General features: G+C 74.8%; 134 protein-coding genes, 1 pseudogene and 1 riboswitch. Of the genes and pseudogenes, 69 read left to right on the top strand and 66 right to left on the bottom strand.

The features are described 5' to 3' along the window. The 9 genes from PUR61_RS38350 to eccD all read right to left on the bottom strand — a co-directional run. The coding region (locus PUR61_RS38350) for an EndoU domain-containing protein (RefSeq protein WP_329884418.1) at positions 1–12,291 on the bottom strand (12,291 nt) is incomplete at its 3' end. 63 nt (positions 12,292–12,354) lie between these two features. Continuing rightward, positions 12,355–12,669: a hypothetical protein gene (locus PUR61_RS38345; RefSeq protein ID WP_329884416.1), complete on the bottom strand. Its 315-nt coding sequence runs from the start codon at positions 12,667–12,669 to the stop codon at positions 12,355–12,357. Next, a complete protein-coding gene (locus PUR61_RS38340) occupies positions 12,662–13,102 on the bottom strand; it encodes a YbaB/EbfC family nucleoid-associated protein (protein ID WP_329884414.1) in 441 nt (146 codons plus the stop codon). Before PUR61_RS38340 ends, PUR61_RS38345 begins: the two co-directional genes overlap by 8 nt. A gap of 86 nt (positions 13,103–13,188) precedes the next feature. After that, positions 13,189–15,378, bottom strand: a complete 2,190-nt coding sequence (locus tag PUR61_RS38335; RefSeq protein ID WP_329884412.1) for a hypothetical protein — start codon at positions 15,376–15,378, stop codon at positions 13,189–13,191. A gap of 112 nt (positions 15,379–15,490) precedes the next feature. Further along, entirely contained in the window at positions 15,491–15,913 is a 423-nt protein-coding gene (locus PUR61_RS38330; RefSeq protein WP_329884410.1) for a hypothetical protein, read from the bottom strand. Positions 15,914–15,939: 26 nt separating this feature from the next. Then, complete coding sequence (locus tag PUR61_RS38325) at positions 15,940–16,221, bottom strand: hypothetical protein (protein ID WP_329884408.1); 282 nt, start codon at positions 16,219–16,221, stop codon at positions 15,940–15,942. A gap of 79 nt (positions 16,222–16,300) precedes the next feature. Continuing rightward, positions 16,301–16,660 (bottom strand): WXG100 family type VII secretion target, encoded by a 360-nt coding sequence (locus tag PUR61_RS38320; RefSeq protein WP_329884406.1) that lies wholly within the window; start codon positions 16,658–16,660, stop codon positions 16,301–16,303. A gap of 121 nt (positions 16,661–16,781) precedes the next feature. Further along, a complete protein-coding gene (gene eccB, locus PUR61_RS38315; RefSeq protein WP_329884404.1) occupies positions 16,782–18,230 on the bottom strand; it encodes a type VII secretion protein EccB in 1,449 nt (482 codons plus the stop codon). Positions 18,231–18,333: 103 nt separating this feature from the next. After that, complete coding sequence (eccD, locus tag PUR61_RS38310; RefSeq protein WP_329884401.1) at positions 18,334–19,707, bottom strand: type VII secretion integral membrane protein EccD; 1,374 nt, start codon at positions 19,705–19,707, stop codon at positions 18,334–18,336. Positions 19,708–20,001: 294 nt separating this feature from the next. Here eccD and eccCa point away from each other — a divergent pair, with 294 nt between their 5' ends. From eccCa to PUR61_RS38295, 3 genes are all read left to right on the top strand, one after another. Then, the gene (gene eccCa, locus PUR61_RS38305) at positions 20,002–23,979 is read left to right on the top strand and encodes a type VII secretion protein EccCa (RefSeq protein WP_329884427.1); all 3,978 of its coding nucleotides are present in this window, start codon (positions 20,002–20,004) and stop codon (positions 23,977–23,979) included. Between the two features lie 79 nt (positions 23,980–24,058). After that, on the top strand, positions 24,059–27,427 hold the full coding sequence (locus PUR61_RS38300) for a hypothetical protein (RefSeq protein ID WP_329884399.1): 3,369 nt from the start codon (positions 24,059–24,061) through the stop codon (positions 27,425–27,427). Positions 27,428–27,568: 141 nt separating this feature from the next. After that, positions 27,569–28,555, top strand: a complete 987-nt coding sequence (locus PUR61_RS38295; RefSeq protein ID WP_329884397.1) for a chitosanase — start codon at positions 27,569–27,571, stop codon at positions 28,553–28,555. A gap of 63 nt (positions 28,556–28,618) precedes the next feature. On the opposite strand, the gene PUR61_RS38290 is transcribed toward PUR61_RS38295, so the two are convergent. After that, positions 28,619–29,566 carry a hypothetical protein gene (locus PUR61_RS38290; RefSeq protein ID WP_329884395.1) on the bottom strand — a complete coding sequence of 316 codons (948 nt, stop codon included), beginning with the start codon at positions 29,564–29,566 and terminating at the stop codon, positions 28,619–28,621. Between the two features lie 859 nt (positions 29,567–30,425). Between PUR61_RS38290 and PUR61_RS38285 the strand changes: the two genes are divergently transcribed. Continuing rightward, entirely contained in the window at positions 30,426–33,446 is a 3,021-nt protein-coding gene (locus PUR61_RS38285; protein WP_329884393.1) for an AfsR/SARP family transcriptional regulator, read from the top strand. Here the strand turns inward: PUR61_RS38285 and PUR61_RS38280 are convergent. Beyond that, positions 33,432–33,965: a hypothetical protein gene (locus PUR61_RS38280; protein ID WP_329884391.1), complete on the bottom strand. Its 534-nt coding sequence runs from the start codon at positions 33,963–33,965 to the stop codon at positions 33,432–33,434. The genes PUR61_RS38285 and PUR61_RS38280 overlap by 15 nt on opposite strands. 85 nt (positions 33,966–34,050) lie before the next feature. Between PUR61_RS38280 and PUR61_RS38275 the strand changes: the two genes are divergently transcribed. After that, a complete protein-coding gene (locus tag PUR61_RS38275) occupies positions 34,051–34,305 on the top strand; it encodes a hypothetical protein (protein WP_329884389.1) in 255 nt (84 codons plus the stop codon). A gap of 23 nt (positions 34,306–34,328) precedes the next feature. Here PUR61_RS38275 and PUR61_RS38270 read toward each other — a convergent pair whose 3' ends face one another. Both PUR61_RS38270 and PUR61_RS38265 read right to left on the bottom strand, forming a co-directional pair. Then, positions 34,329–34,850 carry a DinB family protein gene (locus PUR61_RS38270; RefSeq protein ID WP_329884387.1) on the bottom strand — a complete coding sequence of 174 codons (522 nt, stop codon included), beginning with the start codon at positions 34,848–34,850 and terminating at the stop codon, positions 34,329–34,331. A gap of 112 nt (positions 34,851–34,962) precedes the next feature. Then, positions 34,963–36,966, bottom strand: a complete 2,004-nt coding sequence (locus tag PUR61_RS38265) for a DEDDh family exonuclease (RefSeq protein ID WP_329884385.1) — start codon at positions 36,964–36,966, stop codon at positions 34,963–34,965. Positions 36,967–37,158: 192 nt separating this feature from the next. Between PUR61_RS38265 and PUR61_RS38260 the strand changes: the two genes are divergently transcribed. Beyond that, positions 37,159–37,971, top strand: coding sequence for a class I SAM-dependent methyltransferase (locus tag PUR61_RS38260; protein ID WP_329884383.1), 813 nt, complete (start codon positions 37,159–37,161; stop codon positions 37,969–37,971). 125 nt (positions 37,972–38,096) lie between these two features. Here PUR61_RS38260 and PUR61_RS38255 read toward each other — a convergent pair whose 3' ends face one another. Then, on the bottom strand, positions 38,097–38,534 hold the full coding sequence (locus tag PUR61_RS38255) for a hypothetical protein (RefSeq protein ID WP_329884381.1): 438 nt from the start codon (positions 38,532–38,534) through the stop codon (positions 38,097–38,099). A 384-nt stretch (positions 38,535–38,918) separates the two neighbouring features. Here PUR61_RS38255 and PUR61_RS38250 point away from each other — a divergent pair, with 384 nt between their 5' ends. Continuing rightward, positions 38,919–40,301, top strand: coding sequence for a condensation domain-containing protein (locus tag PUR61_RS38250; protein WP_329884378.1), 1,383 nt, complete (start codon positions 38,919–38,921; stop codon positions 40,299–40,301). Positions 40,302–40,372: 71 nt separating this feature from the next. Here the strand turns inward: PUR61_RS38250 and PUR61_RS38245 are convergent, their stop codons facing one another. From PUR61_RS38245 to PUR61_RS38220, 6 genes are all read right to left on the bottom strand, one after another. Next, positions 40,373–41,935 carry a M1 family metallopeptidase gene (locus PUR61_RS38245; RefSeq protein WP_329884376.1) on the bottom strand — a complete coding sequence of 521 codons (1,563 nt, stop codon included), beginning with the start codon at positions 41,933–41,935 and terminating at the stop codon, positions 40,373–40,375. A 169-nt stretch (positions 41,936–42,104) separates the two neighbouring features. Further along, positions 42,105–42,977 (bottom strand): sulfurtransferase, encoded by an 873-nt coding sequence (locus tag PUR61_RS38240; protein ID WP_329884374.1) that lies wholly within the window; start codon positions 42,975–42,977, stop codon positions 42,105–42,107. A gap of 83 nt (positions 42,978–43,060) precedes the next feature. Continuing rightward, the gene (locus tag PUR61_RS38235) at positions 43,061–44,158 is read right to left on the bottom strand and encodes a class I SAM-dependent methyltransferase (RefSeq protein WP_329884372.1); all 1,098 of its coding nucleotides are present in this window, start codon (positions 44,156–44,158) and stop codon (positions 43,061–43,063) included. Between the two features lie 64 nt (positions 44,159–44,222). Then, entirely contained in the window at positions 44,223–45,902 is a 1,680-nt protein-coding gene (locus PUR61_RS38230) for a beta-N-acetylhexosaminidase (RefSeq protein ID WP_329884370.1), read from the bottom strand. Positions 45,903–46,041: 139 nt separating this feature from the next. Further along, entirely contained in the window at positions 46,042–46,377 is a 336-nt protein-coding gene (locus PUR61_RS38225) for a hypothetical protein (RefSeq protein WP_329884369.1), read from the bottom strand. A gap of 179 nt (positions 46,378–46,556) precedes the next feature. Next, entirely contained in the window at positions 46,557–47,399 is an 843-nt protein-coding gene (locus PUR61_RS38220; protein ID WP_329884368.1) for a polysaccharide deacetylase family protein, read from the bottom strand. Between the two features lie 207 nt (positions 47,400–47,606). Here PUR61_RS38220 and PUR61_RS38215 point away from each other — a divergent pair, with 207 nt between their 5' ends. Beyond that, positions 47,607–48,461 (top strand): SAM-dependent methyltransferase, encoded by an 855-nt coding sequence (locus tag PUR61_RS38215; protein WP_329884366.1) that lies wholly within the window; start codon positions 47,607–47,609, stop codon positions 48,459–48,461. A gap of 137 nt (positions 48,462–48,598) precedes the next feature. On the opposite strand, the gene PUR61_RS38210 is transcribed toward PUR61_RS38215, so the two are convergent. Continuing rightward, positions 48,599–49,468, bottom strand: a complete 870-nt coding sequence (locus PUR61_RS38210) for an Fpg/Nei family DNA glycosylase (RefSeq protein ID WP_329884364.1) — start codon at positions 49,466–49,468, stop codon at positions 48,599–48,601. Positions 49,469–49,624: 156 nt separating this feature from the next. On the opposite strand from PUR61_RS38210, the gene PUR61_RS38205 reads away from it, so the two are divergent. The 5 genes from PUR61_RS38205 to PUR61_RS38185 all read left to right on the top strand — a co-directional run bounded on the left by PUR61_RS38205 (position 49,625) and on the right by PUR61_RS38185 (position 54,668). Then, positions 49,625–50,122: an SRPBCC family protein gene (locus PUR61_RS38205; RefSeq protein ID WP_329884362.1), complete on the top strand. Its 498-nt coding sequence runs from the start codon at positions 49,625–49,627 to the stop codon at positions 50,120–50,122. 86 nt (positions 50,123–50,208) lie between these two features. Further along, positions 50,209–50,883: a hypothetical protein gene (locus PUR61_RS38200; protein WP_329884360.1), complete on the top strand. Its 675-nt coding sequence runs from the start codon at positions 50,209–50,211 to the stop codon at positions 50,881–50,883. 82 nt (positions 50,884–50,965) lie between these two features. After that, entirely contained in the window at positions 50,966–51,811 is an 846-nt protein-coding gene (locus PUR61_RS38195) for a DsbA family protein (RefSeq protein ID WP_329884358.1), read from the top strand. Then, on the top strand, positions 51,808–52,464 hold the full coding sequence (locus PUR61_RS38190; protein ID WP_443034628.1) for a vitamin K epoxide reductase family protein: 657 nt from the start codon (positions 51,808–51,810) through the stop codon (positions 52,462–52,464). Before PUR61_RS38195 ends, PUR61_RS38190 begins: the two co-directional genes overlap by 4 nt. Positions 52,465–52,733: 269 nt before the next feature. Next, positions 52,734–54,668, top strand: coding sequence for an AfsR/SARP family transcriptional regulator (locus tag PUR61_RS38185; RefSeq protein WP_329884356.1), 1,935 nt, complete (start codon positions 52,734–52,736; stop codon positions 54,666–54,668). A 9-nt stretch (positions 54,669–54,677) separates the two neighbouring features. Here the strand turns inward: PUR61_RS38185 and PUR61_RS38180 are convergent, their stop codons facing one another. Both PUR61_RS38180 and PUR61_RS38175 read right to left on the bottom strand, forming a co-directional pair. Further along, the gene (locus tag PUR61_RS38180; RefSeq protein ID WP_329884354.1) at positions 54,678–55,211 is read right to left on the bottom strand and encodes a flavin reductase family protein; all 534 of its coding nucleotides are present in this window, start codon (positions 55,209–55,211) and stop codon (positions 54,678–54,680) included. Continuing rightward, positions 55,208–56,248, bottom strand: a complete 1,041-nt coding sequence (locus PUR61_RS38175) for an LLM class flavin-dependent oxidoreductase (RefSeq protein ID WP_329884353.1) — start codon at positions 56,246–56,248, stop codon at positions 55,208–55,210. The genes PUR61_RS38180 and PUR61_RS38175 overlap by 4 nt, the downstream gene beginning before the upstream one ends. 224 nt (positions 56,249–56,472) lie before the next feature. On the opposite strand from PUR61_RS38175, the gene PUR61_RS38170 reads away from it, so the two are divergent. The 3 genes from PUR61_RS38170 to PUR61_RS38160 all read left to right on the top strand — a co-directional run bounded on the left by PUR61_RS38170 (position 56,473) and on the right by PUR61_RS38160 (position 61,606). Then, positions 56,473–57,753 (top strand): condensation domain-containing protein, encoded by a 1,281-nt coding sequence (locus PUR61_RS38170; protein WP_329884352.1) that lies wholly within the window; start codon positions 56,473–56,475, stop codon positions 57,751–57,753. 68 nt (positions 57,754–57,821) lie between these two features. After that, complete coding sequence (locus tag PUR61_RS38165; RefSeq protein WP_329884350.1) at positions 57,822–60,356, top strand: ATP-grasp domain-containing protein; 2,535 nt, start codon at positions 57,822–57,824, stop codon at positions 60,354–60,356. Positions 60,357–60,364: 8 nt separating this feature from the next. Next, positions 60,365–61,606 (top strand): ATP-grasp domain-containing protein, encoded by a 1,242-nt coding sequence (locus tag PUR61_RS38160; protein ID WP_329884348.1) that lies wholly within the window; start codon positions 60,365–60,367, stop codon positions 61,604–61,606. 156 nt (positions 61,607–61,762) lie between these two features. Here PUR61_RS38160 and PUR61_RS38155 read toward each other — a convergent pair whose 3' ends face one another. From PUR61_RS38155 to PUR61_RS38130, 6 genes are all read right to left on the bottom strand, one after another. Beyond that, positions 61,763–66,457 carry a condensation domain-containing protein gene (locus PUR61_RS38155; RefSeq protein ID WP_329884347.1) on the bottom strand — a complete coding sequence of 1,565 codons (4,695 nt, stop codon included), beginning with the start codon at positions 66,455–66,457 and terminating at the stop codon, positions 61,763–61,765. Further along, on the bottom strand, positions 66,457–69,942 hold the full coding sequence (locus PUR61_RS38150; RefSeq protein ID WP_329884346.1) for an amino acid adenylation domain-containing protein: 3,486 nt from the start codon (positions 69,940–69,942) through the stop codon (positions 66,457–66,459). Before PUR61_RS38150 ends, PUR61_RS38155 begins: the two co-directional genes overlap by 1 nt. A gap of 3 nt (positions 69,943–69,945) precedes the next feature. Then, positions 69,946–70,167, bottom strand: a complete 222-nt coding sequence (locus PUR61_RS38145) for an MbtH family protein (RefSeq protein WP_329884344.1) — start codon at positions 70,165–70,167, stop codon at positions 69,946–69,948. A gap of 80 nt (positions 70,168–70,247) precedes the next feature. Continuing rightward, the gene (locus PUR61_RS38140; protein WP_329884342.1) at positions 70,248–72,485 is read right to left on the bottom strand and encodes an amino acid adenylation domain-containing protein; all 2,238 of its coding nucleotides are present in this window, start codon (positions 72,483–72,485) and stop codon (positions 70,248–70,250) included. After that, entirely contained in the window at positions 72,482–73,258 is a 777-nt protein-coding gene (locus PUR61_RS38135) for a thioesterase II family protein (protein WP_329884338.1), read from the bottom strand. The genes PUR61_RS38140 and PUR61_RS38135 overlap by 4 nt, the downstream gene beginning before the upstream one ends. Beyond that, positions 73,255–74,412: a thioesterase domain-containing protein gene (locus PUR61_RS38130; protein WP_329884336.1), complete on the bottom strand. Its 1,158-nt coding sequence runs from the start codon at positions 74,410–74,412 to the stop codon at positions 73,255–73,257. Before PUR61_RS38130 ends, PUR61_RS38135 begins: the two co-directional genes overlap by 4 nt. Before the next feature lie 244 nt (positions 74,413–74,656). On the opposite strand from PUR61_RS38130, the gene PUR61_RS38125 reads away from it, so the two are divergent. The 4 genes from PUR61_RS38125 to PUR61_RS38110 all read left to right on the top strand — a co-directional run bounded on the left by PUR61_RS38125 (position 74,657) and on the right by PUR61_RS38110 (position 81,151). Then, positions 74,657–75,652 carry a TauD/TfdA family dioxygenase gene (locus PUR61_RS38125; RefSeq protein ID WP_329884334.1) on the top strand — a complete coding sequence of 332 codons (996 nt, stop codon included), beginning with the start codon at positions 74,657–74,659 and terminating at the stop codon, positions 75,650–75,652. 432 nt (positions 75,653–76,084) lie between these two features. Then, complete coding sequence (locus tag PUR61_RS38120) at positions 76,085–78,004, top strand: ABC transporter ATP-binding protein (protein ID WP_329884332.1); 1,920 nt, start codon at positions 76,085–76,087, stop codon at positions 78,002–78,004. Next, entirely contained in the window at positions 77,997–79,787 is a 1,791-nt protein-coding gene (locus PUR61_RS38115) for an ABC transporter ATP-binding protein (RefSeq protein WP_329884330.1), read from the top strand. The genes PUR61_RS38120 and PUR61_RS38115 overlap by 8 nt, the downstream gene beginning before the upstream one ends. Further along, positions 79,784–81,151: a helix-turn-helix domain-containing protein gene (locus PUR61_RS38110; protein WP_329884328.1), complete on the top strand. Its 1,368-nt coding sequence runs from the start codon at positions 79,784–79,786 to the stop codon at positions 81,149–81,151. Before PUR61_RS38115 ends, PUR61_RS38110 begins: the two co-directional genes overlap by 4 nt. Before the next feature lie 118 nt (positions 81,152–81,269). Here PUR61_RS38110 and PUR61_RS38105 read toward each other — a convergent pair whose 3' ends face one another. After that, positions 81,270–82,193, bottom strand: a complete 924-nt coding sequence (locus PUR61_RS38105) for an aminoacyl--tRNA ligase-related protein (protein ID WP_329884327.1) — start codon at positions 82,191–82,193, stop codon at positions 81,270–81,272. A 145-nt stretch (positions 82,194–82,338) separates the two neighbouring features. After that, positions 82,339–84,027 carry a condensation domain-containing protein gene (locus tag PUR61_RS38100; RefSeq protein WP_329884326.1) on the bottom strand — a complete coding sequence of 563 codons (1,689 nt, stop codon included), beginning with the start codon at positions 84,025–84,027 and terminating at the stop codon, positions 82,339–82,341. 247 nt (positions 84,028–84,274) lie between these two features. Between PUR61_RS38100 and sbnA the strand changes: the two genes are divergently transcribed. The 12 genes from sbnA (at position 84,275) to PUR61_RS38040 (ending at position 95,634) form a co-directional block, all read left to right on the top strand. Continuing rightward, on the top strand, positions 84,275–85,246 hold the full coding sequence (sbnA, locus tag PUR61_RS38095) for a 2,3-diaminopropionate biosynthesis protein SbnA (RefSeq protein WP_329884325.1): 972 nt from the start codon (positions 84,275–84,277) through the stop codon (positions 85,244–85,246). Positions 85,247–85,249: 3 nt separating this feature from the next. Then, entirely contained in the window at positions 85,250–86,299 is a 1,050-nt protein-coding gene (gene sbnB / locus PUR61_RS38090; protein WP_329884323.1) for a 2,3-diaminopropionate biosynthesis protein SbnB, read from the top strand. A gap of 41 nt (positions 86,300–86,340) precedes the next feature. Continuing rightward, a complete protein-coding gene (locus PUR61_RS38085; protein WP_329884321.1) occupies positions 86,341–87,288 on the top strand; it encodes an ornithine carbamoyltransferase in 948 nt (315 codons plus the stop codon). Between the two features lie 68 nt (positions 87,289–87,356). Further along, on the top strand, positions 87,357–88,298 hold the full coding sequence (locus tag PUR61_RS38080; RefSeq protein WP_329884319.1) for a 3-oxoacyl-[acyl-carrier-protein] synthase III C-terminal domain-containing protein: 942 nt from the start codon (positions 87,357–87,359) through the stop codon (positions 88,296–88,298). Position 88,299: 1 nt separating this feature from the next. After that, the gene (locus PUR61_RS38075) at positions 88,300–89,691 is read left to right on the top strand and encodes an ATP-grasp domain-containing protein (protein WP_329884317.1); all 1,392 of its coding nucleotides are present in this window, start codon (positions 88,300–88,302) and stop codon (positions 89,689–89,691) included. Further along, positions 89,688–90,968: a type III PLP-dependent enzyme gene (locus PUR61_RS38070; protein ID WP_329884315.1), complete on the top strand. Its 1,281-nt coding sequence runs from the start codon at positions 89,688–89,690 to the stop codon at positions 90,966–90,968. Before PUR61_RS38075 ends, PUR61_RS38070 begins: the two co-directional genes overlap by 4 nt. A gap of 148 nt (positions 90,969–91,116) precedes the next feature. Then, the gene (locus PUR61_RS38065; protein WP_329884313.1) at positions 91,117–91,392 is read left to right on the top strand and encodes an acyl carrier protein; all 276 of its coding nucleotides are present in this window, start codon (positions 91,117–91,119) and stop codon (positions 91,390–91,392) included. Positions 91,393–91,395: 3 nt separating this feature from the next. Beyond that, positions 91,396–92,304 (top strand): hypothetical protein, encoded by a 909-nt coding sequence (locus tag PUR61_RS38060; protein ID WP_329884311.1) that lies wholly within the window; start codon positions 91,396–91,398, stop codon positions 92,302–92,304. Next, entirely contained in the window at positions 92,301–92,957 is a 657-nt protein-coding gene (locus PUR61_RS38055) for an acyl-CoA dehydrogenase family protein (RefSeq protein ID WP_329884309.1), read from the top strand. The genes PUR61_RS38060 and PUR61_RS38055 overlap by 4 nt, the downstream gene beginning before the upstream one ends. Continuing rightward, complete coding sequence (locus PUR61_RS38050) at positions 92,954–94,111, top strand: acyl-CoA dehydrogenase family protein (RefSeq protein ID WP_329884307.1); 1,158 nt, start codon at positions 92,954–92,956, stop codon at positions 94,109–94,111. The genes PUR61_RS38055 and PUR61_RS38050 overlap by 4 nt, the downstream gene beginning before the upstream one ends. Then, complete coding sequence (acpS, locus tag PUR61_RS38045; RefSeq protein ID WP_329884305.1) at positions 94,108–94,506, top strand: holo-ACP synthase; 399 nt, start codon at positions 94,108–94,110, stop codon at positions 94,504–94,506. The genes PUR61_RS38050 and acpS overlap by 4 nt, the downstream gene beginning before the upstream one ends. A 63-nt stretch (positions 94,507–94,569) precedes the next feature. Further along, positions 94,570–95,634, top strand: coding sequence for a MupA/Atu3671 family FMN-dependent luciferase-like monooxygenase (locus PUR61_RS38040; RefSeq protein ID WP_329884303.1), 1,065 nt, complete (start codon positions 94,570–94,572; stop codon positions 95,632–95,634). A 47-nt stretch (positions 95,635–95,681) separates the two neighbouring features. Here the strand turns inward: PUR61_RS38040 and PUR61_RS38035 are convergent, their stop codons facing one another. Further along, the gene (locus tag PUR61_RS38035; RefSeq protein ID WP_329884424.1) at positions 95,682–96,683 is read right to left on the bottom strand and encodes an adenosine deaminase; all 1,002 of its coding nucleotides are present in this window, start codon (positions 96,681–96,683) and stop codon (positions 95,682–95,684) included. A 239-nt stretch (positions 96,684–96,922) separates the two neighbouring features. On the opposite strand from PUR61_RS38035, the gene PUR61_RS38030 reads away from it, so the two are divergent. From PUR61_RS38030 to PUR61_RS38010, 5 genes are all read left to right on the top strand, one after another. Continuing rightward, the gene (locus PUR61_RS38030) at positions 96,923–97,204 is read left to right on the top strand and encodes a DUF6158 family protein (RefSeq protein ID WP_329884301.1); all 282 of its coding nucleotides are present in this window, start codon (positions 96,923–96,925) and stop codon (positions 97,202–97,204) included. Positions 97,205–97,349: 145 nt separating this feature from the next. After that, positions 97,350–98,738, top strand: a complete 1,389-nt coding sequence (locus tag PUR61_RS38025) for an NADP-dependent succinic semialdehyde dehydrogenase (protein ID WP_329884299.1) — start codon at positions 97,350–97,352, stop codon at positions 98,736–98,738. A gap of 352 nt (positions 98,739–99,090) precedes the next feature. Next, complete coding sequence (locus tag PUR61_RS38020) at positions 99,091–99,549, top strand: RICIN domain-containing protein (RefSeq protein ID WP_329884297.1); 459 nt, start codon at positions 99,091–99,093, stop codon at positions 99,547–99,549. A 320-nt stretch (positions 99,550–99,869) separates the two neighbouring features. Then, positions 99,870–101,258 (top strand): DUF2079 domain-containing protein, encoded by a 1,389-nt coding sequence (locus PUR61_RS38015; RefSeq protein ID WP_329884295.1) that lies wholly within the window; start codon positions 99,870–99,872, stop codon positions 101,256–101,258. Between the two features lie 133 nt (positions 101,259–101,391). Next, entirely contained in the window at positions 101,392–103,137 is a 1,746-nt protein-coding gene (locus tag PUR61_RS38010) for a DUF2079 domain-containing protein (RefSeq protein ID WP_329884293.1), read from the top strand. A 100-nt stretch (positions 103,138–103,237) separates the two neighbouring features. On the opposite strand, the gene PUR61_RS38005 is transcribed toward PUR61_RS38010, so the two are convergent. Both PUR61_RS38005 and ku read right to left on the bottom strand, forming a co-directional pair. Continuing rightward, complete coding sequence (locus tag PUR61_RS38005; protein ID WP_329884291.1) at positions 103,238–103,519, bottom strand: hypothetical protein; 282 nt, start codon at positions 103,517–103,519, stop codon at positions 103,238–103,240. A gap of 28 nt (positions 103,520–103,547) precedes the next feature. Beyond that, entirely contained in the window at positions 103,548–104,567 is a 1,020-nt protein-coding gene (ku, locus tag PUR61_RS38000) for a non-homologous end joining protein Ku (RefSeq protein WP_329884289.1), read from the bottom strand. A 231-nt stretch (positions 104,568–104,798) separates the two neighbouring features. On the opposite strand from ku, the gene PUR61_RS37995 reads away from it, so the two are divergent. After that, a complete protein-coding gene (locus tag PUR61_RS37995; protein WP_329884287.1) occupies positions 104,799–105,011 on the top strand; it encodes a hypothetical protein in 213 nt (70 codons plus the stop codon). 195 nt (positions 105,012–105,206) lie between these two features. Continuing rightward, entirely contained in the window at positions 105,207–107,441 is a 2,235-nt protein-coding gene (locus tag PUR61_RS37990) for an MMPL family transporter (RefSeq protein WP_329884285.1), read from the top strand. A 51-nt stretch (positions 107,442–107,492) separates the two neighbouring features. On the opposite strand, the gene PUR61_RS37985 is transcribed toward PUR61_RS37990, so the two are convergent. Then, positions 107,493–108,806 carry a metallophosphoesterase gene (locus PUR61_RS37985; RefSeq protein WP_329884422.1) on the bottom strand — a complete coding sequence of 438 codons (1,314 nt, stop codon included), beginning with the start codon at positions 108,804–108,806 and terminating at the stop codon, positions 107,493–107,495. 287 nt (positions 108,807–109,093) lie between these two features. Here PUR61_RS37985 and PUR61_RS37980 point away from each other — a divergent pair, with 287 nt between their 5' ends. From PUR61_RS37980 to PUR61_RS37945, 8 genes are all read left to right on the top strand, one after another. Beyond that, complete coding sequence (locus PUR61_RS37980) at positions 109,094–110,551, top strand: amino acid permease (RefSeq protein ID WP_329884283.1); 1,458 nt, start codon at positions 109,094–109,096, stop codon at positions 110,549–110,551. 247 nt (positions 110,552–110,798) lie between these two features. Beyond that, the gene (locus tag PUR61_RS37975; RefSeq protein ID WP_329884281.1) at positions 110,799–111,692 is read left to right on the top strand and encodes an EI24 domain-containing protein; all 894 of its coding nucleotides are present in this window, start codon (positions 110,799–110,801) and stop codon (positions 111,690–111,692) included. A 684-nt stretch (positions 111,693–112,376) separates the two neighbouring features. Beyond that, on the top strand, positions 112,377–113,054 hold the full coding sequence (locus tag PUR61_RS37970) for a lytic transglycosylase domain-containing protein (protein ID WP_329884279.1): 678 nt from the start codon (positions 112,377–112,379) through the stop codon (positions 113,052–113,054). 74 nt (positions 113,055–113,128) lie between these two features. Further along, positions 113,129–113,371, top strand: a complete 243-nt coding sequence (locus PUR61_RS37965; RefSeq protein ID WP_329884278.1) for a hypothetical protein — start codon at positions 113,129–113,131, stop codon at positions 113,369–113,371. A 68-nt stretch (positions 113,372–113,439) separates the two neighbouring features. Beyond that, positions 113,440–114,093, top strand: a complete 654-nt coding sequence (locus PUR61_RS37960) for a GNAT family N-acetyltransferase (RefSeq protein WP_329884277.1) — start codon at positions 113,440–113,442, stop codon at positions 114,091–114,093. Between the two features lie 61 nt (positions 114,094–114,154). Beyond that, positions 114,155–115,198 (top strand): glycosyltransferase family 2 protein, encoded by a 1,044-nt coding sequence (locus PUR61_RS37955; RefSeq protein WP_329884275.1) that lies wholly within the window; start codon positions 114,155–114,157, stop codon positions 115,196–115,198. 165 nt (positions 115,199–115,363) lie between these two features. Beyond that, complete coding sequence (locus PUR61_RS37950; protein ID WP_443035311.1) at positions 115,364–118,351, top strand: FAD-binding and (Fe-S)-binding domain-containing protein; 2,988 nt, start codon at positions 115,364–115,366, stop codon at positions 118,349–118,351. Positions 118,352–118,465: 114 nt separating this feature from the next. Further along, positions 118,466–118,876 (top strand): PaaI family thioesterase, encoded by a 411-nt coding sequence (locus PUR61_RS37945; RefSeq protein ID WP_329884271.1) that lies wholly within the window; start codon positions 118,466–118,468, stop codon positions 118,874–118,876. 30 nt (positions 118,877–118,906) lie between these two features. On the opposite strand, the gene PUR61_RS37940 is transcribed toward PUR61_RS37945, so the two are convergent. The 3 genes from PUR61_RS37940 to PUR61_RS37930 form a co-directional block, all read right to left on the bottom strand. Further along, a complete protein-coding gene (locus tag PUR61_RS37940; RefSeq protein WP_329884269.1) occupies positions 118,907–119,917 on the bottom strand; it encodes an MBL fold metallo-hydrolase in 1,011 nt (336 codons plus the stop codon). A gap of 163 nt (positions 119,918–120,080) precedes the next feature. After that, a complete protein-coding gene (locus PUR61_RS37935) occupies positions 120,081–120,548 on the bottom strand; it encodes a CBS domain-containing protein (protein ID WP_329884267.1) in 468 nt (155 codons plus the stop codon). Positions 120,549–120,648: 100 nt separating this feature from the next. Continuing rightward, positions 120,649–121,614, bottom strand: coding sequence for a slipin family protein (locus PUR61_RS37930; RefSeq protein WP_329884265.1), 966 nt, complete (start codon positions 121,612–121,614; stop codon positions 120,649–120,651). A gap of 133 nt (positions 121,615–121,747) precedes the next feature. Here PUR61_RS37930 and PUR61_RS37925 point away from each other — a divergent pair, with 133 nt between their 5' ends. Beyond that, the gene (locus tag PUR61_RS37925) at positions 121,748–122,563 is read left to right on the top strand and encodes a uracil-DNA glycosylase (RefSeq protein ID WP_329884263.1); all 816 of its coding nucleotides are present in this window, start codon (positions 121,748–121,750) and stop codon (positions 122,561–122,563) included. A gap of 86 nt (positions 122,564–122,649) precedes the next feature. Here the strand turns inward: PUR61_RS37925 and PUR61_RS37920 are convergent, their stop codons facing one another. Together PUR61_RS37920 and PUR61_RS37915 are read right to left on the bottom strand one after the other, a co-directional pair. Beyond that, on the bottom strand, positions 122,650–123,534 hold the full coding sequence (locus PUR61_RS37920; protein ID WP_329884261.1) for a CHAD domain-containing protein: 885 nt from the start codon (positions 123,532–123,534) through the stop codon (positions 122,650–122,652). A gap of 195 nt (positions 123,535–123,729) precedes the next feature. Further along, positions 123,730–124,116, bottom strand: a complete 387-nt coding sequence (locus tag PUR61_RS37915) for a hypothetical protein (protein ID WP_329884259.1) — start codon at positions 124,114–124,116, stop codon at positions 123,730–123,732. A 66-nt stretch (positions 124,117–124,182) separates the two neighbouring features. Here PUR61_RS37915 and PUR61_RS37910 point away from each other — a divergent pair, with 66 nt between their 5' ends. The 6 genes from PUR61_RS37910 (at position 124,183) to PUR61_RS37885 (ending at position 129,116) form a co-directional block, all read left to right on the top strand. Then, positions 124,183–124,563 (top strand): hypothetical protein, encoded by a 381-nt coding sequence (locus PUR61_RS37910; protein WP_329884257.1) that lies wholly within the window; start codon positions 124,183–124,185, stop codon positions 124,561–124,563. Between the two features lie 465 nt (positions 124,564–125,028). Continuing rightward, positions 125,029–125,706: a hypothetical protein gene (locus tag PUR61_RS37905; RefSeq protein ID WP_329884254.1), complete on the top strand. Its 678-nt coding sequence runs from the start codon at positions 125,029–125,031 to the stop codon at positions 125,704–125,706. 269 nt (positions 125,707–125,975) lie between these two features. Then, positions 125,976–126,818, top strand: coding sequence for a DsbA family protein (locus PUR61_RS37900; RefSeq protein WP_329884252.1), 843 nt, complete (start codon positions 125,976–125,978; stop codon positions 126,816–126,818). 63 nt (positions 126,819–126,881) lie between these two features. Beyond that, positions 126,882–127,553: a vitamin K epoxide reductase family protein gene (locus tag PUR61_RS37895; protein WP_329884250.1), complete on the top strand. Its 672-nt coding sequence runs from the start codon at positions 126,882–126,884 to the stop codon at positions 127,551–127,553. Positions 127,554–127,857: 304 nt separating this feature from the next. Next, positions 127,858–128,064, top strand: a complete 207-nt coding sequence (locus PUR61_RS37890; protein WP_329884248.1) for a hypothetical protein — start codon at positions 127,858–127,860, stop codon at positions 128,062–128,064. Beyond that, on the top strand, positions 128,061–129,116 hold the full coding sequence (locus tag PUR61_RS37885; protein ID WP_329884246.1) for a radical SAM protein: 1,056 nt from the start codon (positions 128,061–128,063) through the stop codon (positions 129,114–129,116). Before PUR61_RS37890 ends, PUR61_RS37885 begins: the two co-directional genes overlap by 4 nt. Before the next feature lie 50 nt (positions 129,117–129,166). On the opposite strand, the gene PUR61_RS37880 is transcribed toward PUR61_RS37885, so the two are convergent. From PUR61_RS37880 to PUR61_RS37870, 3 genes are read right to left on the bottom strand one after another with little or no spacing between them, the layout of a single operon-like run. Then, positions 129,167–130,228, bottom strand: a complete 1,062-nt coding sequence (locus tag PUR61_RS37880; RefSeq protein WP_329884244.1) for a serine hydrolase domain-containing protein — start codon at positions 130,226–130,228, stop codon at positions 129,167–129,169. 58 nt (positions 130,229–130,286) lie between these two features. Beyond that, positions 130,287–130,823, bottom strand: coding sequence for a GNAT family N-acetyltransferase (locus tag PUR61_RS37875; RefSeq protein WP_329884241.1), 537 nt, complete (start codon positions 130,821–130,823; stop codon positions 130,287–130,289). A 24-nt stretch (positions 130,824–130,847) separates the two neighbouring features. After that, positions 130,848–131,240 (bottom strand): ankyrin repeat domain-containing protein, encoded by a 393-nt coding sequence (locus tag PUR61_RS37870; protein ID WP_329884239.1) that lies wholly within the window; start codon positions 131,238–131,240, stop codon positions 130,848–130,850. 400 nt (positions 131,241–131,640) lie between these two features. On the opposite strand from PUR61_RS37870, the gene PUR61_RS37865 reads away from it, so the two are divergent. The 3 genes from PUR61_RS37865 to PUR61_RS37855 all read left to right on the top strand — a co-directional run bounded on the left by PUR61_RS37865 (position 131,641) and on the right by PUR61_RS37855 (position 134,300). Beyond that, positions 131,641–131,835 (top strand): hypothetical protein, encoded by a 195-nt coding sequence (locus PUR61_RS37865; protein WP_327674940.1) that lies wholly within the window; start codon positions 131,641–131,643, stop codon positions 131,833–131,835. Positions 131,836–131,956: 121 nt separating this feature from the next. Beyond that, positions 131,957–133,582 (top strand): hypothetical protein, encoded by a 1,626-nt coding sequence (locus tag PUR61_RS37860; protein WP_329884235.1) that lies wholly within the window; start codon positions 131,957–131,959, stop codon positions 133,580–133,582. A 343-nt stretch (positions 133,583–133,925) separates the two neighbouring features. Continuing rightward, positions 133,926–134,300: an RNA polymerase-binding protein RbpA gene (locus PUR61_RS37855; RefSeq protein WP_030396357.1), complete on the top strand. Its 375-nt coding sequence runs from the start codon at positions 133,926–133,928 to the stop codon at positions 134,298–134,300. 176 nt (positions 134,301–134,476) lie between these two features. On the opposite strand, the gene fxsA is transcribed toward PUR61_RS37855, so the two are convergent. From fxsA to PUR61_RS37830, 5 genes are all read right to left on the bottom strand, one after another. After that, a complete protein-coding gene (fxsA, locus tag PUR61_RS37850) occupies positions 134,477–135,055 on the bottom strand; it encodes an FxsA family membrane protein (protein ID WP_329884228.1) in 579 nt (192 codons plus the stop codon). Between the two features lie 55 nt (positions 135,056–135,110). Continuing rightward, positions 135,111–136,772 (bottom strand): apolipoprotein N-acyltransferase, encoded by a 1,662-nt coding sequence (lnt, locus tag PUR61_RS37845; protein WP_329884225.1) that lies wholly within the window; start codon positions 136,770–136,772, stop codon positions 135,111–135,113. A gap of 125 nt (positions 136,773–136,897) precedes the next feature. Beyond that, positions 136,898–137,368, bottom strand: coding sequence for an N-acetyltransferase (locus PUR61_RS37840; RefSeq protein WP_329884223.1), 471 nt, complete (start codon positions 137,366–137,368; stop codon positions 136,898–136,900). A gap of 44 nt (positions 137,369–137,412) precedes the next feature. After that, on the bottom strand, positions 137,413–139,065 hold the full coding sequence (locus PUR61_RS37835; RefSeq protein WP_329884221.1) for an amidohydrolase: 1,653 nt from the start codon (positions 139,063–139,065) through the stop codon (positions 137,413–137,415). 31 nt (positions 139,066–139,096) lie between these two features. After that, positions 139,097–139,537 carry an Lrp/AsnC family transcriptional regulator gene (locus tag PUR61_RS37830; protein WP_329884219.1) on the bottom strand — a complete coding sequence of 147 codons (441 nt, stop codon included), beginning with the start codon at positions 139,535–139,537 and terminating at the stop codon, positions 139,097–139,099. A 229-nt stretch (positions 139,538–139,766) separates the two neighbouring features. On the opposite strand from PUR61_RS37830, the gene PUR61_RS37825 reads away from it, so the two are divergent. Then, entirely contained in the window at positions 139,767–140,219 is a 453-nt protein-coding gene (locus PUR61_RS37825; RefSeq protein ID WP_329884217.1) for a hypothetical protein, read from the top strand. 155 nt (positions 140,220–140,374) lie between these two features. On the opposite strand, the gene PUR61_RS37820 is transcribed toward PUR61_RS37825, so the two are convergent. After that, the gene (locus tag PUR61_RS37820) at positions 140,375–141,538 is read right to left on the bottom strand and encodes an acyl-CoA dehydrogenase family protein (RefSeq protein WP_329884215.1); all 1,164 of its coding nucleotides are present in this window, start codon (positions 141,536–141,538) and stop codon (positions 140,375–140,377) included. A 211-nt stretch (positions 141,539–141,749) separates the two neighbouring features. Between PUR61_RS37820 and PUR61_RS37815 the strand changes: the two genes are divergently transcribed. After that, positions 141,750–142,388 carry a uridine kinase family protein gene (locus tag PUR61_RS37815; RefSeq protein WP_443035309.1) on the top strand — a complete coding sequence of 213 codons (639 nt, stop codon included), beginning with the start codon at positions 141,750–141,752 and terminating at the stop codon, positions 142,386–142,388. A gap of 395 nt (positions 142,389–142,783) precedes the next feature. Then, complete coding sequence (locus tag PUR61_RS37810; protein ID WP_443035310.1) at positions 142,784–144,928, top strand: AAA family ATPase; 2,145 nt, start codon at positions 142,784–142,786, stop codon at positions 144,926–144,928. Between the two features lie 89 nt (positions 144,929–145,017). On the opposite strand, the gene PUR61_RS37805 is transcribed toward PUR61_RS37810, so the two are convergent. The 10 genes from PUR61_RS37805 to PUR61_RS37760 all read right to left on the bottom strand — a co-directional run bounded on the left by PUR61_RS37805 (position 145,018) and on the right by PUR61_RS37760 (position 153,776). Then, positions 145,018–146,007 carry an NAD-dependent epimerase/dehydratase family protein gene (locus PUR61_RS37805; protein ID WP_329884211.1) on the bottom strand — a complete coding sequence of 330 codons (990 nt, stop codon included), beginning with the start codon at positions 146,005–146,007 and terminating at the stop codon, positions 145,018–145,020. 99 nt (positions 146,008–146,106) lie between these two features. Continuing rightward, complete coding sequence (locus PUR61_RS37800; RefSeq protein WP_329884209.1) at positions 146,107–147,153, bottom strand: hemolysin family protein; 1,047 nt, start codon at positions 147,151–147,153, stop codon at positions 146,107–146,109. Further along, entirely contained in the window at positions 147,150–148,496 is a 1,347-nt protein-coding gene (locus tag PUR61_RS37795; RefSeq protein ID WP_329884207.1) for a hemolysin family protein, read from the bottom strand. Before PUR61_RS37795 ends, PUR61_RS37800 begins: the two co-directional genes overlap by 4 nt. 225 nt (positions 148,497–148,721) lie before the next feature. Continuing rightward, on the bottom strand, positions 148,722–149,156 hold the full coding sequence (locus PUR61_RS37790) for a PH domain-containing protein (protein ID WP_329884205.1): 435 nt from the start codon (positions 149,154–149,156) through the stop codon (positions 148,722–148,724). A gap of 112 nt (positions 149,157–149,268) precedes the next feature. Continuing rightward, positions 149,269–150,117, bottom strand: a complete 849-nt coding sequence (hisG, locus tag PUR61_RS37785) for an ATP phosphoribosyltransferase (protein ID WP_329884203.1) — start codon at positions 150,115–150,117, stop codon at positions 149,269–149,271. Positions 150,118–150,174: 57 nt separating this feature from the next. Further along, positions 150,175–150,447 (bottom strand): phosphoribosyl-ATP diphosphatase, encoded by a 273-nt coding sequence (locus PUR61_RS37780; RefSeq protein WP_030306151.1) that lies wholly within the window; start codon positions 150,445–150,447, stop codon positions 150,175–150,177. A 138-nt stretch (positions 150,448–150,585) separates the two neighbouring features. Further along, entirely contained in the window at positions 150,586–151,056 is a 471-nt protein-coding gene (ribH, locus tag PUR61_RS37775; RefSeq protein WP_329884194.1) for a 6,7-dimethyl-8-ribityllumazine synthase, read from the bottom strand. Between the two features lie 88 nt (positions 151,057–151,144). After that, entirely contained in the window at positions 151,145–152,452 is a 1,308-nt protein-coding gene (locus tag PUR61_RS37770; protein WP_329884192.1) for a bifunctional 3,4-dihydroxy-2-butanone-4-phosphate synthase/GTP cyclohydrolase II, read from the bottom strand. Further along, positions 152,449–153,093: a nicotinamide mononucleotide transporter family protein gene (locus PUR61_RS37765; RefSeq protein ID WP_329884190.1), complete on the bottom strand. Its 645-nt coding sequence runs from the start codon at positions 153,091–153,093 to the stop codon at positions 152,449–152,451. Before PUR61_RS37765 ends, PUR61_RS37770 begins: the two co-directional genes overlap by 4 nt. Further along, entirely contained in the window at positions 153,090–153,776 is a 687-nt protein-coding gene (locus tag PUR61_RS37760; RefSeq protein ID WP_329884189.1) for a riboflavin synthase, read from the bottom strand. The genes PUR61_RS37765 and PUR61_RS37760 overlap by 4 nt, the downstream gene beginning before the upstream one ends. Positions 153,777–153,980: 204 nt before the next feature. Beyond that, a riboswitch (FMN riboswitch) is annotated at positions 153,981–154,108 on the bottom strand. A 229-nt stretch (positions 154,109–154,337) separates the two neighbouring features. Here PUR61_RS37760 and PUR61_RS37755 point away from each other — a divergent pair. Together PUR61_RS37755 and PUR61_RS37750 are read left to right on the top strand one after the other, a co-directional pair. Further along, positions 154,338–154,586 carry an SCO4226 family nickel-binding protein gene (locus tag PUR61_RS37755; RefSeq protein ID WP_329884187.1) on the top strand — a complete coding sequence of 83 codons (249 nt, stop codon included), beginning with the start codon at positions 154,338–154,340 and terminating at the stop codon, positions 154,584–154,586. Between the two features lie 113 nt (positions 154,587–154,699). Then, positions 154,700–155,395 carry an MSMEG_1061 family FMN-dependent PPOX-type flavoprotein gene (locus PUR61_RS37750; protein ID WP_329884185.1) on the top strand — a complete coding sequence of 232 codons (696 nt, stop codon included), beginning with the start codon at positions 154,700–154,702 and terminating at the stop codon, positions 155,393–155,395. 121 nt (positions 155,396–155,516) lie between these two features. Here PUR61_RS37750 and PUR61_RS37745 read toward each other — a convergent pair whose 3' ends face one another. Continuing rightward, entirely contained in the window at positions 155,517–155,741 is a 225-nt protein-coding gene (locus PUR61_RS37745) for a YegP family protein (protein ID WP_329884183.1), read from the bottom strand. 117 nt (positions 155,742–155,858) lie between these two features. Between PUR61_RS37745 and PUR61_RS37740 the strand changes: the two genes are divergently transcribed. Then, positions 155,859–156,353: an HIT family protein gene (locus tag PUR61_RS37740; RefSeq protein WP_329884181.1), complete on the top strand. Its 495-nt coding sequence runs from the start codon at positions 155,859–155,861 to the stop codon at positions 156,351–156,353. Here PUR61_RS37740 and PUR61_RS37735 read toward each other — a convergent pair. Together PUR61_RS37735 and PUR61_RS37730 are read right to left on the bottom strand one after the other, a co-directional pair. Next, entirely contained in the window at positions 156,350–157,924 is a 1,575-nt protein-coding gene (locus PUR61_RS37735) for an alkaline phosphatase family protein (RefSeq protein ID WP_329884180.1), read from the bottom strand. The two genes, PUR61_RS37740 and PUR61_RS37735, sit on opposite strands and share 4 nt — an antisense overlap. A 173-nt stretch (positions 157,925–158,097) precedes the next feature. Further along, complete coding sequence (locus tag PUR61_RS37730) at positions 158,098–158,871, bottom strand: GntR family transcriptional regulator (RefSeq protein WP_329884178.1); 774 nt, start codon at positions 158,869–158,871, stop codon at positions 158,098–158,100. Between the two features lie 432 nt (positions 158,872–159,303). Here PUR61_RS37730 and PUR61_RS37725 point away from each other — a divergent pair, with 432 nt between their 5' ends. The 3 genes from PUR61_RS37725 (at position 159,304) to PUR61_RS37715 (ending at position 165,729) form a co-directional block, all read left to right on the top strand. After that, entirely contained in the window at positions 159,304–160,440 is a 1,137-nt protein-coding gene (locus PUR61_RS37725) for a glycoside hydrolase family 19 protein (RefSeq protein WP_329884176.1), read from the top strand. Positions 160,441–160,584: 144 nt separating this feature from the next. After that, positions 160,585–161,664, top strand: a complete 1,080-nt coding sequence (locus PUR61_RS37720) for a serine hydrolase domain-containing protein (RefSeq protein WP_329884174.1) — start codon at positions 160,585–160,587, stop codon at positions 161,662–161,664. A 336-nt stretch (positions 161,665–162,000) separates the two neighbouring features. Next, complete coding sequence (locus PUR61_RS37715) at positions 162,001–165,729, top strand: SpoIIE family protein phosphatase (protein ID WP_329884172.1); 3,729 nt, start codon at positions 162,001–162,003, stop codon at positions 165,727–165,729. Positions 165,730–165,788: 59 nt separating this feature from the next. On the opposite strand, the gene PUR61_RS37710 is transcribed toward PUR61_RS37715, so the two are convergent. The 3 genes from PUR61_RS37710 to PUR61_RS37700 form a co-directional block, all read right to left on the bottom strand. After that, positions 165,789–166,865: an S-adenosylmethionine:tRNA ribosyltransferase-isomerase gene (locus PUR61_RS37710; protein ID WP_329884170.1), complete on the bottom strand. Its 1,077-nt coding sequence runs from the start codon at positions 166,863–166,865 to the stop codon at positions 165,789–165,791. Continuing rightward, entirely contained in the window at positions 166,862–167,755 is an 894-nt protein-coding gene (locus PUR61_RS37705; protein ID WP_329884168.1) for an SDR family NAD(P)-dependent oxidoreductase, read from the bottom strand. Before PUR61_RS37705 ends, PUR61_RS37710 begins: the two co-directional genes overlap by 4 nt. Before the next feature lie 86 nt (positions 167,756–167,841). Next, complete coding sequence (locus tag PUR61_RS37700) at positions 167,842–168,861, bottom strand: pseudouridine synthase (RefSeq protein WP_329884166.1); 1,020 nt, start codon at positions 168,859–168,861, stop codon at positions 167,842–167,844. A 191-nt stretch (positions 168,862–169,052) separates the two neighbouring features. On the opposite strand from PUR61_RS37700, the gene PUR61_RS37695 reads away from it, so the two are divergent. From PUR61_RS37695 to PUR61_RS37685, 3 genes are all read left to right on the top strand, one after another. Continuing rightward, positions 169,053–170,153 (top strand): PP2C family protein-serine/threonine phosphatase, encoded by a 1,101-nt coding sequence (locus PUR61_RS37695; protein WP_329884164.1) that lies wholly within the window; start codon positions 169,053–169,055, stop codon positions 170,151–170,153. Between the two features lie 126 nt (positions 170,154–170,279). Then, positions 170,280–170,675 (top strand): DUF3224 domain-containing protein, encoded by a 396-nt coding sequence (locus PUR61_RS37690; protein ID WP_329884162.1) that lies wholly within the window; start codon positions 170,280–170,282, stop codon positions 170,673–170,675. A gap of 113 nt (positions 170,676–170,788) precedes the next feature. Beyond that, a complete protein-coding gene (locus PUR61_RS37685; RefSeq protein WP_329884160.1) occupies positions 170,789–171,571 on the top strand; it encodes a DUF5995 family protein in 783 nt (260 codons plus the stop codon). Positions 171,572–171,574: 3 nt separating this feature from the next. Here the strand turns inward: PUR61_RS37685 and PUR61_RS37680 are convergent. Next, positions 171,575–171,721: pseudogene (locus PUR61_RS37680) on the bottom strand (GuaB1 family IMP dehydrogenase-related protein); the annotation flags it as partial.

The following is a 171,721-nucleotide window of genomic DNA, read 5'->3' as shown; positions in this document are numbered from 1 at the left end:
CGACAGGAACTGCTCGCCCCGGACCTCGCCCTCGATCCGCACCCCGGCGTACTCACCGGTCCAGCGGTGCCGGCTCCCGCCGAGCGGGACGACGGTGTTGGTACCCAGCGCGTGCAGATACGCCTGCTCGGCCGCGTACACCGCGTCCTCGCTCGTCCAGTTGCGCGGGAACATCCGCCGGTGGGCGGGCCCGGTGGTCAGCAGGTCACCGGCCGCGGACAGGGTGTCCACCCGGCGGGCACGGGACGGACCGGCCGGGGGCTCCGCCGAGAAGTCGGCGACCACGACACCGTTGCGCTCCACCCGGACCACCCGCTCGGGCGCCGTCCGGTCCGAGCCGATCGGCGGCAGCAGGTGGCCGCCCGGACTGCGGGTGTCACCGAACAGCGACGACTGCCGGGCGTCCAGGCCGAAGGCCGCCCGGCGCGGGAGGTCGTGGCCGGTGGTGGGCAGGGTGTGCGTGGCGCCGAGGGCGTGCTCGATCGCCTGGCCCAGCTCGCGCAGGTTCCGCGGGGCGAGCGTGAACCGCATCGGGGTGTCGTCCGCGTTGACCGCGGCGTCCATGTCGACCCGGGGGCGGCCGTGGCCGGCGAGGGTGCCGGCCATCAGGCCCGCGTCGGTGTGGACGGTCCGGGGGTGGACCTCCAGCGAGACGACCGCGGGGTTGCCGTTCTGGTCGGTCCCCTCCTCGTAGAGGCGCCGCTCCCGGTACTCGTCGGGCAGGCCGAACAGGTGGCCGATCTCGTGGCCCAGGACGGCCCGGCCCGTGTGCAGACCCCAGATGTCGGAGTGCTCGCGCACCTCCCCGTCCAGGACCCGCACCCGGTGGTGCGCCTGGCCCGCGTCCTCGACGAACTCGGTCCGCACCACCAGGACGTCGCCGTCCGGCAGCCGGTGCCCGGTGTTGTAGTACTCGTCGACGCTCTGCCGGGCGCGCTCCCGCAGGTTCTGCAGGGCCGTGGTGTGGTCCTGACCGGCCGGCAGCCCCGACGTGTCGAGGTGGATCCGCACGACGGCCTCGACCGCCGGACTGCCGTCCAGCAGGAGGCCGCGGGCGGCCTGGAACCGCCGGAGACGGGTGGAGACGCTGCCGTGCAGCGCCGTGTTCGCGGGTGCGGTGACCTCGACCGGATCGAGGACCATGGCGAACCTCAGGTCCGGCGCGGGCGCCTCGTACGCCGGCCGGACCCGGTTCGGCTGCTGCAGCGGTGCCTCGTCCAGGTCCATGTGCAGGTCCGAGTGCAGGTCCGACTCCGAGTCCCGGTCCTCGGAGCTGCGGTCGGAACCGGCGTCGGAACCGCCCTCCCACTCCATGCCCTCGTCGTCGGAGGACAGCATGAGGTCCAGCGAGTCCGCCTCGGACCTGTCGTCGACGTCCGAGTACTGGTCCATGGCCTCGTCCTGAGAGGAGTCCCAGGACGACTCGCTGCCCGCGTCCGAGTGGAGGTCGGTGTCCCCGTCCGCGTCCGGGCGCGGACTCGAGGAGGACGCCTCCGCCCTGCTGGTGGAATGCGGAAGGACCGGCTCTGCTTCGGGGCCCGTCTGCCCGGGGTTCCGCTCGGGGACGATCTTGCGGCCCTGGGGGGCGAAAACCTGGTCCGGGGAGCCGTAGATGTCGATGATGCGGTACGAGTCCCAGTCCCGGACGACCGTGATCCGGATCCCTTGGTGCTCGACCTCACCGGTCTCGGTCCGCAGGCCCGTGGCGGGGTCCACGCCCGTGCGGTCCGAGCCGATCCGCGAGCCCTGCACCGCCGCGTACCTGGCCTCCGCCAGGGTCCACTCGGGCGGCAGGTTCCGGCCCGGCCGGGGAGTGCGGGCGCCCCCGCCGGGAGGGTCGCCCGACCCGTCCCAGGCCGCGAGCCCGGCGGAGAAGGCGTCTCCGGAGCCCATCCCCTCGTCCACCGCCCGGCTGACGGTCGCGGGACGCTCGCCGGTGCCCGGGGTTCCGGGCACGACCAGCGGCCCGTGCGGCGAGGCATCGGCCGGCGCGCCCGGCTGATCGGCCGTCGGACGGTGGATCAGGTGCCGTCCGTCCCGGGTGACGCCCTCGATCCGGACGCCGTCCGCCTCCCCGGTCCAGTGGATGGTGCCGTCGTCGCGGGTGTCCCCTCCGGTTCGGTTCGTGTAGGCACGGTCCACTGCGGAGAGCACCTGCCCGGGCGTCCAGCCCGCCGGGTAGAAGGTCTGCGTCGGGCTGTCCTCGCGGCGGTGCCAGCGGGAGGGGAACTCCGACAGCGGCGTGCCCGGAGTGACACCGGGCTCCAGGAACCAGACGGCCGCCCGGTAGGTCCCGTTGGGGTTGGCCTCCGCCGTCGGTCCGACGGCGATCCCGCGCCGACGGCCGGCCTCCTCGGTCGGCCGGTGGTGCCCGCCCGACAGGGTGAGCCGGTCGCCGTAGCGGACGAGGTCCTCGACCCGGTGGTCGAGGGGCCCGTCGGTACGGCGCCACGGCAGGTACGCCGGTGCGTCCAGGCCGCCCTGGTCGTCGGAGGGCCGGAAGTAGGTGATCTGCCCCGCCTCGGTCCGGCCCTCGACCCGGACGCCGCCGTACTCGCCGGTCCACCGGTACGAGGTCGGCCCGGTCTCGGTGGTCGCGCCGGTGCGCCGGGCGTGCTGGTACGCCTGCTCCGCGGCGTACACCGCGTCGTCCGCCGTCCAGTGCTCGGGGAACATCGTCCGGCTGCGCCTCGGCGCAGCCAGGTCGCCCGCCGGGGTGCCGGTCCGCGTCGCCGTCGCGTCGGCCGGTCCTTCGGACACCACCCTGAAGGTGCCGTTGCGGTTGTCGGAGCCGGCCGGCCTCGGCGGCCTCGGCCGCTCCGATCCCGCCGGCGGGTAGAGGTGGCCGCTCCCGTCCCGGCCGCCGTACAGCGCGACGCGGCGCGTGTCCTCCGTCACCAGGGGCCTCGCCGGGGCGCCGCCCGGCTCCGGGCCGCGGTCCCTGCCGAAGGCGATGTCGACCACCGCGCCCAGCTGGCGCAGGTTCCGCGTCGCGAGTGCCCGCGAGGGGTCGATGACGTTCGGCCCGATGGCCATGTGGTCCTGGTCCACGGGGTAGCGGCCGAAGCTGTCGACGTGGCGGCCACCCATCAGGCCGCCGTCCACGTACACCGGCCGTGCGCCCCTGGACGCCTCCCGGTACTCGTCGGGCAGGCCCAGGAGGTGACCCACCTCGTGCGAGACCACCCCGCCGGTGGTGTCCAGACTCCACGTCCGGTGGTTCTCCCGGTCCGTCTCGGGGAGGACATTGACGGTGTGGTGGCTCTCCGCCTCGGTCTCGACGAACCGGAGCTCGACGCGCAGCCGGTCGCCGCTGGGCAGCCGCTGGCCGACGTCGTAGATCTCCCTGACACCCTCCCTGGCCGAGTCCCGTAGCGCGTCCAGTGCCCGGACGGTGGCGGGGTCGGCCAGGTCCAGCGTCGAGGTCTCCAGTCGCACCCGCACCGTCAGCACGGTCTCGGTGTCGCCGTCCGCCAGCCTGATGCGGGTGGCCTCGAAGCGCTGGACCACGCGGACGTCCAGGCTCCGGTCGAACGCGTTGCCCGGCGGGACGACCTCGTGGGTGCCGATCACCCGGTGCGGCTCGGGCTGCGGCGCGGTCAGCTGCGGGCCGAACCGCTGGTGCGGCTCGCCCCAGACGTCGGTGATGACCCCGTGCTCCACCCGCACGTTCACCCGCACACCGGCGAAGGTGCCCCGGTGGACCACCGGCGCGGGCGTGCCCGGGCCGGCGACGGCGGCCGGCCTGGTCCGCATGATCTCGCGCGCGGCGTACCTGGCCTCGTCCGCGGTCCACTCCCGGGGGAGGCCGCGACCCGGCCGGTCCCAGGCCTCGGCCGTGAAGTGCGGCCGGAGCCCGGTCGCCCAGTGGTGGCCGCCGTGCGCCTCCACCGGGTCCGGGATTCCGTCGAGGTGCCGCTCCAGGACGAACAGCAGGTCGTGCGAACCCGCCCCCTCGTACAGGCGGGGCAGGGCGGCCCGGAGGGTCGGCGCGTCGCCGAGACCGACCGCGGTCGCCGGGACGTCCGGGTCGTCGGTGAACTCCAGCCGCAGGTCCAGCCGCCGCGAACCGTCCCGGTGACCCTCCAGGTACGGCTCGACCTGCGCCCGCAGGGCGTCCTGCGCGCGGTGCAGCTCGGTCTCACCGGCCAGGGCGCCCGGGGTCAGCCGGATCCTGGCGGTGACCTGGACGCCGGAGTCGGCGCCGTCTGCGCTGTCGTCGTCGAAGCGCACCTTCCGGATCTCCACCGGCCCGAGGTCCGGGAGCGGGTGCGGCTCCCCGACAGCCGCCACCCCCGCCACGGGCCAGGGGTGGTCCCCGTGCTGGGGAGCCGGCTGCCAGTCGTACGGGCGGTGGAAGAGGAAGTCGCCGTTCGGACCGAACAGCCCGACGATCGAGACGCCGCCGGAGTCGCCGACGACCAGCGAGTGGCCGCCGTCCGCCGGGCCGCCGTACCAGGCGTTCGCCATCGCCTCCTGGACGTGGTGCGCGGTGACCGCCGCCGTCCAGCCCTCCGGGTAGTGCGCCTGCCCGGGCGCGCCCACCGGGCGCCTCCAGCGGGACGGGAACGCGGCGATCGGGGCGTCCGCGGCGATGCCGTCCGCGAGGTGCCAGGTGTCGTACGTCCGGACCACGCCGTTCGGCTCGGTCACCGGCTGCGGTCCGGACGCCGTCCGCTCCGCCCGCGGCGGGGGCGTGACCGCCCCGTCGGACGTGAACGTCTGCCAGCCGGGGTTCCGCAGGGCGGCCGGCAGCGCGTCCTGCGGGCCGACGGGCGCGGTCCCGGCAGGCGCGGTCCCGGGCGCGGTCTGCTGCCCCTCCGCTCCCTCGGTCGGTGCGGGCCCGGATCCGGGCTCGTCGAAGGCCCGGACGGTGTGCGGTATCTCGCCGAGGGGGCGCTCCGGCCGGGAGAGCTGGGACGGGAAGGTCTGGCCCGGGGCCCCGAAGAAGTCGACGATCAGGTCGTTCTCGGTCCGGACCCTGATCCGGATCCCGCCGACCGTCACCTCGTCGGCCGGAGCCGCCGGGGCGGGCCGCTCGTCCATCGCCTTCTGCACGGCGTGCATGGCGTCCAGGCGGGTCCATGCGGACGGCAGGCCGACGTTGACGCCGTCCTTGACCCCCGGGGCGAACCTCGGCCAGCCGTTCGGCGTGTCCGCTCCCAGCTGGGGCAGGGTCGCCGGACGCTCGCCCGTTCCGGGCGTGCCGGGCGCACGCAGCGGCGGCACCTCGGGGCGCGGGTCGCCGTGGGGCGTCCAGTCCGAATCCCCGGCGTGCCAGCCGGCCAGGCCGAGGAGCTCGGAGAGCGGCATCCGGTCCGGGTCGGCGAGGTCCGGCAGGTAGGTGCGCAGGTCGAGGTCCCGGGTGCCGGCGTCTGCGGCGAGGGGGACGCTCAGCCCGTCCCTGGCCGCGACCTTCGTGAACTCGATCTCGAACCGGGCCGGCGGATCGCCCTCGCCCGAGTGCAGGCGGACGTACGCCTCCGCGGCGTTGCGCACCGCCATCTGATGGCGCACGACCGTGATCTGCGGCGTCCCGGGCGGGAAGTCCAGGTGCACCTTGGCGGTGAGGAGCAGGCCGGTCTGGCCGGCGGCGAAGCGGACGTGCTGGACGACCGCCCGGCGGCTCCCGAAACTCATCGAGCCGGGGGAGGACTTCGCGGTCACCTCCTTCCAGTCCCACCGGGTGATCGGCTGCTCGGCCGTCGGGCGGTGGACGAGGTGGAGCCCGTCCCGGGTGATCCCCTCGATCCGGACGCCGCGCGCCTCGCCCACCCAGTGCTCGTCACCGTCGCCCCGGGGCCGGGGGTCGCGCCGGGCCGCGTACGCCGCCTCCACGGCGGAGAGGACCTCGTGCGGCGTCCAGCCCTTGGGGTACATCGTGTGCGGCGCCTCGTCCGCGCTGCGGTGCCAGCGGGTGTCGAAGGTCGACAGCGGCGATCCGGGGGCGACCTTCGGGTCGAGGAACCACGCGGTCGCCCGATACGTGCCGTTCTCGTTCTCGCGCTGCGGAGGGCCGATCATGAGGCCCTTGGCCATGGCGGCCGCCACGGGCGGCGCGTGGTGCGCACCGGTGAGGGTCTGCCGGTCGCCGTAGCGGGCGTGGTCCTCCGCGCCCAGCGCGAAGGTGCGCTCCACCGGGCGCATCGGCTGGAAACTCGGGGTCGCCAGGGCGCCCTGGTCCTCGGACGGCCGGAAGGAGGTGAACTCCCCGCCCGTCACCCGGCCCTCGATCCGCACCCCGCCGTACTCGCCCACCCAGCGGTACGAGCCGGGCCCCTGCTCGGTGACCAGCCCGGTGCGACGGGCACTGTGGTAGGCCTGCTCGGCCGCGTACACGGCGTCGTCGGACGTCCAGTGCGCGGGGAACATGGTCCGCGTCCGACGGGGCGGTTCCTCGCCGTCCGGCTCCGGGCGGCGCGCGGGCACCGCGAGGTCGCCGGCCAGTCCGTGGCTGCGCACCCGCTCGGGGCCGGGATCGCGGTCGGCGACCTTGAACGTGCCGTTGCGGTGCTCCGAGTCCTGGATCCGTTCCGGCCGGGGGCGGTCGGAACCGGGCGCGGGGTACAGGTGTCCCCCGCTGCCGTCCGACGGGCCGTACAGGGCCGCACGGCGGACGTCCTCGCCGAAGGCCACCCTGGACGGCGGGCCGCCGCGGTCGGCCGGGCCGCCGGGGAGGTCGAACAGCGGGCCCACGACGGCACCGAGTTCCCGCAGGTAGCGGACCGGGAGCCCCGGGGCGGCCAGCTCGGCCGCGGCGGCCCCCCGGTGGTCCTGGTCCACGAGGGGCAGGCCGGACCGGTCCAGGTACGGGGTGCCCATGAGCGCGTTGTCCTGGTGGACGGGCCGCGGGCCGCCGGTCGCCTCGCGGTACTCGTCGGGGAGGCCGAGGGCGTGCCCGAGCTCGTGGGCGAGCACCCGCTCGGTGGTGCCGACGCTCCACTCCGTCAGGCTCTCCCGGGCGAGGACCGGGTGGACCGTGACGGTGTGGTGGGCGTCCTCCCGTCGGTCGGTGAACTCCACCTCGACCCGCAGCAGGTCCCCGCCGGGAAGCCGCTGCCCCCGGTTGAACTGCTCGTCGACACCGCGCCGGGCCCGGTCGCGCAGGCCGTCCAGCCGGGGGTCGTCCTGACCCGACGCGCCGAGCGGCGAGGTGTCGAGGTGCACCCGCAGCTTCAGCACCGTCTGGGTGTCGCCGTCGGCCAGCCGGATCCGGCCGGCCTCGAACGACTGCAGGGAGCGCTCCCCGACCCTCGCCAGGAACGCGTCGGAGGGCGGCCGAACCTCCGCCGTGGCGAGGACCTGGTGCGGCCGGTTCTCCCGGCCCGACGGCCGGAGCCCGTGGTCGCCGGGGACGCCCTCGATACTGCTGATCAACCCGTCCGTGATCCGGACCGCGATGCCGGCGCCGGCGAACTTGCCCTTCAGGCGCACCGCCCCCTTCGGGGGGAGGCCGCCGTCCGTCCTCGCCTCCGCCTGCCTGCGGACCTGGTCGGCCGCGAACAGCACGTCGTCGGCGGTCCAGTGCGACGGCAACCCGCGGTGCGGCCGGGTCCAGGCCTCGTCGGTGAAGTGCCCGCGCAGCGATTCCCGTTCCTGCCCCATCCGGTCCGCGGTCCGGGGCGGCTGCTCGTCGGGGCGGGGCGGACCGGGCTCGCGCAGGCTGCCGGGCACGGGCTTCGGCAGGCTCTCCGCGCGGACCGGGTCCAGCACGGAGGCCGGCGCGTGCCGCTCCAGCAGGCCGCGCAGGCCGTCCGGCCCCGCCGCGTCCAGCAGCGGGCCCAGGTGCCGCGCCAGGTCGTGGTCCGTGTCGTCGTCGATCCTCGCGCTGCTGAACGCGTCGTCCGGGTCGTCGGTGAACCGGAGCCGCAGGTCCAGGACCGTCCCGTCGCCGGCCTGCCGGGAGACGTACTGCTGGGCGAGGACCCGGAGGCGCTCGTGCGCGTAGTCCAGCTGCACGAACGACAGCGGCTCCGTCGGCTCCAGGTGGAGCCGGGCGGTGACCTGAAGGCCCTCCTGGCCGTTGTCGAACAGCACCCGCCGGACGGTGACCGGGCGGGTCCCGCCGTCCAGCGGGAGGGCGACCGGCTCGGAGCGCGTGGTGACGGCCGCGTCGTCCCAGCGGCGGTACCCGGTGTGCGGCTGGAGGTCGGCCGGCCGGTGGGTCAGGATCGCGCCGTCCCGGCTGAGCCCCTCGATCCGGACGCCGTGCGCCTCGCCGATCCAGTGCTCCGTCCCGTCCTCGCCCACCGGCGTGCTACGGCGGACCGGGCTGTCGTAAGCCGTCCGCGCCGCCCGGTCCGCCCGGTCGGGCGACCACTTCCTCGGGTAGAGCACCGTCTCCGGCGCGTCCGCCGACGTGCGCCAGCGGCTCGGCAGGGCCGCCTCCGAGGAACCCGGCAGCAGGTTCGGGTCCAGGAACCAGACCTTCGCCCGGCTGGTGCCGTTCGGGTGGTCGGAGCCCTTGACCGGCACGACCTGGATGCCGGAGGCCCTCTGCTCGGCCGTACCGAGCCGGTGGTGGACCCCGGTCAGCGCCCGTCGGTCGCCGGGCGCCACGGGCTTGCCGAGCGCGGCCGCGTGGTCGGGCACGGGCCGGTTCGGGGCGTAGGGCGGCGGGTTCAGCCCGCTCTGGTCGTCGGAGGGGCGGAACGAGGTGATCGCGCCGCCGGTCGCGTCCCCCTCGATCCGCACGCCGGCGTACTCGCCCGTCCAGTGGACGGGGCCCGGCCCCCCGAGCCCGGCTGTCAGATACGCCTGCTCGGCCGCGTACACGGCCTCGTCCGCATTCCAGTGCGGAGGGAAGAGGGTGCGGGCGGCGGTACCGCCGCCCGACGGCGGCACCATGCGCAGTGATCCGTTGGGGTTCTCCTGGTACTTCGCGCCCGGGTGGGCCCGGTCGAAGCCCGGCGTCAGCAGGTGGCCGTCGTCGCCGCCCGGCCGGCCGTACAACGCGGTGTCGCGGACCTGCGGTCCGACCGCGGGACGCGGCGGAAGGCCCGTGGCGGCCCGGCTCTCGGGCCGGTGCTCGCCGGGCTGCCCGTCCCGGTCGCGGTCCGGGGTGAACGCGCCCTCGACGGCGGTGCCCACGGCGCGCAGACCGTCCGGGAGCGGCCCCCGCGCGGCTCGGTCCGTGCCGGTCCCCTGGTAGACCTCCCGGTTGCCGTCGCGCAGACCGAGCACCCGTCCGATGTCGTGGCTGACCACGTCCCGGCTGACCCGCGTCCCCCAGTTGCCCTCGTCCTGACGGACGGTGCCGTCGTGCAGCCGCACCGTGTGGTGGGCGGTGGCGGGGGAGTCGACGAACTCGACCCGCACCCGCAGCACGCTGCCGTCGGGCAGCCGGTGGCCGTTGTTGTAGGCGTCGGCGACGCCGTCCAGGGCGCGGCGCTGCAGGGCGGCGACCCGCTCCGTCGGCTGCCGCAGGCTCGTGCTGTCAAGGTGCAGCCGCAGGACGAGTTCGGTGGCCCGCTCCCCGGTGGGCAGCGTGCCGCGCCGGGCCTCGTAGGGCCGCAGCGGGGAAGCCGCCTCGGTGGTGGGCCGGGGGCCGGCGGGCGGGTTGACCTGCGTCGCGGCGTAGCCCGGCCGGAGGTCCGAGCCGGCGACGGGCGGCGGCACGGGCGCGGTCACCTGCTGACCGGAGTCGGTCACCGGCTCGGCCTGGGGCTGGGCCTGGGGCTGGGGCTCGGGCTGGGACTGGGTGTGGGTCTGGCTCTGGGTCTGGGTCTGGGCCGACTGGTCCTGCTGGGCGGTGTGCTCCTGCGGGAGTGACGCGAGCGACGCGTTCCGCTCCTGCGGATTCGGCTGGACGGACGCCCCGTCGAGACCGACGGAGGAGGTCGACGAGGTGACGACGCGGTCCCCGGCCAGACCGGCGGTCTGCTGCTCGACCGACGGCCCGCCCGGTGACAGGGGCGGCCCCTGGTGCGCGGCGGCGGACGCCGTGGCCGGGGCGGACGTCTCGGCCGGGGCGGTCGCCGCGATCGGGGCGGACCTCTCGGGCGCGGTGGACGTCGTGGACGCGGCGGACGTCGTGGACGCGGCGGACGGGGCCGCCGTCTCGGACGTCGTGCGGACCGGCGCGGCCGGGGCGACCTCGCCGGCCCCCGGGTTCTGCGCCCCCGGCCCCTGGCTGACGGTCGGGCGGTTCGGGGACTGGCCCTGACCCGGGGTCTGGTTCGCGGCCTGGTTCGGAGTCTGGGTCTGGGTCTGGTTCTGCGAGGGGTTCGGGGACTGGTTCTGGCCCTGGGTCTGGGTCTGCCCCTGGGTCTGGGTCTGTCCCTGCGCCTGGCCCTGCTGCGGCCGGGCGGTCTCCCCGGTCCTCCCGGGCGCGTTCGGTGCGTCGCCCTGGTGCGACACGGTGGCGACCGGCGCGGGCGCCGGCATCCAGTCGTCGAAGACCTCCTCCAGCCGGGCGTGCCCGAACGCCTCCCGGAACAGTGCCGCGTACTCCTCCTGGGCGGACGTGTCGCTGTACGTGTCCTCGATCTGGCCCCGGCCGAAGGCCTCCCGGATCAGCGCCCGGTTGGCGTCGGCGTCGTTCCCGAAGACGTCCTCCAACTCGGCGTCGCCGTAGGCACGTCGGAAGGCCGAGGCGACGTCGCCGTCCGCCTCGCCGTGGGCGCCGCGCGAGAAGCCGAGCAGGTGCTCGCCCGCCCCTGACGACCCCTCTCCGCCCGAGCCGAGCTGCGGTCCGAGCCGGGGCACCAGGAGCGGGGCCGGGTTGCCGGAAAGGTTGCTCAGCACCGCCAGGATGGTCAGCGGGTGGTAGGGCGGGAAGTACTTGGACTGGCCTTCGCCGATCGCCTTGAACTGGGTGTCCTGCACCCAGGTCATGTACCGCTGCATCATCGGCGCCGCGGCGTGGTGCAGACCACGGGCCATCAGGCCCATCGCCATGCCCGAGCCGAAGGTGGCGAGCGTGGTGGTGAACTCGTGCTTGTCGGTGAAGAGCAGGTTGTAGAAGCCCTCGGTGAGGTTGCCCTGGACGCCCTCCTTGAGCTGCTCGCCGACCGCGTAGCCGAGGTGGAACATCCGGTTGCCCTGCGTCATGTGCTCGCCGACGTCCACCAGTCGGTCCGCGAGCGCGCCGACGCCGCGTTCGGCGAGGTTGTGGCCGCTCTTCTCCATGACCTCGCGCAGGCCCGCGCTCAGCGCGGCGTGGTCGACGCCGTTCTTGCCCCAGCCCTTGACGAAGGTCTCGCCGAACTCCTTGCCCAGGTTCCGGGCGGCGGTCTCGCCGATCTTCTCCTTGAGGTGCTTCTCGAAGGACTGGGTCATCCGCTCGACGAACTTGTCGGCCGCGGCCTTGCCGAAGCCGTGGCGCAGGAGGTTGTCCGAGGACTCCAGCAGCGTGCCGAGGTCGCGGGCGAAGGCCCGGGACGCCGACTTCTCCAGCCAGCTGCCGGTGCCCTCGGCCGCCGCCTTCTTCGCCGTGACGCCGGCGAGGTTCTCCAGCGTGCCGGTCCCGCTCTTGGCCGCTCCTTTGAGGCCGGCCTTCAGCGCCTCGTTCAGCGCGGCCCGGTCGCCGTGGATCATGAAGTCGGACAGCTTGTCGGCCGCCACCCGGCCGCCGGTCTTGCCGAGCAGCCGGCCGAGCAGCTTGCCGAGGCCCATCCCGATCAGGTTGAGCGGACCGGAGATCACACCGCCGATGACGCCGAACAGGACGGCCTGCTTGAGGGCGTCCTTGTCGATCTCCTTGCGGTTCCCCTGGCCGATCTGGATGCCCTGGATGATCAGGTCCATGGTCAGGCCGCTCATGATCCCCGCGAAGGTGTGCAGCAGGATCGTCTTGAACAGGAACTTCATCAACGTCGTCAGCACCGCGCGGGTGAAGATCGTCTTCAGGGTGATCCCGGCGAGGCTGGCGCCGAAGGTGAACGGCGCCCAGAGGATGGCCAGCGCGATCTCCAGCAGCAGCTGGACGAGCTGGGCGATGGCCATCCACTTGGTGTACTCGGCGGCCGTGGCCACGTCGTCGGCGCACTTCGCGAGCGCCGTGGCGGTCTTGGTCGCCGTGGCGATGTAGTCCGACGCGCCCTTCTCGCCGATGAACTGGCTCATCTGCTCGGAGAACTCCCGAGCGGCCTGGCCCTCGAACTGCTGCCGCGCCTTGACCGCGACCTCGGCGATCAGCCGCCGCAGCTCCGGCAGGTCCCTCGCGAGCTTCTGGTAGGCGTCCCGGACCTCGCGCAGATCGCCTTCTCGGATCTCCGGCCAGGGCATGCCGGTGACCTTGGAGAAGAAGTCCGCCGTCGTCTTGTCGACAACGATCGACGAGTAGGGCACGTGGATCAGCCTGCCGTTTCCGGTCGTTCCAGGGGTGGTGCGAAGCCTGCCGGTACCTGACGGCTAGCCGTGGTTGGCGATCTCGGTGGCGAGGTCGTCGGCGCGGTCGAGCTTGTCGGCGAGCTTCTCGCCGTTCTCGCCGACCGTGCCGACCACCTCACGGACCTTCTTGATCAGCTCGGTCAGGTTGGTGGTCGGGTCGTCGATCTGCTCGTGGTACTGCTTGCCGATCTCGTCGCTGCCGCCGACCGTCTTGTTGACCCGGTTGATGATCTCGACCTCGGCCTCGATCTCCTTCAGGAGGTTCTTGAGCTCGGTGAACTCGGCGAAGGCCTTCTTCATGTACTCGGTCTTCGCGAGCACGTTGGCGTCAGCCACCGAATTCCTCCTGCTTGCGGGTCTTCTTCTTCTCGACGTCGTCCGCGTAGCCGGGGCGCATCGCCCACAGCGGCTCCAGCAGGTCGTCCAGGTCGCTGCCGCCGGTCATCGACAGGCGCAGGGTGTCGCCGATGCCCTCGAACTCCCGGATCCGGGCGGCGACCTGCTCCCCCACCTTGGCGCGGGCCTCGTTGAGGAGGTCGGTGAGCAGCGCGCCGAGTTCGGCCGGGGCCTTGTCCCGGTAGCCGGTGGTGTGGAAGGTCAGCGCGAGGACCTGGCCCTGGGGGCCGACCTTCACCGTCACCAGGCGGTCCTTGGAGGTGACGGAGGCGGTGAGCTTCTCCAGCTCCGCCTGCGTCTCCTCGGCCTTGGCGAGCTGGTCGCGCATCGCCTCCATGGTCTGGGCGATCTGGTCCGCGAAGGGATTGCTCATGTGTCGTGCTTCCTCGTCGTTTCGTTCCGGTCGGGGTGGTGCGCCGGCCCTGTCGGTCCGGCGCACCGGCGTCGGTGGCCCCGGTCTCAGCGGCCGATGACGCCCTCGACGGCTCCGCTCTCGGTGCCCCAGACCTCTTCGTCCTCGGCCAGCCAGGTGGTGCGCTGGCGGTCCTTCTCGTTGCCGCCCGCACCGGCGCCGCCGCCCATGCCGGGCGGCATCATCGGCGGCATGGCGCCGCCGGAGCTGGTGGCCACCTGGCGGCCGGTCAGCGCCGCCTGTTCGGCCGCCGCGGCGCGGGCCGCGCGCTCGGCCGCCATGCGCTCGGTGGCCGCCTCGGCCGCGGCCTTCAGTCCGCTCGGGTCGCCGCCGGCGGCGAGGCCCCGCGCGCTCGTCCCGCCGACGGCGCCGGTGATCGGGGAGATCCCGCCCGGTCCCGTGAGGAGGGACCCGCCCGAGCCGCCGCCGGCGGAGCCGAGCAGGCCGACACCGCCGAGGCCCGACGCGCCGAGGCCGAAGTCGTTGGGCGCGAGCAGGTCGTCCTCGGTGCTCAGGTAGCTGTGGCCGAGGTCGTCGATGATCTGCCGGCTCTCGGAGACGGGGTTGCCGCGGCCGTCCAGGAGGGTGCCGTCCGGGGCGATGGTGTAGTCCCGGCCGACCACCATCGGGTTGCCGCGGTTGTCCAGGACGGGCCGGCCCTCGCCGTCCACCACCCGGCCGTCCTCGGTGACCCGGGAGCCGGTCGGCACCACGACGTTCCGGCCGCCGGAGCCGCCGGTTCCGCCGCCGACGCCACCGGTCCAGCTGCCGCTCCCGGGGCCGCCGCTCCCGATGCCGCCGAGCAGGTCGGGGACGTGCACGCCCGGGCCGGGGCTGCCCGTCCCGCCGCCCGGCAGGGTCGTTCCGCCACCCGGGAGGATCGGGCCGCTGCCGCCGCTGCCGCCGCCGGTGACGATCTCGGGCGGCTTCACGCCGCCGGGAAGGCTGGTGGGCGGCTTGGTGCCCCCACCGCCACCGCCGCCGGTGTTCCCGCCGATGCCGCCGATCCCGCCGATGCCCCCGGTGCCACTGCCACCGGATCCGCTGCCGCCGGTGCCACCGCCCCCGGCGCCGCCGTCGAGCTTGAACTCCTTGTTGCCGGGGCCGCCGCCGCCGAGGTCGTTCTTCAGGTTGAGGTCGTCCTTGCCGCCGGTGCCGCCCCCGCCGCTCCCGCCGGGCGGGGCGTCCACCTTCGGCGGGACGGGCGGCGGCATCCGCAGGGCGACCCGGGGGTGGTTGCTGTTCATCTGGTTCAGGAGTCTGGTGTAGGCCGATTCGAGGAAGATCAGCGCTCTACCCGCCTCGTTGTCCAGCGGCCGATCGAGGTTGGCCAGCCAGATCTCCTTGCCCCGGACGACGACCTTCTCCCAGAACTCCTTCGTCTGCGGGTCACCGAACGGGGACGCGGTCACCTTGAAGGTCAGGTCCCCGTGCCCGTCCGCGGACGCGATGTCGCTCGACTTGAGGTTCGCGTCGTAGGTGGCCTTGGCCACCGTGTCCTTCCGCCAGCGGACCTCGACCGTGGCGTCCTTGAAGGCGTCGGCCACGGCGTCCTGGAGGGCGTTGGCGGGGTGGGCCAGTCGCATCTGGCGCCACTGGTGGAAAGCCATCTCCAGGGTGGACAGGACGTCCAGCAGAGGATTGACCATCCCGCTCAGCGCGTTCTTGACGCCGTTGTCCGCCAGTTGGCGCTGGAAGCTGGCGATCTCGCCGTGGAAGGCACCGAGCACCGTGTGGAACGCTCCTGCGGCACTGCCCTGCCAGTCCCCGTCCGGGGCGTCGACCTCGTCGACCCAGGTCTTGCTCCTGGTGACCCACTCCTCGAGGAACTTGGAGGCGCGCTCGTGGGCCTCGGCCACGCGCCCGAAGGCGGCCACGTCGAACCGGTCGTTGGCGAACGGCGGATTCCGCAACGGACTGATGATCTTGAGGAACTCGTGCTGCCACCGGTCGAACGGCGAGCCCGCGTTGAGGGTCGAGTAGTCGAAGTTGATCCCGTAGACGTAACTGCCGCGGTAGTCCTCGTTCTCGTACGTGAAGTGGTAGTTCCACCCCCACCAGGCGTCGTGCGGCATACCCTTGCTGTCGGACGTCTTCCACTCGTGGTAGACGGTCGCGTCCCCCATCCCGTCGCCAGGCGTCCACTTGACGTCCTTACCGGCGACCGCGCCGCGGTCGACGAGACTGGTCTGGGTCGACGACGCGAAGATCGCGACGGCGTCCTCGTACTTGCCCACGGTGAACCCCTTCGACTGGACCGGCGCGGTCGGATCGGATCGGCCCCGGAGGGTCGGTGGTGCGGGCCGGCCTGCGCCTGGACCGGCCCGCGTGAGGGCACTGCGGCCGGGGTCAGCGGCCCCCGGCGCCGGGAACGACGTTGTTGAGCAGGTACATCAGCTCGGCCACGCTGATGGCGTCCTCCTCGCCGTTCTGCAGGATGAGGTCGGCATCCTTGAGGTCCAGCTTCATGTCCGTGGCCTGCTTGTTGATGGTTCCGAAGCCGGCGTTGACCGCGCCGAAGTAGTTCTTGAACGCGGTGGCGAGGAGCCCGATGGACGGAGCGCTCGCGCTCGGGTTCCCCGCCAGCAGGTGCGACGGGCGTCCTGTGCTCGTCGTGCCGCCGTCGGTCGCGTAGAGACCGATGTCGAGGACGTACGAGTTCTGCGTGAACCCGTCGATGAGTGCCTGGAGCTTCTGGTTCGCGAAGTCCGCGACATAGCCTTCGGTGATCTTGGTGACGCCGTTTCCGTCACCGGACTCGTTGCCTGCCATGGCGTGTCAGTCCCGTCCGTCGGTCGTCAGCCGATGCCCCGGCCGGCCTCGAAGTCCGCGCTCCAGAGGATGTGGTGGATCTTCGCGAGGTCCTGGGTGGCGGAGTTGATGTCACCGATCATCACCCCGTCCTTCGTACGGAGGGCCTCGGAGAGGTTCTCCGCGGCGGTGGAGAAGACACCGAGGAGGGGACCGCCGTAGAAGCTGTCCAGCTTCTGCTTGGTGATGCGCATCGCGTCCTCCATCCGCTCGGCCGTGTCGCTGAGGTACTGGATGGCGGCCTCGACGCCCGCGTGCTCGACGAACACTTCGCTGACTCCCGTTTCGTTGGAGAGGGGGAACGGCCGGGCAGCGCGCCCGGGCCGGTGGGACTTCGGTTTCGGTCGCCTACTTGGGCGGGTTCAGGGCGTCCTTGATCGGGTCGTACCCGTCGGGGCTCTTGTTGGCGACCGACAGGGCGTTCTCCTCGGCGGCGTTGAAGGTGTTCTCACCGGCCGCCAGCTTGCCCAGGAAGTCGTTGTAGAGGCCGATCACCTCCTGGTACTTCCGCTGCCAGTCCCCGATCTTCTGCACGAAGACGACACTCGACTTGGCCTGGAACTTGGTCTCCAGCTCCTGGATGCTCATGTCGATGTCCCGCTTGACGCCCTCCATGACCCCCATCTGCGACTCGATGGTGCTCTTCACGGCCTGGATGGAGGCCGGATCCGCCTTCGTGACGGCATTCGGGTTCGTGCTGTTGGCCATCGCGGTCCCTCTCGCGTCGGACGTCTCTCTGCCGGGCCCGCCGCACGGGCGGGCCCACCAGGCTGAACGGCCCCGGGGGTCCGGCCGGTTCAGCGCCCCCCGCGGACGGCGGCGGACCGCCTCAGCGCGCGCACTTGCCGTCGGTCGCGGGCGGCTGGACGAGCCCCGTCCCGGTGAGCGCCGCCGGGTCCAGGCTCGGTCCGGCCGGCAGCAGCGCCAGCAGCCGGCTCGGGACGGCCACCGGGGCGGCCCCGGCGTAGCCGAGGCGTTCGACGGCGTCCGGGGTCATCGGGAACCGCACCCCGTTGTCGGTGACCAGGTACAGCGTCGAGCCCTGACCGCCCCCGGACAGGGACCGCACCAGCGCGCCGCCGCCGGGCCGGACGACGATCCGGTCGGCGGGGGTGCAGCTGGGGACGACGCCCGGCTCGGCCACCGGCGGCAGGCCGAGGACGGCGGTGGCGTCCGGCATCCGCAGGTCGACCTCGCCCGCACCGGCGGCGGGCAGCCCGGCGCAGAGTGCCTGCCCGGGGCCGGGGGTGGCCAGCACCGGGGGCCGTTCGGGCAGGCCGGCCGGTGCGAGTTCGGCGGTGACGGCGGTGGGCGCGGAGTGGGCGGCGAGGTCGGCGGCGCCGACCGGGGCGGTGGCCACCGCGCCGCCGCCGTAGGACTCCTTCTGGGTGCGCGGGTCGCCCTGGAGGAGGGCGAGCAGGGTGGCGCCGACCGGCACCAGCCCCTGGCCGGTGAGGACGAAGCGGTCCTCACCGCTGCCCGCGAACAGCTGGCCGACCCTGGTGGGCCGTCCGGAGAGGTCGGGCCCGGCCGTGCCCCGGCCCGGCAGGTCCGGGGAGCGCAGGTCGGGCCCGGCGGCGAAGGTCTGGAGGAAGGCCGCGGTCACGGGGACGGGCACGGCCGCCGTGTAGCCGAGCGCGCGCACGGCGCCGCCCTGGACGTCCAGCGCGTGGCGGCGGCCGTACCGGAGCAGCTGCGGGGCGCCGTCGGGGGCGGCCACCAGCACGGCCCGGTCACCGATGGAGCCGTTCCCCGGCCGGGAGCCGACGGCGAGCGAGAGCAGCGGCGCGGGCCTCCCCCCGGACGCGCCGACGGCCTGGACCGTGCAGGCGAGCCAGTCGGAGCGGTCCAGCGAGGCGGGCGCGGGCAGGCCGTCGGGGGCTCCGACGATCCCGACCGGGCCGCCCCGGTCGGTGCCCTCCAGGGAGCGGCGGGAGACCTCGTCGACCTTCAGCTGGTCGCCCGCCAGCAGCCGGGCACTGGCCTGGTTCAGGACGGGGTGCAGCAGCCCGCCGGCGTAGAGGTAACGGGTGCCGGTCTCCTTGACCACCACCACGGTGCCGGGTTTGCGCCAGCCGGTCGCGCCACCGGGCTTGACCAGTCCGTAGACGCCCGCGCCGACGCCGACCAGCAGGGCGATCGCCAGACCGATGGCGATGCCCCGGTTGGTCCGGCCGACCGGGCTGTCGGGGGCGTCCGGCTCGGCCCGCAGCATGCCGGCGGAGACCCGGCCCGTCACGAAGAGGTGGGCCTGTACCTGGTCACGGCGGGACTGCATGCGGTGGTCCTCCTGCGGGGCGTGGCGGCCGGTACGGACGGCGGGCCCGGCCGTCGTCGGCGTGCGGTGGGCCCCGGCCGGGCGGGCCCCTGTCGGGGGCGGCTCAGCCGCCGAGCCCCCGCATGGTCCGGTAGAAGCCGAGGACCTGGAGGGCGAGGGGCAGCAGCGCGATGGCGGCCAGCGAGTGCGTCAGGTCGCCGGCCCGGCCCCAGTACGGCAGCAGGCGCCGCCCCGGGACGGTCCAGGCGACGACGGCCAGCCCGAGGGCGGCCAGCAGCAGTACGGCGAACAGCACGAGCCGCCCCGTGCGGTCGCTGTCCAGGCCGATCCGCGCGGCCAGCAGGGTCAGGCCCAGTACGCCGGGGAGCAGCACGGCGAGCCGCTGGCGGATGCTGCCGATGTCCCGGGCGTGCAGCAGGAGCAGCGCCGACAGGTCGGCGGCCATCACCGGTGTGCCCCAGCCGGTGTCCCCGACCCCGGCCAGGACGACGAGCGCCGCCGCGCAGACGGCGCCGACGGCCGTCAGGAAGGCGGACAGGTAGCCGTCGGCGACCGTGCTCCGGGCGAGCACGTCCTCGGCGGGGAAGGGCTCGATCTCCTCCTGGAGCTCGTCGGCGTTGCGGGGCAGCGCGGGCAGCCGCAGGCCGGAGAGCTTGAAGGCGAGGCCCGGCACGAAGGCGCCCAGCAGCACCGCGGCGGCGGCGACCAGCGCGGCGATGCCGGTGACGGCCATGCCGCAGGCGGCCAGCGCCCCCGCGCCGAGGACGAGCACGGCAGCCACCAGCAGGCCGGGGAAGAACGCGCCGCCGCCGACCGCGACCAGCGCCACCACCGCGCCGCCCACCGCCGCCGATCCGCCGGCGAGCAGCCGGGTCGGGCCGTCGAGTCCGGGCACCAGCGCGGCCGCGGCGGCCGCGTACGCGACGGCGGCGGTGCCCAGCGCGGTGCCGGCCGGCGCGTCACCGACCGCGCGGGAGGCCGCGGCGGCGCCACCGAACAGCAGCAGGGCGGCGACGGCCGCGCAGACGCAGCGCACGCCCTCGGGTCCGGGCAGGGCCAGCAGCAGCAGGCCGCCGACGAGCGCGAGCAGGGTGAGGGCGAGGGCCAGGTGGTGGGTGACGGCGGGGCGCCAGGAGTCGCCGCGGGCGATCACGCCGGTGCGGACGCCGTCCACCAGGTCGTCGAAGTGCACCTCCGGCAGGGCGTCCCGGCGCGGGCGCAGGAACAGCTCCTCGCCGTCGCGGACGGCGAGGGCCTCCAGGGTGAGCTCCTCGTCGAAGGGTTCGCCGCCGAGGCGCTGGAGCACCCAGCCGTCGTGCTCGACGCCGCTCTCCTCGACGGCCGTGCCCGCGTAGCCGACCACGGTCGGCATCAGGTCGGCGAGGACGACGTCCCCGGGCACGGCCAGTTCGAACGCGGCCTCGGGTGCGCGGAATCTCAGCCTGCACAGTCCGGTCGCCGCCACTGCACCGCTCACCTGTCGTGCCCCTCCTCCGCCGGGCCGGGCCTGGCCGGTCTCCCACAGGCCACTACGGGCGGCGGGGGCCCGGCGGTTCACCGGGCCGGACCCGGCCGTCCGCCGGGCCCGGTGAACCGCGCGCGGAGTGCGGGCCGTAGGCCAGGGTGCGGTCCCCGTGCCGCCGCCACCCGGTCCGGGCGGGTCCCGGCCGGGCCGCCCGGCGGTCCGCCCGCCCCGGGGAGGCGCAGTGAGAGGAGAACCCCGTTGAGTGTGGTCGTGGTCGACCGTCCGCCCCGGCGTCCCGGACCGGAGATGCCGGACGGGGAGATCCAGCTGCAGGAGCCGCCCGGCCTGCCGGAGCCGCAGAGCGGGATCTCCCAGATGCTCACGATGGCCCCGATGGCGCTCAGCTCGCTCTCGATGGTGATGATCTTCCTCAACCCGAACGGCGGGGGCGGGCCGCTCCAGTACGTCGCGATGGGCATGATGGGCCTCTCCGCGGTCGGCATGCTGGTGACCCAGCTGATCCGCAGCTCCGGGGACCGCAAGCGGCAGCTGCGCGGGGAGCGCCGCGACTACCTGCGCTACCTCGCCCAGATGCGCCGCCAGGTCCGCCGGCACGTCGTCAACCAGCGGCTGGCGCTGGCCTGGCGCCACCCCGGGCCCGGCACGCTCGCCTCACTGGTGCGCACCTCCCGGCTCTGGGAGCGGCGCTCCTCCCACCCGGACTTCGGCGACGTACGGATCGCGACCGGGCCGCAGCGGCTGGCGGTGCGGCTGGCCCCGCTGGCCACCAAGCCGATCGAGGACCTGGAGCCGCTCTGCGCGCACGCGCTGCGCCGCTTCATCCACGCGTACGGGTCGATCGCCGGGCAGCCGATCGCGGTGCACGTGCGCGGCTACGCCCAGGTGCTGGTGCGGTGCGCCGCCCCGGAGGACCAGGACGACGGCGGAGCCGACGAGCCCGATCGGGAGCCGGCCCGCGCGCTGGCCCGGGCGATGCTCGCCCAGCTCGCCTTCTTCCACGCCCCGGACGAGCTGCGGATCGCCGCCGCCGTCGCGCCCGAGCGGCGCGCGGACTGGTCCTGGCTCAAGTGGCTGCCGCACGCCCTGCACCCGACCGAGACCGACGGTGCCGGGCCGGTCCGCCTGGTGGCCGGCTCGATGGTGGAGCTGGAGCAGCTGCTGGGGCCGGAGTTCGCCGAGCGCCCGCCGTACGAGCCGGAGGCGCAGCCCGCGCGCGACGAGCCGTTCACGGTGATCGTGCTCGACGGCGTCCGGCTGTCCTCCGGGAGCCGGGCCGCGCTGGCCGGCTACCGCAACGCCGTCCTGCTGGACGTCGGCGAGGCGCTGGAGTGGAAGCACAACCGGTTCCGGCTGCGCCTGCGGATCACCGACGGCGAGCTGGAGCTGGTCGGCGCCGACCGCAACCGCAACGACGAGGTCACCCCGCTCGGGCGCCCGGACGCGCTGGAGGTACCCGCCGTCCGCCGGTTCGCCACCACGCTGGCGCCCTTCCGGCTGGGCGACTCGGTGGACACCGCCGAGCCGCTGAACACCGACTTCGACCTGACCGCCCTGCTCGGCATCCGCGACCTCCACCAGCACGACGTCCGCCGGGCCTGGGCGGACCGCGGACGGACGAGCCGGCTGCGCGTCCCGCTCGGGCTCGGCGCCGACGGCTCCCCCGTCGACCTCGACCTCAAGGAGTCCGCCCAGGGCGGCATGGGCCCGCACGGCATGCTGATCGGCGCCACCGGCTCCGGCAAGTCCGAACTGCTGCGCACCCTCGTCCTCGCGCTCGCGCTGACCCACTCCTCGGAGACGCTCAACTTCGTCCTGGTCGACTTCAAGGGCGGCGCGACCTTCCTCGGCCTGGACCGGCTGCCGCACACCTCGGCGGTGATCACCAACCTCGCCGACGAGGCCGCCCTGGTCGACCGGATGCGCGACGCCCTGCACGGCGAGATGAACCGCCGCCAGGAGCTGCTGCGCGCCTCCGGCAACTACAGCTCGCTGCTGGACTACGAGGCCGCCCGGGCCGCCGGGACCCAGCTCGACCCGCTGCCGACGCTGTTCGTCGTCGTCGACGAGTTCAGCGAACTGCTCTCCGCGCACCGCGACTTCATGGACCTGTTCATCATGATCGGCCGGCTCGGCCGGTCCCTGGGCGTCCACCTGCTGCTCGCCTCGCAGCGCCTGGACGAGGGCCGGATGCACGCGCTGGAGTCCCACCTCTCCTACCGGATCGCGCTGCGGACCTTCTCCGCCATGGAGAGCCGCGGCGTGCTCGGCGTGCCGGACGCCTACCAGCTCCCCTCGCAGCCCGGCAACGGCATCCTGCGCAGCGACATCGCCACGCTCACCCGCTTCAAGGCGTCCTACGTGTCCGGCCCCTACCGCAGCCGGCGCGGCGCCGCCCAGCAGGCCGCGGCCGCCGGGCAGATCGTCCCGTACGACACCGCGTACGTGACGCCCAACCGGCCCGCGCCGGAGCCGATCGAGCCGGAGGCGCGCGAGGAGGAGGCCACCGTCACCCTGCTGGAGCTGGCCGCCGAGCGGCTGCTCGACGCCGGACCGCCCGCCCACCAGGTCTGGCTGCCGCCGCTGGAGGTCCCGCCGACCCTGGACGAGCTGCTCCCGCCGCTCGCCCCGAGCGAGGCCCACGGCCTGACCCCGGACGGGTGGCCCGACCGGGGCCGGCTCACCGTCCCGGTCGGTGTGGTCGACCGCCCGTTCCAGCAGCTGCGCGAGATCTACACGGCCGACCTGTCCGGTGCCGGCGGCCACGTCGGCATCGCGGGCGGCCCGCAGAGCGGCAAGAGCACCCTGCTGCGGACGCTGGTCACCGCGCTGGCCCTGACCCACACGCCGCAGGAGGTGCAGTTCTACTGCCTCGACTTCGGCGGCGGCACGCTGGCCGCCCTGCGCGGCCTGCCGCACCTCGGCGGCGTCACCGGGCGGCACGACCCCGAGCGGATCGGCCGCACGCTCGCCGAGGTGGCCGGGGTGATCAGCCGCCGCGAGCAGAGCTTCGCCCGGCTGGGCATCGACTCGATGACGACGTTCCGCCGGCGGCGGGCCGCCGGGGACCCGGAGCTGGCCGACGAGCGGTACGGGGACGTGTTCCTGGTCGTCGACGGCTGGAACACCGTGCGCCAGGACTTCCCCGACTACGTCTCCGTCTTCAACCTGATCGCCGGACGCGGTCTGAACTACGGCGTCCACCTCGTCATCGCGGCGGCCCGCTGGGGCGAGATCCTCGGCGGCCTGCGCGACCAGCTCGGCACCCGCTTCGAGCTGCGGCTCGGTGACTCGATCGACTCGATGATCAACATGCGGGCCGCGGCGACCGTCCCCCGGATCCCCGGCCGGGGTCTCACCGAGGACCGCCTGCACTTCCTGACCGCGCTGCCCCGGATCGACGGCGTCGGGACCACCGAGGACCTCGCCGAGGGCGTCGCCGACCTGGTGGACGCCGTCAACGAGCACTGGACCGGCCCCCGCGCCCCCGAGGTCCGGATGCTGCCGCTGCTGCTCGACGCCGCCGACCTGCCCGCCCCCGAGGGGCGGCTGCGGGTCCCGCTCGGGCTGGAGGACACCGCCATCGCGCCGCTCTGGCACGACTTCGAGGAGAGCCCGCACCTGCTGGTGGTCGGCGACAGCGAGAGCGGCAAGACCAACCTGCTGCGGCTGATGATCAAGGCCATCACCACCGCGTACACCCCCGCCGAGGCCCGCATCATGCTGATCGACTTCCGGCGCGACCTCTACGACAGCCTGCCGGAGGAGTACCGGCTCGGTTACGCCGTCTCGGTGGACGTGGTCAAGCAGATCGTCTCCGGGGCCGCCCGGGCGATGGAGGCCCGCGTTCCGGGCGAGGACATCAGCCCGGCCCGGCTGCGGCTGCGCGACTGGTGGACGGGGCCCGAACTGTTCGTGATCGTCGACGACCTCGACCTCGTCCCGGCCTCCGGGCCGAACCCGTTCGAACCGCTGCTCGGACACCTCGCCCAGGGCTCCGAGCTGGGCCTGCACCTGGTGATCGCCCGCGCCGCCAACGGGATCGGGCGGGCCTACTCCGATCCGGTGCTGCGCCGGCTCCAGGACATCAACACCCCGGTGACGCTGCTCTCCTGCCCACCCAGCGAGGGCACGATCTTCGGCAACGTCAAGCCGCGCCAGCTGCCGCCCGGCCGGGCCCTGCACATCACCCGGCGGCGGACGGTCCAGCTCCAGACCGCCCTGGTCGCGGAGCCGGACGCCGGGGCCGACGGGGCGGCCGGGTGACCGCCGCCGGGCGGCGGGCGGACCGCCCGCCCCGCGCGGCGGTGAACCGGCCGCCCGGCGGCGCCCGTAGTCCAAGGCGATGAGCCTCTCCCGCACCGGCACGCCCTCCGGCGACCCCGCGCCGCCGGCCGAACCCCGCCGCCGGTTCGCCCTCCGGCGCGGGCCGCGCCGTGCGCTGCCCGCGGGCGAGGCCGGCGCGCCCGCCCCGGCCGCCGGGACCGCCCCGCCGCCCTCCACCGCGCCGTCCTCCAGCGCGTCGGCACCGTCCACCGCGCTGTCGCCCTCGCCGTCGGCGTCGGCGGCCCCGGTGCCGGCGCCCTCCGTGCTCCGCCCGGTCGGACCGCACTTCGTCATCGCCCCGGCCACCGCCCGCGACGACGAGCTGTCGGCCGCCATCGGCGCGCTCCGGCCCGTCCCGGACGCGGTCGTCGTGGTCGCCGCCGCGCCCGACTCGGCCAAGGTCCTGCGCGACCGGATGGCGGACCTCGGCGTGGTCGCCCGGGCCCGCGGCGCCGGCAGCCTGGTCCTCGCCGCCTCCGGGCTGGCCGCGCTCGCCCCCAACGGCCGCCGTCCGGCGGAGATCGTCGCCGAGCGGGCGGGCCTGCCGGTCGTCGCGCCGGACGGCCTGGTGGAGATCACCGCCGCCGGGAACCTCAAGGTCACCAGCCCCGAGGGCGCGACCGAAGCCGCCTCCTGGTGGCGGTGCGAGGCCGGGGCACCGCCCCGCCGGGTCCGCGAGACCATCGGCGCCGCGACAGCGGTCGGGAGCCCGACGACCGCCGCCGGCGCCGAACCCGCCGTCCTGCACGGTCCGGCCGGACGCGCCGACGGTCTCACCGCCGGGTCCCGGGGCGACGCCGTCCGGATCCTCCGGCTCCCCACCGGCTTCTGGCTCACCGACCCGGCGTCCCGGACCGGCGGGCCGCTCCCCGACCTCGGGCTGGCCGCCGCGCCGCCCGGCCACACCGTCCTCCTGATCGGCACCCCGGACCGGCCCGTCCTGCTGCCGGACGACTTCGCGGACGCCGTGCTCTCGCTGCCGCTGGGCACCGACCGGCCGCTGGTCAGCGCCCCGTGGGCGGCCCCCGACCAGCTGGCCGCGCTCACCGGCGCGCTGGCGGCCAGGACGGCCCGGCCGGTGCAGGCCGCGATCGGCCTGCCCGTCCTCGGCCCGGGCGGCCCCACCTCCCGGATCCTGGACCGGCACGGCCGGGCCGGCTGGGAACCCTTCCTGCTGCGCCTCGCCACCGCCCCCGGCCGCCCCACCACCCCCGCCGCGTGGCGCAACGGCGGCGCCGACTGGAAGACCGCCGGTCCGGCGGTCTTCGAGGCGTTCCCCTTCTGGGTCCTGGAGGCCGTCCCGGCCGGTCTCTGGCTGCGCCCCGAACCGCCGCACGTCCTCACCCCCCGGTTCCGGCGGCCCGAGCCGGCCCGCCCGCTGCTGATCGTCGGGGAGCGCGACCGCCCGATCCCGCCCGACGTGTTCGAGGAGCTCGGCGCCCTGCTCGACCGGCTCCCGGCGGTCGGCGCCGAGGGGTTCGGGCTGCTGGCGCACGGTCTGCTGGAGCCGTCCGCCGAGCGGGTCGCCCGGTTCGTCGCCCGGATGCACGAGCTGGACTGGCTCGGGGCGGAGCAGCCCCTCACCGGGCCGCCCGCCGTGGCACCCGTGGCCTACGGGATCGGCGGCACGGGCCGCCCGCAGCGACCGGCCGCGGCCGCCCGCCCGGAGTGGCTCGCCGCCGGACCGGCCGGCACCCCGGCCGTTCCCGGCCCCACGGCGACGGCCGCCCTCGGGCCCGCCCCGGCGGCGGTGCAGGCCGGCCCCGAGCCGCTCACCGGCTCCGAGGCGCCGGTGCGGCCGGACTCGGCGGGACCGGCGCCCGCCGAGTCCGAGCCGGTGGCGCCCGCACCCGTCCCCCTGCCCACACCCGTCCGGGCCACCTCCGCTCCCGCCACCGGCACCTCCGCCGCGGTGGCCCCCTCCCGCCGGACCTCGTCCTCGACCGGCGACCCGGCCCGGGACCCGGCCGCCGGTCCGGCCGCCGGTCCGGCCGGCGACCCCGCCGGGACGGCGGTCGGCGGGAGCGGCACCGCCGCTGCCGCGGCGGGCTCGAACGCCGATCCGTGGCCCCGGCCGGCCGAACCGCTCACCCGCACCGCGACCAGCGGTGGCACCCCGGGTCTCTTCCGGGTGCCGGAGGTCCCTCCGGTCGAGCCGCCCACCGGGCCGGACGAGGACGGGCCGGACACCACCGCCGCACCGGAGGCGGACGAGCCCGTAGGCCGGACCGAGGACCCGCCGACCACCGCGGAACCGGGCGAGGGGGCGTCCGCTGCCGAGTCGTCCGCCGGCGAGGCGCCCTCCCCGGTGGTGCCCGTCGGCGGACCGGAGGGCACCGACCCGCCCCGCGCCGGCCTGCCGGAGTCCGCCGCCGAGGCCGAGGCCGGGCCCGAGGCCGCGCCCGACGCCGGACCACCCGCCGTCCCGTCCCCCGGCAGCACGCGCGAAGGCGCGCCTCCCGGCGGCACGACGCCCGAGGCGCCCGTCGGCCCTCCGCCGGCCCGGCTCTTCCGCACCGACGAGTACCCGCCCCCGGTCACCGCCAGCTCCCCCGCCGACCGGGACGCCGTCCGCACGCTGCTCGGCGAGCACTACCACCGCTGCACCGGCCGCCTGGAGCAGCTCGCCACCCGGCTGCCCGGCCTGCGGTCCACCTCGAAGGACGACCTCAAGCCCGACCTGGCCGCCGTCCTGCTCCACCACGACGGCGCGGGCATCCCCGCGACACGCGCGGACCTGGTGACCGCCGCGCGCTCCGGCGACCCGGCGCTGAGGCCGTTCCTCCGATGCCTCGGCTCCGGCCTGCGGCGGCTCCCGAGCCACCACGGCGCGGTGCTGCTCGGCGCGGACCCCGCGCTGGACCCGGAGTCCGTCCTCGCCCTCTATCCGGCCGGCCTGGAGTTCCGGGAGCCCGCGCCGCTGGCCGGACTGGCCGCGGCCGGGGCGGAGCTGCCGGGTTGCTCCGTCGAGTTCCTCGTGTGGTCGGCCACCGGGCGGCGCACGTCCGTCTTCGACTCCGGCGACGGGCTGCCGCAGGCGGTGTTCGCGCCCGGTACGGCGTTCACCGTCGTCGGCACGGTGGCGGCCGAGGCCGACCGGCCGGCCGGCGTCCTCCTGCGCGAAACCGGCGGCGACCCGGCCGAGCGCGATCGCAGCGCCCTCACCAGGCTGCGGTCGTGGCTGGAGCGCCGTGCGGCGATGCCCCCGGCCGAGCGGCCCCGGGCGGAGTCCCCCGAGCGTTTCCTCCTCACCCCGGGGGTCGAGCCGGAGGCCGGTGCCCGCCGGCCGTCCGGGCACCCCGGCCCCGAGTACCCGGACGGCGAACTCCCCGACCCCGCCGAGCCCGTGGGCGCCGCCGGACCTCCGGAGGCCACCGCACCGCGGTGAACCCGGTGGCGCCCGGCACCCGTTCCCCAGGCGGACGCCACCGGCGCCCGCCCGACCCGCAGACGCCCGACCCGCAGACGCCCGACCCGCCGACACGACGCCCGACCAGCCGACGCCCGCCCCGCCGACCCCGGAGCCCCGATGCCGACCCGGCCCACCCGAGCCGCAGTGCCGCCCGCCCTGACCGCTCTCCTCCTGGCCGCGGTGCTCCCCGCGCTCCCGGCCGCCGCCGCACCCGCACCGACGACCCCACCCAGCGCGTCCCCCTCCGCCGCGTCCCCGTCCGCCGCGACCGTCCCGCCGGCCGACGGCAGGGGCCGGCCCCACCGCACCACCCAGCCCGCCGCCAAGCCCGGCGGCGACCCCACCGGCAGCCCCACCACCAAGCCGACCGGCCGCCCCTCCGGTCCCGCCACCGGCGACCTCACCGACCCGTCCCTCAAGGACCTCGCCCAGCAGATCGTCTCCAGCGCGGAGAACTCGTCGCTCGACTGGAAGGCCCAGTTCGGCTACATCGAGGACATCAAGGACGGCCGCGGCTACACCGCCGGCATCGTCGGCTTCTGCTCCGGAACCGGCGACATGCTCGAACTCGTCCGCCACTACCGCACGCTGAAGCCCGACAACGTGCTCGCCAAGTACCTCCCCGCCCTGGAGAAGCTCGACGGGTCCGGCTCCCACGCCGGGCTCGACCCGGACTTCACCGCCGACTGGAAGCGGGCCGTCCAGGACCCGACCTTCCGCAAGGCCCAGGAGGACGAACGCGACCGCGTCTACTTCGACCCGGCCGTCGCCCAGGCCAAGTCCGACGGCCTGCACGCCCTCGGCCAACTCGCCTACTACGACGCCATCGTCATGCACGGGCCGGGCAACAGCTCCGACAGCTTCGGCGGGATCCGGGCCGCCGCGCTGCGCAAGGCCAAGCCCCCGGCCCAGGGCGGTGACGAGAAGACCTACCTCGCCGCCTTCCTCGACGCCCGCGCCGCCGCCATGCGCACCGAGGCCGCCCACTCCGACACCAGCCGCGTCGACACCGCCCAGCGCGTCTTCCTGGAGGCGGGCAACCTCGACCTCCACACCCCGCTGCGCTGGAAGGTGTACGGGCAGTCCTTCCACATCGACGGGTAGCGCCCGCCGGCCGGCGGTGCCTCCGGAGTCACGCCGCTCCGGAGGCACCGCCGGCCGATGACGTCACCGGGGCCAGGACGGCGCCGCCCGCGCCTCCCCCGGCCCGTCGTCCGCGACGGCCGCCCGCCGGTCCGCGGCCCGCGCGGCGGTCTCCGCCGGGACGCCGAGGCCGGCCGGACCGCCCGAGGTCGCCGGACCGCCCGACACCGCCGGGCGGACGGCCTCGCCGGGCTCCGCCCGGCCCACCGGAGTGCAGCGCTCCGCGGGCACCCCCCGGCCGGCCGGGAGCCGCGACGCCTCGACGGCCACGGCCGTCCCCAGCACGCCACCGGCCGGCGAGCCGACCCGCAGAGCAGGCACCAGCACGCCCTCCGCCAACGGCACCGCGGGCATGGGCGCCACGCCCCGGACGGCCTCACCTGCCGGACGAACCGGCTCGCCGGCGCCCACCGCCCGGCGCTGCGCCGTCACGGCACCGGACTCCGCCGGAACGGCGGACACCACGGGCCGCTCCGCCGACTTGGCCGGATACCCGGCCCAGGAGCCACCGACGACGGCACCCCCGGAGTCGGACGATCGCCCGCCCGCGCCGAGGCCCGCACCGGAGCTGGTCCGCTGGCCCTCCGAGGTGGCCGGGCCCACCTCCTCGGCGGCGGACGACGCGTCACGCCGGAGCTCGGCCACCGTCGAGGACAGCCGAAGGACGAAGTTCCGCTCGGCCGGGTCGCCGTTCGGCCAGTCGCAGTCCTTGCTGCGCAGGATCCTGCTCCGCAGGCCGCTCCGCGAGGTCTGCCACGGACCGGGCAGCACCCGGACGTTGGGCCGCCAGCCGACGCCGGGCACACAGTGCTCCAGCTCCAGCTCCCACTCCTCGGCCCGCACGTCGAGGGAGGCGCCGGTCCGGCCCTCCAGCACGGAGGTGCCGTACGGGGTGCGCACCACCGCGCGCTGCTCGAAGGCGGCGTCCTTGTCGAGCACCGTGATCCGCAGCGGCCCGTTCATTCGCAGCATGGTCGCCCTCCCAGGGGTCGGAGATCGCGGGACCGTCCCGGCCCCGCACCCTGCTCGACGGTGCGCCTTCCGGCCGGGGTTCACCGGCCGGCCCGGGTCCCCCTCGCGCGAACCGCCCGCGGCGGCACCCGGCCCCGCCCCGCCTGCGGACGGCGGCGCCGGGGCGCGGACCCGCGCGGGCCGTCCGCCCGTCCGGCCGCCGGTGAACCCGGGACCGCATGCGGGCCGTTGAGCTCAACACGAGCAGCCCTGCCCCACCCGCACCACCTCCACCGGCCCGCCCCGGGCCCCACCCCTTGGGCCGACCGCCCTGCGCTCTCCCGTGGCGCGTGCCCGGACCCGCCCGGACCTGCGCGGCCGGTCCCGGCAGCCACCGGCCCGGCTTCCCCTTCAGGCAATCAGCGTCTCCCCATCGCGCACAGCTGCCGGCCGATCGGACCCGCGCACTGCCCTCGACGGGCAAGCGCCCCGCGTGCGCCCCCGCCGTCCGGCGCCTCCCCCACCCCGCCGGACGGTCCCCGGCCCGACCGGCTCCGCGCGCCGCCCCGCACCCGCCGGACGGACGGCCCGGGATCGCCACGACCGCCGTCCACGCAGGGCGCCGCCGTTCCGCCCGTCCCGATCGCGCCGCGTCCGCGACCGCGTTTCCCTGATGGATCGTCAATGAACTTCAGGAGAACAACCGCCGACGCCTGCCCGACGCCCAGCTGACCGGCTCCCGTCAATCCCCCGAAAGGGCGGTCCCCAGGCGCTCCGTGGCCGAACGGCCACGGGCCGGAACCGTTCCCCGGGCGTGGCTAGACTGCGCCCCGCACAGGGACGGAGATCTCCGCCGACCGCTCTCACCTGGGAGGATCCGTTGTTCGTTCGACTGCTGGGTCCGGTGGAACTGCAGGCTGCGGACGGCCGCGCCGTCGAGCCCGCCGGCGCCAAACGGCGCGCCGCGCTGGCCCTGCTCGCGCTCGAACTCGGCCGCACCGTCCCGGTCGAGCGGTTCTTCGAACTGCTCTGGGGCGACGAACCGCCCGCCCGGGCCCGGGCCGCGCTCCAGGGCCACATCGCCGCGCTGCGCAAGCTGCTCGCCGGCTCGAAGCTCGTCCTGTCGACCCGCGCCCCCGGCTACCGGCTGGACGGCCCGGCCGAATCCGTGGACGCCTTGCTGTTCGAGCGGCTGGTCGCGCGGGCCACCGAGGTGGCCGTCCCGGACGGCGACGAGTCCGCCGCCGGACTGCTCCGCCGGGCCCTGGACCTCTGGCACGGCCCCGCGACCCTGGCCGACCTGCCCGAGACGGACCTGCGCGACGTGCTCGCCGACCGCCTCCGCCAGGTGCGGACCCGGGCCCTGGAGGCCTGGAGCGAACGGCTGCTCCGGCTCGGCCTCGGCCCCGACGCCGCACCGGAACTCGACCGCGCGCTCGAAGCCGACCCGTGGAACGAGCCGCTGGCCGCCCTGCTGGTGCTCTGCCTCCGTCAGGCCGGGCGGCCCTGCGACGCGCTGACCGTCTACCACCGCACGCGCCGCCGGCTGGCCGCGGAGCTCGGCGTCGGCCCCGGGCGCGCGCTGCGGTCGGCGGTGGCCGACATCCTCGCCGACGAGCCGGGGAGGCGCCCGCCCTCGGCCGCCGTGCGCGTCACCGGTCGTCCCGAACGCACGGCCGGCGCCGCCGGAACAACCGGCACGATCGGCCGCGTCCGCCCCCGGGCGGCCGGGTCGGCCGGCCTCTCCGCCTGCGCGGTCCCGTCCGCGCGGCAGCCGGCCGCGGTCCCGGTCCCGGCCCGCACGCCCGCCGTCCGGCCGCCGACCCCGCTCCGCCCCACCGCCGACCCCAACCCCGGCCCCGGCCCCGGCCCCGGCCCCGGCCCGGACCAACTCCCGCGCCGGATATCGGGTTTCGTCGGCCGGTCGACCGAACGCCGCTGGCTGGAGGCCGAGTGCGGGGGCGAACGCCCCGGCGGCGGTCTCGCCGTCCTGGTGGGCCCGGCCGGCACCGGCAAGACGGCCACCGCGGTGCAGTGGGCGCACGACGCGACCGCCGCCTTCCCGGACGGGCGGCTCTACGCCGACCTGAACGGCTTCGGCCCGGGCCCGCGTGCCGAACCGACCGCCGTCCTCGGCCGGTTCCTGCGCGCGCTGGGCGTCCCCGAGGGCTCGCTGCCGGAGGATCCGGCCGCCCGCGCCGCGCTCTACCGGTCGCTGACGCACGGCCGCCGGCTGCTGGTCGTCCTGGACAACGTCCGCGACGCGCAGGACGTCACCGAGCTGCTCCCGACCGGCCCGGCGTGCGCGACGGTCGTCACCAGCCGCAGCTCGCTGGAGGACCTCGTGGTGACCGAGGGCGCCGCCCTGCTGCGCCTCGGCGCCCTGCCCGCCGAGGACGCGCGGCGCCTGCTGGAGCGCCTGATCGGACCCGCCCGGGTGGCCGCCGAGCCGGAGGCCGCCGGCCGGCTGGCCGAGCTCTGCGACCGGCTGCCGCTCGCCCTGCGGATCGCCGGTGCCCGGCTGGCCGCCCGGCCCGGCTGGGCGATCGCCGACCTGGTGCCCGAACTCGCCGACGAGAGCACCCGGCTGCGTGCCCTGGACACCCGGGGCACGGCCAGCGTCCGGACCGCGCTCGATCTGACGCTGCGCCACCTCCCCGCGTCCGCCGCACGTCTGCTGGCCCTGCTCGCCGTCCACCCGGGGCCCGAGACGGACGCCCACGCCGCCGCCGCCCTGCTCCGCACCGGCGCCGCCGAGGCCCGCCTCGCGCTCGGCGCGCTCGCCGCGCACCACCTGCTCACCGAGACCGCCCCCGGCCGTTACGGCCGCCACGACCTGGTCCGGCTGTACGGGGCCGAACTCCTCGACGAGCGGCCCGCGTCCGAGCGCGCCGCCGCGACCGCGGCCCTGACCGACCACTACCTCGCGGTGGTGGCCCGCAGCTCCGCACTGCTCCAGCCCGGTCCCGCCCACGCCGCCCACCGCCCCGCGCCCGCCGTCGCCCCGCCGTTCGGCGCCGACCCCGCCGGGTGGCCGCACCTGCCCACCGTGCCCGCCACGCTCGACTGGTTCCAGGCCGCGGAACCCACCGTCCGCGGCCTGGTCACCGCGGCCTCCGAACGCGGCGACCACCGCCGCTCCTGGCAGCTGGCCTACCGCGCCGACTGCCTCTACTACGGCGCCGGCCGCCGCACGGACCGGCTGACCTGCCTCCGGGTCGGGCTCGCCGCCGCCGCCCGCACCGGCGACCCGGCCGCCGTCGCCTCCATGGAGGCGGTCACAGCCCGGGCGCTCGGCGGCAGCGGCCGCACCGCGGAGGCCCACCGGCTGGCCCGCCGCGCGGTCGACCGCACCGCCGGGTCCGGCGACACCGTCCGGGTGCAGGCCCTCACCGTCCTGGCCACGGCCACCGCGGCCGACGGGCGACCGGCGGAGGCCGTACGCCTGGGCGAGCAGGCGATCGCGCTGGCCGAGCGGCACGGCCTGGCCGAGCACGCGCCGTACGCGCTGAGCAACACCGCCGGGCTGTACGGCCTCGCCGGCGAACCCGGGCGGGCGCTGCACCGGGCCCGGGACGCCCGCGCGCTGCTCGCCGACCACCCGCTGGCCGTCTTCCACCTGTCGGCGATGATCAACGAGGCGCACGCCCTCCAACTCCTCGACCGCCGCACGGCGGCGGAGGAGGCCTGGCAGCAGACCCTGGAACGCTGCCGGGTCGCGGGCACCGTCCACCTGCACGCGGTGGCCGAACGCCACTACGCGGACTTCCTGCTGGCGGGCGGCCGCGCCCCGGAGGCCGTCCGCACCCTGCACTCGGCCCGCCGGCTGTACGGGCGGCTCGGCGACACCACGGTGGTGCACGAGCTGGAGGTGCGGTTGGCCGCGCTAGAGCCTGTCTGAGGACCTGCCGGTGCCCGGGGCCGGGCCGCCGGCCGGGCGCGGGGCCGGACCCGGGCCGTCACCGTCCGCCCGGCCCCGGACCAGATCCGCCGTCAGCATCGTCACGCCGTCCTCGCCGAAGCGGTGCAGCAGGAGCGCGACCCACTCCACCGCCTCGGCCCGCTCCAGCGGCGTCCACCCGGACGCCGAGGGGTGCTCGTCCACCACCAGTGCCTCGGCGACCATCCACAGTCCGTCCGGGGCCCTCGTCCGCGGTTCGTCCTCCAGCCCCGCCACGGCCAGCCGCCAGGCGGCCTCGACCACCTCCGCCCCGGTGGCCGGGGGCACCGCCCACCCTCCGGCGGCGAGGTCACCGTCGTCGCCGGGGAGCGCGTCGTCGTTCCCCGCGCGCTCCCCCCTGTCGGCCGGGTCCTCCGCCGCGAGCCACCTCGCCAGGAGCTCCCGGATCCCCGTCTCACCCGCCGCTTCCGCCATGGCGGCCAGCTTGCCAGCACTGCGGCCCGTGGTCATCACTGTCACGTGGACGAGTACGGCTGCCGCCCCGCGAGGCGTTCATTTCCCCCGCCGACGGGTTGCGGCGGCCCGCCCCGCTCGTTATCCGGTCATGAGCTACGACTACGTGCCTTCACCCCGGTCCAAGGACGGAACGTTTCTGTTCGACGCCCCGATCTTCGCCCGACTCGCGCGCCTCTGGCTGGATGCCGGACGGACCGTCCCGGGCCGCCCCGACCAGGAGTGGCAGCACCTGGTCGAGCCGCCCAGGTTCCGCCCCCTCGCCGAGCCCGCCCCGCCCCCGCCGCCCGTCCGGCCCGACGACCCCGCTCCCCCGACCGCACCGGCCGACCGCCGGCCGTTCTGAACCCGGCGGCCGGGCCTGCGGCGCTACGCGCCGACCTGCCCGTCGATCGCCTCGCGCAGGAAGTCGGCGTGCCCGTTGTGCCGGGCGTACTCGTGGATCAGGTGCAGCATCACGAACCGCAGCGAGACCTCCTTCTCCCAGCGCACCTGGTAACCCGTGACGTCCAGCGAGGCGGCCTCCCGCTCGATCCGCCGGGAGTGCGCCACCTCCGACTCCCAGGCCGCGAACGCCTCGGCGCGGTCGGCCCCGGCCGCGTCGTACGCGGCCTGGAAGTCCCACTCCGTCGACCAGCGCAGCGGAACGTCCTCCCCGTCGATCACCCGCCGGAACCAGGTCCGCTCCACCTCCGCCAGGTGCCGCACCAGCCCGAGCAGCGTCAGCGTCGACGGCGGGCTCGACCGCGACCGCAGCTGCTCGTCCGTCAGCCCGGCGCACTTCATCGCCAGCGTCCCGCGGTGGAAGTCCAGGTACGCGCGCAGCGTCTCCCGCTCTCCCCCGGTCAGCGGCGGCGCCACCCGCCCGTCGTCCGTGCCCGTCCCGCTCACAGGTCCTCCTCGATCGTCGAAAGTCGGACGGTGCCGATCGGCGCGGCCCGGTCCCCGGCGTCGCCCGCCCTGCCCGTCTCCGTCCGGTGCCGAACGGCCCCCGCACAGCCTCTCAGCCCGCGACGTCGACGCCGAAGCTCCGCGCGAGCTCCTCCAGTCCGTGGTCGAAGCCCTGCCCGACGACCCGGAACCGCCAGGCCCCGCCCCGCCGGTAGACCTCGCCGAGCAGGAGCGTCCGCTCGGTGGTCGCCGCGTCCAGGGTGGCCCGCACGATCGGGCGGGCCCGTGTCCCGCCCGCGAGCGCGATCTCGACCGCCCCGACGTCGCCGAAGGTGGCCGCGCCGTCGATCGCCGCCGCGATGACGATCCGGCGCACCGAGGACGCGAGCGGGCCCACATCGACGGTCACGCCCTGCTCCTGCGGGCCGTCGAACGCGAGCCGGACCGTCCCGTCCGGGCTCTCCGGCGCGCCGTAGAAGACGAAGTCCTCGTCGGAGGCGACCTGCTCCTCCTCGTCGAGGGCGAAGGCGACCACGTCGACCTCGCAGGTGCTCTGCTGGGCCCAGGACGCGTGGACGGTCCAGCGCGTGCCGTCCGCGGCGAGCGGCAGGTCGATCACGCCGCCGCGCGGCAGCACCACCTCGCCGTCCTCGTCCGGCGCGGCGCCGTCCGGCGACCCGCCCGCCGGGAGGCCCGCCGGCGGCGCGCTCCGGACCTCCTCGATCCAGGCCGGTTCGCGGACCGGCAGCCCCAGCCACTCGATCCGCCGCATCCGCCGGTCGGCGTGGGCGCCGGTGAGCGCCAGGACGTCGGTGACGTTGGCCGAGAGGTTCACCGCGGCCGCGGCGCCCAGGTCGACCAGCGCCGTCCGGGCCTCGGCCGACTCCTGGTGCCGGCCGCCCAGCACCAGGATCCGCCGCCCGGTCAATGCCCGCCGCTCCCGCGCCCCGCCGCGCCGCGCCGGCGCCCGCCCACCGGGCCCGGCCTCCGTCGCCGGCGGGACCTGGGCGGCGACCGGGGTCGTGTCCGGGACGGCGTCCGGGGCGGGCTGCGCCGCGGGGTCCGTCACCGCGCCGGCCGCGCAGGCCGGGACCGGCGAGTCCCGCACCGGCGACTCCGCCGCCGTGGGCCCCGGCACGACCGGCGCCGCCGGGCCGCCGCCGTCGGCCGCGTCGTGCGACTGCCCCGGCCGCACCTCCGCCAGCAGTGCCAGGAACGCCGCCTCGTCGACCAGCGGCACGCCCTCCGCCGCAGCGCGCCGGGCCTTCGCCGAAGCCGCGCCGTCCGGCCCCGCGTTGGCGACCAGCACGCTGGTGTGGCGGCTCACCGAGGTCATGACGTTGAGTCCGGCGGCCACCGCCCGTGCCACCAGTTCCTCCCGCGCCGTCACGGTCTCGCCGGTGACGGCGACCTTCATGCCCTGCACCAGCGGCCCGCCCGCCGCCCAACGTCCCGGGTTGCGGTAGCCGCACGGCGTCTTCGGTATCCGCGGGCGGAACTCCGAGGTGCGCCGGGGCGGGCAGGCGACCAGCGGCAGCGGGACCCCCAGCCGGGCCGCCTCCACCAGCGACCCCCGCAGGATCCCCGCCAGCACCCGGGTGTCGTCCAGGGCGTCGTGGGCCCGCCGCTGGACGACGCCGTAGTGCGCGGCGAGCGTGCCGAGCCTCAGGTCGTCCGTGGGGGTCTCGATCCGGCGGTTCAGCGCGAGCGTGCAGAGCCGCCGGGAGACCGGCAGCCAGGACCGGGCCAGCGCGAACTCGTGGCTGAGGAAGTCGTAGTCGAACTGGGCGTTGTGCGCGACCATGACCCGTCCCTCCAACAGCTCCGCGATCCGGCCGGCGACCCGTTCGAAGGTCGGCGCCCCGCGCAGCCGCTCGGCCGTCAGACCGTGGATGTCGACCGGTCCCGGGTCCACCCCGGGGTCGAGCAGCGTCGAGAACTCCCCGGTCTGCCGGCCCTGGGCGTCGACCGTCACCACCGCGACCGACAGCACCCGGTGCTGCCCGGGCCTCAGCCCGGAGGTCTCGACGTCGACGAGCGCCCAGTCGTGCTCGTAGTCGGCGGTGTCCGCGACGGGCGCGGCGGTCTGGCGGAGAGGTGACGTAGCCGAAGTCATGCCGTTAAGCATGCTCATCCTCACGTATCACTCACAACCCGATTGACCTGCTTGTTATCCGCGAAACCACCCCCTTCGGGTAGTTCCGTCACCGGCACGTTTGGGTACGTACTGCGGCGCGCGCCCGCGAGCGGGCGCGGACCCACGCACCTCCACGACACCACTCAGCCCTCACACGGAGACCGAGCCCCCATGAGCAACGACCGCATCCCCGCGTCCGTACGCCAGACCTACGGCCCTGACGACCTTTCCCGAGCCGCGAGCTTCGCGGGCGGTTTCATCAACTTCGGGGACTGGCGCGGCATCGACACCACCGCGCCCACCCCGGAGGACCGCGTCCTCAGTCAGGAGAACCTGTACCGCCGGGTGCTGCGCGCCTTCCCCGCGCCGGCCGAGTCCCTGCGGCTGGCCGAGGTCGGCTGCGGGCGCGGGCTCGGCGCCGCGCTCGCGCTGCGGGAGTTCCGCTTCGCCCGGGTGACGGGCGTCGACATCCACCCCGACCAGGTCGAACGCGCTCGCGCCGTCAACGCCCGCGCCCTGGCAACGTTCCCTGACCGGCTCGGCTACACCCTCGGTTCGGCGGACGAGCTCCCCTTCGCAGACGGCTCCCTGGACGGCGTGTACTCGGTCGAGGCGGCGCAGCACTTCCGCGAGCTGACCGGCTTCGCGCGGGAGACGGCCCGGGTCCTGCGGCCCGGCGGCCGGCTGGTGGTCACCACGTTCTTCAGCGCCGAGGGTCCGGAGGCGGCCGAGCGGCTGAGCATCCTGCTCGGGAGCTTCGCCGACGGCCTGGACGTCGCCCACCCGCTCGACGCCTTCACGGCCGACCTCGCCGACGCCGGGTTCACCCGCATCGCCACCGGATCCATCGGCGAGGACGTCTGGCCGGGGCTGGACCGCTACCTGGAGGGGACGGTCCCGTCCGGCCACTGGACCCGCAACTTCCTGACGACGTGGCGGGACGGCCTGCTCGACTACCACGTCGTCACCGCCGAACGGTCCTGACCGGCGCGCGGGCCGTCACGGGCCCGGCTCGGCCGGCGACCGTTGCGGAGGCCGGGTCCACGCGCCCGCAGGCCGGCCGCCCCGTGAGGGACGGCCGACCGGCGCGTCCGTGGACCCGGAGGGGATCAGCAGGGGACGGGCACCGAGACGGTGGCGGTCGACGGCGGCCAGCCCCACTTGGTGACGGAGAACGTCCCGGTGACGGTCGATCCGCAGGGGGCCGTCCCGGCCACGTAGCCGACCGGCCGGCCGCCGACGGGGATGACCACGTTCGGGGTGTCGGTCCCCAGCGAGGCGCCGCCGACGATCCCGGCCGTGAGGTCGAACGAGACCGTCTGCGGGGTCCAGCTGATGGCGACCGGGGTGGCGTAGCCGGACAGCCAGACCTGGTCCCCGTCGACGGTGGCACAGAGCTGGGTCCGCAGGATGCCTTCGAAACCGTAGACACAGGTCTTGGTCGCCGTCGCGGCGGTGGAGGCCTGCGCGGTGGCCTCGGTGGCGCTCACGGCGCCGAGCGCGGACAGGGCGGCGGCACCGGCAAGGATCGCGGTGAATCGTTTCATCGGAGATCTCTCCTTCACAAGGGCACAGGGTGGGCCGAGGCGCGAAGCAGTGCAATTTCACGCTTCACATGTCAGATGTTTCCATGGGTTCCGGAGATTCACCGGCTGTTCGCCTTGCGTCCGAAGATGATTACCTGATCCGACCTTCACCTGGCTGGATCTCGCGGTTCCGCATACGGCTGCCACGCCACCCTCCCGGCCCCGGGTTCCGCCGCTCGCCCGCACCGGCCACCCCCCTGAACCACCCCCACCCCACCGGTGGACTCTCGACGATCTCCCGGTGGTGCGCCAGACTCTCCCTACGGCTCCCACCGCACCCTCCGCAGCACCACTGATCCTCGGACCACACATCGGAGAACCCCCACGGTGACTACGAGTCGAACCTTGGACATCAGCTTCTCGAACGGAAGATCCGGCAGCGGCCCGGCCACCTGGGGCCAGCAGGCCATCTGGGACGTCGTCAACCGCCTGACCCCCGCCGACCGTCCGCGCTACAACATCACCACGGCCTCACCCGTGGACCCCGGCGTCCCCGTGCAGACCACCCTGGACGCCCTGCGCGACCTGCTCCACCTGCACGACTCCCTGCACACCCGTCTGCACCCGGACGAGAGCGGTACCGGGCTGCGCCAGACCGTCGACCCGGACGGCCTGCTGACCGTGCACACCCGGCACTGCGACGACGACCCCACCGAACTCGCCACCGCCGGCAGCGCACTCCACCGCCGGCTGGCCGCCGACCCGTTCGACAGTGCCACCGACTGGCCGCTCCGGGTCGGTCTGGTGATCGCCGACGGGCTGGTCCGGCACATCACCCTGGTCCTCTCCCACACCGCCGTGGACGGCAGCGGAATGGGCCGGGTGATCCAGGACCTCACCGAGCTGGCCCTGGGTGCCACCCCCGAGTCCGTCCGGGCCGAGCGGTCGCCCCAGCAGCCGCTGGAGGAGGCGGAGTTCCAGCGGTCGGAGCGGGGAAGACGCCGCGACGCCAACGCCCGCGCGCACGTCCTGCGCAAGCTGCGGCTCGGCCCGCCCCGCCTCTTCCCGCCCACCACCGCGGAGTCCGCGCCGTTCCCGAACGCACTGCTCGACTCGCCGGCCCTGTTCCGCGCGGTCGACCTGGTCGCCACCGCCCACCGGGCGAGTTCCTCCTCCGTGCTGCTGGCGGCGGCCTGCACGATGACCGCCGAGCTCTCGGGATCACCGGACGTCGTGATCCAGGTCATCGTCAGCAACCGCTTCCTGCCGGGCCTGACCGACGCGGTGAGCGTGATCGCGAGCGACGGCATGTTCCATCTGCCGAACGCCGCGGGCGACTTCGGCGAGACGGTCCGGCGCACCCAGGCCGCCGCGATCGCCACGTACCGCCACGCCTACTACGAGCGGCGCCTGCTGGACGGCGAGATCGACCGCCTGACGGCGGAGGGCGTCCCGCTGGCCGACCGGTCGTGCATCTTCAACGACACCCGCGACCTCCTGCCGGCCACCCTGGCGACCGCCCCCGTGCCGTCCTCCGAACCGCTCGACCGGGCTCGCGAACGGACCACCCTGACCTGGCCGACCGAGTTCGACCCGCGGCCCGGCCTCAGCTACGCGCTGGACGCCCTGCAGACCGGCGACGCCCTCCAGCTCGCCATGACCGCCGATCCGGCCGTCCTCCCCCGCCCCGCCATGGCGCGCTTCCTCCTCGGCATCGAGAACCTGGTCGTCGGCGAGGCCGAGGCCCTGGCCGGGGCGGCCGAGGCCGTCGCCGTCCCGGCGGGCTGACCCGCCGAACCGGACGGCCCGGCCGTCCGCGCAGCTGCGCGGGCGGCCGGGCCGGAGGTCCCGCCCGGGCGTCAGCCCCGGTGGTCGTGGACCGCGTTGGTCTCCTGGATCTTCTTCCACGACTTCGGCTCCGGCGGCACGTCCGCCGCGCCGGACGCCGGTGCGGTCTCCGACGGGGCGGTCGCCGACGGGGCACCGAACGACGGAGCCGGCGACGCGACGCCCGCCGCGACGCCCGACGAGCCGACCGCCGGCTTCCCGACGGTGAACAGCCAGGTGTTGAACAGCCCCCCGAGCGGCTTGCCGGAGATCCGCTCCGCGTACGCCTGGAACTGCTGGACGGTGGCGTTGCCGTACTTGCGCTCGGTCGGCCAGCCCTTCAGGATCCGGAAGAACGTGTCGTCCCCGACGGTGTTGCGCAGCGCCTGGACGGCCAGCGCCCCCCGGTCGTAGACGGCGGCGGCGAACTGGTGGTCCGCGCCCGGGTCCCCCGGCTTGACGGTCCAGAAGGCGTTGTCGGCCGGGTAGAAGGCGTAGACGTAGTCGGCCAGCTCCTGGGCGGTGCCCTCGTTCTCGTGCTCGGACCAGAGCCACTGCGAGTACCGGGCGAAGCCCTCGTTGAGCCAGATGTCGCTCCAGCGCTGGACGGAGACGCTGTCGCCGTACCACTGGTGCGCCAGCTCGTGGACCACCACGCCGGTGTTGGCGCCGCGCGCGAACTGGGCGGGGCTGTAGAAGATCTGGGTCTGGGTCTCCAGCGCGTACCCGGTGCGCACGTTGGGCACGTAGCCGCCGAGCGAGCCGAAGGGGTAGGGGCCGAAGTACCCGCTCAGCCAGTCGGCGATCTCGCCGGTCCGCTCGACGCTGGCCCGCGCGGCGCCGTCGTTCTCGCCGAGGTCCTTGCTGTAGGCGGTGGTGACGGGGAGTCCGCCCGCCGTGGTGTCGGTGTAGAGGTCGAACCTGCCGATCGCCAGCGTGGCCAGGTAGGTGGCCTGCGGCTTGGGCTGCCGCCAGTTGTATCGGGTCCAGCCGGCCCGCGAGCTCTGGGTCAGCGTGCCGTTGCTGATCGCCTGGGTGCCGTCGGGGACCAGGACGGAGACGTCGAAGCTGGCCTTGTCGGTGGGGTGGTCGTTGCTCGGGTACCACCAGGCCGAACCCTCGGGCTCGTTGGCGACGACGCCGCCGTCGGGGGTGCGGATCCAGGCGGAGTAGCCGCCGCGCTCGACCTCCCCGGGCTTGTCGGCGTACCGGACCACCACGGTGATCCGGCTGCCCCTGGCGATCGTCCGGGCGGGGGTGATCTCCAGTTCCTGGTCACCGGTGGCGGCGAACCTGGCGGGGCGCCCGTTGACCAGCACCTCGTTCACCTTGAGCACGAAGTCCAGGTTGAACCGGGTGAGGTCCTCGGTGGCGGTGGCGAGGAGGGTGGCGGTGCCCTCCAGCTCGTCGGTGACGGGCCGGTACTTGAGGCGGATGTCGTAGTGCGAGACGTCGTAGCCGCCGTTGCCGGCGTTCGGGTAGTAGGAGTCTCCGATGCCGGCCGCGCCTTGGCCGGCCTGGGCGGCGGAGGCGGGGACGGACAGGAGCAGGGCGAGCGCGCCGGCAGCGGCAGAGACGATCAGCCTCTTGCGCACAGGGGTCCTCCACAGGATCGCTGGGACAACGGGTCGCAACGATCCTTGTCCCGGCGGACCTCCTCCCACGCCTTGGAGATGAAATGTTCATGAGAAGAAACAGGCCGACATCACCGTGCCGCGCCCGTGCCACGTCCGGCCGGGTGCGGCCTCCGCCGCGCCCGGACCCTCACGCCCCCAGCGCCACCGGCGCCCGTACCAGCGAGCCGTACTCCGTCCACGACCCGTCGTAGTTCTTGACGTGCGGGTACCCCAGCAGCTCGGTCAGCGCGAACCAGGTGTGGGCCGAACGCTCGCCGATCCGGCAGTAGGCGATCACCTCGCGCTCGGACTCGACGCCCTGCACGCCGTAGAGCGCGCGCAGTTCCTCCGCCGACCGGAAGGTGCCGTCCTCGTTGGCCGCCTGCGACCACGGGATGTTCACCGCACCGGGGATGTGCCCGGGCACCTGCGCCTGTTCCTGCGGCAGGTGCGGCGGCGCCAGCGCCTCGCCGCGGTACTCGGCGGGCGAGCGGACGTCCACCAGCACCGCGTCCGTACCGGGCTTGGCGAACACCTCGGCCTTGGCGAGCACCTCGTCCCGCAGCGCCCGGACCTCGGGGTGCTCGGGTTCGGTCATCCGGTACCCGCTGTGCTGGTAGTCCATGACCTCCCGGGTGAGCGGGCGCGCCTCCAGCTCCCACTTCTTGCGCCCGCCGTCCAGCAGCCGCACCGGCCCGAAGCCGCGCAGCCGCATCAGCCAGTAGGCGTACGCGGCGAACCAGTTGTTCCTGCCGCCGTAGAGCACCACGGTCGTGTCGTCCTCGACCCCGGCGGCGCGCAGCAGGTGCTGGAGGCCGGTGCGGTCGATGTAGTCGCGGCCGACCGGACTGTGCAGGTCGGTGGCCCAGTTCCAGCCGACCGCGCCGGGGATGTGGCCCTGCTCGTACGCCCCGGTGCTCTCGTCCACCTCGACGACGCGGAGCGTGCCGTCGTCCAGGTGACGCGCCAGCCACTCCGTGTCGACCAGCGTCTCGGGGTGTGCGTAGCCGTTGCCGGTCATCGACGCCCTCCTTCACTCGGACGGACCCTTCGAACCTACGTCCGCGCCCGCGCCCCGGCCACCCGCCGGCCCCGCACCCGCCGCTACGCCGGGGTGCCGGCCGGGCGCGCCACGTAGTAGAGGTTGAGCACGTCGCCCTCGACCCGCCGGGTGTCCACCGTGCCGAACCCGGCCTCCGCCAGCATCCGCCGGGCGGTCTGCTCGCCCCAGACCGTGCCCAGCCCGGCGCCGCCCTCGCCGAGCGAGACCGTCATGCAGTAGAAGACCGAGAAGGCGTACAGCGCGGGGCCCAGCGGGTGGTCGAGGTTCTCCTCCAGCCGGCTGCTCGCCGCGATGTCGCCCATCAGGAAGACGCCGTCGGGCCGCAGCGCTCCCGCGACGGCGCTCAGGGTGGGGGCCGGCCGGGCCAGGTCGTGGATCACGTCGAACGCGGTGACCAGGTCGTACGCGCCGCTAAGCCGGGCGGAGTCGGCGAGCACGAAGCGGGCGTTGTCCAGGCCCTGCGCGGCGGCCTCGGCCTCGGCCGCTCCGATGCCCTTCTCGGAGATGTCCACGCCGGTGAACCGGCTCGCCGGGAAGGCCTTCGCCAGGACGTTGACGGCGTGGCCCTGTCCGGTGCCGATGTCGACCGCGTCGATGCCGGCCCGCAGCCGCTCGGTCAGGCCGGGCACCAGGGGCACGACCCCGTCCACCAGTACCCGGTCGTAGACCGCGGCGGTCTCCTCGCCCTGGAGGGCCTGGAACCGCGGGTACGCCGAGTAGGGCAGGCCCCCGCCCTCGCGGAACGCCGTGACGATCCGCTGCTCCACCTCGCCCATCAGCGCGAGGTACTGCATCATGCCCGCCACGTTGTCCGGCCCGGCCGCCCGGGTCAGCGAGGCGGCGTGCTCCGGCGGCAGCCGGTAGCGACCGTGCTCGGGGCCGGGCTCGGGCCCGGGCTCGTACTCCACGAAGCCGCCGACGGCCATGCCGCCGAGCCACTCCCGGACGTAGCGCTCGTCCAGCCCGGCTGCGTCGGCGATCTCCCCGCTGGTCGACGGGGCGAGGCCGGCCATCGTGTCGAAGAGCCCGGTCCGGTGGCCGACGCTGGCCATGATCCCCAGGCAGGCGTCGTTCAGCACCTGCACCACGCGGCCCGCGAACCGCTCCTGCCTCGCCGGGTCCGGCTCCCGTGCGGACATCGTTCCTCCTGCACAACTCGGGACGTGCGCGAACCCTCCCCTCGTCACGCTACGCCGCCCCGGGCTACCGTGCGGGCCAGGGCACCTCCGGCCGCCGCTCGTAGGCGTACCCGGCGGCGTCCCAGCGCGCGCCCTCCTCGGCGAGGCGCCGCTTGAACCCGTCCCAGTCGAGGGCGGCCTTCGGCGACCAGCCCAGCTCGGCCAGCGCGGGCAGCCGGGGCAGCAGCATCAGGTCCAGTTCGTAGGGGGTGTCCAGGGTCTCGGTCCAGAGCGGTGCCTCGATCCCGATCACCGACCCGGCCGGCAGCTTGAGCACGTTGTCCGGATCCCAGGTGTAGGCGTGCCGGGCGTCGATCGTGCCGGCCCAGACCAGCCCGAGCGGGTAGGACTTCTCGTACTTCATGTCCAGGTAGCTGCGGCCGGACGGCGACATGATCACCTTGGCGCCCCGCTCGGCGGCCTGCCCGAGCTCGACGTCGCGCCCGCCGCGGCCGTCCCAGTACTGCAGCACCCCGACCCCGGCCGGCGCGGCCTGGTTCCAGCCCACCGGCGTCTTGCCCGCGGCCAGCACCTGGGCGTTCACCTGCTGCACGAACCCCGCGTACTCCGCCGAGGAGATCGTCTTCACCTCGTCGCCGCCGATGTGCAGGTACGGGCCGGGGGTGAGCCGGGCCACCTCGGCGATCACCTCCCGGGTGAACGCGAAGACGGCGTCGCCGGTCGGGCAGAGCGTCGAGAAGCCGACCTCGATCCCGGTGTACGGCCAGGGCCGGGCGCTGCGGGTGCAGTCGAGCTCCGGGTAGGAGGCGAGGACGGCGTTGCTGTGGCCGGGCAGGTCGATCTCGGGGACGACGGTCAGGTAGCGCTCCTGCGCGTACCGGACGATCTCCTGGTAGTCGGCCGCCGTGTAGAAGCCGCCGGGGGTGCCGTCCACCTCGCTCACCGCACCGACCCGGGTGAGTTCGGGCCGGGACGGGATCTCGATCCGCCAGCCCTGGTCGTCGGTCAGGTGCAGGTGCAGGTGGTTGACCTTGTACAGGGCCAGCCGGTCGATGAACCCCTTGACCTCGGCGGGGGTGAAGAAGTGCCGCGCCACGTCGAGCATCGCGCCCCGGTAGGCGTAGCGGGGGCGGTCCTCGACGGTGACCGGCGCGACCGTCCACTCGGTGCCGTCCGCCGCCTTCGCCGGGCCCTCGATCTGCGGCGGAAGCAGCTGCCGCAGTGTCTGGGTGCCCCGGTAGAGGCCCTCGGGGGTGCGGGCGGAGATCCGGACGCCGGTGGCGTCGGAGGTCAGCCGGTAGCCCTCGGCGCCGGTCTCGGCGGGGAGGGCGGGGTCGAGCAGCAGGCCGATGCCGTCGGCCGCCGCGTCGCCGTCGGCCACCACCTCGACCGGCAGGCCGGTCGGGCGGCGCAGCGCCTCGGCGAGCTGCCCGGCGATCCGCCGCACCTCCTGCGCCTGCTGCGCCGGGGCGTCCGGACCGGTGGCGGTCCGGACGGCGGTGCGGGCGGTGAGCCGGTAACCGGGCCCGGAGCCGGTGGTGGCGGAGAGCGGCGCCGGGACGATCCGGTCGGCGGTGCGCGGCCCGGCCGGGGCGGCGGCCGGGCCGGCGCCTCCGCCGGGCCCGGCGTCCCCGCCGCCGGCCGCCCGCTGCACGCCGAAGCCGACGGCCGCGAGGAGCAGCACGGCTGCGAGGACGAACACTCCGCGGGCCCGGGCGGAGAGCCCGGCTGTTCGAATCGGCACGGTCGCTCCCGGTGTCGTCGCGCAATCGACCGGCCCGCGTTCACGGCCGGTTCACCGGAATGGTCTCAACCAATTCCCCGCTTGTCCCGCGCTTCGTACGAATTCGCCGTGCGGAGGCGCGGCGGCCCGGACGGCTCCGCTACGAGAACAGCACCGAGCGGACGTGGAGGCGCCGCCCGGCCGAGCCACCCGGCTTCAGCGTGTAGTAGACGTCGCCCCTGCACCCGAATTCCAGGAAGACGACGGCGGTCCCGCCGGTCCGGTTGACGGGAGCGAAGGCCGGGTCGGCCCCGGTGGCCCCCGGGACGTCGATGCACGTCTCGCTCGCCGGATCGACGAGCTCGCCACGCTGCCCGGACCCGCCGTCCAGATAGGTGTAGCGGAAGACTCCGTCGGCGGCGTTGGCGGAGACCGGGACGGCGAGGACGAGAGCGACGGCGCTGGTGGCGGCGAGCACGGCGTTGCGGAGACGCATGGCGGGTGGCCCTTTCAGGGCGGTACCGGGTGGTACCTGGGTAATTGATGCGAGTTCACCCTAGAGGCCCAAAAATCGGTGAAACGATTCTGCTAATCCATCCTTTCGGGTGGTTTAGCACCATTTCCCGCTACCTTCCGTCACCGCACGGCCGTCGTCGGCGCCGCCGCCGCCCCGTTTCACCCCGGCGGCGCGGTGAAGCGGTACCCGGAGTCGATCAGCACCGGCAGGTACGTCTTCAGCGCCGCCACCGTCTGCGAACGGTCCCCGCCACCGTCGTGGTTGAGCACGATCGCCCCGGGCCGGACGTCCTTGAGAATCCGGTCGGTGATCACGCCAGTCCCCGGGCGGGCCCAGTCCCGGGGGTCCACCGACCAGGCCATCGGTCGCATCCCCAGGTCGGCGCTCACCTTGAGCGACGTCGAGGACCAGTCCCCACCGGGGGCGCGGAACCAGGTCGGCACCTTCCCGGTGGACCGGTGCAGCAGGTCCGAGGTGCGTTCCAGCTCCTCTCGGACCTTCGACTCGGAGAGGCTCCGCAGGTCGGGGTGGGACCAGGTGTGATTGGCGATGTGGTGGCCCCGGGCGGCGATCTCCCGGACCAGCCCGGGGTGTTCGACCGCGTTCTCCCCGATCAGGAAGAAGGTGGCCCGGATCCCGTACTGCTCCAGCAGCGCCAGGACGGTCGGGGTGTGCCGGGGGTCGGGACCGTCGTCGATGGTCAGCGCGACCACCCGGCGCTCGGCGTCCAGCTCGTACACGGGCCGGGTCTCGGCCGCCGTCAGCGCCCGCGCCACCGGCGGGGGCACCGACGGGACGGCGGTCGGGGAGGGCGCCGCGGACGGCGACGGGGAGGGGGAGGGTTCCGCCGGGGGCGACGGGTCGGCGGAGCCGGGTACCGCGCCCGGGCCGGGCGGGCCGGCGGCCTCGGCGCCCTCCGCCGCACCCCCTCCCCCGCCCTCGGCCGGACCCCGGCAGCCGGCGATCCCGAGCAGCGACATCCCGGCCGCGACCAGCAGCAATCTTCGCGAAGTAATCTGACGATCAGACAGCATGTCGAATGTCTCCCCCGTTCACCGCCCCGCCTCCCGGCGGCAACTCCGACGAGCTCGATCACCACCCTGACGGACCAAACCGCAGCTCATCCCCCCTCCCCCCGACCGGAGCCGGGCCGGGCCCGCTAGTCTGACCTCTCCCAGTGTGATGATCTGTCTTCAGAGGACGTGGCCATGACGACAAGTCAGGACTTCGCCGACCAGCCCGACAACGACGCCGCCGAGCTCAGCCAGTGGGAGAAGTACGGGGTCGACACCAGCGCCCCGCACTCCGCCCGCGTCTACGACTACTGGCTGGGCGGGAAGACCAACTTCCCGCCGGACCGCGCCATGGGTCAGGCCATCGAGCAGGCCGTGCCCAGCGTCAAGGCGATGGCCAAGGAGAACCGCGCCTTCCAGGGCCGCGCCGTCCGCCACCTGGCCGAGCAGCAGGGCATCCGCCAGTTCCTCGACCTCGGCACCGGCATCCCGACGTCGCCGAACACCCACGAGATCGCCGAGGCGGCCAGCCCCGGCACCCGGGTGGTGTACGTGGACAACGACCCGATCGTGCTGGCCCACGCCCGCGCGCTGATGGTCTCCACCCCGGCCAGCCGCACCACCTACATCCACGCCGACCTCGGCAAGCCCGCCGAACTGCTGTCCGACCCGGCGCTCACCTCCACGCTGGACCTCTCCCAGCCGGTCGGCCTGCTGATGATCGCCGTCCTGATGCTGATCGCCGACGAGGACGACCCGTGGGGCAAGGTCGCCGCGCTGCGGGACGCCCTGCCGGCCGGCAGCTTCCTCGCGCTCACCCACCCCACCCAGGACTTCGACCCGGTGGCCGTCGGCAAGGTCGCCGACGCCGCGCGGGCCGGCGGCATGACCCTCGTCCCGCGCACCAAGGAGGAGGTCTCCCGGTTCTTCGACGGCTGGGAGCTGATCGAGCCGGGCGTCTCCCCGGTCATGGCCTGGCACCCGGACGGCGAGCAGCCGGCCGACCCGTACGCCGCGTACTACTGGGGCGGCGTCGCCCGCAAGCTCTGAACGCCCACGACGGGCCCGGCCCCCGCACGCCGGGGGCCGGCCGGCGCACCGACCGCGGCGCAGGGGCGGGGCCGGGTCGGGGCCACGGACGGGGGCAGGGGCGGGGGCACGGACGGGACGGGCGCGGGACCGGCGGGCTACTTGAGCAGCCGGGAGAGCCGCCGGTCCGCCAGCGGCCGGCCCCCGGTCTGGCAGGTCGGGCAGTACTGGAACGACGAGTCGGCGAGCGACACCTCCCGCACGGTGTCCCCGCAGACCGGGCACGGCTGCCCGGTCCGGCCGTGCACCCGCAGGCCGAGCTTCTTCTCCGCCTTCAGCTCCCCCGCCGCCAGCCCCCGGGAGCGCTCCACCGCGTCGCGCAGCGTCGACCCGAGCGCCTCGTACAGATGCGCCGTCTCCTCCTCGGACAGGCTCGACGCCAGCTTGTACGGGGACATCCGGGCCGCGTGCAGCACCTCGTCCGAGTAGGCGTTGCCGACGCCGGCCAGCACGCCCTGGTCCCGCAGCACGCCCTTGATCCGGCGCTTCTCGCCGTGCAGCAGTTCGGCGAAGCGCTCCGGGGTGAATCCGGGGTCGAGCGGGTCCGGGCCGAGCCGGGCCACCCCCGGGACCTCCGCGGGGTCCCGCACCACGTACACCGCGAGGCCCTTCCTGGTGCCCGCCTCGGTGAGGTCGAACCCGTCCCCGTCCGGCCCGTCGAGCCGCACCCGCACGGCGAGCGGGTTCCGCCCGCCCGGCCGCGGCGGCTCCGCGGGCAGGCTCTCCTTCCAGCGCAGCCAGCCCGCGCGGGCCAGGTGGACCACCAGGTGCAGGTCCCCGGCGGCGATGTCCAGGAACTTCCCGTGCCGGACGACCGGCCCCACCGTGCGCCCCTCCAGCGCCGTGACCGGCGGGTCGTACGTCTTCAGCGCACTGATCGCCACCGGCTGGACCCGGGCGATCACGCGCCCGGTCAGCCGCTCGGACAGGTAGGCGGTGAGGGCCTCGACCTCGGGCAGCTCCGGCATGCGCCCAGTCTCGCGCAGCCGCCCGCGCTCCGCCCCCGCTGCGACCCCGCACAGCACCACCGCGCACCGCGGCCCCGGCGGCTCTCTTTGCCGACCGGCCACCCCCGGCGCAGGCTGGGAGGTGGACCGCGCACCACCGAGGGAGGCCGCCCCGCCATGTGCACGCTGGAGGAACAGATCGACATCGACGCCCCGGTGCTCGCCGCCTGGGAGCAGCTGCACCGCGTCCACGACTACCCGCGCTTCGTCGACGGCGTCCGCAGCGCCCACCCGCACGGCCGCAACCTCGCCCACCTCGGGGTCGAGGTCTCCGGCAGCGAGCACGACGTCGAGACCGAGATCACCGACCGGGGCCGGGGCCGGGTGATGGCCTGGCGGACCCTGGACGGCCTCGACCTGCACGGCGCCTTCGCCCTGCTGGCGCTCGACCGGGAGCACACCCGGCTCCAGGTCCGGGTGGAGTACGACCCGGAGGCGGTGCACGAGGCGTTCGGCGGGCCGCGCGGTTTCGCCCAGGCCGGGGCGATCGAGCGGACCGTCCGGGCCGACCTGGAGCTGTTCCGGGAGCTGGTCGAGGCCCGGATGGCGGCTGCCGCCCGGCCCGCCGACCCGGTCGTCGCGGCGCCCGGCACCGAGGACGTAAACGGCCCATAAGTGCAGCTCAGGGCCGTGGTGAGGATCTTCACAGGGGGCGCCCGGAACAGTCGTCCGGGTTTCAACCTGTGGCAGACTCGGATCCTATGCAGACCCACACCGGCCCGGTCGGCCCGGCTTCCAGGACGCTCCGCGCGGCGGTCTTCGCCGCGCTGCTCGTGCTGCTCGCCGGGCTCGGCCAGGTGCTGGTCACCGGCCGCCCGCTGCCGCTCGGCACGCTGGCCGTGGCCGGGGCCGCCGTCTTCGCGGTGGCGTTCGCGCTGGCCGGCCGCGAGCGCGGCTACCGGGCCGTCGCGGCGGTCTTCCTGCCGTTGCAGCTCGGCCTGAGCGCCCTGTTCGACCTCGCCCAGTCCACCTGCCCCTCGCTGCCGCCGGGCGCCGCCCGCAGCCTCGAACCGCTGCTCTGCGGCGGTGGCTCGCTCGGCGGGTTCCTGGTCGGTCACGGCCTCTCCCGACCGACCAGCCTGCTGCTGCTCCTGCTGCTGCACTCGGCGATCGCGCTGGCCGCCGCCTTCTGGCTGCGCCGTGCCGACGCCGCGCTGACCGGCCTGGCCGGGTCGGTCCGGATGCTCGGGGACTTCGCCCGGCGCTTCCTCTCCGCCGCCGGCCGCTGGGTGCTGCTGCTCGTCGCGCCGCGCCCGGCGCGCCCGGTCGTCCGGATGCCGTTCCCGCGCGCCAGCCGGGTCCGGGTACCGGCCGAGTCCGTCGTGCTCCGGCCCGCCGTCCGGCGCGGCCCCCCGGTGTCCGCGCCGGCCCGCTGAGCGACCCCGTCTCCCCGGTGGTCCTCCGCCGGTCGTCCCGCCGCGCCCGCACGCACGCCACGAGCACCAGGACGACGTCACCATGAGCACCGCCCCGAAGAACCCGAAGAACCCCAAGAACACCAAGGGCGCCACCGGCCCCAAGGCGTCCGCCAGGGCCGCCGCCCGCCGGGCGGCCACCGAGCGGATGCGCGAGGAGCGCGAGCGCACCGAGCGGTCCGCCCGGATCCGCCGCCGCACCGTGGTCGGCGTCGCCTCCGCCGCCGTGCTCGCCCTCGCGGCGGGCGTGGCCTTCGCCGTCGGCGGCTCCTCCGGCTCCGGCGACACCGCGGCCACGGGGCCGCTGGTCACCCCGGCCAACGCGGGCGCCGACGGCACCGTGATCACCTACGGCAAGGCCGACGCCCCGCACACCCTGGAGGTGTACGAGGACTTCCGCTGCCCCTTCTGCGAGCAGCTGGAGACCACCACCGGCGCGACCATGCAGCAGCTCGCCGACGCCGGCACGTACAAGATCGAGTACCGCCTGGCGACCTTCCTCGACCAGGGCCTCGGCGGCAAGGGCTCGCGGACCGCGCTGGCCGCCGCCGGGGCGGCGCTGAACGAGGGCGTGGACAAGTTCAAGCAGTTCCACGACGTGCTCTACGCCAACCAGCCGGACGAGCGGGACGACGCCTTCGCCGACGTCAACCACCTGCTCGACCTGGCCGGCCAGGTGCCGGGCCTGAAGACCGACGGCTTCGTCAAGGCGGTCCAGGACGGCACGTACGTGCCCTGGGCCGAGCAGGTCAACAAGGCCTTCGACAAGAGCGGCGTCACCGGCACCCCGACCGTCCGGCTGGACGGCAAGAAGCTCGACGTCTTCTCGGGCGGCGCCCCCGCCACCCCGGAGCGCTTCACCGCCATGGTCAAGCAGGTGACCGGGTGACCGCCGCCGCCCCCGCGACCGGTTCCGGCGCACCCGGGACCGGCGCACCCGCCCGCCGCGCCGGCCTCGGCGCGAGCCGGCCGTTCGCCCTGCTGCTGGTGATCGGCGGAGCGCTCGGGCTGTTCGCCTCCGCCGTCCTCACGCTGGACAAGATCCGGCTGCTGGAGGATCCGTCCTACGTCCCCAACTGCAACATCAACCCGATCATCAGCTGCGGCTCGATCATGCGCAGCGACCAGGCCGAGGCCTTCGGCTTCCCGAACTCGCTGCTCGGCCTGGCCGGCTTCGCCGTCGTCCTGACGATCGGCGCCGGGCTGCTGGCCGGGGCCTCCTACCGGCGCTGGTTCTGGCTGGGTCTGCAGGCCGGGACGGTCTTCGGCATCGGCTTCGTGAGCTGGCTGACGTACCAGGCGCTGTACCGGATCGGCGCGCTCTGCCCGTACTGCATGGTGGTCTGGGCGGCGATGATCCCGCTGTTCTGGTACACCACCCTGCACAACCTGCGCTCCGGCGTCCTCCCGGTGCCGCGCGCCCTGCGCCCGGCGGTCCGCGAGGCGGCCCGCTACCACTGGGTGGTCCCGGTGCTCTGGTACGCGGTGATCGCCCTGCTGGTCCTCAACCGCTTCTGGTACTACTGGCGCACGCTGATCTGAGCGGCGGGCCGGTCACCGCGGACGGAACCGGTCACCGCCCCTCCGGGGACGGTGACCGGTTCGCACCCGCCCGGCCCGAGCGGCCCGCGGCAGGTACGGGACCGACTGCTCGCGCCGTCCGGGTTCATGGGGGCGGGCGGACCGGACTGGTCGGGGGCCGCGGCCAGAACATAGGCAGAGTCCCCCGTTGTCCGGCCGCGCGAGGATCGGGAAGATCACGGTGGGGGCGGCGGCCCGCCCCCCGGCAGGGCGCCGGCCGGACCGGCCCGATGCGAGCGGTCCCGGGCGACGCCCCCGCCACGCCGGACCACCGCGACCGACACCCGTTGGAGGAGTCCTTGGACGAGCAGCGGCGGACCACAGTGCGGTTCTCGGTCCTCGGCCCCCTCCAGGTCGAGGTCGCCGGCCGGCCGGTGCCGCTCGGACCGCCCAAACAGCGGCTGGTCCTGGCCATGCTGCTCTGCTGCCCCAACCGCCCCGTCTCGCTGGAGCTGCTGACGGAGGCCGTCTGGCAGGACGAGCCGCCGCGGACGGCCCGCAAGAACCTCCACGTCTACGTGTCCGCCCTGCGCCGGCTGCTCGGCGACGAGGCCGGCGAGGGCGGCGACGGCGACCGGGCCCGGATCGTCCACGACTACGGCGGCTACTGCCTGCGGACGGAGCGGTCGGAGTACGACGTCTCGCGGTTCCAGGACCTCGCCCAGGCCGGCCGGACCGCCGCGGTCGCCGGCGAACTCGACGCGGCGGCGGGCCTGTTCCGCCAGGCACTGGACCTCTGGCAGGGCGACCCGTTCGCCGGCCTGCGCTGCTCCCCCATGGTCCGGGCCGAGGCCGCCCGGCTGGAGGAGCGCTGCCTCGGCGGCTACGAGGACTGGGCCGAGACGGAGCTGGAACGCGGCGGCGCCATCGCCGCGGTCGCGGAGGGCGTCGGCGAGCTGATCGAACGGCACCCGCTGCGCGAACGGCTGCAGGCGGCCCGGATGAACACCCTGCACGTGCTGGGCCGCCAGGCCGAGGCCCTGGCCGCCTACGACCGGTACCGGCAGCTGCTGGCCCGCGAGCTGGGCCTGTCGCCGAGCCCGGCCCTGGAGCGGCAATACCGCCGCATCCTGGCCGCCCGGCGCGGCGGCGGACGGCCTGGTCCGGCCGGCGGACCCGCCCGGACCGTCCTGCCGCCCGACACCGCGGACTTCACCGGCCGCACGGAGCAGGTGCGCGAGCTGCGGGAACTGCTCGTCGACGGCGGCCGGGTGGCGGCCCTGGTGGGCCCCGCCGGGATCGGGAAGACCACGCTCGCCGTCCGCATCGCGCACCTGTTGCAGGCCGACTTCCCGGAAGGCCGGATGCTGGTGCGGTCCCGCACCGAGGACGGGTCGCCCCGGTCCTGGCAGGAGGTGCTGGGCGACGTCGCACGGCTGGCCGGCATGGCCGAGCAGCCCGCCGACGACCCCTGCCGGACGGTCGCCCGGTGGCACGCCTGGCTGGCCGACCGCAGGGTGCTGCTGATCCTCGACGACGTTCCGGACGAGACGGTCGCCCGGGCGCTGCTGCCCGCCGACGGCGTGAGCGCCGCCGTGGTCACCTCGCGCGTCCACCTGGCCGGCCTCGCACCGGTGCACCGGGTCGAACCGCCCCCCTACTCGCCGGACGAGGCGCTGGAGCTGCTCGGCCGGATCATCGGCCCGGACCGTCTGCGCAGCGACCTCGCGGCCGCGGAGGAGATCGTCGACGCGACCGGGATGCTGCCCCTCGCGGTGCGCGCCGGCGGGCTGAAGCTCGCCGTCCTGCGGCACCTCCCGCTGCGCGAGTACGCCGCCCGGCTGGCCGACCCGGACGCGGTGCTCGACGAGCTCGCCGCCGGCGACGTCGCCGTCCGCCCGCACCTCGCGCGCTGCTGGCGCGAGCTGACGCCCTCGGGCCGGGCGGCGCTGCTGCGCCTCGCGCGGCTCCCGCTGGCCCGCCCGTTCACCCTCGCCGAGGCCGCCGCCGCGCTCCACTGCGACGAGAGCGCCGCACTGCGGGAGCTGGAGGCCCTGATCAGCGCCGGCATGGTGACCTCGCCGGTCGACGAGGTCACCGCGCACCGGGCGGTCTACGCCGTGCCGCGGCTGATCCACCTGTACGCACGGGAGGGCGCGGCCCCGCCGCCGGACCGCCCGCAGGCGCACCGTCCCGGACACTGCGGTCAGCGGGTCGCCCGCTGACCGCGGTCCTCAGGACCCGGCGAGCCGGCGGTAGCGGCTGCCGTGGAAGACCAGGGGCGGGGTCTGCGGCTCGACGCCCATGACGTGCACCCGCAGCAGGACGATCCGGTGGTCCCCGGCGGTGATCTCGCGCTCGACCGAGCAGTCGTACCAGGCGCACGCGCCGTCCAGCAGGACCGCGCCCTCCCCGGTCCGGTACCAGTCGAGCCCGGCGAAGCGTTCGACGCCGCGCGCGGACAGCTGCCGGCAGACACCTTCCTGATCGCCGCTCAGCACGCTCACACCGAGCCGGGCGGTCCGCCGCAGCCGCGGCCAGGTGGTCGAGGCGAGCCCGGCGCAGACGGAGACCAGCGGCGGGTCGAGCGACACCGGGACGAAGGACGACGCGGTCATCCCGACCGGCTCGCCGTCGACCAGCGCCGCCAGCGCGGTCACGCCGGTAGGGAAGGCGCCGTAGACCCGGCGCAGCGCGAGCGGGTCGGTGGTCCGGAGCACCGGGGTCCCGACGCCCGCGCCGGCTCCGACACCGGTGTCGGCGTTCACGGTCCCACCGGCGCCGCGTCCGGTCCGCCGCGGCGGCGGCGCCGGGCCCCGGCGAAGGCCGCGGCCGTGGCGGTGTAGTCGGACGCGGCGCGCGCGGTGTCCATGATGAACGTCCGGCACCCGGCGTCGAGGTAGCGGGCGATCTCGGCCTCGACCTTCTCGTGGCTGCCCACGAGGTAGGGGCAGAAGGTCGCGTAGGTGCGGAACGGGCCCATCCAGTAGGGGCTGTCCGGCCCGCCGGGGAACTCGTCGGCGGCGGACAGCCGGGCCACCCACTCCGAGTCGGAGACGCCGCGCGCCAGCATCTGCGCGAGCCGGCCGGCCCGGCTCGCCGGGAAGCGCTCGTGGGCCACGGTCCACGCCTCCCGGTCGGTGTCGCGGGCGATGATCCCGATCCGGACGCCCCCGCCGTCGAGGCCGCCGAGATCCCCCTCGGTGCCCGGGCCGGGCGGCACGGGGTAGCGGACGGGGACGGCGCCGAGTGTCCCGGCCGCCCGGCGGCCGGCCTCGGAGGAGCCGGACATGTACAGCTCCGGCGCCAGCCCGGCGGGCAGCGCGGGGGCCAGCGGCAGGTTGCGGGCCCGGTAGTAGCGGCCCTCGAAGGTCACCGGGCCCGCACCGGCCAGCAGCAGGCCGACCAGCTGCGCGTACTCGGTCAGCCGCAGGTAGCGGTCGTCGTGCGGGGTCGCGTCGCCCAGCGCGGTGAGGTCGCCGACGACGCCTCCGGCCACCAGGTTGAGGGCGATCCGGCGCCCGTAGAGCATGCCGTAGCTCGCGATCCGCTGGGCGACCGCGTACGGGTGGGCGTACACGGGCTGCACGGCGACCAGCGGGGCGAAGTCGGCGGTGGCGGCGAGCACCTCCTGGGCGACGACCCAGGGGTCGACCGTGTTGTTGTCGGAGTAGACGAGCGCCCCCCGGAAGCCGGCCTCCTCCGCCAGCCGGGCGGCCTGCCGGACCACCCCGAGGTAGCCGTGCCGGTCCGCGGGCGGCGGAACGGTCGTGAACAGCCGGAGGTCCGGCACTTCCTCGGCCACGGCAACACCTCTCGTCGTCGGCCCGGCGGGTCACGGAACATCACCTCCACAGTGGGATGCGCTCCCGGCCGCGTCCAGGTAAGCGGCAGGCAACTTTGCTGCCTGCGGACCGGGGCCCCGGCTGCCGCCCTCTTGCCTGTTCCCGGTCGACGCGGCGCTCCTAGGCTGACCCGGCGTCAGCCTCGGGCGCAGGTCGGGCGCCACACGAACGAACGGAGTCCTCCGTGAACGAGCCGGTTCCCCTCTCGTACGGCCAGCTGTCGGTCTGGCGCGACGTCAGGCACCTGGCGCGCGGCCGGTGGCACGAGGCCAACGTCCGGACGGTGTGGATCCCGCCCGAGGACGGGGCCGGGGTCACCGTCGCCGAGGTGCGGGACGCCGTCCTCGCGCTCGCCGCGCGCCACGAGTCGCTGCGGACCGTCTACGACGTGTCGGACCCGTTCGCGCCGTCCCAGCGGGTGCTGCCGACCGCCGACGGAGTCGACGCCGGCGTGGTCGAGTGCACCGCCGAGACCTTCGACGGGATGACCGCCGCGCTGGCCGCCGAGCCCTTCGACCTGGGCGCCGCGCCCGCGTGGCGGTTCCGCGTCGCGACCGAGCACGGCCGGCCCCGCGCGGTCGTGGTGATCAAGCACCACATCGTCGCGGACGGCTGGAGCCTCGGCATCCTGGAGTCCGGGTTCCGCACCGCCCTGGAGCGGGGCAAGCCGTCGGACGGCGCCCCGCCGCCCACGCCCCGGGAGCTGGCGGTGTGGCAGCACGCGGCCGGCCGCGGGGCGCGCCGGGCCGCGCTGACCGGCTACTGGGAGCGGGTCTTCGGCCTCTCCGCCGCACAGCTCGGCCCCGCGGGCCCCGGCGCCGCCCAGGACACCGCTCAGGACGAGGCCGTCCAGGACGAGGCCGTCCAGTACACCGTCCGCTCCCGGGCGGCCCACGCCGCCGCGCGCCGGCTCGCCGAGGAGCTCTCCGTGCCGCTGTCCAGCGTCGTGCTGGCCGCCTTCGCCCGGACCGCGGCGGTCGCGGCCGGACCGGGCGCCCTGGTCGGCCAGCTGATGTCCTCCAACCGCTTCGTCCCTCCGTGGAACGGCGTGGTCAGCTCGATGAACCAGTGGGCGGCGGCCCCGTTCGACTCCGGCCCGGAGGAGTTCGGGCCGTACGCCCGCCACGTCCACACCCGGAGCCTGACCGCCTTCCGGTACGGGATGTACGACGTGGACGAGGTCGACGCGCTGCGCGACACCGTCCGCCGCGACCGGGACCCCTACCGGGCGACCTTCGCCTTCAACTTCCTGCCGGGCGAGGCGCCGCCGCCGTGCGCCGAGGACGAGACCGGACCGGTCCGGGAGGACCCCTTCTCCCGGATCGGGCACCCCTGCTACCTGCGTGTCACCAACGAGGGCGAGCAGGCGCTCGAACTGCGCCTGCGGACCATGGGCCTCGGCGACGCCCTGACCCTCGACCTCCTCCGGGGAACCGTCGCCAGGCTGGCGGACTCCGCCTCCTGAACCGGTCACCGCTCACCCGAACCGGTCCTCACACCCGGGTTCCCTGCCCGCCGTCCCTGGAGCCGCCCGTGCCCGCCGCCCCGTCCTCAGCCCCGTCCGCCGCCCCGGCCGCCGCCCACGTCGTCGTGCTCCACCGGTGGACCGACTCCTACGCCGACTACGCCGCCTACCTGGACCACACCGCGTACCGGGTCAGCTACGTGACCACCCCGGGCGGCCGGACCGGGATCCCCGCCTCGGCCTCCGCCGCCGTGGCCGTCGTCCCGAGCACCGAGGACCGCGCCGCGGTGCGGGCCGCCGTCGACCGGCTGACCGCCGAACACGGCGCGCCCGCGCGGATCGTGGCGCTGCACGAGGTGGACCTCGACGTCGCCGCCGAGCTCCGTGAGGAGCTGGGCGTGCCCGGCGAGACGCCCGCCCGGCTGCGGCCGTTCCGCGACAAGCTGGCGATGGCCCGAAGGCTCGCCGCGCAGGGCGTCCCGGTCCCGGCCACCGGGCCCGCCCCGGACCGGGCGGCGGTCGCCGGCTTCGCCGACCGGCACGGCTGGCCGGTGATCCTCAAACCGGTCCGCGGGACGGCGAGTTCGCACGTCTCGCGGCTCGACGGCCCGGAGGACCTGGCGGCGTACGCCTTCCCGCCGGACGTCGCCGTCCTGGTGCAGTCGTACGTGCCGCACGAGATCCTGCACGTCGACGGGGTCGCCGCCGACGGCGACCTGCGGGTCTGGCGCGCCTCGCGCTACCTCAACACCTGCCTGGACTTCACCCGGGGGGACGCGCTCGGCTCGGCCGAGATCGACGACCCGGCGCTGCTCAAGGCCGTCGGCGAGTTCACCCGGCGCGCCGTGCTGGCGATGTCGGCCGAGCCGTGGGTGTTCCACCTCGAACTGTTCGCCTCCGCGGACGGCTCCGAACCGGAGTTCCACGTCCTGGAGGTGGGCGCGCGGCCCGGCGGGGCGGAGGTCCCGTTCGTCTGGCGCGAGGTGCACGGCGTCGACCTGATGGCCGCCGCCGTCGACATCCAGCTCGGCCGGCCGCTGCCCGCGTTCCCGTTCCCGGCGGACCGGGCCGAGGACGGGCACGAGGGTGACCACGAGGGCGACGACGAGGGCGAGTACGGCGGCTGGCTGCTCGTACCGACCCCCGCCGCGCGCCCGTGCCGGGTCCTCGCGGCGACGCCGCAGACCGGCCTGGAGGACGGGCCGTACGCCGAGCGGCTCCCGGCCCCGGGACGCCACCTGGCCGACCTCCCCGGGTACGAGCACTCCGGCGCGCGGTTCCGCTTCCGCGGCCGCACCACCGCCGACGTGGAGCGCGCGATCAGGCGCACGGTCGACCGGCTCGACTACCGCTGCGAGCCGGTCGACCCGGCCCGCCCGCCCCACGTGGTCCTGGTCGGCACCGGTGGCCGCGTCTACCGGGAGTACGCGCTCCGGGACGCGGCGGCGCACGGCCGGGTGTCCACGGTGAACGACGCGCCCGCCGACTGGGAACTGCCGTACCTGGCCGGCCACCTGGTGGCGGACACCGGGGACGCCGACGCGCTCACCCGGGCCGTCGCCGAGGCCCTGGCCGGGGACACCGGACCGGTCGGCCTGCTCACCTGGAGCGAGGTGCAGCTGGAGCGGACCGCCGAGGCGGCCGAGCGGCTCGGGCTGCCCCACATGTCCCCGGAGGCGGTCCGCAACTGCCGCGACAAGCTCCGGACCCGGCGCCTGCTGGAGCAGGCCGGGCTGCCGTCCGCGCGCTACGCGGTCGCGCACGGCCTGGACGAGGCGCTCGCGGCGGCGGAGTCGATCGGGTACCCGGTGGTGGTCAAGCCCCGGGCCCTGGCGGGCAGCAGCGGCGTGGTCCTGGCGGCCTCGCCCACCGCGCTCACCGAGCTGCACCGGCACGCCGACCGGGCCGCGTTCACCGGCCTCGACCCGCTCGACGGCCTGCTGATCGAGGAGTACCTGGACGGTCCGGAGATCAGCCTGGACTGCGTGGTGGTCGCGGGCGAGGTGCACGCCGTCAACCTGGCGCGGAAGCGGATCGGCTACCCCCCGTTCTTCGAGGAGGTCGGGCACCTGGTCGCACCGTGGTACCACGAGCCGTGGGCCGGGGAGACGACCGACCTGGTCGCCCGGATCCACGCGGCGCTCGGGGTGACCACCGGTGTGACCCACGCCGAGCTGCGGCTCACCGCCCGCGGCCCGCGCCTGGTGGAGCTCAACGGGCGGCTCGGCGGCGACTTCATCCCGCTGCTCGGCCGGCTCGCCACCGGCGTGGACCTGACCGCCGCCGCCCTGGACACGGCCCTCGGCCTGGTCCCCGACCTGCGGCCGGTCCGCGACGACTGCGCCGAGGTGCGGTTCCTCTACCCCGCGCAGGACGGCACGGTCGCCCGCCTGGACGTCTCCGGCGCCCGCGAAGTACCGGGCGTGGAAAGGGTGGTGGCCCTGGCCGAGCCGGGTCAGCGACTGCTGCTCCCGCCCCGCGGCGTGGTGCCGCGGCTGGCCGCGGTCGTCGCCACCGGACCCGACGCCGCCACCTGCGACCGGGTCCTGAACGAGGCGTTCAGCCGGATCGAAGCAACCATCACCCCCGCCGAGGAGGCGTGAACACGCACATGGACTCTCCCGAAGTCACCCACGTCGTGGTCGGATTCAGCGTCGGCCTGCTGAACCAGCTGGAGCGGGTCCTGCCCCCCGGCTCGGTCCTGGTCGTCGAGGAGCCGACGATCTGCGAGGCCCGCGACGTCGCCGGGCAGCTCCCGAGGTTCCGCTGCGCGGCCGGGTTCGTCGCGGCCCCCGTCCAGAACGGCACCGTCCGGCTCGCGGACCACGTCGACCGGCCGGACGCCGTCCGCGCCGTACTGCCCGCCCTGGAGTACACGGTCGTCCCGGCCGCCGAACTCGCCGAGGCGTGGGGGCTGCCGAACGGCGGGCCCGACGCCGTCCGGCTCTTCCGCGACAAGTCGCTGCTGCGGGAGGCCACGCAGCCGGCCGGCATCGCCCAGCCGGACTGGCAGCGGATCGACGGCCCGGAGGAGGTCGCCCGCTTCCGCGACGCGCACCGCGGGGAGTGCGTCCTGAAGCCGACCCACCTCCAGGGCAGCCTCGGCGTCCAGCTCCTCGGCCCCGGGGACGACCTCGACGAGGCCTGGAAGCGGACGGCGTCCGCCGACCAGCCGCACCTGCGCACCGCACACGCCGGCGCGTCCGGCTACGTGGTCGAGGAGTGGCTGCACGGCGGCGAGTTCAGCGTCGAGGCGCTGGTGCTGGACGGCCGCGTGGTCTTCCTCAACACCACCGAGACGGAGCTCTACCCCGGCCCGCACCCGGTCGAGCGCGGTCACGTCGTGCCGGCCCCGGCCGGTGCGGCGGCGGAGCCGGCCATGCGCACGCTGGTCACCGCGACCGGGTTCCGCACCGGCATCCTGCACGCCGAGTGGATCCTCCGGGACGGAGTGCCCCACCTCCTCGAATGCGCCGCCCGCCTCCCGGGGGACTACATCCCGTTCCTGATCGGCCTCGCCTACGGCAGCGACCTGTTCCGCGGCTACCTCGACGTGCTGGAGGGGAAGGAGCCGGAGATGGCCGCGGCCCCGGTCCGCGGGGCGGCGGTCCGGTTCGTGGACGCGGCCCCTGGCGTGGTGCGCGAGGTGCGCGGTCTCGACGCCGCCCAGTCCTCCCCCGGCGTCGAGTACGTCTGGGTGTCCGTCGAGCCGGGCGGGACGGTGCCGCCGCTCACCGCCTCGGGCGCGCGGGTCGGCGAGATCGTCGCCCACGGCGCCGACCGGGAGGAGGCCGTGGCCAACGCCCTGGCCGCCGCGACGGCGATCGAGATCGTCGTCGACCCGCTCCTGTAGGGCCCGCCCCCGACGCGGCCCGGCTCCGGCCGGGCCGCGTCGGCGTTTCCGGAACCGCCCGGCGCGGTGGCCCGGGGACGGCGGGCGGGGACGGGCCGGGGCCGGCACCGACGTGATGTCGGTGCCGGCCCCGCGGCCGTGCCGTCCCCCGCGGCGTCAGAGATCCGCAGCGCGGAGCCCGGTGACCGCCTCCCACAGCATCCGGGGCGTCCGGAACATGTCGACGACCTGGAAGTCGTCGGGGAAGACGATGTCGTAGAGCTGCTCGATGGCGACCATCAGGCCGACGGTGGCCATCGAGTTCAGACCGATGTCGGCGAGCGGCACGTCCGGTTCGAGCGCGCCCTCGTACGACGCGCCGGCCAGTACCTCGCGCAGGAGGTCGGCGAAGCCGTCGTCCCAGGGCAGTTCGTCCGGCCCGTCGGCGGGCGGCGCGGCGGACGGCTCGGGCAGACGGTCCGGGTCGACCGTGCCGGACCCGGTGAGCGGCCACTCGTCGACCACGACCAGCGCGTCCGGGATGAGGTGGCGCGGCAGCCTGCGTTCGGCGAGCGCCCGGCGCACCTCGTCCGGCGCGAACTCCTCGGTCACGGTGCGCACGTACCCGATCAGCCGCGGTCCGGCAGGCCCGGGCGCCTTCGCCGGCTCCGGGTCCTGGCGGGCCGGGTCCTGACGGACCACCACCCGGCAGTCCCGCACCGAGGGGTGCAGTCCGAGCAGTTCCGCGGTCCGGTGCGGGCCGCCGACCGGGCCGAGCGGCTCCAGCCGCCCGCTGCGGCCGAGCCGGGCCAGCCGGCCCGTGCGGTGCGGTCGCCCGCCGTCGGTGTCCGCGTCCGGGTCGTCGACGCAGAGCTCCCCCACCACGCCGACCGGCACCCGGCGCTGCCGGTCGTCGGCGACCCGCAGGGCCAGGCCCGGCACCGGCCTGCCGTCGAAGGCCACCGGGCCGAGCAGCCCGTCGGCGTCCAGGACCTCGATCACCCGGGCCCGGGAGCGCAGACCGGCCGCCGGGGCGGGGCCGGCGTGGACGTCGCCGCCGAGGAGGACGGTGACCGGCCGCGGGGCCGGGTCGAGCACGCGTTCCGCGACCAGCGGGGTCGTCCACAGGTGCGTCACCCGCCCGCCCGCGATCAGCTCCCGCATCTCGGGGACGGCGTCGGGCAGCGGGGCGGAGGTGAGGACGGCGCAGGCCCCGGAGGTGAGCGCGGCGAGCACCTCGACCAGCCCGGCGGCGGTCACCGGCGGTGCGGCGCAGAGCCAGGACGAGCCCCGGCCGCTGCCCGCCCCGCGCGCGTCGAGTTCGGCGTGGACCCGCTGCAGGGCGCGGGCCAGGGAGCGGTGCGTCACGGCCGTTCCGGGGGCGCCGGGCAGGACGCAGGCGGTGTCCCCGGGGATCACCGCGGGCTGCGCGAGGACGGGCAGGACGGGCAGGGCGGGGCCGCCTGAGTCGTCCGGGGCGAGGCCGAAGGAGGCGCCCAGACGCCAGACGGCGAGCACCGCGGCGACCGTGTCGGGCCCCCGCTCGGGCGCGACCGCGACCAGCGAGCCCGGACCGACGCCGCGCTCGCGCAGGCCCCGGGCGATCTCCTCGGCCCTGGCGTCGAGCTGCCGGTAGCCGGTCACCCGGTCGCCGTAGCGGAGCGCGGGGTCGTCCGGGTGCGCCGCCAGCACCCGGGCGAAGGCCCCGGTGACGCTCGCCGCACGCTCGTCCGTTCGCTCGTCCGTTCGCTCGTCCGTCCGCTTCGCCGTGCGCCCGGTGTGCTCCGTACGGTCCAGGACCCGCAGGCTCTCCCGCTCGCGCGCCGGCAGGCAGTCGGCGCGGGCGTCCCCCTCCGGTCCGAGGGACATCCGCTCCAGCACCGTCCGGTAGAGGGCGGTGAGCCGGACGGCGGCGGCCCGGCTCAACCGGTGGCTGGTCGTGTTGAGCTTGAGGATCCCCGAGATGGTGAAGACGTGCAGCGCGAACTCGTTGTCGTTGTCGTTGTACGTCGCGTCCTCGTCGAGCAGGCTCCTGTCGACCTGGCGGAAGTCCAGGTAGTTGAAGAACACGTCCAGCAGCCGGCCGCCGGGGCCGAACTCCTGCTGGATGACCTGCATCGGGAAGACCCGGTGCGGCCAGAGCCCGGTCAGTCCGTCGTAGACCGCCTTGACCAGCCCGCCCCAGGTGAGCGCCCCGGTGGGCATGGCGAACGGCAGCGTGTTGAGGTACATGCCGAGGACCCGGTCGGCGCCCAGGACCTCGGGCCGCGCGTCGCAGACCAGTCCGGTGTAGAAGTCCTCGGTGGCCACGACCGCGCTCATGACCTTCATGTGCGCGGCCAGCAGCACGGCCTTCATCGACGTGCCGGTCTCGCTCGCCAGCCGGCGCAGGTCGTCCTCCAGGTCGCGGAAGTCCAGCATGTGCTGGTACCGCTCGCGGGCGAGCGCCCGGTCGCCCTGCCAGGCGGTCGGCAGGGCGGTGCCGGTCCGGCCCTCGACCACGCCGCGCCAGAAGGCGCGGTGCTCCTCGGACTCGCGCGCCGCCGCCTCGGCGGCGACGTAGTCCGCGTACCGGAAGGCCACCGGCTCGGGCTCGGCGGGGGTGCGGCCCGCGCGCAGCTCGTAGTAGCCGGTGAGGATCTCCATCAGCATCGTGTGGAAGCTGAAGCCCTCCAGAATGGGGTGGCACTCCGTGATGGTGATCCACCACTCCTTGGCGTCCTCGGCGCGGTGGCCGTGGACGCGGATCAGCGGCGCGGCGGCGATGTCCATCGGGTTGCGGCGCTCGCCGGCCGCGTACTCCTCCAGCGCCGGCCGCCAGCCGCCCGGTCCGAGGACGCCGTGGTCGGTGACGCCGACGTCGATCAGGGCGGCGCGGTGCACCAGTTGGAGGGGCACCGAGTACCGGTTCAGGTCGAAGCCGGTCCGCAGGACCTCGTGCCGGTCGACGACCAGCTGGGTGGCCCGCCGGAGCGCGGCGTGGTCCAGCGGCTCCTCGTCGCGGACCAGGTAGGAGGTGGTGTCCTGGTAGGTGTTGACGTCGGGCCGGGCCCGCAGCTCGATGAGCATGCCGAGCTGGGTCGCCGTCAGCGGGTAGGCGTCCACGGCGTCGGGCGGCAGGGCCGCGCGGTCCTCCGGGGACAGCTGGGCGAAGGGGGCGACCCGGACGGGGAGGTCGGGCCCGGTGCCGGAGGTCTGCTCCGCGCACCACTCGGCCAGTTCCTCGATGCTCTGGTAGGCGAAGATGTCGGTGGCCGACACCTCCAGGCCCTCCGCGCGCAGCCGGCCGGACAGCGCCACGGCGCGCAGCGAGTCGCCGCCGACGTCGAAGAAGTTGTCCTGCGGGCCGACGGCGTCCAGTTCCAGGACCTCGGCCCAGATCCGGTGCAGCGTCGCGGCCAGGGCGGCCGTGGCGCGGGTCCCGCCCGGGGCCGGCCCCGGACCGTCCGGTTCCGTGCCCGGTGCGGTGGCGGTGCCCGGTCCGGCGGCCCGGTCCGGGGCGGCCGGCCTGCCGGCGGGGAGCGGCGCGAGGGGCTCGCGCACCAGCGCGTCGAGCAGCGGTTCCCAGGCCGCGGCCCAGCCCTGCACGGTGGCCTCGTCGAGCACCGCCGCGGCGTACTCCAGCCGGACGACGAACCGCCCGTCGTCGGTGGCGGCGACGTGCATGTTGAGGTCGAACTTGGCGTCGGGCGCGACGCCGGAGCCGGTCCGCTCGACCGTCAGGCCGGGCAGCCGGAAGCCGCCGTCCTCCCCGGCCGCCTCCATGTCGAAGGCGGCCTGGAACAGCGGGTTCTCGTCGAGGCCGCGAGCCGGGTTCACCTCGTCGACGACCCGCTTGAACGGGACGAACCGGTGGTCGAAGGCGTCCAGGACGCCCGCCCTGATCCGGGCGACCAGGTCGGTGAAGGTCTGCCCGGCGGTGTGCCGCGACCGGACCACGACGGTGTTGACGGTGTAGCCGAGGAGCCCGTCCAGATCGGGCGTCCGGGTCGAGACCGGGAGCCCCACCACCACGTCGTCGCTGCCGGTCAGCCGGGCGAGCATCACGTGGTACGCCGCCAGCAGCACCATGAAGGGGGTGGCCCGGTTGGCTGCGGCGAGCGCGCGGACGCGGTCGGCGGTCTCCGGGGCGACCGTCAGGTCGACGAGGCCGCCGCGGCGGTCGGCGCGGGCCAGCCGCGGCCGGTCCAGCGGCAGCGGCACGTCCCGGACGTCCCCGAGCGCGTCCCGCCAGTAGTCCAGGTGCCTGCGGAGCGCCGCGTCCGTCGTGCGGCCCTGTTCCCACACCGCGAAGTCGGCGTACTGGACGGGCGGTTCGTCGAGGCCCGACGGCGTGCCGGCGCTCTCCTCCCCGTAGAGCGCGGCCAGCTCCGCCACGATCACCTGGTAGGAGTCCTCGTCGGCCGCGATGTGATGGATGCTGACGACCATCAGGTGGAGTTCCGGGCCGGCCCCGATCACGGTGACCCGGACCGGCTGGTGCCTGGCCAGGTCGAAGGGCCGGCGCCGTTCCCACTCGGCGATCTGCCCGGCGCGCTCCTCACGGGTCGCGGCCGGCTCGTCCGCCAGGTCGACCACGCGCAGGGCGAACGGCCCGGGTGGGTCGACGAGTTGGCAGGGCTCGTCGTCGATCTGCTGGTAGCGGGTCCGGAGGATCTCGTGGCGGGTCACCAGCCGTTCCCAGGAGCGGCGCAGCGCCTCGGTGTCCAGCGGCCCGGAGAGCCGGAGCGTCCAGGTCATCAGGTAGGCCCGGCCGGTGGGGGCGAACTGGTGCAGCAGCCACATCTGCTGCTGGCCGGAGGAGAGCGGCAGCGGACGGCTCCGGTCCGCCGGTTCGATGGTCCGCCTTCCCCGGGACGGTGCGGCCGCCATCAGGTGTCCTTCCCTGTCGAGTCGCCCTGCCGGTCGGGGGTGCCGTCGGACTCCCGGAGGAGTTCCTCGACCTCCCGGGCGAGGTCGGTGGCCGTGGGCCGGTCGAAGAAGGCGCGCATCGACACCTCCACGCCGAAGGCGGTCTGGATGTTCCACAGCAGGCGGGCCGCGAGCAGCGAGTTGCCGCCGTGCGTCATGAAGTCGTCGTCGGGGCCGGCGTCGGGCAGTTCCAGCAGCTCGCGGACGAAGCCCAGGATCGTCTCCAGCCCGGCGGCGGCCGTCCCGTCCGCGGCCGTCCCGTCGGCCTCCGCCACGTCCGGCACCTCCGCCGTCTCCGTCAACTCCGGCACCTCCGTCACCTCCGGTTCGTCCAGGCCGGCCGCGCCGACCGTCAGGGCCGGGTCGGCGGCGAACCGCTCGGCCAGGTCGCGCAGGCGCCCGGCGAGGCCGGTCGCCACCGCCTCGTCGTAGAGCGCGGAGGAGTACTCCAGGGCTCCCCCGTAACTGCCGTCGGGGTACGGCCAGAGCGTGAGCGCCAGGTCGGTGCGGGACACCGTCCAGGCCCGGCCGAGCAGTTCGAGGTCGCGCTCGCGCGGGACCTGACCGATCCCGTCGTCGCCGGTCAGGGCGAACAGGTTCTGGAACAGCGGGGTCCGGGAGAGGTCGCGGGCCGGGGCGACCGCCTCGGCGACGGCCTCGAAGGGCGCCGCGTGCCGGGCGAAGGACTCCCGGCAGGTCTGCTCGACCACGGCCACCGCCTCCTCGAAGGGCAGGTCCGGGGTGAGCCGGGGCCGCAGGACCACGGTGTTGAGGAACAGGCCGACCAGGTCGTGCAGCTCCGGGCGGATCCGCCCGGCGTGCGGGGAGCCGGTCCCGAAGTCCCACTGGCCCGCGGCCCGCGCGAGCGCGACCGTCCAGAGCGTCAGGAAGACCACGTACGGGGTCGCGCCGGTCCGGCGGCCGAGCGCGAGAAGCGCCTCGACGGACGGCGCGGGCAGGTCGACGACGACCCCGGTGCCGTCGATGCCGCGCCGGTCGGCGCGTTCGCGGGCGGTGGGCAGCTCCAGCGCGGGCAGGTCGGCCAGCGTTTCGCGCCAGTAGGCGAGTTGCTCCTCCAGCAGGTCGTCGGTCAGCTGGGCCCGGAGCCAGGCGGCGGCGTCGACGTAGCGCAGCGCGGGCTCCGGCAGGACCGGCTCACGGCCCTCCCCGAGCGCGGAGACCGTCGCACGCAGCTCCTGTTCGAGCAGCCGGGAGGACCAGCCGTCGCCGACGATGTGGTGGCAGACCAGCAGCAGCAGTTGCTCCGGCCCGCCGTCCCGCAGCAGCGCGGCCCGCAGCAGCGGCGCGGACGCCAGGTCGAAGCCCTCGCCGAGCTGTTCGGCGACGAGACCGTCGACCCGGTCGGGGGTGGTCTCGACGGTGCGCAGCTTGACCGGGGCCGCGTCCGCCGGCTCGACGACGGCGGCCAGGCCCCGGCCGTCCATCACGTAGCGGGTGCGCAGCACCTCGTGCCGCTCCACCAGCCGGGCCAGCGCGTCCTCGACCAGGTCGGCGGGCACCTCGGCGGGCAGCCAGAGCAGGATCGGGAGGAGGTACTCGCGGCTCCGGGGGGACATCCGGTCGAGGACCCAGAACCGTTCCTGCGCGTGGGTGAGCGGCAGCCGGGCGCCGGGCGGCAGCGCCTCGATCGGCTGCGCCGCGGAGGCCCGGGACAGCAGTTCGGCCTGCTGCCGCACGGTCGACGCGTAGTGCAGGTCACGCAGCGGGACGTCCAGACCGGAGGCCCTGGTGAGTCCGGCGGCGAGCCGGGTCAGCATCAGCGAGTGGCCGCCCAGGCGGAAGAAGTCGTCGTCGGGCCCGATCCCGTCGGTGTCGAGCAGTTGCCGCCAGGCCGCCAGCACGATCCGCTCCTCGGCGGTCTGCGGGGCCGGGGCGGCGGGGCCCGGCGCCGACGACCAGTCGGGCTCGGGCAGCCGGGCCCGGTCGGTCTTGCCGCTGGTGGTCCGGGGGAAGGCGTCGGTCTCGGTGACCAGGGCGGGGACGAGGGCCGGGGGCAGCCGGTCGCGCAGGTGGGCGACGAGGTCCTCGGCGGCGCCGGTCCGCGAGGTGACCACCCAGGCCACCAGGCGCCGGGTGCCGTCGGGCCCGTCGACCGCCCGGACGGCGGCCTCGACCACCTCGGGGTGGGTCTCCAGGGCCGCCTCGACCTCGCCGGGTTCGATCCGGACGCCGTTGACCTTCAGCTGGTCGTCGATGCGGCCGGCGAACTCCAGGGCGCCGTCCGGGCGGCGGCGGACGAGGTCGCCGGTGCGGAACATCCGGGCGCCGGGCGGCCCGGCGGGGTCCGGCAGGAAGCGTGTCGCGGTGCGGGCCGGGTCCCCGTGGTAGCCGCGGGCGACGCCGGGGCCGCACAGGTAGAGCTCGTACAGCGGATCACCGTCCCCGGCGGCGGTGTCCCCGGCGGGGGCGTCCCCGCCGTTCTCGCCGTCCCCGGGCGGGAGGAGGAGCACGCGGGCGTTGTCGATGGGCTCGCCGATCGGAACGGCCCCGGTGAGCTGCGCGCGGTCGAAGCGCTGTGCCAGGGCGTCGATGGAGCACTCGGTGGGCCCGTAGGTGTTCCAGATCTCCACGTCGACCCGGTCGAGCACGCGCCGGCAGAGTTCGGCGTGCAGCGGCTCGCCCGCCGAGCAGACGGTCCGCAGGGTCGTGCAGGAGTCCAGGCCGGGCTCGGCGGCCAGCAGGCGCAGCATGGTGGGGACGACCTGTACCACGGTGGCCCGCTGTTCGCGGATCGAGGCGACGAGTTCGGCGGGGTCGCGGCCCGCGTCGGGGCGGCCGAAGGTCACCGGGGCGCCGCAGACCAGCGGGCCGAAGATCTCCCAGCCGGCCGCGTCGAAGGTGAGCGGGGTCTTCTGCAGGACCCGGTCGTCGGCGCCGAGGCCCAGGGCGCGGACGCCCCAGCACACGCGGTTGGCGATGCCCGCGTGGTCCACGACGACGCCCTTGGGGGCGCCGGTGGAGCCGGAGGTGAAGATCACGTAGGCGGCCCGGTGCCCGGTGGCGGGCAGGGGCGGGGTGTCCGGGTCCCCGGCGTCGAGCAGGTCGTCGACCAGGTGGGCGGCGGTCGACGGGGCGAGTTCCGCGCCCCGTCCGGACCAGGTCCGGTCCACGACGGTGAGGTGCGCACCCGCCGCCTCGACGACCCGGCGCAGCCGCCCGGGCGGGGCGAAGGGGTCGAGCGGCAGGTAGCAGGCACCGGCCAGCCAGACGCCGAGCAGTGCCTCGACCAGCTGCGGCCCGGGGGCCATCAGGACGGCGACGACGGACTCGGGTCCGGCGCCGAGCCCGGCGAGGGCGCCGGCGACCCGCCGGGCCGAGCGCTCCAGCGCGCCGTAGGAGAGCCCGTCGGTCCCGGCGACGACCGCGGGGGCGTCGGGGTGTTCCCTGGCGCGGGCCAGGAAGAGCTCCGGCAGCAGGCGGTTCATCGGCTACCTCGCCTCGCTCTGCGCGGTGGGCCGGCCGCCGCGGGCACCGAGCGGACGCAGGTCCGTCCAGACCGCGGTGATGTGCGCCAGGCACTGCCGCCGGTCGCCGGTGAAGCCGGCGGCCCGCCAGCCCTCCGGCGGTCGGCGGTCCGCGTCCCAGATCGAGTACTGCTCCTCCTGGTTGACCACTACTTGGTACGTCCTGTCCGCAGCCGTGTCGCTCACCGGATCCTGCTTTCCTGAGTGCTTCGGGTACGTGGGGTGGCGGGTCGCGGGCCGGCGGGGGCGGCGCGACGCCGCGCGGGTCAGAGGCCTGCCTGGAGCGCGCGGGTGTCGACCTTGCCGTTCGCGGTCAGCGGGATCTCCGGGACGATCCGGACCTCGGCGGGGACCATGTACGCGGGCAGGTCCCCGGCCAGGTCGGCCCGCACCCGGGCGACGTCGACGGCGGCGCCCGCCTCGGGCACCAGGAACGCCGCGAGCCGCTGGGCCCCCGACGGCCCGGGGACGGCGATCACCACGGCCTCGACGATCTCCGGGCGCCGTTGCAGCACGGCCCGGATCTCGCCGGGCTCCACCCGGTAGCCGCGGATCTTCACCTGGTGGTCGGTGCGGCCGAGGAACTCCAGCTCGCCCCGGCGCCAGCGGCCGCGGTCGCCGGTGCGGTACAGGCGCGATCCCGGTGGCCCGTAGGGGTCGGGCAGGAAGCGCTCGGCGGTGAGTGCGGGCGCTCCGAGGTACCCGCGGGCCACCCCCGCCCCGCCGACGTACACCTCGCCGGGAACGCCCTCGGGGACGGGTTCGAGCCGGTCGTCGAGGACGTACATCGTGGTGTTGGGGATGGGCCGGCCGAGCGGCACGAGCCCGTCGTCCGGGAGTTCCGTGGTCACCTGCCCGGAGTTGCCGACGGTGATCTCGGTCGGGCCGTACTCGGTGGCCACCGGGGTGCCGCCGGGGCCGGCCAGGTCGTGCCAGCGGCGGGCCAGGTCGGTCGGGAAGGCGTCTCCGGCGGCGATCACCAGCCCGGCCAGACCGTGCGCCTCCTCGGGTTCGAGGTCCGTGCTGAGCAGGTTCAGGTGGCCCGGCGTCATCTTGATGAAGCTGTAGGGCGCACCGTCGACCAGGAGCGCGCCGAGGTCGGCGGGGTCGAGCGGGTCGGGCAGCAGGTCGACCCGCTGTCCGACGACCAGCGGCGTGTACAGGCTCGGCACGCCCAGGTCGAAGCCGATCGAGCTGAAGTGCGGGGACCCGCCGGTGCCCCGGGCGGCGTACTCCAGGGCCGTCCAGAGCACGTAGTTGGCGAGTCCGGCGTGGTGCACCATGACGCCCTTGGGCGCGCCGGTCGACCCGGAGGTGTAGATGACGTACGCCAGGTGGGCCGGTCCGGAGGGGATGTCGACGGGGTCCGGGGACAGCGCGTCGATCTCCGTGCGCTCCCGGTCGAGCAGGACGAACGCCTCGTCACCCAGGCCCTCGGAACCCAGGCCCTCGGGACCGGAGCCTTCGGGACCGGAACCCTCGGCCGCCGGGCCCTCGGCGGCGGGGCGGTCGAACAGCGGGCGGTGCTCGGAGCGGGTCACCACCAGCGGGCACCCGGCGGCGGCGACCATGCCGCGCAGCCGCTGGGCGGGCAGGTCGGGGTCGAGCGGGAGGTACGGCGCGCCGCTCTTCCAGACGCCGAGGAGCGTCGGCAGCAGGTCCTCCCCGTGCCGCAGGCAGACGCCGACGAGCGTCTCGGGCCGCGCGCCTCGGGCGAGCAGGTGCCGGGCGATCCGGGTGGACCGCAGGTCGAGTTCGCGGTAGCTGAGCGTCCGTCCGTCGGCGCGGACGGCGGGCGCGTCGGGCGTCCGGGCCGCCTGGCGCCGGAAGAGTTCGAGGACGCCGACGGGTTCGCGCGGAACGCTCCGGCCGAGCGCCCAGCGGCGCAGCACGGCGTGCCGTTCGCCGTCCGGCAGGACGGCGGCCACCGCGTCACCCTCCGGCGCCCCCGCCATCGCCTCCAGGACGCGGCGGTACATGACGGCCAGCCGGTCCAGTTCGGCTGCGGCCAGGTAGCCGTCGGCGTGCAGCACCAGGGTCCGGCCGTCGACGCCGACCCGCAGGCCGTGGCGGCGGGCCGGGTCGGCCGGGTCGTCCGGCTTGCCGAGGTCGGCGGCGTCGGCCGCGAACAGCACGTGGTCGGCGGGACCGGCCGCCCCGCCCTCCGGTCCGGCGGCGGGCCGCACCGCGCGCAGGGCCGTCCCGACCAGCCCGACCAGCTCCCGCCAGGTCCGCGCGGCACCGGGCCGCACGGTGAGGCTGTGCGGGCCGGGACCGTCCCCGGCCGGGAGCACGTCGGTGCTGAACTCGGCCTCCTCGACCAGGGTGTTCAGGACCTTGACGTGGGCCGCGGCGGGTACCGCGACCGGGTCGGCCCCGGCCGTGGCGGCGAGCGCGTCCAGGGCGGCGGCCAGGTCGTCGTAGCGGACCTCGGCCCGGTGGGCCGTCGCCCCGTCCCGGTCGGTGCGCCACGCACTGGGCAGTCTGACGTCTCCGGCGCTCACGCCTCGCCCTCCAGGTCCAGCAGCCGTCGTGCGATCCGCCCGATCAGGGGGCCCGCGTCGTTGAGGATGTAGTGACCCGCGTCCAGCAGGTGCAGCGTGAACTCGCGGCTCGTCTCGGTGCTCCAGGCGGCCATCGACGAGGCGCTCACGAACTCGTCGCGGCGACCGCCGACGACGGTGACGGGCAGGTCGAGCGGCGGGCCCGGGGTGTACTCCAGGGTCTCGACGATCTGGTAGTCGGCCCGGAGGATCCGCTCGAACATGGCCATCAGGTCCTGGTCGCCCAGGACCTGTTCGGCCATGCCGCCGTACTTGACGACCCGCGCCAGCAGTTCGGCGCGGGGCAGCCGGTGCAGCGGCGGGTCCTCGACCGTCCGCACCCGCGGTCCCTCCGCGGAGGAGACCACCAACTCGACCGGGGCCGGTGCGCCGACGGCGGCGAGCCGGCGCACCAGCTCGGTGGCCGGCACACTGCCGGAGCAGTGGCCGACCACCGCGTACGGCAGGTCGAGCAGCGGGGTCAGGTGCGGCAGGAGGTCGTCGATCAGGGCGTGCCCGTCGGTGAGCAGGGCCTCCCGCATCCGGTTCTCGCGCCCGGGCGGCCGGACCGCGCAGAGGTCGACCTCCGGCGGCAGGTGGTCGAGCCAGGGTTTGAACGCGGCGGCGCCGGCGCCGACGTGCGGGAAGCAGAAGATCCGCAGCGCGGGGCGCTCCGGGGGCCTGAGCCGGGCGATCACCCGGTTCGCCGCTGCACTCGTGGTACCGCCGTTCATACGTCGAGCGCCTTCCTCATCGTCTCGGCCACCTGCGGGTCGTGGATGACGGCCAGGGGGGATTCGAGCCCGTGGTCGAGCCGGTGGACGTCCGGCGGCCGGGCCGCGCCCGCCCACGCCCGCTCCGCCGGATGCGGGTCCGGGCCGTCCAGGAACAGCAGCGCCCGCCCGTCGTACGGCTCGTACGCGTGGGCCCGGACGGCCGACGCGAGCCGGGCCCAGGCCAGTTGGAGCCGGGGGAGGTCGCCGGGCCCCACCGTCCCGTCGTACCACTCCTCCTCGGCGATCCGGTCGTGGATCTCGGCGAGGCTCTCGCCCCCGGTGAGCCCGAACCGTCCGGCGAGCAGGGCCAACCGCCGGCCGAGCAGGTCGTCGGGTCCGGCGTCCGGCTCGCCCGGCGCCGGCCCGGCGGGCGGCGCGACCAGGGCCAGCAGCGCCACCTCGGCGCCCGAACCGCGCAGCCTGCGGGCCAGTTCGAGGGCGACCACCGCGCCGAGGCCGAAGCCGGCCAGCCGGTAGGGCCCGTCGGGCCGGCGCCCGCGCAGGTCCGCGAGCAGCCGCTCGGCGACCTCCCCGACGCTCCCGAACGGCGGGATCGGGCCGCGGGCGCCCGGGAGGGCGTACCCGTGGGCGGCCCGGCCACCGGTCCACCGGGCGACCGCCGCGCGCTCGGCCCGGACGTGACGGTCGGAATGCACCACGAACAGCGGCGCGGCCGGGTCGCCCTCGGTTATCGGCTCCGGCCGGACGTCCGCCGCGGTCCAGCTCGGCGCGGACACCGCGGCGGCGGCCCCGGGGTCGAGGGCGAGGGCGCGCGGCGGGCCGGTCGGTGTGCCGCCCGCGCCGGGGCCGCCGAGGGTCAGGTGCTCGGCCAGCCGGGCCGGCGTCGGGTGGCGCAGCGCCGCCGAACTCCGGACCCGGAGGCCGCGTTCCCGGGCGGCGGCCACGATCGTGGTGATCGCGAGCGAGTCGCCGCCCAGGTCGAAGAAGTCGTCGTACGGCGAGACCCGGTGCCCGAAGTGCGCGCTCCAGAGCTCGCACAGCAGGCGCTCGACGGCACGGCAGCCGAGCGGGTCCGCGGTGTCCGCGCGGCCGGCACGGCGGCCGTCCGCCGGTGGGGGCGGAGGTATTCGGGTCCGAAAGTTCGGCTGCACGGCAAGGCTCCGTCTCCTGGATCGGGCTTGTCGGAAAGCTTGGTTTCCGCGCCCGCCCCAGGACAGGCATCCGGCAGGCAAGTTACCCGCCCCCAATTGCCGGTTGGCTGCCTGGAGACCGTGCGACGTGGCGGGAAAGAATCGCCGTCGGGTCGCCGCACGGCGATTGTGTATTCCGCGGCGACTCTCATCCGAGAGGACAGGCCCCGGTCGCCTCAAGGGTATTCCGACGAGGAGAACCAGCGTGACCTCAACCATGGCGAGCACCAATACCGACCACCGCGGAGACACCTCCGTACTCGAACTCACCGGCGGCGAGCGGGCCGAGCTGGAGTCGCTGGCCCAGCAGCTGGCGCGCACCGGCCCGGGGCTGGTGGACGATCCCGGCTGGCAGGCCACGGCCCGCGAGGAGAGCTGCCGGCTGCCCGGCCGGCTGAGCCGGGCGGTCCGGGCGTTCCGGCACGACGCCGGGGACGCCGGCACCCTGACGATCAGCAACCTCCCGATGCCGGCGGAGCCGCTGCCGCCCACCCCGACCGTGCCCGACTCCGTGGAGCGCCGGACCACCGTCCCGGCCGCCCTGGCCGTCCTGCTCGGCAGCGAGCTCGGGACGGTGATCGCCTACCGGGACGAGAAGTTCGGCGCGCTGGTCCAGAACGTCGTCCCGGTGCCGGCGCTCGCGGGCTCCCAGAGCAACGGCGGATCGGTACAGCTGGAGTTCCACACGGAGAACGCCTTCCACCCCCACCGTCCCGACTACGTCGGGCTGTTGTGCCTGCGCCCGGCGCACGAGGACCAGGTCGGCACCCAGGTCGCCTCGATCCGGCGCGCCCTCCCGCTGCTGGACGAGGAGGCGCTGACCGTCCTGCGGGAGGCGCGCTTCATGACCGAGGCACCGCCGTCCTTCCACGCGGTGGGGCTCTCCAGCCCGCACCCGGTGCTCGGCGGCGCGCCCGAGGACCCGGACATCTGCGTCGACTTCCACGCCACCCGGGCCCTGGACGAGCGCGCCGAGAAGTCCCTGGCGCAGCTGCGCGAGGCGCTGGTCGAGGTGCGGTCCGACGTGGTGCTCCGCCCCGGTGACATGATCTTCGTCGACAACCGGCTGGTCGTCCACGGGCGGGTCGCGTTCTCACCCCGCTACGACGGCAACGACCGGTGGCTGCACCGCGTCTTCGTCCACCTGGACCACCGTCGCAGCCGCCGGCACCGCCCCGACAACGGGGCCGTGCTGACCTGACGGTTCCGCCGGGGCCGGGGTCCCCCGCCGGCGCCGGGGCGGGGTCCCGGCCCGCCCCGGTCCCGGCGGGCCCGCCCCGACCACGGCGAATAGCCGTTCCATACCGGCCCCATACCGCCTCCGAATCAGGCGTCCCTAGGTTCGGTACCGCCGGAGGACCACCGGTACCGCCCACCCGGGCGCACCCCGGCCGGACCCCCGGCCGGACCGCGGGCGGCACCGGGCGGTGCGGCGCCCCACCGGTCGCCCCGACGGCCTCCGGGGCGCCGCACCGCCGCGTCCTCGCGACCCGTCGCAGCGGGGACCGCGGACCGGGCACCGCGTCCGGACCCCGTCCCCCGGCTCCGCCAGGCTCCCCACCTGTTCGACCCTCCTCAACCGGCTCCTCCGCCAGCCACGCGACCGTCGACAGACAGGAAGAGTGCTCACCCCATGGCCGTCCTGCGCATCCCCCTGAAACGAAGGCCCAGGCTCTCGCCGACCATCCACGGGATCTTCAACCTCCTGCGCCTGCTGCCCCGGGTCAACCGGGCCAAGGCCGTCCTGGGGGCGTTCGGCGTGCTGGTGTCCGCGGTGCTTCCGGTGGCGGTCGCCGTGGTGACCGGTCTGCTCATCGGCTCGATCGGCGCGACCCTCGACGCGGGGCTCTCCTCCCCCGCCGGGCACCACACGATCGTCCTGCTGGCCGTCTCCGGGGGGCTGGTGCTGGTCCAGCAGACCCTCGCGCCGCTGCTGACCGCGCTCGGCGAGACCCTCGGCCGCGAGGTCGACCGGGAACTCCAGCAGCGGGTCATGGCGGCCGTCGGCCGGCCGGAGGGGACGGCCCACCTGACCGACCCGCACGTCCTGGACACCCTGCGGGTCGTCCGGGGCCTCGGGATGGCCGAGACCGACCGGCCGAGCCAGGCGGTGGCCGCCCTCGCGGTGGTGCTGCCGGCGTGGCTGCGCGCCGTGACCGCGGCGATCACCCTGCTGGCCTTCCAGTGGTGGGTGGGTCTGATGTGGCTGGCGGCCTGGCCGCTGGTCGTGCACTTCATGCAGCGCGAGTACTTCCGGGTCGGCCGCGTCGGCTTCGGCCGCAGCGCCCTGCTGCGCCAGGCCGAGTACCTGCGGGACCTGGTGCTCACCCGGCCCGCCGCCAAGGAGGTCCGGCTGTGGGGCCTGCTGGACTGGCTCCTCGAACGCTTCGCCCGGTCCTGGCAGGAGGCGACCGAGCCGGTCTGGCGGGAACGCAAGCCGCGGCCGCGCGTGGTGCTCGGCGCCACCGGGACGATCGCGCTCGTCAACCTGGTCTCGTACGGCGTGCTGGCCTGGGCGGCCGTGCACCACGACATCGGCCTCGGCAGCGTCGCCGTCTTCACCCAGGCGCTGGCGCTGGCCAACAACTACACGGCGTTCGACGACAACAACGCCTACCTCTCGTTCGCCGGCGCCGCCGTCCCCCAGGTCCTGGGTCTGGACGAGCGGCTCTCCGCTTCCTCCGGCGCGGCGCAGCCGCGGCACGCCGAGCTCCCCGCCGCCTTCCCCGCCGACCGGATCAGCTTCTCCGGGGTCCGGTTCCGCTACCCCGGGACGGACCGGGAGGCGCTGCGCGGCGTCGACCTCGACATCGCCGCCGGCCGTTCGCTGGCCATCGTGGGCGACAACGGCGCCGGGAAGAGCTCGCTGGTCAAGCTGCTCTGCGGCCTGCACACGCCGACCGGGGGCACCATCCGGGTCGACGGCCACGATCTGGCGGAACTCGACACGGCGCTCTGGCGCAGCCGGATCGGCGTGCTGTTCCAGGACTACGCCCGCTACCACCTGACGGCGGCGGAGAACATCGGCATGGGCGCGCCGCGGTTCGCCGGCGACCGGGACCGGCTGCGCGAGGCGGCGGACCGCGCGGGCGCGCTCGCCCTGATCGAGGGGCTCCCGAACGGCTGGGACACCGTGCTGTCGCCCGAGTACACCGGCGGCACCGACCTCTCCGGCGGGCAGTGGCAGCGGATCGCCCTGGCCCGGGCCATGTTCGCGGTGGACGCCGGTGCCCGCGTGCTGATCCTGGACGAGCCGACCGCGGCGCTGGACGTCCGGGCCGAGGCGGAGATCTACGAGCGGTTCCTCGAACTCACCGCCGGACTGACCACGATCCTGATCTCGCACCGCTTCTCCACCGTCCGGTGCGCGGAGCGGATCATCGTCCTCGACGACGGCGTCGTCGCCGAGGACGGCACCCATGACGAACTCCTGGCCCGGCGCGGGCGCTACGCGGCGATGTTCGACATCCAGGCGGCCCGCTTCGCCGACCCGGAACAGGGCGGGGAAGCCGGCATCGAGCTCCGGACCGCAGCGGAGGCGGGACATGCGTAAGTCATTCCAGGCGTTCCGGGAGCTGATGCGGATCGGCTTCGGCGCGGCCCCGTGGCACGCGGCGATGCAGTTCCTCACCGGCATCGTCTTCGAGATCTCCGTCCCGATCGGCGGCCTCGGCGCCAAGATGATCGTGGACGCGGCGGTCTCCGAGGACCTGCGGCTGGGACTCGGCGCGGCCGTGATGCTCGGCATCACCGTCGCCGCCGCGCTGACCTCGGTCTTCTACTACGTGCACTGCCTCTTCACCGTCCAGGAGCGGGCGACGGCCGTCGCCAGCCGGCGGCTGATGCGGCTGATCGGCGGGGCCGAGGGCCTGGCCCACTACGAGTACCCCGAGTACCTGGACCAGGTGCAGCGGATCCGGGAGCAGCAGTTCCAGCTGTCCGGCATGGTGAACGCCACCGCCGGTGTGCTGCGGGTCGGGGCGACCCTGACGGTCACCGCGATCCTGCTGGCCGGGGTGGACCCGCTGCTGCTCTGCCTCCCCGTGCTCACCGTGGTGTCGTTCTGGCTCGGCAAGCGAAGCCGCGACCTGACCGTCCGGGCGCAGGAGGCGACCAGCGAGCGGGAGCGGCTGCGCGCCCACCTGTTCGAGCTGGGCACCTCCACGAACGCGGCGGGCGAACTGCGGGTCTACGGCCTGACGGACCTGCTGGGCACGCGCCACCACCGGACCTCGGGGGCCGTCGTCGGCGAGCGCAACCGGGCCAGCTGGAAGGGCGCCGGCCTGCAGTCACTGGACGCGCTGATCTCCGCCGCCGGGTACGTCGGCGCCATCTCGCTCGCCCTGGTGCTGGCCGTCCGCGGCCACGCCACGGCCGGTGACGTGGTGCTGGTGCTCGGCCTGGCCGCGCAGCTGAGCGCCACCGTCGGCACGGCGGTGCGGTACGGCACCTACTTCCTCGTGGTGATCCGGGTCGGCCAGCGCCTGGTCTGGCTGCAGGACTACGTGGCGGGCGAGCGGCGCGCGCCCGCCGAGCCCGCCCGGCTGCCGGCCACCCTGAGCCGCGGCATCGAGCTGCAGGACGTCGGCTTCGCGTACCCGGGTTCCGAGGAAGGCCGCGGTGTCCTGGACGGGGTCAGCCTTCGGCTGCCGCCGGGCGCGGTGGTCGCCGTGGTCGGGGACAACGGCGCGGGCAAGACCACGCTGATCAAGCTGCTCTGCGGCTTCTACCGGCCCGGCTCCGGGCGGATCCTGGTCGACGGCGTGGACCTCGCCGACTGTGACACCGCCGAGTGGCGGGCCAGGTGCTCGGCCGCCTTCCAGGACTACGCCAAGCTGGAGTTCCCCGTCCTGGAGACGGTGGGCATCGGCGACCTGCCCCGGATCGAGGACCGGCGGGCCGTGGGCGCGGCCCTGGAACGGGCGGACGCCACCGGCGTCGTCGAGGGTCTGCCGGAGGGCCTGGACACCCGGCTCGGTACCCGCTGGGACGGCGGCACGGAGCTGTCCGGCGGCCAGTGGCAGCGGCTCGCGCTGGCCCGCGGACTGATGCGGACCGAACCGCTGATCGCCGTCTTCGACGAGCCGACCGCCGCGCTGGACGCACACACCGAGAACGCGCTGTTCGAACGCTTCGCCGCCGCCGCACGGGCCGGCCGGGAGCGAAGCACCGTCACCCTCCTGGTCTCCCACCGGTTCTCGACCGTGGGCATGGCCGACCTGATCATCGTGCTCGACGGCGGAAAGGTCAGGGAACAGGGCAGCCACCGGGAGCTGATGGACCGGGGCGGGCTCTACGCCGAGCTCTTCGAACTTCAATCCCGGGGGTACCGATGACACTCGAATACACCCACGAACGCACGCTGCTGGGCGGCCCGCTCCCGGCGTGGGACTCCCGGCTGATCGCGGCGCTGAGGATCCAGCGCGGCTGGACCCAGGAGGAGCTCGCGGAGTACTCCGGCCTGAGCGTGCGCACCATCAGGAACCTGGAGCTCGGCCGGGTGCAGAACCCGCGCCGCTCCTCGGTCGACCTGCTGGTGAACGCGCTCGGCGTGGCCGACGAGCAGCGGCCGAGCCCCGAGAGCCACGACCACGCGCGGTGGCGGGGCCTGCCGGGGCCGGACCCGGCCCCGGTCGTCGGCAGCCCCGCCGTCCAGCAGCAGCTCGCGAACACCGTCCGGGCCAACCGGCTGACCACGTTCCTGGGACCGGGCGGGGTCGGCAAGACCCGGATGGCGCTGAGCGTGGCCGCCCAGGTCAGCCACTTCTTCCGGGACGGCGTGGAGGTCGTGGAGCTCGGCGACATCAGGGCCGAGCGCCCCGGGGAGGAACAGACCGCCGAGGTCCTGCACCGGGTGCGGAGGCAGCTGAGCCGGGGGCGTCCGGCGGGCCGGGCCGGCGCCCCCGGCGGCCACGGCAGCGGCGGCGGCACGGGAAGCGGCGGCGGGCCCGGATCCGGGCCCGCCGCCGCGGCCGGGATCGAGGCCGAGACCAACGTGCTCCTCGTCCTGGACAACGCCGAGCACATCCCGGCCGGCGTCATGGCGGCCACCCGGGAGCTCCAGGCCACCCGCCCCGGCGTGCACATCCTCATCACGACGCGCCGCCGGCTCACCGAACGGCTGGGCGCCAACCGGGACATCCAGCCGCTGCCGCTGGAGCAGGCGCCCGGCGAGCCGCTCTCCGCGGCGCCGGCCGTCGAGCTGTTCCTGCGGCACGTCGGCACGGAGTCCCGGGCCGCCGCCGAGCTGGAGAAGGACCTGCCGCTCATCGCCGAGCTGTGCCGGCGGCTCGGCGGCCTGCCGCGCTACATCGAGTTCGCCGCCGAGTGCCTGCGCGCCGTCCCGATCCGCCTGATGCTCTCGTACGGGCCCACGCCGGAGATGCTCTGGTCCAACGACCACGCGCTGCTGCGCCACCAGCGGTCGGTGACCGACTCCATCCGGTGGAGCATCGACCTCCTCAGCGACGACCACCGGGTCCTGCTGGAGCGGATCGCCGCCCTGCCCGCACGGCGGTTCGTCCTCGACGAGGTCACCGCCGAGTACGACCGGCTGGGTCGGGGCACGTCACCGAACCCGCTCACCCTGGTCTCGGACCTGCTGGACACCTCGCTGCTGCTGCCCGAGCCGGCCCACCACTACCACTACCGGCTGGCCCCGTTCGTCGCCGAGGTCCTGCAGCGCGGCGGCCGGGCCTGAGCTCCCCCCGGGCCCGCCGGTTCCTCCGGGGCCCGGCTCCACGAGGCCCGCGACCTGCACCGGGGCCCGGTGGTCCGGCGGTACGCCGCCCGACCACCGGGCCCCTTCCGGTGCCGGCTCAGCCGAAGTCGGGCCAGTCGTCGAGGTTGTCGCCGTGCGCGTGGATCAGCGCGGAGAGGGTCCGTTCGAGGCCGAAGGCCATGCAGGAGCTGTGCGCCGGCCCCTCCCCCGCGAAGTCGATCGCGAACCGCTCGCCCAGGTGCTCCTTGTGGCAGTTGGCGGAGGCGATCGCGGTGCCCGGGTCACCGTCGCGGACCGGCGCGTGGAACTCGTACTTGAGGTTCTGCTGGAGCTGGCTGGAGCGCATGAACCGGTCTCCGGGGCCGAAGAACGGGTCACTGGCGACCTCGACGGCGACCTTCAGGCCGAGCCGGGCGAACAGCGCCTCGCAGCGGGCGATCCAGGCGTCCCGCCACTCCCACGCCTCGTCCTGGCCGGCGACCACGACGAACTCGCGCATCCGGAAGGCCCGGAAGCGGCCGTACTCGCTGGTCGCCTCGTGGCGGTAGCAGTGGCCGACCGCGTCGAAGAAGCGGGCCTCCTCGATGGTGCCGTCCGCGATCTGCGGATAGACGCTGTAGCAGACGGCCGGCGCCAGCACGACGTCCGTCTCCGCCCGCGATCCGGGCGCCCGGTCGGCGGCCCGGCCCTCCTCGGACGCCCCGCCGACCCGCAGGGCGTGCACGGTGCCGAGCAGTTGCGGGAAGGACTCGGCGTACTCGGCGCGGTCGATGTTCGCGCGGGGGACGACCGGCGGGTACCAGGCCGGGCCCGACGAGGCCGAGGGGTCGACCGCGGTCAGCTCCGTCTGGAGCCGGGTCAGTACCGACTCGAACTTCGCGGTGAAGCCCAGCAGTCCGGGTACCCCGGTGGGCAGCACCCAGCCGGCCGCGGTCAGCTGCTCCAGCCGGTCCGGCGCGCCGCCGTCGGGGCCCTCGGTGCCGGGTGCGCCGAGCCCGTGCCCGGCGATCGTGGTTGCCATCGTGAGAGTCACGCTCCTTTGGGAATGCGCGGGGTGCGCGGAATGCGCGGGGTGCACCGGGTGCGCGCGGTGCGCGGGGTGCACCGTGCGGCGGGGTCGTGCCCGGTGGTGCGGTGACGTGCAGGGTCGTGGGGCGCCGAGGTGCCTACCAGCCGGCCTTTCCGGCGATCACCTCGTAGGCGCGGTCCAGGCCGGCCATCAGCTCGGGGATCTCGTTCACGTGGAGGGCGACGTCGAAGGCCTTCTCCAGCTCGACGGTGTACTCGACGGCGAGCAGGGAGTCGACTCCCAGGTCGGCCTCGAAGGAGTCGGCCGCCTCGACCGCCTCGGGTGCCACGGAGAACACCGCGACCGCGACGTCACGGATCCGCGCGATGCGCTCGGCACGTGCGGTGCCGCTGCTCGTGCTCTTCATCGTTCCACTCTCGCTTCCGGGGATCGGTGGCCGCCGCCGGTCCTCCGGCAGCCCGCGCAGATCGCGCAGGGCGGCGGGAAGGGTGCCTGCGACGGCCGAGCGCAGCAGGGCCAGGTAGTCCGCGGCCAGCTGCCTGGCGGTGTGCTCGGTGAACAGGGAGGTGTTGTACTTGAGCTTCGCCTGCACGGTCGCGGCCCGCCGGGTCACCTGGAGGGTCAGCTCGAACTGGCCGTGCTGCTGCGGCAGGTAGTACTCCGCGACGCGGAGCCCGGCGTGCTCCACGTACCGGCCCGGTTCGAGCGCGGCCGCGATGGGGTCCGCCTCGGCGGGCTCGTTGAGGACGAACAGCACCGGGACCAGCCCGGGCCGGCCGGGGTCGCGCGGCAGGTCCACGATCCGGGGCAGCAGCGCGAACGGGTAGTCGCGGTGCATCAGGCCCCGCCACAGTCCGGCGGCGGTCCCGCGCAGGACGGCGTCGAAGGAGTCGTCGGGGTCGAGCCGCGCCCGGAGCGGCAGGGTGTTGACGAAGTAGCCGATCGCCTCGCGCCCGTCCTCGCCCCTGCGCTGGGTCACCGGGTAGCCGAGGAGGAAGTCGGTCTGCCCGCCGAACCGGTAGAGCAGGACCTCGAAGACCGAGACCAGGAAGGCGAAGGTGGTCACGTTGCGCGCGGCCACCGCCTCGCCGAGGCCGGCCACCAGGTCGGGCGGCAGGGCGAGATCGGTCTCCGCGCCCTCGGACCGGTAGACGGCGGGCCTCGGCAGGTCGGCGGGCAGCGCGGTGTGCCGCGCCACGCCGTCGAGTTCGCGCTGCCAGTACTGCCGGGCCCGGTCCGCCCGCGGGGACTCCAGGTACGCGCGCTGCTGCCGCGCGAACTCCTCGAACACGGCTCCGTCGTCCGGGGCGGTGTGTTCGGCACCCGCCGCGAGCGCCGCGTACCGCGAGAGGACCTCGCGGCAGATCAGCAACTGGGAGACGTTGTCCGCGACGATGTGGTGGGCCACGGCGATCAGCACGTCCGGGCCGCCGCGGGGGCGCAGCAGGGCGACACGGACCGGCGGATCCCGGTCGAGGCGGAACGGGCGGCGCGTCAACTCCAGCGCGTGGTGCCGTAGTTCCTCCGGGCCGAGGTCGAGTTCGTGCACCTCCAGGAGGGTGTCCGTCCGCGCGGCCGCTCCCCCGTGGCGGCGGATCCGGCCGACCGCGTCGGAGCGGAACACCGAGTCGAGCAGCCGGTGGCCGGAGACCGTCGCGCGGACGGCCGACTCCAGCACCGCGACGTCCACCGGGAAGTCCAGGCTCAGGGCCGCGGTGACGTTGTAGGCGGCGCAGTCCGGTTCGAGATTCTGTATCAGCCAGAGTGCCTCCTGGCCGAGGGTCAGCTCACCGCCGGACGCGAGCGTGGAATTCCTCCGAATCATGGCTCAAGTACGGCACGGGCCCGTGGCATGCGACAAGGAATCGGAACGGCAACTTTCCTGCCTGTCGGAAGCTGCCGGGCAGTTGCCTGTCCCCCCGCAGGGGCGACTCCTACGCTTTGGTCGTGCTGCCCGTGGTGATCGGGCTGCCCGCAGATTCGGGAAAACGGGCGACAGGCGAATTCACGGACCGGCCTTGAACTATCCGATTGGGGGTTGACGAGCATTGATCTATGAAAACGCGTACGAGATGATCCAGGACAATGTCTTCCTGCATCTCGGCGGCGCGGCCAAGAATATCGATCTCTATCTGAAGATAGAGGGTCTCAATCCCGCCGGGTCGATCAAGCTGAAGACCGCGCTGAGCATGGTCGAGGACGCCGAGCGGCGCGGGGTCGTCCGCGCCGGGTGCAGTCTCATCGAGTCCTCCTCCGGCAGCCTCGGCATCGCGCTCGCGATGGTGTCCGCCGCCAAGGGGTACCGCTTCCTCTGCGTCACCGACCCCAACACCCCGGCGCTGAGCACCGAGATCATCCGGGCCCTCGGGTCCGAGGTGGTCGAGGTGAACCGGCCGGACGCCGGCGGCGGCTACCTGGGCGGCCGGATCGCCTACATCCACGAACGGCTGGCGGTGGACCCGGGGCTCGTCTGGCTCAACCAGTACGCGAACCCGGCGAACTGGGCCGTCCACGACCGGTGCACGGCCGCGGCGATCACCGCCGAGATCCCGGACATCGACTACCTGTTCGTCGGCACCGGCACCTCCGGCACGCTGATGGGCTGCATCCAGCACTTCCGCCGGCACTCGCCGGGCACCCGGATCATCGCGGTGGACGCGGTCGGCTCGGTCAACTTCGACAGCGTGCCGGCGCCGCGCCACATCCCCGGGATCGGGGCGAGCCGGCGGCCGGAGATCTTCCGCCCGGAGCTCGTCGACGACGTGGTCCTGGTCTCCGAGGCCGAGACCGTCCGGACCTGCCGCTGGCTGGCCCGGCGGTACGGGCTGTTCGGCGGCGGTTCGACCGGGTCGGTGGTGCGGGCCGTGCTGCGGCGGGCGCCCGGGCTTCCGGAGGGCTCCCGCGTGGTGGCCATCTCGCCGGACCTCGGCGAGCGCTACGCGCGCACCATCTACGACGACTCCTGGGTGGCCGACAAGTTCGGCCCGGACTGCCTCCATGATCCGGCGGACGACCTGTCCGAGCTGACGACGGTGAGGAACTGACCGATGTTCACCTTCCAGGTGATGGGCGGGAAGAGCATCCGCGCCATCATCGAGACGTCCCGACCCGAGATCTTCGCCCGGGTCCGGGAGACCTATCTGGCGCACCACCGCGGCGCGACGATCAACCCGAACAGCTACTTCCTGCGGTTCCCCGAGAAGCCCGACGCGCGGATCATCGCCCTGCCGGCGGCGCTGCGCGGGAGCGGCGGTCCGCAGGACGGACCGGGCGACGGCGCGGCAGGCCCGACCGACGGCGTGGCCGGCATCAAGTGGATCGGCAGCTTCCCCGGCAACGTCGCCCGCAACATCCCGCGGGCCTCGGCCGTCCTGCTGCTCAACGACCTGGAGACCGGCTACCCCTTCGCGTGCCTGGAGGCGGCGCAGATCAGCGCGGCGCGCACCGCGGCCTCGGCCGTGCTCGGCGCCGAGCAGCTGCACGGCTCGCGCGCCGCGGGCCGGCTCGCGGTCGTCGGCGCGGGCGTCATCTCCCGCAACATCCTGGAGTTCTTCCACGCGCTCGGCTGGTCCTTCGACCGGGTCGCGGTCCACGACCGGGTCGAGGAGTACGCGCGGAAGTCCGCCGGCCACGCCGAGGCGCTCGGCTACCGGGCCTCCGCGCACACCACCCTGGCCGAGGCCGTGGACGGCGCCGACGTGGTGGTCCTGGCGACGACCGCCGCCGCCCCGTACATCGTGGAGCCGGGCGCCCTGGCCCCCGGCCAGACCGTGCTCAACATCTCGCTGCGCGACATCGGCCCCGAGCTGGTCGCCGCCTCGCACAACGTCCTCGACGACGTCGAGCACTGCCTCAACGCCGGGACCTCGCCGCACCTGGCGGTGGAGAAGTTCGGGCACCGCGACTTCATCGACGGCACGATCGCCCAGCTCGTCCTCGGCGAGCTGCCGCTCGGCCGGGACAGGCCGCGGATCTTCTCGCCGTTCGGACTCGGCGCGCTCGACCTCGCGGTCGGCCACGAGGTGCTGCGGATCGGCCGGGAGGACGGAGGGGTCCAGGACGTGCCGGACTTCTTCGCCGAGGTCGAACGATGGTGAGCGACGGCCGCCCTGCGGCCCGGACGGAGGACGGCCCGACCATGACGAAGCGCACCGGCAGGCACCTGATCTCACTCGACGACCTGTCCGACGCGGACCTGCGGGCGGTCGTCGACCGCGGCGCGCGGTTGTCCCGCCGGGCGGCGGCCGGGGAGGGCGTGGGGAACACCGCGCTCGCCGGCGACGTCGTCGGCGTCTACTTCCGCAAGACCTCGACCCGCACCCGCACCGCGTTCTCGGCCGGCGCGCTGCGGCTCGGTGCGGGGCTGGTCACCTACGGCCCGGACGACCTCCAGCTCAACACCGGGGAGACCACCGAGGACACCGGCCGGGTGATGGCCCGGATGCTGGACGTCCTGGTGGCCCGCACCGCCGGCGACCCCGCCGAGATGCGCGCCTGGGCGTCCCAGCGCCGGATGTCGGTCGTCAACGCGATGAGCGCCGAGGAGCACCCGACCCAGGGGCTGACCGACCTGACCACGCTCGCCGTGCGGTTCGGCGCGGTGGACGGGCTGAGCGTGCTGTACGTCGGCGAGGGGAACAACTCGGCCGCGGCGCTCGCCCTGGGGCTGAGCCGCTACCGGGGCGTGCGGCTGGAGCTGCGCACCCCGCCCGGCTACGGCCTGTCCGGCGCCGTGCTCGAACGCGCCCGGGAGCTGGCCGCCGGGCACGGGTCCACGGTGACCGAGCGGCACGACCTCGACGACGGCCCCGCCGACTTCGACGCGGTGTACACCACGCGCTGGCAGACCACCGGGACCAGCAAGCCCGACCCGGACTGGCGGCAGGTGTTCGCGCCCTTCCAGGTGACGGCGGAGCTGATGGCCCGTTCGCCGAAGGCCGTGTTCCTGCACGACCTGCCCGCCCACCGCGGCGAGGAGGTCACCGCCGAGGTGCTGGACGGCCCGGTGAGCATCGCCTTCGACCAGGCCGAGAACAAGCTCCACAGCGCCATGGCCGTCCTGGAGTGGTGCCGTGACGCCGGCTGAGACCCGTGGGGCGGCGGCCGGCCGGGGCACCCGGACGCCGGGGAGCGGAGCGTGGGGAGGGGGACGCCGTGCTGTACCTGCGTAAGGTCGTCCCCTTCATCCCCGAGCACAGCACCGCCGTCGCGGACCTGCGCGCGTCGCTGGAGGTCTCCGAGGCGGAGATCCGGCTGCTCACCAGGTTCCTGGGGCTGGAGCGGATCGTCACCGCCGAGGGCCTGTCGACCCTCGACATGCTGCTCACGATCGGCCAGGAGGTCCTGGCCGGCGAGGACCGCTCGCTGGTCCGGCACCTGGTCCACGCGCACACCGTCCAGCACGTCGCCCCGCCCGGCCTGCGCTGGATGGACGTGCTGCGGGAGAAGCTCGACCTCGGCGGGGCGGGCGCGTTCTCGATGTCCCACCAGGGCTGTGCGATCTCCCTCGCCGCGCTGCCGGTCGTCGAGGCCCTGCTCGCGGCCGAGCCGGCCGGGAGCACCGCGCTGGTCCTGCTCGGCGAGAAGGGCCTCTCCCCCGTGATGCAGCACATCCCGGGGACGTCCGTCCTCGGGGACGCCACCGCCGGGGTGCTGGCCGCGCTGGACGGGCCGGGGGACGCGGTCCTGAGCGTGGCGCACCGCACCCTCGGCGAGTTCCACCAGGCCGGGAACATGGACGAGGAACTCCAGCGCCGCTACCGCCTGGCGTACACGCCCACCCTGGCCGAGATCATGCAGGAGGCGGTGCACGCCGCCGGTCTCGGACTCGACGACATCGACCTCGTCCTGCCGCACAACGTCAACCGGTACTCGTGGAGCACGACGGCGCGGATCCTGGACCTCCCGCTGGAGCGGATCTACCTGGAGAACGTCCCGCGGACCGGCCACTGCTTCTGTGCGGACCCCTTCATGAACCTCTCGACGGCGCGCGCCGAGAACGCGGTGCGGCCGGGCGAGACCGTGCTCATGGTCTCCGCCGGCCAGGGCGGGACCTTCGCCGCCGCGGTCGTCGGGACCGCAGCCAGAGAGGAGTGACATGACTGCCGCACACGACCCGGCACCCGCCGGCGGTTTCACCGCCCGGCTGAAGAGCGCGCTGGTCGGGGATCCGACCGCCCGTTTCGTGTACCTGAACAACTTCGAGGTCGAACGCGTCTGGGGCGTGGGCGAGCCGAGGCTGCCCGGCACCGGCCTGTCGTTCTCCTCGGCGACGGTCAACCGGATCGAGGAGGTCGGCGTCCTGCTGGCCGACGAGCACGACGTGGTGGTGCTGAAGGAGGCCGTCGACCCCGGCTACGCCGCCTACCTGCGCGCCCTGGGCGCGGCCGAGGGGGTCCATCTGACGGTGGACCTCAACCGGCCGGAGCGGTCGGTCACCGAGGACGCCCTGGACTCGCCCCGGCTGCTGGAGTCCCTGCGCGCGCTCGCCGACGGCCGCACCTACCTGATGCCGCTGGGCATCTCGGAGGAGGAGGAGCGTCTCGCGCTGGCCGCGGGCCTGCCGCTGGCCGGTCCGACCGCCGCCGTCTGCAAGCACGTCAACGGCAAGATCTTCAGTCGCGAGCTGGTGGACGCCTCCGGGCTGACCGCCGTCCCGGGCTCGGTCTGCCGGACCCTGGGCGAGCTGGAGGAGGCGCTCGACACCCACCTGGTCGAGGGCGGCTCCCGCGTGGTGGTCAAGGAGTCGCTCGGCGTCTCCGGGCGCGGCATGGTCGTGCTCGACGAACCGAAGCGGGCCGAACAGCTGCTGCGGATGATCGCCCGCCGGGCCGGGACCGACCGACGCGTCTCGGTGGTCGTGGAACGCTGGATCGAGAAGCAGGCCGACCTGAACTACCAGTTCGTCGTCGGCCGGGGCGGCGAGGTCCGGTTCGAGACCGTGAAGACCGCGCTGACCGAGAACGGCGTCCACCGCGGACACGTCTTCCCGCCGGCGCTGCGGACCGACCAGGTCGACGAGCTGCGGACGGCCGCCGAGGTGATCGGCAAGGAGCTCGCGGCGGCCGGGTACTTCGGGCTGGCCGGCGTGGACGCGCTGCTCGCCGCGGACGGCACGCTCTACCCCTGCCTGGAGATCAACGCCCGGTTCAACATGGCGACCTACCAGAACCGGATCGCCGAACGCCTCATCCGGGACGGGCAGTTCGCGCTCGCCACCACCTTCGACCTGCAGCCCGCCCGGGTGCACGGCTTCGACGAGGTGCGGGCCGCCCTCGGCGAGCTGCTCCTCGACGGCGCGGACCACGCCGCCGACGGCGCGCGCGGCGTACTGATCAACAACTTCGCGACCCTGAACGCGACCCTCCTGGCCGGCGGCAAGCCCTACGGCCGCCTCTACGCGGTCTGCGTCGGCGACGACGAGCAGGACGTGCGGCGCACCCGGGAGCGGACGGAGACCCTGCTGAAGGAAATGGTGGCCAAGCCGTGAGCGACGAGATCGACTGGAGCGGCATCGCCGCGGAGTACGGAACCCCGACGTACGTGTACGACGGCGACTGGCTGGTCGCCAACCTCGCCGCCCTGCGGGCGGCCCTGCACCCCTCGCTGGAGGTCTTCTTCTCGCTCAAGTCCAACCCCAACCGGGGCGTCTACGACGTCCTGCACTCGGCGGGCGCCCGCGCCGAGGTATCCTCCCTCGCCGAGCTGCGGCTGGTGCTGGAGGCCGGGACCGACCCGTTCGACGTGGTCTTCCTGGGGCCCGGCAAGAGCGAGCAGGAGGTCGACGCCTGCGTCGGGGCCGGGATCTACGCGATCGTCTGCGAGTCCCTCGCCGAGCTCGACCTGATCGACCGGACGGCGCAGGCGCACGGCGTGCGCCAGCGGGTGCTGCTCCGCGTCAACCCGGCCTTCGCCATCGCCGGTTCACGGCTGACCATGGGCGGCAAGCCCCGCCAGTTCGGCATCGACGAGGCCGCCGTCCTCGCCGCAGGACCGGCCCTGTCGGAGTACCGGCACGCCGACGTGGCCGGCGTCCAGGTCTACCTGGGCACGCGCATCCTCGACGCCGAGGTGGTCGTGAAGAACACCACCTACATCCTGGACCTCGCGGAGCGGATCGCGCAGGCCACCGGGATCCGGCTGGACGCGGTGGACATCGGCGGCGGCCTGGGCGCGGCCTACTTCGAGGGCGAGCACGAACTCGACGCGGCCGCACTGGCGAAGGACCTCAACCCGCTGCTGGACCGGTTCGCCTCGGCGCACCCGGACACCCGGCTGATCATGGAGTCCGGCCGGTACCTGACGGCGCTCGGCGGCACCTACCTGATGCGGGTGCGCTACACCAAGCAGTCCATGGGCGAGAACTTCGCGGTCGCGGACGGCGGCACCCACCACCACATGGCCGCCGTGGGCATCGGGTCGTTCGTCAAGCGCAACTTCCCGATCGGGCTGCTCTCCCGGACGGCCGACCCGGCCGAGGAGACCGGTCCGTGGAACATCGCGGGTCCGCTCTGCACGCCGAACGACACCATCGCCAAGGCCGTGACCCTGCCCGAGCTGCGGCCCGGCGACCTCGTCGGGGTGCTGAAGTCGGGCGCGTACGGGCCCTCGGCCTCGCCCGTGTACTTCCTCAGCCACGGCTACCCCGCCGAGGTCGTGGTGCTGCGCGGCCGTTCGTACCTGGTGCGTCACCGGGACTCGGTCGAGGACATCCTCGCCAAGCAGGCGACCGATCCCGAGCTGGGCCGGGCCGGCCGGCTCGACTGACCCGGCGTCACGGCCACCGGCACCGGCGGGGCGCGGCACCGCACCGCGGACACCCCGGACGCCTCACGCCACCGCACAACGCCTCACGACACCGCACGACACCGCACGACGCGACACCGAAGCACATCACGAAGGAGCTGAGACGATCTTGACCACCGACGACATCACCACGACCGACGCACTCCGGGACGCGCTCGCCGCCGTCCTGAAGAAGGACCTGCCCGAACTCACCCCGGACACCCGGCTCTTCAGCGACCTGGCCCTCGACTCCACCAGCGTGATCGAGCTGCTGATGGCCCTGGAGGACACGCTGGGCCTGCAGATCGACCCGGACGAGCTGACCCCGGAGGTCTTCGAGACGGTCGGCGCACTGACCGAGTACATCGACGCGAACCTGTCCGCCGGGCAAGAGCCGGCGCACTGACCGATGCCGGAGACGACGTGGGGCGGGCCGCGCACGGCCGCCCGCCCGGCCGGCCCCGCGGCCCTGCGGCTGAGCCGGCCGACCGCCCGGGCCTTCCCCGGGCGGCGGCCGGCCCGGCTGGCCGGGACCGAGCTGAGGTTCATGACGGACTTCCTCGCCTCCTTCGGCGAGGAACCCGACCACGAGCGCCACGCGCGGGGCGGTGGCAACAGCTTCACCGACATGGCGCGGGAGCTGCTCGACGGCCTGGAGCACCCGCTGCCCCCGTTGGACAGGCTCGTGCTCGCCTACCACCTGCCCGACCTGAGCGTCGTCGAGGTGGCGGGCTGCTACCTGGCCGAGCGGTGCCCGGGCGGCCCCGAGGTCTTCTCGGTGGCCGGCCAGGGCGTGGGGGCCCCCTTCACCGCGCTGCGGATCCTCGCCGGCCTGCGTCGGACCGGCGGCCTGGCCGAGGGCGCCGTACTCGTCCTGGACCAGTCCACGCTGCCCTACGCCGACCCCGACACCCGGCCCGGCGACGACTGCGCGGTGCTGGTGCACACGGCCGGCCCGGACGCGGAGGCCGGCGGACCGGCGGGGGACGGACCTGCGGGGGACGGAACGGCGCCCGGCGACGCGGAGCTCGACTTCGTGACCGAGCGGTCCGTCGACCCGAACACGGCGCTGGGCGAACTGGCCCGGCAGGCGCCCGGGGTCAGGATCGTGGCCGGCCGGATGCTCGCCGACCGGCTCGACCCGGCCCTGCGGGCCTCGTGCGACCTGGTGGAGGGGGCGGCCGACCGCCTCTGCACCAGCGCCTGGGCGGCCCTCGCCGAGCACTGGACGCCGGACCGGTACACCGTGATCGCCGACTACGACCCGCACTCCGGCCGGCTGTTCCAGGCCGGGCTGCGCCCGGGAGCCGCCGCGTGAACCGGACCTCCACCGACCTGGCCCGCTACCGGGACCTCGGCCGCGAGGGCGGCCTGGCCGCCGGACTGGCCGCCGTACTCGAGGGCGTCGACGTGGCGGCGACGGCCCCCGGCGGCGTCGCCGTCCTGCCGGCCGTCCTGCCGACCGGGACGGACGGCCCCGGCGGCACCGAGGTGCTGCCCCACCCGTTCGCGGCCCTCGACGGGCTCGCCCTGGTCCGCTTCGCGGCGGACACCCCGGGCACCGGGCCCGGCCCCGGGCTGACCGGCCGTACCGCCACCGCCCTGACCGCCGTCCGGATCGGGGTGCTCTCCGGGCTGCTCGACGCGGCCGTGGAGCGGCTGTCGGCCCGGCGCTTCGGCGGCGTCCCGCTGATCGACCACCAGTTCGTCGGCGGATCGCTGGCCGACGTGGCCACCGAGGCCGAGCTGGCCTGGTCCGGGGCCGTCCGGGAGGCCGCCGCCGACCAGGACGCCCCGGCCGGAGCGGTCTGGGCCCGCCACGAGCGGCTGACCGAGGCCGGCTGGGCGGCCACCCGCCTGTTCGGCGCCGAGGGCTACCTCACCGATCATCCGGCGCGCAGCCTCCACCTGTCCGCGCTCACCGCGGACCTCTGGCTGGCCCGGCCGAGCACCGCGGAAGGAGACCGGTGACCGTGGTCGAACTCGACGAACGGCTCAGGGCGCTGCGCGGCGCCGCCGCCGAGACGGCGGGCGAGCTGCGCGCGCACGCGATGGCCCTCGACGCGGACCCGCACGGAACGGGACCGCACCTCAAGACCGCCGCCTTCGACCTGATCCGCCGGTGCACCACCCCGGAACGGTTCGGCGGCGAACCCCTGCGCGTCGGCCCCTTCGGCTACTCCACCGGGTCGTCCCTGGACACCCTCGTCTGGATGGTCGAACTCGCCCACGGCGACGCGGGGATGGTGCTGGCCGCTCCCGGGCCCAGCCTCACCGGGATCCTGGTCGACCAGCTCGGCGACGACGGGCAGCAGGAGTGGTTCCACCGCGCGGTGGCCGACGGCGCCACCTGGGCGTTCTTCGCGGTGACCGAGCCGGGCCGGGGCAGCGACGCCGCCGGGATGGAGACCGCGCTGAGGCGCGAGGACCCCGGCCTGTACCGGCTGCACGGCACGAAGAAGTACATCGGCAACGGCGCCCGCGGCGCGGTCGGCGTGGTCTTCGCCCGGACCGGGAGCGGGCCGCTGTCGATCCGGGCCGCGCTGGTCGAGGCCGCCGACCCCGGCTTCGACGGGCGGGCGCTGCCCATGGTGGGCCTGCGCGGCGCGGCACTCGCCGAGATCCGGCTCGACGGCGTCGCCGTGCCGGAGGAACGCCTGCTGGCCCGGCACCTGCCGCCCACCCGGCGCGGCCTGTGGGGGGCCGTGCGGGTGTTCAACACGGTCCGCCCCCAGGTGGCCGCGCTCGCCGTCGGGACCGGGCTGGCCTGCGTGGACCTCGTCCGCGCCGAGCGGCCGGGCGCGCCGGGCCTCGACGAGGTCGCGGCCCGGCTGGAGTCCTGCCGCGACCTCGTCTACCGGGCCGGGGCCGCCCTGGACCGGGACCGGGACGACGGCCGGCTCCCCAGTCAGGCCAAGATCGCCGCGGTGGCCGCCGCCCGGGAGGCCGCCCGCTGGGCGGTCCGCTCGCTCGGCCCGGCCGCCCAGGCCGACCACCCCCTGCTGGAGAAGTGGACCCGCGACGTGAACGCCTTCGAGTTCATGGAGGGCACCAGCGACATCCAGCGCCTGCACGTCGCGCGCGCCCTCGTCCGCGGGGGCGGCCGGACGGGCGGGCAGCCGTGAGGATCGGCATCGACCTGCTGGAGATCGCCCGGTTCGCCCGGATCGCCGCCCACCCCGGCGGACGGCGGATGGTCTTCTCCGCGACCGAGCTCGCCCGCGCGGACGGGCTCACCGGCCCGCGCCGCGAGGAGTACCTGGCCGGCCGGTTCTGCGCCAAGGAGGCCACCGCCAAGGCCCTCGGCCGCGGGCTCGGCCAGGGGCTGGGCTGGCGGGAGATCGAGGTCCTCGCCGACGCCCACGGGGCGCCGGAGGTCCGGCTCAGCGGCGGCGCCAGGACGGTCGCCGAACAGGCCGGGATCGACCGGATCGACCTGTCGCTCAGTCACCAGGGCGGCCTGGTGGTGTGCGTGGCGATCGCCCATGCTGCGGGCGGGACCGGCGCCGCAGCGCACTGACGCGCACGGCGGGCCGGCCGCCCGGGCGGCCGGCCCGCCGTCCTGACCCCGAGGAATGGACCGATGGACCTCAGCCTCTTCTTCTTCGCCGACACCGCCACCGACGGGGACCGGTACCAGCTGCTGCTGGAGAGCGCCCGCTTCGCCGACACCCACGGCTTCCGTGCGGTGTGGACCCCCGAGCGGCACTTCCACCGCCTGGGCGGGCAGTTCCCCAACCCCTCACTGACGAGCGCCGCGCTGGCCGCGGTGACCGAGCGGGTGGGGATCAGGGCCGGCAGCGTGGTCGCCCCCCTGCACCACCCGATCCGGATCGCCGAGGAGTGGTCCGCCGTCGACAACCTCTCCGGCGGCCGGGTGGGCGTCTCGTTCGCCTCCGGCTGGCACGTCCGGGACTTCGTGCTCCAGCCGGAGAACTTCCAGGACCGCAAGAACATCATGGTCGAGACGGCCCGCACGGTGCAGCGGCTGTGGCGCGGCGAGGAGGTCGAGTTCGACGGCGCCGAGGGCGAGCGGCGCGCCGTCCGGCTCTTCCCGCGCCCGGTGCAGCCCGAGCTGCCGATCTGGATCACGGCCGCCGGCTCCCCGCAGACCTTCCGGATCGCGGGGCGGCTGGGCGCGGGCGTGCTGACCCACCAGCTCGGCCAGGAGCACGACGCGCTGGAGCGCAACATCGCCACCTACCGGGAGGCCTTGGCGGAGGAGGGCCACGACCCGGCGAGCGGCCACGTCGTGCTGATGCTGCACACCATGCTCGGCGAGGACCGCGAGCGCATCCGCGAGCTGGTCCGCGAGCCGCTCACCGACTTCCTTCGCAGCTCGATGGACCTCCAGTCCTCGGGCCCGGCCGCCCCGGGGGCGGACGGCTTCTCGGTGGACCGGATACCGACCCGGGACCGGGACTTCCTGCTCGCCCGGTCCTTCGACCGCCTCTTCTCCGACGTCGGCCTGTTCGGCACCGTCGACGACGGCGCGGAGGTGGTGCGCCGGCTGTCGGCGATGGGCGTCGACGAGATCGCCTGCCTCATCGACTTCGGCGTGGACCAGCAGGAGGTCCTGAAGTCCCTCCACCACCTGGACGCGCTGCGCGCCCGGGTCGCCGGACCGGGCGGCGCGGCCGGGCACTGAGCCCGTCTCCCGGGCGGCGCCGCCCCGGACCTCCCCGGGAGGTCAGGTCAGGCGTCGCCGTCCGGGAACTCGTACGCCGCCACCTCGGCCAGCAGCTCCGCCCGCCGTTCCTCCGTCAGGAAGGCCGCCCGGAAGGAGTTGGCGGCGAGCAGCCGCAGGGTCTCCCGGTCGAGGTGCAGGGCCTCGGCCAGGGCCTCGTAGGTGTCGCCGACGTAGCCGCCGAAGTAGGCGGGGTCGTCGGAGTTGACCGTGGCCAGCAGCCCGGCGTCGAGGATCGCCGGGAGCGGGTGGTCGGCGAGGGTGTCGACGCAGCGGAGGCGGACGTTGGAGAGCGGGCAGAGGGTGAGCGGGATCCGCTCGCGCACCAGGCGGTCGACCAGCTCCGGGTCCTCCAGGCAGCGCAGGCCGTGGTCGATCCGCTCGACGCCGAGCACGTCCAGGGCCTCGGTGATGTAGGCGGCGGGGCCCTCCTCCCCGGCGTGCGCGACCCGGTGCAGTCCGGCCTCGGCCGCGAGCCGGTAGACCTCGCGGAACTTGGCGGGCGGGTGGCCGACCTCGGCGGAGTCCAGCCCGATGCCGGTGATCCGCTCGCCGAACCAGGGGCGGGCGGCTTCGAAGGTCTCCAGCGCGGACTCGGCGGACTCGTCCCGCAGGAAGCACATGATCAGCCTGGTGCTGATGCCGTGGCGCTCGGCACTCCGGTCCAGCGCCCGTCCGAGGCCGTCCACCACCACGGCGAGCGGGACGCCCCGGGCGGTGTGCGCCTGCGGGTCGAAGAAGATCTCCGCGTGCCGGACGCCCTGGGCCGCGGCCCGGGCCAGGTAGGCCGCGGCGAGGTCGGTGAAGTCCTCCTCGGTCCGCAGCACGGCCATCAGCGCGTAGTAGAGGTCGAGGAAGGACTGCAGGTCGCTGAACGCGTAGGCACGGCGCAGCTCCTCGGTGTCCGCGTACGGCAGGGTGACGCCGTTGCGGGCCGCGAGCGCGAAGGCGAGCTCGGGCTCCAGGGTGCCTTCGATGTGCAGGTGGAGTTCGGCCTTGGGGAGTGACATCAGTGCCTGTTCAGGGTGAGTGGTAAGCATGCGAAGGTTTCATCCTACGATCCGCCCACCCCTCTTCGGGCAGCCGGTCACCCCTGGCCGGCCGCCCCGGCCGCCCGGATCGGCACGATCGGCGGGACGCTCCGCGGAGCACCGGAGGAGCCGTCGCGCAACCCCTCGCCAACGGGTGTACCGGGCCCCGCGGCGGGGCACCGGCTAGGCGGGGGGCTTCCGCCGAGGAGGTTGACCACATGCAGCACCCCGACACCCCGCACCCCAGGCCGGAGGGCATCTCCCCGCACGCCCTGGGCAACGACACGCTGCTGCACGAGCTGGAACAGCTGCACCGGACCCGCCACGAGACGTTCCTGTACGGCTCGGAGGATGCGCTGAAGCGGCACACCCTGCGGACCGGGCAGCTGGAGGCGGAGTACCTGCACCGCTTCCCGAACCGCCTGATCACGGCCGGCCGGACCAGGGCCGGCGCCCGCGCGCGGGAGGCGGCGGCCCGGGTGGAGTCGCTGCCGGACTGAGCCCGCCGACGCCGCGGCGACCACCGCGGGCCGACCGCCCGGCGGGACACGCCGGGCGGTCATGGCGCGTCCGCACGGGGGGTGTCGGCGAGGGTGAGGGGCAGACCCCGGAACCACCCGCCCACGCACCCCTGGGAGTGCCCCCGTGCCCATCGCAAGCGTGAACCCCGCGACCGGCGAGACCCTGGAGACCTTCGAGCCGCTGGACGCCGCCGGCGTGGAGCGCCGGCTGGCCCGCGCCGAGGAGGCGTTCCGCAGCTACCGCACCAGCTCCTTCCCGTACCGGGCCGACCTGCTCCGGCGGGCCGCCGACCTGCTCGACCAGGACCTCGAAGCGGTGGCCCGGACCATGACGGAGGAGATGGGCAAGCCGCTCACCGCCGCCCGCGCCGAGGCCTCGAAGTGCGCGAAGGCGATGCGCTGGTACGCCGAGCACGCGGAGGCGCTGCTCGCCGACGAGCATCCGGACCCGGCCGACGTGGCCGACTCCGGTGCCGCCCGCGCCTACGTCCGGTACCGGCCGCTGGGCGCGGTGCTGGCGGTGATGCCGTGGAACTTCCCGCTCTGGCAGGTGGTCCGGTTCGCCGCACCGGCCCTGATGGCGGGCAACGTCGGCCTGCTCAAGCACGCGTCCAACGTGCCGCGCACGGCGGTCGCCCTGGAGGAGCTGTTCCGCCGGGCCGGGTTCCCGGAGGGCTGCTTCCAGACCCTGCTGATCGGCTCCGGTGCGGTGGAGGGCGTGATCCGCGACCCCCGGGTGGCGGCGGTGACCCTCACCGGCAGCGAGCCGGCCGGGCGGGCGGTCGCGGCCACCGCGGCCGACGAGGTGAAGAAGGCGGTGCTGGAGCTGGGCGGCAGCGACCCGTTCGTGGTGCTCCCGAGCGCCGACCTGGACGCGGCGATCGCCACCGCCGTCCGGGCCCGGGCGCAGAACAACGGCCAGTCCTGCATCGCCGCCAAGCGCTTCATCGCGCACGCCGACGTCTACGAGCGGTTCACCGCCGGCTTCACCGCGGCGATGCGGGCCCTGCGGGTGGGCGACCCGATGGACGAGGCCACCGAGGTCGGCCCGCTGGCCAGCCGGCAGGGCCGGGACGAGCTGGCCGACCTGGTCGAGGACGCGCGGGCGCACGGTGCGCGGGTGGAGTGCGGCGGGCGCCGCCCGGAGGGCCTGGACGCGGGCTGGTTCTACGAGCCGACGGTGCTGACCGGCATCACCCCGGCGATGCGGATCCACCAGGAGGAGACCTTCGGCCCGGTCGCCACCGTCTACCGGGCCGCCGACCTGGACGAGGCGCTGGCCCTGGCCAACGACACCCCGTTCGGGCTGAGCTCCAACGTCTGGACCGAGGACCCGGCCGAGCAGGAGCGGTTCGTCCGGGACATCCAGGCCGGCGGGGTGTTCTTCAACGGCATGACGGCCTCGCACCCCGCGCTGCCGTTCGGCGGGGTCAAGCGCTCGGGCTTCGGCCGGGAGCTGTCCGGCCACGGCATCCGGGAGTTCTGCAACGTCACGACCGTCTGGGTGGCCTGAGGTCCCGGCACGGCCGGCCGGGGCCCCGCCCCGGCCGGATCCGGCCAAGTTCCCGCGCGGCGGCCCGGGGCGCCGCAGCGCCGGGTTTGCGTCTTTCACGTCTTTTATCTGACATTGCCATGACATCCTCCCCCGGGGCCCCCTGTTCAGCACGGACCCGCCGAATATTGATTTCCACCCGCCCACGAACCGGCGGGAATTATTCCGTTCATACTCCGGAAATCCGGACCACCCAATTCCGAGTGGCCGAACCCGGGCATTACCGGAGATCCGGAAAACCTGCGAAGGGGAATCCTTGGATAAGTTCGATGTCGACCGGCCGGAGGGCCGGTCGACATCGAAAGGAAATGCGATGAAGCTCGCCAAGCGCACCGCTGCCCTTGTCGCCTCGACGGCGATCCTGGCCGGAGGGATGACGGTCCTGGTCTCCGGCCAGGCCAGCGCCGCCTCCGGCTACGTCACGCTCACGAACCTCGCCACCAGCCGTGTCCTCGACAGCAACGGCGCCGGAAACGTCTACACCCTGGCCGCCAACGGCGGCTCCTACCAGGTCTGGTACGCCAACGACCTGGGCGGATCGACCTACACCCTGCGGAACCTCGCCACGGGGCTCTGCCTCGACAGCAACGGCGCCGGAAACGCCTACACCCTCGGCTGCAACGGCGGCAACTACCAGAAGTGGGTGAAGAGCTGGGCCGGCAACGGTTACGCCTACCAGAACGTCGCCACCGGGCTCTACCTGGACAGCAACGTCAACGGGAACGTCTACACCCTGGGCGGCAACGGCGGCTCGTACCAGAAGTGGAACTGATCCACGATCAGCCGGTCACCGGCTGACCGACAGCACGACCTGACGACGGGTCATCGATGAAACGCCCTCCCCGACGCCTCAATCGCCGGGGAGGGCGCCTCCATGTTACGGTGCCCGCCCGGGGGCCGACACGCCCGGCGGCGTTCGCTCGTGGCTGAACCCGCCCGCCGCCTCGAACAGCTGGCGAGAATCGGCCGCACAGACCACTCGACCCGGAACGACGGGGATGTTCAGTGACCATTAGTACACTCACCGCAGCACTCCATCGAAGGACGGAGGGTGACGAACCATCGGTCGCATCACCCCCCGCCGATCGGCGGGTGCGATTCATCCCCTGGGCGGTCGCCCTCGCCCTATTCCTGGTCTATTCCTTCTTTACCGTCCGCCGCCACGACCTTCTCCTCACCAGCGGGTACGACCTCGGTATCTTCGAGCAGGGCGTCCGCGGCTACGCCGAGGGACGCGGACCGATCGTCGAGCTGAAGGGCCCCGGGTTCAACCTCCTCGGCGACCACTTCTCCCCGATCCTGGCCGTCCTCGCCCCGTTCTACTGGATCTGGCCCTCCGCCAAGGTGCTGCTGCTGGGTCAGTCCGCGTTGCTCGCCGTCGCCGCCGTGCCGATCAGTCGCTGGGCGCTGCGCAGCATCGGGCCCGCCGCCGCACTGATCACCGGCTTCGGCTACGGGGCCTCCTGGGGGCTGGCCTCGGCGCTCGGCTTCGACTTCCACGAGATCAGCTTCGCCGTCCCGCTGGTCGCCTTCTCGGTGGCGGCGCTCGGCGAGCAGCGGTGGGCGGCGGCGTTCGCCTGGGCCGCGCCGCTGGTCCTGGTCAAGGAGGACCTCGGCATCACCGTCGCCGCCGTCGGCGGGTACATCCTCTGGCGCGGCAACCGCCGGATCGGTGCCGCCGCCGTCGCCTTCGGCGTGGCCGCCTCGCTGCTCGAACTGCTGGTGCTGCTGCCCGCGATGAGCCCCGGCGGCAGCTTCGCCTACTGGGACAACCTGAGCGGCGGCTCGGGCGGCCGCAACCTGCTCACCCTCCCGCTCGACCTCATCACCCCGGGCGAGAAGGTCCGGACCGTGCTGCTGCTGCTCGCCCCGACCATGCTGCTGGCCGTCCGGTCCCCGCTGTTGCTGGTCGCGCTCCCCACCCTCGGCTGGCGGCTGCTCTCCAACAACCCCGCCTACTGGGGCACCGGCTACCACTACAGCGCCGTCCTGATGCCGATCGTGTTTCTCGCCTTCGTGGACGTCCTGGTGAAGGCCCGCGCCAACCCCGGGGTGCTGCACCGGCGGGCCGCCCGGGCCGCGCTGCCGGTCAGCCTCGCGGTCACGCTCGTCCTGCTGCCCGGCTTCGCGTTCAGCCAGCTGTTCGGCCTCGAACTCTGGCGCACCCCGGCGCGGGTCGAGGCCGCCCGGTCGGTCCTGGCCGCCGTCCCGGACGGCGCCCGGGTCTCCGCGTCCAACCGGCTGGTGCCCCAGCTGACCAACCGCTGCGAGGTCATCGTGTTCGGCTGGCCGCAGAACTGGTCGACCGCCGAGTGGATCGTGGTGGACGAGGGCCGGCCGATGGGCTGGCCGCTGTCGCCCGACCGCGAACGCGAGGAGGTCGCCCTCGCCAAGCAGGGCGGCTACCACGTCGTCCGCAGCGAGCACGGCATCACCCTGCTCCGGCGGACCGCCACCGAGCAGGCCGGGACCACCGGCTGACCGGCCGTCGGACGGGACCGGCCCGCGGTCCCGGTCCGACGCGCAGTCCGGCCCGGCCCCGGGCCGGCCCCACCGGGCAGGCCCGGCCGGACCCGGCCCACCTGCCTCCGACTCCGACCACTTCAGGGATCACGTGCCAGTCGAAACCGGACTCACCCCGTCCACCCGTACGATCCGGCCGCTGCTGCCGCGCGCCTCCCGACCGCCCGCGCCACGGACCGCCGCGCTCTCCGGACGCCGGACGGCCGTCCTGACGTTCCTCTGCTTAGCGGTCACCGCGGCCTGCGGGCTGCAGCAGTGGTCGGCGGTCCAACTGGGCGGCTTCGACCTGGGGATCTTCCACCAGGGTGTCGCGGCCTACGCTCACTTCGGTCTCCCGGTCGCGCCGGTCAAGAGCTACCACCACGAGTTCCCGCCCGAGTTCTCGCTCCTGGGCGACCACTTCTCACCGGTGCTGGCGGCGCTCGCCCCGCTCTACTGGATCTGGGAGGACCCGCGCACCCTGATCCTCGGTCAGGCGCTCCTCCTCGCCGCCGGCGTCCCGCTGATCCGCCGCATCGCCGTGCACTGCTTCCGGCTCCCCTCCCCCGTACCGGCCGACGCGTCGGCACCGGCCGCCGGACCCGGCGGGGACGCCTCCGCGACCGCCCGCGACGAGGGCCCCGGCGCGACCCGCGCGACCCGCGCCGCCCGCCTGGCAGCCGACCTCGCCGGTCTGGTGTACGGGCTGGGCTGGCCGCTGCTCGCCGCCGGCCGGGGCGGCTTCCACGAAGTCGCCTTCGCCGTCCCGCTCACCCTGCTGATGCTCGAACGCGGCCTCGCCCGCCGGTACGGGACCGCGGCCCTCGCCGCCGCGCTGCTCTGCGCCACCAAGGAGGACCTCGGCCTGCTGGTCGGCGTCTACGGCCTGGTCCTGCTCTGGCGCCACCGCCCGCGCGGCGACCGGCAGGGCGAGCGGGCCGGCGACCGACGGGGCCTGCTGTACGGCGCCGGGCTGCTGGTCGGCGGCCCGCTCGCCTCGGCGCTCGCCATCGTGTGGCTCATCCCCGCGATGGGCGGGCAGCCGGACTACTACTGGGTCTACGGCCCGATCGGCCCGGACGCCGGGACGGCGCTGACCAACGTGCTCGGCGACCCGCTGCTGCTGCTCCGGGTCGCCACCAACGCGACCCTCAAGCCGCTGCTGGTGCTCTGGCTGTTCGGCACCCTGTTCCTGCTCCCGCTGCGCTCGGCTACCACGCTCTGCCTGCTGCCGCTGCTCGCCGAGCGGGTCCTCTCCGACAACGCCAACCACTGGTCGATCGCGCACCACTACGACGCCTTCCTCTGGCCGGTGCTGCTCACCGCCACCCTGGAGGCGCTCGGCCGCCTGCACGCCCGGGGCGGCCTGCGGCGGCGGGCCGGTACCGGTCTCGGCCTCGCCGTGGTGGCCGTCTCGCTGGCGAGCAGCGTGATGCTGGGCGGGATCAGCCTGCTGACGCCGGCCGGCTGGCGGCCCTCGGCGAGCAACGCGGCGCTGGTCCGCGGCGCCGGGCAGATCCCCGACGGCGCCCGGGTCGAGGCCGACAACCAGGTGGTGCCCCGGCTGGTCGGCCGGACCGACACCGTCCTCGTCGACGGCGTGCCGCGCGGCCGGGAGTACGTCCTGATCCGGTCCGACACCCGGACCTTCCCGTTCCAGTCGGACGTGGAGCAGGCCGAGCGGATCGCGCTGCTGCTCGCCCACGGCTACCGGCAGGTCTGGGCCGAACAGGGCGTGGTGCTGCTGCACCGCGAGAGCGACGAGCCGGTCCCCGGCGCCCGGGTGCCCGACGGGGACAGCACGCCGGTGAAGGAGCTCGTGCCGTCGGACGTCGGCCACAACCTGTTCAAGGGCTGACCCGCACCTGCGGCGGCCCCGCCCCGGCCTCCCCCGCCCGGGACTCTCCCGCACGAGGCGGTTCCCCGCGATCACGGGCGGGGGACCGCCCCGGCGGACGTCAGGTGGCCATCCGGTGCCGGCCCCGGCCGGGCGTCCGCCAGCGGGCCACCACGCCGACCAGGGCGATCACGGTCACCCCCCAGATGACGCTGAAGACGATCAGCCAGGGCAGCGACGTGACCTGGGCGCCGACGGCGCCGAGGCCGAGCGAGAGGCCGACCAGGAGGACCACGGCCGTCGGGCTGAGGCCGAGCAGGCCGTGCCAGGCGCGGTGGGCCAGGCTCGGGTGAGCCGGAGCTTCCGGGCCGGTGTCGAGAGCCTTGTAGGTGAGCAGGTCCATCGGGGATCACCTCCGGGGTGGCGGGAGGTCACGAGGCCTTCCGTGGGGTGGTGGACTTTCGGGTCGTGGTCTTCTTGGCGGCGGTCTTCTTCGTGGCCGAGGCGGTGCCCTTCCGCGCCGCCGCGGCGGTGGGCTTGGCGGGAGTCGCCTTCTTCGTACCCGCGGCGCGCTTGCGCGGGGCAGGCTTCTCCTCGAAGGTCTCATCGGCGCTGACGGCCCCCTCGGTGCTGACGTCGGCCTCCGTCGGCCGCCCGTCCGCCCGGCCGGGGTGCGCCCCCTTGGCCTGCCGGAGGCTGCTGCGCAGCGCCTCCATCAGGTCGATCACGTTGTCCGGCGCCTCCCCCGGCTCCTCCTCGTGCGGCACCTCGACCCCCTGCAGCCGGGCCTCGATGACCTGCTGGAGCGCCTTCTGGTAGTCGTCGTGGAGCTGGCCGAGGTCGAAGTCCTCGGAGAGGGTCTCCATCAGCGAACGCGCCATCTTCAGTTCCTGCGGCCGGACGGTGACCTCCTCCTCCGGCGCGATGCCGGCGGCCGGGCGGACCTCGTCGGGCCAGATGCAGGTCTGGAGGACCAGCGTGCCGTCGTGCACGCGCAGCACGGCCGGGGACTCCCTGGTCCGCAGCGCGATCTTGGTGACGGCGATCTGTCCGGACTCGACCAGCGCGTCCCGGAGCAGCGCGTACGGCTTGGCGGCGGCCTTGTCGGCGACACCGACGTAGTACGCCTTGGAGAACATCAGCGGGTCGATCTCGGCCGCGTCCACGAAGGCCAGCACGTCGATGATCTTCTTGCTGGGCAGCGGCAGGTCCGCGAGGTCCTCGTCCGTGAGGGTGACGGTCCGGCCGTCCGGGGACTCGTAGCCCTTGGCGATCTCCGCGTACGGGACCTCCTTCGCCTCCTGCTCGCAGTACCGCTTCATCCGGACCCGGCCGCCGTCCTTCGCGTGCACCTGGTGCAGGGGGACGTCGTGCTCCTGGGTGGCGGAGTACAGGTGGACGGGGATGGAGACCAGGCCGAAGCTGATCGTCCCCTTCCAGGTGGTCTGCATGGGGTCGCTCCTTCCCGGAGCCGTCCCGGTGGTTCCCGCTGCCGGGGCGTCGCGCCCGGAGTCTCCACTCTGCCCGGGTTCCTCCCGATCGGCCACAGGATCGCGTCGCGGGCCGGGCACGCGGGCCGGGCACGCGGGCCGGCGGGCCGTGCGCCCGGGGCGGCTCCGCGCCCGGCATCCCCTCCACCCGCGTCCGGGCGGACAATGACGGCGGGACGGAGGTGGTGCCCGATGCCGAGGACCGGAGCGGTCCCGCCGCCCGACGCGACCAGGTACCGGGTGACCTACGCGGTCGCCGGCACGGACGGCGTACGGCAGGCGGAGGTCACCGTCGTGCCCGGGTACTCGCAGGAGAGCGACATCCCGGCGGTGCTGGCCGCGCACCTCACCGGGAACCCCGCCGACGCCCGGCTCGTCACCGTGCTGGCCCTGCGGGCCGACTGACCCCGACCGGCCCGGACCGACACCCGGACCGGCCCCGGCCGACACCCCGACAGGCACCCGGACCACCCGAAGGGAGCAGCGGGCCGCCCTTCCCCGGGCCCGGCGCACCTGCGCGACCTAGGGTTTGTCGCATCCGGCCCCCCGCTGCCGCTCTTCGGCGGCCACCTCGCGGCGGACCCACCCCCGGGAGAGCCCATGACGCCGCCCAACCGGGCCGCCACCCCCAGCGCACCCTCCCAGTCCCGCCGCGGCCTGCTCCGCCGGACCGGCGAGTGGTGCGCCCGGCACTCCGTACTCGTGATCGTCCTCTGGCTGGCGGTCCTCGCGTGTGTCCAGATCGCCAACCGGACCGTGGGCGGCACCTACTCCGACGACTTCTCGCTGCCGGGCACCCAGGCCGCGCAGGGGAAGAACGTGCTCCAGGCGCACGAGCCCGCGGCCGCCGGCACCGCCGCCCAGGTCGTCCTGCACGACGCCCAGCCGCTGGCCGGCTTCGAGTCGCCGCTCTCCCAGTCGCTCACCGCGCTCCAGCAGCTGCCGCACGTGCTGTCCGTGCAGAGCCCGCTGCCCCCGGCCGGACAGGCCGCGCCGCCGGGCGGACCGCTGTCGACGGACGGCCTCACGGGGTACATCACCGTCCGGTTCGACGCCAACCCGACGACGCTCGGCGAGAGTTACCTCGACGAGGTGGACACCGCCGTCGCGCCGCTGCGGGCCGCCGGGGTGCAGGTGGAGTACGGCGGCCCGCTCGGCGAGCTGGCCCGCCCCGCCCCGGACGACCGGACCAGCGAGGCGATCGGCTTCGCGGTCGCGATCGTGGTGCTGCTGATCGGCTTCGGCAGCGTCATCGCGGCCGGTCTCCCGCTGGTCACGGCGCTGATCGGCGCGGTGGTCGGCCTGGGTGTGCTCGGGCTGCTGGCGGCGCTCTCCACGTTCGCGACGGTCGCACCGACGCTGGCCACGATGATCGGGCTGGGCGTCGGCATCGACTACGCGTTGTTCCTACTCACCCGGCACCGGCAGAACCTGATGGACGGCCACGATCCGGTGGCCTCGGCCGGGCAGGCGGTCGCCACCAGCGGGCGGGCCGTCCTGGTCTCCGGCTGCACGGTCGTCATCGCCCTGACCGGGCTCTCGGTCTCCGGGGTCTCCTTCATCGCCAAGCTGGGTGTCGCGGCTGCGGTGACCGTGGTCTCGGCGGTGCTCGGCGCGCTGACCCTGCTGCCCGCCCTGATGGGGCTGATCGGGCGGCGGATGGACCGCTACCACGTGCGGCGGCCGGTCGCCGAGACCGGGGCCGCGCCGGGCGAGGAGATCACCGGGAGCTGGCACCGCTACGCCCGGCGGGTGGAGCGGCGGCCGTGGTGGTTCCTGACCGGGGGCGTGATCGTGATCGCGATCCTGGCCATCCCGTTGTTCTCCATCCAGTTGGGGCACATCGACGACGGCGCCGACCCGACCTCGTTCACCGACCGGCGAGCCTTCGACCTGATGTCGGAGGCCTTCGGCCCGGGCTCCAACGGGCCGCTCACGCTGGTGGTGGACCAGAGCGCGGTGCCGGCCGGGAACCGGTCCGGGGTGCAGAGCGCCGTGCAGCAGGCGCTGACCGGACTGCCGGGCGCGGCCAGCGTCGGCCCGCTCCAACCCAGCCCGGACGGCGTGATCCTGGTGTCCACCGTGATCCCGGCGGAGGCGCCCCAGGAGCAGAGCACCACCGAGTTGGTCAACCGGCTCGCCGACACGGTGCTCCCGCAGTCCGTGGCCGGCACCGGCGCCGAGACGTACGTGACCGGGACGACCGCCGCGCAGGTGGACTTCCTGGACATCGTGTCGAGCCGGCTGCCGTGGATCATCGCGGTGGTGGTGGGGCTCGCGTTCCTGATCATCCTGATCGTGTTCCGCGGGCTGCTGGTCGCGGTGAAGGCCGCCGTGCTCAACCTGATCTCGATCGCGGCGTCGTACGGGGTCCTGGTGGCCGTCTTCCAGTGGGGGTGGGGCGGTCCGGCGCTCGGCGTCTCGGGCACCGTGCCGATCGAGAGCTACGTGCCGATGATGATGTTCGCGATCGTCTTCGGCCTCAGCATGGACTACGAGATCTTCCTGCTCTCCCGGGTGCACGAGGCCTGGCTGCGGACCGGCGACAGCCGGGCGGGCGTGGCGCACGCGCTGGAGATCACGGCGCGGGTGATCAGCTGTGCGGCGCTGATCATGGTCAGCGTGTTCGCCGCGTTCATCGTCAGCGACAACATCGTGATCAAGATGATGGGCCTGGGCCTGGCGGTGAGCGTCCTGATCGACGCCACGATCGTCCGGCTGCTGCTGGTACCGGCGGTCATGACGCTGCTCGGCCCGGCCGCGTGGTGGACGCCCCGCTTCCTCGACCGGATCCTCCCCCACATCGACACCGAGGGCGAGAGCGAGCGGGTCTGACCGGCGCGACCCGGACCGCGCGGGTCGGACCGTGCCGCGCCGGGCCCGCGCTCAGGCCCGGAGCGAGGCGAGGGTGACGACGGTGATGTCGGACGGCGCGCCCACCCGGACCGGCGGGCCCCAGGCACCGGCGCCACGGGTGACGTAGAGCTGGGTGTCGCCGTACCGCTCCAGCCCGGCGACCGTGGGGTTGGCGAGCTCGGCCAGGAAGTTGCCCGGCCAGAGCTGCCCGCCGTGGGTGTGCCCGGAGAGCTGGAGGTCGACGCCGTGCCGGACCGCGTCGTGGATGGTGACCGGCTGGTGCGACAGCAGGACGGAGGTGCGGGCCCGGTCGCGGTCGCCGAGCGCCTTGCCGAAGTCCGGGCCGTCGCCCTCCTTCTCGCCGGCGATGTCGTTGACCCCCGCCAGGTCGAAGCCGCCCAGCTCCACCCGGGCGTTCTGCAGCGGGTGGACGCCCAGCTCGCGGACGAAGTCCACCCAGGGGGCCGCGCCGGAGAAGTACTCGTGGTTGCCGGTGACGAAGTACGCGCCGTCGCGGGCCCGCAGCTGCGCCAAGGGCTCGGCGTCCCGCCCGAGTTCGGCGACGCTGCCGTCCACCAGGTCGCCCACGATCGCGATCAGGTCGGGCTGCGCCCCGTTGATGGTGTCCACGATCCGCTGGGTGTGGGCGCGGCCGAGGATGGGCCCGAGGTGGATGTCGCTGACCACCGCGATCCGGTAGCCGTCCGCCCGGGCGGGCAGCTTGGCCAGCGGCACGGTCACGTGCTTGAGCCCGGGTCCGCGCAGGACCCCGTAGGCGCCGGTGCCGACCACGGCCGCCGCCGCGCCGGAGGCGCCGAGCGCGACCGCCCGGGCCACGAAGAGTCGCCGCTCGGGCGAGGGGGCGAAGGACGTCGACGGCGCGCCGGCCCCGCTCCCCGGAACCTCCGGGACCTCCCGGGCCTCCTGAACCTCCCGGGGCGCTTCCGGAACCGTCCGGTCCGCCGGATCAGCCGGATCAGCCGGGTCGACAGCCGGTGCCGGTTCGGCCACCCGCCCGGCCTCCGCCCGGCGCGCCGGCAGGCGCAGCAGCAGCGGACGCACGGCCTCGCCGACACCGAGCGCCAGCAGCAGGTACAGCAGCACCGCCAGCCAGAGGTACCCGGGCCAGGCCAGCCACCGCTCCACGGCCATCGGGAGCGCCCGCCCGCCGATCACCGCCCCCAGGGCGAGCAGCGGCAGGACGACGGCGAGCACCGTTCCGACCCGGCGCCACCGCCCGCCCGGCACGGAGACGTCGCGCACCAGGCGGCGCCAGAGGTACCAGTGCGCGAGGGCCAGGACGGCCAGCAGGAGGAGGATGCCGAACACCACGAGGACGATCATCACGCGGCCAGTATGAACGGCCGCCCGACGGACCCCGCAGGCGGGCCGCCGACAGTCCCGCCCCACCCCCGGCGACCTGGCACTGTGTCAGATTTGAGCTTTCACCGCCCCCTCTTCACCCCCTCTGACCTGCTGTTTCATGTCCGCTGAGCGAACATTTTCCGGGGCCTTGTTCCGATACTCGGAGGTAGAAGTTAGGTTGCACCGCAATGCGCGGATCCGTCCCCCACCCTCCGGCGTACGAGTCGAGGGTCAGGCCGCGCTGGAAAGGCACAGGGCACCCTCAGATGAGTGCGGAAACCACCACCTCGACCGGATCGCCCCCGGTCGACGCCTCCGCGAACGGCACCACCCCGCAGCAGCCCGGGCACGGTGGCGACGGCCACCTGAAGGCCGGACTCAAGAACCGCCACCTGTCGATGATCGCCATCGGCGGCGTCATCGGCGCCGGCCTCTTCGTCGGCTCGGGCGCGGGCATCGCCGCCACCGGCCCCGGCATCCTGCTCTCCTACGCGCTGGCCGGAGTCCTGGTCGTGCTGGTCATGCGGATGCTCGGCGAGATGGCCGCGGCCGACCCGCAGAGCGGCTCCTTCTCGGCGTACGCGGACCGGGCGCTCGGCCGCTGGGCCGGGTTCTCGATCGGCTGGCTGTACTGGTTCTTCTGGGTCGTGGTGCTGGCCGTCGAGGCCACCGCCGGCGCGAAGATCCTCAACAGCTGGATGCCCGGCGTCCCCCAGTGGGCGTTCGCGCTGATCGTCATGGCCGTCCTCACCGCGACCAACCTCGCCTCGGTCGCCTCCTACGGCGAGTTCGAGTTCTGGTTCGCCGGGATCAAGGTGGTGGCGATCGCCGCCTTCCTGGTCATCGGCACGCTGGCGGTGTTCGGCCTGCTGCCCGGCACCCGGGCCGTCGGCACCGAGAACCTGGTCGGCCACGGAGGCTTCCTGCCACACGGTGTGGGTGCGGTCTTCACCGGCATGCTCACCGTCGTCTTCGCCTTCATGGGCAGCGAGATCGTCACCCTGGCCGCCGGCGAGTCCGAGGACCCGGAGAAGGCGGTCAGCAAGGCCACCAACAGCGTGATCTGGCGCATCGGCGTGTTCTACCTGGGCTCGATCCTGCTCGTGGTGACCCTGCTGCCGTGGGACTCCGCCTCGGTCAAGGGCAGCCCGTACGTGGCGGTGCTGGAGCACATCGGCATCCCGGGCGCCGGCCGGGTGATGGACGTGATCGTGCTGACCGCCGTGCTCTCCTGCCTGAACTCGGGCATGTACACCGCCTCCCGGATGGCCTTCTCGCTCGGGCAGCGCGGCGACGCGCCGAAGGCCTTCGCCTCGGTGACCAAGCGCGGTGTGCCGCAGGTGGCGATCCTGTCCTCGGTGGTGTTCGGCTTCGTCGCCGTCTTCTTCAACTACACCTCCCCCGACACCGTCTTCTCCTTCCTGCTCAACTCCTCGGGTGCGGTGGCGCTCTTCGTCTGGCTGGTGATCTGCTTCTCCCAGCTGCGGATGCGCCGGATCATCGAGCGCGAGATGCCCGAGCGGCTGACCGTCCGGATGTGGCTGTACCCGTACCTCACCTGGACCGCGATCGGCATGATCGGCTTCGTGATGGCGTACATGTTCACCGATTCCGACGGCCGGAAGCAGATGTACCTGTCGCTGGTCGCCGCGGCCATCGTGCTGACGGCGTCGGCCGTGGTGGGCCGCCGGCGGCGGGCCGCGGCGGTGACCTCGGCCTCCTGAGCCGAGCACGCCGCCCGCGAACCACCGGGCCCGGGAGCCGTTGCGGAGGCTCCCGGGCCCGGTGCCGCGTTCCCGCCCGCCGGACCGCCCGGCCGGACCGCTCCCCCGCCGCCCTCGCTGCCCTCGCCGTCCGCCCCGTCCGGCGGGCCGGCCCCGGGCGGGCTCCCCGGCCGGGCCCCGCGCTCCGTTCCGTTCCGTGACGGGACGGATATGACCCGCTGACGTACCAGCACCTACCCTTCCCCTCATGCGAGATCTTGCAGCGGGGATGGGGTACCTGGCCAAGGGCCAGAAGTGGGTGGGCCGACACGGCCGCTGGTGGGCGTTCGGGATGATCCCGGCGCTGATCACCCTGGTCGGTTACGTCGTGGCGCTGTTCTTCCTCGGCGGCTGGGCCGGCGACATCGCCGACTGGGCCACCCCGTTCGCCGACGACTGGGGCTCGCCCTGGCAGGGCATGCTGCGCACCGCGCTCGCCGCGATCGTCTTCGTCGGCGGCCTGATGCTCTCCGTCCTCACCTTCACCGCAGTCACACTGCTGGTCGGCCAGCCCTTCTACGAGGCGCTCTGCGAGAAGGTCGACGAGACCGAGGGCGGCGCTCCGGCCGCGCCCGACACGCCGCTCTGGCGCGAGCTGGTGATCTCGGCCCGGGACAGCCTCTACGTGCTGGTCCGGGCGGCCGGCTTCGGCGTGGTGCTGTTCGCCTGCGGGTTCATCCCGGTGATCGGGCAGACGGTGGTCCCCGTCCTGGGCTTCCTGGTCTCCGGGTTCTTCCTCGCGGTCGAGCTGACCTCGGTCGGCCTCCAGCGGCGCGGGGTGCCGCAGCGCGAGCGGATCCGGCTGCTGCGCGCCCGGCTCGGACTCGCCTTCGGCTTCGGCGTGCCGCTGGTCCTGGCGTTCCTGGTGCCGCTGGTGACGGTGATCGCCATGCCGGGGGCGGTGGCCGGTGCCACCCTCCTGGCCCGTGACCTGGTGCCGGTCGAGGAGCAGGAGGAGCCGGCGGACGAGGACGGCGAGGAGGACGCCTCCGCCGACGTCCCCGACCTGCCGGGGTACGACGCGCAGGGTCCCGTGCCCGGCAACCCGTACGCGAGCGCTCCGCCGCTGCCGGCCGAGCCGAACCCCTACCGGAGCACCTGACCGGACGGGAAGGCCCGGCGGGCGGTGCCGTCCGGCCCGGCGGGGCGCACCCGCCCGCCCGGGAGACCCGGCGTCGGCCCGGAGCGGTGAACGCGGCGTCACCCTGCGTCGACCGCCGCCCGGTCCGGCTGTGAGGCCGCCCACACGGGTTCGCCGGTCTACTGCCGCCGATAGTGGACACCGCCCGGGCGACCGCGTCCGACGGGCCCCGGACCCGCCGTTTCCGGCGGACCGGCGGGGCGGGGCCGCCCGCTCCCGGGGGGAAGAACGCAGGCGGTGACCGGATCGGAGCCGTTCGTTCGTCGGCGACCCAGTAGCCCCGCCCAGGAATTCACGAAAACGGACAAATCACCACGAAGCGCCCGCCCCCGGGTCGGGCGCTTCGGCGTTTCCACCCCGCACATCCACGACCGGGCGTAGTAGCCCGCGGCATTGCCGCCCGTCCCGGGCTCTGCCAAGAATGGTCCGTCGCCAGGCAGCGCGGACCGGTCCCCCCGCCGCGCACCCCGCCCGCCCCGCACTCCGCCGGGGCATCAGGCCGTCCGGTACGCCACCGCGGACCCCGCTCACCCGAGCCGGCCCGTACGACGCCCGGCGCCCGTGCCACCGCCCGAACGGCGCCCCGGCACACCCGACGGCCACCGACGGCCCTGACGGCCCCCCGACGGAAAAGGATTGTTCGCTTTGCAGCTCAGCCATGCCCGCCGCAACTCGCTGATCACCGGTGTCGCCACCCTCGTGGTGGCGGGTGCGGCCACCGCCGCCCTCGCCATCCCGCAGACCGGCACCGCCGTCGCGGAGGCCGCCGCCCCGGTGGCCGCCGTCTCGGTGGACGGACAGCCGGTCGCCGACCAGGCGCAGGCCGACGCCGAGGCCCGGGCCGCAGCGGACGCACAGGCACAGGCCGAGTCCGACGCCGCTGCCGCCGCCGCACAGGCGCAGGCCGAGGCCCAGGCTCAGGCGGACGCCCAGGCGCAGGCACAGGCCCAGGCGGACGCCAAGGCCAAGGCCGACGCCGAGGCCGCCGCCTCCCGCTCGCAGGAGCGCGCCGCGCTGAACAGCAAGCCGGTCCCCTCCGGAAGCCCGCGCGAGATCGCCGCCCGGATCGTCCCGGCCGGCCAGCTCCAGTGCTTCAGCAACATCGTGGCCCGCGAGAGCAGCTGGAACGTCACCGCCACCAACGCGTCCTCCGGCGCCTACGGCCTGGTCCAGGCGCTGCCCGCCTCCAAGATGGCCTCGGCCGGCTCCGACTGGCGCACCAACGCGGCCACCCAGATCAAGTGGGGCCTGGACTACATGAACTCCCGCTACGGCAGCCCGTGCGGCGCCTGGTCCTTCTGGCAGTCGCACCACTGGTACTGAGCCGGCCCGGCAACACCGGCACACCCCGAGCCCGCAGGCGCCCCGCCTGCGGGCTCGGCCGCGTCCTCGGCAGCGTGCTCGGCGCCGTCTACCGGAGCCGGGTGGACGTCACCGCCCTGCCCCCGCAGCTCGCGGACGCGGCCCGCTCCTCGCCGGCCGCCGCCTCCCGGCTCGGCGGTCCGGTCACCGACCAGGCGCCGACGGCGTTCGTCGAGGCCATGCAGGTCACCCCGCCGACCGGGGCGGGCGTGGTCGCGCCGGCCGCGGTCGCGGTGGCGCTGCTGCTGCGCCGGCAGCGGGCCGGCACGGCATCCTGACCGGTTCCGGCCCCCTTTCGCCCGAAATTCGCTGGCCGCACCCGGTCGGCGCCCGGAAGAGTGACGGTGTGGACCGTGTGACGCTCTCGGACGGTGTCGTCACCCTCACGCCCTTCCGCGTGGAGGACATCGACGCGCATCTGGCCGGGGAGGACGAGCAGCTGGTGCGCTGGCTCAACGGCGCACCGAGCACCAGGGCCGCCACCGAGGCGTACGTACGGCGCTGCACCGCGCAGTGGGCGTCCGGAGGGCCCGCGCGCGCCTTCGGGATCCGCACCGGGCCCGGGCCGACCCTCGCCGGCACGATCGACCTGCGGTTCGCCCTGCCCGACCTCGGTCCGGACCAGGTCAACATCGCCTACGGCCTCTACCCGCAGTGGCGCGGTCGCGGGCTGGCGACCCGCGCCGTCCACCTGGTCTGCGGCTACGCGGCGGGCGAGGGGGCCGCGCAGGGCGTGATCCGGGTCGACCCGGAGAACGGCGCCTCGGCCGCCGTCGCCCGGCGGGCGGGTTTCCGCCGCGCCGGGGAGGCACCGGTGACCGGGCGGGACGGTCACCGGCTGGACTGGTACCTCCGCGACCTGGCGACCTGGCCGGTGCCCGGCCCTGGGGTCGGCCCGGGAGTCGGCCCGGGAGTCGGCCCGGGGCGCGTCCTGACGTGGACGCGCCCGGAGGAGCCGGTGAAGATATGGCGCACGCCCGTACGATTTGACGGGTATTGATCAGAATGATGCGCCGTCAGGGCTTTGCCACCGTTCGCGGACGCTCCTACGCTCCGGCCCCATGCCCTCACCCCTGATCAGCGTCGTGCTCCCCGCCCACGACCAGCAGAAACAGTTGGCGGACTGCCTGGACTCGCTGCTCGCCCAGTCGTTCCGCGGCTTCGAGGTCCTCGTCGTCGCGGACCGCTCCCCCGAGTCCGCGACCGTCCTCGCCGACACCTACGCGGCCCGGCACCCGCAGGTCTCCGTGCTCCGCCTCGACGCGGCGGTCGGGGTCGGGACCGCCCGCAACGCCGGTGCGGCCCGCGCCCGGGGCGCGTACCTGCTCTTCCTGGACGCCGACCACCACGTCCCCCCGGACGCCCTCCGGGCCCTCGCCGACCGCCTCGACCGGACCGGCCCGGTCGACCTGCTGCTGTTCGGACACACCCGGCGGCACGCGGGCCGGGACTGGCCCGGCGGCGCCGAGGCGCAGCTGGCCGCGGCCGGCCCCGACGTCCTCGGCCCGCTGGACCGCCCGGAACTGCTGGGCGCGCCCGCCCTGGTCTGGGACCGGCTGCTGCGCCGCGCGCACTGGCAGGAGCAGGGCCTGGCCTTCCCCGACGGCATGTACGAGGAGATCCCGCTGGTCCACCGGGCGATGCTGACGGCCGCGCGGATCGCCGTGCTCCCGCAGGACTGCGTGCAGCTGCGCCGCCGGGAGACCGTCCACCCGACCGGCTCGCCGGGCAGCAGCCGGTTCGACCTCTTCGACCAGTACGAGCGCTCCTTCGCCCTGCTGGACGAGCTGCTGGAGGAAGGTTCTGACGCGCCCGCGGGGAGCGGCGGTCCCGGGCCGGACGCCGTCCGGGACGCCCTGTTCACCCGGATGATCCGGCACTACCTGTTCGTCTTCGACCTCGCCGGCTGCGTCTCCCGGGCCGAGCGGCCGCAGTTCTTCCACCGGGCGGCCGAGCACCACCGCCGGTTCCAGCCGCCCGGCCACCGGCGGCCCGCCGGCCGGGAGGGCGTCAAGTTCTCGCTGCTGGCCGGCGGGGCCTACCCGGCCTTCGAGGTCGCCAAGCTGTCGCACATCGCCCGCGGCGCCCTCACCGGCCGGCGCTAGAGCTCTTCTGACAACCCGCGTCGAGCGCCCGGCGGGAATTGTCAGACAAGCTCTAGGCCCTCCGGGTCCCGTCCCCGGGCGCGCGGGCCGGACGTGCGCGGATCGGACGTGCCGGGGCGGCGGTCCACCGGAGTGGGCGGTACCGCACGGCCGGGCCCGGCTGCGATGATCGGCGGGACCGCCGCCCCACCCCCCGACCTCCGCCCGGGAGGACCGCCCGTGAGCCGCCCGTCCACCACCCCCGGTGCCGACCTGGCCCGCGAACTGGCCGCCGTCCTGCGCGGCGAGGTCCGGTTCGGTGCGGCCGAACGGACCGTCTACAGCCACGACGCCTCCAACTACCGCCACCTGCCGCTCGGCGTGGTCAAGCCCGCCGACCTGGACGACGTGCGCACCGCGCTCGCGCTCTGCCGCGCCCACGGGGTGCCGGTGGTGCCGCGCGGGGCCGGGACGAGCGTCGGCGGGCAGGCGATCGGCCCGGGCGCCGTGGTCATCGACTTCCGCCGCCACCTCGGCGCCGTCCACGCCGTGGACCCGGAGCGCCGGACCGCCCGGGTCGAACCGGGCACGGTGCTGGACGACCTCCAGCGGGCCGCCCGCCCGTACGGGCTGCGGTTCGGCCCGGACCCCTCCACCCACAGCCGGTGCACGCTCGGCGGCATGATCGGCAACGACTCCTGCGGCGCGCACTCGGTGACCTGGGGCCGGACGGCCGACAACGTCGAGTCGCTGGACCTGCTGCTCGCCGACGGCACCGAACTCACCGTCGGCGGGGCCCTCGGCACGGCGGAACGCGCCGCCCTCCGTGCCCTGCCCGGCCCGGTCGGCCGGCTCCACACCCGGCTCCAGGAGTTCACCGAACGGAACCTGGCCGCCATCCGCCAGGGCATGCCCGACCTGCCGCGCCGCACCTCCGGCTACCCGCTGGACGCCCTCCTGCCCGAGCGCGGCCACCGGCTGGCCCGCGCACTGACCGGCACCGAGGGCACCTGCGCCCTGCTGCTCGGTGCCACCGTCCGGCTGGTCGAGGAACCGCCCGCCCGCGTGCTGGTGGTCGCCGGGTACCCGGACGAGACCGCCGCCGCCGACGCCGTCCCCGCCCTGCTGCCGCTGCGCCCGCTCACCGTCGAGGGCATGGCCGCCGACCTGGTCGCCGCGCTGCTGGCCGCCGGCCCGCGCCCGCCCGCCCTCGACCGGCTGCCGGACGGCGCCTGCTGGCTCTTCCTGGAGGCCGGCGGCACTACGCCCGCCGAGGCCCTGGACGCCGCGCGCGGGCTCGCCGACGCGGTGCGGCGCGAACGGACCGCGACCGTCTCCGTGGTCACCGACCCGGCCGAGCGGAAGCAGCTCTGGGGGGTGCGCGAGGCCGGCGCCGGGATCGTCACCCGGCTCCCGCGCGAAGCGGTCGACGGTGCCGGCGGCGGGCAGGGCGGGCAGGGCGGGGGGAGCGAGGCCTGGCCCGGCTGGGAGGACTCGGCCGTCCCGCCGGAGCGGCTCGGCGACTACCTGCGCGACCTGCGCGCGCTGCTGCGCCGGCACGGCCTGCGCGGCATCCCGTACGGGCACTTCGGCGAGGGCTGCGTCCATCTGCGGATCGACTTCCCGCTCACCGAGCCGCGGCGTTTGCCGGTCTTCCGGGAGTTCATGGAGCAGGCGGCCGACCTGGTGGTCTCGTACGGCGGTTCGCTCTCCGGCGAGCACGGCGACGGACAGGCCCGCGCCGAACTGCTGCCCCGCATGTACCCGCCCGGGATCATCGCCCTGTTCGGCGAGTTCAAGCGGATCTGGGACCCCGAGAACCTGCTCAACCCGGGCGCCCTGGTCGACCCGCGCCCGCTCGACGCCGACCTGCGGTTCGACGGTCCGCTGCGCACCCTGCCGCTCGCCCTCCCGTTCGAGCAGGACGGCGGCAGCCTGGCCAAGGCGGTGCACCGGTGCGTCGGCGTCGCCAAGTGCGTGGACCCGACCACCGGGGTGATGTGCCCGAGCTACATGGCCACCGGCGAGGAACGGCACTCGACCCGCGGCCGGGCCCGGCTGCTCGCCGAGATGCTGCGCGGCGAAGCCGTCCCGGACGGCTGGCGGTCGGCGGAGGTGCGCGAGGCGCTGGACCTCTGCCTGGGCTGCAAGGGCTGTGCGAGCGACTGCCCGGTCCACGTCGACATGGCGACCTACCGGACCGAGTTCCTGTACCAGCACTACCGGCACCGGCTGCGGCCCGCCTCGCACTACGCGATGGGGCGGCTGCCGCTCTGGCTGCGGGCCGCCGCGCTGGCCCCCGGCCTGGCCAACCTGGTCGCGCGCTCGCCCGCCGCCGGCCCGTTGAAGCGGCTCGGCGGCGTGGACAGGCGTCGGGTGCTGCCCGTCCTGCCCCCGGAGACCTTCACCCGCTGGTACCGGCGGCACCGGGCCGAGCACCCCGCCCCGCCGGGCTCGCGGCCGGTGCTGCTCTGGCCGGACACCTTCTCCAACCACCTCCAGCCCAACGTGCTGCGCGCCGCCGTCGAGGTGCTGGAGCACCTGGGCTTCGACGCGCGGCTGCCGGCCGGCCCGGTCTGCTGCGGCCTGACCCGGTACTCCACCGGCCAACTCCCCGGCGCCCGGCGGGTGATGCGGCGCAGCCTGGCCGCACTCGCCGCCACCGGCCTGCCCGCCGACACCCCGGTGATCGGGATGGATCCGAGCTGCACCGCGACGCTGCGCGAGGACCTGCCCCGCCTGCTCGGCGCCGACGGCCGCCCGGTGGCCGAACGGACCCGCACCTTCGCCGAGTTCGTCGACGAGTTCGCCCAGGACGCACCACTGCCGCAGCTGCCGGTGGAGGCCGTCACCCAGACCCACTGCCACCAGCACGCGGTGCTCGGCACCGCGGCGGACCGCCGGATCGAGGCGCGGATGGGCGTCGACAACCGGGTGCTGGACTCCGGCTGCTGCGGGCTGGCGGGCAACTTCGGCTTCGAGCGCGGCCACTACGAGGTGTCGGTGGCGATCGCCGAACGGGTGCTGCTGCCGGAGGTACGGGCGGCCTCGCCGGAGACGGTGGTGCTGGCCGACGGCTTCAGCTGCCGCACCCAGATCGCCCAACTCGCCCAGGGGCGGCAGGCCGTGCACCTGGCGGAGCTGATGCAGCGGGCCCTGCGCGCACAGGGCTGACCCCGGCCGGAGCGGCCGTCCACGGCGCGCCGCGCCGGGGACGGCCGCCGCACCACGGCCCGGCACCGCGCGGGGACCGCTGACAGCGCGGCCCCCGCCGCCGACAATGGCGGGATGACGATCACCACCGCCGAGGCGGACCGGATCCTCGCCGACAACTTCGCCCCCTGGGTGCAGGAGCTCGGCCTCTCGGTGACCGACACCGGCGAGCGCCATGCCGTCCTCCGGCTGCCCTGGTCCGACCGGCTGACCCGGGAGGGCGGCGCGCTCTCCGGCCAGGCGCTGATGGCCGCCGCCGACACCGCGGGCGTGATCGCCCTGTCGGCGGCCCGGGGCGGCTTCGGACCGGCGACGACCGTCCAGCAGTCCACCGGCTTCCAGCGCGCGGTGACCGGGCGGGACGTCCTGGTGCACGCCCGGATCACCAAGCTGGGCCGCCGGATCGCGTTCCTCGACGTCACCCTGACCGCCGAGGGCGAGGAGGAGCCGGCCGCCCACGCCACCGCCGTGTACGCGCTGGGCTGACCACGACGACCCGGCCCCGCGGCACCGCGGCTACCGGAAGGTGCGCGGTGTCAGGTAGTCCGGCACCACCACCCGGCTGCGCGGCGAGGTCTGCCGGACCTGGGCGACGAACGCGCCCAGGTCCGCGTCCGGCCGGACGGGGTTGACCAGCTCGGTCTCGAACCTGTCCCAGTGCACCGGCACCACCGTGCGCGGCCGTCCCAGCGCCTCCAGCAGCCGGGGCACGTACCGGTGGGTCGAGGCACTGCTCGGCACCGCCACCATCGCGATGTCCGGCCGCATCCCGGCCAGCTCCCGCTCGGCGAAGTCACTGGCCCCCGTCAGGAAGGCCGACGGCCCACCGGCGAAGGAGAGCTGGAAGGCCAACGTGTCGCCCTCCGGCAGATCGCCGACGGTCGCGGGCGGCTGCGCCGGCGCGGAGTGCAGGGTGCCCGGAGCGAAGTACTGCCGGCGGCCGTTGCGGCTGTGCCGGGCGGAGACCGCCTCCACGACCAGGCCGTCGCCGAAGTCCAGGACCTCGCCGCCCCGGACCACCACCAGCTGCCCGGCCGGCACACCCCAGGCGCGCAGCAGGTGGTAGGTGGTCTCGGTGCCGACCACCGTCGCCCCCGTGGTGAGGGCGATGTGCGGGACGTCGTTGATGTGGTCCCAGTGGCTGTGGCTGACCAGCACCAGCTCCGGGCGCCCGGCGTGCTCGTCGACCAGCCGGGTGTTCACCGTCAGCGCGGTCGCTTCGCTGAACGTCCCGTCGTACAGGCCGGTGTGGAAGCGCGTCAGGTACGGGTCGAAGAGGACGGTGCGGCGGCCGTGGTCGATCCGCCAGCCGGCCGTGCCGAGCCACCGGTACACGGTGTCGGTGGCTGTGGCTGTGGCGGAGGGGGACGCCTCGGACTTCGGGACGGGCCGGTCGTCGGCGTCGGTCGTGGCTGTGGTCGTGGCTGCGGCTGCGGCGGGGCCGGTGGTGGCCGCCGTGACCAGGCCGGCGCCGGCCACGGCGGCCGTGCCCAGGAACGCGCGCCGGGCGAGTCCGGAGTGCTGCATGCGGGAGGGTCCTCTCCACGGGTACCGCACGGCCCTCGGGCCACGGGTACGGACGGTGAAACCGGGTGGCACCCGTACGCCGAGTGCCACCCGATCGATCACCACGCCCCGGGCAGGGGGTTCCGGACCGCCCGTCGCGGAGATTTCCCGAAAACGCTCCTCCTCAGGCGCCCTGCGGCGTCTCCAGTACCTCCTTCGAGCGCGCCGGCTCCTCGGCGCAGACCGCCGCCACGAACTCGGCCAGCCGCGCCTGCGGCAGGCTGCGCGCGATGTCCGCCTCGCTGATCATGCCGACCAGCTCGTGCTCCGGGTGGTTGATCACCGGCAGCCGGCGGACCCGGTACTGCTCCATCACCCGCAGCACCTGTTCGGCGTCCTCGTCCGCCTCCACGGTCAGGGGCCGCCCCTGGGCCAGCTCCCCCGCCGTCACCGCCGCCGGGTCGAGCCCCTCGGCGACGCACTTGAGCACGATGTCCCGGTCGGTCACGATGCCCAGCAGCCTCTGCCGCTCCCCACAGATGGGCAACGCCCCGACGCCGCGTTCCTTCATGATCCGGGCCGCCGTGGCGAGCGTCTCGTGCTCGCGCACGCACTCGGCCCCCTGGTGCATGATGTCGCCCGCGCTGGTCATGATCGGCCTCCTGACGTGCCTGGCACTCCCACCACTCCATCGTGGTCCGGCCTCGGTGCCCCCGCCACCGGGCCCCTCACCGGGACCGCCCCGGTCCTCGCTACGCCTCCCCGGCCGCGCCGTCCCGCATCGCCGGCGGATCCGGCCGTGGGTCCGGTACCGGGTCCGGCGGCGGTTCCAGCGGCGTGCGCTCCAGGAGTTCGTCCAGCGGCGGCAGTTCGAGCTGCTCCGCGCCGTCGACCTGCGCCGTCGGAGCCGCACCGCCCTCCGGCCGTTCCCGCCCCGGCTCCCCGCCCCGGGCCGAGTGCCGGGTCTCGGTCGCACTGTCCAGGAACCGCAGCAGCTCCACCGGGAACGGCAGGACCAGCGTCGAGTTCTTCTCCGCCGCCACCTCCACCACCGTCTGCAACAGCCGGAGTTGCAGCGCCGCCGGGGTCGCGCTCATCACCGCCGCGGCCTCCGAGAGCCGCGCCGACGCCTGGAACTCGCCGTCCGCCGTGATGATCCTCGCCCGCCGCTCCCGCTCGGCCTCCGCCTGCCGGGACATCGAGCGCTTCATCGACTCGGGCAGGGCGACGTCCTTGATCTCCACCCGGTCGATCTCGATCCCCCAGCCGAGCGCCGGGCTGTCGATCATCAACTCCAGTCCCTGGTTGATCGGTTCGCGGTTGGCCAGCAGATCGTCCAGCTCGCTCTTGCCGATGATCGACCGGAGCGAGGTCTGTGCCACCTGGGAGATCGCGAAGTTGTAGTCCTGCACGTTCACGATCGCCTTCGCCGGATCCTCCACCCGGAAGTAGACGACCGCGTCCACCCGGACGGTGACGTTGTCCCGCGTGATGCCCTCCTGCGCCGGGATCGGCAGGGTCACGATCTGCACGTTCACCTTCCGCAGCCGGTCCGCCACCGGCATCAGGACCACCAGACCCGGCTCCCGCACCTCCGCGCGCACCCGGCCGAAGCGGAACACCACACCCCGCTGGTACTGCTGCACGACCCGGACGCTCAGACCCGCCCAGAGCCCCAGCAGGAGGACGACCGCCAACACCGCATCGAGAACCAGCATCGCGGCCTCCTCGCGCGCACCTGCGCTCTCCGGCGGTCGCCGACCCCGGCCGGGCCGGGACACACCGCCGGAGCGGCTCGTCTCCACGCTACGCCTGCCGGACGCCCGCCGGAACGCGCCTACGATCGTTCCCATGCCCCAGTCCCCCGGCAGCGTCCCCGGCCCCGCCACCGGCACCAACCCGGCCACCGACCCGGACCACCCGCGCCATCCCGCCGAGGCCGCCGCCCGCGCCGACGGGCTCACCGCCCTCGACCGCGTCGTCACCGGCTGCCGCGCCTGCCCCCGCCTGGTCGAGTGGCGTGAGGAGACCGCCCGCACCAAGCGCCGCGCCTACCTCGACTGGGACTACTGGGCCCGTCCGATCCCCGGCTTCGGCCCGCCCGACGCCCCGCTCCTGCTGGTCGGCCTCGCACCCGCCGCGCACGGCGCCAACCGCACCGGCCGCATCTTCACCGGCGACCCCTCCGGCGACCTGCTGTACGCCGCCCTCCACCGCCTCGGTCTGGCCGACCGCGCCGAGTCCGTCCGCCACGGCGACGGCCTGAAGCTGAACGGCGTCCGGATCACCGACCCGGTCCGCTGCGCCCCGCCCGACAACAAGCCCACCACCACCGAACGCGACACCTGCCGCCCCTGGATCACCCGCGAGCTGGAGCTGCTCCGGCCCACCGTGCGCACCGTCGTCGCCCTCGGCGGCTTCGCCTGGCAGGCCCTGCTGCCCGCGCTCACCGCCGCCGGCTGGAGCGTCCCGCGCCCCCGGCCCGTCTTCGGCCACGGCGCCCACGTGACCCTGCCGGCCCGGGACGGCGGAGCTCCACTGGAGCTGTACGGGTGCTACCACGTCAGCCCGCGCAACACGAACACCGGCCGGCTGACCGTGCCCATGCTCCGCGAGCTGCTCCGCACCGCCGCCCGCACGGCCGGGCTCGCCCCCGCCGAGGAGTGACCCCGCGCCGCACCCGCGCTCCCCGCGCCGTGAGCTCGTCCGCCCACCAACCCGTGAGCCCGTGAGCCCGTGAGCCCGTCAGCCCGTCAGCCGAAGCGGGCCAGCTTCGGCCGCGCCGCCCGCGCCCACACCTCCGGCAGCGCCCGCCGCGCGCGCTCCGCCGCCGCCAGCTGCTGCCCGTACAGCACGCCGTAGGCGAACGGCTCGCCCGTCTCGCCGGCCCTGCTCCGCAGCGCGGTCGCCGCCACCACCGCGTCCTGGTGCTCCCCCAGCACCTCCTGGACGGCCTTCATCCGCTCGACGTACCGCTCCGCCGGCCTCCCGACCAGCGGGACCGCCGTCTCACCCGCGTACCGGGCCCGCTTCGCCGCCTTCCGCGCCTCGTGCAACGCCCGGGCCCGGGACTCCGCCGTGTCCGAGCCGCCGCCGGCCAGCGCCGACCGCACCCGCTCCGCCGTCCGGCGCTGCTCCCGCGCGGCCACCCGGGCCAGCTCCGGTCCGGCCGCCCGGTCCGCCCGCGGGCGCAGCGGCGGATCGGCGAGCAGCTCCGACAGCCCGCGCGCCAGGGCCTTCCGACGCGGGCTGTCCAGGGCGGCGACGACCTCCGGCCGGACCCGCCGGTACTCGGCCTGCCCCCACCGCTCCAGCTCCGCCGCGACGCGCTCCGGCCCGCACTCGGGCGGCAGCGTGCGGGCCCGTTCGGCCAACCGCAGACCCAGCACCTCGCGGTCCCGGGCCTGCCCCAGGGCCGCCGCCAGCCACCGCAACTCGGCCACCAGCTCGTCGGTGGCGCCCGGCGCCAGGAGCCGCCGGTACGTCCGGAACGCACTGCGGAGCCGTCGGCAGGCGACCCGCATCCGGTGCACCGCATCCGGCTCGTCCGCCCGCACCGCCTCGTCCAACCCGGCCAGTACCGCGGCCTGCGCCCCGATCCGCCCGAGCACGACGTCTCCCGCGGTGGCATCGGCCATCCGCCTCACCCCCTCCTGGGACGTGTCTGACGGCTCCCGTCGGGCGGGTCGACGCCCGGTCCCGCCGTCGGGGCCCCGAACGCCTTCCAGGCTAGCCCGCCCTCCCGTCCCCGGCAGGACGCGTTCGCGCCACCTTCGGACGGCAGGAGGCCGCGCACCGGACCGGAGGCGGGCACCGGACCGAGCCGCCGCCCGCTACGGGCGGAGCTGGATCGCCAGCGACGCCGTGTAGCCGACCAGGGCGGCGAAGAAGCAGACCGCGGTGGTGTAGCGGACGGTGAAGGGGAGACCGGCCAGCGCCGGGAAGAGGAGCACGGCGATGCCCGCGGCCGCGTCCGCGACGTAGAGGCCCCGCGGCGGCAGCACGCCGGTGCTGTGGGCCGCCCAGCCGGTGGCGACCAGGAAGCCGGTGATCAGGAGGAAGCCGGACAGCAGGCCGGAGCCGATGCTGTAGAGGACGGGATGGGGCTCGGGCGGGTCCTCGCCCTCGGGGACGGCCGGACGCAGCCGGTGGGCGACGGCCAGCGCGGTGACGGCGAGGGCCACGGCCGCGGCGGCGCTGAGCATCGGGACGGGGTTCATCGGCGGCTCCGGGAGACGGTGACGTGATGGCCGAGGGCTGCGGCGAGCGCGGCCGGGAGGAGCACGGTGAGCACCAGGACGGCGGTCCACACGACGGGGTCCAGACCCGGCGCCGGGGCGTCGGGCGGCGGTGGCGCTGCGGCGACCGCGGCGGTCAGCGCCGGGCCGGGCGCGGACGGCGGGGCGGGCGGCGGCGGAAGCACCGGCCGGGCGGGTGCCGCCGCCGGGGCGGCCGGCGGCCGGTCCGGGCGGGGTGGACCCGTCGGCGCGGGCGAGGGCACGGGCGCCGCACTCCGGACCGGGGAGGGTGACGGCGGGGCCGACGGCGGGGCCGCGACCGTGACCGGAGCGGCCGGCACCGCCGGCACCGCCGGCACCGTGACCGGCGTCGGCACAGCGGTCGGCGGCGGCACCGACGTCGGGGTCCACGTCGGCACAGCGGTCTGACCGGGCACAGCGGTCTGAGTCGGCGTGGCGGTCCACGTCGGCGTGGCGGTGGGCGACGGCACTGCGGTCGGCGACGGCGAAGGAGCGGGCGGCGACGGCGACGGGCAGTGCGTCGCGGGGAAGGTCGGGTGCGCCGGCCACGACGGATGCGGCCACGACGGCCACCGGGGTGGCACCGGCGGCACCGGCAGCGGGGGCCCCGCGGGAACCGGTGGCCCCACGGGAACCGCGGCCTCCGGGCCGCTGGCATAGTCCATCGCCCGATTGTCGGACCGCCCCGGCTCCCACGTCAGCCCCTGACGGCCCGTCACCCGCCCGTACGGCCGCCAAACCCATCCCCCCGGTGAACTCGCGGCCCCCGCACCGCGAACGAACGACCGATGCGGGACAATCTGTGCGCCGATTCCCGCCCCGCCCCCGACGCACCCTCGTGCCCGGTGTAAACGTCGTGGCATACTCCGGGACGTGACGACTTCCACCGGTGCGACGAGGGCCCTGCGGGCCGCGGTGTTCACCGCGCTCGCCGTGCCGTTGTCGGCGCTGGGGCAGGTGGTCATCACCGGTCGTCCACTGCCGATCGTCCTGGTGGCCGCCGCGACGGTCGTCGTCTTCGTGCTGGCGGCGGCCCTGGCCGGCGGCGAACGGCGGTTGCTGCACATCGCGGCCGTGATGGTTCCGGTCGAGCTGTTGCTCAACACCACCTTCAACCTGGGCCAGGCCGGCTGCGGCCCGGCCCTCGCCCCCGACCACCTCCCCGCCCGCGGCATGAACCTCCTGGTCTGCGGCGGCGGTTCGGTGGACGGCTCGCTGTTCTCCGGGCCGTTGGGGCACTCCGGGCCGCTGGCGCCCGCCGCCACCCAGCTGCTGCTCCTGCTGGTGCACCTGCTGGTCGCGCTGGCCGCCTCCGCCTGGCTGCGGCTGGGCGACGCCGCCCTGTCGGGTCTCGCCCGCGCCCTGCGCGTGCTGCGCCAGTCGCTCGCGGCCCCGCTGCGGGCGCTGTTCCTGCTGCTGGCCCCGGTGCCGGCCCGGCCGGTGCTGCGGGTTCCGCTGCCGGTCCCGGACCGCCGCCGACCGCGCCGCGAGGACGTGGTGCCGAGCCCGGCGCCGCGCCGCGGACCGCCGGTCCTCGCGCCTGCCTGCTGACGGCCCCCGGCCCGAAGTCCCCAGCCCCGGGTTTCCGAGCCCCGCGTCCCGAGCCCGACGGCTCCGGCCCCGTCGGGCCCGCTCCCGGCGGCCCCGACGCCCCACGGCTCGGGCTCCGAGGCCCCCGGGCGAGCTCCGCACAGGCAGCGCGCGACTCCGCCGTTCCACCGACCCCGCCCCTCCCGGCCCGCCGGCGCCCCGCGCCCGCGCCGCGCCGAGGCGGCCCCTTCCGCACCTCCCGGTGCGTCCCACAACGGAGTTGACCCGTCATGGCACAGTCCGACCAGAAGCCCGGCACCAAGCAGCCGTCCCGCAAGCAGTCCCAGAAGATCAGCGCCCGCGAGCGGATCCAGGAGGCCCAGCGCCAGGAGAAGCAGTCCGCCCAGCGCCGTCAGCGGATCGTCGTCGGGGTGTCGATCGTCGTCGTGCTCGCCCTGGCCGGCGGCACCGCACTCGCGATCAGCGCGGCCGGCGACGACAAGTCCTCCGCGGACACGGCCGCCGCCGAACCCACCGCGCTGGTCGTCCCGGCCAACACCTCCGGCCCGGACGGAACGGTGATCACCTACGGCAAGGCGGACGCCGCGCACACCCTCCAGGTGTTCGAGGACTTCCGCTGCCCGGTCTGCAAGGGCTTCGAGGCCGCCAACGGCGAGGCCGTCAAGAAGCTGGCGGACGACGGCGCCGTCAAGGTCGAGTACCACCTGGCCGCGTTCCTCGACAAGAACCTCGGCGGCAAGGGCTCGCGCACCGCGCTGGCCGCCATCGGCGCCGCGGCGAACGAGGGCGTGGACAAGTTCAAGGCGTACCACGACGTGCTGTACGCCAACCAGCCGGAGGAGCGCGACGACGCCTTCGGCGACGTCAACCACCTGCTCGAACTCGCCGACAAGGTACCGGGCCTGAAGACGGACGCGTTCGTCAAGGCGGTCACCGACCGGACGTACGCGCCGTGGGCGAAGAAGGTCGCGGACGCCTTCAACGACAGCGGGGTGACGGGCACGCCGACGGTGAAGGTGGACGGCAAGCCGCTCACGCTGTTCAGCGGGAACCGCGCGGTGACGCCGGAGCAGTTCACCGCCCAGGTGAAGCAGGCCGCGGGTTTGTCGTGAGCACCACCGGCCCGGCCGACTCGCGGCCGGGCCGGCCCCTTCCCACCCCCGGAGTGCTCTGCCATGACCGCCCCGACCGCCGTGCCCCGCTCCTCCCGTCCCGCCCCCGCCGACCCCGCCGACCCCGCTCCTCCGGGCCCGGCCCCGATCGGCGCGGGCCGCGCGTTCTCACTGCTCGTCCTCCTCGGCGGACTGATCGGGCTGGCCGCCTCGGCCGTCCTGACCTTCGACAAGCTCCGCATCCTGGAGGACCCCTCCTACATCCCCAGCTGCAACATCAACCCGGTGATCAGCTGCGGGTCGGTGATGCGCACCGAGCAGGCCGAGGTCTTCGGCTTCCCGAACCCGCTGCTCGGGCTGGCCGCGTTCGGCGCCCTGGCGGCGATCGGCGCCGGGCTGCTGGCCGGGGCGGCGTACCGGCGCTGGTTCTGGCTCGGACTGCAGGCCGGCACGCTGTTCGGACTGGGCTTCGTGCACTGGCTGATCGACCAGGCGCTGTATGACATCGGCGCGCTCTGCCCGTACTGCATGGCGGTCTGGGCGACGGTGGTGGCGCTGTTCTGGTACACGACGCTGCACAACCTGCGCTCCGGGGTGCTACCGGTCGGACCGAGGTTCCGGGTGGTCGTGCGGGAGGCCGCCCGCTACCACTGGGCGGTACCGGTGCTCTGGGCCGCGGTGATCGGCCTGCTGATCCTCAACCGCTTCTGGTCCTACTGGTCGACCCTCCTCTGACGGGGACCTCCGCGAGCTGACGCAACGTCAACTCCGTAGCCGGGGCGACAGGGTCCCCGCCCCGGCGGAGCGGTTCGACCGGCCTCCCGCGCACCGCTGCTCCGCCCGGGTCGTACCCGGTCCGGCCATCACCTGCACGGGCGAACATCCCGCGCGGCCCGCCGGACCGGCCCGGACGATGGAGAGCGACCCCTCGCCCGAGTCGTCGTTCTCCCGAGGCGGGGTCGTTCGGCCGTCGGCCGGGCGCCGATCCCCGACGCTCCGGTGGCCCCGGCCGTCCCAAGCCTCCCGAGGAGAGAAGACCATGGCCAGTCAGGGACCCACCTTCGCCATCAGCACCGCGGACCTCACCCTCGACGACGAGGGGCGGGTGCACATCCAGAACCCGGAGCTCGCCGAGTCGGTCGTGGCCGCCATGGCATCGTCGCCGAACGCGTCGGCCCGCGCGACCACCAACAACTGTCACGGCGGCAACTGCGCCAAGGGCTGCGGCAAGTCGGTGGAGAGGTGACCGGCTCCACCGGCGAACCCTCGCCCTTCGACCGGGAGTTCGCCGAGTCCGTGCGCAGCGACCGGCTCCAGCTGATCCTGCTGCCCACCGAGCAGTGCAACTTCCGCTGCACGTACTGCTACGAGGACTTCGCGATCGGCCGGATGGCCCCCGAGGTGGTCGCCGGGGTGAAGAGTCTCATCGACCGGCGCGCCGCCGGACTGCGGCACCTCCAGGTGTCGTGGTTCGGCGGGGAGCCGATGCTGGCCCGCCCGGTCATCGAGGAGGTGACCGCGCACGCCCGGGCGGCGCAGCGGCGCCACCCCGGCCTCGGCTACGAGAGCGACATGACCACCAACGGCTACCTGGTCGACGGCCGGACGGCCGACCACCTGGCGGGCCTCGGCGTCCGGGCCTACCAGGTGTCGCTGGACGGCCCCGCCGCGTTCCACGATCTGACCCGGGTGCGGGCCGACGGCCGGGGGACGTTCGAGCAGGTCTGGCGCAACCTGGAGGAGGTCCGCGCCGGCTCCGCCGACGTACGGATGCTGCTGCGGGTCCACCTCACCCCGGAGAACCTGCCGGTGATGCCGGAGTTCCTCGCCCGGATCCGGGACACCTTCCTCGACGACCCGCGGTTCTCCGTCTTCCTGAAGCGCGTGGTCCGTCTGGGTGGCCCCAACGACGACACCATGGAGGTGCTCGACTCCGACGACGGGAAGATCGCCGGGCTGCGGGCGCTGCTGACCGAGGGCGGCGGCGAGGAGCGGCTGTTCGCGCCGGAGGAGGTCTGCTACGCCGCGCGCGCCAACTCGCTGCTGGTGCGCGCGGACGGCCGGCTGGGCAAGTGCACGGTGGCGCTGTCCGACCCGGCCAACGACATCGGCCGGCTGCGGCCGGACGGCTCGGTGGAGATCGACAATCCGCGGCTGCGCCCGTGGCTCCAGGGCTGGGCCGCGCGCGACCCGGAGCTCAACGCCTGCCCGTACGCGGCGTTCACGCGCCGGGCGGAGCCGGAGCCGAAGCCGCTGCTCCAGATCTCGAAGCGCCCGTTGGCGGCGGCGTCCGTCTGACCGCGCCGGCCCGGGGCCCGGCCGCACACACGCGGCCGAGCCCTCGGGCGTCAGCCGAAGACGGCCCGCCGGAAGGCGTTGCGCAGATCGGTGAGCGGCTGGAACTCCCGGTCGTAGTGGACCTTGTTGGTGAGCAGCAGCGCCCAGCGGCCGAGCCGTCGGGAGATCCAGATCCCGGTGCCGGTGAAGCCGTAGTGGACGAAGGTGCCCTCCGCCGGATCGGTGCCGGCGGCGCAGAGCCAGGAGAGGCCCCTCGCGGGCTCCAGGCCGCCGGTCTGCTCGCGCAGCGACTCGGCGATCCACTCCTCGCCCCAGGGCAGGCCGGGCGGCGGGTCGAGCAGCGCGGTGAGGAAGCGTTCCAGGTCACGGGCGGTGGAGAAGGCGCCGGCGTTGCCGGAGACGCCCCCGAGCAGCCGGGCCGAGGGGTCGTGCACGACCCCGCAGAGCTCGGTGCCGGCCAGCTCCTCGTACTCGGTGGGCGCGGTGCGGGCGGCGAGTTCCGGGCCGAGCGGGCCGTAGCGGGTGTCGGACATCCCGAGCGGGCGCCAGACCTGGCGGGCGGCGAGTTCGTCGAGCGGCGATCCGGCCAGCGAGCCGACCAGGTGGCCGAGGAGGACGGCGGCCCGGTCGGTGTACTCGACGGCCGTCCCGGGTGCGCGGTACAGCGGGGCGTCGAGCACGCCGGCCAGGATCACCGCCGGGTCCCGCCCGTAGAGCTCGACGAACCGGGTGCGCAGGGGCATCCCGGCGGTGTGGGTGAGCAGTTGACGGACGGTCACCTCACCGGCGGCCCGGCCGGCGACCTCCGGCCAGAAGTGGCCGAGGGGCCGGTCGAGCGGGAGCCGCCCGGACTGCCGGAGCACCCCGGCGCACGGCCAGAGCGCGACGATCTTGGTGATGCTGGCCACGTCGAAGAGCGTGTCGTGGTCCATCTCCCGCGCGCCGTAGGGGCCCTGGCCCAGCACCCCGGACCGCCCCCGGCCGCGGACGCCGCCGGCGTCACCGACCGACCAGACGCCACCGGTCCCGACGCCGGCCAGTCCGGCCGTCACCAGCCGGTCCACCACACCTGCGGGTGCCGCGAGTTCGGGCAGTGCTTCCGGTCCGCTCATCAACTGCCGCCCCCGTCTGCCGACTCCCCCGGGGGGAGCCTACCCGCGCGGGCACCGGTCAGACCGCTGCCGCACCGAACTCCTTGCCCATGCAGACCGACTGCGGGTGCTCGCGGTAGATGCCGAACTTCTGGATCGCCGCGTACCCCTCGGAGGCATACAGGGCGATGGCCTCGGGCTGCTCGGTCCCGGTCTCCAGGACGAACCTGGTCCGCCCGGCCTCGGCCGCGGTCAGCTCCAGCCGGCGCAGCACCGTGCGGGCCAGGCCGCGGCCGCGCGCCTCGGGGCGGACGAACATCCGCTTCAGCTCGGCGTCGCCCGCCCGCAGCCCGTGCGGACCGGCCTCCTTGGCGCGCCAGCCACCGCAGGCGACCGGCTCGCCGCCGAGGTAGGCGATCAGGAAGAGGCCGTCCGGCGCCTCGAAGTGGTCGGGGTGCAGCTCGGTGAGGTCGCCCTCGCCGTAGCGGCGGACGTACTCCTCCTGCACCTCCGCCGAGAGGCGCTGGGCGTCGGGGTGGCCGTAGCCGGTGACGCGGATCTCGATGCTGTCGTCCTTGGCGTCCCGCAGGGCGCTGCTGCCGGTGGTGCTCTCCATGGTCGACAAGCCTACGGCCCCGGCTCAGCGACCCTCGAACCGGGCGACCAGCTCCTCCTTGCCGAACATCCGGGCGGTGTCGACGGCCGAGGGGGTGCCGGCGGAGGGGTCGGCGCCGCCGCCGAGCAGCACGGCGAGGACGTCGTCGGCCCCCTTGAAGACGGCGCCGGCGAGCGGGGTCTGGCCCCGGTCGTTGGCCCGGTTCGGGTCGGCGCCGCGCTCCAGCAGGGCGGTGACGGCGGTGGCGTGGCCGTGGTAGGCGGCGAGCATCAGCAGCGTGTCACCGCGGTCGTTGGTGAGGTCCGCCGGGGCTCCGGCGTCGACGTAGGCCGCCAGGGTCGCGGTGTCGCCGGCCCGGGCCGCGTCGAACAGCTTGCCGGCCAGCGCGATCACGTCGGCGTCGGGGGTGTCGGTCATCTCTCGGGCCTCTTTCGGGGTCTCGTCTCGTCCTGCGGTTCGGTGGTCGCGCCCGTCGCACCGTAGCGGCCGGACCCGTACGCGATCCAGCACGCTTCCGGATCCCGGATGCCGCCGCTCCCGCGCGTACCGCACGCGGGCCGGAAGGTTGCGCGCCCGTTCGAGCGAACTTCCGGGGACCCCCGGAAACTTCCCGACCCGCGGACGGGAATGTGTCGGCCCCCGGAACGGCGCGGCCCGCGGCTCCCCGGAGCCCGGTCCGCCTACCGCCCCCCGGGTCACGAACCGGAACCATCAGGGAAAACCACCCATTTGCACCGTTCCATCATCTATTACTTTTTGTCACGATTAAGGCACTTTCGGTAACACTGCCCCTGTCCCCCTCCCCGAGGAGCAGAACGTGATCCTCTCGATTTCCGGCATCGTCCTGTTCGGCACCATCGCCTTTCTCTTCTTCCGCAGGGACGGACTAAAGGTCTCCCACGCCATCGTCTGCGCCCTTCTCGGCTTCTACATCGCCGGCTCCTCGATCGCACCGAGCATCACCGCAGGCGGCGCCAGCCTCGCCAGCCTGCTCGGCGGCCTCAAGTTCTAGCGCTTGTCCGACCCCGCCACTCCCCCGTACGGGCCCGGGCGCGGATCCCACCGCCCCCGGGCCCCGTCGTTGGATCAAGCCCAGTTCCGCCCGACCGTCCCATTCGCCCGGGGAGCCCGGAATGCCGCTCAACCGCCTACCGCTCAGCAAGGGCCGCGACCTCGTCCGCACGGCCGGCGACCACGCCTCCGACATGTTCGCGCCGCTCACCGTCATCGGCCGTGGCATGCGCCACCACGTCGCCTGGGCCAAGGCCCGCTGGCAGGCCACCCCCAAGGAACGCCGCGGGCCCACCGCGTTCCTGGTCGCCGCCATGCTGCTCGGGATCTACCTGCTGCCGCACGGCCTGCTGTTCGCCCTGGTGGCCCTGATGGCCAGCGCCGCCTGGGCCGGCCGGGGCCCCCGGACACCCCCCGGCCCGCCCGAGCCGGACGTCGCCGACGTCAAGCTCGGCGCGCTCTACGCCGCCCTCACCCCGTACCTGTCGGGGCCGGACGACCTCAACCCGCTCTACCGTCACGAGGGCGGCTACCAGGACGTCTTCGGCGGCTGGGAGTTCGACGGCGAGGGCCGGCTCTCCCGGCTGGAACTGGTCTACCCCGCCTACTTCACCGACACCGAACCGGCCGCCCGGGCCCGGATCGAGCAGGTCGTCCAGGGCAAGGCCGGCCGCGCCCGGGAGTACCGCTTCGACTGGGACGAGGAGTCCAACAAGCTGCGGATCGCCGCGCTGGCGCCGCTGCCCACCGACATCGCCGCCCAGCGGTTCGTGACCGCGCCCGGCGAGATCGTGCTCGGCTTCACCGACGGGGACGGCAGCGCCCGGACCATCCCGGTCCACCAGGGCGGCGCCGTCACCCAGCAGCCGCCGGTGATCTGGCGCACCGGGCCGCGCTCCGCCGAGCCCCACCTGCTCGCCCTCGGCGTGAGCGGCTACGGCACCTCCAGCCTGATCCGCTCGGTCGCCCTGCAGGCGCTGCCCTACGCCGACCTGGTGGTGATCGACGGCGCCGGCACCGGCGAGCACGCCTGCCTGGTCAACCGCCCCGGCGTGCACACGGTGGAGACCAGCCTGCACGGCGCGCTGGCCGCGCTGCAGTGGACGGCCCAGGAGACCGAGCGCAGGCTCGGCGCCCTGAACGCGGCCCGGCACGCCGGCGTCGCCCCGCCCGAGGACGTCGTCCGCCCGCTCTGGCTGCTGCTCGACCACCCGACCGAGCTGAGCGAACTGGCCCACGCCGAGGGCCGCCCCGACCCGCAGGACCTGCTGGAACTGCCGCTGCGGCACGGCCGGGCCGCCCGGGTCACCGTCGTCGTCGCCGACGACGTCGAGGCCCGGGACCGGATCACCCCGAGCGTCCGGGCCACCACCCGGGCCCGCGTGGTGCTCGGCCCGACCGGCCCCGCCGAGGGCCACGCCGCGCTCGGCACCCCGCTGGACATCGTGCCCGCCGCACACGCCCCCGCCGGGCGCGGCTACGCCCGGATCGGCACCGGCGCCCCGGTCCGCCTCCAGGTGCCGGCCACCGTCGACCCGCTGGACGAGGACGCGCCCGCCCAGCTGCGGGACGCGGTGATCGCCCTGCTGCCGCACCGCGACACCCGCACCGAGGCCGCCGCCCCGGTCGAGGCGCCGCCGCGCCCGGACGGTCCGCCGACCGTGCCGGTGGAGCTCGACGCGGACCCGCGCGCCGGGGTGGACCTCGCCAAGGGGCCGTCCGCGCTACGCTTCCGCCCGCTCGCCTGACCCGCTCGGTCCGGGCCGCCGGGCCCCTCCGGCGGGTCCGGCCCACTCGGCCGGGCGGGCGGAACGCGAGGGCTTCGGGAGGGGCGGCGCAGGCCGCCGGTTCCCGCCCCGGTACGCTCGTCCGGGAAAGGCCGACCGATCACCAGATGTGAAATAGGTGACACCTGGGGTGATATCCCCGGCCAGATGTGACAAATCGGGCGCCGGTGGGTACAAACAGGGGCGGCACGACAGACGACGCATGTCCCGGGACGGGAATCTTCGTCGGAAGCCGAGCGTTGACCGAACGACGAAGAACAACGACCACTAGTCCTGTGGGCCATAAGCCCGGGAGGCACGATTCATGAGCGAGCGAGCTCTCCGCGGCACGCGACTCGGGGCCACTAGCTACGAGACCGACCGCGGTATCGATCTGGCTCCGCGCCAGACCGTCGAGTATGCATGTCAGAACGGACACCGATTCGAGGTTCCTTTCTCGGTCGAGGCGGAGATCCCCTCGGCGTGGGAATGCCGCTTCTGCGGCCAGGAGGCGGTACTCCTCGACGGTGACGAGCCTGAGGAGAAGAAGACCAAGCCGACGCGTACCCATTGGGACATGCTGATGGAGCGCCGGACGCGCGAGGAGCTGGAGGAGGTGCTGGCCGAGCGGCTGGCCGTGCTCCGCTCCGGCGGGATGAACCTCGCGGTGCACCCGCGGGACACCCGCAAGAGCGCCTGACCCCGCTCCCGCGGCCCGGCGGGAGCACGCGAAAAGGGACCCTGGCCTCCAGGGTCCCTTTCGCGTTGCCCGCATCCTGCCCGGAATCGCCTCGGGGGCTCCCCGGGGAGCCCCCGGGGTGGGGCGACGGCCGCCGGGGGCGTGCGAGCCCTCCGGCGGCCGTGCGGCCGAGCCGGTCAGCCGTTGATCGGCGGGCGGTAGCCGGTGTCCGGGCCCTGCGCGTCGCGCGGGCCGCTGCCCGGCTCCACGACCTCGCCCTGGATCACCTTGCCGTCCGGGCGGTGGATGCGCAGCTGCTCCTGGAGCCGCATCGCGTCCGCGAACGGGTCGGCGCCGACCGAGGAGGTCGAACGCAGCGCCTTGTCCGCGAGCCGGCGCCCGGCCGCCCGCCAGAGCACCCGGGTCGGCGGGAACAGCAGGGTGAGCGCCAGGGCGTCCGAGAGGAAGCCCGGCACGATGAGCAGCAGGCCCGCCAGCACCGTGAGGCTGGTGCCGGTCTGGGCCTGCTGCGACTGCGGGTCGCGGCTCTGCTCGATCGCCGCCGACAGGGCCTTGAGTCCGGCCCGCTTGATCAGCGAACCGCCGATCACCGCCCCGGCGATCAGCAGCAGGACGACGGTCAGGCCGCCCAGCCAGGATCCCACCTGGACCAGCAGCCAGATCTCCAGGACCAGCCAGGCGGTGATCACCAGCGGCAGCACCCGCCGGAGCTTCGAGCGCGGCGCCGGACGGGCGGGGGTAGCTTGCTGGGTCACGGTACGAATCCACTCCTAGCGGTGCTCTGCGCGCCGCACGGGAGGTCCGAACCGGCTACGGCACCAACTGCTCCAACGATCGCCCGTCGGCCGGTGTTCCGTCGGTCCGCGCGCCGGCCTCCGGACGCCGGCGACGGGTGACCAGTACCGCCCCGCCGCAGGCCAGCAGGCCGGCCAGGGCGAGCGTCCACTCGGGCACGGCGCCCAGACGGTCGGCGACGGTCGTGCCGTCGCGCAGCGGGACGGTGGCGGACAGCTCGGCGGCGGTCAGCTCCTCGGTCCGCTGGACGACCGTGCCGTCCGGGGCGATCACCGCGCTGATTCCGCTGGTGGCGGCGATCAGCACGGCCCGGCCGTGCTCCACCGCGCGCAGTCGGCTCATCGCCAGCTGCTGTTCGGGCTGGCCGGTCCTGGCGTAGGTGGCGTTGTTGGTCTGGACGACGAGCACCCGGGCGCCCTGGTCGACGGTGTCGCGGACGATCTCGTCGTAGGCCACCTCGAAGCAGATGACGTCGCCGATCCGGGCCGGGCCGAGCTGCATGACGCCGTTGTGGTCACCGGGGTAGAAGTCGCGGGCGACCCGCTGGAGCCGGGTGATCACCTTGGACAGCTGGTCGCGGAACGGCACGTACTCGCCGAACGGCACCGGGTGCTGCTTGGTGTAGGAGGCGCCGGGGCCGGTCCTCGGGTCCCAGACGATGCCCTCGTTCTGGACGTGCTGCTCGTCCGGGCCGTCGACCAGGGTGCCGACCAGGGTGGGCACGCCGATGGCCTTCACCGCCTCGTCGATCCGCCGGTAGGCGAGCGGGTCGCTGAAGGGGTCGAGGTCGGAGGAGTTCTCCGGCCAGATCACGAGGTCGGGCTTCTCGGCGCGGCCGGCCGCGATGTCGGCGGCGAGCTTCTCGGTGGCGGCGGCGTGGTTGTTGAGGACCATCATCGGGCGGCCGAGGAAGTCCATGCCGGGGTTCGGTACGTTGCCCTGGATGACGGCGACCTTGACGGTCTCGGCGGGCGCGGTCGGCACGGGCACGAGGAAGCCGGCGAGCATCACGGCGACGGCGCCGAGGAGCCCGGCGGCGGCCGGGCGCGGGTGCCCGGCGCGGCCCCGGCCGGGCAGCCGCAGGACGGCCCAGGCGAGCAGGGTGCCGGAGAGGGCGACCGCGAAGGTCACCAGCGGGGCGCCGCCGAGCGCCGCCAGCGGGGTGAAGGGCGTGGCGGTGTTGGCGAAGGCGAGCCGGCCCCAGGGGAAGCCGCCGAGCGGCAGCCGGTCACGGGCCCACTCCTGGGTGATCCAGAGGCAGGCGCCCCAGAGCGGCCAGACGGGCAGCCGGGAGGTGACCGCGAGACCGGCACCGAGGGCGGCCAGGAACAGCGCCTCGACGACCGAGAGGCCGACGGTGGCGTCCCAGCCGATCACCCGCAGCCAGCTGAGCAGCATCAGGAAGAACGGCAGTCCGAAGGCGAAGCCGGTCCAGGCACCCTGCCGCACGGTGCGGCCCCGGGTGAGCAGGGAGAGCGCGGCGACGCCGAGCAGCGAGAGCGGCCAGAGGTCGTACGGCGGGAAGGCCAGGGCGAGCAGGAGCCCGGCGAGCACGGCCAGTGCGGTGCGGGGCAGACCGGCCCGGACCTTGGCGAGCGCGCGGACGGCCCGGCCTTCGCGAGGGGTCCCGTCTGGGGTCTCGGATGCGGTCCCGGACCGCTCCGGGGGGACGGGCATGGCCACCGTCGCACCATCTCTCTCGGTGCCGCCGCGGAGGTACACGGACGGCTGTTCGGACGCTGTCCGAAGAAGGTACCCCGTCAGGACACCGAACCGTGAGGTGAGGGTCGCTTCGTACCGCTTCAGCGCGGGCTGTAGCGGACCTCGCGGAGCGGCCAGTCGGCGTCGAGCCAGGCGGACACGGCGCGGTACAGCGGGGCGTCCAGCTCGGCGCGGTCGGCGCGGACCCAGGAGCTGACCTTGGTCACGGCCGGCTCCTCGCGGTCCGGGTAGACGTAGACGCAGCCGATCACGGCGTCGCCGGGGACCTCGCGGACGGTGTAGGTGAAGCCCCTGCGGGCGGCGAAGTCGGCGGCGTGCCGGCGCAGGTCGGCGAGGTTGCGGTCGAGGGGCATGCCCTCGACCGGGGGCCAGTGGCCGTGGCCGAAGCCGGGGGTGGCACGGATGTGTTCGATGCTGCCGCTCCAGGCGGCGTGGTCGGCCTCGTTGTGCTGCTCGCCGAGGGGCTCCAGGCGGAACCCCTCGGCGCGCAGCTCGCGCGGCACGGTGAAGCCGGCGGGGACGAACGCGGGTGCGGTGGTGTGATCGGTCATGCCGGTCACGCTACGGGCCGCACCGCGCCACGATCATCCGCTTTTCACTCGGCGGCGCGGTAGACCGTGCGGCCGAGAACCACGGTGCGCAGGCAGACCGGCAGCGGACGGCCCGGGGTGAGGTCGGGCAGACCGGGGGTGCCGGAGCGCGGGTCGGTGGACCAGCCCGCCACCCGGGAGTCCGGCGCCTGGACGACCAGGTCGTCGGCGGCCCAGATCGCGTAGCTGGCGACGGCGCCGGGGACGAGCACGCCGTCGTGGTCCCGGCCGATCGCGCGCCAGCCGCCCCGGGTGTGGGCGGTGAAGGCGGCCCGGACCGAGATCCGGTGCTCCGGGGTCCGGTGGAAGGCGGCGGCCCGGACCGCCCCCCAGGGGTCGAGCGGGGTGACCGGGGCGTCCGAGCCGAAGGCGAGCGGCACGCCGACCCGCAGCAGGGCCGCGAAGGGGTTGAGCGCGGCGGCGCGCTCGGCGCCGAGCCGCTGGACGTACATGCCCTCCGGGCCGCCCCAGGCGGCGTCGAAGGCCGGCTGGACGGAGGCGGTGAGACCCAGCTCGGCGAAGGCCGCGACGGTCTTGTCGTCCAGCGCCTCGGCGTGCTCGACCCGGTGGCGCAGCGCCCGGACCCGCCCGGCGCCGACCCGCTCCCCGGCCGTCCGGACGCCCTCGACCACGGCGGCGACCGCGGCGTCGCCGATGGCGTGGAAGCCGGCCTGGAGCCCGGCCGCGGTGCAGGCCGCGACGTGGTCGGCGACCTGCTCGGCGGTCAGGTACGACGTCCCGGTGTGGTCGGCGTCGGCGTAACTGGCGTGCAGGCAGGCGGTGTGCGAGCCGATCGCGCCGTCGACGAACAGGTCGCCGCCGGCGCCGACCGCGCCGAGCCGGCGGGCGGTCTCCACGCCGCGCTCCCCCAACTCCCCCCAGTAGCCGAAGACCTCGGGGCCCTCGCCCCCGGCGGCCAGCGCGAGCAGGGCGGCGAGGTCCTCCTCGGAGGAGATCTCCGGACCGGCGCACTCGTGCAGCGCGCCGATGCCGAGTTCGGCCGCGCGGGCCAGGGCGGCGCGCTGGGCACGGGCGCGCTGCTCGGGGGTGAGGCGGGCCAACGCGGTCTGCCGGACGGCGTGGTGGGCGTCGCGGGTCAGCGGGCCGTCGGCGTGGTGGCCGGGGCGGCCGGCGAGGTCCTCGGTGAGCTCGCGCAGCGCGCTGGTGGCGAGGGCGGAGTGCACGTCGGTGCGGGAGAGGTAGACGGCCGCGCCCCGGGCGGCGGCGTCCAGCTCGGCGAGCGTGGGCGGGCGGCCCTCGGGCCAGCGGGTCTCGTCCCAGCCGTGGCCGATGAGCACGCCGCCGGGCACGTCCTGGGCGTCCACGAAGGCGGAGAGGGAGTCGAGGGCCGCGGCCAGCGAGGCACTGCCGGTGAGGTCGAGCCCGGTGAGCGCCAGCCCGGTGGACGTGGCGTGCACGTGGGCGTCGACGAAGGCGGGGGTGACCAGGGCGCCGTCCAGCTCGACGATCTCGTCGGCGGTCTGCACGTAGGCCTCGGCGGCTCCGTCGCTGCCGACCCAGGCGACGTGCCCGCCCTCGACGAGCATGGCGGTGGCGAAGGGGTCGGCGGGGCTGTAGACGGCGCCGCCGCGCAGCAGGACGGTTCGTGGGCCCCTCCTGCCCGAGGGCGGGCCAGGAGGGAGGGTGCGTTCGGTCATGCGGCCTAGTCTGCACCTCCCCGGAGCCCGCTCAGAGCTTCGGGGGGCGCGCCTCGTAGGGGGTCGAGAGCACGACGGTGGTACGGGTGGAGACACCGGCGGCGCTGCGGATGCGGGCCAGCAGGTCCTCCAGGTCACCGGGGGCGCCGACCCGGACCTTGAGGATGTAGTTCTCCTCGCCGGCGACGCTGTGACAGGCCTCGATCTCGGGCAGGCCGGCCAGCCGCTCGGGCGTGTCGTCCGGGGAGCTGGGGTCGAACGGTTTGACCGAGATGAACGCGGTCAGGGCCAGGTCGACGGCGTCCGGGTCGACGATGACGGTGTAGCCGCGGATGACGCCGCGCTGCTCCAGCCGGCGCACGCGCTGGTGCACCGCCGAAGTGGACAGGCCGGTCGCCTTGCCCAGGTCCGTGTAGCTCATCCGGCCGTCCTGGAGGAGCAGCTGGACGATGCGTTGGTCGAGATCCTCCACAAGGCGCAAACCTACCCCCTCGGGGGCGCACGCGGTGCCGGGGCGGGCGCACGCGGAGTCACCCGGGGCGCCACGGGGTGTCATACGGGCACATGCCGGGCGAATGTGGCGGACGACACACCCGGTGCATCACAGTGCGCCCGGCCGCAGGGTTATGAGTCCGCGTGGGCGGGAAGTGCTGGTTGTGGCCCCGGGCGACCACGCCGGGCCCGATCCGAGGGGGATCACCATGCGCGTAGCCGACCACCGCCCGACGGGCGCGGACGACTCCCACGATACGAGCGACCGCGAGGACCTCGCGGTCCCCTACGACGCCGCGCCCGGGGTGGACCCGGGCGAGGCCGACACCTGGGAGATCTTCCGGGTGCACTGCCCGGAGTGCCGGCGTCCGATCGCCCTGGTGGGCGACGAGGAGCGGCTCCCGCAGCACGCCGTCCTGCCGACCGCCTGGCACCCCTTCTCCCCCGCGCTCTGCCCGGGTTCGGGCGTGCCGTCGGACGACCTGGCCGAGGTGGACGCCGCCGAGGACGCGGAGCCGACCGGCCTGGAGGCGCTGCTCGCCCTGCCCTCCGAACTCGACTGGCGCACCCAGCCGTTCTCCCACGCGATGGTGCACCGCCCGGTCCGGGTGGAGCCCGCCCCGGCCATCCCCGAACAGCGCAGCCGACTGACCCGGCGCTGAACGACCGCGCCCCGGGCGGCCGTACGCCGAACCACCGCATCCTGAACGGCGTCTGGTCCGAACGTCGTTGACGGGACCTCAGAGGAAGAGACACCTCCGGGCGTCGCTCCGCACCCTGGAGCGACGCCCGGAGGCCGTTCGCGGGCCGCCCCCGCTCAGCCCTTGGTGAGGTGGCGGCCGATCACCAGGCGCTGGATCTGGTTGGTGCCCTCGACGATCTGCAGCACCTTGGCCTCGCGCATGTACCGCTCGGTGGGGAAGTCCTGCGTGTAGCCGTAGCCGCCGAGCACCTGCACGGCGTCCGTGGTCACCTTCATCGCCGCGTCGGTGCAGAACAGCTTGGCCATCGCCGCCTCCTTGGAGAACGGCAGCCCGGCGTCGCGCTTGCGGGCGGCGGCCAGGTAGAGCGCCCGGCCGGCCTCGATCTGGGTGGCCATGTCGGCGAGCAGGAACGACAGGCCCTGGAAGTCCGCGATCGGGCGGCCGAACTGGCGGCGGGTGCGCGCGTAGTCGACGGCCTGGTCGAGCGCGGCCTGGGCGACGCCGACCGCGCAGGCCGCGATGCCGAGGCGGCCGGAGTCGAGCGCGGCGAGCGCGATCTGGAAGCCCTGGCCCTCACTGCCGATCAGCCGCTCCCGGGGGACCCGGGCGCCGTCGAAGTGCAGTTGGGCGGTCGGCGAGGACTTCATGCCCATCTTGTGCTCCGGCGGGGCCGCCGACAGCCCGGGCTGGGTACCGGGCACCAGCAGGCAGCTGATCCCGCGCGCGCCCTCCTCGCCGGTCCGGACCAGCGAGCTGTAGAAGTCGGCGTGGCCGCCGTGGGTGATCCACGCCTTGGTGCCGCTGACCACGTACGCGTCACCGTCCAGGTCGGCGCGGGTGCGCAGGGCGGCGGCGTCGGAGCCGGACTGCGGCTCGGAGAGGCAGTAGGCGCCGAGCTGCTCGCCGGAGAGCATGCCCGGGAGCCAGCGGTCGCGCTGTTCGTCGCTGCCGAAGGTGGCGAGCGCGTGGCAGGAGAGCGTGTGGACGCTGACGCCGAGGCCGACGGCCAGCCAGCCGGCCGCCAGCTCCTCCAGCACCTGGAGGTAGACCTCGTAGGGCTGCTCGCCGCCGCCGTGCTTCTCGTCGTACGGGAGGGAGAGCAGGCCGGCCTCGCCGAGCGTGCGGAAGACCTCGCGCGGGAAGCGGCCGACGGCCTCGTCCTCGGCGGCGCGCGGCTGCAGCTCGCGCTGGACGAGGTCCCGGGTCAGGCTCAGGAGCTCGCGGGCCTCCTCGCTCGGCAGCTGGCGGTCCACGGCTTTCGCAGGGGAGGGGGTCATAGCGGCTGGTCGCCTCCTCGATCTGGCACCGGGCCCCGGGAGTGGTGGGCCCCGCGCGGGGTGTGGCAGGTCGGCCCGACCGGCACCGGATTGCGGTGAACGGCCGTTCACATACGTGGCGAAGTGAGTATGCCCGATCACGGCGCTGCCGTCACGACCTGCTTTCCCTCACTGTCCGTATCGGCGCACGGCCCCCCGTAGGGTTGACGTTGTGGCTTGTTCCGAGACCCCCGCTCCCCCTGTAGAGGGGCCCCGCGCGCCCGCTCCGGACCTGGCCGGCCTGGCCGCCGGGCTGCGGGCGCTGCCGCCCTCCTGCGGGCCCGTGCGGCTGGTCTCGGTGGACGGCCACGCGGGTTCGGGCAAGACCACGTTCACGGACCGGCTGGCGGCGGCGCTGGGCGGGGCGCCGGTGGTCCACCTGGACGACCTGGCCACCCACGCCGAACCGTTCGGCTGGACCGGGCGCCTGCGCACGCAGGTGCTGGAGCCGCTGGCGGCCGGGCGGGACGCCGCGTACGAGATCTACGACTGGACGCTGCGCCGGTTCGCCCGCACCGCCGCGGTGCCGCTCGCGCCGGTGGTCCTGATCGAGGGGGTCGGCGCCGGGCGGCGCGCGGTGCGGCCGTGGCTGAGCCGGCTGATCTGGATGGAACTGGACGCCGCGTCGGCCCGGCGGCGCGGCGAGGAGCGGGACGGGCCCGGACTGGCCGAGTTCTGGGAGGGCTGGGCGTCGGCCGAAACCGCACATTTCGCCGACGACCCGAGCCGGCCGTTCGCCGGAAACCTGGTCGACGGAGTGACCGGACGGATCGCGCCGAGCACGTTCGGTGAACCTTCAACAAGCGCTTGACCTGCGGTATCTCCAGGAATTAGGTTCTCCCACGTTGCCGGGTTCGTTGAATCCGCAACCTCGGACCCGGCATCCCCGGCTTGTTCCCCCGTGAGCCGGGGGTGCCGTCCGTCATTCCTCCCCCGGTCCCGGCCACCGTCCAACGGCCGCACCCCCGATCGCATTTGACATCGTGCGGCACCCTTCCGGATCAGCGCCGCGCCGGTACGATTCCTGGCAGGCGCATATGCGCCCCGGGGGTTGACGACCACCGGCCGGCTCCGCACATCGCCCCGCCGGCCGAGCCCCGAGCCACACCGCGGGGGGCGTGAGTGACGACGGTGGAGAGTTCCGACAGCAACAACGCGGGCGGCACGGCGCCGGACCGGCTCGCCGACCGTGCCTGGCTCCGTGCCATGGACGCCTACACGGCCGGCGCGTACTCCCGGGCCGAGGAGGAGTTCCGCGCCGCCGTGCGACTGGACCCCGGCATGGCCGACGCCTGGCTCGGCCTGCACGCGCTGCGCAGCGACACCTCCGGCGCGCTGCTCGCCATGTACCGCCACCAGAAGCGGTTCGGTGAACAACGCCGCCGGCACGGCCGGCCGCTCAGCTCCTGGTACTGGCTCGGCTGGTGGGTGCAGCCGGTCCTGGAGAACACCCGGGACCTGGCGCTCGCCCACGCCTCGCACTGGCTCGACGGGCGTCACCTCACCGAGCTGGACCAGGCCCTGGAACAGTGCCCGGACCCCGACGACGACCCGTGCGCCCGGTTCCTGCACGCCTGCCGGTCCTACCTCCTGAAGGACTGGGAGCAGCTGATCAGGGACACCGACCGGCTGCTGGACGACCCGCTGCTCGGCATCGAGGCCGGACTCTTCGCCGGCATGGCGCGGGTCCGGCTGGACATGTGCGCGCAGGCCCAGGGGCCGCTCGCCGCCTCGCTCGCCCGCTGCCGCTCCGAGCAGCCGCAGCGCAAGGAGCTGCGGTACTGGCTGGCCCGCTCGTACGAGGGCGCCGGGCGCAGCGCGGCCGCGTTACCGCTCTACCGGGCCGTCCACCGGGCCGATCCCGCGTTCATGGACACCGCGGCCCGGCTCACCGCGATCTCGGCGGAGGACGGCGTCGCCGACGCGCTGCTGGAATCCGGCGCAGCGGGCGGGCTCGGCCGCGAGACGGGCCGCGCGGGCGGCCCGGAGGACGGGCTGGACCCCCTGGACCCCCTGGGCCCCCTGGGTTCGCCGGGCTCCGTGGAGGCGCCGGACGCGCTGGACGCGACGGGGCTCGACCCCGTCGGCTACGGGGCCTTCGGACCGGATCCGGTCGGCGCGGAGGCTCCCGGCCCGGGCGGTCCCGGCGTCGAGGGGCTCGGCGGCGACGGCCTCGCCGGCGGGAGTCCGAACCTGGCGGGTGTCGGCGCGGAGGGGCCGGGGCCGGCCCTCACCGGTCCCGACGGCCCCGGCGGTTCGGTTGCGGATGTTCCCGGCCCGGACGCCGAGCCCTACCCCGCGGCGCCGGCCGCGCCCGCCACCGCGGGGACCGGCACCGACAACAGACCCGGCAGCGGGCCCGGGTCCACGGCGGGCGGCGGGCGCTCCGGTTCTTCGGCCGCTCCGCAGCCGGCCCCGGCCGCTCCCGCCCCGGCCCGGGGCGAGGCACTCCCCCGCACCGCGAACGCCTTCACCACGGTCGAACGCGAGGACGACCGGGGCGACTTGGACGCGGCCCTGGCCGAACTGTCGCAGATGGTCGGTCTGGAGCCGGTCAAGCGGCAGGTCCGGGCCCTCTCCGCACAGCTGCGGATGGCCAGGCTCCGCGCCGAGCAGGGCCTGCCGGTCCAGCCGCCCAAGCGCCACTTCGTCTTCTCCGGCCCCTCCGGCACCGGCAAGACCACCGTGGCCCGGATCCTCGGCCGGGTCTTCCACGCCCTCGGGCTGCTCTCCGGCGACCACCTGGTCGAGGCCCAACGGGCCGACCTGGTCGGCGAGTTCCTCGGACAGACCGCGGTCAAGGCGAACGAGCTGATCGACTCCGCGCTGGACGGCGTGCTCTTCATCGACGAGGCGTACAGCCTCTCCAACTCCGGCTACAGCAAGGGCGACGCGTACGGCGACGAGGCGCTCCAGGTCCTGCTCAAGCGCGCCGAGGACAACCGTGACCGGCTGGTGGTGATCCTGGCCGGCTACCCCGAGGGCATGAACCGGCTGCTCGCCACCAACCCCGGCCTCAACTCCCGCTTCACCACCCGGGTCGACTTCCCCAGCTACCGCCCCGGCGAGCTGACCGCGATCGGCTCGGCGCTCGCCGGGCGGGACGGGGACGGCTGGGACGAGGACGCCACCGAGGAGCTGGCCTCGATCTGCACCCACGTGGTCCGCGAGGGCTGGATCGACGAGCTGGGCAACGGCCGGTTCATCCGCACCCTGTACGAGAAGTCCTGCGCCTACCGGGACCTGCGGCTCACCATGCTGCGCGAACCGCCCGGCCGCGAGGACCTGGCCACCCTCCGGCTGCCCGACCTGGTCCAGGCGTACGGCGAGCTGATCGACGGCCGGAGCTGAACCGGTGCCTGCCCGGCACCGGGCAGGCACCGGGCCGGGGCGACCGGCCGGGCGGGCCGCCCCGGCCGGTCCGGTCACCGGCGGCCCGCTCAGCCCGCCAGCACCTTCGCCTCCAGCTCCGGGTCCAGCCCCACCTTCGGCCGGTCCGGGCGCTGCGGCGCGGTGCCGCCGATCGCGGTCAGCCAGGCCCAGGTGTCGGCGACGGTCTCCGCCACCGGGCGGCAGCGCAGCCCGGCCGCGACCGCCTTGGCGACGTCGGAGCCGTGCATGGTGTCGTACAGCTCGCCCGGCGGGATCCAGACCGGCAGGTGGCTCCACGGCTCGACGCCGGCCGCCAGGATCGGCGCGGGCTCCGTCCAGCGCAGCTCGGCGTCCGCGCCGGTGGCCGCCACACAGGCCTCCAGCAGCTCGCCCATGGTCGCGTGCCCCCTGGGGCCGACCAGGTCGTACGGACCGCCGAGGCCGGCCGCCAGGGCGTCCAGCGTCCAGGCCGCGAGGTCGCGGGCGTCGATGTACTGCACGGCGAGGTCGCGCGGCCCGGGGGCCAGCACCGGGCCGCCGCGGGCGATCCGGCCGAGCCACCAGGGCAGCCGGCCGATGTTCTCGTACGGGCCGAGGATCAGTCCGGCCCGCACCAGCAGGGCCCGGTCGCCGAACGCGTCCAGCACCGCCAGCTCGCCGCCCCGCTTGGCCTGCGGGTACGCCACGTCACCGCCGTCGTCGGGCGAACCGTCGACCACCGGTGCGGTCTCGTCCGCGCCGGCCGGGGCCGGGTAGGCGTACACCGAGCGGCTGGACACGTACGCATACCGGCCGACCCGGCCGGCCAGCAGGCGGGCGCTCTCGCGCACCGCAGACGGAGCGCCGGACCAGGTGTCCACCACGGCGTCCCACTCCCCCTCGGCGAGCGCCGCGAGCCCGCCCCCGGCCGTCCGGTCCCCGTGCCGGACCTCGGCCACCCCCTCCGGCGGAGCGTGCGTCCCCCGGTGGAAGACCGTCACCTCCCACCCTCTCGCCACCGCGTCCTCGGCCACGGCCCGACCGACGAACTCCGTCCCACCCAGCAGTAGAAGCTTCATGCCGCCCACCCTGCACAGAGGGTGGGCGGCATGGGAACAGTCGCACGCTCAGAGCGGAATCGCCCTGAGCGAAAGGGCCGGGCCGAAGGCCGGGGCCGGCTACGCCGCGGAGCGGTGGTCCGGGTCGTGGACCTCGCCGACCAGCTCCTCCAGGACGTCCTCCAGCATCACCACGCCGAGCGTCCGCCCGTCGGCGTCGAGGACGGCCGCCAGGTGGCAGGCGGCCCGGCGCATGGCGCCGAGCGCGTCGTCCAGCGGGAGCGTGCCGCGCACCACCGTGATCGGCCGCCAGAGGCGGGCCGGGACCGGCGCGGTCGGGTCCTCGACGTCCAGGATGTCCTTGAGGTGCAGGTACCCCAGGTAGCCGTGGCCTGCCGGGTCGCCGTCGGCGACCGGGAAGCGCGAGAACCCGGTGCGCAGCGCCAGCTCCTCGATCTGTGCGGCGGTCACCTTGGTGTCCACGGTGACCAGCTGCTCAGGGGTGAGCAGGACCTCGGTGACCGGGCGGCGGCCCAGCTCCAGGGCGTCCTCCAGACGTTCCTGGCGGCCCTCGTCGAGCAGGCCGGCGTCCCGGGAGTCGACGAGCAGGTACATCAGCTGCTCGGTGGTGAAGACCGACTCCACCTCGTCCTTGACCTCGACCTTGAACAGCTTCAGCACGCCGTTGGCGAAGGCGTTCAGGAACGAGATCACCGGGGTGAGCCAGCGGGCCAGGCGGTCCAGCGGCGGGCCGAGCCAGAGCGCGGCCTTCTCCGGGCCGGCCAGCGCGATGTTCTTGGGCACCATCTCGCCCAGCACCATGTGCAGGTAGACCACGACGGCCAGGGAGATGCCGTACGAGAGCGGGTGCATCAGGCCGGACGGGATGCCGATCGCGTGGAACGGCCCCTCCAGCAGGTGGGCGATGGTCGGCTCGGCGAGGGCACCGAGGCCCAGCGAGCAGACGGTGATGCCGAGCTGCGCGGCGGCGAGCATCGCGGAGACGTTGGAGAGCGCGTGCAGCACGGTGCGGGCACGCTTGTTGCCTGCCTCGGCGAGCGGCTCGATCTGGCTGCGCCGGACCGAGACGACGGCGAACTCCGCGCCGACGAAGAAGGCGTTGCCGAGGAGCAGCAGGACGGCGACGGCCAGTTGGAGCGCGGTCATCGGGTCCCGTCCTCGTCGTCGCCGAAGAAGTGGTGGTGCTCGGCGGTGCGTTCCACCCGGACCCGGCTGGTCCGGTGGCGGTCCACGGCCTCGACGGTGAACCGCCAGCCGGGCAGCTCGGTCTGCTCGCCCGGGGCGGGCAGCTTGCCGAGCAGGTCGGTGACCAGGCCGGCCAGGGTCTCGTACGGACCGTCCGGGGCGTACAGGCCGATGGCCTCCAGCTGGTCGAGCCGGGCGCGGCCGTCGGCGGCCCAGACGGGCTGTCCGTCGACCGGCGGCAGCGGCAGCAGCTCGGGGGTGTCGGCCGGGTCGTGCTCGTCCTGCACCTCGCCGACGATCTCCTCGACGATGTCCTCGACGGTGACCACGCCGGCGGTGCCGCCGTACTCGTCCACCACGATGGCCATCGGCTGGAGGCGGCGCAGCTGGTCGAGCAGCCGTTCGGCCGGGAGCGTCGCGGGCACCAGCAGCGGCGGCACGGCCAGGTCGGAGACCCGGACCGAGGCGCGCCGGCCGGAGGGGACGGCGAGCGCGTCCTTGAGCGTGACGGTGCCGGTGACCTCGTCCAGGCTGTCGCTGTAGACCGGGAAGCGGGAGAGGCCGGTGGCGCGGGTCAGGTTGAGGACGTCGGCGGCGCTGGCGTCGTGCTGGAGCGCGGCCACGTCGATCCTCGGGGTCATCACGGATTCGGCGGTGAGGTCGCCGAGGCCGAGGGTCCGCACGAACAGGGTGGCGGACTCCTCGTCTATGGCGCCGGCCCTGGCCGAGTGACGCGCGAGCGAGACCAGCTCGGCAGGGGTCCGGGCGTGGCCCAGCTCCTCCTGCGGCTCGATCCCGAAGGCGCGGACCATCCGGTCGGCCGAACCGTTCAGCACGCTGATCAGCGGGCGGCAGACGCGCGAGAAGGCCATGTGCGGCGCGGCGACCGCGCGGGCCACCTGGAGCGGCCGGGAGATCGCCCAGTTCTTCGGGACCAGCTCACCGATCACCATCTGGACCACGGTGGCGAGCACCATGCCGATGATCACGCCGGTGCCTCGGGCCGCGCCCTCGGGCAGGCCGACGCCGGTGAGGACGGGCTTCAGGAGGACGGAGAGCGCCGGCTCGGCGAGCATGCCGACCACCAGCGAGGTGACGGTGATGCCGAGCTGGGCTCCGGAGAGCTCGAAGGAGAGGTGCCGCAGGGCCTTGGAGACCCGGCCGGACTTGGCGTCCCCGGCCTCGGCGGAGCGCTCGACGGCGCCGCGCTCGACGGTCACGAAGGCGAACTCGGCGGCCACGAAGAGGCCGTTGGCGAGGATGAGCAGAAGGGCTGCGAGCAGCAGCAGCCAGGCGGTGATCACAGTGCCGCCTGCCTTCCGAGGGTCGGAAGTTGGGCGGCGCAGGTACTACCGGACGGATCGTCCATGGACGGGGGGTTTCACTCCTCAGGTCGTTTTCGGGCAGGACAATGCCTTTGCCCCGCTTTTACCAGCGTAGACGATACCCGTGCGCATGTCGGATCCGTGTTCGGACCCGCGAAGGGCGTGAAGGGAGGCGAGCAGCGGTGCGAGGGGCGGAACGGCGGCTCAGTGGCCGCGGCGCTCGACCAGGTCGCGCAGCGCGCGGGCGTCCGCGATGGCCTGGGCCTTGCCCACACCGGACTGGATACCGACGGCGGCCAGCGAGGAGCCGTCCGCGAGGTCGAGCGTGGCCCACGGGTCGCCCTGGCGGAAGTTGACCCGGACGATCTCGGCCCAGGCCAGGCGACGGCTGCGGACGAAGTTGACCACGGTGACGCCCTCGGCGTCGGCCCTGACCCGGGGGCGGGCCAGCATCAGGCCCACCGAGGCGAAGAACACCCCGCTGGCCGCCATCATCAGCCGGTCGTTGAACTGCCAGTTCGCCGGCAGCGCGACCGCCATCACGGCGAACAGCACCACCAGCAGCGCGCAGACCGGCAGCAGGACGGCACGGGTGCGGCGCGGGGCCCAGGTGACGGGGAACTCGGCGGTGGTGGACACGAGGGGCTCCGGGGTGGTTCGACGGCTGGTGCGGGGAAGGGGCGGGGACGCGTACGGCGTCCCCGCCCCATTCAACCGGTCCTTACCTGCGGGGCCGCAGGCGGCAGGCGGATCAGAGACGGCAGGCGTGGATGTTGGTGACCAGGATCGCCCGGGCGCCGATGCTCCACAGGTCGTCCATGATCCGCTGGGCCTCCTTGCGGAGCACCATCGCGCGGACGGCCACCCAGCCCTCGGTGTGCAGCGGGGAGACGGTCGGCGACTCCAGGCCCGGGGTGAGACCGACGGCGGCGCCGACGTTCTCGGCGCGGATGTCGTAGTCCATCAGCACGTAGCGGCGGGCCACCAGGACGCCCTGCAGACGGCGCAGGAACTGGTCGACGGCCGGGTCCTCGCCGGCGCCCTTGGGGCGGATCACCACGGCGTCGGAGACCAGGATCGGCTCACCGAACACCTCCAGGCCCGCGTTGCGCAGGCTGGTGCCGGTCTCCACCACGTCGGCGATCACGTCGGCGACGCCCAGCTGCACCGCGGTCTCGACCGCGCCGTCCAGCTTGGTGACGGTGGCCTTGACCCCGTGGTCGGCGAGGTGCTGCTCGACCAGGCCGGTGTAGGAGGTGGCGATCCGCAGACCCTCCAGCCCCTGCACGTCCTGGACGTCCACGCCCTCCGGGCGGGCGAAGCGGAAGGTGGAGCCGCCGAAGCCGAGGGCCAGCACCTCCTCCGCGTTGGAGTGCGAGTCCAGGAGCAGGTCACGGCCGGTGATGCCGACGTCGAGGCGGCCGGAGCCGACGTAGACCGCGATGTCGCGCGGGCGCAGGAAGAAGAACTCGACCTGGTTGCCCGGGTCGACCAGCACGAGCTCCTTGGCGTCCTTGCGCTGGCGGTAGCCGGCCTCATGGAGCATCTCCGCCGCAGGACCCGAGAGCGAACCCTTGTTGGGAACGGCGATGCGCAGCATGGAGGTCTGTTCCTTACCTGTTGGGTGTGACGAAGGGGGTTACGTGCCGGACCGGTTCTAGAGGTACTTGTAGACGTCGTCGAGCGTCAGCCCACGGGCGACCATCATCACCTGAAGGTGGTAGAGGAGCTGGGAGATCTCCTCGGCGGTCTGCTCGTCCGACTGGAACTCGGCGGCCATCCAGACCTCTGCGGCCTCCTCGACGACCTTCTTGCCGATCGCATGGACGCCCTGCTGGACGAGCTGCGCGGTACGGGAGGACGAGGGGTCGCCGGTGGCGGCCTTCTGCTGGAGCTCGGTGAAGAGCTCCTCGAATGTCTTCGAAGCCATGATGGACTCACCTTACGGCGTGCGGGCTTACGGGCGGTAAACGGTCCCGGACCGTGGACAGTCCGGTGGACGTCCACGGTCCGGGTTCCCGAACGGGTGGGCGGGGACGGGCCCGCGAAGGCGCGGCCCGCCCGCGGCTCAGAGCGCGCGCAGGGTGACGGCGGTCGCGACGGCGGCCGTGACGGCCTCGTGCCCCTTGTCCTCGGCGGAGCCCGGCAGGCCCGCCCGGTCCAGCGCCTGCTGCTCGTCGTCGCAGGTCAGCACGCCGAAGCCGACCGGAACGCCGGTGTCCACGCTGACCTGGGTGAGACCGGCGGTGGCGGCCTGGCAGACGTAGTCGAAGTGCGGGGTGCCGCCGCGGATCACCACGCCGAGGGCGATCACGGCGTCGTAGCCGCGGTCGGCGAGCCGCTTGGCGGCCACCGGCAGCTCGAAGGTGCCGGGGACGCGCAGGACGGTCGGCTCGGCGACACCCAGCTCCTTCAGGGCGCGGTGGGCACCGTCCAGGAGGCCGTTCATCACCTGCTCGTGCCACTGGGCGGCGATCACGGCGACCTTGAGGCCGGCGGCGTTGTCGATGGTCAGCTCGGGGGCTCCGTGGCCGCTCATGTGCGGGTGCCTTTCGATGGTTCGGCTCGGTGGTTCGGCGGTGCGGGCGGGTGGTGCGGGCGGGTGGTGCGCGGTGCTGCTCCGCGGGTCAGGAACCGAGGCCGGGCAGGTCGTGGCCCATCCGGTCGCGCTTGGTCCGCAGGTAGCGCAGGTTGTGCTCGCCGGCCGGGATCTCCACCGACTCGCGGCCCTTGACCTTGAGCCCGTGCTCGGTGAGCGCGGTCAGCTTCTCCGGGTTGTTGGTCAGCAGGGTGAGCGAGCGCACCCCGAGGTCGCAGAGCATCTGGGCGCCGATGCTGTAGTCGCGGGCGTCCGCGGGCAGGCCCAGTTCGAGGTTGGCGTCGACGGTGTCCCGGCCCTGCTCCTGCAGCTCGTAGGCGCGCAGCTTGTGCGCCAGACCGATGCCCCGGCCCTCGTGGCCGCGCAGGTAGAGCACCACGCCGCGGCCGGCCTCGGCGACCCGCCGCAGCGAGGCCTGCAGCTGCGGGCCGCAGTCGCAGCGCAGCGAGCCGAGGACGTCGCCCGTCAGGCACTCCGAGTGGACCCGCACCAGGACGTCCTCGCCGTCCGGGAGCCGGCCGTCCGCGTCCAGCCCGCCGGCGACCAGGGCGATGTGCTCGACCCCGTCGATGGTGCCCTGGTAGCCGACGGCGGTGAACTCGCCGAACTCGGTGGGCAGCGAGGTGACGGCGGCCCGGCCGACGTGCAGTTCGGTCCGGCGGCGGTAGGCGATCAGGTCCTCGATCGAGATGATCGCCAGACCGTGCTCGCGGGCGAAGGCGACCAGCTCGGGCAGCCGCGCCATGGTGCCGTCGTCGTTGACCACCTCGGCGATCGCACCGGCCGGCGCCAGCCCGGCGAGCCGGGCCAGGTCGACGGCGGCCTCGGTGTGACCGGGGCGGACCAGCACGCCGCCGTCGACGGCCCGCAGCGGGAACACGTGCCCGGGGCGGGCCAGGTCGCCGGGCCCGGTGCCGGGCGAGGAGAGCAGCCGGACGGTACGGGCCCGGTCGGCGGCCGAGATGCCGGTGGAGACCCCGTCGCGGGCGTCGACCGAGACGGCGTAGGCGGTGCCCTTGCGGTCCTCGTTGACCTGGGTCATCGGGGGGAGCTTGAGCCGGTCCAGTTCGTCGCCGGTCATCGGGACGCAGATCACGCCGGAGCTGTAGCGGATGGTGAACGCCATCAGCTCGGGGGTGGCGGCGGAGGCAGCGAAGACGATGTCGCCCTCGTTCTCGCGGTCCTCGTCGTCGACCACGATCACGGCGCGGCCGAGCGCGATGTCGGAGACGGCCCGCTCGACCGGGTCCAGGGCGAGGTCGAGCACGTCGGCGTGGTCGCCGGTGTGGGCCGGGGTCTGCTTCTCGGGCTGGTTCTCGGGCCGGTTCTCGGTCATGCGGAGGCTCCCTGGAGGACGCGGTCGGTCGAGGGACGGGCGGTACGGCCGCGCAGCCACCAGGCACGCAGGCCGAGCAGGACCAGGACGAAGTAGACGGAGTACGTGAAGCCGGAGAAGACCAGCCCGTTGTTGAAGGCGAGCGGGACGCCGACCAGGTCGACGGCGACCCAGGCGAACCAGAACTCGACCCAGCCGCGGGCCTGGGCCACCATCGCGGCCAGCGTGCCGACGAAGATGTAGGCGTCCGGCCAGGCGTCCCACGACAGTTGCGGGTAGACGGTGAAGAGCGTGCCGACCGCCACGGTGCCGAGCGCGGTGCCGCCGATCAGCACGGCGCGCTCCCGGCCGGTGGCGAAGCGGACCTCGACGTCGCCGCCGCCGTGCTTGCCGCGCTGCCAGCGGGTCCAGCCCCAGACGGCGGCCACGATGACCACGAACTGCTTGCCCACACCGCCGCTGAGGTGGGCGGACCAGTAGGCGCCGACCAGGACGACCCCGGACAGCAGTTGGACCGGCCAGGTCAGCCGGGAGCGCCGCCAACCGAGGGCGAGCGCGGTGAGGCCGAGCAGGTTGCCGATGATGTCCGAGCGGTAGACGTCCTGACCGAAGAGGTGGACGGTGCCGTTGAGCCAGTTCACGTGTTCTCTCCGGCGGTCGTCGGAAGGGTGGGGAGGGCGGGGAGGGCGGGGAGCGTGCGGGACTCCAGCAGCCGCTCCACGTACTTGGCGAGGACGTCGACCTCCAGGTTGACGCTCTCGCCGACGGCCCTGGTCCCGAGCGTGGTCAGCGCGAGGGTGGCCGGGATGAGGCTGACGGTGAAGCTGTCACGGGCCGCCTCGACCACGGTGAGGCTGACACCGTCGACGGTGATCGAGCCCTTCTCCACCAGGTAGCGCGAGACCGACTCCGGGAGCGAGAAGCGCAGCACCTCCCAGCGCAGCTCGCCGGCGGCGTCACGCTCGCCCGGTTCGCGGCTCAACAGCCGCCCGGTGGCGTCGACATGACCCTGCACCAGATGTCCGCCGAGCCGGGCTCCGAGCGCCATGGCCCGCTCCAGGTTGACCCGCGAGCCGGGCTTCAACTCGCCCAGGCTGGAACGGTGGAGTGTCTCGGCCATCACGTCCGCACTGAACTCGCCGGTTCCGGCGGCCAGTTGGTCGGGGCTGTCGACGACGGTCAGGCAGACGCCGTTCACCGCGATGGAGTCGCCGTGGTGCGCGTCCTGACAGACCACCGGACCACGCAGGCGGATTCGCGAGGAGTCGCCGATCTCCTCGATCGACACGACCTCGCCGAGCTCTTCGATGATGCCGGTGAACACCCGGGTTCTCCTCGCGCTTGGGGCGCGGACTCCGGGGCTGTGGCATGGGAGATGACACGGACGGGCACGGGGTGCACGGATCCGCCGACGGCGGGCCACCCGTGGTCACGGGTCACCGCCGACCGGCCGACGGCAGAGGAGACCTCTCCCGTCGTGCACGTCCGCGGTCCACCGGGGGACCACGGATACCGCTCTCTCGTCCGTCGCGCACGCCTCCCATCCGGACTTTAACCGTCGGTCCAGGAATTTCACCTGGTCAACCGGCCGCTGGCTGCGGACGGGTCGCGGACTGTAACCGCCGGTTCGGATTTTCACCGACCCCGGAGTGCGCTGAACGTCACTGCTACTACTGCCGTCATTGTGCCATGATCCGTGCGGTCCCAGGGAGAGGCCCCGGCTGTGGTCTGTTTCACGCGGAGGCCGGGAATGCGGGCGGACGGGAGTACGCGGCGGGCGCGGGGTGCGCGGGGCTCCCGGTGGCGGTTCGCGGTGCGCCGGGCGCACGCTGGTGGTAGGCGGACGGACGGCGGCCGTCCGCAGGCTCCAGGAGGTGCGAGCACGATGGCGAAGTTCATGGATGTCCACCACGGGATGGCCGGCATCACGCAGGACGAGTTGCGGATGGCCCACCAGGCCGACCTGGCGATCCAGGCCGAGGAGGGCGTGCAGTTCGAACAGGCGTGGGCCGACCCGGAGTCGGGCATCGTCTACTGCCTCTCCGAGGGTCCGTCGAGGGAGGCCGTGCAGCGGGTCCACGAACGCGCCGGACACCCGGCTGACGAGGTGCACCCGGTGCCGCTGATCGTCTGAGCAGGCCCGAGGGGTCGGCGATCCCTCCGAACCCGGACCCGGCGGCCGGGTCGCGGGCGGCCTCGGTGCTGCCCGTCGGCGATCACCCGGAGGCCCTCGGCTAGATTTCCGGTATGACCAGCACACCGGAGACTCCCGACCCGTCAACCGTCGAACCGGGCACCCCGAACGGCCTGTTCGAGGCGCTCGGCGCGAGCGCCGTCCGCGACGCCGCGGGTCTGCGGGAGGTCTACGAGCAGCCCGGCGTCCATGCCCGTCGCAAGCAGGTCGACCACCTCCACGAGGTGGCACGCCGACTGATCGCGTGCTCGTCGCTGGTCTTCGTGGCCAGCGCGGACGCGGACGGCCGGTGCGACGTCTCCCCGCGCGGCGGGCCGGCCGGGCTGGTGTCGGTGCTGGACGAGCACACCCTGGCGATCCCGGACGCGACCGGCAACAAGCGGCTGGACACTCTGCACAACATCGTCGAAACCGGCCGGATCGGGCTGATCTTCGTGGTGCCGGGCCGGGACTCCACGCTGCGGGTGAACGGCCGCGCCTGCGTCTCCACCGATCCCCGGCTGCTGGAGCAGCTGACGGCGGTCGGCAAGCCGCCGCGCAGCGCGATCGTGGTGGCGGTCGAGGAGGTCTACGCGCACTGCCCGAAGGCGTTCCTGCGCTCCTCGGCGTGGAAGCCGGAGAACTGGCTCGCCGCGGACGCCCAGCCCAGCTCGGCCGAGGTCACCCTCTCCCACCTGGGGGACCCGTCGCTGACCGTCGAGGCCATCGAGCAGAACGAGCGGGAGGCGCTGCTCTACCGGTACGCGTAGCGGCCACCCGCCCGGCAGGAGCCGGGACGGTGCGGGAGACCGGGCTCGACGCACCTCCGCGTCCGGCCCGGCCTCCCGCACGCGCACCGCGGTCCGCGGACCGCGGACCGCGGACCGGAGCTCAGGCCGCGGCCTTGGCCACGTCCACCACGCTCGCGCCCGCGGCGGCCCGCTGGACCGCCTCGACTCCCTTGTGGGCGGCGTCCTTGCTCGCGTACCCCTGGCCGGTGGCGACGATCTCGCCGTTGCCCGCCTTGAGTCGGAACCGGAACTTGCCGCCGGAGTCCTCGTACACCTCGAACTTGCCCGCCATCCGGGCCACCTCCTCGTCGAGGGGGCGCGCCACGCGCCCCCTCCTGCACGGTGCGCCCCGGCCGGGGCGCACCGCACCCGGTCGGGGTCCGGACGGGTGACGCCGCCGCACCGGCGCGCCGGTGCGGCGGGAGGCCGCTTGAATGGACGGATGGACTGCGTCTTCTGTGCGGTGGTGGCGGGCACCGAGCCCGCGCACCGGGTGCTGGACGACGGGTCGGCGGTGGCCTTCCTGGACCGCCGCCCGCTCTTCCCCGGCCACGTGCTGGTCGTACCGCGCGCCCACCACCCCACCCTGGCCGACCTTCCGCCGGCCGAGGTCGGCCCGTTCTTCCTGCGGGTGCAGCGGGTGGCGGCGGCGGTCGAGCTCGGGATGGGAGCGGCGGGCAGCTTCGTCGCGGCGAACAACCGGATCAGCCAGTCGGTGCCGCACCTCCACGTCCACGTGGTGCCGCGCAACCCGAAGGACGGGCTGCGCGGCTTCTTCTGGCCGCGCGGGAAGTACCCCGACGAGGCGGGCGCGGCGGAGGTCGCCGGGCGGCTGCGCGCCGCGCTCGCCCCGGTCGCCCCTGTCACCCCGGTCGCCCCGGTCGCCTCGCCGGAGGGGCCGGCGGGCGGTCCGACCGGCGGGCCGGCCGGCCCCTAGCTCTGGCCGACCCGGACGTTGTCGAGCACCCAGTACCAGTTGTTGCTGCCGGTGTACCGGAACCGCAGCCGCAGGCGGCTCGCGCCCGCCGGGACGGCCAGGTTCAGGGTCTGCCGGCCGTTGGTCTCCGCGGTGTAGCTCTTCACCTGGACCGGCGCGCCGCCGTCCCAGACGGCGAGCACCTGGGCGGTCTGGGCGCCCTCCTGCTGGTAGTAGGTGGTGAAGGAGACCGGCACGGTGGCCAGTCCGGCGACCGGGTACTCGGGGCTGACCAGGGTGGAGTCGTAGCTGCCCTTGAAGGTCTTGTCGGCCCACTCGTCGGAGTCCGCGACGGCGAACACGTTGCGGGCGCGGACGTTGAGCTCGCGGGACTGGTCGCGCTGGGCCTTGGTCCAGAACTCGTCGGTGGTGAACGACCAGCCGCGCCACTCGGTGATACCGCCGGTGCCCATCGCGGAGTTGTCGACCGACCAGCCGCTCGGCGGGGTGTGGGTGAAGCCGAGGACCCCGGCCGGGATGCCGGTCTCGTCGACCCGGCCGGTCAGCTGCGGGCGCAGCGTGTCGAAGGCGTCCGGGACGAGGCTCGGGACCGGGCTGCCGTCGAGGCCCCAGGCCGGGTCGACGGCGATGCCGAGGTGGGCGAGGGCGGTGGGGGCGATGTCCACCATGCGCACGTCGTACCGGACCGAACCGGCCGGGAAGGCCGAGCCGTTGGCGATGACGAAGGTCTGCCGCTCCTCCCAGGTGGAGCCGCCGTGGCCGCCGGTGGGGGTGTGCCCGTGGTCGGCGGTCACCATGACCAGCCAGTCCTCCTGCGCGTACCCGGTCCGGCCGCGGACGGCAGCGAGGATCTGGCCGACCTGGGCGTCCACGCCGCGGATCGCCTCCAGGTAGGCCTGGCTGGCGGAGCCACTGCTGTGGCCGGCGTGGTCGACGTTGTCGAGCTGCACGAAGACCGCGTCCGGGTCGGTGTCGCGGAGCCTGGCGACGGCGCGGGAGGTGGTGCCGGCGTCGTACTCGGCGGACGGCGTGGCCACCCGGGTGTCGACCCGCCCGGAGTAGATGATGTCGGCGATCGGCGCCCAGGAGGCGACCACGTAGGTGTTGAGCGCGGGCCTGGCGGTCTCGGCCCGGGTGAGGAAGTCGGGGTAGGCGGCGAAGGCGGGGGCGGTGAAGTTGTTGTCGCGGACGTTGTGCTTGTCCGGCCAGACGCCGGTGGCGACGGTCGACCAGCCCGGGCCCGAGCTGGTGCCGGCCATCGGGTTGGCGTAGAGGCTGCCGGCGGCGGTGAGTCCGCCGGCCATCAGCGCGTTGAGGTTGGCGGCGCCGGAGTCCTTGATGCGGTTGAGCATGGTGCCGTCGAGGCCGATGACCAGCACCTTGGGGGTGCGGCCGGCCACGGCGGCGGTGGCGGCACGGGCGGCGCCGGCGGTCAGCGGGGCGGCGGCGAGTACGGCGGCGGCGGAGCCGAGGAGCAGGCCGCGGCGGGAGAGGCCGGAGGCGGCCGGGGCGGCGGCGGGGGGCGTGGCGGGGGTGTGCGGGGTCACGTCGTCCTCCTGATGCTGCGTCATGGCGGGGAAGGGGGCGGTGACCACGGTCGGATCGGCGGATGGACGACGGTGGCCCGGCTTCCGACCCGGGCATGAACAGCGCTCGAAATTAGGTCCAGACCCGTTATCTCTGCGTGATCAACAAGGGGTCGGGGTCGGGGACAGGACCAGGGTCGGGCCGGGCCCCGGGGTCGTCAGCCGGCTTCGAGACGCGTGGTGAAGCTGAAGCGGTCACCCCGGTAGAGCGAACGCACCCGCTCCACGGGGGCACCGGCCGGATCCATGGTCAGCCGGTGCAGCAGCAGCATCGGCAGCGCCGGCGGCGTACCGATCAGCAGTGCCTCGCGCGGCGAGGCCAGCACCGTCTCGATCCGCTCGTCGGCCGCACCGAAGGTGATGCCCGCCTTCTCGGCCAGGAACGCGTAGAGCGAGGATCCCGGATCGAACTCCCGGTCCAGCGCCGGGACCCGCCGCACCGCCAGGTAGGTGCTCTCCAGCCCGACCCGCTCTCCGTCCGCGAGCAGTACCCGCTCCAGGTGCCAGACCGGCTCGCCCGGTGCGATCCGCAGCTGTCCGGCCAACTGGGTCCCGGCATCGAGCCGTTCCAGCCCGATCAGGGTGCGGCCGGGGACCCGGCCCTGGCGGCGGACCCCCTCGGTGTAGCTGGCCAGCGAGAGCGGCTGCTCCAGCTTGGGGCCGGCCACCACCGTGCTGCGCCCGCGCCGGCGGACCCGGCCCTGGATCAACAGGTCGCGCAGGGCCTGGCGGAGCGTCTCGCGGGCCACCTCGAAGCGGGCGGCCAGCTCCCGCTCGGTCGGCAGCACGCCACCCTCGCCGAGCTCGTCGAGCAGTTCCTCCAGCCGGCCCTTGACGGCGTAGTACTTGGGCACCCGGCCGTGCTCCGGGATACCCGACCTGATCGGTGCACCGGGGCCGGACAGGGCGGCGGGGTCGGGGGTCTCGTCCACCCCGTCATCCTCCCAGACCACCGGGCGGGGCCTACGCAGGTGCACGGCCGGGGCGGGGCCCGTGGGGTGGGCGGGGCCCGTGGGGCAGGCGGGGCCTGCGGGACGGGCCGGATCCGTGTGTCGGCCGGAGACGGAGGGCGAGTTTCGGCCGGGGCGCGACCGGGGTGCGGAGGCGGGCAGGTCAGGGCAGGGGGCGGACACCGTGCGGACGGTGACGGACCGGGGGCCGCAGCCGCCGAATCCGGGCCCCGCCACGCCGTGCGCTCTTGACAGGTTTAGACCATTCCGCTTGAGTCTGGGCCAGCCCCGCACCGGCCCGCACCCCGGTCGGCCCGTCCCCCACGACGAGCCCCCACACCGCGGGGCCCCCTCCCTGCCCCGACCTTCCCGCCTCCACGACCGTGCGGCCCCCACCGCACAAGGGGTGATCAAGTGTCAACGAAACGTCTCCTCGCACTGCTGTCCGCCGTCGTCACGGCCCTGGCAGTCGTCCTGCTGCTGCCCGCCGCCAACGCGAGCGCCGCCGTCTGCGCCACGCCCTGGAGCTCGTCGGCCGTCTACACCGGCGGCACGAGCGCCTCGCACAACGGCCACAACTGGTCCGCGAAGTGGTGGACCCAGGGCGAGGCCCCGAGCACCGCCGGCTCCGGCGTCTGGGCCGACCAGGGCACCTGCGGCACCGGCCCGACCCAGACCCCCACCACGACGCCCACCGCCACTCCCACGGTGACGCCCACCGCGACGCCGACTCCCGGGAACTGCGCCTACCCGGACTGGGTCGCCGGACGCACCTACACCACCGGCACGATCGTCCGGTACGTCAACGGCAGCTTCTACCGGGCCACCCACGACAACCCGGGCTACGACCCGGTGATCAGCACCTGGTACTGGGAGCCGTACAGCTGCGGCCCGACGCCGACGCCGACCACCACCGTGACCCCCAACCCGGGCGGATTCCCGGTCAGCCAGGCGCAGTTCAACCAGATGTTCCCGAACCGGAACACCTTCTACACCTACCAGGGCCTGCTCGACGCCCTCTCCGCCTACCCCGCCTTCGCGGGCACCGGCACGGACACCGTGCGCAAGCAGGAGGCCGCGGCCTTCCTCGCCAACGTCAACCACGAGACCGGCGGCCTGGTCTACGTGGTCGAGCAGAACACCGCCAACTACCCGCACTACTGCGACGCCGCGCAGTCGTACGGCTGCCCGGCCGGTCAGGCCGCGTACTACGGGCGCGGCCCGATCCAGCTGAGCTGGAACTTCAACTACAAGGCGGCCGGCGACGCCCTCGGCATCGACCTGCTGCGCAACCCCAACCTGGTGCAGACCGACCCGGCCGTGGCCTGGAAGACCGCGCTCTGGTACTGGAACACCCAGAACGGGCCCGGCACCATGACCCCGCACAACGCCATCGTCAACGGGTACGGCTTCGGCGAGACCATCCGCAGCATCAACGGCAGCCTGGAGTGCAACGGCGGCAACCCCGCGCAGGTGCAGAGCCGGATCAACGCCTACCAGCGCTTCACCCAGCTGCTCGGCACCGTTCCGGGCAACAACCTGAGCTGCTGACCGGCACGACGGCCGCCCACCGCCGCCCGCCCCCACGCATGCGGGCGGCGGTGGGCGCGTACCTCCGGCGGACGAACGGCGGGGGCCCGAAATCGTCGCCACGGTGGACGTCGCGACCGGCCGGGGGATCCTAGGCTCGGGGTCATGAACGACCTTGGCAGCCTCGTCCAGCAGACCGCCGACCGCCTCGCCGGCCAGCACGTCGGCGCGGTGGTCGCCGGCCTGGCCGGAGGCACGGTGGAGATCCGCGGCGCCGGCCGCACCGGCCCCGGCAGCGCCGGCGGTGCTCCCGGCCCGGACACCCTGTTCGAAATCGGCTCGGTGACCAAGGTGTTCACCTCTCTCGCGCTCGCGCGACTGGCGCTCGCCGGCACCGTCGCCCTCGACGAGCCGCTCGCCGACGTCCTGGCCGACGCGCTCCCGGCGGGCGTCACCGTCCCCGCCAAGGGCGGCACCCCGCTCACCCTCCAGCACCTCGCGACCCACTCCGCCGGGCTGCCCCGCCTCCCCGCCGGGATGCTGCTGCCGGCCCTGCTCACCCCCAACAAGCCCGACCCGTACGCGCACTGCACCGCCGAGTACCTGCTCGCCGGACTCGCCCGCACCCGGCTGCGGGCCGCCCCCGGCCGAAGCTTCCGCTACTCCAACCTCGGAGCCGGACTACTCGGCCTCGCGCTCACCCACCGGACCGGCCTCGGCTACCAGGAGCTGGTGACGCGGGAGATCTGCGCCCCGCTCGGCCTGACCGACACGACGGTGACGCCGGACGCCGAGCGCGCCGCCCGGCTGGCCCCCGGACACACCTCCGGCGGTCGCCCCGTCCCCGGCTGGGACCTCGCCGACCTGGTCGGCGCCGGCGGCCTCCACTCGACCGTCGCCGACCTCGCGATACTCGTGCGGGCCCAGCTGGCGAACGGCACGGACGGTGACGACTCGCCACTGGCGCCCGCGATCGCGCTCAGCCGGGAGGTCCGCCACCGGGTCAACCCGTTCGCCTGGATGCACCTCGGGTGGCTCGGCCACCGCCTGCACGCCCGCCAGGGCGGCCACCTGCAGATCTGGCACAACGGCGGGACGGGCGGCTACCGGTCGTTCGTGGCCTTCGACCCGGAGAAGCAGGTGGGCGTGATCGCCGTGGTCAACACCCGCCGTTCCGTCGACCCGGCGGGCGTCGCGCTGTTGCGCACGCTCCAGAACACCCACGCCTCGGGCGGGACGGCGTAGGAGCGCAGCGACGCCCACCGCCGCGGGCGGCCGGGCAGGCCCCGGCCCGGCCCGGCCCGGGGTACCGGTGTCGCCCGCTCGGACGCCGGGCGTGACCGGCCGGTCGCCGCCGGTCGCCGCCGGGCGGCCCGGGCTCGCCGTGCACCGGACGTCGGACCCGCCGACTTCCTGTGCGGGCGGCCGGAGGGGCCGGAGGGACCGGGGCGGGCCCACCGGTCGCGGGCGCCGCCCACCGGTGCCGGGGCGCGTGCCGCGCGGGCGGAGCAGGGCGCGTGGGAAGATGGCAGGGCTGGCGAAAACGATCTCCGGGCGGTTCTCTGGCCATGGTGACCGAGCATGGTGAACGAGCGGCGTGACCTCGGCGGGCCCGGGCGGGCTCGCCGGGACGAACCGGGCGGCGAACCCGGCGGGGGGCCGTACCAGGACGCCCTCCTCATGGTGCCGATCGCCACCGCGCTGATCGAGTCCGACGGCCGCATCCTGCACTGGAGCAACGACGCCGAGGCGCTGCTCGGCTACTCCCCGGAGGAGGCCATCGGCGCCCGGGCCGCGCAGCTGCTGGCCCCCGACGACCAGCGGCCCGAGGTGCTGGAGCTGTTCCAGGAGATCCTGGACGGGCGCGGCTGGTCCGGCGTGTTCCCGGTCCGGCACCGGGACGGCCACCACGTCAACCTGGAGTTCCGCACCCACCCGATCGCCGGACCGGGCGGCAGCCCGCTGGTCCTGGCCGTGGCGTCGGACGTGACGACCCTGCGCCGGATCCAGGCGGACCTGGCCGTGCTGGACGGCTTCTTCACCCAGTCCCCGGTCGGCATGGGCGTCTTCGACAGCCGGCTGGCGTTCGTCCGACTGAACGAGGCGCTGGCCCGGGTGAACGGGTTGCCGGTGGACCGGCACGTCGGCAGCCGGCTGACCGAGCTGCTGCCCGGCATCGACGGCGAGGAGAGCGAGGCGGTGATGCGCCGGGTGCTGGAGACCGGCGAACCCGTCCTGGACGCCCGGTCCCACGGCCGGACCCCGGGCGACCCGACGCACGAGCACGCCTGGTCGGCCTCGTACTTCCGGCTGGAGGACCCGAGCGGCCGGGTGCTCGGGGTCAGTTCGACGGTCATCGACATCACCGAGCGGTTCCGTGCCGACGCCCGCGCCGCCCGGGCGCAGGAGCGGCTGGCCCTGCTGGTCGACGCCAGCGCCTCGATCGGCACCACCCTCGACCTGCGGCAGACCGCCCGCGAGCTGGCCGACGCCATGGTGCCCAAGGTCGCCGACATCAGCGGCGTCTTCGCGCTGGAGGCGCTGGCCGCCGGCCGGACCGTCGAACCGCTGGACCCGTCCGCGCCGCAGCAGGTCCGCCGGCTCGCCCTGGCCACCACCGACCCGCTCTACCCGGCGGAGGCCCTGCCGGTGGACGCCGTGTACGAGGTGGCGCCGGAATCCCCCTACGCGAGGGCGCTGGCCACCGGCCGGACGGTGGTGGTGCCCTCCTGGGAGCTTCCGCCACTGAGCAACGGGATCAGCGAGAGCCGCCGCCAGGCCTACCTGGGCGACCGGCCGCGGTCCGTGCGGATCACCCCGCTGGTGGCGCGCGGCACCACCCTCGGCATGATCGTGTACTCGCGGCGCGGGGAGCGGGAGTCCTTCGCCGAGGCGGACATCACGCTCGGTGACGAGCTGGCCTCCCGGGCGGCCGTCGCCATCGACAACGCCCGCCTCTACCTGCGCCAGCACCAGATCGTGCTGGCGCGGCAGCAGGCCCTGCGCGAGGCGAAGGCCGCACAGGAGCGGCTGGCGCTGGTGAACGTGGCCTCCACCCGGATCGGCACCACGCTCGATCTGGCCCAGACCGCACTGGAGTTGGCCGAGGTGGCGACGCCCCGGCTGGCCGACACGGTGGTGGTCGAGGTACTGGACGACCTGGTACGGGGCGAGCGCGAGGCCCGGCCGTCGACGGACGGCTCCGCGGTGCTGCGGCGGATGGCGTTCCACTCGGCGCACGGCTCGACGCTCGAACCGATCGACCGGACCGGCGGCGTGCAGCGGTTCCTGCCCGGCTCGCCCTACGCCTGGGCCCTCACCCGTCGCAGGCCGGTGCTGGTGCCGAGGATGGACGAGGCCGGGATGGCCTGGTTCGCGAACGACCCGGTCCGCACGGCGGCCGTCCACGAACAGAACGTCCGCTCGTTCATGGTGGTGCCGCTGATCGCCCGGGGCTCACCGGTCGGTGTCGCCGCCTTCTACCGGACGGTGGTGGACCATCCCTACGAGGACGACGACCTGGCGCTGGCCGGGGAGCTGTCCGTCCGCGCGGCCGTCGCGATCGACAACGCCCTGCTGTTCACCCGGGAACGGGACGCGGCAGCGGCCCGCCAGCGCGCCCTGGACGAGGCGTGGGCCGCGCAGCAGCGGCTGTCCCTCCTCAACGAGGCCTCCACCAGGATCGGCACCACGCTCGATCTGGACCGCACCTCCGAGGAGTTGGTGGAGGTGGTGATCCCCCGCTTCGCCGACTTCGTCACCGTCGACCTGCGCGACGCGGTGCTCGGCGGCGAGGACCCGTCCCCCGTCCCGGCCGACGGCTCGGTGCTCATGCGGGCCGTGGCCGTCGGCGAGGCCGCCGCCGACGGCACCATGTCCCGGGCGGCCGACCAGGTCGGCACGACCTCGCAGTCCGCCCAGGTGTACGCGGAGAGCCTGCGCACCGGCCGCTCGATCCTCGTCTCGGAGGTGGACGAGGCGGCGCTGCGCCGGATCGTGGCCTCGGAGGACCGGGTGCAGCCGGGGCTCGACGCCGGCGTGCACTCCTACCTGATGGTGCCGCTGCTGGCGCGCGGACTGGTGCTCGGCGGCGTGGAGTTCATCCGCACCCGCAACCCGCTGCCGTTCGGCGCGGCGGACCGGGCGCTGGCCGAGGAACTGGCCGCCCGCACCGCGCTGGCCATCGACAACGGCCGGCTCTACCGCCGGGAGCGGGAGACCGCGCTCACCCTGCAACGGAGCCTGCTGCCGCAGGAGATCCACCGCACCCTGGGGCTGGAGATCGCCTACCGGTACCTGCCCAGCAGCGTGGTCAGCGAGGTCGGCGGCGACTGGTTCGACGTCGTCCCGCTCTCCTCCGGCCGGGTCGCCCTGGTGGTCGGCGACGTCATGGGCCACGGCATCCGGGCCGCCGCGACCATGGGTCAACTCCGCACGGTGGCCCGCACCCTGATCACCCTGGAACTGTCGCCGGACCGGGTCATGCACCGGCTGGACGAGGCCACCACGGCGATCGGCGAGGGCCAGTTCGCCACCTGCGTCTGCGTGGTGTACGACCCCGTCGGCCGGCACTGCATCGCCTCATGCGCGGGCCACCTGCCGCCGGTGGTGGGCGACGGCCGGGGCGGCGCCCGGCTCGTCGAGCTGCCGCCCGGGGCTCCGCTCGGGGTGGGCGGAGTCCCCTTCGAGAGCGTCGAGTTCACCCTCCCCGAGGACGGCCTGCTGGCCCTCTACACGGACGGATTGGTGGAGCGGCGCGGCCGTGACCTCGACGAGGGCCTCGACCTGCTCTGCCGCACCATCGCCGCCGGCACCCACCGCTCGCCGGAGCAGACCTGCGACGCGGTGCTGGCCGAACTCACCGGCCGCACCAGCGAGGACGACATCGCCGTCATCATCGCGCAGGCCCGGCCGGTCGGCTCCGACCGGATCGCCACCCTCCCGCTCGGCGACGACCACGCGATGGTCGCCCACTCGCGCCGCTTCACCCGTGACACGCTCGGCGACTGGGGGCTGGGCGCGCTCGCCGACTGGGCCGAACTGCTCACCAGCGAGCTGATCACCAACGCCCTGGTGCATGCCGGATCCCCCACCCAGCTGAGGCTGTTGTGCAACCGGACGCTCACCGTCGAGGTCGCCGACCAGGACGCCGAGTCGCCCCGGATGCGCCGCGCGCGGGAGGAGGACGAGGGCGGGCGCGGTATCCACCTGGTCAACGAGCTCGCCCACCGCTGGGGCAGCCGGAAGACACCGGACGGGAAGGTGGTCTGGTTCGAACTGGAGCTTCCGCCGGGCCTGGTGGAGCGGTAGCACGGCCGGGGACCGGCCCGGCTCGGCTCGGCTGCGCGGGATTCCGGGGGCGCCGCCGGTCAGTCCGGGAGCAGCAGGTTGACGTCGCCGAACTCGTGCCACAGGTACCGCTGCCGGACCGCCTCCCGGTAGCAGCGCGCCAGCAGCGGCAGGCCCGCGACGGCGGCGAGCAGGTGCAGGTGCGAGGCGCGCGGCTCGTGCCAGCCGGTGAGCAGGCCGTCCACCGCCCGCACGCCGCGCTCGGGGGTGACCATCAGCTCCGTCCAGCCCTCGGCCTCCCGCACCGCGCCGTCCGGGCCGGCCGCCGACTCCAGGGCGCGAACGGCCGTGGTGCCCACCGCGATCACCCGCCCGCCGCCGGCCCGGACGTGGTCGACCAACCGGGCGGTGGCGGCCGGTACCCGGAACCACTCCGCGTACGGCGGCTCGTGCGCCTCCGGGGAGGCGACCCCGGTGTGCAGCGTGATCGGTGCCAGCAGCACGCCCCGACCGGTCAGCCGGGCCACCACCTCGGCGCTGAACGGCCGCGCCGCACTGGGCATCTCACTGCTTCCCGGGACGGTCGCGAACACCGTCTGGTAGGCCTCGATCGGCCAGTCGCGGTCGACGTAGCCGTAGCGCACGGCCCGGCCGTGCTGCGCGAGGTACCCGGTCAGCGGCCCCGGGAGGACGAGCCGGGCGTGCCAGAGCCGGGCCGTGAATGGTGCGGTCAGCTCGGCCGACCCGCCCGCCGGCAGCGACACCAGCAGCCCGGGCCGGGCGGGCGACTGCGCCGACGGGAAGTGGGCGGGCGCCTCACCCGGGACGACGCGGCGCAGTTCGACCAGGTGCGCGCCGTGCCGGTCCGGCCGGCTGGAGGACAGGTGCAGGGCGACCGGGCCCCCGTCGGGCAGCCGGCCCGGCAGCGCGGCGGGCAGGGTGGCCGAGTTGTTGACCACCAGGAGGTCGCCGGGGCGGAGCACCTCGGGCAGCTCGGTGAAGCGGTGGTGCGCGACGGTGTCGGTGCCCCGGGCGTTCCGGCGGCCGACCAGCATCCGGACGCCGTCCCGGGTCGTGCCGCGGGCCTCCGCGGGTGCGCGGGCGGAGAGTTCGGGCGGGACGGTGACGTCGAGGGCGGGCTCGGCGACCGCGGTCACCGGTCCCCCCTGCGGGCGGACGACGCGGCCAGGGGCACGGAACCGACGGGGGCCTCGGCGAAGGCGTGGCCGGGGGCCTCGGCGGCGGGGGCGGCGGCGGGGCCGGCGGGGTCCGGTCCGGCCGTCACGGCGCCGGCGGGGCCGACCCGGTCGGCGAGCAGCTCGGAGGCGCGGTACCGGCCGGAGGCGGCCCGGTCGCGGACGAGGGCGAGCAGTGCGGGCGCCACTTCCTCGGGCAGCGGCTCGCCGGAGATGTCCTCGCCCGGGCTCGCCTCCTGGAGCATCCTGGTGCGCATGCTGCCCGGATCCACCGCCCAGACCCGCAACTCGGGCTCCTCGACGGCCAGTACGGCCGAGGCGAGGTCCAGCGCCGCCTTGCTCGCGCCGTAGCCGCCCCACCCCTCGTACGCCACCGCGGCCGCGTCCGAGCTGATGTTGAGGACGTCACCGGTGTGGGCGCGCAGCTGCGGCAGGACGAGCTGGGTCAATGCGATCGGGGCGAGGACGTTGACCTCGAACGTCTCCAGCAGCTCGGGCAGCGGGAAGTCCGCCAGACGGGGCAGGGGTTCGCAGCTGCCGTCGGCACCGGCCGCGTCGGCGCCGTTGAGGGTCCCGGCGTTGTTCACCAGGAGCCGCGCCCCGCCGAGGGCCGCCGCGGCCGAGGCGAGACGGGCCCGGTGGTCGTCGTCGACGATCGAACCGGCGAGTGCCACCACCGTGGTGAGCTCCGCCAGCTCGGCCTCCGCGGTGGCGAGTTCGGCCCCGCCCCGGGAGGTGATCACGAGCTGCCAGCCGTCGGCGGCGAGGGCCCGGGCGAGCGCCCGGCCGAGACCGCGCGAGGCGCCGGTGACCAGGGCGACGGGGCGGTTGCTGATCTGTTCTGCGTTCATGGCACCACGATCACCCCGGACCGGTCCGATCCGGATCGGCCGCCGGACCCGCCCCCACCTCGGCCCTTCGTCCTCCGCCCTCCGGCCTAGGACAGCCGGGCCGCCTGCGCGGGGGCGGACGGCGGCGGGCCCGGGGCGGGTCGGACCTCCGGGTCGGCCGACCCGGCCCACCCGGCCGGGTCGGCCCACGCGGACAACGTCCGGCGGCTCTCGAAACGGCGCGGGTGCCCGCTCAGCGGATCGGTGAACTCGACCACCGAGGAGAGCAGTTGGAGTGGGCGGCGAAAGTCGTCCGGGGCCGGCTCGGGCAGCACCACCGGGTACACCGGGTCGCCGAGGATCGGCACGCCCAGGCCGCTCATGTGCAGGCGCAGCTGGTGCGTCCGCCCGGTCGACGGCAGCAGCCGGTAGCGGGCCAGCGCGCCGCGCCGCTCGGCCAGGTCGATCCGGCTCTCGCTGTTCGGCGGCGCGTCCACTTCGCGGGCCGCGATCTCGCCGCGCTCCTTGAGGATGTGGCTGCGCACCGTCCGGGGCAGCTCCAAGTCCGGGTCGTACGGCGCGACCGCCTGGTACTCCTTGTGGACCAGGCGGTCCCGGAACAGCGTCTGGTAGGCGCCCCGGTCCTCCGGGCGGACCACGAACATCGCCAGCCCGGCCGTCAGCCGGTCCAGCCGGTGCGCCGGGCTGAGGGCCGGCAGGGCGAGTGCGTGGCGCAGCCGGGAGAGCGCCGTCTCCACGACGTGCCGGCCGCGGGGGGTGGTGGCCAGGAAGTGCGGCTTGTCGACCACCACGAGGTGCTCGTCGTGGTGCAGCACGTCCAGCGCGAACGGGACCGGCACCTCCGCCGGCAGCTCCCGGTAGAACCACAGGTGCGCCCCGGGCCGGAACGGCTCGTCCGGCGCGATCGGCAGCCCGTCCTCACCGACGATCCCGTGCTCGTCCAGCAGGGCGCCGACCCGCTCGACCGCCGCGGCGGGCAGCCGCTCGGCCAGGTACGCGCGCACCGTCGGCCACGGGCCGCCGACGACCGGCAGCCGCAGGTGCACCGGGTCCACTCCTAGGCGTTGCGGGAGGGGGGCGGCCGGCGGCGTGCTCTTGCGTCTCATCTCGCCGGCCAGCCTATCCGGCCCGCCGGACCGGACCGGGCGGGCGGACCGGGCGGGCGGACCGGGCGGAGCAGGCCGGCCCGCCGGGATGCCGTCCGCGGCGGCCCCGGTGGAGAGTGGGGGGTGGAAGAGGGTGGAAGCACGCAGGCGCCCCTCCCGGTGCCTCCGTCGACCTCCTGGGAGGCGAGTGCGTGACCGAGACCGCCGACGGCCCTCGGGACGGGGCACGGCCGCCGCGCCTGCCGCGGCGGACCCGGCTGCTGCTCTACTGCGCCTTCCTGCTGCTGGTCGCGGCCGTGGTGGCCGATCTCCTCACCGGCCCGGGGACGACCCTCTCCCCCGTCCTCGCGGTGGCACCCGTGCTGGTCGGGGCGACCACCCGCCGTGCCCGGGTGCCGTTGGCCACCGGGGTGGCCGCGGCCGTCGCGGCCGGGCTGCTGGAGCGGGGCAACACCGCCGTGTCGGGTTCCGTCCACCTCACCGCGCTGGTCACCATCCTCGCGGCGACCCTCGCGAGCACCGCCAACGTCGTGCTGATCTCCTCCCGGGAACGCGAGCTGCTCCAGGTCCGGACGGTCTCCGAGGCGGCGCAGCGGGCGCTGCTGCGCCCTCCCCCGGAACGGATCGGCCCGCTGCGGATCGCCGTCCGGTACGTCGCGGCGGCGGCCGAGGCGCGGATCGGCGGCGACCTCTACGAGGTGGCCGACACGCCGTTCGGCATCCGGGTGCTGCTCGGGGACGTCCAGGGGCACGGGCTGTCGGCCGTCGAGACGGCGGCCGACGTCCTCGGGGCCTTCCGTGCGGCGGCCCGCACCGAGCCCGACCTCGCCCGGCTCGCCGGGCGGCTGGACGCCGCGCTGGTCGCCCGGCCGGACAACGAGCGGTTCGCCACCGCCGTGCTGCTCGGCGTCGACGGACCGGGGGGCTCCGCCCTCCTGGTCAACTGCGGCCATCCGCACGCCCTGCTGCGCCGCGCCGGCCGGGTGACCGAACTCGTGCCTTCCCGGCACGCGCCGCCGCTCGGCCTGCTCGATCTCCTCGGCGGCGGCCGCTACCGGGCCGATCCGTTCGAGCCGCTCGCCGGGGACCTCCTGCTCCTGCACACCGACGGGTTCTCCGAGGCCCGCGACCCGGCGGGCCGCTTCTACCCGATCACCGACCGTCTCGCCGCCCTGCACGCCACCGCGCCCGACGCCCTCCTCGACGACCTCCTCGACGATCTGGCGGCGTGGGTCTCCCCGACCGGTCTGGACGACGACGCGGCCGCGCTGGCCCTCCGCTGGGAGTACTGAGCGGCCGCGGGGCCGGCGGGCCGGCCGCCCGCACGGCGCCGCGGCGCGCTTGTCGGTGGGGCGTGCAAGGGTGGGCCTGCGGTCGGCGACGGGCCCGGCCGCGGAGTTCGGTCGAGGGACGGTGCCATGGGGAGCAGGACGAGCGGGGCGTTCGAGCTGACGGCGTTCGAGCCGGAGGAGACGGACGAGCAGCCGGGGTCGACGGTCGGCCGGGTGCGGATCACCAAGGACTTCACGGGCGGGCTGACGGGGACGAGCCTGGTGCGGATGTTCTCGGTGATGGACGGCGAGGGCGGGCCGGCCGCGTACGTGGCGGTGGAGCGGTTCACGGGCACGCTGGACGGGCGGCAGGGGTCGTTCGTGCTGCAGCACTCCGCGCCGGGGAGCCAGGGCGAGCGCCTCGCGATCCGGGTGGTGGCGGGGACCGGCTCGGGTGGGCTGACGGGGATCACCGGCACGTTCGAGCTGAACGTCGACGAGCAGGGCGCCCACACCTACGTCCTGGAGTACGAGCTGGGCTGAGTGGCGGAGGGGGGCGGAGGAGCAGCCGGGGGCTCCGCGCGGCACCGACCGGGCCCAGGCAGGCGACTGTCACGATGATGCGATCAGTGCACGATCGACATCGGAGGGTGAGGATGGCCGGCACGCACACGCGGGTGGCGATCGGGGTCGACGGCGTGATCCGTCGGCTGCGGGCGATCGGGCGCGGGCTGCCGCCCGGTGACGGCGTCGCGGTGTTCAACCGGATGTACCTGACCGTGACGGAGACGGTCCGGGCCCGACTCGGGGAGTTCGCGGACCCCGGCGCCGTGGCCGAGCTGGACGTCGTCTTCGCCGGGCGCTACCTGCTGGCCGTGGACGCCGTGGCGGCCGGGCGCCGGCCGCCGGCCAGCTGGCAGCCGCTGTTCGAGCGGCGGGCGTGCCCGGAGGTGCACCCGGTCCAGTTCGCGCTGGCCGGGATGAACGCGCACATCCAGCACGACCTGCCGCTCGCCGTGATCGACACCTGCCGGCGGCTGGGCCGCGAGCCCCGGCAGCTCGCGGCCGACTACCACCGGATCAACGATCTGCTGGCCGGGGTGGAGGCGGCGGTCCGGGAGCAGCTGATGCCGGGGCCGGACCTGCTGGAACGGATCGAGCCGCTGACCCACCGGATCGGCGCGTGGTCGGTCGACGCCGCCCGGGACGCGGCCTGGTCGTCGGTCCGGGTGCTCTGGGAGCTGCGCGGGCTGCCGGGCGCCGCCGTGGCGTTCACCGCGACGCTGGACGGCGCGGTGGGGCTGCTCGGCCGGGCGCTGCTCGCCCCGACGGGCCTGCACCCGGCCACGGCGGACGCCCGCCCGCACCCCGCCACGACACCGGCCGGGCGGCTCCCCGTCGCGAGGAGCCGCCCGGCCGGCGGTGGGCTTCAGCGCTAGGCGTCAGGCCCAGCTGGAGTGCAGCGGCTTGCCCTCGGCGTAGCCGGCGGCGCTCTGGATGCCGACGACGGCCTTGTCGTGGAACTCCTCCAGGGAGGCCGCGCCCGCGTAGGTGCAGGAGCTGCGCACGCCGGCCACGATCGAGTCGAT

Source organism: Streptomyces sp. BE20, assembly GCF_036322525.1.
GTDB lineage: Bacteria > Actinomycetota > Actinomycetes > Streptomycetales > Streptomycetaceae > Kitasatospora.
Note: the sequence above shows the minus strand (reverse complement) of the source record. Positions and strands in the feature narration are given on the sequence as shown.

Bases quoted from the DNA above. Each gene is read 5' to 3' on its own strand.
- PUR61_RS38340 (WP_329884414.1), bottom strand. From the start codon at position 13,102: ATGAGCAATCCCTTCGCGGACCAGATCGCCCAGACCATGGAGGCGATG.
- PUR61_RS38330 (WP_329884410.1), bottom strand. From the start codon at position 15,913: ATGGCAGGCAACGAGTCCGGTGACGGAAACGGCGTCACCAAGATCACC.
- PUR61_RS38320 (WP_329884406.1), bottom strand. From the start codon at position 16,660: ATGGCCAACAGCACGAACCCGAATGCCGTCACGAAGGCGGATCCGGCC.
- eccB (WP_329884404.1), bottom strand. From the start codon at position 18,230: ATGCAGTCCCGCCGTGACCAGGTACAGGCCCACCTCTTCGTGACGGGC.
- eccCa (WP_329884427.1), top strand. From the start codon at position 20,002: ATGCCGGACGGGGAGATCCAGCTGCAGGAGCCGCCCGGCCTGCCGGAG.
- PUR61_RS38300 (WP_329884399.1), top strand. From the start codon at position 24,059: ATGAGCCTCTCCCGCACCGGCACGCCCTCCGGCGACCCCGCGCCGCCG.
- PUR61_RS38295 (WP_329884397.1), top strand. From the start codon at position 27,569: ATGCCGACCCGGCCCACCCGAGCCGCAGTGCCGCCCGCCCTGACCGCT.
- PUR61_RS38290 (WP_329884395.1), bottom strand. From the start codon at position 29,566: ATGCTGCGAATGAACGGGCCGCTGCGGATCACGGTGCTCGACAAGGAC.
- PUR61_RS38275 (WP_329884389.1), top strand. From the start codon at position 34,051: ATGAGCTACGACTACGTGCCTTCACCCCGGTCCAAGGACGGAACGTTT.
- PUR61_RS38265 (WP_329884385.1), bottom strand. From the start codon at position 36,966: ATGACTTCGGCTACGTCACCTCTCCGCCAGACCGCCGCGCCCGTCGCG.
- PUR61_RS38260 (WP_329884383.1), top strand. From the start codon at position 37,159: ATGAGCAACGACCGCATCCCCGCGTCCGTACGCCAGACCTACGGCCCT.
- PUR61_RS38255 (WP_329884381.1), bottom strand. From the start codon at position 38,534: ATGAAACGATTCACCGCGATCCTTGCCGGTGCCGCCGCCCTGTCCGCG.
- PUR61_RS38240 (WP_329884374.1), bottom strand. From the start codon at position 42,977: ATGACCGGCAACGGCTACGCACACCCCGAGACGCTGGTCGACACGGAG.
- PUR61_RS38235 (WP_329884372.1), bottom strand. From the start codon at position 44,158: ATGTCCGCACGGGAGCCGGACCCGGCGAGGCAGGAGCGGTTCGCGGGC.
- PUR61_RS38225 (WP_329884369.1), bottom strand. From the start codon at position 46,377: ATGCGTCTCCGCAACGCCGTGCTCGCCGCCACCAGCGCCGTCGCTCTC.
- PUR61_RS38215 (WP_329884366.1), top strand. From the start codon at position 47,607: ATGACGACAAGTCAGGACTTCGCCGACCAGCCCGACAACGACGCCGCC.
- PUR61_RS38210 (WP_329884364.1), bottom strand. From the start codon at position 49,468: ATGCCGGAGCTGCCCGAGGTCGAGGCCCTCACCGCCTACCTGTCCGAG.
- PUR61_RS38205 (WP_329884362.1), top strand. From the start codon at position 49,625: ATGTGCACGCTGGAGGAACAGATCGACATCGACGCCCCGGTGCTCGCC.
- PUR61_RS38200 (WP_329884360.1), top strand. From the start codon at position 50,209: ATGCAGACCCACACCGGCCCGGTCGGCCCGGCTTCCAGGACGCTCCGC.
- PUR61_RS38195 (WP_329884358.1), top strand. From the start codon at position 50,966: ATGAGCACCGCCCCGAAGAACCCGAAGAACCCCAAGAACACCAAGGGC.
- PUR61_RS38185 (WP_329884356.1), top strand. From the start codon at position 52,734: ATGCGAGCGGTCCCGGGCGACGCCCCCGCCACGCCGGACCACCGCGAC.
- PUR61_RS38160 (WP_329884348.1), top strand. From the start codon at position 60,365: ATGGACTCTCCCGAAGTCACCCACGTCGTGGTCGGATTCAGCGTCGGC.
- PUR61_RS38155 (WP_329884347.1), bottom strand. From the start codon at position 66,457: ATGGCGGCCGCACCGTCCCGGGGAAGGCGGACCATCGAACCGGCGGAC.
- PUR61_RS38150 (WP_329884346.1), bottom strand. From the start codon at position 69,942: ATGAACCGCCTGCTGCCGGAGCTCTTCCTGGCCCGCGCCAGGGAACAC.
- PUR61_RS38135 (WP_329884338.1), bottom strand. From the start codon at position 73,258: ATGAACGGCGGTACCACGAGTGCAGCGGCGAACCGGGTGATCGCCCGG.
- PUR61_RS38120 (WP_329884332.1), top strand. From the start codon at position 76,085: ATGGCCGTCCTGCGCATCCCCCTGAAACGAAGGCCCAGGCTCTCGCCG.
- PUR61_RS38115 (WP_329884330.1), top strand. From the start codon at position 77,997: ATGCGTAAGTCATTCCAGGCGTTCCGGGAGCTGATGCGGATCGGCTTC.
- PUR61_RS38110 (WP_329884328.1), top strand. From the start codon at position 79,784: ATGACACTCGAATACACCCACGAACGCACGCTGCTGGGCGGCCCGCTC.
- PUR61_RS38105 (WP_329884327.1), bottom strand. From the start codon at position 82,193: ATGGCAACCACGATCGCCGGGCACGGGCTCGGCGCACCCGGCACCGAG.
- PUR61_RS38100 (WP_329884326.1), bottom strand. From the start codon at position 84,027: ATGATTCGGAGGAATTCCACGCTCGCGTCCGGCGGTGAGCTGACCCTC.
- sbnA (WP_329884325.1), top strand. From the start codon at position 84,275: ATGATCCAGGACAATGTCTTCCTGCATCTCGGCGGCGCGGCCAAGAAT.
- sbnB (WP_329884323.1), top strand. From the start codon at position 85,250: ATGTTCACCTTCCAGGTGATGGGCGGGAAGAGCATCCGCGCCATCATC.
- PUR61_RS38085 (WP_329884321.1), top strand. From the start codon at position 86,341: ATGACGAAGCGCACCGGCAGGCACCTGATCTCACTCGACGACCTGTCC.
- PUR61_RS38075 (WP_329884317.1), top strand. From the start codon at position 88,300: ATGACTGCCGCACACGACCCGGCACCCGCCGGCGGTTTCACCGCCCGG.
- PUR61_RS38060 (WP_329884311.1), top strand. From the start codon at position 91,396: ATGCCGGAGACGACGTGGGGCGGGCCGCGCACGGCCGCCCGCCCGGCC.
- PUR61_RS38040 (WP_329884303.1), top strand. From the start codon at position 94,570: ATGGACCTCAGCCTCTTCTTCTTCGCCGACACCGCCACCGACGGGGAC.
- PUR61_RS38035 (WP_329884424.1), bottom strand. From the start codon at position 96,683: ATGTCACTCCCCAAGGCCGAACTCCACCTGCACATCGAAGGCACCCTG.
- PUR61_RS38030 (WP_329884301.1), top strand. From the start codon at position 96,923: ATGCAGCACCCCGACACCCCGCACCCCAGGCCGGAGGGCATCTCCCCG.
- PUR61_RS38020 (WP_329884297.1), top strand. From the start codon at position 99,091: ATGAAGCTCGCCAAGCGCACCGCTGCCCTTGTCGCCTCGACGGCGATC.
- PUR61_RS38005 (WP_329884291.1), bottom strand. From the start codon at position 103,519: ATGGACCTGCTCACCTACAAGGCTCTCGACACCGGCCCGGAAGCTCCG.
- ku (WP_329884289.1), bottom strand. From the start codon at position 104,567: ATGCAGACCACCTGGAAGGGGACGATCAGCTTCGGCCTGGTCTCCATC.
- PUR61_RS37995 (WP_329884287.1), top strand. From the start codon at position 104,799: ATGCCGAGGACCGGAGCGGTCCCGCCGCCCGACGCGACCAGGTACCGG.
- PUR61_RS37990 (WP_329884285.1), top strand. From the start codon at position 105,207: ATGACGCCGCCCAACCGGGCCGCCACCCCCAGCGCACCCTCCCAGTCC.
- PUR61_RS37985 (WP_329884422.1), bottom strand. From the start codon at position 108,806: ATGATCGTCCTCGTGGTGTTCGGCATCCTCCTCCTGCTGGCCGTCCTG.
- PUR61_RS37980 (WP_329884283.1), top strand. From the start codon at position 109,094: ATGAGTGCGGAAACCACCACCTCGACCGGATCGCCCCCGGTCGACGCC.
- PUR61_RS37975 (WP_329884281.1), top strand. From the start codon at position 110,799: ATGCGAGATCTTGCAGCGGGGATGGGGTACCTGGCCAAGGGCCAGAAG.
- PUR61_RS37955 (WP_329884275.1), top strand. From the start codon at position 114,155: ATGCCCTCACCCCTGATCAGCGTCGTGCTCCCCGCCCACGACCAGCAG.
- PUR61_RS37950 (WP_443035311.1), top strand. From the start codon at position 115,364: ATGATCGGCGGGACCGCCGCCCCACCCCCCGACCTCCGCCCGGGAGGA.
- PUR61_RS37945 (WP_329884271.1), top strand. From the start codon at position 118,466: ATGACGATCACCACCGCCGAGGCGGACCGGATCCTCGCCGACAACTTC.
- PUR61_RS37940 (WP_329884269.1), bottom strand. From the start codon at position 119,917: ATGCAGCACTCCGGACTCGCCCGGCGCGCGTTCCTGGGCACGGCCGCC.
- PUR61_RS37935 (WP_329884267.1), bottom strand. From the start codon at position 120,548: ATGACCAGCGCGGGCGACATCATGCACCAGGGGGCCGAGTGCGTGCGC.
- PUR61_RS37930 (WP_329884265.1), bottom strand. From the start codon at position 121,614: ATGCTGGTTCTCGATGCGGTGTTGGCGGTCGTCCTCCTGCTGGGGCTC.
- PUR61_RS37925 (WP_329884263.1), top strand. From the start codon at position 121,748: ATGCCCCAGTCCCCCGGCAGCGTCCCCGGCCCCGCCACCGGCACCAAC.
- PUR61_RS37920 (WP_329884261.1), bottom strand. From the start codon at position 123,534: ATGGCCGATGCCACCGCGGGAGACGTCGTGCTCGGGCGGATCGGGGCG.
- PUR61_RS37915 (WP_329884259.1), bottom strand. From the start codon at position 124,116: ATGAACCCCGTCCCGATGCTCAGCGCCGCCGCGGCCGTGGCCCTCGCC.
- PUR61_RS37900 (WP_329884252.1), top strand. From the start codon at position 125,976: ATGGCACAGTCCGACCAGAAGCCCGGCACCAAGCAGCCGTCCCGCAAG.
- PUR61_RS37895 (WP_329884250.1), top strand. From the start codon at position 126,882: ATGACCGCCCCGACCGCCGTGCCCCGCTCCTCCCGTCCCGCCCCCGCC.
- PUR61_RS37890 (WP_329884248.1), top strand. From the start codon at position 127,858: ATGGCCAGTCAGGGACCCACCTTCGCCATCAGCACCGCGGACCTCACC.
- PUR61_RS37880 (WP_329884244.1), bottom strand. From the start codon at position 130,228: ATGAGCGGACCGGAAGCACTGCCCGAACTCGCGGCACCCGCAGGTGTG.
- PUR61_RS37875 (WP_329884241.1), bottom strand. From the start codon at position 130,823: ATGGAGAGCACCACCGGCAGCAGCGCCCTGCGGGACGCCAAGGACGAC.
- PUR61_RS37870 (WP_329884239.1), bottom strand. From the start codon at position 131,240: ATGACCGACACCCCCGACGCCGACGTGATCGCGCTGGCCGGCAAGCTG.
- PUR61_RS37860 (WP_329884235.1), top strand. From the start codon at position 131,957: ATGCCGCTCAACCGCCTACCGCTCAGCAAGGGCCGCGACCTCGTCCGC.
- PUR61_RS37855 (WP_030396357.1), top strand. From the start codon at position 133,926: ATGAGCGAGCGAGCTCTCCGCGGCACGCGACTCGGGGCCACTAGCTAC.
- lnt (WP_329884225.1), bottom strand. From the start codon at position 136,772: ATGCCCGTCCCCCCGGAGCGGTCCGGGACCGCATCCGAGACCCCAGAC.
- PUR61_RS37840 (WP_329884223.1), bottom strand. From the start codon at position 137,368: ATGACCGATCACACCACCGCACCCGCGTTCGTCCCCGCCGGCTTCACC.
- PUR61_RS37835 (WP_329884221.1), bottom strand. From the start codon at position 139,065: ATGACCGAACGCACCCTCCCTCCTGGCCCGCCCTCGGGCAGGAGGGGC.
- PUR61_RS37825 (WP_329884217.1), top strand. From the start codon at position 139,767: ATGCGCGTAGCCGACCACCGCCCGACGGGCGCGGACGACTCCCACGAT.
- PUR61_RS37820 (WP_329884215.1), bottom strand. From the start codon at position 141,538: ATGACCCCCTCCCCTGCGAAAGCCGTGGACCGCCAGCTGCCGAGCGAG.
- PUR61_RS37810 (WP_443035310.1), top strand. From the start codon at position 142,784: ATGGACGCCTACACGGCCGGCGCGTACTCCCGGGCCGAGGAGGAGTTC.
- PUR61_RS37805 (WP_329884211.1), bottom strand. From the start codon at position 146,007: ATGAAGCTTCTACTGCTGGGTGGGACGGAGTTCGTCGGTCGGGCCGTG.
- PUR61_RS37800 (WP_329884209.1), bottom strand. From the start codon at position 147,153: ATGACCGCGCTCCAACTGGCCGTCGCCGTCCTGCTGCTCCTCGGCAAC.
- hisG (WP_329884203.1), bottom strand. From the start codon at position 150,117: ATGCTGCGCATCGCCGTTCCCAACAAGGGTTCGCTCTCGGGTCCTGCG.
- PUR61_RS37780 (WP_030306151.1), bottom strand. From the start codon at position 150,447: ATGGCTTCGAAGACATTCGAGGAGCTCTTCACCGAGCTCCAGCAGAAG.
- ribH (WP_329884194.1), bottom strand. From the start codon at position 151,056: ATGAGCGGCCACGGAGCCCCCGAGCTGACCATCGACAACGCCGCCGGC.
- PUR61_RS37770 (WP_329884192.1), bottom strand. From the start codon at position 152,452: ATGACCGAGAACCGGCCCGAGAACCAGCCCGAGAAGCAGACCCCGGCC.
- PUR61_RS37755 (WP_329884187.1), top strand. From the start codon at position 154,338: ATGGCGAAGTTCATGGATGTCCACCACGGGATGGCCGGCATCACGCAG.
- PUR61_RS37750 (WP_329884185.1), top strand. From the start codon at position 154,700: ATGACCAGCACACCGGAGACTCCCGACCCGTCAACCGTCGAACCGGGC.
- PUR61_RS37740 (WP_329884181.1), top strand. From the start codon at position 155,859: ATGGACTGCGTCTTCTGTGCGGTGGTGGCGGGCACCGAGCCCGCGCAC.
- PUR61_RS37735 (WP_329884180.1), bottom strand. From the start codon at position 157,924: ATGACGCAGCATCAGGAGGACGACGTGACCCCGCACACCCCCGCCACG.
- PUR61_RS37720 (WP_329884174.1), top strand. From the start codon at position 160,585: ATGAACGACCTTGGCAGCCTCGTCCAGCAGACCGCCGACCGCCTCGCC.
- PUR61_RS37715 (WP_329884172.1), top strand. From the start codon at position 162,001: ATGGTGAACGAGCGGCGTGACCTCGGCGGGCCCGGGCGGGCTCGCCGG.
- PUR61_RS37705 (WP_329884168.1), bottom strand. From the start codon at position 167,755: ATGAACGCAGAACAGATCAGCAACCGCCCCGTCGCCCTGGTCACCGGC.
- PUR61_RS37700 (WP_329884166.1), bottom strand. From the start codon at position 168,861: ATGAGACGCAAGAGCACGCCGCCGGCCGCCCCCCTCCCGCAACGCCTA.
- PUR61_RS37690 (WP_329884162.1), top strand. From the start codon at position 170,280: ATGGGGAGCAGGACGAGCGGGGCGTTCGAGCTGACGGCGTTCGAGCCG.
- PUR61_RS37685 (WP_329884160.1), top strand. From the start codon at position 170,789: ATGGCCGGCACGCACACGCGGGTGGCGATCGGGGTCGACGGCGTGATC.